The 226,226-nt window shown below is 72.2% G+C and carries 210 protein-coding genes and 10 pseudogenes (2 of these 220 running past the window's edge); 124 read left to right on the top strand and 96 right to left on the bottom strand.

From position 1 onward, the window contains the following. A protein-coding gene (locus EJG53_RS15805; RefSeq protein ID WP_244955158.1) for a PspC domain-containing protein crosses the window boundary here: on the bottom strand, positions 1-1,296 show its 5' portion. 183 nt of this gene lie to the left of the window's left edge; 1,296 of the gene's 1,479 nt are visible here — the first part of the coding sequence; the start codon lies at positions 1,294-1,296; its stop codon lies off the left edge, out of view. Positions 1,297-1,393: 97 nt separating this feature from the next. Further along, a complete protein-coding gene (locus EJG53_RS15800) occupies positions 1,394-2,410 on the bottom strand; it encodes a helix-turn-helix transcriptional regulator (RefSeq protein ID WP_125045382.1) in 1,017 nt (338 codons plus the stop codon). A gap of 170 nt (positions 2,411-2,580) precedes the next feature. On the opposite strand from EJG53_RS15800, the gene EJG53_RS15795 reads away from it, so the two are divergent. The 4 genes from EJG53_RS15795 to EJG53_RS15780 all read left to right on the top strand — a co-directional run bounded on the left by EJG53_RS15795 (position 2,581) and on the right by EJG53_RS15780 (position 8,195). Further along, positions 2,581-3,744 carry a winged helix DNA-binding domain-containing protein gene (locus EJG53_RS15795; protein WP_125045381.1) on the top strand — a complete coding sequence of 388 codons (1,164 nt, stop codon included), beginning with the start codon at positions 2,581-2,583 and terminating at the stop codon, positions 3,742-3,744. Between the two features lie 235 nt (positions 3,745-3,979). Further along, positions 3,980-5,908: a serine/threonine-protein kinase gene (locus EJG53_RS15790; RefSeq protein WP_125045380.1), complete on the top strand. Its 1,929-nt coding sequence runs from the start codon at positions 3,980-3,982 to the stop codon at positions 5,906-5,908. Between the two features lie 149 nt (positions 5,909-6,057). Then, positions 6,058-7,377 carry an ATP-binding protein gene (locus tag EJG53_RS15785; RefSeq protein ID WP_125045379.1) on the top strand — a complete coding sequence of 440 codons (1,320 nt, stop codon included), beginning with the start codon at positions 6,058-6,060 and terminating at the stop codon, positions 7,375-7,377. 113 nt (positions 7,378-7,490) lie between these two features. Beyond that, positions 7,491-8,195 carry a LuxR C-terminal-related transcriptional regulator gene (locus EJG53_RS15780; protein ID WP_125049393.1) on the top strand — a complete coding sequence of 235 codons (705 nt, stop codon included), beginning with the start codon at positions 7,491-7,493 and terminating at the stop codon, positions 8,193-8,195. A gap of 53 nt (positions 8,196-8,248) precedes the next feature. Here the strand turns inward: EJG53_RS15780 and EJG53_RS15775 are convergent, their stop codons facing one another. Next, a complete protein-coding gene (locus tag EJG53_RS15775; protein ID WP_125045378.1) occupies positions 8,249-8,686 on the bottom strand; it encodes an ATP-binding protein in 438 nt (145 codons plus the stop codon). 130 nt (positions 8,687-8,816) lie between these two features. Here EJG53_RS15775 and EJG53_RS15770 point away from each other — a divergent pair, with 130 nt between their 5' ends. From EJG53_RS15770 to EJG53_RS41115, 4 genes are all read left to right on the top strand, one after another. Then, positions 8,817-9,632, top strand: coding sequence for a helix-turn-helix domain-containing protein (locus tag EJG53_RS15770; RefSeq protein ID WP_307721683.1), 816 nt, complete (start codon positions 8,817-8,819; stop codon positions 9,630-9,632). Further along, the gene (locus EJG53_RS42465; RefSeq protein WP_307721682.1) at positions 9,629-9,814 is read left to right on the top strand and encodes a DUF397 domain-containing protein; all 186 of its coding nucleotides are present in this window, start codon (positions 9,629-9,631) and stop codon (positions 9,812-9,814) included. The genes EJG53_RS15770 and EJG53_RS42465 overlap by 4 nt, the downstream gene beginning before the upstream one ends. Positions 9,815-10,067: 253 nt before the next feature. Next, positions 10,068-11,141 (top strand): MarR family transcriptional regulator, encoded by a 1,074-nt coding sequence (locus EJG53_RS43345; RefSeq protein ID WP_125045377.1) that lies wholly within the window; start codon positions 10,068-10,070, stop codon positions 11,139-11,141. 201 nt (positions 11,142-11,342) lie between these two features. Then, positions 11,343-11,510, top strand: a complete 168-nt coding sequence (locus EJG53_RS41115) for a hypothetical protein (protein WP_167515114.1) — start codon at positions 11,343-11,345, stop codon at positions 11,508-11,510. 44 nt (positions 11,511-11,554) lie between these two features. Here the strand turns inward: EJG53_RS41115 and EJG53_RS15755 are convergent, their stop codons facing one another. Then, complete coding sequence (locus EJG53_RS15755) at positions 11,555-12,544, bottom strand: alpha/beta hydrolase (protein WP_125045376.1); 990 nt, start codon at positions 12,542-12,544, stop codon at positions 11,555-11,557. A gap of 283 nt (positions 12,545-12,827) precedes the next feature. Here EJG53_RS15755 and EJG53_RS15750 point away from each other — a divergent pair, with 283 nt between their 5' ends. Then, complete coding sequence (locus EJG53_RS15750; RefSeq protein WP_125049390.1) at positions 12,828-13,403, top strand: helix-turn-helix domain-containing protein; 576 nt, start codon at positions 12,828-12,830, stop codon at positions 13,401-13,403. A gap of 58 nt (positions 13,404-13,461) precedes the next feature. Here EJG53_RS15750 and EJG53_RS15745 read toward each other — a convergent pair whose 3' ends face one another. Continuing rightward, a complete protein-coding gene (locus EJG53_RS15745) occupies positions 13,462-14,406 on the bottom strand; it encodes an amidohydrolase family protein (RefSeq protein ID WP_125045375.1) in 945 nt (314 codons plus the stop codon). A gap of 59 nt (positions 14,407-14,465) precedes the next feature. Here EJG53_RS15745 and EJG53_RS15740 point away from each other — a divergent pair, with 59 nt between their 5' ends. Then, the gene (locus tag EJG53_RS15740; protein ID WP_125045374.1) at positions 14,466-15,002 is read left to right on the top strand and encodes a MarR family winged helix-turn-helix transcriptional regulator; all 537 of its coding nucleotides are present in this window, start codon (positions 14,466-14,468) and stop codon (positions 15,000-15,002) included. On the opposite strand, the gene EJG53_RS15735 is transcribed toward EJG53_RS15740, so the two are convergent. Continuing rightward, the gene (locus tag EJG53_RS15735) at positions 14,999-16,207 is read right to left on the bottom strand and encodes a serine hydrolase domain-containing protein (RefSeq protein ID WP_244955156.1); all 1,209 of its coding nucleotides are present in this window, start codon (positions 16,205-16,207) and stop codon (positions 14,999-15,001) included. The two genes, EJG53_RS15740 and EJG53_RS15735, sit on opposite strands and share 4 nt — an antisense overlap. Positions 16,208-16,690: 483 nt before the next feature. Between EJG53_RS15735 and EJG53_RS15730 the strand changes: the two genes are divergently transcribed. Next, the gene (locus EJG53_RS15730) at positions 16,691-17,815 is read left to right on the top strand and encodes an alpha/beta hydrolase (RefSeq protein ID WP_125045373.1); all 1,125 of its coding nucleotides are present in this window, start codon (positions 16,691-16,693) and stop codon (positions 17,813-17,815) included. Here EJG53_RS15730 and EJG53_RS15725 read toward each other — a convergent pair. After that, entirely contained in the window at positions 17,805-18,467 is a 663-nt protein-coding gene (locus EJG53_RS15725; RefSeq protein WP_125045372.1) for a GNAT family N-acetyltransferase, read from the bottom strand. The two genes, EJG53_RS15730 and EJG53_RS15725, sit on opposite strands and share 11 nt — an antisense overlap. A 580-nt stretch (positions 18,468-19,047) precedes the next feature. Here EJG53_RS15725 and EJG53_RS15720 point away from each other — a divergent pair. Next, positions 19,048-19,401, top strand: coding sequence for a hypothetical protein (locus tag EJG53_RS15720; RefSeq protein ID WP_125045371.1), 354 nt, complete (start codon positions 19,048-19,050; stop codon positions 19,399-19,401). A gap of 58 nt (positions 19,402-19,459) precedes the next feature. Here EJG53_RS15720 and EJG53_RS15715 read toward each other — a convergent pair whose 3' ends face one another. Further along, on the bottom strand, positions 19,460-20,656 hold the full coding sequence (locus tag EJG53_RS15715) for a C40 family peptidase (protein WP_125045370.1): 1,197 nt from the start codon (positions 20,654-20,656) through the stop codon (positions 19,460-19,462). A 507-nt stretch (positions 20,657-21,163) separates the two neighbouring features. On the opposite strand from EJG53_RS15715, the gene pcrA reads away from it, so the two are divergent. Next, positions 21,164-23,641 carry a DNA helicase PcrA gene (gene pcrA / locus EJG53_RS15710; protein ID WP_125045369.1) on the top strand — a complete coding sequence of 826 codons (2,478 nt, stop codon included), beginning with the start codon at positions 21,164-21,166 and terminating at the stop codon, positions 23,639-23,641. Positions 23,642-23,746: 105 nt separating this feature from the next. On the opposite strand, the gene EJG53_RS15705 is transcribed toward pcrA, so the two are convergent. Further along, positions 23,747-25,489: a M23 family metallopeptidase gene (locus EJG53_RS15705; RefSeq protein WP_125045368.1), complete on the bottom strand. Its 1,743-nt coding sequence runs from the start codon at positions 25,487-25,489 to the stop codon at positions 23,747-23,749. Between the two features lie 289 nt (positions 25,490-25,778). After that, on the bottom strand, positions 25,779-26,696 hold the full coding sequence (locus EJG53_RS15700; protein ID WP_125045367.1) for an esterase/lipase family protein: 918 nt from the start codon (positions 26,694-26,696) through the stop codon (positions 25,779-25,781). 427 nt (positions 26,697-27,123) lie between these two features. Between EJG53_RS15700 and EJG53_RS15695 the strand changes: the two genes are divergently transcribed. Beyond that, positions 27,124-27,534 carry a cobalamin B12-binding domain-containing protein gene (locus tag EJG53_RS15695; protein WP_125045366.1) on the top strand — a complete coding sequence of 137 codons (411 nt, stop codon included), beginning with the start codon at positions 27,124-27,126 and terminating at the stop codon, positions 27,532-27,534. A gap of 130 nt (positions 27,535-27,664) precedes the next feature. Here the strand turns inward: EJG53_RS15695 and EJG53_RS15690 are convergent, their stop codons facing one another. Together EJG53_RS15690 and EJG53_RS15685 are read right to left on the bottom strand one after the other, a co-directional pair. Continuing rightward, positions 27,665-29,479, bottom strand: a complete 1,815-nt coding sequence (locus tag EJG53_RS15690; protein WP_125045365.1) for a DUF5691 domain-containing protein — start codon at positions 29,477-29,479, stop codon at positions 27,665-27,667. Between the two features lie 97 nt (positions 29,480-29,576). Beyond that, positions 29,577-30,950 carry an SWIM zinc finger family protein gene (locus EJG53_RS15685; protein WP_125045364.1) on the bottom strand — a complete coding sequence of 458 codons (1,374 nt, stop codon included), beginning with the start codon at positions 30,948-30,950 and terminating at the stop codon, positions 29,577-29,579. A gap of 140 nt (positions 30,951-31,090) precedes the next feature. Here EJG53_RS15685 and EJG53_RS15680 point away from each other — a divergent pair, with 140 nt between their 5' ends. The 8 genes from EJG53_RS15680 (at position 31,091) to sucD (ending at position 41,252) form a co-directional block, all read left to right on the top strand. Further along, a complete protein-coding gene (locus tag EJG53_RS15680; protein ID WP_125045363.1) occupies positions 31,091-31,549 on the top strand; it encodes a hypothetical protein in 459 nt (152 codons plus the stop codon). 122 nt (positions 31,550-31,671) lie between these two features. Continuing rightward, on the top strand, positions 31,672-32,805 hold the full coding sequence (locus tag EJG53_RS15675; protein ID WP_125045362.1) for an ATP-binding protein: 1,134 nt from the start codon (positions 31,672-31,674) through the stop codon (positions 32,803-32,805). Next, positions 32,802-35,495, top strand: a complete 2,694-nt coding sequence (locus EJG53_RS15670) for a DUF5682 family protein (protein WP_244955155.1) — start codon at positions 32,802-32,804, stop codon at positions 35,493-35,495. The genes EJG53_RS15675 and EJG53_RS15670 overlap by 4 nt, the downstream gene beginning before the upstream one ends. Then, positions 35,492-36,664: a vWA domain-containing protein gene (locus EJG53_RS15665; protein ID WP_125045361.1), complete on the top strand. Its 1,173-nt coding sequence runs from the start codon at positions 35,492-35,494 to the stop codon at positions 36,662-36,664. The genes EJG53_RS15670 and EJG53_RS15665 overlap by 4 nt, the downstream gene beginning before the upstream one ends. A 170-nt stretch (positions 36,665-36,834) precedes the next feature. Further along, complete coding sequence (locus EJG53_RS15660) at positions 36,835-37,767, top strand: hypothetical protein (RefSeq protein ID WP_125045360.1); 933 nt, start codon at positions 36,835-36,837, stop codon at positions 37,765-37,767. 129 nt (positions 37,768-37,896) lie between these two features. After that, positions 37,897-38,739: a hypothetical protein gene (locus tag EJG53_RS15655; protein ID WP_174856415.1), complete on the top strand. Its 843-nt coding sequence runs from the start codon at positions 37,897-37,899 to the stop codon at positions 38,737-38,739. Positions 38,740-39,162: 423 nt separating this feature from the next. After that, entirely contained in the window at positions 39,163-40,344 is a 1,182-nt protein-coding gene (gene sucC / locus EJG53_RS15650; RefSeq protein ID WP_030373137.1) for an ADP-forming succinate--CoA ligase subunit beta, read from the top strand. 23 nt (positions 40,345-40,367) lie between these two features. Further along, on the top strand, positions 40,368-41,252 hold the full coding sequence (sucD, locus tag EJG53_RS15645) for a succinate--CoA ligase subunit alpha (RefSeq protein ID WP_003986215.1): 885 nt from the start codon (positions 40,368-40,370) through the stop codon (positions 41,250-41,252). Positions 41,253-41,362: 110 nt separating this feature from the next. Here the strand turns inward: sucD and EJG53_RS15640 are convergent, their stop codons facing one another. Beyond that, positions 41,363-42,169, bottom strand: coding sequence for a sigma factor-like helix-turn-helix DNA-binding protein (locus EJG53_RS15640; RefSeq protein WP_125045359.1), 807 nt, complete (start codon positions 42,167-42,169; stop codon positions 41,363-41,365). 375 nt (positions 42,170-42,544) lie between these two features. Here EJG53_RS15640 and EJG53_RS15635 point away from each other — a divergent pair, with 375 nt between their 5' ends. Continuing rightward, positions 42,545-44,470, top strand: coding sequence for a cell division protein PerM (locus EJG53_RS15635; RefSeq protein WP_125045358.1), 1,926 nt, complete (start codon positions 42,545-42,547; stop codon positions 44,468-44,470). A gap of 45 nt (positions 44,471-44,515) precedes the next feature. On the opposite strand, the gene EJG53_RS15630 is transcribed toward EJG53_RS15635, so the two are convergent. Further along, the gene (locus EJG53_RS15630; protein WP_244955154.1) at positions 44,516-45,574 is read right to left on the bottom strand and encodes a hypothetical protein; all 1,059 of its coding nucleotides are present in this window, start codon (positions 45,572-45,574) and stop codon (positions 44,516-44,518) included. A gap of 262 nt (positions 45,575-45,836) precedes the next feature. Between EJG53_RS15630 and purN the strand changes: the two genes are divergently transcribed. Both purN and purH read left to right on the top strand, forming a co-directional pair. Further along, complete coding sequence (gene purN / locus EJG53_RS15625) at positions 45,837-46,490, top strand: phosphoribosylglycinamide formyltransferase (RefSeq protein WP_125045357.1); 654 nt, start codon at positions 45,837-45,839, stop codon at positions 46,488-46,490. Continuing rightward, a complete protein-coding gene (purH, locus tag EJG53_RS15620; protein WP_125045356.1) occupies positions 46,487-48,046 on the top strand; it encodes a bifunctional phosphoribosylaminoimidazolecarboxamide formyltransferase/IMP cyclohydrolase in 1,560 nt (519 codons plus the stop codon). The genes purN and purH overlap by 4 nt, the downstream gene beginning before the upstream one ends. A gap of 98 nt (positions 48,047-48,144) precedes the next feature. Here the strand turns inward: purH and EJG53_RS15615 are convergent, their stop codons facing one another. Together EJG53_RS15615 and EJG53_RS15610 are read right to left on the bottom strand one after the other, a co-directional pair. Then, positions 48,145-48,738 (bottom strand): hypothetical protein, encoded by a 594-nt coding sequence (locus tag EJG53_RS15615; RefSeq protein ID WP_125045355.1) that lies wholly within the window; start codon positions 48,736-48,738, stop codon positions 48,145-48,147. 165 nt (positions 48,739-48,903) lie between these two features. Further along, positions 48,904-49,692, bottom strand: coding sequence for an RDD family protein (locus EJG53_RS15610; RefSeq protein WP_125045354.1), 789 nt, complete (start codon positions 49,690-49,692; stop codon positions 48,904-48,906). Positions 49,693-49,982: 290 nt separating this feature from the next. Between EJG53_RS15610 and EJG53_RS15605 the strand changes: the two genes are divergently transcribed. The 20 genes from EJG53_RS15605 to EJG53_RS15510 all read left to right on the top strand — a co-directional run bounded on the left by EJG53_RS15605 (position 49,983) and on the right by EJG53_RS15510 (position 73,146). Next, positions 49,983-50,837, top strand: coding sequence for a bifunctional methylenetetrahydrofolate dehydrogenase/methenyltetrahydrofolate cyclohydrolase (locus EJG53_RS15605; RefSeq protein ID WP_125045353.1), 855 nt, complete (start codon positions 49,983-49,985; stop codon positions 50,835-50,837). 65 nt (positions 50,838-50,902) lie between these two features. Beyond that, positions 50,903-51,331 (top strand): DUF3017 domain-containing protein, encoded by a 429-nt coding sequence (locus tag EJG53_RS15600; RefSeq protein WP_125045352.1) that lies wholly within the window; start codon positions 50,903-50,905, stop codon positions 51,329-51,331. Between the two features lie 102 nt (positions 51,332-51,433). Then, positions 51,434-52,654, top strand: coding sequence for an NADP-dependent isocitrate dehydrogenase (locus EJG53_RS15595; RefSeq protein ID WP_125045351.1), 1,221 nt, complete (start codon positions 51,434-51,436; stop codon positions 52,652-52,654). 252 nt (positions 52,655-52,906) lie between these two features. Then, a complete protein-coding gene (locus EJG53_RS15590; RefSeq protein ID WP_125045350.1) occupies positions 52,907-54,289 on the top strand; it encodes a helix-turn-helix domain-containing protein in 1,383 nt (460 codons plus the stop codon). Between the two features lie 391 nt (positions 54,290-54,680). Continuing rightward, positions 54,681-55,670 carry a malate dehydrogenase gene (locus tag EJG53_RS15585; RefSeq protein ID WP_125045349.1) on the top strand — a complete coding sequence of 330 codons (990 nt, stop codon included), beginning with the start codon at positions 54,681-54,683 and terminating at the stop codon, positions 55,668-55,670. A gap of 243 nt (positions 55,671-55,913) precedes the next feature. Further along, complete coding sequence (locus tag EJG53_RS15580; protein WP_244955153.1) at positions 55,914-57,740, top strand: hypothetical protein; 1,827 nt, start codon at positions 55,914-55,916, stop codon at positions 57,738-57,740. An 89-nt stretch (positions 57,741-57,829) separates the two neighbouring features. Next, entirely contained in the window at positions 57,830-58,207 is a 378-nt protein-coding gene (locus EJG53_RS15575) for a hypothetical protein (RefSeq protein ID WP_125045348.1), read from the top strand. 31 nt (positions 58,208-58,238) lie between these two features. After that, positions 58,239-59,156 (top strand): hypothetical protein, encoded by a 918-nt coding sequence (locus EJG53_RS15570; protein ID WP_125045347.1) that lies wholly within the window; start codon positions 58,239-58,241, stop codon positions 59,154-59,156. Positions 59,157-59,308: 152 nt separating this feature from the next. Next, entirely contained in the window at positions 59,309-60,211 is a 903-nt protein-coding gene (locus tag EJG53_RS15565) for a helix-turn-helix domain-containing protein (RefSeq protein WP_125045346.1), read from the top strand. Next, a complete protein-coding gene (locus tag EJG53_RS15560) occupies positions 60,180-61,016 on the top strand; it encodes a CPBP family intramembrane glutamic endopeptidase (RefSeq protein WP_125045345.1) in 837 nt (278 codons plus the stop codon). The genes EJG53_RS15565 and EJG53_RS15560 overlap by 32 nt, the downstream gene beginning before the upstream one ends. A 209-nt stretch (positions 61,017-61,225) precedes the next feature. Next, a complete protein-coding gene (locus EJG53_RS15555) occupies positions 61,226-62,734 on the top strand; it encodes an aldehyde dehydrogenase family protein (RefSeq protein ID WP_125045344.1) in 1,509 nt (502 codons plus the stop codon). Between the two features lie 58 nt (positions 62,735-62,792). Beyond that, the gene (locus tag EJG53_RS15550; protein WP_125045343.1) at positions 62,793-64,334 is read left to right on the top strand and encodes a GMC family oxidoreductase; all 1,542 of its coding nucleotides are present in this window, start codon (positions 62,793-62,795) and stop codon (positions 64,332-64,334) included. Further along, complete coding sequence (locus EJG53_RS15545; protein WP_125045342.1) at positions 64,334-65,458, top strand: quaternary amine ABC transporter ATP-binding protein; 1,125 nt, start codon at positions 64,334-64,336, stop codon at positions 65,456-65,458. The genes EJG53_RS15550 and EJG53_RS15545 overlap by 1 nt, the downstream gene beginning before the upstream one ends. Then, entirely contained in the window at positions 65,458-65,712 is a 255-nt protein-coding gene (locus EJG53_RS15540; RefSeq protein ID WP_125045341.1) for a hypothetical protein, read from the top strand. Before EJG53_RS15545 ends, EJG53_RS15540 begins: the two co-directional genes overlap by 1 nt. Then, positions 65,709-67,700, top strand: coding sequence for an ABC transporter permease (locus EJG53_RS15535; protein WP_125045340.1), 1,992 nt, complete (start codon positions 65,709-65,711; stop codon positions 67,698-67,700). Before EJG53_RS15540 ends, EJG53_RS15535 begins: the two co-directional genes overlap by 4 nt. 2 nt (positions 67,701-67,702) lie before the next feature. Further along, positions 67,703-68,689 carry an ABC transporter substrate-binding protein gene (locus EJG53_RS15530; RefSeq protein WP_125045339.1) on the top strand — a complete coding sequence of 329 codons (987 nt, stop codon included), beginning with the start codon at positions 67,703-67,705 and terminating at the stop codon, positions 68,687-68,689. A gap of 112 nt (positions 68,690-68,801) precedes the next feature. Beyond that, on the top strand, positions 68,802-70,481 hold the full coding sequence (locus tag EJG53_RS43340) for a sensor histidine kinase (RefSeq protein WP_125045338.1): 1,680 nt from the start codon (positions 68,802-68,804) through the stop codon (positions 70,479-70,481). An 87-nt stretch (positions 70,482-70,568) separates the two neighbouring features. After that, on the top strand, positions 70,569-71,051 hold the full coding sequence (locus tag EJG53_RS15520) for a hypothetical protein (RefSeq protein ID WP_125045337.1): 483 nt from the start codon (positions 70,569-70,571) through the stop codon (positions 71,049-71,051). A gap of 61 nt (positions 71,052-71,112) precedes the next feature. Further along, positions 71,113-71,811: a response regulator gene (locus EJG53_RS15515; RefSeq protein ID WP_125045336.1), complete on the top strand. Its 699-nt coding sequence runs from the start codon at positions 71,113-71,115 to the stop codon at positions 71,809-71,811. 168 nt (positions 71,812-71,979) lie between these two features. Continuing rightward, positions 71,980-73,146, top strand: coding sequence for a trypsin-like serine peptidase (locus EJG53_RS15510; protein WP_125045335.1), 1,167 nt, complete (start codon positions 71,980-71,982; stop codon positions 73,144-73,146). Positions 73,147-73,164: 18 nt separating this feature from the next. Here the strand turns inward: EJG53_RS15510 and EJG53_RS15505 are convergent, their stop codons facing one another. The 7 genes and pseudogenes from EJG53_RS15505 to EJG53_RS15480 form a co-directional block, all read right to left on the bottom strand. Beyond that, entirely contained in the window at positions 73,165-73,365 is a 201-nt protein-coding gene (locus tag EJG53_RS15505; RefSeq protein WP_125045334.1) for a DUF397 domain-containing protein, read from the bottom strand. An 11-nt stretch (positions 73,366-73,376) separates the two neighbouring features. Next, entirely contained in the window at positions 73,377-73,577 is a 201-nt protein-coding gene (locus EJG53_RS15500) for a DUF397 domain-containing protein (RefSeq protein ID WP_125045333.1), read from the bottom strand. A 13-nt stretch (positions 73,578-73,590) separates the two neighbouring features. After that, a pseudogene (locus tag EJG53_RS15495) lies at positions 73,591-73,790 on the bottom strand (DUF397 domain-containing protein). A gap of 13 nt (positions 73,791-73,803) precedes the next feature. Further along, the gene (locus tag EJG53_RS41505; protein WP_174856551.1) at positions 73,804-74,010 is read right to left on the bottom strand and encodes a DUF397 domain-containing protein; all 207 of its coding nucleotides are present in this window, start codon (positions 74,008-74,010) and stop codon (positions 73,804-73,806) included. After that, positions 74,008-74,181 (bottom strand): annotated as a pseudogene (locus EJG53_RS41500) (DUF397 domain-containing protein); the annotation flags it as partial. The pseudogene EJG53_RS41500 and the gene EJG53_RS41505, both read right to left, overlap by 3 nt. 137 nt (positions 74,182-74,318) lie before the next feature. After that, positions 74,319-74,519, bottom strand: coding sequence for a DUF397 domain-containing protein (locus EJG53_RS15485; RefSeq protein ID WP_174856414.1), 201 nt, complete (start codon positions 74,517-74,519; stop codon positions 74,319-74,321). Then, on the bottom strand, positions 74,516-75,352 hold the full coding sequence (locus EJG53_RS15480; RefSeq protein ID WP_125045330.1) for a helix-turn-helix domain-containing protein: 837 nt from the start codon (positions 75,350-75,352) through the stop codon (positions 74,516-74,518). Before EJG53_RS15480 ends, EJG53_RS15485 begins: the two co-directional genes overlap by 4 nt. Before the next feature lie 239 nt (positions 75,353-75,591). Between EJG53_RS15480 and EJG53_RS15475 the strand changes: the two genes are divergently transcribed. Further along, positions 75,592-75,852 (top strand): hypothetical protein, encoded by a 261-nt coding sequence (locus tag EJG53_RS15475; RefSeq protein ID WP_125049387.1) that lies wholly within the window; start codon positions 75,592-75,594, stop codon positions 75,850-75,852. A gap of 80 nt (positions 75,853-75,932) precedes the next feature. On the opposite strand, the gene EJG53_RS15470 is transcribed toward EJG53_RS15475, so the two are convergent. The 3 genes from EJG53_RS15470 to EJG53_RS15460 form a co-directional block, all read right to left on the bottom strand. Continuing rightward, positions 75,933-77,642 (bottom strand): mycolysin, encoded by a 1,710-nt coding sequence (locus EJG53_RS15470; protein ID WP_244955152.1) that lies wholly within the window; start codon positions 77,640-77,642, stop codon positions 75,933-75,935. A 371-nt stretch (positions 77,643-78,013) separates the two neighbouring features. Continuing rightward, complete coding sequence (locus tag EJG53_RS15465; protein ID WP_218041916.1) at positions 78,014-78,811, bottom strand: YqeB family protein; 798 nt, start codon at positions 78,809-78,811, stop codon at positions 78,014-78,016. Positions 78,812-78,846: 35 nt separating this feature from the next. After that, positions 78,847-79,449 (bottom strand): TetR/AcrR family transcriptional regulator, encoded by a 603-nt coding sequence (locus EJG53_RS15460; protein ID WP_125045328.1) that lies wholly within the window; start codon positions 79,447-79,449, stop codon positions 78,847-78,849. 95 nt (positions 79,450-79,544) lie between these two features. Between EJG53_RS15460 and EJG53_RS15455 the strand changes: the two genes are divergently transcribed. Further along, entirely contained in the window at positions 79,545-80,339 is a 795-nt protein-coding gene (locus EJG53_RS15455; RefSeq protein WP_125045327.1) for a Clp protease N-terminal domain-containing protein, read from the top strand. Positions 80,340-80,393: 54 nt separating this feature from the next. Here EJG53_RS15455 and EJG53_RS15450 read toward each other — a convergent pair whose 3' ends face one another. From EJG53_RS15450 to EJG53_RS15440, 3 genes are read right to left on the bottom strand one after another with little or no spacing between them, the layout of a single operon-like run. Next, positions 80,394-81,149: an isocitrate lyase/PEP mutase family protein gene (locus tag EJG53_RS15450; RefSeq protein ID WP_125045326.1), complete on the bottom strand. Its 756-nt coding sequence runs from the start codon at positions 81,147-81,149 to the stop codon at positions 80,394-80,396. After that, positions 81,146-81,637 (bottom strand): carboxymuconolactone decarboxylase family protein, encoded by a 492-nt coding sequence (locus EJG53_RS15445; RefSeq protein ID WP_359130539.1) that lies wholly within the window; start codon positions 81,635-81,637, stop codon positions 81,146-81,148. Before EJG53_RS15445 ends, EJG53_RS15450 begins: the two co-directional genes overlap by 4 nt. Then, positions 81,634-82,104 carry a carboxymuconolactone decarboxylase family protein gene (locus tag EJG53_RS15440; protein WP_125045324.1) on the bottom strand — a complete coding sequence of 157 codons (471 nt, stop codon included), beginning with the start codon at positions 82,102-82,104 and terminating at the stop codon, positions 81,634-81,636. The genes EJG53_RS15445 and EJG53_RS15440 overlap by 4 nt, the downstream gene beginning before the upstream one ends. A gap of 47 nt (positions 82,105-82,151) precedes the next feature. On the opposite strand from EJG53_RS15440, the gene pdxR reads away from it, so the two are divergent. Next, the gene (gene pdxR, locus EJG53_RS15435; protein WP_125045323.1) at positions 82,152-83,588 is read left to right on the top strand and encodes a MocR-like pyridoxine biosynthesis transcription factor PdxR; all 1,437 of its coding nucleotides are present in this window, start codon (positions 82,152-82,154) and stop codon (positions 83,586-83,588) included. Here pdxR and EJG53_RS15430 read toward each other — a convergent pair. Then, positions 83,562-84,467 (bottom strand): hypothetical protein, encoded by a 906-nt coding sequence (locus EJG53_RS15430; protein ID WP_125049385.1) that lies wholly within the window; start codon positions 84,465-84,467, stop codon positions 83,562-83,564. The genes pdxR and EJG53_RS15430 overlap by 27 nt on opposite strands. 126 nt (positions 84,468-84,593) lie before the next feature. On the opposite strand from EJG53_RS15430, the gene EJG53_RS15425 reads away from it, so the two are divergent. Both EJG53_RS15425 and EJG53_RS15420 read left to right on the top strand, forming a co-directional pair. Then, on the top strand, positions 84,594-84,986 hold the full coding sequence (locus EJG53_RS15425) for a hypothetical protein (RefSeq protein ID WP_125045322.1): 393 nt from the start codon (positions 84,594-84,596) through the stop codon (positions 84,984-84,986). Between the two features lie 39 nt (positions 84,987-85,025). Then, entirely contained in the window at positions 85,026-86,219 is a 1,194-nt protein-coding gene (locus EJG53_RS15420) for a glutathionylspermidine synthase family protein (protein WP_125045321.1), read from the top strand. 30 nt (positions 86,220-86,249) lie between these two features. Here the strand turns inward: EJG53_RS15420 and rocD are convergent, their stop codons facing one another. Further along, entirely contained in the window at positions 86,250-87,467 is a 1,218-nt protein-coding gene (gene rocD, locus EJG53_RS15415) for an ornithine--oxo-acid transaminase (RefSeq protein ID WP_125045320.1), read from the bottom strand. Positions 87,468-87,717: 250 nt separating this feature from the next. On the opposite strand from rocD, the gene EJG53_RS15410 reads away from it, so the two are divergent. Continuing rightward, positions 87,718-88,995 (top strand): serine hydroxymethyltransferase, encoded by a 1,278-nt coding sequence (locus EJG53_RS15410; protein WP_125045319.1) that lies wholly within the window; start codon positions 87,718-87,720, stop codon positions 88,993-88,995. Here EJG53_RS15410 and EJG53_RS15405 read toward each other — a convergent pair. After that, a complete protein-coding gene (locus tag EJG53_RS15405; protein ID WP_125045318.1) occupies positions 88,959-90,335 on the bottom strand; it encodes a cytochrome P450 family protein in 1,377 nt (458 codons plus the stop codon). The two genes, EJG53_RS15410 and EJG53_RS15405, sit on opposite strands and share 37 nt — an antisense overlap. A gap of 187 nt (positions 90,336-90,522) precedes the next feature. Between EJG53_RS15405 and trpS the strand changes: the two genes are divergently transcribed. Further along, positions 90,523-91,536 (top strand): tryptophan--tRNA ligase, encoded by a 1,014-nt coding sequence (gene trpS, locus EJG53_RS15400; protein WP_125045317.1) that lies wholly within the window; start codon positions 90,523-90,525, stop codon positions 91,534-91,536. Positions 91,537-91,686: 150 nt separating this feature from the next. Further along, on the top strand, positions 91,687-92,268 hold the full coding sequence (locus EJG53_RS15395) for a 2'-5' RNA ligase family protein (RefSeq protein ID WP_125045316.1): 582 nt from the start codon (positions 91,687-91,689) through the stop codon (positions 92,266-92,268). A 22-nt stretch (positions 92,269-92,290) separates the two neighbouring features. Here the strand turns inward: EJG53_RS15395 and EJG53_RS15390 are convergent, their stop codons facing one another. Together EJG53_RS15390 and EJG53_RS15385 are read right to left on the bottom strand one after the other, a co-directional pair. After that, a complete protein-coding gene (locus EJG53_RS15390; protein ID WP_125045315.1) occupies positions 92,291-93,046 on the bottom strand; it encodes a decaprenylphospho-beta-D-erythro-pentofuranosid-2-ulose 2-reductase in 756 nt (251 codons plus the stop codon). 51 nt (positions 93,047-93,097) lie between these two features. Then, positions 93,098-94,480, bottom strand: coding sequence for an FAD-binding oxidoreductase (locus tag EJG53_RS15385; RefSeq protein WP_125045314.1), 1,383 nt, complete (start codon positions 94,478-94,480; stop codon positions 93,098-93,100). A 241-nt stretch (positions 94,481-94,721) separates the two neighbouring features. On the opposite strand from EJG53_RS15385, the gene EJG53_RS15380 reads away from it, so the two are divergent. The 4 genes from EJG53_RS15380 to EJG53_RS15365 are packed head-to-tail and all read left to right on the top strand — an operon-like array spanning position 94,722 to position 97,603. After that, on the top strand, positions 94,722-95,141 hold the full coding sequence (locus EJG53_RS15380) for a phosphatase PAP2 family protein (RefSeq protein WP_244955630.1): 420 nt from the start codon (positions 94,722-94,724) through the stop codon (positions 95,139-95,141). Next, entirely contained in the window at positions 95,138-96,118 is a 981-nt protein-coding gene (locus tag EJG53_RS15375; protein WP_174856413.1) for a decaprenyl-phosphate phosphoribosyltransferase, read from the top strand. Before EJG53_RS15380 ends, EJG53_RS15375 begins: the two co-directional genes overlap by 4 nt. Positions 96,119-96,139: 21 nt before the next feature. Next, on the top strand, positions 96,140-96,682 hold the full coding sequence (locus EJG53_RS15370; RefSeq protein WP_125045313.1) for a GtrA family protein: 543 nt from the start codon (positions 96,140-96,142) through the stop codon (positions 96,680-96,682). Positions 96,683-96,691: 9 nt separating this feature from the next. Next, the gene (locus EJG53_RS15365) at positions 96,692-97,603 is read left to right on the top strand and encodes a YihY/virulence factor BrkB family protein (RefSeq protein WP_125045312.1); all 912 of its coding nucleotides are present in this window, start codon (positions 96,692-96,694) and stop codon (positions 97,601-97,603) included. Positions 97,604-97,668: 65 nt separating this feature from the next. Here EJG53_RS15365 and EJG53_RS15360 read toward each other — a convergent pair whose 3' ends face one another. Further along, the gene (locus tag EJG53_RS15360) at positions 97,669-99,072 is read right to left on the bottom strand and encodes a D-alanyl-D-alanine carboxypeptidase family protein (protein WP_244955151.1); all 1,404 of its coding nucleotides are present in this window, start codon (positions 99,070-99,072) and stop codon (positions 97,669-97,671) included. On the opposite strand from EJG53_RS15360, the gene EJG53_RS15355 reads away from it, so the two are divergent. Continuing rightward, complete coding sequence (locus EJG53_RS15355) at positions 99,071-99,349, top strand: SCO4848 family membrane protein (RefSeq protein WP_125045310.1); 279 nt, start codon at positions 99,071-99,073, stop codon at positions 99,347-99,349. The genes EJG53_RS15360 and EJG53_RS15355 overlap by 2 nt on opposite strands. A gap of 303 nt (positions 99,350-99,652) precedes the next feature. Here the strand turns inward: EJG53_RS15355 and EJG53_RS15350 are convergent, their stop codons facing one another. Beyond that, positions 99,653-100,324, bottom strand: coding sequence for a hypothetical protein (locus tag EJG53_RS15350; RefSeq protein WP_125045309.1), 672 nt, complete (start codon positions 100,322-100,324; stop codon positions 99,653-99,655). A 425-nt stretch (positions 100,325-100,749) separates the two neighbouring features. Here EJG53_RS15350 and EJG53_RS15345 point away from each other — a divergent pair, with 425 nt between their 5' ends. From EJG53_RS15345 to EJG53_RS15330, 4 genes are all read left to right on the top strand, one after another. Continuing rightward, positions 100,750-101,061, top strand: coding sequence for a hypothetical protein (locus EJG53_RS15345; RefSeq protein WP_125045308.1), 312 nt, complete (start codon positions 100,750-100,752; stop codon positions 101,059-101,061). 49 nt (positions 101,062-101,110) lie between these two features. Next, positions 101,111-102,580, top strand: a complete 1,470-nt coding sequence (locus EJG53_RS15340; protein ID WP_125045307.1) for a WXG100 family type VII secretion target — start codon at positions 101,111-101,113, stop codon at positions 102,578-102,580. A 167-nt stretch (positions 102,581-102,747) separates the two neighbouring features. Continuing rightward, positions 102,748-103,824 (top strand): S8 family serine peptidase, encoded by a 1,077-nt coding sequence (locus tag EJG53_RS15335; RefSeq protein WP_244955150.1) that lies wholly within the window; start codon positions 102,748-102,750, stop codon positions 103,822-103,824. A gap of 187 nt (positions 103,825-104,011) precedes the next feature. Next, positions 104,012-104,515: an FBP domain-containing protein gene (locus EJG53_RS15330; RefSeq protein WP_125045306.1), complete on the top strand. Its 504-nt coding sequence runs from the start codon at positions 104,012-104,014 to the stop codon at positions 104,513-104,515. A gap of 13 nt (positions 104,516-104,528) precedes the next feature. Here the strand turns inward: EJG53_RS15330 and EJG53_RS15325 are convergent, their stop codons facing one another. From EJG53_RS15325 to EJG53_RS15315, 3 genes are all read right to left on the bottom strand, one after another. Beyond that, on the bottom strand, positions 104,529-105,560 hold the full coding sequence (locus tag EJG53_RS15325; protein WP_307721681.1) for an alpha/beta hydrolase family protein: 1,032 nt from the start codon (positions 105,558-105,560) through the stop codon (positions 104,529-104,531). A gap of 245 nt (positions 105,561-105,805) precedes the next feature. Continuing rightward, on the bottom strand, positions 105,806-106,657 hold the full coding sequence (locus EJG53_RS15320; protein ID WP_244955149.1) for a TetR/AcrR family transcriptional regulator: 852 nt from the start codon (positions 106,655-106,657) through the stop codon (positions 105,806-105,808). 162 nt (positions 106,658-106,819) lie between these two features. Then, the gene (locus tag EJG53_RS15315) at positions 106,820-107,650 is read right to left on the bottom strand and encodes an alpha/beta fold hydrolase (RefSeq protein WP_031002743.1); all 831 of its coding nucleotides are present in this window, start codon (positions 107,648-107,650) and stop codon (positions 106,820-106,822) included. Between the two features lie 123 nt (positions 107,651-107,773). Here EJG53_RS15315 and EJG53_RS15310 point away from each other — a divergent pair, with 123 nt between their 5' ends. Beyond that, the gene (locus tag EJG53_RS15310; RefSeq protein WP_307721680.1) at positions 107,774-108,250 is read left to right on the top strand and encodes a MerR family transcriptional regulator; all 477 of its coding nucleotides are present in this window, start codon (positions 107,774-107,776) and stop codon (positions 108,248-108,250) included. Positions 108,251-108,505: 255 nt separating this feature from the next. Beyond that, entirely contained in the window at positions 108,506-109,369 is an 864-nt protein-coding gene (locus EJG53_RS15305) for a hypothetical protein (protein ID WP_125045305.1), read from the top strand. Positions 109,370-109,385: 16 nt separating this feature from the next. Here EJG53_RS15305 and EJG53_RS15300 read toward each other — a convergent pair whose 3' ends face one another. The 5 genes from EJG53_RS15300 to EJG53_RS15280 form a co-directional block, all read right to left on the bottom strand. Next, positions 109,386-110,159, bottom strand: a complete 774-nt coding sequence (locus EJG53_RS15300; RefSeq protein ID WP_030676860.1) for a succinate dehydrogenase iron-sulfur subunit — start codon at positions 110,157-110,159, stop codon at positions 109,386-109,388. Next, positions 110,159-111,913: a succinate dehydrogenase flavoprotein subunit gene (gene sdhA, locus EJG53_RS15295; RefSeq protein ID WP_125045304.1), complete on the bottom strand. Its 1,755-nt coding sequence runs from the start codon at positions 111,911-111,913 to the stop codon at positions 110,159-110,161. Before sdhA ends, EJG53_RS15300 begins: the two co-directional genes overlap by 1 nt. A gap of 25 nt (positions 111,914-111,938) precedes the next feature. Continuing rightward, entirely contained in the window at positions 111,939-112,409 is a 471-nt protein-coding gene (locus tag EJG53_RS15290) for a succinate dehydrogenase hydrophobic membrane anchor subunit (protein ID WP_125045303.1), read from the bottom strand. A 9-nt stretch (positions 112,410-112,418) separates the two neighbouring features. Further along, on the bottom strand, positions 112,419-112,799 hold the full coding sequence (gene sdhC, locus EJG53_RS15285; RefSeq protein ID WP_003985924.1) for a succinate dehydrogenase, cytochrome b556 subunit: 381 nt from the start codon (positions 112,797-112,799) through the stop codon (positions 112,419-112,421). 231 nt (positions 112,800-113,030) lie between these two features. Further along, positions 113,031-113,633, bottom strand: a complete 603-nt coding sequence (locus tag EJG53_RS15280; RefSeq protein ID WP_125045302.1) for a 2-oxo-4-hydroxy-4-carboxy-5-ureidoimidazoline decarboxylase — start codon at positions 113,631-113,633, stop codon at positions 113,031-113,033. A gap of 307 nt (positions 113,634-113,940) precedes the next feature. Here EJG53_RS15280 and EJG53_RS15275 point away from each other — a divergent pair, with 307 nt between their 5' ends. After that, positions 113,941-115,569 carry a beta-N-acetylhexosaminidase gene (locus EJG53_RS15275; protein ID WP_125045301.1) on the top strand — a complete coding sequence of 543 codons (1,629 nt, stop codon included), beginning with the start codon at positions 113,941-113,943 and terminating at the stop codon, positions 115,567-115,569. A gap of 202 nt (positions 115,570-115,771) precedes the next feature. On the opposite strand, the gene EJG53_RS15270 is transcribed toward EJG53_RS15275, so the two are convergent. Continuing rightward, positions 115,772-116,353, bottom strand: coding sequence for a Uma2 family endonuclease (locus EJG53_RS15270; RefSeq protein WP_125045300.1), 582 nt, complete (start codon positions 116,351-116,353; stop codon positions 115,772-115,774). A 119-nt stretch (positions 116,354-116,472) separates the two neighbouring features. Between EJG53_RS15270 and EJG53_RS43335 the strand changes: the two genes are divergently transcribed. From EJG53_RS43335 to EJG53_RS15260, 3 genes are all read left to right on the top strand, one after another. Next, positions 116,473-116,598, top strand: coding sequence for a hypothetical protein (locus tag EJG53_RS43335; RefSeq protein WP_280526769.1), 126 nt, complete (start codon positions 116,473-116,475; stop codon positions 116,596-116,598). 441 nt (positions 116,599-117,039) lie between these two features. After that, positions 117,040-117,753 (top strand): RNA polymerase sigma factor, encoded by a 714-nt coding sequence (locus tag EJG53_RS15265; protein WP_125045299.1) that lies wholly within the window; start codon positions 117,040-117,042, stop codon positions 117,751-117,753. Then, a complete protein-coding gene (locus tag EJG53_RS15260; RefSeq protein WP_125045298.1) occupies positions 117,753-118,820 on the top strand; it encodes a hypothetical protein in 1,068 nt (355 codons plus the stop codon). Before EJG53_RS15265 ends, EJG53_RS15260 begins: the two co-directional genes overlap by 1 nt. Positions 118,821-119,085: 265 nt before the next feature. Here EJG53_RS15260 and EJG53_RS15255 read toward each other — a convergent pair whose 3' ends face one another. Continuing rightward, positions 119,086-119,964: a L,D-transpeptidase family protein gene (locus tag EJG53_RS15255; protein ID WP_244955148.1), complete on the bottom strand. Its 879-nt coding sequence runs from the start codon at positions 119,962-119,964 to the stop codon at positions 119,086-119,088. Positions 119,965-120,202: 238 nt separating this feature from the next. Here EJG53_RS15255 and EJG53_RS42450 point away from each other — a divergent pair, with 238 nt between their 5' ends. Further along, complete coding sequence (locus tag EJG53_RS42450) at positions 120,203-120,412, top strand: hypothetical protein (protein WP_031002763.1); 210 nt, start codon at positions 120,203-120,205, stop codon at positions 120,410-120,412. Positions 120,413-120,643: 231 nt separating this feature from the next. Here EJG53_RS42450 and EJG53_RS43330 read toward each other — a convergent pair. After that, a pseudogene (locus EJG53_RS43330) lies at positions 120,644-120,805 on the bottom strand (MarR family transcriptional regulator); the annotation flags it as partial. Between the two features lie 201 nt (positions 120,806-121,006). On the opposite strand from EJG53_RS43330, the gene EJG53_RS15245 reads away from it, so the two are divergent. Next, positions 121,007-122,731 carry an alpha-keto acid decarboxylase family protein gene (locus EJG53_RS15245; protein WP_125045296.1) on the top strand — a complete coding sequence of 575 codons (1,725 nt, stop codon included), beginning with the start codon at positions 121,007-121,009 and terminating at the stop codon, positions 122,729-122,731. 46 nt (positions 122,732-122,777) lie between these two features. Here the strand turns inward: EJG53_RS15245 and EJG53_RS15240 are convergent, their stop codons facing one another. Beyond that, on the bottom strand, positions 122,778-123,485 hold the full coding sequence (locus EJG53_RS15240; RefSeq protein WP_125045295.1) for a FadR/GntR family transcriptional regulator: 708 nt from the start codon (positions 123,483-123,485) through the stop codon (positions 122,778-122,780). Between the two features lie 135 nt (positions 123,486-123,620). On the opposite strand from EJG53_RS15240, the gene EJG53_RS15235 reads away from it, so the two are divergent. Together EJG53_RS15235 and EJG53_RS15230 are read left to right on the top strand one after the other, a co-directional pair. Beyond that, positions 123,621-124,148, top strand: a complete 528-nt coding sequence (locus EJG53_RS15235) for a gluconokinase (RefSeq protein WP_125045294.1) — start codon at positions 123,621-123,623, stop codon at positions 124,146-124,148. A gap of 135 nt (positions 124,149-124,283) precedes the next feature. Next, positions 124,284-125,681 carry a GntT/GntP/DsdX family permease gene (locus EJG53_RS15230; RefSeq protein ID WP_125045293.1) on the top strand — a complete coding sequence of 466 codons (1,398 nt, stop codon included), beginning with the start codon at positions 124,284-124,286 and terminating at the stop codon, positions 125,679-125,681. Here EJG53_RS15230 and EJG53_RS15225 read toward each other — a convergent pair. Next, positions 125,617-126,444, bottom strand: a complete 828-nt coding sequence (locus EJG53_RS15225) for an AraC family transcriptional regulator (protein WP_125045292.1) — start codon at positions 126,442-126,444, stop codon at positions 125,617-125,619. The genes EJG53_RS15230 and EJG53_RS15225 overlap by 65 nt on opposite strands. Before the next feature lie 54 nt (positions 126,445-126,498). Between EJG53_RS15225 and EJG53_RS15220 the strand changes: the two are divergent. Then, positions 126,499-127,644: pseudogene (locus EJG53_RS15220) on the top strand (MFS transporter); the annotation flags it as partial. Positions 127,645-127,656: 12 nt separating this feature from the next. Here EJG53_RS15220 and EJG53_RS15215 read toward each other — a convergent pair. After that, positions 127,657-128,034 (bottom strand): nuclear transport factor 2 family protein, encoded by a 378-nt coding sequence (locus EJG53_RS15215; protein WP_125045291.1) that lies wholly within the window; start codon positions 128,032-128,034, stop codon positions 127,657-127,659. A 43-nt stretch (positions 128,035-128,077) separates the two neighbouring features. Beyond that, on the bottom strand, positions 128,078-129,601 hold the full coding sequence (locus EJG53_RS15210; RefSeq protein WP_125045290.1) for an FAD-dependent monooxygenase: 1,524 nt from the start codon (positions 129,599-129,601) through the stop codon (positions 128,078-128,080). 70 nt (positions 129,602-129,671) lie between these two features. On the opposite strand from EJG53_RS15210, the pseudogene EJG53_RS43615 reads away from it, so the two are divergent. Together EJG53_RS43615 and EJG53_RS43610 are read left to right on the top strand one after the other, a co-directional pair. Beyond that, positions 129,672-129,779 (top strand): annotated as a pseudogene (locus EJG53_RS43615) (TetR family transcriptional regulator); the annotation flags it as partial. Between the two features lie 173 nt (positions 129,780-129,952). After that, positions 129,953-130,369, top strand: coding sequence for a TetR/AcrR family transcriptional regulator C-terminal domain-containing protein (locus EJG53_RS43610; protein WP_307721679.1), 417 nt, complete (start codon positions 129,953-129,955; stop codon positions 130,367-130,369). A 42-nt stretch (positions 130,370-130,411) separates the two neighbouring features. Here EJG53_RS43610 and EJG53_RS15200 read toward each other — a convergent pair whose 3' ends face one another. The 3 genes from EJG53_RS15200 to EJG53_RS15190 are packed head-to-tail and all read right to left on the bottom strand — an operon-like array spanning position 130,412 to position 133,973. Continuing rightward, on the bottom strand, positions 130,412-131,617 hold the full coding sequence (locus EJG53_RS15200) for an acyltransferase family protein (protein WP_125045289.1): 1,206 nt from the start codon (positions 131,615-131,617) through the stop codon (positions 130,412-130,414). Beyond that, positions 131,614-132,996 (bottom strand): alpha-2,8-polysialyltransferase family protein, encoded by a 1,383-nt coding sequence (locus EJG53_RS15195; protein ID WP_125045288.1) that lies wholly within the window; start codon positions 132,994-132,996, stop codon positions 131,614-131,616. Before EJG53_RS15195 ends, EJG53_RS15200 begins: the two co-directional genes overlap by 4 nt. Then, positions 132,996-133,973 (bottom strand): glycosyltransferase family 2 protein, encoded by a 978-nt coding sequence (locus tag EJG53_RS15190; protein ID WP_125045287.1) that lies wholly within the window; start codon positions 133,971-133,973, stop codon positions 132,996-132,998. The genes EJG53_RS15195 and EJG53_RS15190 overlap by 1 nt, the downstream gene beginning before the upstream one ends. Positions 133,974-134,160: 187 nt before the next feature. Between EJG53_RS15190 and EJG53_RS15185 the strand changes: the two genes are divergently transcribed. From EJG53_RS15185 to EJG53_RS15115, 15 genes and pseudogenes are all read left to right on the top strand, one after another. Next, the gene (locus EJG53_RS15185) at positions 134,161-135,489 is read left to right on the top strand and encodes a DUF6716 putative glycosyltransferase (RefSeq protein ID WP_125045286.1); all 1,329 of its coding nucleotides are present in this window, start codon (positions 134,161-134,163) and stop codon (positions 135,487-135,489) included. Between the two features lie 52 nt (positions 135,490-135,541). Next, positions 135,542-136,795, top strand: coding sequence for an acylneuraminate cytidylyltransferase (locus tag EJG53_RS15180; protein ID WP_125045285.1), 1,254 nt, complete (start codon positions 135,542-135,544; stop codon positions 136,793-136,795). A gap of 21 nt (positions 136,796-136,816) precedes the next feature. After that, complete coding sequence (locus tag EJG53_RS15175) at positions 136,817-137,749, top strand: N-acetylneuraminate synthase family protein (RefSeq protein WP_125045284.1); 933 nt, start codon at positions 136,817-136,819, stop codon at positions 137,747-137,749. Positions 137,750-137,820: 71 nt separating this feature from the next. Next, positions 137,821-139,126, top strand: a pseudogene (locus EJG53_RS15170) (hypothetical protein). 127 nt (positions 139,127-139,253) lie between these two features. Further along, positions 139,254-140,476, top strand: a pseudogene (locus EJG53_RS15165) (amidohydrolase). A gap of 880 nt (positions 140,477-141,356) precedes the next feature. Further along, positions 141,357-142,388: a BMP family lipoprotein gene (locus EJG53_RS15160; protein WP_125045283.1), complete on the top strand. Its 1,032-nt coding sequence runs from the start codon at positions 141,357-141,359 to the stop codon at positions 142,386-142,388. A 230-nt stretch (positions 142,389-142,618) separates the two neighbouring features. Next, positions 142,619-144,220, top strand: a complete 1,602-nt coding sequence (locus tag EJG53_RS15155; RefSeq protein WP_125049381.1) for an ABC transporter ATP-binding protein — start codon at positions 142,619-142,621, stop codon at positions 144,218-144,220. Further along, positions 144,217-145,347, top strand: coding sequence for an ABC transporter permease (locus EJG53_RS15150; protein ID WP_125045282.1), 1,131 nt, complete (start codon positions 144,217-144,219; stop codon positions 145,345-145,347). Before EJG53_RS15155 ends, EJG53_RS15150 begins: the two co-directional genes overlap by 4 nt. Next, positions 145,344-146,630 (top strand): ABC transporter permease, encoded by a 1,287-nt coding sequence (locus tag EJG53_RS15145; protein ID WP_125045281.1) that lies wholly within the window; start codon positions 145,344-145,346, stop codon positions 146,628-146,630. The genes EJG53_RS15150 and EJG53_RS15145 overlap by 4 nt, the downstream gene beginning before the upstream one ends. 14 nt (positions 146,631-146,644) lie before the next feature. Beyond that, complete coding sequence (locus tag EJG53_RS15140) at positions 146,645-147,067, top strand: cytidine deaminase (RefSeq protein ID WP_031002805.1); 423 nt, start codon at positions 146,645-146,647, stop codon at positions 147,065-147,067. 147 nt (positions 147,068-147,214) lie between these two features. Then, complete coding sequence (locus tag EJG53_RS15135) at positions 147,215-148,492, top strand: thymidine phosphorylase (RefSeq protein WP_125045280.1); 1,278 nt, start codon at positions 147,215-147,217, stop codon at positions 148,490-148,492. Positions 148,493-148,601: 109 nt separating this feature from the next. Further along, positions 148,602-148,826, top strand: coding sequence for a hypervirulence associated TUDOR domain-containing protein (locus EJG53_RS15130; RefSeq protein ID WP_031002809.1), 225 nt, complete (start codon positions 148,602-148,604; stop codon positions 148,824-148,826). Between the two features lie 4 nt (positions 148,827-148,830). Then, positions 148,831-149,163 (top strand): DUF3140 domain-containing protein, encoded by a 333-nt coding sequence (locus tag EJG53_RS15125; RefSeq protein WP_125045279.1) that lies wholly within the window; start codon positions 148,831-148,833, stop codon positions 149,161-149,163. 103 nt (positions 149,164-149,266) lie between these two features. Next, entirely contained in the window at positions 149,267-149,815 is a 549-nt protein-coding gene (locus EJG53_RS15120) for a Uma2 family endonuclease (RefSeq protein ID WP_174856412.1), read from the top strand. A 142-nt stretch (positions 149,816-149,957) separates the two neighbouring features. Continuing rightward, positions 149,958-150,545, top strand: coding sequence for a Uma2 family endonuclease (locus EJG53_RS15115; RefSeq protein ID WP_125045278.1), 588 nt, complete (start codon positions 149,958-149,960; stop codon positions 150,543-150,545). A 76-nt stretch (positions 150,546-150,621) separates the two neighbouring features. Here the strand turns inward: EJG53_RS15115 and EJG53_RS15110 are convergent. Further along, positions 150,622-151,955: pseudogene (locus tag EJG53_RS15110) on the bottom strand (MFS transporter). Positions 151,956-152,017: 62 nt separating this feature from the next. On the opposite strand from EJG53_RS15110, the gene EJG53_RS15105 reads away from it, so the two are divergent. Beyond that, positions 152,018-153,025 (top strand): LysR family transcriptional regulator, encoded by a 1,008-nt coding sequence (locus EJG53_RS15105; RefSeq protein ID WP_371858685.1) that lies wholly within the window; start codon positions 152,018-152,020, stop codon positions 153,023-153,025. 21 nt (positions 153,026-153,046) lie between these two features. Here the strand turns inward: EJG53_RS15105 and EJG53_RS15100 are convergent, their stop codons facing one another. Together EJG53_RS15100 and EJG53_RS15095 are read right to left on the bottom strand one after the other, a co-directional pair. Beyond that, complete coding sequence (locus EJG53_RS15100; protein ID WP_125045276.1) at positions 153,047-153,457, bottom strand: VOC family protein; 411 nt, start codon at positions 153,455-153,457, stop codon at positions 153,047-153,049. Between the two features lie 94 nt (positions 153,458-153,551). Further along, on the bottom strand, positions 153,552-154,316 hold the full coding sequence (locus tag EJG53_RS15095; protein ID WP_125045275.1) for an alpha/beta hydrolase: 765 nt from the start codon (positions 154,314-154,316) through the stop codon (positions 153,552-153,554). A gap of 103 nt (positions 154,317-154,419) precedes the next feature. On the opposite strand from EJG53_RS15095, the gene EJG53_RS15090 reads away from it, so the two are divergent. Together EJG53_RS15090 and EJG53_RS15085 are read left to right on the top strand one after the other, a co-directional pair. Further along, the gene (locus EJG53_RS15090; RefSeq protein WP_125045274.1) at positions 154,420-155,580 is read left to right on the top strand and encodes an adenosine deaminase; all 1,161 of its coding nucleotides are present in this window, start codon (positions 154,420-154,422) and stop codon (positions 155,578-155,580) included. A gap of 138 nt (positions 155,581-155,718) precedes the next feature. Then, positions 155,719-155,988, top strand: a complete 270-nt coding sequence (locus tag EJG53_RS15085; protein ID WP_125045273.1) for a hypothetical protein — start codon at positions 155,719-155,721, stop codon at positions 155,986-155,988. An 87-nt stretch (positions 155,989-156,075) separates the two neighbouring features. Here the strand turns inward: EJG53_RS15085 and EJG53_RS15080 are convergent, their stop codons facing one another. The 5 genes from EJG53_RS15080 to afsQ1 form a co-directional block, all read right to left on the bottom strand. Continuing rightward, entirely contained in the window at positions 156,076-156,282 is a 207-nt protein-coding gene (locus EJG53_RS15080; protein WP_030017495.1) for a PspC domain-containing protein, read from the bottom strand. Between the two features lie 49 nt (positions 156,283-156,331). Next, positions 156,332-156,844, bottom strand: a complete 513-nt coding sequence (locus EJG53_RS15075; protein WP_174856411.1) for a VanZ family protein — start codon at positions 156,842-156,844, stop codon at positions 156,332-156,334. A gap of 141 nt (positions 156,845-156,985) precedes the next feature. Then, positions 156,986-157,672, bottom strand: coding sequence for a hypothetical protein (locus EJG53_RS15070; RefSeq protein ID WP_244955146.1), 687 nt, complete (start codon positions 157,670-157,672; stop codon positions 156,986-156,988). Then, positions 157,669-159,291 (bottom strand): sensor histidine kinase, encoded by a 1,623-nt coding sequence (locus tag EJG53_RS15065; RefSeq protein WP_125049378.1) that lies wholly within the window; start codon positions 159,289-159,291, stop codon positions 157,669-157,671. Before EJG53_RS15065 ends, EJG53_RS15070 begins: the two co-directional genes overlap by 4 nt. A 107-nt stretch (positions 159,292-159,398) precedes the next feature. Next, a complete protein-coding gene (gene afsQ1, locus EJG53_RS15060; protein WP_004571966.1) occupies positions 159,399-160,076 on the bottom strand; it encodes a two-component system response regulator AfsQ1 in 678 nt (225 codons plus the stop codon). A 219-nt stretch (positions 160,077-160,295) separates the two neighbouring features. Here afsQ1 and EJG53_RS15055 point away from each other — a divergent pair. Continuing rightward, positions 160,296-161,092: pseudogene (locus tag EJG53_RS15055) on the top strand (SigE family RNA polymerase sigma factor). A 184-nt stretch (positions 161,093-161,276) separates the two neighbouring features. Here the strand turns inward: EJG53_RS15055 and EJG53_RS15050 are convergent. After that, positions 161,277-161,966, bottom strand: coding sequence for a uridine kinase family protein (locus EJG53_RS15050; protein WP_125045272.1), 690 nt, complete (start codon positions 161,964-161,966; stop codon positions 161,277-161,279). A 136-nt stretch (positions 161,967-162,102) separates the two neighbouring features. Between EJG53_RS15050 and EJG53_RS15045 the strand changes: the two genes are divergently transcribed. Beyond that, positions 162,103-162,504, top strand: a complete 402-nt coding sequence (locus EJG53_RS15045) for a hypothetical protein (RefSeq protein WP_125045271.1) — start codon at positions 162,103-162,105, stop codon at positions 162,502-162,504. 109 nt (positions 162,505-162,613) lie between these two features. On the opposite strand, the gene EJG53_RS15040 is transcribed toward EJG53_RS15045, so the two are convergent. The 3 genes from EJG53_RS15040 to deoC are packed head-to-tail and all read right to left on the bottom strand — an operon-like array spanning position 162,614 to position 165,915. Next, the gene (locus EJG53_RS15040; RefSeq protein ID WP_125045270.1) at positions 162,614-163,492 is read right to left on the bottom strand and encodes an aldehyde dehydrogenase family protein; all 879 of its coding nucleotides are present in this window, start codon (positions 163,490-163,492) and stop codon (positions 162,614-162,616) included. Beyond that, positions 163,485-164,915 carry an aldehyde dehydrogenase family protein gene (locus EJG53_RS15035; RefSeq protein WP_125045269.1) on the bottom strand — a complete coding sequence of 477 codons (1,431 nt, stop codon included), beginning with the start codon at positions 164,913-164,915 and terminating at the stop codon, positions 163,485-163,487. Before EJG53_RS15035 ends, EJG53_RS15040 begins: the two co-directional genes overlap by 8 nt. A 4-nt stretch (positions 164,916-164,919) precedes the next feature. Continuing rightward, positions 164,920-165,915 carry a deoxyribose-phosphate aldolase gene (deoC, locus tag EJG53_RS15030; RefSeq protein ID WP_174856410.1) on the bottom strand — a complete coding sequence of 332 codons (996 nt, stop codon included), beginning with the start codon at positions 165,913-165,915 and terminating at the stop codon, positions 164,920-164,922. A gap of 544 nt (positions 165,916-166,459) precedes the next feature. Between deoC and EJG53_RS15025 the strand changes: the two genes are divergently transcribed. The 4 genes from EJG53_RS15025 (at position 166,460) to EJG53_RS15010 (ending at position 169,574) form a co-directional block, all read left to right on the top strand. Further along, positions 166,460-167,602: a hypothetical protein gene (locus EJG53_RS15025; protein WP_125045267.1), complete on the top strand. Its 1,143-nt coding sequence runs from the start codon at positions 166,460-166,462 to the stop codon at positions 167,600-167,602. Continuing rightward, a complete protein-coding gene (locus EJG53_RS15020; RefSeq protein WP_371858799.1) occupies positions 167,599-168,246 on the top strand; it encodes a class F sortase in 648 nt (215 codons plus the stop codon). The genes EJG53_RS15025 and EJG53_RS15020 overlap by 4 nt, the downstream gene beginning before the upstream one ends. An 85-nt stretch (positions 168,247-168,331) precedes the next feature. After that, positions 168,332-168,976, top strand: a complete 645-nt coding sequence (locus EJG53_RS15015; protein ID WP_125045266.1) for a PH domain-containing protein — start codon at positions 168,332-168,334, stop codon at positions 168,974-168,976. 37 nt (positions 168,977-169,013) lie between these two features. Beyond that, positions 169,014-169,574 (top strand): dihydrofolate reductase family protein, encoded by a 561-nt coding sequence (locus tag EJG53_RS15010; protein WP_125045265.1) that lies wholly within the window; start codon positions 169,014-169,016, stop codon positions 169,572-169,574. A gap of 31 nt (positions 169,575-169,605) precedes the next feature. Here EJG53_RS15010 and EJG53_RS42440 read toward each other — a convergent pair whose 3' ends face one another. The 4 genes from EJG53_RS42440 to EJG53_RS14985 form a co-directional block, all read right to left on the bottom strand. Next, positions 169,606-171,048, bottom strand: a complete 1,443-nt coding sequence (locus EJG53_RS42440) for a hypothetical protein (RefSeq protein WP_371858684.1) — start codon at positions 171,046-171,048, stop codon at positions 169,606-169,608. 197 nt (positions 171,049-171,245) lie between these two features. After that, positions 171,246-172,919 (bottom strand): phospho-sugar mutase, encoded by a 1,674-nt coding sequence (locus EJG53_RS14995; protein ID WP_125045264.1) that lies wholly within the window; start codon positions 172,917-172,919, stop codon positions 171,246-171,248. Positions 172,920-173,225: 306 nt separating this feature from the next. Continuing rightward, the gene (locus EJG53_RS14990) at positions 173,226-174,047 is read right to left on the bottom strand and encodes a purine-nucleoside phosphorylase (protein WP_031002864.1); all 822 of its coding nucleotides are present in this window, start codon (positions 174,045-174,047) and stop codon (positions 173,226-173,228) included. A 114-nt stretch (positions 174,048-174,161) separates the two neighbouring features. Further along, a complete protein-coding gene (locus tag EJG53_RS14985) occupies positions 174,162-174,599 on the bottom strand; it encodes a gamma-glutamylcyclotransferase (RefSeq protein ID WP_030017478.1) in 438 nt (145 codons plus the stop codon). Between the two features lie 96 nt (positions 174,600-174,695). Here EJG53_RS14985 and EJG53_RS14980 point away from each other — a divergent pair, with 96 nt between their 5' ends. Together EJG53_RS14980 and EJG53_RS14975 are read left to right on the top strand one after the other, a co-directional pair. After that, complete coding sequence (locus tag EJG53_RS14980) at positions 174,696-176,141, top strand: NAD(P)H-quinone dehydrogenase (protein ID WP_031002867.1); 1,446 nt, start codon at positions 174,696-174,698, stop codon at positions 176,139-176,141. A gap of 273 nt (positions 176,142-176,414) precedes the next feature. Next, on the top strand, positions 176,415-177,395 hold the full coding sequence (locus tag EJG53_RS14975; protein WP_125045263.1) for a DeoR/GlpR family DNA-binding transcription regulator: 981 nt from the start codon (positions 176,415-176,417) through the stop codon (positions 177,393-177,395). Between the two features lie 116 nt (positions 177,396-177,511). On the opposite strand, the gene EJG53_RS14970 is transcribed toward EJG53_RS14975, so the two are convergent. Then, positions 177,512-178,066 (bottom strand): TetR/AcrR family transcriptional regulator, encoded by a 555-nt coding sequence (locus EJG53_RS14970; protein WP_031002870.1) that lies wholly within the window; start codon positions 178,064-178,066, stop codon positions 177,512-177,514. A 336-nt stretch (positions 178,067-178,402) separates the two neighbouring features. On the opposite strand from EJG53_RS14970, the gene EJG53_RS14965 reads away from it, so the two are divergent. After that, positions 178,403-179,584 carry an alpha/beta hydrolase gene (locus tag EJG53_RS14965; RefSeq protein WP_125045262.1) on the top strand — a complete coding sequence of 394 codons (1,182 nt, stop codon included), beginning with the start codon at positions 178,403-178,405 and terminating at the stop codon, positions 179,582-179,584. Between the two features lie 43 nt (positions 179,585-179,627). Here the strand turns inward: EJG53_RS14965 and EJG53_RS14960 are convergent, their stop codons facing one another. The 3 genes from EJG53_RS14960 to EJG53_RS14950 form a co-directional block, all read right to left on the bottom strand. Further along, positions 179,628-180,485, bottom strand: coding sequence for an NmrA family NAD(P)-binding protein (locus EJG53_RS14960; RefSeq protein WP_125045261.1), 858 nt, complete (start codon positions 180,483-180,485; stop codon positions 179,628-179,630). Positions 180,486-180,561: 76 nt separating this feature from the next. Then, positions 180,562-180,900, bottom strand: coding sequence for a hypothetical protein (locus tag EJG53_RS14955; protein ID WP_125045260.1), 339 nt, complete (start codon positions 180,898-180,900; stop codon positions 180,562-180,564). Positions 180,901-180,973: 73 nt separating this feature from the next. Continuing rightward, positions 180,974-182,743 (bottom strand): acetyl/propionyl/methylcrotonyl-CoA carboxylase subunit alpha, encoded by a 1,770-nt coding sequence (locus tag EJG53_RS14950; RefSeq protein WP_125045259.1) that lies wholly within the window; start codon positions 182,741-182,743, stop codon positions 180,974-180,976. Between the two features lie 491 nt (positions 182,744-183,234). On the opposite strand from EJG53_RS14950, the gene EJG53_RS14945 reads away from it, so the two are divergent. Continuing rightward, complete coding sequence (locus tag EJG53_RS14945; protein ID WP_244955144.1) at positions 183,235-183,711, top strand: hypothetical protein; 477 nt, start codon at positions 183,235-183,237, stop codon at positions 183,709-183,711. A gap of 41 nt (positions 183,712-183,752) precedes the next feature. Here the strand turns inward: EJG53_RS14945 and EJG53_RS14940 are convergent, their stop codons facing one another. Continuing rightward, the gene (locus EJG53_RS14940) at positions 183,753-184,481 is read right to left on the bottom strand and encodes an IclR family transcriptional regulator (RefSeq protein ID WP_125045258.1); all 729 of its coding nucleotides are present in this window, start codon (positions 184,479-184,481) and stop codon (positions 183,753-183,755) included. A 307-nt stretch (positions 184,482-184,788) separates the two neighbouring features. Here EJG53_RS14940 and EJG53_RS14935 point away from each other — a divergent pair, with 307 nt between their 5' ends. Then, positions 184,789-185,643, top strand: a complete 855-nt coding sequence (locus EJG53_RS14935) for a helix-turn-helix domain-containing protein (RefSeq protein ID WP_030020612.1) — start codon at positions 184,789-184,791, stop codon at positions 185,641-185,643. Positions 185,644-185,878: 235 nt separating this feature from the next. After that, positions 185,879-186,088: a DUF2180 family protein gene (locus EJG53_RS14930; protein WP_031007835.1), complete on the top strand. Its 210-nt coding sequence runs from the start codon at positions 185,879-185,881 to the stop codon at positions 186,086-186,088. Between the two features lie 69 nt (positions 186,089-186,157). On the opposite strand, the gene EJG53_RS14925 is transcribed toward EJG53_RS14930, so the two are convergent. The 7 genes from EJG53_RS14925 to EJG53_RS14900 form a co-directional block, all read right to left on the bottom strand. Further along, entirely contained in the window at positions 186,158-186,445 is a 288-nt protein-coding gene (locus tag EJG53_RS14925; RefSeq protein ID WP_125045257.1) for an antibiotic biosynthesis monooxygenase, read from the bottom strand. Positions 186,446-186,456: 11 nt separating this feature from the next. Continuing rightward, positions 186,457-187,143, bottom strand: coding sequence for a TetR/AcrR family transcriptional regulator (locus EJG53_RS14920; protein WP_125045256.1), 687 nt, complete (start codon positions 187,141-187,143; stop codon positions 186,457-186,459). Positions 187,144-187,152: 9 nt separating this feature from the next. Further along, the gene (locus EJG53_RS14915; RefSeq protein WP_125045255.1) at positions 187,153-187,773 is read right to left on the bottom strand and encodes a nucleoside triphosphate pyrophosphatase; all 621 of its coding nucleotides are present in this window, start codon (positions 187,771-187,773) and stop codon (positions 187,153-187,155) included. Positions 187,774-187,839: 66 nt separating this feature from the next. Next, positions 187,840-189,309 carry a peptidoglycan D,D-transpeptidase FtsI family protein gene (locus EJG53_RS14910; RefSeq protein ID WP_125045254.1) on the bottom strand — a complete coding sequence of 490 codons (1,470 nt, stop codon included), beginning with the start codon at positions 189,307-189,309 and terminating at the stop codon, positions 187,840-187,842. 225 nt (positions 189,310-189,534) lie between these two features. Continuing rightward, entirely contained in the window at positions 189,535-189,666 is a 132-nt protein-coding gene (mmpB, locus tag EJG53_RS43325) for a morphogenic membrane protein MmpB (protein ID WP_003981923.1), read from the bottom strand. An 84-nt stretch (positions 189,667-189,750) separates the two neighbouring features. Then, positions 189,751-189,966: an acyl-CoA carboxylase subunit epsilon gene (locus EJG53_RS14905; protein ID WP_125045253.1), complete on the bottom strand. Its 216-nt coding sequence runs from the start codon at positions 189,964-189,966 to the stop codon at positions 189,751-189,753. A gap of 46 nt (positions 189,967-190,012) precedes the next feature. After that, a complete protein-coding gene (locus EJG53_RS14900) occupies positions 190,013-191,602 on the bottom strand; it encodes an acyl-CoA carboxylase subunit beta (protein WP_125045252.1) in 1,590 nt (529 codons plus the stop codon). A 141-nt stretch (positions 191,603-191,743) separates the two neighbouring features. Between EJG53_RS14900 and EJG53_RS14895 the strand changes: the two are divergent. The 5 genes and pseudogenes from EJG53_RS14895 to hutH all read left to right on the top strand — a co-directional run bounded on the left by EJG53_RS14895 (position 191,744) and on the right by hutH (position 198,191). After that, positions 191,744-192,675 (top strand): annotated as a pseudogene (locus EJG53_RS14895) (biotin--[acetyl-CoA-carboxylase] ligase). Between the two features lie 339 nt (positions 192,676-193,014). After that, on the top strand, positions 193,015-194,295 hold the full coding sequence (locus EJG53_RS14890; RefSeq protein WP_125045251.1) for an adenylate/guanylate cyclase domain-containing protein: 1,281 nt from the start codon (positions 193,015-193,017) through the stop codon (positions 194,293-194,295). Between the two features lie 147 nt (positions 194,296-194,442). Then, a complete protein-coding gene (locus tag EJG53_RS14885) occupies positions 194,443-195,237 on the top strand; it encodes an enoyl-CoA hydratase/isomerase family protein (protein ID WP_125045250.1) in 795 nt (264 codons plus the stop codon). Positions 195,238-195,344: 107 nt separating this feature from the next. Continuing rightward, positions 195,345-196,499, top strand: a complete 1,155-nt coding sequence (locus tag EJG53_RS14880; RefSeq protein WP_125045249.1) for a GGDEF domain-containing protein — start codon at positions 195,345-195,347, stop codon at positions 196,497-196,499. A 147-nt stretch (positions 196,500-196,646) separates the two neighbouring features. Beyond that, the gene (gene hutH, locus EJG53_RS14875; RefSeq protein ID WP_050510702.1) at positions 196,647-198,191 is read left to right on the top strand and encodes a histidine ammonia-lyase; all 1,545 of its coding nucleotides are present in this window, start codon (positions 196,647-196,649) and stop codon (positions 198,189-198,191) included. 217 nt (positions 198,192-198,408) lie between these two features. On the opposite strand, the gene EJG53_RS14870 is transcribed toward hutH, so the two are convergent. Continuing rightward, the gene (locus tag EJG53_RS14870; protein WP_167515112.1) at positions 198,409-198,744 is read right to left on the bottom strand and encodes a hypothetical protein; all 336 of its coding nucleotides are present in this window, start codon (positions 198,742-198,744) and stop codon (positions 198,409-198,411) included. Positions 198,745-198,859: 115 nt separating this feature from the next. Here EJG53_RS14870 and EJG53_RS14865 point away from each other — a divergent pair, with 115 nt between their 5' ends. From EJG53_RS14865 to EJG53_RS14855, 3 genes are all read left to right on the top strand, one after another. Beyond that, positions 198,860-199,243, top strand: coding sequence for a hypothetical protein (locus EJG53_RS14865; RefSeq protein ID WP_125045247.1), 384 nt, complete (start codon positions 198,860-198,862; stop codon positions 199,241-199,243). A 299-nt stretch (positions 199,244-199,542) separates the two neighbouring features. Beyond that, positions 199,543-200,787, top strand: coding sequence for a L,D-transpeptidase (locus EJG53_RS14860; RefSeq protein ID WP_125045246.1), 1,245 nt, complete (start codon positions 199,543-199,545; stop codon positions 200,785-200,787). A gap of 73 nt (positions 200,788-200,860) precedes the next feature. Beyond that, positions 200,861-202,129 (top strand): DUF2786 domain-containing protein, encoded by a 1,269-nt coding sequence (locus EJG53_RS14855; protein WP_125045245.1) that lies wholly within the window; start codon positions 200,861-200,863, stop codon positions 202,127-202,129. 88 nt (positions 202,130-202,217) lie between these two features. On the opposite strand, the gene EJG53_RS14850 is transcribed toward EJG53_RS14855, so the two are convergent. Next, positions 202,218-202,631, bottom strand: coding sequence for a MerR family transcriptional regulator (locus tag EJG53_RS14850; protein ID WP_125045244.1), 414 nt, complete (start codon positions 202,629-202,631; stop codon positions 202,218-202,220). A 59-nt stretch (positions 202,632-202,690) separates the two neighbouring features. Between EJG53_RS14850 and EJG53_RS14845 the strand changes: the two genes are divergently transcribed. Beyond that, positions 202,691-203,608 (top strand): NAD(P)-dependent oxidoreductase, encoded by a 918-nt coding sequence (locus EJG53_RS14845; protein ID WP_125045243.1) that lies wholly within the window; start codon positions 202,691-202,693, stop codon positions 203,606-203,608. A 144-nt stretch (positions 203,609-203,752) separates the two neighbouring features. Here the strand turns inward: EJG53_RS14845 and EJG53_RS14840 are convergent, their stop codons facing one another. The 3 genes from EJG53_RS14840 to EJG53_RS14830 all read right to left on the bottom strand — a co-directional run bounded on the left by EJG53_RS14840 (position 203,753) and on the right by EJG53_RS14830 (position 206,155). Then, a complete protein-coding gene (locus tag EJG53_RS14840; protein ID WP_125045242.1) occupies positions 203,753-204,169 on the bottom strand; it encodes a hypothetical protein in 417 nt (138 codons plus the stop codon). Positions 204,170-204,266: 97 nt separating this feature from the next. Then, positions 204,267-204,932 (bottom strand): peptide-methionine (S)-S-oxide reductase MsrA, encoded by a 666-nt coding sequence (msrA, locus tag EJG53_RS14835; RefSeq protein WP_125045241.1) that lies wholly within the window; start codon positions 204,930-204,932, stop codon positions 204,267-204,269. A 116-nt stretch (positions 204,933-205,048) separates the two neighbouring features. Continuing rightward, complete coding sequence (locus EJG53_RS14830) at positions 205,049-206,155, bottom strand: hypothetical protein (protein WP_125045240.1); 1,107 nt, start codon at positions 206,153-206,155, stop codon at positions 205,049-205,051. A 171-nt stretch (positions 206,156-206,326) separates the two neighbouring features. Here EJG53_RS14830 and EJG53_RS14825 point away from each other — a divergent pair, with 171 nt between their 5' ends. Next, complete coding sequence (locus EJG53_RS14825) at positions 206,327-207,487, top strand: cystathionine gamma-synthase (RefSeq protein ID WP_125045239.1); 1,161 nt, start codon at positions 206,327-206,329, stop codon at positions 207,485-207,487. Between the two features lie 118 nt (positions 207,488-207,605). On the opposite strand, the gene EJG53_RS14820 is transcribed toward EJG53_RS14825, so the two are convergent. The 3 genes from EJG53_RS14820 to EJG53_RS14810 form a co-directional block, all read right to left on the bottom strand. After that, positions 207,606-207,857, bottom strand: a complete 252-nt coding sequence (locus tag EJG53_RS14820; RefSeq protein WP_125045238.1) for a hypothetical protein — start codon at positions 207,855-207,857, stop codon at positions 207,606-207,608. 25 nt (positions 207,858-207,882) lie between these two features. Next, complete coding sequence (locus tag EJG53_RS14815) at positions 207,883-208,497, bottom strand: sigma factor-like helix-turn-helix DNA-binding protein (protein WP_244955143.1); 615 nt, start codon at positions 208,495-208,497, stop codon at positions 207,883-207,885. A 213-nt stretch (positions 208,498-208,710) separates the two neighbouring features. Beyond that, positions 208,711-209,211 carry a MarR family winged helix-turn-helix transcriptional regulator gene (locus tag EJG53_RS14810; protein ID WP_031007890.1) on the bottom strand — a complete coding sequence of 167 codons (501 nt, stop codon included), beginning with the start codon at positions 209,209-209,211 and terminating at the stop codon, positions 208,711-208,713. Positions 209,212-209,367: 156 nt separating this feature from the next. Here EJG53_RS14810 and ilvA point away from each other — a divergent pair, with 156 nt between their 5' ends. From ilvA to EJG53_RS14795, 3 genes are all read left to right on the top strand, one after another. Beyond that, positions 209,368-210,774 (top strand): threonine ammonia-lyase, encoded by a 1,407-nt coding sequence (gene ilvA, locus EJG53_RS14805; protein WP_244955142.1) that lies wholly within the window; start codon positions 209,368-209,370, stop codon positions 210,772-210,774. A gap of 296 nt (positions 210,775-211,070) precedes the next feature. Continuing rightward, positions 211,071-212,153, top strand: coding sequence for an ATP-binding cassette domain-containing protein (locus EJG53_RS14800; RefSeq protein ID WP_244955141.1), 1,083 nt, complete (start codon positions 211,071-211,073; stop codon positions 212,151-212,153). Further along, positions 212,150-212,950, top strand: coding sequence for an ABC transporter permease (locus EJG53_RS14795; RefSeq protein WP_125045237.1), 801 nt, complete (start codon positions 212,150-212,152; stop codon positions 212,948-212,950). Before EJG53_RS14800 ends, EJG53_RS14795 begins: the two co-directional genes overlap by 4 nt. Before the next feature lie 105 nt (positions 212,951-213,055). Here EJG53_RS14795 and greA read toward each other — a convergent pair whose 3' ends face one another. Continuing rightward, positions 213,056-213,553, bottom strand: coding sequence for a transcription elongation factor GreA (gene greA, locus EJG53_RS14790; protein WP_125045236.1), 498 nt, complete (start codon positions 213,551-213,553; stop codon positions 213,056-213,058). A 291-nt stretch (positions 213,554-213,844) separates the two neighbouring features. After that, a complete protein-coding gene (locus tag EJG53_RS14785) occupies positions 213,845-214,252 on the bottom strand; it encodes a DUF4307 domain-containing protein (RefSeq protein ID WP_031007895.1) in 408 nt (135 codons plus the stop codon). 95 nt (positions 214,253-214,347) lie between these two features. Here EJG53_RS14785 and mca point away from each other — a divergent pair, with 95 nt between their 5' ends. Then, entirely contained in the window at positions 214,348-215,220 is an 873-nt protein-coding gene (gene mca, locus EJG53_RS14780) for a mycothiol conjugate amidase Mca (protein WP_125045235.1), read from the top strand. Between the two features lie 4 nt (positions 215,221-215,224). After that, a complete protein-coding gene (locus EJG53_RS14775) occupies positions 215,225-215,539 on the top strand; it encodes a hypothetical protein (RefSeq protein WP_125045234.1) in 315 nt (104 codons plus the stop codon). Positions 215,540-215,739: 200 nt separating this feature from the next. On the opposite strand, the gene EJG53_RS14770 is transcribed toward EJG53_RS14775, so the two are convergent. Continuing rightward, positions 215,740-219,018: a tetratricopeptide repeat protein gene (locus EJG53_RS14770; RefSeq protein ID WP_125045233.1), complete on the bottom strand. Its 3,279-nt coding sequence runs from the start codon at positions 219,016-219,018 to the stop codon at positions 215,740-215,742. Positions 219,019-219,375: 357 nt separating this feature from the next. Between EJG53_RS14770 and EJG53_RS14765 the strand changes: the two genes are divergently transcribed. Then, entirely contained in the window at positions 219,376-219,693 is a 318-nt protein-coding gene (locus EJG53_RS14765) for a helix-turn-helix domain-containing protein (protein ID WP_125045232.1), read from the top strand. Positions 219,694-219,929: 236 nt separating this feature from the next. On the opposite strand, the gene EJG53_RS14760 is transcribed toward EJG53_RS14765, so the two are convergent. Then, positions 219,930-220,466: a Uma2 family endonuclease gene (locus EJG53_RS14760; protein WP_125045231.1), complete on the bottom strand. Its 537-nt coding sequence runs from the start codon at positions 220,464-220,466 to the stop codon at positions 219,930-219,932. Positions 220,467-220,688: 222 nt separating this feature from the next. Between EJG53_RS14760 and EJG53_RS14755 the strand changes: the two genes are divergently transcribed. The 3 genes from EJG53_RS14755 to EJG53_RS14745 all read left to right on the top strand — a co-directional run bounded on the left by EJG53_RS14755 (position 220,689) and on the right by EJG53_RS14745 (position 224,487). Then, a complete protein-coding gene (locus EJG53_RS14755; RefSeq protein WP_125045230.1) occupies positions 220,689-222,728 on the top strand; it encodes a thioredoxin domain-containing protein in 2,040 nt (679 codons plus the stop codon). Between the two features lie 102 nt (positions 222,729-222,830). Beyond that, on the top strand, positions 222,831-223,856 hold the full coding sequence (locus tag EJG53_RS14750) for an MDR family NADP-dependent oxidoreductase (RefSeq protein ID WP_125045229.1): 1,026 nt from the start codon (positions 222,831-222,833) through the stop codon (positions 223,854-223,856). Between the two features lie 139 nt (positions 223,857-223,995). Next, on the top strand, positions 223,996-224,487 hold the full coding sequence (locus tag EJG53_RS14745) for a MerR family transcriptional regulator (protein WP_125045228.1): 492 nt from the start codon (positions 223,996-223,998) through the stop codon (positions 224,485-224,487). A gap of 50 nt (positions 224,488-224,537) precedes the next feature. Here EJG53_RS14745 and EJG53_RS14740 read toward each other — a convergent pair whose 3' ends face one another. Both EJG53_RS14740 and trhA read right to left on the bottom strand, forming a co-directional pair. Next, entirely contained in the window at positions 224,538-225,170 is a 633-nt protein-coding gene (locus EJG53_RS14740; RefSeq protein ID WP_125045227.1) for an acyl-CoA-like ligand-binding transcription factor, read from the bottom strand. A gap of 395 nt (positions 225,171-225,565) precedes the next feature. Further along, on the bottom strand, positions 225,566-226,226 hold the 3' portion of the coding sequence (trhA, locus tag EJG53_RS14735; RefSeq protein ID WP_174856409.1) for a PAQR family membrane homeostasis protein TrhA. The gene runs 68 nt beyond the window's last position; only the last 661 of its 729 coding nucleotides appear in the window; the start codon falls outside the window, past its right edge — the gene reads right to left on this strand; its stop codon occupies positions 225,566-225,568.

Genomic DNA, 226,226 nt, shown 5'->3' with positions numbered 1-226,226 from the left:
CTGGTCGGCCTGGAGGTTGAAGTCCTCCGGTGTCTCGCCCGGCAGCCGGACGTCGCCGAGCCCCACGTCGATGTGCAGCCGCGCGGTGACGCCGTCGGGCACGGTCACGCTGAGCTGCCCGGCGCCGACGGTGGCCTTGGTCCGTACGGTCTGCCCGTTCTCGAACGGTACGTGGCTCAGGTCCAGCTCTCCGCGCCCGGCGCCGAGTTCGTAGCTCGGCTTCACGGAGGCGGCGTCCATCGGGAGCCAGACGCGGTTGCGCCAGTCGGCGGTGATGCTGTCCGGCAGGACCGAGGCGCCCGCCAGCAGCACGGATGTGAGGACGACCATGAAGACCGCGCCGCCGCCGGTCCGCCCGAACCAGGCGCTGAGCACCAGGCCGAGGCCGAAGACGACGAGTGCGGCGGACAGCCCGGCGACGAGGGCGGTGTTCAGCGGGTGGGCGTCCGCGGCTGCCCCGCCCGTCGCCAGCCCCGCGACGATCGCCAGCAGGAACGTCCAGCCGCCGATCGGCCGGCCCGCCCGGCGGCGCCGGACCGGTGCGCAGGCCGGTGGCGCCGCGCGCCCGGCCCACGCCGTCGCGTCGGAGGTCCGGCCGGCGGCCCCGGCCGTCCCGTGTGCGGTGTGCGCCTGCTCGTGTCCGTACGGAGTGTCGCTGGGTCCCCAGAGATAGCCCACGCCGGCCGTCCCTTCCTTGGAGAGCGGGTCCCGCCACCAGGACGGGGTGTTCCGGGTGGGCGGCGCCGTCGTCTCGGGCGGCGCGTCCACGACGGTCGGTGCGGTGGCCGGGTCGGTGGTGCCCGGGCCGTCCGTGCCCTCCGCGCGGCGCTGCCGCGACCAGTAGGCCGAACCGCCCACGGCCAGCGCGAGCATGACGGTGAAGGTCAGCACGCCGCGGTTGGCGAGGGAGGTGAGGAAGTAGCCGCAGCCGACCAGCGCGAACAGCAGCGCGGTCAGCGCCGTGCCCTCGACGCGGCCGGAGAGCAGCTTGCGGCCCTCGTTCTCGTCCTCGCCGTCCTGCGGGATGAGCAGCCAGGCGAAGCCGTACGCGATCAGGCCGATGCCGCCGGAGGCCGCCAGCACGGCCAGGACGATCCGGAAGATCACCGGGTCCAGGCCCCAGTGGCGGCCCAGTCCGCCGCACACACCGGCGATCACCTTGTGCCGTCGGCTGCGGCGCAGGGGGGCCTGCGGAGCCTGGCGGCCCGGTGCGTCGGCGGGCGGCGGGGTGCCTGTGGAGCCGGACGTGGCCCCGGCGGGGCCCGTCGTCTCCTCGGCGGGCGCGGCATCGTTCATGTGCCCATGGTGGCAAGCGGGCCGGGCGGCCGGCATCCGTGGGAACCCTGGTTGGTCCCTGAGATCGCCCTGGCGGAGGGGGAGGGGGCCTCCCGGATCAGGCGCGAGTACGCGGACGGCCACCGGTCGTACCGCCCGCGGCGGCGGCGTAACGGCGGGCCAGGCGCGCGCAGGCTTCCCTGAGCCGGTCCGGCCCGACGATCTCCATGTCGGCGTCGAACCTGCCGAGACTGGCGGCCAGGGCGGGCCACGACCAGGATCCCAGGACGAGCCGGCAGCGGTCGGGACCCAGCTCCTCGACGATGCCGTCCCGGGTGTACCGGGACACGTCGTCGGCGGGCAGGGCGAGGATCACTTCGCCTCGGCAGGGCCAGCCGCCCGAGCCGTCGGCGCCTTGGAACCGGTTCAGCACGAAGGCGCCGACGTCGCCTCCGGGCAGCTCGCGCGGGGTGAAGCGGGGGCCGGTCGGGGTGCGGGGCGCGATCCGGTCGGCGCGGAACGTGCGCCAGTCCGCGCGGTCGAGGTCCCAGGCGACGAGGTACCAGCGGCCCGCCCAGGTGACGAGGTGGTGCGGCTCCACCCGGCGCGGCGGGCCCCCGGAGCTCCGCCCGTTCTCCGGGGGCGACACCGGTACGTAGTCGAAGCGCAGCACCTCGCGGGCGTGCACCGCCGCCCCGAGCGCCATGAGGACGCCGCTGTCGACCTGCGGATTCGGGCGCGCGTTCGGCGGTTCTACGGCGGTGACCTGGAGGGAGTCGATCCGGCGGCGCAGCCGTGCGGGCATCACCTGCCGGACGGTGTGCAGGGCGCGCGCCGCGGCGTCCTCGACACCGGCGCCGTTGGTGGTGGCGATCCGGAGGGCGACGGCGAGGGCGACGGCCTGTTCGTCGTCGAAGAGGAGCGGGGGGAGGTCCGATCCGGCGTCGAGCCGGTAGCCGCCGTCGGGGCCCTTGGCGGACGCGATGGGGTAGCCGAGTTCGCGCAGGCGGTCGACGTCGCGGCGTACGGTGCGCGGGCTGACGCCGAGCCGTTCGGCGAGCAGCGCTCCCGGCCAGTCCCGGCGTGCCTGGAGGAGCGAGAGCAAGGACAGCAGGCGCGCCGATGTCTTCTGCATGGTGTCCATCCTGCCCCGGGTAGAGGACACAACCTGTCCTCTACCTACGTCAAAGTGGGGCCCGCAAGGCCAAGAATCCGTGCAGACACGGCAGCTCGAAGCCGCTCCCAGAAACCGGAGCCGCTCCGTAGGGCCGCTTTGAAGCCCGCACGCACCAGGCGAGGAAGCAGATGACCGTTCTCGACACCCGCGCGCTCAACCGGGCCACCCTCGCCCGGCAGTTGCTCCTCGACCGCGCGGACCTGCCCGTTCTCGACGCGGTGGCGCACCTGTGCGGCCTCCAGGCGCAGGAGCCGCAGGAACCGTTCATCGGCCTCTGGTCGCGGCTGTCCGCGTTCGCCCCGGCGCAGCTCGACGACCTGCTGACCGGACGTCACGTCGTGCGCACCCACCTCATGCGCCGCACCGTCCACCTCCTCACCGCCGATGACGTCCTGGCCTGGCGTGGCCGCCATGACGCGATGCTGCGGCAACGGGTCCTCGGGACGTACCGCCGCGAGCTGGAAGGAGTGGACCTCGAAGAACTCGCGGCGGCGGGCCGCGCGGTCATGGCCGACGGCGAGCCGCGCTCGATGCCCGAGCTGGCCCGGGCCGTCGCCGGCCGCTGGCCCGAGCCCGGACCGCGACCGCTGGGGGAGATGCTGGTCGCGGCGCTGATCCCGATGGTGCAGCTCCCGCCGCGCGGCCTGTGGCGTACGAAGGGAGGCGTACGGAACGTACCGCTCGCCTCGTGGCTGGGCCGCGAGCCCGCCCCGCCGGCACCGAACGGCGCGGGTACGGGAGGGCCCGTCCCCGGTGTGCCCGACGCCTCCGACCCCGGTGTGCCCGGCGCCTCCGACCCCGTGGGCGAAGCCCTCGTACGCCGCTACCTGGCCGCCTTCGGCCCCGCCGCCTCCGCCGACCTGCGGGCCTGGTGCGGTCTCGCCGGGCTGCCGCGCGCCGTCGCCGCCGTCCGCGAGGAGCTGGTCAGCTTCCGCGACGAGCGCGGCCGGGAGCTGCTGGACCTCCCCGACGCGCCGCGTCCCGACCCCGGAACGTCTGCTCCGGTGCGGTTCCTGCCCGCCTTCGACAATGCGATCCTCGGCTACCAGGACCGCGGCCGGATCATCGACGACGCGCATCGCGGCCTGTCCGTAGCCGGTGAGCGGGTCGTCCTGGTGGACGGCCGGGTCGCCGCGACCTGGAAGGCCGCGGACGGCACCGTGACGGTTTTCCCGCTGCGCCGCTTCTCCCGGGCCGAGCGCACGGCGGTGGGCGAAGAGGGGGAGGCGCTGGCGGCGTTCCTCTCCGACGGGGAGAGCCGACGCGCGGAGATCGGGCCGGAGCAGGACTGAGTCCCCGCCCTTTCTGCTCGGATGGGCTCGGTTCCCGCTCGATACCGGCCCGGTTTTCGCTCGACATCTGCTCGATACCGGCTCGGTTTCCGCTCGGTTCCGGTTCGGTTCCGGTTGGGGGACGGATGTCCCGGTACGCGTTCGATGATCGCGCCCCGCCCCTCTGCGGACGGCCGGCGGACGACTATCGTTGCGCCGGACACGTGTACGGGGGGAAGCGAAGGGGCGCGGCGCGGTGACGGAGGCGGCGGTGGACGACGGGCGACTGGTCGCCGGGCGGTACCGCCTGGTGGAGGAGATAGGCCGGGGCGGTATGGGCACCGTCTGGCGGGCCCACGACGAACTGCTCGGCCGGCAGGTGGCGGTCAAGCGGCTGCACGTCTCCCCGGAACTGGACGCCGACGAGCTGGCCCGCCGCAACGAGCGCACCCGTCGCGAGGCGCAGGCCGCCGCCCGGATCAACCACCCCAACGTGGTCAGCGTCCACGACGTCGTCGACGACGACGGCCTGCCCTGCATCGTCATGGAGTACGTGCCGTCGGTGACGCTCGGCGACGTCATCAAGGAGGCCATGCTCTCGAACAGCGCGGTGCCGCCGGGCGAGGCGGCCCGGATCGGCCGTGGCATGATCACCGCGCTGCGGGCCGCGCACTCCGCCGGTGTCCTGCACCGTGACGTGAAGCCCGGCAACGTCCTGCTCGGTGAGGACGGCCGGGTCGTCCTCACGGACTTCGGCATCGCGGTCGCCACCGGGACGTCCACCCTCACCAAGACCGGCGAACTGGTCGGTTCGATCGACTACCTTGCTCCCGAGCGGGTCCGGGGCCATACGCCCGGCCCGGCCGCCGACCTGTGGGCACTGGGCGCCACGCTCTACCAGGCGATCGAGGGGCGGCCCCCGTTCCGCAAGCTCACCGCGGTCGAGACGGCGTACTCGATCGCCGTGGACCCGCTGGACCCGCCGCGCAACGCCGGTCCGCTGACCGCGCTGATCGAGGCGCTGCTGGCGAAGGAGCCCGCGGACCGCCCGTCGGCCGAGGCCGTGGAACAGGCGCTGCGCACACCGGCCGCGTACACGGACACCGCGTGGACAGGCATGTCGGGCACCCCCGGCGCCTCTGGCATATCGGGTACGTCGGGCAGCAACCCGGGCGTGGCGCGCGCGGCGGGCGAATGGGACACCGCCGGGGGCAGCGGCACCGCGGCGACGGGCGGCATGTCGGCACCGGTCCAGGACCCCCGTACGGGGACGGGCCCCTCGGCCCCGAACCCGCCCCCGAGCCCGCAGCCGGCCCCGAACAATCCGTACGCGACCCCGGTCCAGGGCCCGCCCCCCGCCGCGTACCACCCGGCGCCTTCTGCCGCGGACGGTACGGCCCCCACCGGCAGCATGGCCACCACGGGCGGCGCGGCCGCCGCGTTCCCTGTAGAGGGGCCGACCTCCCCGGTCCACCGCACGACGACCGACCCGGCCGCCCCGGGGCCCGGCTCCGGCACGAAACGCAAGCGCGGCCGCACGCTGCTGCTGAGCGCCGTCGCCGTGGTCGCCGCGCTGACGGTCGCGGGCGGCACCCTGTACGCCCTCGGGTTCGGACCGGGCGGCGGTGGGGACGCGCAGGCGTCCGACGGCGGCAAGGCGCAGCCCGAGGCGCCGTCGCCCGCCCCTTCCAAGCCCAGCGCGAAGCCCACCCCGAGGCCCCTGCCCGACGGGTACCACTGGGTCAAGGACCCGGCGGCCGACGTCACCGTCCCGGTGCCCGACGGCTGGACCCGCCAGCGGCAGGCGAACGGCAACGGCTCCACCTACCTCAACCCGAACCAGTTGGTCGGGCTGCGCATCGAGGTCCTCGACTTCGCGAGCGTCAACCCGCTCCAGCACTGGAAGGACAACGAGCGCAACGCCCTCAACGAGGGCAAGTTCCCCGGATACCAGCAGTTGCGGATGCAGGACACGGTCTTCCGGGGGCGCCCCGCCGCGCTGTGGGAGTGGCGCTGGTCGGGCAGCAAGCGTGACTTCCGCGCCGTCGACCTGGGGTTCGGCCGGCCCGGCGAGAAGGAGTACGCGGTCTACCTCTCCGCGCCGGACGCCGAGTGGGGCCGGTACAAGAAGGTCTTCGACAACGTCCTGGCCGGGTTGCAGCTTCCCGAGGACGCCAAGCAGTAGACGGGGGCAGGCCGGGTACGGGGTGTCCGGTCACCGGCCCCTTTGTCGAAAGCTCCAGCCCACCCACCTCCAAAGTTGTGACCGGTTAGGGGTGCCGTCAGGGTCGACCCTGATGCTCCGCAGCCATCCCACGTGTGACGATCGGTGTCATGACCACCGCGCCGACCCGGCCCGAGGCGAGCTACGCCACGGTGCCCGACCCCGACGACCCGCCCCTGCGCAAGCTGTACCGCAGCGCCGACGGGCGGATGCTCGGGGGTGTCGCGCGCGGGCTGGCCGGGCATCTGGGGCTGCCGGTGTCCTGGGTCAGGGTCGTGTTCATCGCGCTGTTCATGGCCGAGGGCATGGGCGCGCTGCTGTATGCGGCCTTCTGGTTCATCGTGCCGCTGGGCGTCGGCGGCGTGGACGCGGCGCGTGCCAGTGCGTCCGCCGGCGCTCCCGGACGCCTGGCCTGGGGCCGTAAGGGCGGGGCGGGCGGCCGGAAGGCCGACAAGGGGCAGATATTCGCGCTGCTCACGCTGCTCGCCGGTGCGGCCGTCGTCGCGTCGCGCTTCCAGTTGGGCCGGGCCAATGCCTACGTGTGGCCGATACTGCTGATAGGCGCGGGTGTCGCGCTGGTCTGGCGGCAGGCGGACAACGCGCGGCGCGCGCAGTGGCTGGAGATGGGCCGCCGCAAGGGGGTGCTGCCGCTCGTGCGCGGCGCGGCCGGGGTGGTGCTGGTCGGCGTCGGGGTGACCGGCATCGTCGTCCTGCAAGGCTCGGTCGGCCATCTCGGTTCGGTGCTCCAGGCGGCCCTCGCCGTCCTGGTCGGTATCGCGCTGCTCGCGGGCCCGTATCTGGTGCGCATGACGCAGGACCTGTCCGAGGAACGCCTGATGCGGATCCGCGCCCAGGAACGGGCCGAGGTCGCCGCGCATGTCCACGACTCGGTCCTGCACACCCTCACCCTGATCCAGCGCAACGCGGAGGACCCGCGCGAGGTGGCCCGCCTCGCCCGAGCCCAGGAGCGCGAACTGCGCGCCTGGCTCTACAAGCCGGAGGGCCGCGGCAAGGACGAGGAGCAGGAGCCGGACACCCTCGCCGAGGCGGTGCGCAAGTCCGCGGCCGAGGTCGAGGACCACCACGGGGTGCCGATCGAGGTCGTGGTGGTCGGTGACTGCCCGCTGGACGAGCGGCTGGGCGCGCAGATGCAGGCCGCCCGCGAGGCGATGGTCAACGCGGCCAAGTACGGCGGCGAGGGCGGCGCCGTGCAGGTGTACGCCGAGGTGGAGGGCCGTACGGTCTTCGTCTCCGTACGGGACCGGGGCCCCGGCTTCGACCTGGACGCGGTCCCCGGCGACCGTATGGGCGTACGCGAGTCCATCATCGGCCGGATGCAGCGCAACGGCGGTACGGCCCGGCTGCGCTCCGCGCCGGACGGCGGCACCGTGGTCGAGCTGGAGGCGGAGCGCCTGCCGGAGGACGGATGACGGATGATGAGGTGGCGGCACGGCGCCACCGGGCCATGAAAGCCGACGCCGATGCCGACGCCACCACCGATGCCACCACCGCAGCCAACGCCGACAAGGGACGGACGGACGAGATGAACAGTGACGCCGCACAGGACGGCCAGACCGGCGGCCCCGCCCGCACGGTGCGAGTCGTCCTCGTCGACGACCACCGGATGTTCCGTACGGGCGTCCAGGCCGAGATCGGCCGTACCGACGAGACCGGTGTGGAGGTCGTCGGCGAGGCCGCCGACGTCGACCAGGCCGTCACGGTCATCACCGCCACCCGCCCCGAGGTCGTCCTGCTGGACGTGCACCTGCCGGGCGGCGGCGGCGTCGAGGTGCTGCGCCGCTCCGCCGCGATGATGGCCGACCCCGAGCGCCCGGTGCGTTTCCTCGCGCTGTCCGTGTCCGACGCCGCCGAGGACGTGATCGGCGTCATCCGAGGCGGCGCCCGTGGCTACGTCACCAAGACCATCACCGGTACGGACCTGGTCGACGCGGTCTTCCGGGTCTCCGACGGCGACGCGGTCTTCTCCCCGCGGCTGGCCGGTTTCGTGCTGGACGCGTTCGCCTCCACGGACGCCCCGCCGGTGGACGAGGACCTGGACCGTCTGACCCAGCGCGAGCGCGAGGTGCTGCGCCTGATCGCCCGCGGCTATGCGTACAAGGAGATCGCCAAGCAACTGTTCATCTCGGTCAAGACGGTCGAGTCGCACGTCTCGGCGGTGCTGCGCAAACTCCAGCTCTCCAACCGGCACGAGCTGACCCGGTGGGCCACGGCCCGGCGGTTGGTCTGACGCAGACGGCTTCGGGAGCCTGAACCGGCCCGCGATCTCAGGCCGCCCCGTGGTCATCCCCGCAGCAGTGATCCAGGGCCGGAGTCGGAACCGGAGCGGGGGCCGGACCTGGAGGAGCTGACGCAGTCGCTCACCTCGAACCACACCACCTTCCCGATCCCGTACGGGCGCGGGTACACCCCCCACTCGTCCGCCAGCGCCGCGACCAGCGCCAGCCCGCGTCCGTCCTCGTCGTAACAGTCCGCCACCCGGGGCTCGGGCATCGCGAGACCGGCGTCGGACACCTCGACGCGTAGCCGTCCCGTGTGGAGCAGGCACCGCACCCGTACGTAGCGGCCGCGTGGAGCGCGTGAGTGGACACAGGCGTTGGCCGTCAGTTCGCTGAGCATGAGCACGGCGATGTCGGTCGCCTCGGCCTGCAACTGCCACACCTCCGCGAGTTCACGCAGGTACTTACGCGCCCGTCGCGCGCTACGGGGATGGCGCGGCAGCCACCATTCATTCTGGAGGGGGAATTTCCGTCGTTCACGGCCCCGATCCTGTCGGCGCGGGCGTACCGTCAGCAGCCGCGACGAGGGTACGCACCGGGCTGTACCGGTCGTGCCGAGGAAAGGGGGCGCGTTGTCGAAAGAACCGGCCCGTGTGCCGATGACGTGGCGCTACTGCGGTGACCAGCTCAAGCTGTGGCGTGCGCGTGCGGGGGTTTCCCGCGAAGCGCTCGCCGAAGAAGCGAATTACGACGCTGAGTACGTCAAGTCCATGGAGCAAGGGCGCCGGAGGCCGACGCTGCGTATGCTTCAGATTGCCGATCAAGTTTGTCGGGCACATGGCTTGTTGGAGTCGGCGCACGAGTACTTGAAGCCGGAGAAGTGTCATAAGCGAAGCACCGAGTTCATGGGACTCGAAGCGGATGCGATCGCGTTGTACTGGTACGAGACTCTCCTGATCCCGGGTTTGTTGCAGACCGAAGAGTACGCGCGTGAGCTGATGAGCAAACCATTCCCGCCGGTGGATGACGAGACGGTGGAAGCGCGCGTCGAGTTCCGGCTCCAGCGTCAGGAAAGACTTAAGGACGAGCCAAGCGCGCTGTTCAGTTTCGTCATGTACGAGGCGGCGTTACGTACGCAGGTGGGAGGCGCCGAGTTGATGTGGCGGCAACTCGACAGACTTCTGGAGTTGCAGAGGTTGCGTAACGTGTCGATCCAGATCCTGCCGATCGGTCGTGCTCCCTACCAGGCGCTTAGCGGACCGGTCGTGCTGCTCGAAACCGCCGAGCACGAGACATACGCATACTCGGCGGCACAGGGCGCCAGCACGTTGCAATCAGAGCCGAGCGATGTAAGCGAACTGGTCCACCTGTACGGCATGATCCGTATGCAGGCGCTGGGGGTGGAGGACAGCGACGCATACATTCGAAAGGTGGCGAAGGACCTGTGAGCACTGCGGTCGTGTGGAGGAAGTCCAGCTACAGCGGCTCCGACGCCGACTCATGCGTGGAGATAACCGTCCGCCCTGATGCCGTTCTCGTTCGGGATTCCAAGGCCGTGGACGGCCCTCAGCTCGCCATACCCGCCGGAGCCTGGGAAGCGTTCATAGGCTTCGCCACCACCGGCGCTTGAGACCCGAGCTCCGGAGGGCGGGCGTCGAGCTCCTTCTGTAAGGAACGGGTGGGTTGGGACAACCCACCCGCCCTCCCAACCCCCGCGCATGCCAGCGCGAATGACTTCTCGTGACCGGCTTGCCACTGAGCGTCGCGAGGCTCTACCGTCGCGACAGCGAGCAGCGGTTGCGCGTTGCGAGCAATAAACAACCCCGGCAGGTGCGCCAACACCGAACCGGGGTCTGACCTCCAAGATCGAAATGAGCGATCTCGTGGCTGACGCCAAACTTACTACGGCACCCTGCGCGCCCGTACCCCCACATCCCGAAGCCGCCACCGGCTACGGCAAGCGAAGCGCCCCTGACCAGGCACGTTCCCGTCCGGGCGACTTCGCCCATCTCCCCGAACGCGAGGCGTACCTCGGCGCCTTCATCGACCGGCTCCCGGACGGCGCCGCGATGGACGTCAAAACGCTCGCCGCCGCGCAGCCCCGCTACGGCCAGCAAGCCGTCCGCTCCGCCCTCACCCGGCTCTCCACGGCAGGCCATCTGCGCCGCGTCCAGGAGACCGTCGGCAACGGCCGCTCCCAGTGGGTCTACCGCACGTACTTCACCCGCACCGCCCGCGACGACGCCTGGTGGCACCACTTCCTGACCGCCGGAGCCCCCTCGCCTACACCGGCACCGGCATCAGCTCAGCCGTCCCCTGAGCCGCCCCCGCCCTCACCCCCGGAGCCGTCGCCGCCCCCGTCTTCGCCTCCGCCCCCGCCCCCGCCCCTCCCGCAGGTTCAACCGGACGAGCGACCGCTGCCCTCCCGCCGCGCGGTGCCCGCCAGCCCCGTCCCGGCCCCACCGGCCCCCTCCCCGGCGTACGCGGCCCTCGCCGCCCTCGGCACCGCCGACCCCCGCATGATCCTCTCCGCCGCCGAATGCGCGGCACTCGAAGACCTCGCCGCCGAGTGGCTGGCCCGGGGCGTGTCCAGCGCCCACCTCGTCACCGTCCTCACCGCCGGCCTGCCGCCCGAGGTGTACTCCGCAGGCGCCATCGCCCGTCGCCGCCTCACCGACAAACTCCCCCCGGCGCCGCCCCTCCCGCCACCGGACGCAGCCACCCCCACCCCCACCCGCATCCTGGAATGCACCGAGTGCGGCGTGCCGGGCCGCCCGGAAGCCCTACCCGGCGGCCTCTGTCGCCCCTGCCGAGGCGACTCACCGCCCCCGGCCCCGGACGCCGACCACCTCCGCGCCGAACGCACCCGTCACTTCGCCCACCTCGCCCGTTCCTTCTCCCGCCCCCGCTCGACCCGCGACACGACGCAGCGCGTCGGCAGCGGCAGGAACCCGTAGACGAGAACCAGTTGGGTGGCGGGGAGGAAGGACCGCCGGGGCCCCGGCCGGACCGTTCCCGTGCTCGTCCCCGCACCCACCCGTGCCGGGGTGCTGACCGCACCACGGCCGGGGTGCTGGCCCCATCGTCCGCACGGCCCCCGTCCGGAAGAGTCGAAGCCGTACCACCCGACCGTCATCACCACCGCTACGGAGGACCCCATGAAAGCCCTGCTCTGGCTGTTGCTCGCCGTTGGTCTGATGGGCAACGTGTTCGTCAACATGATGGTCGGAGACGGTGTGAAACAGATCCTGCTGAGCGTGGCGTGCGGCGTCGTTGCGCTCGCCGCGGCCACCGGCCTGTGGCTGAGCCGCGAACGCCGTGCCTGACCGGCCTCCGCCCCCCTGCCTTCCGCCTCCTGCCTCCTGGCCGGTCAGCCCGTGAGAGTGGTGAGCCAGCCGGTCAGCAGACGGTTGACCTCCTCGGGACGTTCCTGCTGGACCCAGTGGCCGCAGCCGTCGAGGAGGTGGGAGGCGGTCAGGCCGGGGAGGGTGGTCGGGAAGGCGTCGATGGCGTCGGACATCCAGGTGGTGGAGGCGTCCAGGGTGCCGCCGATGAACAGGGACGGCTGCTCGATCGGGGCGCCGCGGTGCGGGGCGAGATCCTCCCAGTCGCGGTCCATGGCGCGGTAGCGGTTGAGTGCGCCGGTCATGCCGGTGCGCTCGAACTCCGCCGCGTAGACGTCGAGATCGTCCTCGGTCAGCCAGGCCGGGAGGGCGCCGACGGGGAAACGGTCGCGCAGCCGGCCGCCGCCACGGGCGACGAAGTGCGGATCGGGCTCCCCCTGGGCGGGCATCGTGTCGGCGGACAGGGCGGCGTAGAAGCCGGCGAGCCAGCCCCGGACATCGGGCTCGATCTCCGCCTCGGCGCGGCCCGGCTCCTGGAAGTAGGAGACGTAGAACTCCTCCTCGGGACCGCCGATCTGGCCGAAGACACTGGTGGGACGGGGGCCGCCGGGCGGCGCGTACGGGACGCTCAGCAGGCCGACGGCGCTGAAGACCTCGGGACGGAGCAGCGCGGACGTGGCCGCGATGGTGGAACCCCAGTCGTGTCCGACGATCACCGCGTTCTCCTCGCCGAGGGCGCGCACGACGGCGACGTTGTCCTCCACCAGGTCGAGCATCCGGTACGCGTCGGTCGCCGCGGGCTTGGAGGAACGGCCGTAGCCGCGTACGTCGATCGCCACCGCCCGGTAGCCGGCCGCGGCGAGGGCCGGGAGCTGACGGCGCCAGGAGTACCAGGACTCGGGGAAGCCGTGCACGAGCAGGACGAGCGGGCCGGTGCCCTGCTCGACCAGGTGCAGGCGGCCGGCCGGGGCCTCGACGGTGCGGTGGCGGAATGCGGCGGACGGCTCGGTCTGCATGGGTCTGCTCCTCGGTTCGCGGACGGACGTGGATACCCGTCGATCATGCGGCGCGGCACCCGCCCGGCGCGATCACCGTTGCCAGCCTGGCAAACTTGCAGGTCAGGGCGGCAGAGCCGGACAAGTTCGGAAGGCGAGGGCAAGGGTGGCGGGAACGGTGGCGGGGAGGGCGACGGGGGACGACGTGGCCGTGACGGCGGCGGGGAGGGCGACGGGCGGCGACGTGGCCGAGACGGCGGCGGGGAGGGCGACGGGCGGCGACGTGGCCGAGACACTGGCGGCGATGGGCCCACGGCTGCGCGCCGCACGCGAACATCGCGGCGCCACGCTCACCGGCGTCGGCTGTGCGACCGGCATCTCACCGAGCACGCTGTCGCGGATCGAGACCGGCCGCCGCAAGCCCACCCTGGAGGTGGTGCTGCTCCTGGCGAAGGAGTACGGCGTCTCCCTCGACGAGCTGGCCGGCACCGCCCCCGCCCCTGCGGCCAAGCCCCCCGTCTCCGCGCCCCAGCGGTTCGGTGACGACAAGGTGGTGCTGCCGCTGACCCAGTACGTCGGCGGCCTGCACGCCCACAAGCACGTCCTGCCCGCCGCCGAAGACCCGTCCGCTCGGCCGCGCCAGGTCTCCCACGGTGGCTACGAGTGGCTGTGCGTCCTGTACGGACGGCTGAGGCTCGCACTCGGCGGTCAAGATCTCGTCCTGACCGCCGGGGACGTGGCCGAGTTCGACACCCGCACCCCACACGGAGTCGCGAACGCCGGCTCCGACGGACCGGTCGAATACCTGATCATGTTCGGCCCCCAGGGAGAGCGCCTACGCCCACGCACCCCGCCCGCCCCCGTCCCCCCGACCCGCTAGCAAGCAGAACCACCGCTCCAGCCCCGGACGTTCCGCCTCCGGACGTCCCGCGTGCGGGTCAGCGGGCGAGGCGGGGGAAGAGGGCCTCGGCACTCTTACGGTTGACTGCTTCCTGCTGGCCTGGGGTGAAGTCCGGGTAGGTCTCCAGGAAGTGGTTGTAGTAGCTCCCGGCCTCCTGAGGGGCGAAAGGCCAGTCGCTGCCGTAGAGGATGTGCCCCGGTTTCGCGAAGGCGAGCAGCGCGGGCAGGGCGCTGGGGCTCGCGGACAGGGCGGTGTCGAAGTAAAAGCGCTTCAGGTCGCGCAGGACATCCTCGGACGTGCGGTCGGGATCGACGGCGATGGAGGTCAGGCCGCAGAAACGGTAGGCGGCGTAGGGGAGGAAGCCGCCGCCGTGGGAGAGGATCACCCGTACGTTGGGGTAGCGGCTCATGACGCCGTTCAGTACGAGGTTGAGCGCGCTGCGGGTGGTGTCGAAGACGTAGTCCGCGAGCGGGGCGGGCGTACCGGGGAGCAGGGGCATCGGCGGCTGCGCGGGGTGGACGAAGACGTTGGCGGCGCGGCGGTCGAGTTCGTCCCACAACGGCTCGAAGTAGGGGTCTCCGAGGTATCGCCCGCGGGCGTTGGACAGCAGCACGACGCCGTCGGCGTGCAGGACGTCCAGCGCGTACACGGCCTCGGCCACGGCGGCGTCGATGTCGGGCAGCGGGACGCCGGCGAAGTGACCGAAGCGGGCGGGGTTGTCCTTGACGACCTCGGCGCCGTACTCGTTCACGGCGCGGGCGAGGTCCCGGGCCTGGTCGTCGGCGCCTAGGTGCACGCCGGGAGCGGTGACGGACAGGACGCCGGTGGCGATGCCCTGCTGATCCATCATCGCGACGGCGCTCTCGGGGCTCCAGTCCGGGATGGCCCAGCCGCCGGAGTCGAGGCCCTGCGCGGCGAGGGTCCGGGCCCAGACGGGCGGGACGATGTGCTGGTGGACGTCGATGCGAGCAGGGAAGGGCATGGCGCTTCGCCTCCTAATGGTTAGCTTGCTAACGTCATTCCTTTAGTAAGCTAACAGATATGAGCAAAACGACCGGAGTCCAGCCCGGCAGCGCCGCCGAACCGCGCGTCGAGCCCGACATCGAGGAGCTGGCCCAGGCCGCCGACCGGCTCTTCTACGCGATGCGACGTTCACGGGCAGCCACGGTCGGCCGACCGGAGGCGGCCGGCCTGTCCATGGCGCAGATGTCCTTGCTCGCCGCGCTGGCCGACGACCCCCAGGGCGAAGGACTGCCGGTCAGCCGCCTGGCTGCCAACGCCGAGATCAGCGTTCCCACAGCAACCCGCATGCTGCAGCAGTTGGAGAGCAAGAGTGTGGTCGACCGTCGCCGCGCACCGCACGACGAGCGCCAGGTCCTCGTCCGCCTCACCGAGGAAGGCGCCGAACGCCTCGCCGCCATGCAGTCCGCACTACGCGCACGCCAGTACGCCGCACTGTCGCAGTTCACACCCGAGGAACGTCGCGAACTCACCACGCAGATGCACCGCTTGGCCGGCATGATCGGCGAGGTGATCTCCGGGACGGGCGGGGCGGATAGGGCGGCCGGGGCGGCTTAGACGGTCGGGTGGGACGACGGAGTCGCGCACAGGGCCTGGCCTATGTGTGCGGCCTTGGCGTCGTCGATCGGGCCCTGCTTCGGGGTGGTGCCGTCCGCCTCCAGGCCGTAGTAACGCACCAGGTTCGTACCGAGGGACACCTGACGCCGGCCGTCCGGGCTGGAGAAGGAATCGGTCGCGGCGCCCGCGACCAGGCCGTTGTGGCCCCAGAACCGGCCGCACACGGAATCCAGCGAGAAGAGACCCAGGCCGTACCGGAGCCGTGGAGCGTCCGTCGGTACCGTGGTCTGCATCTCGCGCAGCTCGGCCGGGCCGAGCAGCTTGCCGGTCAGCAGGGCCCGGTAGAAGCGGTTGAGGTCGTCCATCGTCGAGACCAGCGAACCGGCCGTACCGGCCCAGGACATGTCGTGGACGCTGAAGTCACGTGGCGGGACGAACTCGCCGTGCAGGCCCTCGTACATCTTGGAGTGCGGCCCGGTGATGCGGGGCGAGGTCGGGAAGTAGGTCTGCCGGAGGCCGGCCTTGCGTATGACGTGGTCGGTGATGAACCTCTCCGGCGCTTGGCCGGTGACCTTGCGGAGCAGCAACCCGGCTATCACGTAGTTGGTGTTGGCGTAGTGGTGGGCCTCACCGGGCTTGCCGGTCGGGTCCGCTGCCAGGCCCAGTCCGGCCAGCTCGCGCGGATCCCACCGGTGGAAGCGCTGTTTCTCCAGGTCCTCCGGCTTCTGCCAGATGGCGTAGGCGTAATCGGCGATTCCGCTGGTGTGGTTGAGCAGCATCCGTACCGTGATCGCCCGGCCGCGCTCACCGGGGACGACATCGGGCAGATAACGGCCGATCGGCGCGTCCAGGTCTATGCGTCCCTCGCCGGCCAACTGGAGCACGGCGGTGGCGGTGAAGGTCTTGGTGATGCTGCCTATGCGGTGCTGGAGCTGCGGTGTCGTGGGGCGGCCGGTCCGTACGTCGGCGACGCCGGAGGCGCCCCGCCAGGACGCGTCGCCGTTCCGGACGGCGGAGTAGGCGCCGAACATGCCTACGTCGTGCAGGGTTTGCAGCGTCCGGGCCAGGGCCTTGCGGTCCAGGCCGGTGGGGGTGGGGCTGGTGGGGTCCGGGCTGGTGGGGGCCGGGTCGGTGTGGGCCGAGCCGGTGTGGTGCGGCGGGGCCGGCGCTGTGGGAGGAGCGGGCGTGGTGGCGAGGGCGGGCAAGGGGGCCGCGGCGGGTGTGGGGCGTGGGGTGTCCGTCCCGGCGGCCGAGGCAGGGAGGGCCGGTGTCAGCAGGGCCAGTGCGGCGGCCGTGGTGGTCGCCGCCAGTCTTAATCGGCGGCGGCTCGGGCGACTGGGGCGGCTCGGAGGGTGCAGAGGCACGGTGATCCTCGTCAGGTCGTGACCGGGAGGGCTCCGGCGAGCCCCTGCCGGTCTGCGGACCGCCGGGTTTCCGGCTTGCCTGCGATTTTTCCGGCCGCGACGCCCCCGCACATCTGTCTTTAGTACCGCATCGCTCACACGTTCGTATGACGATTGTCAGGTTTATCCCGCGCGGTCACCCGTCGGCCGATGTGCGCAAAGAACGTGACCAGGGGGGCAACCGAGGGCTGTCGGATGACCATCTAATCTTGCGGAGAGGCTCGCTGCCGACGGCAGGGCCAGAACCATGCCCACGTCGCACATTCCCTGGAAGCGAGATCCCCGATGAGTCTGACGGGCACGCCCTTCTTCCTCACTGCGATCGCGCTGCTGATCGTCGCCGTCGTGCTGCCGTTCGCGCTGTGGAGCCGCGTCCGCGGCCCCCAGTTCGTACGGGGGCTGGCGCGTCTGGGCATGCTGCTGTTCGCCCAGGCCACCGCGATCACCCTGGTCTTCGTGGCCGTCAACAACGCCAACAGCCTCTACGACAACTGGTCCGACCTGCTCGGCACGTCCGACCACGTCGAAGCCGCCAAGGACCTCGGACCGGACGGCCTGGGCGGGCTGAAGCTGAAGGACGAGCCCAAGCAGTTGGTGAAGTTCGGGCCGCCGAAGGACTCGGTGGTCGGCCCGGACGTCCAGGAGGGCGAGTTCAAGGGGCGGATCTCGGGGGTGAGCGGCGAGGTGTACGTCTGGCTGCCGCCGCAGTACGACGACCCGGCGTACCAGGACAAGAAGTTCCCCGTCGTGCAGATGCTGCCCGGCTTCCCCGGCTCCGCCAAGTCCTGGATGGGCACGCTCAAGGCGCCCGAGCAACTGAAGCCGCTGATGGAGCGGGGCAAGATCAAGCCCTTCATCCTCGTCGCGCCGCGCACCACCCTCCTGGGCAGCGTGGACACCGGCTGCGTCAACATACCGGGCAAGGCGAACGCCGACAGTTGGCTGAGCGTCGACGTACGCCAGATGGTGATCGACAACTTCCGGGCCGAGGACAAGGCCGAATCCTGGGCGCTGGCGGGCTACTCGGCGGGTGCGCACTGCGCCACCAAGCTCGCGCTGGCCCACCCCGACCGCTACCGCGCCGCCGTCAGCCTCTCCGGCTTCAACGACCCGAAGCTGGAGCCCGCCTCGCTCGCCGGCAAGGACCCCAAGCTGCGTGTCGAGAGCAACCCGGTCACCATCCTCAAGTCCGCCAACAAGGCGGGCAAGCCGCCGCGTACCGCGCTCTTCGTCTCCGGCGCCGCCGGGGACGGCTACGAGGCCGGGCTCGCCCTCAAGCAGCTCGCCCAGCACCCGACCACGGTCAAGGTGAAGCTGATACCGCCGGGCGCGGGCGGCCACGGCACGGCCGTGTGGAAGAACCAGATTCCGGAGGTCTTCCGGTGGCTCAGCGGTGTGGTCAAGTCCTGAGGGTTCCGTCCGCGGGCGGCGGGATGCGCGCGGCCGTGACGGGGGCGTGCAGCCGCCAGCCCAGTGAACGGTAGAGGGCCCGGCCTTGCGGGCTGGCCACCAGGACGCCGTGGGCGGCGCCCAGTTCGGCGGCGTGCGCGGAGAGCGCGTTCATGACGAGGCCGCCCAGGCCGCGGCGGCGGTGCTCCGCGCTGGTGTGGATCATGTCGTAGATCACGGCCGGCGGCGTGCAGGCGTCGGTGACCGCGGCGCGGCCCCGGGCGGCGAGGTCGCCGGTCGCGGTGTGCAGGACGCGGCAGTCGATGATGCCGTCGCCGTCCTTGTCCACCGTCTCGACCGCGTAGCCGGCCGGCGCGTGGGGGCGGCGGACCGGGGGCCCGTCCGGGGCGGCCAGTGTGACGGACATCAGGAACTGCGGTTCGTCGAACTCCCAGCCCGACGGCAGTACGGGGGCGATCACCGCACGCGGGGCACAGACCTTGACCCACAGGTTGGGGGCGGTGATCGAGGCGGTGAGGCTCCGCAGGACGTCCGGGTCGGCGGCGGGGAAGACGTAGCGGCCCGGCTGGCCCGGACGGCCGGTCTCGACGTGGAAGCCGCCTCGTGTGGCGACGGGGGCGGCGGTGCCGCGGCAGCGCGTCCAGCCGTGCACCCAGATCCGGACGAGGTCCTGGAGGTGGGGCGGGAGGGGAGCGGGGGAGGCGAGGGACGAGGGGAGGGGTGAACCGGTCGTGTCTATAGGGGGGTTGTCTATAGGGAGGTTCATGCGGCCGATGTTAGGACGGGACGCGGCGCGGCGCCCGTGCGTATCCGCTGCGGCCGACCGGGCTCCGTACGTATCCGTCTCGTATCCGACCCGGCCGACCCGGCTCCGATACGCGCACGCCGCCCCCGGCCGGGCCGTACGCACACTTCGTCCCGGCTGGGTCAGGCGGCGGCCCGTAACAGGGGGAGCGGGCCGCCGCCCTTCCTCTCGGCGGGGACGGCCGACGACCGCCGGGGCGGAATCCGGCGGCGGTGGGGAGTCGGCCGCCTGATGAAGGACGCTAAACCTCCGGAGCCCGGAAAGGCGGCCGGTTGCCGGGTATTGCTCGTTTTCGGTCCGATGGTGGGCGCCGGTGTCCGAGGCTGTACGCGCCGGGGGCGGGCTGGGCACGAGCTGTGACCGGAGCGGGCGGGAGAGGCAAACCTAAGTGAGGAGCGGCGTCAGGCGAGGGCTACGATCCACCACTATGGACGTAGTAACCAAGGTCTTCGTAGGTCTGCACATCATCGGCATCGCCTCGCTGCTCGGCGGCTTCCTGACCCAGATGAAGCCCATGAGCGCGGGCACCGCCCGCTTCACGCCGGCCATGCTGCACGGCGCGCTGACGATGCTGGTGACCGGCATCGCCCTGGTCGGCCTCAACCAGGCCCAGGACCACTCGCTCAACAACGTCAAGCTCGGCGTCAAGCTCGGCGTCCTGGTGGTGATCCTGGCCCTGGTCTACGTGAAGCGCGACGAGGACAAGGTGGAGAAGCCCCTGTTCCTGGCCGTCGGGCTGCTGACGATGGTCAACATCTTCATCGCCCTGCTGTGGACGTGAGCGGCGACTGACGAGGGCCTGCCGGGGGCCGTGGGGCGCGTGCCCCACGGCCCTCTTCTCATGCCGGCCGGACGCTCCCGTAGATCGGCATGTAGTAGATCGACTCGACCCGCACGCTGGCACCGGGCTTCGGCGCGTGGATCATCTTGCCGTCGCCGATGTACATCCCGACGTGGCTGATGTCGTTGTAGAAGAACACCAGGTCACCCGGCTTCAGGTCCTTGGTCGCCACCCGGTCGCCGGCCTTCACCTGGTCCCAGGTGGTACGCGGCAGGGACACCCCCGCCGCCTTCCAGGCCGCCTGCGTCAGACCGGAGCAGTCGTACGAGTTCGGGCCGGTCGCGCCCCAGACGTACGGCTTGCCGACCTGCGCGCGGGCGAACGCGAGCGCCTTGGCGGCCTTGGTCGCGTACGAACCGTCGTCCACCGAGCCGCCGCCGGTCCCGCCGCCGGAGCCCTCACCGGTGTCACTGCCCGGCGACCCGGAACCGGTGCCCTGACCCGGGCCGTCGTGCCGCTCGCGGTCCGCCCGCTCCTTGCGCTCCTTCTCGGCCTGCTTGCGCGCCAGCTCCTCGGCCTTGCGCTTGGCCTCGGCCTCCTTCTTGCGCTCCAGCTCCGCCAGCCGCGCCTTCTCCTGGGCGGTCAGCCGCGACAGCAGCTCCCGGGCCTCGGCCAGCTTGTCCTGGACGTCCTTCTTGGCCTCCTTCAGGGACGCCTGCGTCTCGGTCAGCCGCTCCAGGCTCCGCGACGCGTCGGCGCGCTGCCGTACGGCCTTGGCCTGCTGCTCCTGGTAGTCGGTGACGGCCTGCTGCTGCCGGCCGGTCAGCCGGTCCATGAGGTGGCTGCGGTCGGCGAACTGCTGCGGGTTCTGCGCGAGCAGCAGTTGCGCGGTCGGGCTCAGGCCGCCGGTGCGGTACTGGGCCGAGGCGTAGACGCCCAGCTCACGCCGGGCGTCGTTCATCTTCTGGGTGCGCCGGGCGGACTCGTCCAGCAGCCGGTCGACGGTGCCGCGCTGCCGGTCGGCCTGCTCCTTGGCGCCGTTGTACTTCTGGGTCGCCACCTCGGCCTGGCGGTAGAGGTCGTCGACCTTCTGCTTGACCTCTTCGACGGACTGCCGGGGCTGACGGGGCGCGGCCTCGGCGGTCTGCGAGAGCAGGGTGACGGAGGCGAGGGCGGCGGTGGTGAGCCCGGCGGCCGTACGGCGGCTGCCGGGGGAGGTGAGTATGCGGGTGCGCGGCTTGCGGTGCGACGCCAAGGCCGGCGACTCCTTCCGTGGACCGCCTACCGGGTTAGCTGTCAGGTTCGGGCGTACGGAAGGCTGCCCTACGGCCCGTACGGCTGCGGGAGTGGGAGGCCCCGGGGCGGTGCTCCGGGCGGTGCTCCTGGGCGCCTCTCGCCGTGTGCCGTACCGGCCGATTCACCTCGGTGGAACGTGTGGGTCCCCGGCTCCGGGTGCCTGGCGGCAGGGCCGGACTCGGCGGGGGCGGCCCGTGCGGACGCTGTCGACCGCGGGGACGCGGGCTGCCCGAGCGAGCACGGTAGCCAACCCGTGTGGCTCCTGTGAAGGCTGATGTTCGATATGCCCGAAACCTTTTCGTTATCTGGTCGAGTCCGTGACGTGTCCTGGGTCACTTGTGACCGTACGGGGACGGTGGCTGTCGTACCCGTACGGTCCGGGGCGGTGCAGGGCGGGCTAGCTCACACGGCCGGTTTTCCCGGTACGGGCCGGGCTGTCAGTGCGGCGGCCTAGACTCGGTGGGCGATGAGCAGCCTCTTTGACGACAGCTTCCTGGCGGACCTCGAACCCACGGGTGAAGGGCCCCCGCCGCCTCCCGAGGACGAGGACGGTCCGGCACAGGAGGAGATCCCGGCCGACCTGTTCGGCGGGCGCTTCGACGTGCCCGGCGGCATCCCGCACGCCGTCGGCCCGGGCCGCGACCCGTATTACCGCGACGGCGCCCCCCGCCCCGCGGTGGATCCGGCCGCCCTCCTGGAGGGGCTCAACGACCAGCAGAAGGCCGCCGTGGTCCACACCGGCGGCCCGCTGCTCATCGTCGCCGGCGCCGGCTCCGGCAAGACCCGCGTCCTGACGCACCGCATCGCGCATCTGCTCGGCGCGCGCGGTGTGCACCCGGGCGAGATCCTCGCGATCACCTTCACCAACAAGGCCGCGGGCGAGATGAAGGAGCGCGTCGAGGAGCTGGTCGGCCCGCGGGCGAACGCCATGTGGGTCTCCACCTTCCACAGCGCGTGCGTGCGCATCCTGCGCCGCGAGTCCAAGAAGCTGGGCTTCACCTCGTCCTTCTCGATCTACGACGCGGCCGACTCCAAGCGCCTGATGGCCCTGGTCTGCCGGGATCTGGACCTCGACCCCAAGCGGTTCCCGCCCAAGTCCTTCAGCGCCAAGGTCTCCAACCTCAAGAACGAGCTCATCGACGAGGAGACCTTCGCCGATCAGGCGGCCGACGGGTTCGAGAAGTCCGTCGCCGAGGCGTACCGGATGTACCAGGCGCGGCTGCGCGAGGCCAACGCCCTGGACTTCGACGACATCATCATGACCACGGTCAACCTCCTCCAGGCGTTCCCGGATGTCGCCGACCACTACCGCCGCCGCTTCCGGCACGTCCTCGTGGACGAGTACCAGGACACCAACCACGCCCAGTACACCCTGGTGCGGGAGCTGGTGGGACCGGCCGGGACCGCCGGTGAGCTGTGCGTGGTCGGTGACGCCGACCAGTCGATCTACGCGTTCCGCGGCGCCACGATCCGTAACATCCTCCAGTTCGAGGAGGACTATCCGGACGCCACGACGATCATGCTGGAGCAGAACTACCGCTCCTCCCAGACGATCCTCAGCGCCGCCAACGCCGTCATCGAGCGCAACGAGAACCGCCGCCCCAAGAACCTGTGGACGGACGCCGGCGAGGGCCCCCGCATCACCGGGTACGTCGCCGACACCGAGCACGACGAGGCCCAGTTCGTCGCCGACGAGATCGACCGGCTGACGGACGCGGGCGACGCCAAGGCGGGCGACGTCGCGGTGTTCTACCGCACCAACGCCCAGTCCCGCGTCTTCGAAGAGATCTTCATCCGGGTCGGCCTGCCCTACAAGGTCGTCGGCGGCGTGCGCTTCTACGAGCGCAAGGAGGTCCGCGACGTCCTCGCGTACCTGCGCGTCCTCAGCAACCCCGAGGACACCGTCCCGCTGCGCCGCATCCTGAACGTGCCCAAGCGCGGCATCGGCGACCGCGCCGAAGCCATGATCGACGCGCTGTCCGCCCGCGAGAAGATCACCTTCCCGCAGGCGCTGCGCCGGGTCGACGAGGCGTACGGCATGGCCGCGCGCTCCGCCAACGCCGTCAAGCGCTTCAACACGCTGATGGAGGAGCTGCGCACCGTCGTGGAGTCCGGCGCGGGCCCCGCCACCGTCCTGGAAGCGGTCCTGGAGCGTACGGGCTACCTCGCCGAGCTGCAGGCGTCGACCGACCCGCAGGACGAGACCCGTATCGAAAACCTCCAGGAACTGGCCGCCGTCGCGCTGGAATTCGAGCAGGACCGCGGCGAGGAGAACCCGGGCACCCTCTCCGACTTCCTGGAGCAGGTCGCGCTGGTCGCCGACTCCGACCAGATCCCCGACGAGGACGAGGAAGGCTCCGGCGTCATCACCCTGATGACGCTGCACACCGCCAAGGGCCTGGAGTTCCCCACCGTCTTCCTGACCGGCATGGAGGACGGCGTCTTCCCGCACCTGCGCGCGCTGGGCCAGACCAAGGAGCTGGAGGAGGAGCGGCGCCTGGCGTACGTCGGCATCACGCGCGCCCGCGAACGGCTCTACGTCACCCGCTCCACGATGCGCAGCGCCTGGGGCCAGCCGTCGTACAACCCGCCGTCCCGCTTCCTGGAGGAGATCCCGGAAACGTACGTCGACTGGCGGCGCACCGGCCCCGCGACGCCCTCCGCCTCGATGGGCGCGCTCTCGGGGTCGGGCGGCGGTGGCTTCGGCTCCGGGCTGTCCTCGTCGCGTACGAAGGCCGGGCCGAGCGGCTTCGCGACCCGCCGTGCCAAGGACCGCGAGGTGGTCTCGCTGGCGGTCGGCGACCGCGTCACGCACGACAGCTTCGGGCTGGGTTCGGTCGTCGCGGTCAAGGGCAGCGGGGACAACGCGGAGGCGACGATCGACTTCGGCGGCGAGAAGCCGAAGCGGCTGCTGCTGCGGTACGCGCCGGTGGAGAAGCTCTGACCGGCGGGCGCCGAGCGCGCTGAACCGGAACCGTCCGGCGCCCTGAGGGGCGCCGGACGGGACGACGGGTCGGGCCGAGCGGTCGGCCGGTGTGCCGAGGGCCGGTCAGGTCGGGTTGAGGCCGTGGCTGCGGAGCCACGGCAGCGGGTCGACGGCCGAGCCGCCGCCGGGGCGCACCTCGAAGTGCAGGTGCGGTCCGGTGGAGTTGCCGGAGTCGCCCGAGTAGGCGATCTGGTCGCCGGCCTTGACCTTGCCCGAGCGGATCTTCGTGGTGCTCAGGTGGCAGTACCAGGTCTCGGTGCCGTCCGGGGCGGTCACGATCGCCATGTTGCCGTAAGCGACGTTGAACTGGGTGCGTACGGTGCCGTCCGTGGCGGCCATGACGGGCGTGCCGTAGTCGACCGGGAAGTCGATACCGGTGTGTACGGACATCCAGTTCAAGCCCGCCTGCCCGTACAGCGCGCTCAGCCCGTGCTGCGCGACCGGCAGCATGAACTTGGGGCGCATGGCCTCCTTGCGCGCCGCCTCCCGGATCTTGCGCTGCTTCTCGGCGGCTTGCCGGGCCTTGAGGTCGATGCGCTCCTGCGTACGGCTGGCACGGTTCGCGAAGTCGTCGGCGCCCGCGCTCAGGCTGGCGAGCTGGGTGTCGAGCTTGTTGTTGGCCACGGCCGGCTGCACGGCCGCGGGGTCCCCTGCGGCCTGCGTCGTCGTACCGTCCTTGGCGCCGTTCTCCGCACCGCTGGTGACGGAGGCGGCGGCCACGGCGCACACGCCCATCGCGGCGACCGAGGGCACCGCGACGGTGAGCAGCGCGGAACGCTTCGCGGTACGGCGGCGTCCGCGGCCGGACGAACCGCCGCCCGGTGCGGCCCGGCGTGAGCGGGAGGCGCGGGCGCCGGGGACGGGGGCGGCGGCCACGTCGGAGGCGGCGGGGCTGCCGTCGGGCGTGATGTCGGCTGCGTCCGCGTACGGGCCGTCGGCGCCGTGGAGGTCGTCCAGGTCGTGTATGCCGTCCGGGCCGTGGAGGTCGTCCAGGCCGTCGGCGGGGGCGCGGCCGTCGAAGTCCGGGCCGATGGCCGGGGTGGTCTGGGTGAGGGCGTCGGCGAATCGGTTGTCCGCCGCGTCGGCGGCGGAAAACGCCTCGTACCCACCGTAGGCGGACGCGAACTGATCGTTCGTGTTCGCGTACGGACCGGAACCGTAGGGCTGTCCGGGCTCGTGCGGGTCGTTCCCGTACTGCCCCAGGCCCGGAATCGGACCGGCCCACGTCATGGTCTCCCACTGGGAGCTGGCGTCGGCACCGAACGGAACGCCCGGCTCCGGAGGGCCCGCCTGCGCGGGGATGCCGGGGATCAGGCCCTCGCCGACGACGCCCCAGACCGCGGTGGCCTCGTAGCCGTCGGGCCCGGCCGGGGCCGCGGCCGGGTAGCCGCCGGTGTCGTACCCGGCGTCGTACACCGTGTCGTAGACGGTGTCGTGCGCGGTGTGGGAGTACGGGTCGTAGGCCGCGTCCGGCTGCGGGCCGGTGGCCTGCGCGCCGGAGTTGAACGCTCCGGTGTCATAGGGGCCGGAGTGGGTACCCGGGTCGTAGCCGCCGTCCTGGGCATCGGTGGCGTACGCGGCGTACGCGTCGGTCCCGTACGCGGTGGTGCCGTACGGCACGGCGTCGTGCGCACCGGTGGCCTGATGGCCGGGGAGCGCGCCGAAGTACGGGTCGCCGCCGTATGCGGCATGGCCGGCCTGGGTGTCCTGATGTCCGTAGGACCCGTAGGCCGGGTAGTGCGCATACGAGGCGTCGGGAGAGGGGACAGTCGGAGCGGGGGACTCCGGCGAGTGACGGTCGTTCACCACCACTTCTCTTTCGCCTCGGCAGCAGGAGAATTAGCGGCGACTGTACCCGGCAGTACGTGACGGCGACAATCTTCGGCAGGTTTCGGGCTTCTCGGCAACGGGCATTTGGCCGCCTTTCGGCGGACACTATGCGCGTTCTTGGCCCCGCGTTCGAAGCGCGTTCGAGACGGTGCGGGGTGCGGAAGTGCGCGCCGGAAGATCGAATGGCCGGACGCGACCTTGGAAAGTGCCCGCGGCGAAGATCCGCCGCGGTCGGCGGCGGGCAGCGGGCCGGGCTCCGTGGAGGTCAGGCCACCGACGTGGCGCCCGCGCTCTCCGCCGAGACCTCCTCGGCGCCCAGCGCCTCCCGTATTCCGGCCGCCACCGCACCGTTGACCGGGAGCGCGAGATGCCCGACACCGGATACCCGCACGCTGCGGCTGATCAAATCCCGGTGATCGATACGCGCGGTCCCGGCCGGGACCATGAGCTGGTCCAAGTCGCTCCAGAAGCAGACGAAATGCGTCCGGCAATTCGGGGCGGGCCGCGCCAACTCCTCGATCACGTCGGAATGCGGGCGCATCTGCCGTACGAGGGGGTGGGCCGACATCAGCGGCGCGACCCGGGTGCCGCCGTGCGGGGTACCGAGAGTGACCAGGGTGCGCACGCGGAGGTCCCCGCCGAGGCGCTGCGCGTAGTAGCGCGCGATCAGGCCGCCGAGGCTGTGCCCCACGAGGTCGACCCTGCTGTGGCCGGTGCGCTCGCAGAACTGCTCGATGTGACGGCCCAGCAGCTCCGCCGCCTTGCGCAGGTCGCAGGTGAGCGGCGAGTAGTTGAGCGCTTCCACGTGGCGCCAGCCGTGCCGCAGCAGCGAGCGGCGGAGCAGCACGAAGACGGAGCGGTTGTCGATGAAGCCGTGCAGGAGGAGCACCGGCGGGTGGGCGCGGCCCTCCGTGGGCAGCAGGGTGGCCCGGGAGGAAGGAGAGAGGGAGGGCGAGAGGGCGGAATCGGGGTCGGGATCGGGGGCAGGCGCGAGCTCCGGGCCGGGGTCCGTTGTTGCGAGGTCGGGGCCGGCGGGCGTGCCGGGGAGGGCTCTGTGCTGTTCCTGCTGGATGCCGGTCGGGTACAGCAGCAGGTGCCCGACGAGGATCGCCAGCTCCATCACCGTCGCGCGCAGCAGCGCGGTGGGGCGGGCCAGACAGCAGAGAAAGGGCAGGGCCTTCATGGCCGACCTCCCGAATGGCACGCGGGAGACGACTCTGTCCCCCGTGGCCCGTCATGGGCAGCCGTTTCCGGCAACGTACGAGTACGTGAACGAGCTGCTGCCCGGACGTACGGATACGGAGACGGATGCGTTCAACGGCCGGACCCCCGTACCGCGCGGCTGACGGCGCGGAGGTGCGGCGACCTCACTGCGGCTCCCCGTGCGTGGCGTCCCGCCGGTGAAGCACCGCGGAACGCAACGCGTAGCGAACGTGTCCCAACGTGTGATTTCCCCCTCCCTCCGTGTCACGAAACGGCCGGGTACGGGATGCTGACGATAACGTTCGTTCACGCTTGGGGCGGCCGGCGCGGCCGCCCATCGGATGTCGGTCCGGCGGCCTTGCCCCGTGCAGGAGCCGTGTCGTGCCGTGCAGGGCTGGGAGGCAGTGATGGGTGTGCAGGGTCCGATCCGCGTGGTGGTGGCCAAGCCGGGACTCGACGGTCACGACCGGGGAGCCAAGGTCATCGCGCGGGCGCTGCGCGACGCCGGCATGGAGGTCATCTACACGGGGCTGCACCAGACCCCGGAGCAGGTCGTGGACACCGCGATCCAGGAGGACGCCGACGCGATCGGCCTGTCCATCCTGTCCGGTGCGCACAACACCCTGTTCGCCAAGGTCATAGAGCTCCTCAAGGAGCGGGACGCGGCGGACATCAAGGTGTTCGGCGGCGGGATCATCCCGGGGGCGGACATCGCGCCCCTCAAGGAGCTGGGCGTCGCGGAGATCTTCACGCCCGGGGCGACGACCACGTCGATCGTGGAGTGGGTCCGCGCCAACGTCCGCCAGCTCGCGGCCTGACACGGCAGCGCCCGGGCGGGGCGGTTCCGGCCCGGACCCGGCCCGGCCGCCGGGGCCGGCGCCGCCCGCAAGCCGTGTCATGGGGCCGGACCGGCCCGCCGCCCGCGTCACGGGGCCGGCTCCGTGCTCGTCATGGGGCCAGCTCCGCCCGCATCGTGGCGCGCAGCCGTAGCGTGCCCACCAGGCGCTGGAACGCCTCGGACCAGTAGCCGACCGCGCCGGGGGAGCCGTCCGCCGGTTCGTCCGGCACCGTCGTGAGCATGGCGAGCCGGTCCGCGGCGTCCGGGTCCAGACACCGCTCGGCCAGGCCCATCACGCCGCTGAAGCTCCACGGATAACTGCCCGCGTCCCGGGCGATGTCCAGCGCGTCGACCACCGCCCGCCCCAGCGGCTCGGTCCACGGCACCGCGCACACCCCGAGCATCCGGAACGCGTCGGACAAGCCGTGGGCCGCTATGTACTCCGCGACCCATTGGGCCCGTTCGTCCTCGGGCAGCACGGTCAGCAGCCGTGCCAGGTCCCGTGACGAACCGGCCGGGCTGTCGGGGGACGCGCCGCCGGACGCGGCAGTGGTGGTCGCGGTGGTGGGGGCGGCCGTGGAGGCGGTGGCGGCGGGGCCGACGACGTACGAGCCGGAGCCTTGCGCGGCGGCGGCCGGGGCGCCGAGCAGGGCCCGCGTCCAGGCCACGTCCCGCTGGCGTACGGCGGCCCGGCACCAGGCGTCGTGCAACTCCGTACGCCAGCCGTCGGCCACCGGCAGGGCGACGATCTCCGCCGGTCCCCGGCCGCCCAGCCACTCGCTCCAGCACTCCAGCGGCGCGGCCTCCAAAAGCTGGCTCAGCCACCAGGCCCGTTCGCCCCGGCCGGTCGGCGGTCTGGGCACCACGCCGTCGCGCTGCATCGCGGCGTCGCACGCACGCGGGGCCTGCACGACGAGTGCCCAGGTGCCGTCGGTGCCTATGGCGTTCGTACTGGACGGGTCCGTCAAGGGATCTGTCAGGTGTGCGGTGGTGCCGGACGGGTCCGCCGCGGCCTCCGTACGGACGAGGGAGACGCAGGCGCGGGCCCGGTCCGCCATGCGTGCGGCGAGCGCGGTGCCGGGCAGGGCCGAGAGCAACTCGGCGGCCGTCCCGCGGACATTGCGGCTGCGGTCGGACAGCGCCTGCTCCAGGAACGGCTCGTCGTCCATCGACAGGCCCTCCCGCAGCGAGTCGAGGAACATCAGCCGGTCCTCGGCGCGCTCGCTCGACCAGGTGGCGGCCAGGAGCGTCAGCCCGGCCGCCGGGTCACGGCGGCGCAGCGCCGCCAGCAGGGAGACCCGTTCCGCGAACAGCCCCTCCTCCCACAGCGTGCGTACGGCCTCCGGCTCGTCGGCGCCGGGCAGCGCGGCCGTGCTCCCGACGCCGCGCAGCGCGAACTTCCACTCGTCGTTGAGCCGCGCCAGCCACAGCGCCCGCGGCCCCGCGAACGCGAGCGCTGCCGCGCGCAGGTCCGTCCGCGCGCGGGCCGCGTCGAGCAGCGCGGGCAGCAGCGCCTCGGGGGCGCGGTAGCCGTGCTGGGCGGCAGCCGCCAGCCACTGCGGCAGCAGTTCGGTCAGGTCGGGCGCCGTGCCGCGGCGGTGACCGCCGCCGATGCCGTTCCGGTCGGCGAGCAGCAGCGCGAGCCGGCGCCGCGCGGCCGGTGGCAGCGGTGGCCGCGGGTCGGCCGGAGCCGGTACGGGGCGCTCGCGGGCGGGCGCGGGGCGCAGCGCCGCCCGGCGCCGGACCGTGCTCACCGCGGCCGCGTCCAGCAGCGCGGCCGCGGTGCTGCGGCCCTCGCGGGCGGCGACCGGCGGCGTACGGCGCTCCGTACCGAGCAGCGCCGCGCTCACCAGATCCTCCCAGGAGGGCTCGGGCGGGGCGGCGGGCCCGAGGCGGGTGCTGTGGGTGCTGGGTGCTTCGATCATGGTCTTCCCCCGGACGGTGATCGGACGACGGACATCGGGTGGCCGGACGGGCGCCCGTCCGGACGAGTGGGTGGTGACGGACCGCGGGGCTACCGCTTCACAGCGCGACCGGGTCCGGGTCCCAGGTGGTCAGGGGGACGAAGCCGCGGTGCCCGCACTCGCCGAAGACCGTGACCGGTTCGCCGCCGGATATGGCGGCCAGGCGCCACAGCCCCGACCGCTCCGCGCAGCGCGGGTCCACCGGGAGCGCCGATTCCCCGTCCGCGTCGGCCAGTTGCCACGGCTCGCCTCCCTGGCCCGGTATGGGGACGACATCGGCCAGGACCACCGGCCAGGTGTCCAGCCAGGGGTCGTCGCGCAGCGCGTCGCCGTACGCGGCCAGGGCGGCGTCGGTGCCGCCGCCCGGGGGCGGTCCGGTGACCGGGACCGGGTCGGCGTGCCGGGTTCCCATGACGACGCGCAGCGGGCGCGCGCCGGGGTAGTAGGCGAGGTCGGCGTCCAGGACGAGTCCGCCGGGCAGCGAGAGGTCCAGGGCCCGGTCCGGCCCGCCGAAGGAGAGATGCAGGGCCATACGGCCGGTCCGCTCGCCGCGCAGCCAGATCCGCCGGCTGGTCAGCACGCCTTCCTCGGTGTCCTGTTGGGCGAGCACCAGCCAGCGGTCGCGCACGGTGGCGGTGTCCGGTCCGGCGAGTACGTCCGCCGCGTCGGTGGTCAGCCCGACCCGGGTGCGGACCGTCGCGGCCAGGGCGGGCGGCAGCCGGTCGATGCCCAGGAACGCCTGGTCCAGGAGATGGATCAAGGCGCATTCCGCGAGGAGCCGGGACGGCCAGTCCGCCCCGGACGCCGCGGTCGAGCCCAACTCCCGTACGCGCGACGCCAGGCCGGGCGCCTGCGCGTCGACCATACGGGCCGCGGTCTCGTCCCAGGTGCCGTATCCCGCACGGTCCGCGGTGGCCAGTCCGGAGCGCAGCAGGTCCTCCAGCCGCTGCTCCAGCTCGGTGGCGCCGGCGGCGATCCGCTGGGCGCGCAGCGCGGCCCGTCGCCGCGCGGCCTCGGGCGCCGCGGAAGGCGCCGAACCAGCCGCTGGCGTCTGCCCGTTGGTGGCCCCCGATGCCTTCTTCTGCTCGCGCTCCCGACGGGCGGTGATCCACTCCTCCGCCCATGCGGGAGGCTCGCCGCCGGTCACGGCCCCTTCCTCGCCCGCCCACATGAGCAGCAGGCCCAGCGCGTGCTTGCACGGGAACTTGCGGCTCGGACAACTGCACTTGAAGGCCGGTCCGGCCGTGTCGACGACGGTGCGGTACGGCGTGCTGCCGCTGCCCTGGCACAGGCCCCACACCGCCCCGTCCCGTGTGCCGGACTCCGGCCACGAGCCCGGTGTCGCGAGCCGGCCGCCCGCCTTGCGTGACGGCGCGTCGGGCGCGAGCGCGAGCACCTGGTCCGTCGTCCAGCGTTCCCCCTGCGGATTCATGCCCCAAACGCTACGAGCACCCACTGACAATCGCCCTGACCAGCAAGAACCCCCATGTCATGACCTTGACTTCACCTGGTCATCGCGGTTGATTGACGCGAAATTCCGGGTTTTTCCGCACGCTTCAGCAGGAGTCCGTCGTGCTCGCTTCCCGTCTTCGCGTCGCCGCCGTGGCCACGGCCTGCGCGGCCGTCCTGACCTCCGTCGCCGCCTGCGGTGCCGTGGACAAGGCCGTGGACAAGGCCGTCGACGAGCAGATCGGCCAGGACGTCGAGAAGGAGATGAAGAAGTACGAGGAGACCGCGTACCAGGTCACGTACGAAGTCACCGGCGGCGCGGTGGACTCGATCGCCTATGACGACGCGTCACACAAGGGCAGCGTCGAAGTCCCCGCGGCAGACGGCAAGGCGCCGAAGCTTCCGTGGCGCAAGACCGTCACGCTCAAGGGCAGTGCCGCGCCGACCGTCGTGGCCGTCGTCGCCGAGGGCGGCGGCGAGGTGACCTGCTCCGTCACGTACCAGGGCCGGAAGCTGACGAAGCGGACCGCGAAAGGCGGCTTCGAGACCGCGCAGTGCGTGGCCATGTCGCCGCTGAAGTAGCGGAAGTAGCAGGTCAGGGCCGGGTTTCCGGTGATTGTCAGTGGTGTGGTGCAGGGTTGTTCACGCAAGCGGCCGGCGGAAGGCGGGGTACCGGCCGCAGACCGTGCGACGAGGGGGAGACCATGCCCGAGAACACCACCGAAGAGGCCGCCGGAGGCACCGGCGCCGACGGACCCGCGCAGGTGCTGCGGCCGCACGCGGAAGACGCGTTCGCGGACGAACTCAAGGCGCTGGCGGCGGCCGACGACCGGCCGCGCCCCGAGCGCTGGCGGCTGTCGCCGTGGGCGGTGGCGACGTATCTGCTCGGCGGCACCCTGCCGGACGGCACGGTCGTCACACCGAAGTACGTGGGCCCGCGCCGGATCGTCGAGGTCGCGGTGACGACCCTCGCGACCGACCGCGCACTGCTGCTGCTCGGTGTCCCCGGCACCGCCAAGACCTGGGTTTCCGAGCACCTGGCGGCAGCCGTCAGCGGCGACTCGTCCCTGCTCGTGCAGGGCACGGCCGGCACCCCGGAAGAAGCCATCCGCTACGGCTGGAACTACGCACAGCTCCTCGCCCACGGCCCGAGCCGGGACGCGCTGGTGCCCAGCCCGGTCATGCGGGCGATGGCCCGGGGCATGACCGCCCGCGTGGAAGAACTGACCCGTATCCCGGCCGACGTACAGGACACGCTCATCACCGTCCTGTCGGAGAAGACACTGCCGATCCCGGAGCTGGGCCAAGAGGTCCAGGCGGTGCGCGGCTTCAACCTCATCGCCACGGCCAACGACCGCGACCGCGGGGTGAACGAGCTGTCCAGCGCCCTGCGCCGCCGCTTCAACACGGTCGTGCTGCCGCTGCCCGCCACGCCCGAGGAGGAGGTCGACATCGTCTCCCGGCGCGTCGACCAGATCGGGCGCTCGCTGGACCTGCCGCCCGCCCCCGAAGGGACGGACGAGATCCGCCGCGTCGTCACGGTCTTCCGGGAGCTGCGCGACGGCGTCACCACCGACGGGCGCACCAAGCTCAAGTCCCCGTCGGGCACGCTGTCCACGGCCGAGGCCATCTCCGTGGTGACCAGTGGCCTGGCCCTGGCCGCACACTTCGGGGACGGCGTGCTGCGGTCCGGCGACGTGGCCGCGGGCATCCTCGGCGCGGTGATCCGCGACCCGGCGGCCGACCGCGTCGTATGGCAGGAATACCTCGAAACCGTGGTGCGCGAGCGCGACGGCTGGAAGGACTTCTACCGCGCCTGCCGCGAGGCCGGCGCATGAACGCCCGGGCGGACCGGCCGCTGCTGCTGGGGGTGCGGCACCACGGACCGGGCTCGGCGCGGGCGGTCCGGGCGGTCCTGGAGCACCACGAGCCCCACGCCCTGCTGATCGAAGGACCGCCGGAGGCGGACGCGTTGGTGGCCCTGGCCGCCGACGAGGCGATGCGCCCACCGGTCGCGCTGCTGGCCCATGTGCCCGCCGACCCGGGGCGCGCGGCGTTCTGGCCGCTGGCGGAGTTCTCCCCGGAGTGGGTGGCGATCCGGTGGGCCCTGGCCCATGACGTACCGGTGCGCTTCATCGACCTGCCCGCGGCACACTCCCTGGCGTTCGGGCCGGACGGGGGGAGCGGAGAGAACGGCGGGGACGGCGGGGACAGTACGGACGGGGAGGACGGCGCGATCGGCGCGGACGGGGGAAGCCGCCCCGACGGGGGGACGAGGGCCGACCGGGCGGCGGAGGCGCGCGTCGATCCGGTGGCGGTGCTCGCCGAGACCGCCGGCTACGACGATCCGGAGCGCTGGTGGGAGGACGTGATCGAACACCGGGCTCACCGAAGGGGGCACGGGAGCGGTGGCGCGACGGACGACGACCCGCTCGCGCCGTTCGAGGCGCTGGCCGAGGCGATGGGGGCGCTGCGCGAGGCGTACGGCACCGGCGGGCACGACCGCGACCTGGTGCGCGAAGCCCATATGCGGCTCCGGCTGCGGGAGGCGCGCCGGGAGTTCGGGGACGGCGTGGCCGTGGTGTGCGGAGCGTGGCACGTCCCGGCGCTGGCCCGGCGTACGACCGTGACCGCCGACCGGCAACTGCTCAAGGGCCTGGCGAAGGTGAAGCCCGAGGTGACGTGGGTGCCGTGGACCCACCGCAGGCTCTCCCGCCGCAGCGGATACGGCGCGGGCATCTCCTCGCCCGGCTGGTACGGCCACCTCTTCAGCGCACCCGACCGCCCCGTCGAACGCTGGATGACCAAGGTCGCCGGACTGCTGCGCGAGGAGGACTACGCCGTCTCCTCCGCCCACGTCATCGAGGCCGTGCGGCTCGCCGAGGCGCTGGCCGCGATGCGCGGCCGCCCGCTGGCGGGCCTGGCCGAGGCCGGTGACGCGGTGCGCGCGGTGCTCGGCGAGGGCTCCGACGCGCCGTCCGCCCTCATCCACGACCGCCTGGTGGTGGGGGACGTACTGGGACAGGTGCCGGACAGCGCCCCGGCCGTGCCGCTCCAGCGGGACATCGCCCGCAGCCAGCGCTCGCTGCGCCTCAAACCGGAGGCGGCCGACCGGGAACTGGACCTCGACCTGCGCAAGGAGACGGACGCCGGGCGCAGCCGGCTGCTGCACCGGCTGCGGCTGCTCGGCGTGCCGTGGGGCGAGCCCGTACGGACGCGGGCGAGCACCGGCACGTTCCGGGAGAGCTGGCGGCTCCGGTGGGAGCCGGAACTCTCCGTCCGGGCCGCCGAGGCCGGGATCTGGGGCACGACGGTGGAAGCGGCCGCGACCGCCAAGGCGGAGTCCGACGCCCTGGGCACCACCGCCCTCGCCGACGTCACGGCGCTGGCCGAGCGTTGCCTGCTGGCCGCCCTCCCGGACGCGCTGCCCGTGGTCATGCGGGTGCTCTCGGACCGGGCCGCGCTGGACGCGGACGTGGGGCACCTGGCCCAGGCGCTGCCCGCGCTGGTCCGTTCGGTCCGCTACGGCGACGTACGCGGCACGGACGCCGCCGCACTCGGCGAAGTGGCCACCGGGCTGGCCGAACGGGTCTTCGTCGGCCTGCCGCCCGCCTGCACGGGCCTGGACGCGGACGGCGCCGCCGACATGCGGCAGCACCTGGACGCGACGCACCACGCGGTCGGCCTCATGGACGAAGGGCCGGTGAGGGGGGCGGCGGCCGGGACCGGCGCCATGGGCCCGGGCGGGGCCGCGGTCCCGGACGAGGCGGGTGACCAGGGCGAGGCAGGGGTCCGGGGCGAGGCAGGGGTCCGGGGCGGGACCGGGGGCCGGGGTGGCGGTCTGCGGGAGCGCTGGGCGGCGGTGCTGCGGAAGCTGGCCGAGCGGGACTCGGTGCCGGGGCTGCTGCGGGGGCGCACGGGCCGGCTGCTGCTCGACGACGGGCGGCTGACCTCCGAGGACGCGGGACGGCTGATGGGGCTGGCCCTGTCGCCCGGCACCCCGCCCGCCGAGGCGGCGGGGTGGATCGAGGGGTTCGCGGGCGGCGACGCCGGGGGGCTGCTGCTGGTGCACGACGAACGGCTGCTCGCGCTGGTGGACCGTTGGCTGGCCGGCGTACCGGCGGACTCCTTCACGGACGTCCTGCCGCTGCTGCGCCGGACGTTCGCCGAGTACGAAGCCGGAGTGCGGCGCACGCTGGGCGAGTTGATACGCCGCGGCCCGGCCGGGCCCGACGGCTCCGGCACCGGGCAGGGTGCGGGACGAGCCGATCAGGAACCGCCGATACCGGGCTTCGGCCCCGGCCTGGACCGGGACCGGGCGGCAGCGGTGCTCCCGACCCTGCGCGTCCTGCTGGGCCTCACGGAAAGCTCCGGGGAAGGCGCCAGGGAGGGCTTCGGGGAGGGCCTCAGGGAAGGCTTCAGGGTGGGCTTCAGTGAAAGCCCCGGGGAGCGCCTTGCGGAGGGGCGGACGACGACGGGGACAACGGCGGGGACGACGGTGGGGACGACGACGGGGGTACGGGGATGAGCGGGACGGGCGACGCGCAGGAGCGGCTGCGGCGGTGGCGGCTGGTGCTGGGTGGGGACGGCGCCGACGGCACCGGCTGCGAGCTGCGGGGGCAGGACGCCGCCATGGACGCGGCGCTCAGCGCCCTCTACGGGAGCCGCCGCCCGGACAGCCAGGGTGGCGGGGGCACGCGTACGGCCGGCCTGGGCGCCTCGGCTCCGAACGTGGCCCGCTGGCTGGGGGACATCCGTACGTACTTCCCCACCTCCGTCGTCCAGGTCATGCAGCGCGACGCGATCGAACGGCTCGGCCTGTCCGCGCTGTTGCTGGAACCGGAGATGCTGGAGGCCGTCGAGGCCGACGTGCACCTGGTGGGGACGTTGCTCTCGCTGAACAAGGTCATGCCGGAGACGACGAAGGAGACCGCGCGGGCCGTGGTGCGCAAGGTCGTCCAGCAACTGGAGGCACAGCTCTCGACCCGTACCCGCGCCACGCTCAGTGGAGCCCTGGACCGGTCGGCGCGCGTCAGCCGCCCCCGGCACCGGGACATCGACTGGGACCGCACGATCCGCGCGAACCTCAAGAACTACCTGCCCGAACACCGCACGGTCGTCCCGGAACGGCTGGTCGGCCACGGCCGGGCCGCGCAGTCCGTGAAGAAGGACGTGCTGCTGTGCATCGACCAGTCCGGGTCGATGGCGGCCTCCGTCGTCTACGCCTCGGTGTTCGGCGCGGTACTGGCGTCCATGCGGGCCGTCGCGACCCGGCTGGTCGTCTTCGACACCGCGGTGGTGGACCTGACGGACGAGCTGGACGACCCGGTGGACGTGCTCTTCGGCACCCAGCTCGGCGGCGGCACGGACATCAACCGCGCCCTGGCCTACTGCCAGTCGCAGATCACCCGGCCCGCCGACACCGTCGTCGTACTGATCAGCGACCTCTACGAAGGCGGCATACGCGACGAGATGCTCAAACGGGTCGCGGCGATGAAGGCGTCCGGGGTGCAGTTCGTGACGCTGCTCGCGCTGTCGGACGAGGGGGCGCCCTCGTACGACCGGGACCACGCGGCGGCCCTGGCGGCCCTGGGAACCCCCGCGTTCGCCTGTACGCCCGACCTCTTCCCGGAGGTGATGGCGGCCGCGATCGAGAAGCGGCCGCTGCCGATACCGGACATGACGGAGCAACGGTAACGAGAGCCCCAGGGGGCTTGCGGGGCCCCAGGTCTGTCGTGCAAGGATCGGGCCCTGCCAGCGTGTTGGCCGTACCGCCCGCACCGGCCGCGTAGCCGCAACCGGTCGTGCTCCGGCTTCCGTGCGCCCTGGCATCCACCGTTCTCCGGCCCGCCGAAAAGGATCTTCGCGTGTCTGCTGTGTCCGCCCTTCCCGCCGCCGCGCGCCTGCCGCGCAGCGCGGCGGTGCGGCGTGCGCTGCTGGCGGGGCTGTTCCTGGCGGGGTTCGTGGCGCTGGGGATCGCGTTCGGTGGCGGTGCGCAGGCCGCGGACGGATCGGTGAGCACGAATCCGCAGGTCGGGGCGCTGGCCCAGGCCGATCGGCAGCAGGCATCGGTCAAGGACTCGGCGGCCGAGGCCGGGCGGGAAATGCGGCGCGGCGGCAAGACGGCCGTGAGCGCGGCGGCGGAGACGCCGGTCGGCAAGGCCGTGCGGCCCGTTGCCGAGCGCACCGCACCGGCTGCCGGACAGGCCGCGAAGCCGGTCACCGGGCCGGTCGCCGAGCGGGTCACCGCACCGGTACGGGACGTGGTGCGCGAGGTGCGCCAGGTGGCCGACGCGGACGCGCTCCCCGTAGAGCTGCCAGGCCGGCTTCCCGGTGTCGGCGGCGACGGTGACGGTGACACCGGGCGTGGTGACGGGCACGGCGAGCAGCCGGGCCAGGGCTCCGGGCCGCAGCAGGCCGGAGCCGGTGTCCAGCGAGGCGACGAGGCAGTCAACGCGGTCAACTCAGCCCAACCGCATGGCCGTTGGGTGCGGACTGGCGAGCTTCGTGGCGCGTCGTCGCATTCCGTGCAGCGCGTCGGCTCGGCGTCGGAGCGGTGGCTGGGGCAGGGGCGCGGAAGCCTTCCCGGCCTCCCGGGCCTTCCCGGTCAGCTTCCGCAGGCGCCCGCCTCGTCGGCCTCGCACACCGCCGGTGACGGCCACGGGCCCCGTGGCGGAGACCAGTTCGCCGCCGTACCGGCACATCCCGCGCACTTCGGGCTGGTGCCCGGAGGCGTTCTCGCGGCCGCCGAGCCGCCCACGCGGCAGCGCGCCGCCGACATCCTCGAATTCCCGGGCTAGGGCAGACCTCCGGACCTACGGCGTCCGGAATCCCCGTCCGCAGACGACGCGTCTGCACAGGACCTGCCGCGCGGGGGCGGGACAGGTCTGCCCGTCGAACCCCCTGAATTCGAAGGACGTTTCACCATCATGCGTAAGAACATCCGTCGTTCCATCGTCGTAGCCGCCGCCGCTTCCGGTCTGTGGGCCCTCGGTTCGGTCGCCGCCAACGCGGCCGGCCTGCCCGGCACCGCCGACCTGCCCGCCACCGGCGCGGTCACGGGTGCGGTCACCGACACGGTCGGTGGCGCGGTGCGGGACAAGCTGCCGGCCGGTGACGTGGCCGGCGGCGCCGGGAAGACCGTCAAGAAGGCCGTCAAGAAGAACGTCGAGAAGACCGTGGACGGCGTGGCCGGCCAGGTCACCGGAATCACCGGTGGGGACGTCCACACCCAGGACCTGCCCGCCACCCCGAAGGTGCCCGGCACCCCGAAGCTGCCCGCCACCCCGGAACTGCCCGCGACCGGTGACCTCGGCAAGGCCGCCGACCTGAACAAGGTCACGGACCTGGGCAAGGCCGCCGACCTCGACAACACCACCGCCGACGTCCTGCCGCCCGTCGCCCAGCGCGTCGTCGGCAAGGTCGTGCCGGTCGCCCAGGGTGCCGTCGGCGGCGCCGGTCAGTTGGCCGGTGACGTGCAGGGTCAGGCGACGCCGTTCGTGCAGGGTGTGGCCGCGGACGCCACTCCGTTCGCGCAGGGCCTGGTCGGCACCGTCACGAACGACGCCTCGGGCATCGCCGGCGGCGCCACCGCCGGACTGCAGACCGCACTCCCCAGCCAGACCGTGCCCGCAGTGCCCGCCGTACCCACCGACCTGACCAACCCCGCCAACGTCCCGGCACTCCCGACCCTCCCGGGCGCCACCACCCTCCCGAACACCCTGCCCACCCTCCCGGCCACCCTCCCGACCCTCCCCACCCAGGGCGCCTGACCGCCCTCCCCACCAGGCGGCCGGGCACACGCACAGGGTGGTGTGCCGTGCGCCCGTACCGCCGTCCGTGAGGGCAGTGAGTGAGCAGCCGGGCGGTTCCCCGTGGGAAGGGAGCCGCCCGGCTTCGCGCTGGGCGCGGGACCGGACGGGCGGAGCGGGTCGTCCACCTGGCGGCCACCCGCCCGTACCCCTGTGTGATCTGTGACCACCGTCTCTGTGACTGTTATCACCGCCGCAGTGTGATCTGTGATTTAGGGCGGCCGGTCCTGCGGGGATAACCTGCGAGACGGACATGCCGCGTACCGGCCACCGTGTACGCCTCCCTCAGTGACAGCGCAGTCACGTTGCCCATCGCGGCACGCCCATGCAGACAACGAACCGCGATCACTACGGCGATTCTGAGTAGACAAGGGACGGACGCGCGTGGACCTGTTCGAGTACCAGGCGAGGGACCTCTTCGCCAAGCACGGTGTACCGGTGCTGGCCGGTGAAGTCATCGACACGCCTGAGGCGGCACGCGCGGCGACCGAGCGCCTCGGCGGCAAGTCCGTCGTCAAGGCGCAGGTGAAGGTCGGCGGCCGGGGCAAGGCCGGCGGCGTGAAGGTGGCGACGACGCCGGACGAGGCCGTCGCCCGCGCCACGGACATCCTCGGCATGGACATCAAGGGCCACACGGTCCACAAGGTGATGATCGCCGAGCTGTCCCCGGAGATCGAGGCGGAGTACTACGTCTCGTACCTCCTGGACCGCACCAACCGCACCTTCCTGGCCATGGCCTCGGTGCAGGGCGGCATGGACATCGAGGAGGTCGCGGAGAAGACCCCCGAGGCCCTCGCGAAGGTCCCGGTCGACTCCAACGAGGGTGTGACCATCGAGAAGGCCCGCGAGATCGTCGCGCAGGCGAAGTTCCCGGCCGAGGTCGCCGAGAAGGTCGCCGAGGTCATGGTGACCCTGTGGGACACCTTCGTCGCCGAGGACGCGCTCCTCGTCGAGGTCAACCCGCTGGTGAAGACCAAGGACGGCCGCATCCTGGCCCTGGACGGCAAGGTCTCGCTCGACGAGAACGCCGACTTCCGCCAGCCGGAGCACGAGGCCCTGGAGGACAAGGCCGCGGCCAACCCGCTGGAGGCCGCCGCCAAGGCCAAGGGCCTGAACTACGTCAAGCTCGACGGTCAGGTCGGCATCATCGGCAACGGCGCGGGTCTCGTCATGAGCACCCTGGACGTCGTCGCGTACGCCGGTGAGAAGCACGACAACGTCAAGCCGGCCAACTTCCTCGACATCGGCGGCGGCGCCTCCGCCGAGGTCATGGCGAACGGCCTGGAGATCATCCTCGGCGACCCGGACGTGAAGTCCGTGTTCGTCAACGTCTTCGGTGGCATCACCGCCTGTGACGAGGTCGCCAACGGCATCGTCCAGGCCCTGGAGCTGCTCAAGTCCAAGGGTGAGGACGTCACCAAGCCGCTGGTCGTCCGCCTGGACGGCAACAACGCGGAGCTCGGTCGCAAGATCCTGAGCGACGCCAACCACCCGCTGGTCCAGCGCGTGGACACCATGGACGGCGCGGCCGACAAGGCCGCCGAGCTCGCCGCGGCTGCGAAGTAAGGGATAGAGGGACTCAGACCACCATGGCTATCTTCCTCACCAAGGACAGCAAGGTCATCGTCCAGGGCATGACCGGTGCCACGGGCATGAAGCACACCAAGCTCATGCTGGGCGACGGCACCAACATCGTCGGCGGCGTGAACCCGCGCAAGGCGGGCACCGAGGTCGACTTCGACGGGACCTCCGTACCCGTCTTCGGCTCGGTCGCCGAGGCGATGGAGAAGACCGGCGCCGACGTGTCCGTCATCTTCGTGCCGCCGAAGTTCGCCAAGGCCGCCGTCGTCGAGGCGATCGACGCCGAGATCGGCCTGGCCGTCGTGATCACCGAGGGCATCGCGGTGCACGACTCCGCCGCCTTCTGGGCGTACGCGTCGAGCAAGGGCAACAAGACCCGGATCATCGGCCCGAACTGCCCCGGCCTGATCACTCCCGGCCAGTCCAACGCCGGCATCATCCCGGGCGACATCACCAAGCCCGGCAAGATCGGTCTGGTGTCGAAGTCCGGCACGCTGACCTACCAGATGATGTACGAGCTGCGGGACATCGGCTTCACCTCGGCCGTCGGCATCGGTGGCGACCCGGTCATCGGCACCACCCACATCGATGCCCTGGAGGCGTTCGAGGCCGACCCGGAGACCGAGCTGATCGTCATGATCGGTGAGATCGGCGGCGACGCCGAGGAGCGTGCGGCCGACTTCATCAAGGCCAACGTCACCAAGCCGGTCGTCGGCTACGTCGCGGGCTTCACCGCGCCCGAGGGCAAGACCATGGGCCACGCCGGCGCCATCGTCTCCGGCTCCTCCGGCACCGCCCAGGCAAAGAAGGAGGCCCTGGAGGCCGCCGGCGTCAAGGTCGGCAAGACCCCGTCGGAGACCGCGCGCCTGGCGCGCGAGATCCTCGTCGGCTGATCGCGCGACGCGTCGGACGCGGGCCCGTACCCCTCATGGGGGTGCGGGCCCGCGCCTTTTCCCGTTCCCTGGCCCTGCCCCCGCTCCTTCCCCGCCTCCCCGCCCCCCGGCTACCGCGCCTCCGGAGCGAGAAGCCCCGACCGGACCACGTTCCGCCGTACCGGGCCACCGGCCGCCGTCTGCCGCCCCGTACGGGCGTGCTTCGCCTGCTCCGTACGGGGGCCCCGGGCCTTCGCGCCGGGCGTGGGGGACGCGGACACGGCCGGGGGACCGGCCTCGGGGCGGCCGGGCAGCGGGCCCGCCGCCTCGTTGACGAGGGTGAAGGCCGTGGCCGCCGCGATGACGGCCGTGAGCCCGAACGCGCCCTGCGTCATCCGGCTGACCGTCCGCTCGCCGCCCGTGCGCACGGCTTCGGCGGCAGGCGGCGCCACCGGATACAGGGCGGCCAGCCCGGCCAGCCGTTCGCGCAGGATCTCCCGCTGACGTACCGGCGTCTCGGCTGCCAGGCCGAAGGCCGGCACCCGCTCGGCCAGCGCTCGGCGCGCGTGCAGCAGCCGCCCGGCCGTCGCGGCCGTACTGGCCTCCACCTCGGCCGCCGTCTCACTAAGGCCCAGACCGAGCCCGTCGTGAAGGAGCAGTGCCCGCCGGTACACCGCAGGCAGGCTGAGTACGGCGTCCCGCAGCGCGCGCTGCGGGGGAGTGGCGGGCGGCGCGGCGGGCACCCTGGGCGACGGCCGCTGCCCGGCGCGCAGGTTCGGGCGCATACGGTGCCAGGGCGACAGCGCGTACTCGTGCACCATGGCGCGCACCCGGCCCGCCGGGTCGGGGTCGACCGCGATCTCGGGCCAGCGCTGCCAGGCCGCCTGGAACGACCGTTCGACGGCTTCCTGGGAGAGGTGGGGCAGGCCGGTGAGCACGATCGCCTGGCGGGTCAGGTCGTGCGCGTGCCGGGCGTACAGGGCGTCGAAGGCGGCTGCGGGGGTGAGGTGCGCATGTTCTACCGGCGCTGATGGGTCGTCAGTAAGGTCTACAGAGGGCGCTTCTGATGGGGCGTCGGGCGCCTCCGTCGCGGTTCCGGCGGCCTTCCCCGAACGGCCGAGGCGTCCCGTGCGCCCGAGACGCCCGATACGGCCAAGGCTGCCCGTACGTCCAGGACGGCCCGTACGCCCGGTGCGGCCCGTACGTCCAACACGTCGCGGCGACATGAAAAGGTACATAAGCATATATTGGGCGACACGTCCGGTAATTGCCTGCTCCATGGCGGAAACGTGTGTTGTTGGCAGCATGGCCGGGTGAGCCAATTGACCGACCGCGGCCCGACGTTGTCGTCGCGCGGCCGGGCCTCCACCCAGCGGTCCTCCGCGCTCGGCACCGCCTTCCTCGGCGGAGTGCTCGCGGCGGGGCTCGGGCTCGGGGCCTTCGCCGTCGCGGTACTGCTGCTCTGGGTGGCCTCCCCCTACCCGGACACCGACCCGTCGCGCGCCCTGCACCTCGCCGCCGACCTGTGGTTCCTCGCCCACGGCGGCGACCTCGTACGGACCGTGGCCGCCTCCGGCGGCGCGTCGCCCGTCGCCGTGACGCCGTTGCTCCTGATGGCCCTGCCCCTGTGGCTGCTGTACCGGTCCGCCCGGCACGTCCTCGAAGTGCCGCCGCAGCTTGCCCACCCCCCGAAATCCGCCGGCCCCGGCCTCCTCCTCCACCCCGAGGACATCGACCCGGAACCCACGCCCCGCCAACTGCTCGGCTGGCTGCTGACGGGATATCTGCTGGTCGCTGCCGCCGCCCTGCTGTACGCCTCGACGGGCCCGCTGCGCGTCGAGCCGCTCGGTGCCCTGCTGTACGTACCGCTGGTCGCCGTGGCGACCCTGGCCGTGGCGGCCTGGCACTCTCTCGGGCCCGCCGCCTTCGAGCCGCTGCCCGGCCCGGTCCAGCGCGCTTACGACATGCTGCCGACCGGGCTGCGGGCCGCACTGCGCGGCCGTCGGCTGGCCACTGCTGCGCGCGCGGGCGCCGCGGCCCTCCTGGCGCTGCTGCTGTGCGGCGCGCTGCTGGTGCTCCTCGCGCTCGGCTGGCACGCGCCTACGGTCCGGTCCGAATTCCTCGGGCTCACCCACGACTGGGCGGGCCGGTGCACCGTGCTGCTGCTCAGCCTCGTACTGCTGCCGAACACCGTCGTGTGGGGAGTGGCGTACGGGCTCGGCCCCGGCTTCACGCTCGGCGCCGGCAGCACGGTCGGCCCGCTCGCAGCCGCCGGGTATCCGGCCCTGCCGCACTTCCCGCTGCTCGGCATGGTCCCGGACGCGGGCGGCACCGGTCCGCTGCACTGGCTGACCGCCGCGGTGCCGCTCGCCGTCGGCGTGGCGCTGGCCCGGTACGCCGCGCTGCCCGCGAAGGCGTACGCGGCCGCCTCACGGGCCGGCACCTCGCCCGGAACGGACCCAACGGCCGACGTCACCCCCGCCCCGCCCACGACGGCGGACCCGGAGTGGACCGGCTGGCGCGGTACGGCCGCGGCCGCCGGGCTCGCCGCACTCGGCTGTGCGGCGGCGTCGGCGCTGCTCGCCGGACTGGCGGGCGGCGCGCTGGGCACCGCGGCGCTGGCCCGCTTCGGGCCCAGTTGGTGGCAGACGGGGCTGGCGGCGCTGAGCTGGACGGTGCTCGTCGGCGTTCCGGGCGCTCTCGTCGCGCGGGCTTGGTGGCTGCGCGGTGTGCCGCGCCCGCCGAAGCCCGTACGGACGCCGCGCGAGAAGCTCCGCAAGCGGCTGTGGCGCGGGGGCAAGCGGCTCGGCCTGGCGGTCCTCCGTGCCGCCGGACGGTGGACGGGGGCCGCCTGCCGCTTCTGCTGGGCCGCGCTGCGGCGCACGGTCCGCCGGGCCAGGAAGCGGGCCGTACAGCAGGTCGCCCGGCCGCCCCGTCACCGGGCCCGGCACCGCCGTACGCGTACGGCCGGCAGCTTCGCTCCGTACGGCTGCGGGCACCCGGGTCCGCGAACTCCGCCGCCCATGGACCCCGTGCCTCCGACGCCCTCACCCGTGTCACCCCCGCCCGCCCCCTGGCACGACGCCAGCACCCGCCGGGCCCGCTGGTCGGCGCTCCGGGCCTCCTCCGGCGGCCTGATGACCGCCTTCGAACCCGCCGCACCGTCCCATGAGGAGGTCATGGGGCACCCTTCGCTCCCCGGAAACACCTCAGCCGCCGACCCCAGGGGCGGCGGCTGAGAGGGAAGCGGGGTACGGATACGCGGCATCCGGCCCCCGGCCCGGCTACTCCTGCTCCGCCCCGAGCAGCGGGCGGAGCTGCTCGGGGAGCAGCTTCTCGCAGGAGTGCTGGGCGGACCGGGTCAGGGCGTCGTTCACGCAGGTGAAGTAGTCGCGGTAGACGAGCTGGACGGTGTAGGTGGCCGCCACCATGGCCAGCGCCAGCGAGGCGGTGACCAGGCCGGCGACCGCGGCCGTCGTCTGCGGACGGGTGGAGACGGGCGGGGTGCCGCCCGCGGTGGACGCGCCGGAGTCCGTACGGGACGGGGCCTGGCCCGAGACATCGGCGGCCGTGGCGCGCGCGCTGCCGGGCCGCGCGCCATTGCCCGTACGCGCCGCCTTGGCGCGCAGGGAGCTGACGCCCCAGTACAGGGCGAGCGTCGCCAGCAGCAGCGCGATCTCCGGCAGGTTGAACAGCACGAAGAAGAAGCCCCACATACCGGCGAGCAGTGCGTAGCGCGCGCGGCGCTGCGCGGGGTCGGTCGGGTCCCAGCGCAGCCCGCCGGAGCTTCCGGGGCCGCCCTGGCCGCCGGGCTGCTGCTGGCTGTTGCGGCCGCTCTGGCGCGTACCGAAGCCGCCGCCCTGGCGGCCCGGCTGCCGGCTGCTCCACTGATTGCCCCAGGAGGGCTGCTGCCGGTCGCCCGGCCCGTCCTGGTCGCCGTCCTGGTCCTGGCCGTGGCCGCGGGGCTGCCACGGCTGCTCGGGAGCGTCGGCGGGCGGCGGCGCGAACGGATTGTCACGGTCCCGGCCGTCCTGACCGCTTCCGCCCCGGTCGCTTCCGCCCTGTCCGTTCCCGTCCTGCCCTCCCGTTTCCTGACCGGAGGAGCCGGAGGAGCCGGAGGGGTGGGAATGAGCCCGCTCCCTGGCCGGCCCCCCGGACGAGCCCGACGGACCGGACGAGCCGGACGAGCCCGACGAATCCGGAGCGCCCGCCCCCGCCGGATCGGAGGACGGCTTGCGCTCGCGCAGCAGCACCGGCCCGGGCGCGACGGAGGGCTGGGGGCACCCCCCGGCGGTGGCCGGGAGAGGGAGGAGGAGGGCCGCGCGGCGGCGTCGGTCCGGCATCTGGAGTGTGTCTTCCCCTTGTCTCGTCCGTACGTCCGACGGGTGGCCGGGCGGGCGGATACCACGAACAGCGTGCGTTCTCACGCCCGACGCTACCTCTCGCGTGCGCCCCCGTCCCGTGGGGGCCGCGCGGTGTGCCGGTATCGTTGCTGACGGTCGGCGCCTTCGTAGGGTTCCCCGGTTTTCGGCTACCCCCGGTTTTGTACGACCGCACAACACGCATACCGCCGTACAGCAGCACCGCGCGAGAAAGAGTCCCGCCGTGGCCTCCGCTTCCCCGTCCTACGCCGTTCCCGCCGCCTCCCCGGCCCGTGTCGTCGTGCTCGTCTCCGGTTCCGGGACGAACCTTCAGGCGCTGCTCGACGCCATCGCCGCCGAGGGCGTTGCCGCGTACGGGGCGGAGGTGGTGGCCGTCGGCGCCGACCGGGACGGCATCGCCGGCCTGGAGCGCGCCGAGCGGGCCGGCCTGCCCACCTTCGTCTGCCGGGTCAAGGACCACACAGACCGGGCCGCCTGGGACCGCGCGCTCACCGAGGCGACCGCCGCCCACGAGCCCGACCTCGTCGTCTCGGCGGGCTTCATGAAGATCCTGGGCGCCGAATTCCTCGCCCGCTACGGCGACCGGATCGTCAATACGCATCCGGCCCTGCTGCCGAGTTTTCCCGGGGCCCACGGCGTGCGCGACGCGCTCGCGTACGGCGCCAAGGTCACCGGGTGCACCGTCCACTTCGTCGACGACGGCGTCGACACCGGCCCGGTCATCGCCCAGGGTGTGGTCGAGATCCGGGGCGAGGACGACGAATCCGCGCTGCACGAGCGCATCAAGGAAGTCGAGCGCAAGCTGCTCGTCGAGGTCGTGGGGCTGCTGGCCCGGCACGGCTACCGCATTGAGGGACGAAAGGTACTGATCCCGTGACCGCCGAAGCAACGAAGCGGCCCGTACGCCGGGCGCTGGTCAGCGTCTACGACAAGACGGGCCTCGAAGAACTGGCCCAGGGGCTGCACGCGGCGGGCGTCCGGCTCGTCTCGACGGGCTCGACGGCCGCGAAGATCGCGGCGGCCGGGGTCCCGGTGACCAAGGTCGAGGAGCTGACCGGCTTCCCCGAGTGCCTGGACGGCCGGGTCAAGACGCTGCACCCGAAGGTGCACGCGGGCATCCTCGCCGACCTGCGGCTGGAGGACCACCGGCGGCAGCTCGACGAGCTGGGCGTGGAGCCGTTCGACCTGGTGGTCGTCAACCTCTACCCCTTCGGCGACACCGTGGCCTCCGGCGCCGAGCCGGACGCCTGCGTGGAGCAGATCGACATCGGCGGCCCCTCGATGGTGCGCGCCGCCGCCAAGAACCACCCGTCGGTCGCCGTCGTCGTCAACCCGGACCGCTACCCGGACGTGCTCAAGAGCGTCGCGGACGGCGGCTTCGACCTTCAGGAGCGCAGGCGGCTGGCCGCCGAAGCGTTCCGGCACACCGCCGAGTACGACGTGGCCGTGGCCTCCTGGTTCGCGGGTGACTACGCGGGTGACGGCGGCGAGTTCCCCGGCTTCCTCGGCGTGACGTACGAGCGCAAGAACGTGCTGCGCTACGGCGAGAACCCGCACCAGGCGGCAGCGCTCTACACCGGCGGCTGCGGCGGCCTTGCCGAGGCCGAGCAACTGCACGGCAAGGAGATGTCGTACAACAACTACACGGACACCGACGCCGCGCGCCGGGCCGCGTACGACCACGCCGAGCCCTGCGTGGCCATCATCAAGCACGCCAACCCGTGCGGCATCGCGATCGGCACGGATGTCGCCGAGGCGCACCGCAAGGCGCACGCCTGCGACTCGCTGTCCGCCTTCGGCGGCGTCATCGCCGTCAACCGCCCGGTGTCCGTGGCGATGGCCGAGCAGGTCGCGGAGATCTTCACCGAGGTCATCGTGGCCCCGGACTACGAGGACGGCGCCGTCGAGGTGCTGGCCCGCAAGAAGAACATCCGGGTGCTGCGCTGCCCCGAGGGCCCGCAGCCACCGGCCGAGTTCAAGCCGATCGACGGCGGCGGCCTGGCCCAGGTCAAGGACGTCCTCCAGGCCGAGGGCGACGACCCGGCCAACTGGACGCTGGCGGCCGGCGAGGCGCTGTCCGACGCCGAGCTGGCCGAACTGGCCTTCGCCTGGCGGGCGTCGCGCGCCGTGAAGTCCAACGCGATCCTGCTGGCCAAGGACGGTGCCACGGTCGGCGTCGGCATGGGCCAGGTCAACCGGGTGGACTCGGCGAAGCTGGCCGTGCAGCGGGCGGGCGAGGAGCGGGCGCGCGGTTCCTACGCCGCCTCCGACGCGTTCTTCCCGTTCCCGGACGGTCTGGAGGTGCTGCTGGAGGCGGGCGTCAAGGCTGTCGCGCAGCCCGGCGGTTCGGTCCGTGACGAGCAGGTGATCGAGGCGGCGAAGGCCGCGGGCGTGACGATGTACCTGACCGGTACCCGGCACTTCTTCCACTGATCACCGGGTCCTGAACGGCCGAAAGGCCCGTCTCCCGCAGCACGCGGGGGCGGGCCTTTCGGCGTGCGCCGGGCGGGTGCCCGGCCGGACCGGGAAGGTCAGTACCGGGGGCGGGTGAACCACGCCTGGCTTTCCTGCTTCGCCGCGAAGACGATGACGAGGATGGACAGCACGAAGCTCGGGATGCCGTAGATCGCGATGGCGAACGGAATGCTGCACAGGACCGACACGGACCCGAAGATGATGGTGCCGATACGGATGCCGTTGGCCCCCTTGGAGAACTGGAGCGCGAGCACCAGCGCGACCGCCGCGTAGGCCGCCTGAAGGATCATGACGAAGACCATCGCGCCCTTGCCGATGGCGAACATGCTGTCGGCGTCCCCGCTGAAACCGTTGTACTGGGCGGAAGCGCTGCTGAACTGGTTCAGCGCGACGGTCACCCCGATGATGCCGAGCACGGTGATCCCGGCGAGGACGAACAGCATGACCCGGGCCGCCTTGGTGCTGCCGGGCATCTGGTGCGGCACGGGTATGCCGGGCATGCCGCCGGGGCCCATGGGACCGGCCGGGAAGGGCGCGTACGGCTGCTGAGGCTGCATCGGCTGCTGCTGCGGGTAGCCGTACTGGGGCTGGGGCGGCCCCTGGGGCGGCCCCTGCGGCGGACCGTAGGGGTTCTGGTTCGGATAGCTCACGGGCGTGTCCTTCGAGCGGTGTGACCTGGTGTCAGCCGGTCATGCACGGTTCCGGCGGTCCCGGGTGAAGTAAGAGATCGGTAAGAGCCTAAGGGGCGGCGAAGGCCCCCTCGCGCCATTTTCGCGCCAGGGGGCCCAGTGCTGGATGAGCTGCCGTACGGAGTCCTACTGAGTACGGACGACCACGGTGCTGACGATCTTGTCCGCGAACGTCTGGGACTTCTCGTCCCACAGCGGCCACCAGTAGCCGAGACCGCACAGCGGGCCGTCCACCACGTGGCAGAGCTTGCGCCCCAGGGCCAGGCCGAAGCCGAGCGGCTGTCCGGTCGCCTCGCGCACGACGCGGATGTTCAGGGCCTTCTTGCCCGGGGTCTGACCGGTGGAGCCTTCCTTGGCGATCATGAAGAGGCCGCCGGCGAGCGTGATCAGTCCGGCGATCGAGATGAGGATGAGCGCCAGGGCGGGCGTGCTGCCGACGGAGCTGTTGGCGCTGCTGTAGGCGTCCGAGATGCACTGGTAGTCGGTGCCGCAGTAGGACGTGTCCGGCCGCGTCACCTGGGTCACCGTGTTGGCGGTCACGACGGCCGCGATGATGTACAGGATCGTCGGGACGACCCCGATGATCAGACCGTCCAGCAGCGCCGCACCGACCCGCGCACCCCAGCTCGCGTAGGGCTGCGGCCCGCCCATGCCCGGCATTCCGGACTGCTGGCCGTACGGGGAACCCTGCTGCGGGTAGCCGTACGCCTGCTGCTGGGGCACCTGCGGCGGCTGGCCGTACGGGGCCTGCGGCTGCGGCGGGGCCTGCTGCGGGTAGCCGTAGCCCGGCTGGGGCTGTGCCTGCTGCGGGTAGCCGTACCCCGGCTGGGCCTGCGGCGCCTGGGGCGGCTGGCCGTACGGGTTGGGCTGCCCCTGCGGCTGGCCGTAGGGATTGTTCGGATCGCCAAAGCTCATTGGCTGGTTTCCTCCGTTGGTGTTCAGTGGGGGACGGCAGGGCGTGCTCGGAGGAAACCTTGGGATCAGTGGCCCGCCCCCCGATGATGCCTGCGGCACTGAGCGGCAATCTTTCTAGTTGCGCAATATTCTTGTCCAGTCAAGGGGGACAGGTGTTGTGCAAGTGCAATGATCGATTGCGCAATTTCATTTCGGTCATCTCCGGTCATCACTCTTGTCAGCGGCCATAGCGCGCCCCGATAGCCCGCCCTGATTGGAACGGGGCAGGCTCCATCCGGGAAGATGGGGGTATGAGCGCCCAGATTCTCGATGGCAAGGCCACCGCCGCCGCGATCAAGTCCGAACTCGCCGTCCGCGTGGAGGCACTGAAGGCCCGGGGCGTGACTCCCGGACTCGGCACCCTGCTGGTCGGCGACGACCCGGGCAGCCGCTGGTACGTCAACGGCAAGCACCGCGACTGCGCCCAGGTCGGCATCGCCTCCATCCAGAAGGAACTGCCGGACACCGCCACGCAGGAGGAGATCGAGGCCGTCGTACGGGAGCTGAACGAGGACCCGGCCTGCACCGGCTACATCGTCCAACTCCCGCTCCCCAAGGGCATCGACACCAACCGCGTCCTGGAGCTGATGGACCCGGCCAAGGACGCCGACGGCCTGCACCCGGTGAGCCTGGGCCGCCTGGTCCTGGGCATCGAGGGGCCGCTGCCCTGCACCCCGTACGGCATCATCCAGCTCCTCCGCCACCACGGCGTGACGATCAACGGGGCGCACGTGGTCGTGGTCGGCCGCGGCATCACCGTCGGGCGCTCGATCCCGCTGCTGCTGACCCGCAAGTCCGAGAACGCCACCGTCACCCAGTGCCACACCGGCACCCGTGACCTGGCCGCGCAGCTCAAGCAGGCCGACATCGTGGTGGCGGCCGCCGGTGTGCCGCACATCATCAAGCCCGAGGACGTCAAGCCGGGCGCGGCCGTGCTGGACGTCGGTGTCAGCCGCGACGAGCACGGCAAGATCGTCGGCGATGTGCACCCCGGCGTCGCCGAGGTCGCGGCCTGGATCTCCCCGAACCCGGGCGGCGTCGGCCCGATGACGCGTGCCCAGCTTCTGGTCAACGTCGTCGAGGCGGCCGAGCGCGCCGCGGGCTGAGCCCGCGGCCACCCGCGGCATCCGGATCGGACAGGGACAACGGACAGGGAAAGGGACGGCCACCCATGAGTGCCGAAGCGCACGCGGAAGGCGCCTCCGAACCGCAGCGGCCCTCGCGCCGCTTCCCGCGGATCACCACCGACACCGCACGGCCGGAGGGCGGCGCCCGTACGGCGCCCGGCAGTGCCGCCCCGCCCGCCCGGCAGTGGCCGCTGCTGGCCGTCATGGGCGGGGTGGCCCTCGGGCTGTTCATCGTCGCCCTCGACGGCTTCCGCATCGGGGCGATCCTGATCGGTCTGTCCCTGCTGGGCGGGGCGGTGCTGCGGCGGGTGCTGCCGAAGGTGGGCATGCTGGCCGTACGGTCCCGCTTCACGGACATGGCGACGTACGGCGGGCTGGGCGTGGCCATCGTCCTGCTGGCGCTGATGGCGCAGCCCAAGCCGTGGCTGAAGATCCCGTTCCTGGACGACCTGGTGCACTTCACGGTGTGGTGACCGGGCCGGTGCCCGGCTCCCGCACGCCATTCGCGTGACGTCCGCCCGCGCGCCGTCCCGGGGGCGGCCCGGGCGCCCCGCCGCCGACTACCTTGGCGCTCCATGGCCAAGATCAAGGTTGCCCAGCCGGTCGTCGAGCTGGACGGCGACGAGATGACCCGCATCATCTGGTCGTCCATCAGGGACACGCTGGTCCTGCCGCACCTCGACGTCGACCTGAAGTACTTCGATCTCGGCATCGAGCACCGCGACGCCACCGGCGACCAGGTCACCGTCGACGCCGCGCACGCGATCCAGCGGTACGGCGTCGGCGTCAAGTGCGCCACCGTCACCCCGGACGAGGCGCGGGTCGAGGAGTTCGGCCTGAAGGCGATGTACCGCTCGCCCGACGCGACCCTCCGGAACATCCTCGGCGGTGTCGTCTTCCGCGAGCCGGTCGTCGTGGCGAACCTGCCGCGGCCCGTACCGGGCTGGACCGAGCCCGTCGTCGTCGGCCGGCACGCCTTCGGCGACCAGTACGCCGCCACCGAACTCAGGATCCCGGGCCCCGGCACCCTCACCCTGGCCTACACGCCCCGGGACGGCGGCGACCCGGTCGAGCTGGAGGTCCACGACTTCACCGGCCCCGGCGTCGCGCTCGCCATGTACAACCACGACGCGTCGGTCCGCGACTTCGCGCGCGCCGTCTTCCGCTACGGCCTGGCCCGCTCGTACCCGGTGTACCTGTCCACCAAGAACACCGTCCTCAAGAAGTACGACGGCCGCTTCAAGGAACTCTTCCAGGAAGTGTTCGACGCCGAGTTCAAGGCCGGCTTCGACGCCCGCGGCCTGACCTACGAACACCGGCTGACCGACGACATGGCCGCCGCGGCGCTCAAGCGGCCCGGCGGCTACGTCTGGGCCTGCAAGAACTACGACGGCGACGTCCAGTCCGCCGTGCTGGCCCAGGGCTTCGGCTCGCCCGGCCTGATGACCTCCGTCCTGATGTCCGCCGACGGCCGGACCGTGCAGACCGAGGCCGCCCACGGCACGGTGACCCGGCACTACCGCCGCCACCAGCAGGGCAAGTCCACCTCGACCAACCCGATCGCCTCGGTCTTCGCGTGGACCCGCGGCCTGGCCCACCGCGGCGAACTGGACGGCACCCCCGACGTCATCCGGTTCGCCCGGACGCTGGAGCGGGTCTGCGTGGAGACGGTCGAGGGCGGCCGGATGACCAAGGACCTGGCGCTGCTCGTCTCCGCGAACCAGCCGTACCTGACCACGCAGGAGTTCCTCGACGCGCTCGACATCGGGCTGCAGAAGGCGATGGCCGACGCCTGAGGTGCTGCTCTGCCCGGCCCTCCGGCGTGCGGGAGCGGAAGTGTACGGGCGTGCACGTCCGCATGTCCGGTGCCCGAACGCTCCCGTGCGCCCGGGAGAGGGGAACTGGCATCCTGGCTCTGAGCATCCCTGTGAGTGACGACTTGAGCGACGACCGGGGCGGGCCGCGGGGGCCGCGCCTCGGCGAAGGAGCGGAACACCAGAGCACTCGACAGGCGCAACCAGGCGCATACGGGGGGTTAGGGGGAGGCAATGCCTCGCTGGAGGGCGCTACCGGAAGAACTCGATCCGCAGGTCAAGGAGTTCGCCGGCCAGTTGCGCAGACTCGTGGAGCGCAGCGGCCTGAGCGTCGCCGCCGTCGCGGACCGTACCGGGTACAGCAAGACCTCGTGGGAGCGCTACCTCAACGGACGGCTGTTGCCGCCCCAGCGCGCCGTGATCGCGCTGGCCGAGGCGACCGGCACGCACACCGGGCACCTCACCACCCTGTGGGAACTGGCCGAACGCGCCTGGAGCCGCTCGGAGATGCGGCACGACGTCACCATGGAGGCGATCCGGGTGGCCCAGGCGCGGGCCGCGCTGGGGGAGTTCGGGCCGGCGCCGGGCAAGCCGGCCAAGTCCCGTACCAAAGAGAAGCTCAAGGAGAAGGCCAAGGGGAAGGCTGAGGGGAAGGGCGCGGAGAAGGCCGAGGGGGAGGCCGGGGAGCGGGGAGGACGCAGCGCGGAGCAAAGCGCCGCCGCTCCGGCACCCGCGGCACCGCGGCGCGGTGACGAACTGCCGTCCCCCGCGGACTTCCCCGACTTCGCCACGCCCTCCGCTGCCGCTGCACCACCATCCACCGCACCACCACCCGCCGCTCCGGACGTGGCGACGCCGCCGAAGCCCGCCGCCGGTACGCCGGACGGAGACGCCCCCGACCGGCCGGACAAGGTGGTCTGGCCCCGCCTGGCCGGTTACCCGGACGCCCCTCCGGCGGCCCCGCCGCCCCGGCACGAGGCGCCCACGTACGGCAAGGTCCCGTACGACGTGCCGCGGCAGGACGCGGGCGGCCGTCCGGCGGGCGCCGACGCGGCGCGCCACCCGGGCGGCCCGGTGCCGCCCGCGCGCCCTGGCCCGGACGACACCGACCGGCAGCTCCGCCGGCGCCGCGTCACGATGTTCCTGGCGGGCGTCGTCGGCGCGCTGCTGGTGATCGCCGCCGCGGTGCTGCTGCTCGACATCGGCGGCGGCAAGGACGGCAAGCAGGCCGGGCCCGCGCCGTCGGCGTCCCCGAGCAAGAAGCCGGTGCTGCCGGCGGGGGTGAAGTGCGCCGGGGCGGACTGCGCGGGCAAGGACCCCGAGGCGATGGGGTGCGGCGGCCGGAACGCCGTCAGCCCGTCGCGCGGGTTCGCCGGAAGCTCCCTGATAGAGGTGCGCTACAGCAAGGTGTGCGGCGCGGCCTGGGCCCGTATCACCGGGGCCGCGCCGGGCGACGAGGCGTCGATCAGCTCGGCGGGCCGGACCGAGAAGGTCGCCGCCGGGCAGGACGGCGACGCGTACACCGCGATGGTCCCGGTGTCCGGGGACCCGGCCAAGGTCACCGCGTGCGGGACGACCACGGCGGGCGGGAAGGGCTGCGCGAAGCCGGTGGCGTAGCCGGTCGGGGCGTCAACAGTCTTGACGTATCGGGACGTACGCCGCATACCGACCGTTGCGGGAAGACCTCCGGCCGGGGGGATTGCCCGCGCGAATCGGGGGCAGGGGCATGGATGACCCCCCACGGGTGCGGCATCACCGGGCGGCCGTCCGCGCTCCCCCCTCCTTGAGCGGGCGGCCGCCCGCCGCGCACCCGCGGGGGCCCGCCGGACCTCCGAAGGCGGCCCGGTGAGGCGTTCCACACCGGCCCGGGGGCGGCGCGGCGCGGCGGTCCGATAGCCTGACGGCCGGGTCTCTCGACACCAAGAGATCTCGGTACATGGGCAGAAGTTCCCACCGCCACCTACGCGGCACGGGGCTCGCCCCAGAAAACAGCGCGCAGGAGATCGCCATGACCCGCACTCCCGTCAATGTCACCGTCACCGGCGCGGCCGGCCAGATCGGTTACGCCCTCCTCTTCCGCATCGCCTCCGGTCACCTGCTCGGCGCGGACGTGCCGGTCAAGCTGCGCCTCCTGGAGATTCCCCAGGGCCTGAAGGCCGCCGAGGGCACCGCCATGGAGCTCGACGACTGCGCCTTCCCGCTGCTGCGCGGCATCGACATCTCCGACGACCCGAACGTGGCCTTCGACGGCGCGAACGTGGCCCTCCTCGTCGGCGCCCGCCCCCGTACCAAGGGCATGGAGCGCGGCGACCTGCTGGAGGCCAACGGCGGCATCTTCAAGCCGCAGGGCAAGGCCATCAACGACCACGCCGCGGACGACATCAAGGTCCTGGTCGTCGGCAACCCCGCCAACACCAACGCCCTGATCGCCCAGGCCGCCGCCCCGGACGTGCCGGCCGAGCGCTTCACCGCGATGACCCGCCTGGACCACAACCGCGCCATCTCGCAGCTCGCGCAGAAGACCGGCGCGCAGGTCTCGGACATCAAGAAGCTGACGATCTGGGGCAACCACTCCGCGACCCAGTACCCGGACATCTTCCACGCCGAGATCGCCGGCAAGAACGCCGCCGAGGCCGTGAACGACCAGGCGTGGCTGGCCGACACCTTCATCCCGACCGTCGCCAAGCGCGGCGCCGCGATCATCGAGGCCCGGGGCGCCTCCTCGGCCGCCTCCGCCGCCAACGCCGCCATCGACCACGTGCACACCTGGGTCAACGGCACCGCGGACGGCGACTGGACCTCCATGGGCATCCCCTCGGACGGCTCCTACGGCGTCCCGGAGGGCCTGATCTCCTCCTTCCCGGTCACCACCAAGGACGGCAAGTACGAGATCGTCCAGGGTCTGGAGATCAACGAGTTCTCTCGTGCGCGCATCGACGCGTCCGTCCAGGAGCTCGCGGAGGAGCGCGAGGCCGTCCGCGGTCTCGGCCTCCTCTGATCCGCTGAGGGCGGCGCCCTCCGACGCGCCCGTACGGCCGGAGCCCGTACGGTTCCCCTCGGGGTTCCGTACGGGCTCCGTCGCGCTGTCAGCCCGCGGCGCCGTTCTGTCGCACCATGGGGTGAACTTTCTGGCAGGTGCCGGACAAGGCGTGCGGCCCTCCTCTATGCTGCGGCGTCCACACATCGCACACCACCTGTCACAGCGGCCGGCCGGTGCCGGCGCGCGCTTTGGGGGAACCAGGTGACTCCTACGTACGTGCCGCCGCAGTCCGGTTTGGCGGGCCGCCCGCCCGCCGTGGCGCCCCGGCACCCCAGCGCCAGCGACGCCACCCGGCTGCTGTGCGCCGGCACGTACCTCGACCCCGTCTACCGCGACGCGGTGATCGACGAGCTGTACGTCCACGAGGAGCGCCTGGCGGCGCCCTCGCTGGGGATGGACGCGGCCCGCGTGCTGGCCCACGCGCTGCGCGCCCGGCGCATGGAACTGGCCTGGGCCGGGGTCGTCCTGCTCCTGTGGATCGTCTCCCTCCCGCTCTCGTCCGGCCTGACCCTGCTGTACCTGCTGCCCGTCCTGCTGCTCTCGCTGGCCTCCTTCGTACGGGGCCGTGCCGCGCACCCGCCCTGGTACCGGCGGTTCGCGGGCTGGGTGCTGCGCTGGTACGGGCGGCTCAGCCTGGTGCTGGCGGCCGTGCTCCTGCTGACCATGGCCTTCGGGGGCTCCGAGGCGTCGGAGGGGCCGGGGTACGCCTCCTCCGGCGTCGGCAACCTGCCCGTCGACCCGGTGCTGCTGTTCCTGCCGACCGACCTCTTCGGGCTGCACCTGTTCGCGGCGCAGCACCTCCATGTCTGGGTCGCCCTCGCGCTCCCCTTCGTCCTGGCCTGGGCCGTCGGCGCGCAGCAGAACCTCGTCGCCAAGGTGCTGACCACCGAGCTGTCCAGGGACCGGTTCCCGGACGCCGCCGCCGACCCGGCCGAGCGGGCCGAGGGCACGCGCTTCCAGCGGCTGCGCCACCGCATCCGTACCGAACAGCACGGCCCGCTGGTCATGTACCGCGCCGCCGACCCGTTCTGCGGCGCGGGCACGCCGTACGAGACCTGGTCGCTGTCGGTGGAACTGCGGCCCCGCAAGGACGCGGCGCCGGGCCCGGCAGGGGACGCCGGCGGACCGGTCCCGCTGGACAACGACACCGTCCTCCAGCGGATCATTCCGCTGGTCGCGGCGCTCCGCGAGCCCTCAGCGCACGGTTCGCCGGAGGCCGCCGCCGCGGTACGGGACCGGCTGCGCGAGCTGGAGATCGACGAGTGCGTCTTCCTGCCGGTGGCCGGGCTGCCGTCCCGCGACGCCGCCCCGTACGGCCCCGACGGCTTCGCCGCGCACCGGGCCCGCGCGGTCGAGGAGGGCGGCGAGACCCGGCGGCACTTCCTGCGCGTACGGGTCGGCGGCTGGGGCGAGGGCATCGTCACCACGGTCTTCGTACGGGTCCACACGCAAGGCGGCATGCTCATGCTGGAGGTCGCGCCGCACGTGCTCTGGCCGGTGCGCGCCCTGTACCGCGAAGCCGACCGGATCGCCCACCGCCACCGCCGCAACAACCCGTTCGGCAAGGCGGTGTGGGCCCTCGCGCAGACCCCGCGCTCCGCCGGGCGCGCGGTGACGAGCCTGTGGCGCGGCTTCGTGTCCGCCTGGAGCCTGCTCACCGGCGGGCACGGCGGCGCGCTGCCCGACGGCCCGGCGGCCTCGGTCCGCGAACTGGGCTCCGACGGGGACGCCTCGCTCTTCCAGGAGATGGACGTCACCCGCTACCTGAAAAGCATTCAGGACCGGGTGGCGAGCGGTGTGCGGGGCGCGCTGTACGAAGCGGGCTGGCAGACCGACGAGTTCGAGCAGCGGGTCGTCAACGTCACCAACGGCGGGGTGTTCATCGAGTCGGCGCAGGGCGCCATCGGCATCGGCGACCACAACACGATCAGCAGCAACGGCGGGCTCGGCGGGGCGGCGGGCGCCGGGGGCGGCGGTGCCCCCAGAGCCGCCGGCGGGTCCGCCGGGCCCGGGGACACGGGCCGGTGAACCGCCCGTACGGACTCACCCCGGGCGAGGCACAATCGTGACCATGGCCGGCGCACACGGCACCACAGCGGACCAACGGGGAGGCAGACATGGCAACGGCTGACGGACGCGACCGCGGCATCCACATCGGCGAGGTGCACGGCGCCTTCGCCATCGGCGACCACAACACGGTCACCCACAACGAGAACACCCCGGGCCGCCCCGGAACCGACCCCGCGCACGAAGAACTTCTCGCCGCCGTACGCCAGTTGCGCGAAGACCTGGCCAGGGTCATCGAGACGCCGCAGGTCACCCTGCTGACCGCCGAACTGGCCGACGCGCAGGAGGAGATCGAGACCAGCGGCCGCACCGTGCCCGGCCGCCTGGACCGGCTGCGCACCGCACTGGCCGACGCGGGCGCGGTCACCGGCATGCTGGCGTCGGGCGCCGCCGTGGGGCAGGCCGTGGCCGCGCTGCTGGGAGGCTGAGCATGGGCGAGCAGGGGGCGGCGCGGGCGGGGTGCGCTGGAACGACGAGGAACAGCGCTGGGACACCGGCGGCCCGGCGCCCGCGCCGTACACCGGCCCGCCGCCGTCCAAGCCCGGCTTCGTACCCGGCCCCGCGTCCCCGCCGGAAGCGGGCTTCTTCACCGACTCCACGGCCGACGGGCCGCACCTCCCGCCCTACCCGCCGCCCGGCCCTACGGGCCACGACCCGACGGCGGCGCCCGGCACCGGCCTGTCCGCCACTCGCCCGCGCACCTGGCCGACGCCGCTCGTCGTCGGCGCGGCGGTCGCCGTGGTCGCCGTGGGGTTCGGCGGCGGCTATCTGCTGTGGGGCGGCGACGACACCGCCGTACGCACCGAACCCGGGACCGCGGTCTCCTCGCAGGGCCCGAACCGCTCAACCGCCGAACCCGGCGTACCCACCAGCACCACCACGGACGACCAGGGGCCCGGCAGCCCGTCCGGCTCGTCCTCGAACCCGGTCCCGCCCGGCTACCGTCTGGCCCGGGACCCCGCCGGCTTCTCTCTGGCCGTACCGGCGAACTGGCAGCGCAGCCAGCGCTCGGACGGCGTCTTCTACACCGCCCCCGACGAGCGCTACCTCCTCCAGATCTTCGAGGTCACCGAGCCCGACATCACCCCCCTCGAAGCCCTCAAGGCCACCTCCCAGAGCCTCGCTGACAAGCCGGGTTACGTCGAGATGAGCCTGGGCCCCGCCAAGGACGTCGGCGTCAGCTCCGGCACCGTCGAACTCGTCTACGCCTACGACAGCGAAAAGCTGGGCGTCCGCGCCCGCGTCACCGACCGCGCCTTCACCGTCCCCGACGGCCGCCAGTTCGCCGTCCTCGTCCTCGGCCCCGACGCGGAGTGGCCCGCCCAGAGCCGCATCCAGCAGACCGCGCTGAAATTCTTCGACCCTCGGCGGTCCTGATCGGTTCTGACCTGCGGCTATGGCGCTTCAGGCGCCTTTGCCCGTGAGGCGGCCGTGCAGGATCAGGCCGCGGGCCAGGCGGTACGGGGCATCAGCCCCCCGCGACCATCGGTAGCGCGGCGGCCAGACGATCTGAGGAGACGGGCACGTCGGTGGACGACATCGTCTGTTTACGGCCGGGGCGGCCCCTGGCCGGAATCGTGCGGGACTGTTCCGGTTATCGGGAGCGGCTGGCGGGCGTGGTACGGCGGCGCGAACTGCCGTCCAGTCGGGTGACGTTGGTGATCGCGTACGGTGATCCGGTCCTGGCGCCGCCGTCCCGTGCCGACCGCCTCGGCGGCCCGCGTACTTCCCTGGTCATCGGGTTGCACGACCGGCTGTCGGAGGCCGGTGTCGTGGGGGAGCAGCGCGGTGTCCTGCTGCGGGTGACCCCGCTGACGGCGTACTCGCTGCTCGGGCTGCCCATGCACCTGATCAGCAACGAGACGGCGGATCTGGGTGCGCTGCTCGGCCGGGGCGCGGCGCGGCTCGCCGAGCGGCTGGCCGAAGCGGGTGACTGGCCGCGGCGGTTCGCCATCCTGGAGAGCGCGCTCGCGGCCCGTATGGCGGGCGGGCCCCGACCGGACCCGGCCGTCGCCTGGGCCTGGCGGCGTCTCGCCGCCACGGCGGGCGGGGAGCGCGTCGACGCGCTGGCGGAGCAACTCGGGTGGAGCCGTCGGCACCTGGTACGCCGTTTCCGCGAGCAGATCGGGCCGCCGCCCAAGACCGTCGCGCGGCTGTTCCGTTTCGAGCGCGCGACGGTTCTGCTGCGGGACCGCACCACCGCCGCGCTGCCGCTGGCCACGGTCGCCGCGGAGGCCGGGTACGCCGATCAGGCCCACCTCGCGCGCGAGGTGCGCGCCTTCGCCCGGTGTACACCGCGTGAGCTGGCGACGGCGCTGCGGCAAGGGGCGTCGGGCGGGGGCGCGTCCAGGTCCCATTCGTTCAAGCTGGTGGACGTCGGCGATACCTACGGTGCGGCGCATGACCGATTCCGCCGTCACGGTTCCCACTGATACGCGTAAAGACCCGCTGACCTGGCCCTTCTTCGGCCTGGTGTTCCTGCTGCTCGTGCCCTGCTGGGTCGGCGGCGCCCTGATCGACTTACCCGGCCTGCCCAAGAACGCCCCCGTGACGGACTACGTCGCGGGCTTCACCCCGGCCCTGGCGGCCGTACTCCTCACCGCACGCGCCCATGGACGCGCGGGCGTGCGGGAACTGTGGCGGCGGGGGTGGGACCGGCGGGGGACCGGGTGGGGCTGGTGGGTGCCGGTGTTGCTGCTGAGCCCCTTCGTCTACGCGGTGACGTACGTCCTGATGCAGGTCACCGGCGCGCGGGTGCTCACGCAGCCCGCCCAGGGCTGGCTGACGGTGCTCCTGTTCGTCCCCGTCTATGCGCTGCTCGCCGTAGGGGAGGAGCTGGGCTGGTCCGGTTACGCCACCGAACCGCTCCAGCGGCGCTGGGGCGCGCTGCGGGGGAGCCTCGCCCTGGGGGCCTTCTGGTGGCTGATGCACGTTCCGTCGATCGTGCGGAGCGGGCAGGACGGCACGCTCGTCGCGCTGGGCGCGTTCGGCGCGGTCTTTCTGCGGGTGCTGTGGGTGTGGATCTTCAACAACACCGGCGGCAGCGTGTTCGCGATCATCATCGCGCACACCGTCGCCAACCTCAGCAGCTCCTTCGTTCCCTCCGTGCCCACCGCGGCCGCAGGGCCGCTCGTCGCGCTGCTGGGCCTGGCCGTCATGGCGCTGTGGGATCCGGCGACGCTCACCCGCTTCCGTGGCGCACGGAGCCGCCGTACGGGGGACACCAGGCCCCGCTGAACGGATGCTCGCCCACCCCGGCCGTGGGCCGAAAGGACCGGACCAGTGACCCGTATCGCCCCCGGCAAACCTGCATTCCGGGGGCCGGAAGAGTGAGTCGGGTCACTTTCCTCGAACGTTTCGGCATAGGTAAAGGGGTTCCGGGGAGGGGTCCTCGTTGCTGGTGTGAACCAGTGGCAACAAACCGGAAGTCGAAAGGCAGAACAGACGTGTCGGCAAGCGAGACGATTCACGTAGACGGGGTGTGGCGCTCCGCCGTATCCGGCGCCACGCGGGAGATCCTGGACCCCGCCGATGCGAAGACGCTCGAAGTCGTCGCCGAGGGCGGCGTCGAGGACGCCGACGCGGCGGTCGAGGCGGCGCGTCGCGCGTTCGACGGCGGGGCGGGTGCGTGGCCCCGCACCCTCGTCGCGGAGCGGGCCGCACTGCTGCGGCGGGTCGCGGACCTGCTCCAGCGGGACCGCGAGAAGATCGCCCTCATCGAGAGCCGGGACACCGGCAAGACCCTCGAAGAGGGCCGGGTCGACGTGGACGACGTCACCAACGCCTTCCGGTACTTCGCGGACCTGGTGATCAACGAGAGCGGCGGCCGGGTCGTGGACGCGGGCAGTCCCGACGTGCACAGCGTTGTCGTGCACGAGCCGGTCGGCGTCTGCGCGATGATCACGCCGTGGAACTACCCGCTGCTCCAGGCGAGTTGGAAGATCGCCCCGGCGCTCGCCGCGGGCAACACCTTCGTCATCAAGCCGAGTGAGGTCACGCCGCTCTCGACGGTGTATCTCGTCAAGCTGCTGGTCGAGGCCGGGCTGCCGGCCGGCGTCGCCAACATCGTCACCGGCGCGGGCCTGCCGGTCGGCCAGCGGCTGGCCGAGCACCCGGACGTGGACCTGTTCTCCTTCACGGGCGGGCTGGTCAGCGGCACGAAGGCCGGTGCGGCCGCCGTCGCGGGCGCCAAGAAGATCGCGCTGGAGCTGGGCGGCAAGAACCCGAACGTCGTCTTCGCCGACTCCTGCGCCACCGACGAGGGCTTCGACACCGCCGTCGACCAGGCGCTGAACGCCGCCTTCGCGCACAGCGGCCAGGTCTGCTCGGCCGGCGCCCGCCTGATCATCGAGGAGTCGGTGCGGGACCGTTTCGTCGCCGAACTGGCCCGCCGCGCCGAGAAGATCAAGCTGGGCCGCGGCACCGAGGAGGGCGTCGAGTGCGGCCCGCTCGTCTCGCAGCAGCAGTTGGAGAAGGTGGAGGCGTACGTGGCCTCCGCCCTTCAGGAGGGCGCGCAGTTGCGGTGCGGCGGACGCCGTCCCGAGCCCAGCGATGTCCGCCCGGCCACCGGCTACTTCTACAGCCCGACCGTCCTGGACGGCTGCCACCGCGACATGAAGGTGATCCGCGAGGAGACCTTCGGCCCGATCCTGACCGTGGAGACGTTCACGACCGAGGACGAGGCCGTCGCGCTGGCCAACGACACCGAGTACGGGCTGGCCGGCGCCGTCTGGTCGGCCGACACCGCCTGCGCCCGCCGGGTCGCCGCCCGTCTGCGGCACGGCACCATCTGGATCAACGACTTCCACCCGTACCTCCCGCAGGCCGAGTGGGGCGGCTTCGGCAAGTCCGGCATCGGCCGGGAACTGGGCCCCGCGGGTCTGGACGAGTACCGCGAGAGCAAGCACGTTTACGAGAACCTCCGGCCGGAACCGGTCCGCTGGTTCGCGGGCTGAGGCCCCGTCTGTTCACCGCACCACGCTCGCACGAACTTTGCAGAAGGAGCACCACCTCATGCCCGTGTACGACTACGTGATCGTCGGCGGTGGCACCGCCGGATCGGTGATCGCCTCCCGGCTCACCGAGGACCCGAACGTGACGGTCGCCGTCATCGAAGGCGGCCCCTCCGACATCGACCGCGAGGACGTGCTGACGCTGCGCAAGTGGCTCGGCCTGCTCGGCGGCGAGCTGGACTACGAGTACACCACCACCGAACAGCCCCGCGGCAACTCGCACATCCTGCACAGCCGCGCCAAGGTGCTGGGCGGCTGCTCGTCGCACAACACCCTGATCTCCTTCAAGCCGCTGCCGTCCGACTGGGACGAGTGGGAGGCGGCGGGCGCCACCGGCTGGGGCGCCAAGGCCATGGACCCCTACTTCGGCAAGCTGCGCAACAACATCGTGCGGGTGGCGAAGAAGGACCAGAACCAGATCGCCACCGACTGGATCGAGGCCACCAAGACCGCCCTCGGCGTACCCGAGATCGTCGGCTTCAACGACCAGCCGTTCGAGGAGGGCGTCGGGTTCTTCGACCTGTCGTACCACCCGGAGAACAACAAGCGTTCCTCCGCCTCGGTCGCGTACCTCCACCCCCACATGGAGGCCGGTGACCGGCCCAACCTCACGCTGATGCTGGAGACCTGGGCGACCAAGCTGGAGCTGGACGGCGCCACCGCCAAGGGCGTCCACGTCCGTACCAAGGACGGCGAGGAGGTCTACGTCGAGGCCGCGCGCGAGGTGCTGGTGTGCGCGGGCGCGGTGGACACGCCGCGGCTGCTGATGCACTCGGGCATCGGCCCGAAGCAGGACCTGGAAGCGCTGGGCATCGAGTGCAAGCTCGACCTGCCGGGCGTCGGCGAGAACCTGATCGACCACCCCGAGTCGGTCATCGTCTGGGAGACCAACGGACCGCTGCCGGACAACTCCGCGATGGACTCCGACGCGGGCCTGTTCGTGAAGCGGGACCCGGACCACAAGGGCCCGGACCTGATGTTCCACTTCTACCAGATCCCGTTCACCGACAACCCGGAGCGACTGGGCTACGAACGCCCCGAGCACGGCGTGTCGATGACGCCGAACATCCCCAAGTCCCGGTCGCGCGGCCGCCTCTACCTCACCTCCGCCGACCCCGAGGTCAAGCCCGCGCTCGACTTCAAGTACTTCGAGGACGAGGACGACTACGACGGCAAGACCCTCGTGGACGGCATCAAGCTGGCCCGTAAGGTCGCCCAGGCCGAGCCGTTCAAGAAGTGGCTCAAGCGTGAGGTCTTCCCCGGCCCCGAGGTGACCGACGACGAAGAGATCAGCGAGCTGGTCCGCAAGGCCGCGCACACCGTCTACCACCCGGCCGGCACCTGCAAGATGGGCGCCAAGGACGACAGGATGGCGGTCGTCGACCCCGAGCTGAAGATCCGCGGGCTGTCCAACATCCGGATCGCCGACGCGTCGGTCTTCCCGACGATGCCCGCCGTCAACCCGATGCTGGGCGTGCTGATGGTGGGGGAGAAGGCGGCTGAGCTGCTGGTTGATTCCCCGACCCAGGGAGGTGGTGCGTGATGGCCGCCACCGCCCCCGAAGCCGGTATACCCCAGCCCCGCGAGGCCGCCGACAATCTGGCGGCCGGCAACCCCCGGGACCCCCGGGACGTCGTGTTCTCCGTCCGCAACCTGTGGAAGGTCTTCGGCCCCAAGGCCGAGCGCGTCCCGGAGGACGACGAGCTGACCGGTCTGTCCGCGCAGGAACTGCGTGAGCGGACCGGCTGCACGGCCGCCGTCCGCGACGTCAGCTTCGACGTCCACAAGGGCGAGGTCTTCGTCGTCATGGGCCTGTCGGGCTCCGGCAAGTCCACCCTCGTGCGCTGTCTGACCCGGCTCATCGAGCCGACCAGCGGCGGCCTGGACATGGACGGCGAGGACGTCCGCGCCATGGACAAGACCAAGCTGCGCGAACTGCGCCGCCGCCGCGCCGCGATGGTCTTCCAGCACTTCGGCCTGCTGCCGCACCGCTCGGTCATCGACAACGTCGCGTACGGCCTGGAGATCCAGGGCGTGCCGCGCGCCGAACGCCGGGAACGTGCCGCCGAGATGGTGGAGAAGGTCGGCCTCGCGGGGCTGGAGAACCGCCGCCCCGGACAGTTGTCCGGCGGCCAGCAGCAGCGCGTCGGACTCGCCCGCGCGCTCGCCGTGGACCCCGAAGTCCTGCTGTTCGACGAGCCGTTCAGCGCGCTCGACCCGCTGATCCGGCGGGACATGCAGGAAGAGGTCGTCCGGCTGCACGAGGACGAGGGCCGCACCATGGTCTTCATCACGCACGACCTCGCCGAGGCGCTGCGCATCGGTGACCGGATCGCCCTGATGCGCGACGGGAAAATCGTTCAACTCGGCACGCCCGAGGAGATCGTGGGCTCCCCGGCCGACGAGTACGTCCGCGACTTCGTCCAGGACGTCCCGCGCGAACGGGTGCTGACCGTACGGCGCGCCATGCGCCCGGCCGAGGACGGCGAGTCGGAGACCGGAGCGGCGCTCGCGCCGGACACCCTGGTCGCCGACGCCATCGAGGCCGTCGCCCGCTCCGGCGGCTCGGCCCGCGTGATGGACGGCAAGCGCTGCCTGGGCGTCGTGGACAGCACCTGCCTGCTGAACGTCGTCGCCCGCATTGACGCCGGCGAGGTGGCTGCCTGATGTCCGCGCATTCCAGTACCGCCAACGCCGCCGCGATAGCGGCCGGTTGGCCGCCGACCCGGCGGCCCGTGCGGGTCGCTCCCGCCCAGGTGCGGACGCTCCAGCCGCCGACCCGGGACCGTATCCGCCAAGTCCCTGCAGTCCACTCCCTGGCGGACCGGCTCCGTGCCGTCGTACGGCGCCGCTGGCACGAGGCCCAGCGCGCCGCGGCGATGCAGGTGCCGGCCGGCACGGTGAAGCGGGGGCGCGCATGACGGCCGCCACCCCCACCGCAAGCCCCGCCACCGCGCCCGACCAGCCGGGCGCCCTCCAGGCCGCCCTCCGGAGCCGCGGCCTCCGCAAGATCCTCGTGCTCGCCGTCGCCGCGGCGGTCCTCGTACCGCTCGCCCACGCCAAGTGGTCCAGCGGCACCTGGCCGAGCGACCTGACCGTCGACCTGACCGGCCCGCTCGGCCGGACCAGCGACTGGATCATCGACAACCGCGACAGCCACCCGCTGTTCGTGTACTTCCTCGGCCACCTCAGCAACGCCGTCGTGATCTCCGTACGCGCCGTCTACCAGCTCCTGCTGCTGCTCGGCTGGACCGGCGTCACCGCGGGCGTCACCCTCGTCGCCTGGCGCGTCGCGGGCGTCCGCATCGCCGCGACCGCGCTCCTCTCCTTCGCCGTCAGCGGCGTCCTGGACATGTGGCTGCCGACCATGCAGACCCTCGCCCTGATGATCGTGGCGGTCGTCGCCTCGGTCGTCGTGGGCGCGCTGCTGGGACTCGCGGGCGGCCTCTCCGAGCGGCTGTTCAAGATCCTGCGGCCGGTGCTGGACACCATGCAGGTACTGCCGGCCTTCGCGTACCTCCTGCCCGTCGTGCTGGTCTTCGGCATCGGCGTGCCCGCCGCGCTGCTGGCCACCGTCGTCTACGCGGCCCCGCCGATGGCCCGGCTCACCGCGCTCGGCCTGCGCGGCGCCGACCCCGGCGTCCTGGAGGCCGTCTCCTCCCTCGGCGCGACCGGCCGGCAGCGGCTGCTGACCGCCCGCCTGCCGCTGGCCCGCAAGGAACTGCTGCTCGGCCTCAACCAGACGATCATGATGGCGCTGTCCATGGCCGTCATCGCCTCCATGATCGGCGCGGCCGGCCTCGGTGATCGCGTCTACCAGGCCCTCGCCTCGGTGGACGTCGGCGCCGCGCTCGCCGCCGCCGTACCGATCGTGCTGCTCGCCATCGTCATGGACCGGACGACCGCCGCCGCCGGTGAACGGATGGGCGCCGACCCGGTCGCCCGCGGCCCGAAGCTGCTGCGTGGCTGGCGCGCCTGGGCCGGTATCGCCGTCCTCACCGCGCTGGTGACCGCCGCAGGGCGGCTGGCCGGCTCGACCGTCTGGCCGTCCGGCTGGACGGTGGCCATCGCCCGCCCGGTCAACGACTTCAAGGAGTGGATGGTCGACCACCTCTACTCCGGGGTCCCGGTCGTCGGCGGTACCGCCGACTGGGCCGCGCACTTCACCTCCTGGGTCCTGGACCCGCTGCGCGACGGCCTGACCGCGCTGCCCTGGTGGGGCGCGCTGCTGATCGTCGCCGCGCTGTCCTGGCTGATCGGCACCTGGCGCACCGCGCTGACCGCGACGCTCGCGATGGCCGCCATCGGCGTCCTGGGCGTCTGGAAGCCGTCCATGAACACCCTCTCCCAGGTCCTCGCCGCCCTCGCGGTGACCCTGGTGCTGGGCTTCGCCGTCGGCATCCTCGCCGCGGGCAGCAAGCGCCTGGAGGCGATCCTGCGCCCGGTGCTGGACGTCATGCAGACCATGCCGCAGTTCGTGTACCTGATCCCGGTGGTCGCGCTGTTCGCCGTGGGCCGCGCCCCGGCCGCTGCCGCCGCCGTCGTGTACGCGCTGCCCGCGGTCATCCGCATCACCACCCAGGGCCTGCGGCAGGTCGACCCGGCCGCGATGGAGTCCGCCCGCTCGCTCGGCGCCACCCGCTGGCAGACCCTGCGGCAGGTGCAGCTCCCGCTGGCCCGGCCCGCGCTGCTGCTGGCCGTCAACCAGGGCGTCGTCCTCGTCCTCGCCGTCGTCATCATCGGCGGCCTGGTGGGCGGTGGCGCGCTCGGCTACGACGTCGTCACCGGCCTGGCGACCGGCGACCTGGCCCTCGGCCTGGTCGCGGGTGTGGCCATCGTCTGCCTGGGCCTGATGCTCGACCGGGTCACCCAGCCGACGCAGCGCCGTACGACGGGGAAGGGAGCCTGACCATGTCCCGTACCCGTATACGCGTACTGGGGGCCGCCGGACTGGCGGGGGCGACGCTGCTCGCCCTCTCCGGCTGCGGCAAGGCCGACATGACCAAGCAGGGCTCGCCCTTCCAGGCGCAGGGCGGCGCCAAGTCCGTGACGCTGTCCACGCAGACCTGGGTCGGCGCGCAGGCCAACGTCGCGGTGGCCAAGTACCTGCTCGAACACGAGCTGGACTACCACGTCGACACGGTCCAGGTGGACGAGATCCCCGCCTGGGACGCGCTCAGCCAGGGCCGGGTGGACGCCATCCTGGAGGACTGGGGCCACCCCGACCAGGAGCAGCGGTACGTCAAGGACAAGAAGACGATCACGGCGGGCGGCGGCAACGGCGTCACCGGCCACATCGGATGGTGGGTCCCCAAGTACTGGGCCGACAAGCACCCCGACGTCACCGACTGGAAGAACCTCAACAAGTACGCCGACCAGCTCCGCACCTCCGAGAGCGGCAGCAAGGGCCAGCTCATGGACGGCTCCCCGTCCTACGTCACCAACGACAAGGCGCTGGTGAAGAACCTCAAGCTGGACTTCGAGGTCGTCTTCGCGGGTTCCGAGGCGGCGCAGATCACCCAGATCCAGCAGTTCGCCAAGCAGAAGAAGCCGTTCCTGACGTACTGGTACGAGCCGCAGTGGCTGTTCAACCAGGTGCCGATGGTCGAGGTGAAACTCCCCGAGTACACCGACGCCTGCGCGGAGAAGGGCGCGAAGGACCCGTCGAGCATCGACTGCGCCTATCCGACGACACCGCTCCAGAAGTTCTTCAACACCGAATTCGCCAAGGGCGGCTCCGAGGCCGCGGCGTTCCTGAAGAACTTCAAGTGGACCAAGGAAAACCAGAACGAGGTCTCCGAGATGATCGCCTCCGACGGCCTGTCCGCCGACGAGGCGGGCAAGCGGTGGGTGGAGAAGCACCCGGACATCTGGAAGAAGTGGCTGCCCGAGAAGTAGCGGCGGCGAGCCTGCCGGGGCCGGGCGGGTCTGTCTTCGGACAGACCCGCCCGGCCCTTCCTCCTCCCCAGGTTCCAGCGATTCCGCCGCGGCCGTACGGATAATCGGGACCATGCCCTTCACGCCGCCGACGCCCCGGCCGTACGAGGCCGCACCGCCGCGACGGCACAAGCGGCGCCGCCTGGCCGTCCTCTTCGAGGTCGGCACGGCCTTCGTCTACCTGGCCGGCCCGGTTGCCCTGGGGGTCTTGGGGTCCGAAGAGCTGGGCTATTCCGATCTCCTGCCGTTCGAAGGGAAACTGGCCCTGTCCGCCGGGGCGGCGGTGCTGCTGCCCTTCCGCAGGCGTATCCCCGTCACCTGCCTGCTGATCCTCGCCGCGGTGGCGGGCGCCCTGCCGATCGGCGGGATGCTCACCGCCCTCGTCGCCTTCGACGCGATCCGCCGCGTCGAAGGCCCCCGCCGCCGTACCGTCGTCCTGTTCACCGCCACCGTGATCCCCGTGCTCACCGCCGTCGTCGGCACGGTCTGCACCGGGTACGGGAGCTGGCGCTACGGCTTCGCCCTGGGCCTGGTCGTCGGCGGTGTCGGCGTCCTCATCCCCGGCCTGGTCGGCAGCTCGCGCGGGCAGCAGGACCGCCTGGTCGTCGCCCTGCGGGAACGTGCCGCCGCCGCGGAAGAGGCCCGGCGGCTGACCGACAGCGCGTCCCGCGTCGAGGAGCGCTCCCGGATAGCGGCCGAGATGCACGACCTGGTGGGCCACCGCCTCAGCCTGATCTCCCTGCACAGCGGCGGCCTGGAGATGGCCCTCGCCACCAAGGCACCCGAGCTGAAGGACGAGGCCGCACAGGTCCGCGCCGCCACCCGGGACGCCATGAACGAACTGCGCGCGGTCCTCGGCGTCCTCGGCCCGCTCGGCCGCGACACCGGCACCGGCGCCCTCACCGACGCCACCGGTACCCGCGCGGACATCGACGCGCTGGCCGAGGAGTCCCGCGCCGCGGGCATCGCCGTCACCGTCCGCTGGCAGGGCCCCGACCTCGACGCCCTGGAACCCCGGGTACGGCGCGCGGTGCACCGCGTCGTCCGCGAGTCGCTGACCAACGTCCACCGCTACGCGGCCGGCGCGTCCGTCGAACTGACCGTGGAGCACACCGACGACCGCGTACGCGTCACCGTCCGCAACGGCGCGCCCCCGGCACCCCCCGAGGCCACCACCGGCCTCGGCACCGGCCGCGGCCTGACCGGCCTGCGCGAACGGGTCGGCCTGCTCGGCGGCGCACTGCGCACCGGCCCGACCGGCGTCGGCGGCTTCCTCGTCGAGGCAACCGTCCCCGCACACCCCGCCGCACCCGCGGCATCCGCCGCACACCCGGAAACCTCCCCCGCCTCCCTCGCCGCCGAGGAACACCACCAGTCCGGCGCCCTGCCCGGCATCCTGCGCCACCTGCCCGGCCTGGCGACCGGCTTCCTCGGTCTCGTCGGAGTGGGGACGATGCTGGCGTTCGGGCTGGTCCTGGTGCAGAGCTCCCGCCCGGTCCAGGAACAGCTCTCCCCGGACAGCATCCACGTCGGCATGAGCCGCCAGGACGTCCAGTCCGCGTACCTGTACGACAACGACCTCGCCCGCGCCGCCGCAGCAGGCCACGAGCCGCGCCGGCCCAGCGGCACGGAGTGCATCTTCCCGTACACCGGCGAGGAGGCCCTGGGCGGGCGGCTGGAACTCACCCGGTACTGCTTCCGTGCCGACGTACTGACCGACATCGACAGGTTCTGGGTGCCCGCGGTCCGCTGATGCCCCGAACCGACCGCCGTGACCGGGCCGCTGCGGCTACCGTCGCCGATTGCCGCCTATCGCCTGTCGGCTGTCGAGGGGAGCACCATGGCCGTGGAAATCTGGCACGCGTACGTGATCCGGTACCTGGAGCCGGTGCTGGCGGCGTGCCGGGAAGTGCACCGGCGCGAACGGCGCGCCGGGACCTGGATGGACCCCGTGCCGGGGGCGCTGGAGTGGACCCTGCCCTGGGGCATGGACGACGGCAACGGACTGGTGCGGCTGACCGTCTTCAGCGAGCACGTCCCCGACCGCGGCAAGACCTGGGCCCGGGTGATCGTCGCCGCGGACACCGCGGCCTTCATGGGACCGGGTACCGGCAATGTCTCCCTGCCCCGCCACACGTCCTGGGGCGGCGGGCGGCCCACTCAGGAAGCCCCGCCGACCCCAGGTCCCGCACCCCGGCCGGACGCGCGGCTGACGCGGGGCATGGCCGAGGCCCTGCTGGCCGGAGTGGGCGGAGTTCCCGATTCACTGCGCGAGGAGCCGGGCGGGGAGTTCAGCTTCGGTGTGCCCATGGACCCGGAGTGAGTGAGGGCACCGACCGTTTGACGGCCCCGGCCCCGCTCATGCGCCCCGCTAGCCTGGGCGCATGAGCGATCTCCCCGGCGCGCGAGCCGCACAGCCCGTCCGAGTCCTTCTCGCCGACGACGAGGAAATGATCCGGCACGGTGTCCGTCTCATCCTCAAGCACGCCGAGGACATCGACGTCGTCGCGGAGGCCGCCAACGGCGCCGAGGCAGTCGAACTGGCCGCCCGCATGCCGGTCGACGTCGCGCTCGTCGACATCCGGATGCCCGTCCTCGACGGCCTCGCCGCCATCGAGCAATTGGTACGGCTCGACCCCAAGCCGCAGGTCGTCATGCTCACCACCTTCGGCGACGAGGAGAACGTCACCCGTGCCCTCCAGGCCGGTGCCAGCGGCTTCCTGCTCAAGGACGAGGGCCCGCAGGAGCTGATCAGCGCCGTACGGGCCGCGGCGGCCGGCGACGCGGTGCTCTCGCCCGGCGTGACCGGCCATGTCGTCAGGCGGATGCTCCAGGGCGGCGGCCGGATCGGCGCCCCCGACGGCGCGGCCGCCCCCGACCAGCGGCTCGCCGCGCTGACCGACCGGGAGCGGGAGGTCCTGGCGATGCTCGGCCAGGGCCTGTCGAACCTGGACATCGGCAGCCGCCTGGAGATCGGCCTGGGCACCGTCAAGACCCACGTCGGGCGCATCCTCGACAAGACCGGCACCCAGAGCCGCGTACAGGCGGCACTGCTGGCGCATCAGGCGGGGCTGACGGGCTGAGGCGCCGCATCCGAACCGCGGGTCACGGTCCGTAAAAAAGTTGGGGTACAACGCAACCCCTCGTCACCGTCCCCGCGTGAAGCCCAGGCATAGTAGAAGCGCCCCCGGCCGGGGGCATGTCGACGACATGACACCTCTCCGGACGCACAACCAAGGGGAACACGCTCCATGCCTGTCATACGCCGTACCGCAGCGGCCGCCGCCGCGGCGGTCGCACTGTTCGCCACCGCGACCGCCTGCGGCCCGCAGGACGACAAGGTCGCCGCGCCCGGCAGTTCGGCGGCCGCGGACCACCGGGGCGGCGGCGAGGCGGGGGCGGACGCGGGCGGTTCCGGCCTGCCGAGCGGGCTGCCCACCAGCCTCGACGACGTCAAGAAGTGGCAGAAGGGCGGGTGGAAGGACTGGGACCAGTGGGCCCGCGAGGCGTCCGAGTTCGTCAACCCCGTCATCAAGGACCTGTGGAACCCGTCCCGGATGGCCGAGGCCAGGGACACACCGGACGTCACCACCCAGAACGCGGGCGACGCCGGCGGCAGCGACCCGGAACCGCGCCCGGTCCAGGCCCGGCAGGTGGCCCGGCCGTACCACCAGCACATGGCCCCCATAGGCAAGATCATGTTTGACAGCCCGCAGGGCCCGATGGTCTGCTCCGGCACCGTCGTGGAGGACCCGGCGCACCCCGGCGAGTCGAACCTGGTGTGGACCGCGGGCCACTGCGTGCACACCGGCCGGAGCGGCGGCTGGATGCGCAACATCGTCTTCGTGCCGTCCTACAACGACGAGGGCCTGCCCATGAGCCAGGTCGGCCGGGCCCCGGCGCAGGAGGTCGCGCCGTACGGGGTGTGGTGGGCGAACTGGGCCACCACGTCCGGTGAGTGGATCGACATGGGCAGCACCAAGTCCGGCAATGCCGGTTCCGCGTACGACTTCGCCGTCCTGCACGTCCAGCCGGAAGGGGGTGGCGGCAAGTCGCTCCAGGAAACCGTCGGCGCCGCGCTGCCGGTCTGGTTCGGCGCACCCTCGCCGGACCGCGTCAGCGGCCTCCAGGCATTCGGCTACCCGGCGGCGCCCCCGTACGACGGCGCCCGCATGATGAACTGCCCCGCCCGCCCCGGCCGCCTCACGATGGCCCAGGGCACCCCCACGATGTACCGCATCGGCTGCACGATGACCGGCGGCACGTCCGGCGGCGGCTGGTTCACGAACTACGGCGGCCGCACGTACCTGGTCTCCAACAGCTCCATCGGCTCCCTGAACCACACGTGGCTGGCCGGCCCGCATCTGGGCGTGGAGGCGAAGCGGGTGTTCATGGGGATCAGCCAGAAGTTCGCGTAGGCGGCTTCGCCGCCGGGGTCAGGTGGGGGTGAGGCGGGCGTACTGGAGCAGCTCGGTCCAGGCGTCCGGGGTGAGTGTGAGGACCGGTCCGTCCGGGGTCTTGGAGTCGCGGACGGGCACTACGCCGTGCGAGGCGATGAGGTTGGTGGCGGCTTCCAGGCAGGCGCCACCGTTGTCACTGTAGGAGGACTTGAACCAGCGGGGTGGTTCGGTGGTCACGGGGGCCTCTCTCAGATGCCGGCTTGCCGGGCGAACTCGATCAGTCCGGCCCATGCGTCCGGCGTGAGGGTCAGGACGGGGCCGTCCGGAACCTTGGAGTCGCGGACGGGGACCGTGCCGTGTGTGGTGAGGAGGTTGGTGGCGGCCTCTACGCAGGCGCCACCGTTGTTGCTGTAGGAGGACTTGAACCAGCGGGGCGATTCGGTTGTCACGGAAGGCCCTTTCTCAGAGAGAGGCGTGCCGTGCGTACCGGACCAGTTCGGACCAGGCGTCGGGGGTCAGGGTCAGGACCGGTCCGTCCGGATCCTTGGAGTCGCGGACGGGATCACTCCGAGTGTGGTGATGAGGTTGGTTGCGACTTCGATGCAGACGCCGCCGTTCTCGCTGTAGGAGGACTTGAACCAGCGTGGGGTTTCGGTGGTCACGAGGTGGCCTCCCTCAGATGCCTGCCTGCCGGGCGAACGAGATCAGCCCGGCCCATGCGTCCGGGGCGAGGGACAGGACCGGCCCGTCGGGGTCCTTGGAGTCCCGGACCGACACCACGCCGCGCGAAGCAATGAGGTTGATGGCGGCTTCTACGCACTGGCCGCCGTTGTCGCTGTACGAGGACTTGAGCCAGCGGGGGGCCTGCTGGGCGAACTGGATGAGTCCGGTCCAGGCGCCGGGGGTCAGGGTCAGGACCGGGCCGTTGGGGTTCTTGGAGTCGCGGACGGGGACCACGCCTCGTGAGGTGACGAGGTTGGTGGCGGCCTCTACGCAGGCGCCGCCGTTCTCGCTGTACGAGGACGTGAACCAGTGGGGGGTCTCGGCGGTCATGGGGTGCCCTCTCGTAGCCGCTTGGGGGCTAGCACGTCAACGGGTCTATCCCGCAACCTGATTGGCGAAACATGTGACCATGCGAAAGCCCCGCTGCTCCGTGGGGGAGTAGCGGGGCCGTGGCCGCTCTGCTGAGGTCAGACGGCCGTGTGCCGGGCGAACTCGACCAGGCCGGACCATGCGTCCGTGCTGAGCGTCAGGTGTGGGCCGTTGGGGTTCTTGGAGTCGCGGACGGGGACCACGCCGTGCGAGACGGCGAGGTTGGTGGCGACCTCTATGCACTGACCGCCGTTGTTGCTGTAGGAGGACTTGAACCAGTGGAGGGGTTCGGTGGTCACGGTGTGCCCTTTCTTAGCTGTTCGATCATGGCCACGGAAGCCGACTGAGAGAGGGCTGCGGCCTGTAACTGATGGTAGGCCGTCAGTAGGGGCACTACCGAGGTGCATTCTCGTTCGAGGTGCCCTCGCTGGGCTGACTCCGCGTACGACATCAGAGAACGGTCCATCAGCGTGATCACCGTGATCGGCAAGTCGAACGGCCTATCCGCACCCATGGTGAACGGGGCCACGTGAAGGATGGTGTTGGGGAGCTTGGCGAAGTCGATCAGGTGCGCAAACTGGGCTTCCATCACCGCAGGCTCGCCAACGGTGCGGCGCAGGCAGCTCTCATCCAGCACTGCCAGAACCAACGGCGGAGACGTCCGACGCAACACGGCTTGACGCTCGGCGACGAGTGAGACTCGCTCGCTTGCCTGCTCTGCCGTGATCGCGCCCCGTCTAACAGCGCTGTCGGCTAGGGCGGATGCGTAATCCGACGTTTGAAGAAGTCCCGGCATGACACCGACTTCGTACAGCCGGATCTCCGCTGCCCGGCCTTCGTGCCCCACGAACTCCGGGAACCCCTCCAGCAGTGCGCCGTGCTTGATCTCGCGCCATTGCCGCTCGAACGTGTCGGCTATCCCTTCGGTGCCGAAGGCGCGGTCAGCGCTGCGCGAAAAGCGCAAGGTTGGAATCTTCCGACCGGTTTCAACGGCTGAGATGTGCGTACTGGAGTACCCCATGTGCTCGGCCAGATCTTCCTGCTTCCACCCATGGCTCTCGCGCGAGCTGCGCAGACGTGCCCCGAAGGCCGCCTGCGGACTGCTGTCCGGGTTCAACTCCTTGCGGTTCAAGGGCTACCGCCAACTTTCCTGCCACAAATGACACGTTGATGGAGTCTCGACTGTAGGACACGCTGAACCTCTTCGGAAAGGAGCGAACCTTGTCCCGAAAGAGTGAACCTGACCAGCTCTCCAGCCGGGAGCACCTCACCCGACTCATGCGCTCACGCGGAAGTGACGGCGTGCTCTTCCTGCGCACCAGTGGCGACAGTGATCCTGTCCCCAGCCTTTCCCGATCGAAAGGGACGGCCATGACGACGCCCCCTGTAACCACCCGCCTCGAAATCCAGCTCACCGGAATTCGCGCCCACTTCGCCGAGTGCGTCACCGAAGTCGACGAAGAAGCGTGTGGTGAGCGTTCCGCCTGTTGGGACAATCCCATGCAGTCGAACACGTGGATTCGCGCGCACGGGGCGGAGACCGGGCACAAGCGCTTCACCCGGCACACGGAGGAATCCGTCAGCATCTTCACCGCGCCCACCGGGAGGCAACGGCAGCGGCTGCGGAATTGAGGGGGCGTCGGCGCATACGTAGGGGCCGGGCCGACTGGTGGCCGGCCCGGCCCATGGGTGTCAGGTCACGTCAGTACTCGTCAGTACCAGATGGTGTGCTTCCAGATGATGTTGCGCGCGGTCTGTCCGGTGTCCAGGCCGTAGGCCGGCCGGTCCGTGGTGAAGTACTCGCGGAAGCTGGACTGCGGGTTCTGGGCCATCATCGTGTTGCTCTTCGTCCAGTCGCCGTCGACCTGCGACCACAGGTCGACCAGCGCGGTGGCCACCCGGGCCTCACACGCGTCGCCCGGGTCGATGCCGCTGGTGGAGCGGTCGTTGGCGAGGTCCTGGGAGGCGCCGTTGCCCCAGTAGAACGTGGTGTCGTTGAACGTGTGGAACGCCACCGCGTCCGCGAAGCCCTCGGTCCAGCCGCAACTGGCGGAGGAGGTGCGGCTCACGTAGTGCGGCGAGCAGTTGGTGACCTGGGGCCACCAGCCCCGGTAGAGCTTGCCCATCAGGGCGTGGCCGGCCTCGTGCACGGTGGTGTGCTCGGAGTCCGGGTCGTCGTCCGCGAGGTGGATCTTGTCCTCGCCGGACATCCAGTACGTACCGTCGGTGGAGCCGGGGTACCACTGCACGGTGATCGGGGTGCAGCGGCCGCTCTGCTGGCTGGACGCCCAGCAGTTGGTGGTGGAACCGCGGTTCCACCAGAGCTTGTTGAGCGTGTCAAGGACGTGCCAGGCGCGGCTCTGTCCCTGGTTGGCGTACACGTTGCCCAGGCTGGTGCTGCGCGAGACGTTGTTCAGCGCGTACGAGGTGGTCGCGTAGCGGCTGCCGTTGCGGTCGACCACCGACCACATGCCGCCGGCCTGCGTCTGGAACTCCACCCAGGCCGCGGAGGTGACGGCGGTGCTGGGCGTGTAGCAGAGGTTGAACTGGCCGTTGCCGTTGCCGGTCATGCCCGTGGCGAGCCGCTGCGTGGCGCCGTTGGCGGTCGCCTTGCCCCACAGCGTGACGTTGGCGTTGCTGACCGGTTCGTCGCGGTTGGCCTTGGCGTTCCAGTTGCCGCCCTCGGCGGACTGGAAGCGGTTGCGGAAGGTGCCGCCGACGCAGACCTGGGCGCGCGCGGCCGGTGCGGCGGCCGACGAGGCGTGGGCCGGGGCGGGCGTCTTGGGTGTGACCTTACGGGGCTTGCGCTGACCGGGGCCGGGGCCGTTGACCTTGGTCGCGCGGCCCTTGACGACCGACAGGCCCTCGTCCGTGGAGCCCTTGGCGGTGCCGACGGTGAGTTCCACCGAGTCGTGCCCGGCGCGGCGCGGGTCGGGACGGTCGATGTCGCTGATGTCCGCCTGGATCTGCGCGGGCCCGGCCGCGACGGCCTTGACCTTGATCTCGACGGAGCGGGTGCCCGGCGTGAGGGCCAGCTTCTGGCTGGTGCGCTGGCCGAAGGCGTCCGTCGTGGGCGTGGTGAGGCCGGAGTCCTGGTCGGCTATTCGCAGCGAGGGCGGGAGCTGTACGGCCAGGCCGGCGTTCTTGACGTCCGCCTGTGCCTTCACGTCCACGGTGAGCGTGGCCTGTTCGCCGACGGCGGGCAGGTGGTCGAGGGAGGCGGTGACGCCGAGGCAGCTAGGGGGAGCTTCGGAGTGCTGGCCCGTGGTGCGGATCGTGCAGGTGCCGCTCTTCGCGGTCGGGGCGGCCGATCCGGACGGCGTGGTCGTACCAAAGGCGGACGGTACGACCACGACGGCCAGGCAAGCGCCGGCGCCCGCCAGCGCGACGAGGGGGACCGGCCGCAGGACGCGTCTCTTCAAGGCCCGTTTCCGGGACATGGGCAAACCTTTCCGCGGCGTCCACGGCCAGGATCTGGCCGACCAGATCCGGTCCACGCGGACACCGCTGTGCGGGAGTTGCGCGCTGCCCACCGGGGTGCCGAGGCGCGCAACGGCACAGCCACATCGCTGGCCAGAACAACACCCTGGGTGACAGAGATCGAAACCCTACACGATGCTCTGCACATGTCATGACGTGCCGAAAAGAGTCGGCCAGGCGCGAACTATGCGCCTGACCAGCGGCGTTGCGGTATAACAGAAAAGTTCGGTGTCAGGGATCACTTGCTTCGGGAGCCGACGGAAGTCATGTGATGTGACTACTCACGGTGATGGGCGTGAGTGACGCGTCGCCCTTATTCGGTGGGGGCGTCGGTGTCCTGAGCAGGCTGGACGAGCCTCCAGTGCTGCGCCTTGTCCTTGTCGTCCCGTACGACGACGCCCAGCCGCGCCAGTTCCTCCCGGAGTTGCTCGGCGTCCTTCTTCTCGCCCTTCTTCAGGGCGTGCGCGCGGGCCTTGAACAGGGCGTGGGCGGCGCTGGTCAGGTCGGGCTGCGCGGCGACCCAGCGGCGGAAGTCGGCGGCGTACGGATCGCCGTCCGGGTGCCACGGGTAGCCGTGCCGCTCGAAGGCGGCGGCGAAGCGGTCCGCGTCGAAGTCGCCGCAGAGGCGGACGAGTTCGGCGGTGTCATGCCCGAGGAGGACCAGGTTCTTGCCGTCCCGGAAGACCGCGGCGGTCGCCGCGCGCGGCACCGTCCGGGTGACCCCGTCGACGGTCAGTGCGGCCCGGTCCGGCCCGATGTCGGCGGTCACGTACTCCCGCTCGGCGAAGAACGCGACGGCCAGGCCGAGGAGGGCACCGACGGCCACGGAAGCGATCGACAGCAGCGGTTCGGGCGCGGAGGCGATCAGCTTGAACGGCCCCTGCATCGGGGCCCACGGGAGCGACGCCACCCAGCCCGCCGCCCTGCTGACCAGCCACAACGCCACCGCGCCCAGGACGGGGAAGCCCGCCCACAGCACGGCGCGTTCGCCGGTGGTGGGGCCGACGGTCGTCCGGTCGTGTGCGGTCAACTCGTGTGCTGGCGACGGCTCCTTGGACAGCGGAACCTTCGGTGCGGGTGGCACGGTCTTCGGAGTCTCGTCGTACGTCATCGGCTGGTTCCCCCTGTGGTGAGATGTGAGTGCGTTCAGGCGTCGGGCGCGTCGGCGCCGGTCAGCCAGGTGACGATGCGTTGCAGTTCCGCCGTGTGCGTCGCGGCGTCGAAGTCCGGTTCCCCGGCGGAGAGATACGCGGCGTCCAGCAGTCCCTGAATCCAGGCGGCGACCCGTTCGGGCGGGAAGGGGAGCGGTCGCCCCTCCTCGGCGAGCCGGGCCGTCAACGTCTCCAGCGCGGCCCGTACTTGCGCGGTGTCGGACATGATCAGCCGGGCGAACTCCTCGTCCCGGTTGACCTGGAAGACGACCGCGGCGGCGAGCCCCGGTACGAGCGGGTCGGCGAGGTCGGTGAGCAGGTGGTCCACGAGGAGGCGGATGCCGTCCTCCGGCCGCTGCTCGGCGGTCGCGCGGGCGCATGCTTCGGCGTTGCGCGGCAGGTCGTCGGCGAACAGGGCGTGGAAGATGTCGCGCTTGGTGGCGAAGTAGTGGAAGAGCGTGCCGGAGCCGATCCCGGCGGCGCGGCAGATGCGCGCGGTGGAGGTGCCGTCGACGCCGTACGCGGCGAATTCGCCGGCCGCGGCGGCGAGGATGTGGGCCCGCTTGCGGGCGTGCTCTTCTGCATTGACGGTACGCATCAGCGCAATAGTAGAGCAGATGCTCTAGGAAAGGGGAGTGCGGGAATCGTCAACCAAGGGTTGACGACCGCAGGGCGTCAACTTACGGTTGACGCATGACGGAACCCAGTCGTAGCACCCATCCGATCCGCCTCGACGACCTGATCGAGGCCATCAAGAAGGTCCACCCCGACGCGCTGGACCAGTTGACCGACGCGGTACTCGCCGCCGAGCACCTCGGTGAGGTCGCCGACCACCTGATCGGCCACTTCGTGGACCAGGCCCGCCGCTCGGGGGCGTCCTGGACGGACATCGGCAAGAGCATGGGCGTCACCAAGCAGGCCGCCCAGAAGCGGTTCGTGCCCAAGACGCCCGGCGAGGCGTCCGACCTGGATCCCAGCCAGGGGTTCAGCCGGTACACGGCACGCGCCCGGAACGTGGTGGTGACCTCGCAGAACGAGGCGCACGCCGCGGGCAATCCCGAGATCAGCCCGCTGCACCTGGTGCTCGGCCTGCTGGCCGAGCCGGAGGGCCTCGCGGCGCGGGCGATCGTGGCGCAGGGCGTGACGCTGGAAGCCGTCCGGCAGCGCGTGAGCGAGTTGCTGCCGGCCGCGGCCGGGGAGATGCCCGCGCTGATCCCCTTCGACGCGCAGGCGAAGAAGGCGCTGGAACTCACCTTCCGCGAGGCCCTGCGCCTGGGCCACAACTACGTCGGCACCGAGCACATCCTGCTCGCCCTGCTGGAACTGGAGGACGGCGAGGGCGTACTGCACGGCCTCGGCGTCACCAAGGAGGCGTCCGAGGCCGACGTCGTGGCGGCCCTGGCCGAGATCATCGCCGCCACGAAGAACGTCACGCAGGGCGCCACGGAGAACGCCGCGGAGAACGCCACACAGAAGAAGGAGAAGTGATCGCGCGGGGGTGGTGGGCGAAGCCGTCACCACCCCCGCAGATCAGCTCGGTCCTCAGCCGGTACGGAGCGCCTCCGCCACCGCCCGTACCCCCTCCATCGCCCGCCGGTGCAACCCGCCGCCGAAGGTGACCCGGGCAGCCCCCAGCGTGCCGAGTTCGCGCGGCGACGGGCCGCCCGGTACGGCGATGGCGTTGACCGGCAGCCCGATCCGCTCCGCCAGTTCCCGCAGCACCTGCGGCGGCGCGAGGATCGGATACACGCAGTCGGCGCCCGCGGCGGCGTACCGCAATCCGCGCCGCACCGCTTCCTCGACCTGGGCGGCCGGACCGGCCTGATCGCCGCCTGGCCCGCCCGTGGCCCGCAGGAACACGTCCGTACGGGCATTGATCACCAGCTCGCCACCCGCCGCCGCCCGGATCTCCGCCAGCCGGTCCGCCTGCCGGTCCACGTCGGCGATCACTCCGGTGCGGTGGTCGCTGTCCTCGATGTTGCAGCCGACCGCGCCGGTCGCGGCGATACGTTCCACCAGCTCCCGCGCGGGCAGCCCGTACCCGGCCTCCAGGTCCGCCGTCACCGGTACGTCCACGGCCCGGACGATCCGGGCCACCGCCGCGAACATCTCGTCCGGCGGCGTGCTCCCGTCCTCGTAGCCCAGCGACGCCGCGATGCCCGCGCTCGGCGTCGCCAGGGCCGGGAAACCGGCCGCCGCGAAGATCCGCGCGCTCTCCGCGTCCCACGGGCCGGGCAGGACGAGCGGGTCGTCCGCCGCCCGGCCGTGGTGCAGGGCGCGTAAGGCGGCTGCGGTCACGCTCCGCCGCCGATGGGCTGGCGGACCGCGACGTTGATGCGGTTCCACATGTTGATGGTGGTGATCAGGGAGATCAGGTGGGCGAGTTCGCGCTCGTCGAAGTGGGCGGCGGCCCGCTCGTAGACCGCGTCCGGCACGAAGCCGTCGGTCAGGACGGTGACGGCCTCGGTCAGGGCGAGGGCGGCCTGCTCCTTGGCGGAGTAGTGGCCGGTGGCCTCCTCCCAGGCGTTGAGGAGGTGGATGCGCTCCTCGGAGACCCCGGCCTTCTGCGCGTCCTTGACGTGCATGTCGAGGCAGAAGGCGCAGTGGTTGATCTGCGAGGCGCGGATCAGGACCAGCTCGGCCAGGACGTCGTCGCCCAGGCCCTTCTTCGCGGCGATGTGCGCGTTCAGCAGGGGCTGGTAGACGCCCGGGGCGCGCTTGTAGAAGTCGAGCCGTGCGGAGTCGGTGCTCGTGTCGGTGGTGGTGCCGGTGGTGGTCGTCATCATGCCTGCCCGGGAGTCATGCGGGTGGTCACGCCGAAGCGGTTCCACGCGTTGATGGTGGTGATCAGGGCGATCAACTGGGCCAGTTCGGCCTCGTCGAAGTGGGCGGCGGCCCGCTCGTACACGGCGTCCGGCACGAAGCCGTCGGTGAGGACGGTGATGGCCTCGGTCAGGGCGAAGGCGGCCTGCTCCTTCGGGGTGTAGTGGGCGCCGGCCTCCTCCCAGGCGTTGAGGAGGTACACGCGCTCCTCGGTCTCGCCCTCCTTGCGGGCCTCCTTGATGTGCATGTCGAGGCAGAAGGCGCAGTGGTTGATCTGCGAGGCGCGGATCTTCACCAGGTGGACCAGCGCCGGGTCCAGGCCCTTCTTGGCGGCCGCGTCGAGGGCGACCATCGCCTTGTACACCTCGGGCGCGTTGCGCGCGATGGCGATGCGCGGCTGATGGTGCCCGTGCTGGGGGTTCGTCGTCATGCCAGTGACGCTACGCCGCCATTGGCGCACGGGTATGGTCCATTCGTATGGACGATTCCTGGGCCACTTTCGGCCGCGACCTGCACCTGGACCTCTCCGGTCCCGGCGGGCTGCGCGCCTGCCTGATGCGGTCCCTGCGCGAAGCCGTCCGTACGGGCCGCCTGGCGCCCGGCACCCGGCTGCCGTCCTCCCGTACGCTCGCCGCCGACCTCGGCATCGCCCGCAACACCGTCGCCGACGCGTACGCCGAGCTGGTCGCCGAGGGCTGGCTGAGCGCCCGGCAGGGCTCCGGCACCCGCGTCGCCCGGCGCGCCGAACCGTCCCGCTCCGCACCGCCCGCCCGGCGCTCCGCCCGGCCCCCGGTACCCGACCGCCCGCGCTACGACCTGCGGCCCGGCACCCCGGACGTCTCCGGCTTCCCCCGCGCCGCCTGGCTCGCCGCCGCCCGCCGCGCGCTCACCGCCGCCCCCAACGACGCGTTCGGCTACGGCCCGCCGCTGGGCCGCCCGGAACTGCGTACCGTGCTCGCCGACTACCTGGCGCGCGCCCGCGGCGTACGGACCGACCCCGAGCACGTCGTCGTCTGCACCGGCTTCATGCAGGGCCTCGGCCTGCTCGCCCGCGTCCTGCGGGACTCGGGCGTGCGCGGAATCGGCACCGAGGCGTACGGCCTGTCCTTCCACCGGGACGTGCTGTCCCGCGCCGGTCTGCGCCCCACCCCGCTGCCCGTCGACGCGCACGGCGCGGACACCGGTCGGCTGGCGGAGCTGCCCGGCGTACGGGCGGCGCTGCTCACGCCGGCGCACCAGTTCCCCACCGGCGTACCGCTGCACCCGGACCGCCGCGCCGCCGTCATCGACTGGGCGCGCGCGGGCGGCGGGCTGGTGCTGGAGGACGATTACGACGGGGAGTTCCGGTACGACCGGCAGCCGGTGGGCGCGTTGCAAGGGCTCGACCCGGACCGCGTCGCCTACCTCGGCACCGCGAGCAAGAGCCTCGCGCCCGCGCTGCGGCTGGCGTGGATGGTGCTGCCCGACCACCTCGTCGACCCGGTGCTGGCCCTCAAGAGCCAGGGGGAGTGGCAGACCAGCGCGCTGGAACAGTTGACGCTCGCCGAGTTCATGGCCTCCGGCGCGTACGACCGGCACGTACGCGGCATGCGGCTGCGCTACCGGCGCCGCCGCGACCAGCTCGTCACCGCGCTGGCCGAACAGGCCCCGCACATCCGGGTCAGCGGCATTGCGGCGGGCCTGCACGTCGTCCTGGAACTGCCGCCGGGCACCGAGCAGTCGGTTGTCCAGGCGGCCCGGTGGCAGGGGCTGGCGCTGGAGGGGCTGAGTACGTTCGCGCACTCCGGGGGCCAGGGAGGGGTGGGTGTTGCCGGGGCGCGGGACGGGCTGGTCGTGACGTACGGCAGGCCGCCCGATCACGCCTTCGCGGGGGTCCTGGAGGCGCTGCTACGGGTCCTGCCGCCCGCGCCGTAGGCCGGTCGCGGCCGGTTCCCCGACCGCCGCCCCGGGGCCCTCCGCCGCTCCCGCCTCCTCCGGCGCCTCCCCGAAGCGGGCCAGCGCGAGCGCGCCCAGCACCGCCAGCGCGAACCCCGCGATGCCCAGGGGCGCCAGCCCGGCACGGGTCCGGTCGCCGAGCCAGACCACGCCGACCAGCGCGGGCCCGAGCGTCTCGCCGATGACCATACCGGCCGTGGCCGCCGTCACCGAGCCGCGCTGGAGGGCCGAGGTCAGCAGCAGGAAGGCCGCGCCGCCGCCGACGAGCAGGGCGTACGTGGCGGGGTTGGACAGGAGGGACGCGGGGGACAGGTCGGGGATCAGGCGTACGGCGACCTCCACGACGCCGAAGCCGAACCCGGCGCCCAGCCCCAGCGCCGCCGCCCGCGCCCGTCCGGGCAGCCGCCCGGCCAGCGCGCCCCAGGCCAGGATGGCCAGCGCGACGGCCAGCGTCCCGAAGCGCAGCGCGGTGGAGCCCGTGCCCTTCCCCTCCGCGCCCGAGGCCAGCCCCAGCAGCGCCAGCCCGCCGCAAACCACCAGCACGGCGGCCCACTCCGCCCGGCTGAGCCGGACCCGCAACAGCGGTACGGCGACGACGGCCGTCACCGCGAGACTGGCGGCGAGCGCCGCGCCCACCGCGTAGATCGGCAGCGACCGCAGCGCCACCAGTTCGAGGAGGAAGCCGCAGCCGTCCAGGGCGAGGCCGAGCAGATAGCGCCACTGGCCGAGGACGCGCAGCAGAAGTCTGGGGTCCACACCCGACCGCGAACCGGTCCCGGGTGCGGTGGCGCGGGCCGCCACCGCCTGGAGGACCGACGCCGTACCGAAGCAGACCGCCGAACCGAGCGCACAGATCATCCCAAGCAGCACACATCGACTGTAGGTCCGGCCGTCCCCGCAGGCCCGTTGCGGTGGCACGGGACATGGCCTTTAGTCTGGCGTGGCCGAAAACAGTTGCCACAGATGTACGGGGGCAGGCAAGGGATGGCAGAGCACACGAAAGCCCGGCGGAGGCTGCGGTCGAGCACGGTGATCCTGGGCGGCATGGGAGCGCTGGCGGCAGCGCTCACCTCCTGCGGCTCGGAACCGGACAAGCGCTGCGTCGACCGGAACAGCTACGACGCGGTCAAGGGCTACCGCGTCATCGACTCAAAGTCCTGCAAGAGCGGCAGCGGGTCGAGCGGCACCGGCAGTACGGGCGGCACGGGCTCGTCGTCCGGGAAGAACAAGGGCAGCGCCGTGGGCGGCAAGAAGACCGACGGCCAGTGGTACTACGGCTCCGACGTCAACGGCCGGTACGCCGACTCGGGCACGTTCAGCCACAGCACGGCCGTCAACCGAGGCGGCTTCGGCTGCTCCGGCTCCAGCGGCGGGTGACGGCGGTGCGACCCACCAGAGCTGGCGGGGGAGCCCCGCATGAAGCGGCACACCGTCGACCCGCGCCCCGGCTGGCAGCAGACCGTCGAGGCGCAGGGCCTGATCTATCCGCTGACCCGCTACCCGGACGACTCGCTGCGCCCGTACTGGGACGAGAGCGCGTACTACTCCTTCTCGCTGCCCGAGGTCGAGGCGCTGGAGGAGGTCGTCGAGGAACTGCACGCCATGTGCCTGGCCGCCGCCGCGCACATCGTCGAACACCGGCGCTTCGCCGACCTCGGTATCGAGGACCGGCGGCTGGCGGACCTGGTGGCCGAGTCCTGGTACCGGCGCGCCGAACTGCCTACCCTCTACGGGCGGTTCGACCTGCGGTACGACGGCACCGGGCCCGCCAAGATGCTGGAATACAACGCGGACACGCCGACCTCGCTGGTCGAGGCGGCGGGGCCGCAGTGGTTCTGGATGGAGGAACGTTTTCCCGGCGCCGACCAGTGGAACTCGCTCCACGAACGGCTGGTCGACGCCTGGCGCAAACAGGCCAGGCTGCTGCCGCCGGGCGCGCCGGTGCACTTCGCGCACTCCGCCGGCGACGAGCTGGGCGAGGACCTGATGACCGTCGCCTACCTGGAGGAGACGGCACGGCAGGCCGGACTGGAGACGGTGGCGATCCCGATCGAGGAGATCGGCTGGGACCGCCTCTCCGGCCGCTTCGTCGACCAGCGGCTGCGCTTCATCCGGTCCTGCTTCAAGCTCTACCCGTGGGAGTGGCTGGCCACCGACGCGTTCGGGCCGCACGTCCTCGACACGCTCGACAACGGCGGCGGCACCGGCACCACCCTGTGGATCGAGCCCGCCTGGAAGATGCTGCTGTCCAACAAGGCGCTGCTCGCCGTCCTCTGGGAGCTGTACCCGGGCCACCCGAACCTGCTGCCCGCCTACCTCGACGGGCCGCGCGAACTGGCGGACGGGCCCGACGCGCCCGGGTACGTGGCCAAGCCGCTGCTCGGCCGTGAGGGCGCCGGCGTCACCGTCCACGAGCCGGGCGCGGCACCCGTCGTACGCGACGATGCATGCTGCTACCAGGAGTTGGCCCCGCTGCCCGACTTCGACGGCAACCGGGTGGTGCTCGGCGCGTGGGTCGTCGAGAACGAGTCGGCGGGGCTCGGCATCCGGGAGTCGGCGGGGCTGGTCACGGACGAGTACGCCCGGTTCCTGCCGCATGTGATTCTGTGAGGGGCGCCCCGTAGGGGCAGCACCCCCCGGTCACCCCGCCAGCACCGCCCGTAGCTGGTCCAGCCCCCAGTCCAGGTCCTCCTTGGTGATGACCAGCGGGGGCGCCAGCCGGATGGTGCTGCCGTGGGTGTCCTTGACCAGCACACCCCGCTCCATCAGCCGCTCCGAGATCTCCCGGCCCGTCCCCAGGGCCGGGCTGATGTCGACGCCGGCCCACAGCCCGCGCCCGCGCACCGCGTCCACCGCGCCGCCGCCCACCAGCAGCCCCAGCTCGTGGTGCAGGTGCTCGCCCAGTTCCGTGGCGCGCTGCTGGTACTCGCCGGTCCGCAGCATCGCCAGCACCTCCAGCGCCACCGCGCACGCGAGCGGGTTGCCGCCGAACGTCGACCCGTGCTCGCCCGGCCGGAACAGCCCCAGCACCTCACGCGAGGAGACCACCGCCGACACCGGCACGATGCCGCCGCCCAGCGCCTTGCCGAGCACGTACACGTCCGGCACCACGTCCTCGTGCCGGCAGGCGAAGTCCGCGCCGGTCCGGCCCAGCCCGGACTGGATCTCGTCCGCGATGAACAGAACGTTGCGCTCACGCGTCAACTCCCGTACGCCCGGCAGGTATCCGGGCGGCGGCATCAGCACGCCCGCCTCGCCCTGGACCGGCTCGATCAGCACCGCCACGGTGTCCTCGTCCACCGCGTCCGCCAGCGCCTGGAGATCGCCGTACGGGACGATCTCGAAGCCCGGCGTGTACGGGCCGTAGTCGGCACGCGCCTCCGGGTCGGTGGAGAAGGAGACGATGGTGGTCGTCCGTCCGTGGAAGTTGTTGTCCGCCACGACGATCTTCGCCCGGCCGTCCGGGACGCCCTTGACCCGGTACCCCCACTTGCGGGCGGTCTTGACCGCCGTCTCGACGGCCTCCGCGCCGGTGTTCATCGGCAGCACCATCTCCATGCCGCAGAACTCCGCGAGCCGCGTACAGAACTCGGCGAACCGGTCGTGGTGGAAGGCGCGCGACGTCAGCGTCACCCGGTCGAGCTGCGCCTTCGCCGCCTCGATCAGCCGGCGGTTGCCGTGGCCGAAGTTGAGCGCCGAGTACCCGGCGAGCATGTCCAGGTAGCGCTTGCCCTCGACATCGGTCATCCAGGCCCCTTCGGCGGAGGCCACGACGACGGGAAGCGGGTGGTAGTTGTGGGCGCTGTGGGCTTCGGCGGCGGCGATGTCGCGTTCCGTGGACGTCGTGGGGGTCACCATGGACTCCGTTCGGTATGCGGTCGGTCCCGGGCGAAAAAATCCCGTTGGGCGGACGGTATGCGAAGAAAGGTTGCGCCGGACACCCCCCGATAGACTGGCTCCGCGCACCGCGACTGGCGCACGGGGAATCGACCTCGGGGGAGCGGTGCGCGGCCGTCCGCGGACGGCCCGCCACGAGGTGCCGCCTTGCCTGGGCACCCGGGGAGCACGACCGGAAAGCCGTACGAGACCGATCGCCCCGGAGGACCCCATGAGCCGTGCCCTGTCCCACCCCGCCCTCGCCGCCGCCGACCCCGAACTGGCCGCCCTGGTCGGTGCCGAGGAGCGCCTCCAGGCCGAGACGCTGCGCCTGATCCCCTCCGAGAACTACGTCTCCACCGCGGTCCTCGAAGCCACCGGCACCGTCCTCCAGAACAAGTACAGCGAGGGATACGCCGGCCGTCGCTACTACGAAGGCCAGCAGAACATCGATCTTGTCGAACGGCTGGCCGCCGACCGCGCCAAGGCCGTCTTCGGCGTCGAGCACGCCAACGTCCAGCCGTACTCCGGCTCCCCCGCCAACCTCGCCGTCTACCTCGCCTTCGCCGAGCCCGGCGACACCGTGATGGGCATGGCGCTGCCGATGGGCGGCCACCTCACGCACGGCTGGGGCGTCTCGGCCACCGGCAAGTGGTTCCGCGGCGTCCAGTACGGCGTACGGGCCGACACCGCCCGTATCGACTTCGACGAGGTACGCGACCTGGCCCTCAAGGAGCGCCCGAAGCTGATCTTCTGCGGCGGTACGGCCGTGCCGCGCACCATCGACTTCGCCGCCTTCGCCGAGATCGCCCGCGAGGTCGACGCCGTCCTGGTCGCCGACATCGCGCACATCGCCGGACTGGTCGCGGGCGGCGCCCACCCCTCACCGGTGCCGCACGCCGACGTCATCTCCACCACCACCCACAAGACGCTGCGCGGCCCGCGCGGCGCCATGCTGATGTCCCGCGAGCAGTACGCGAAGCCGCTGGACAAGGCGGTCTTCCCGGGTCTCCAGGGCGGCCCGCACAACCACACCACCGCAGCCGTCGCGGTCGCCCTCCACGAGGCCGCGCAGCCGTCCTTCCGTGACTACGCGCACGCCGTCGTCGCCAACGCCAAGGCCCTCGCCGAACAGCTCCTGGCCCGCGGCTTCGACCTGGTCTCCGGCGGTACGGACAACCACCTGATCCTGATGGACCTCACCCCCAAGGAGGTCCCCGGCAAGATCGCCGCCAAGGCGCTGGACCGGGCCGGGATCGTCGTCAACTACAACACCGTCCCGTTCGACACCCGCAAGCCGTTCGACCCGTCCGGCATCCGCATCGGCACCCCGTCGCTGACCTCGCGCGGCCTGGGCACCGCGCACATGCGGCAGATCGCCGACTGGATCACCCGAGGCGTCGAGGCCGCGGGCGCGGGCGACGAGGACGCGCTCACCACGATCCGCGCCGAGGTGGCCGAGCTGATGGCGGCCTACCCGGCGCCCGGGCTGGTGGCCGACCCCTCCTGACCGTCCCCGGGCTTCCCGCCCGGCCCCGCGTCCCGGCCCAGCCGTACCGGAAACTCCGTGACGCTGTTGCCCACGAAGGTGGGCAGCGGCGCCAGGTCCGCCTCCGGCACGGCCAGGGCCAGGTCGGGGAACCGGTCGAACAGCGCCCGCAGCGCGATGCCGGCCTCCAGGCGGGCCAGCGGCGCGCCCGGACAGACGTGCGCCCCGTGCCCGAACGCCAGGTGCCGGGCGGCGGGCCGCCGCGTCACGTCGAAGCGGTCCGCGTCCGGCCCGTACACCTCCGGGTCGAGCCCGGCCGCCCCGTACGCGGCGAGCACCGGCGACCCCTGCGGGACGACCGTGCCGCCGATGTCCAGGTCCCGGGTCGGATAGCGGAACGGGAAATTGGCCACCGGACTGTCGTGGCGCAGCGTCTCCTCGACCACGTCCGCCCAGTCCGCCCGCCCGGAGCGGACCAGCTCCAGTTGCCCGCGGTCGGCGCACAGGGCCCGTACGGCGTTGACGATCAGGTCGAGGGTGGTCTGGTGCCCGGCGGCGATGGTCAGCAGCAGGGTGCCGATCAGCTCCCGTTCGCTCAGCCGGGCCTCCGCCGCGTCGCACGCCGCGATCAGCGCGCTGGTCAGGTCGTCGCCCGGCGCCGCGCGGCGGGCCGCCACCACCTGGGCGAGGACCGCGACCAGCTCCCGGTTGGCCGCCAGCACCGTCTCCGGGTCGATGGCGGTGTTCACGACCAGGCCCGACAGCTCGTGCAGCCGGTCCCGGAACTCCTCGTCCACACCGATGAGTTCCGAGATCACCCGCATGGGCAGCGGATAGGCGAAGCCCTGCCGGAGGTCGACCGTCCCGCCGCCCTGTGCCGCCAGGGCGGGCAGGCCGTCGAGCAGCTCGGCGGTCAGCCGCTCCACCCGGGGCCGCAGCGCCGCCACCCGCCGGGGCGACAGCGCCTTGACGACCGGCTCCCGCAGCCGCCGGTGGTCCGCGCCGTCGGCCGTGGTCATCCCGTCCACGGTCGCGAAGGTGGTGAGCTGCCAGCCGGGCGGGATACGGCCCTCGCGCAGCGCGGCGAAGTGGCAGGCGTTCTTGGCCACTTCCGGGTGGACGAGGAAGTCGCGCAGGGCGTGGTGGCGGGTCACGGCATGGCCGAGGACGCCGCCGGGGAGCACCACCGGCACGGCGGGGCCGCGGGCCTGGAGCTCCCGGGCGGTCTCGCGCAGACCGGCACCGGTGGGGTCGAGGGGGTAGGGAGCGGAGGGGGAGGGCGGCGGAGTGTTCGGGGCTGATCCGGGCGCCGTACCGGACGAAGATGCCGTACCGGACGAAGGGGCATCGGCTTCGGTCATGGCTCCACGGTCGCAGTTCCGGTGGGCGGGGAACAGGGCGCGGACGGGCCCGACGGCTGTACGGGCCCCGGTCGGGCCCCCGCGCGCACGCCCAGGTACCCCCGTACGCCCTCCCGGTCGCCCCCGATGCCCCCGCCGCTGCCCGGCCGCGCGCCGGACCCGTCCGCGGACCTGAGAGAATGAGCCCATGGCTCTCGATCGTCCGCGTGTACTCTCCGGGATTCAGCCCACGGCGGGCTCCTTCCACCTCGGCAACTACCTCGGCGCCGTCCGCCAGTGGGTGGCCCTGCAGGAGTCCCACGACGCCTTCTACATGGTGGTGGACCTGCACGCGATCACCGTGCCGCAGGACCCGACGGCGCTCCGCGCGAACACCCGGCTCGCCGCCGCGCAACTGCTGGCCGCCGGTCTCGACCCGGAGCGCTGCACCCTCTTCATCCAGAGCCACGTCCCCGAGCACGCCCAGCTCGCCTGGGTCATGAACTGCCTGACCGGCTTCGGCGAGGCCAGCCGGATGACGCAGTTCAAGGACAAGTCGGCCAAGCAGGGTGCCGACCGCACCAGCGTCGGCCTGTTCACGTACCCGATCCTGCAGATCGCCGACATCCTGCTCTACCAGGCCCACCAGGTCCCGGTGGGCGAGGACCAGCGCCAGCACATCGAGCTGACCCGTGACCTCGCCGAGCGGTTCAACGGCCGCTACGGCGACACCTTCACCGTCCCGGCGCCGTACATCCTGAAGGAGACCGGCAAGGTCTACGACCTCCAGGACCCGACGGTCAAGATGAGCAAGTCGGCGTCGTCGGCCAAGGGCATCATCAACCTGCTGGACGAGCCCAAGACCTCCGCCAAGAAGATCAAGAGCGCGGTCACCGACACCGACACGGTGATCCGCTACGACGCCGAGGCGAAGCCGGGCGTCTCCAACCTGCTGACGATCTACTCCACCCTCACCGGCGAGTCGATCACGGACCTGGAGAAGAAGTACGAGGGCAAGATGTACGGCGCCCTCAAGACCGACCTCGCGGAGATCATGGTCGACTTCGTCACACCGTTCCGGGACCGTACGCAGGAATATCTCGACGACCCCGAGACGCTGGACTCGGTCCTGGCCAAGGGTGCCGAGAAGGCGCGCGCGGTGGCCGCCGAGACGCTGGCCTCGACGTACGAGCGGATCGGGTTCCTGCCCGCCAAGCACTGACCGGCCGGGCCGGGGCCCGACGCGCCCCGGCCCGCCGCCGTACCGGGTCTTCGGGCCCGGGTGCGGCGGACCAAGGACGGTCGCCGCGGGGACGGCCCACCCGGCACACTGGCATCCGGGGCCGACGACAGCTTCAGGAGGGAGAACGCAGTGGGGACCGTTACGCTCGGCGTTTCGATCGCGGTCCCGGAGCCGTACGGCAGCTTCCTCCAGGAGCAGCGCGCAAGCTTCGGGGACCCGCACGCACACGGCATCCCCACCCACATCACCCTCCTGCCGCCCACCGAGGCCCGCAGGGAGGACCTGCCCGCCGTCGAGGAGCACCTCGCCGAGGTCGCCGCGGGCTTCGGCCCCTTCCGGCTCCGGCTGGAGGGCACGGACAGCTTCCGGCCGCTGTCGCCGGTGGTGTTCGTCAAGCTGGCCGAGGGCGAGGCGGAGTGCACCGCGCTCCAGGAACGGGTACGCGCCGCGTCCGGCCCTTGCGCCCGCGAACTGCAGTTCCCCTATCACCCGCACGTGACCGTCGCGCACGGCATCTCCGAAGAGGCCATGGACCGGGCGTTCGTGGCGCTGAAGGACTTCGAAGCGGCCTGGACGATCGGCGGATTCGCCCTGTACGAGCAGGGGGAGGACGGTGTGTGGCGGCTGGAGCGGGAGTACCCGTTCGGCGCGCCCGCCTCCGGGGTACCGCGGCAGGCGGATCTTTCGCGGCCGCCCACGCCTACTCGGTAGTCCGCGTGGCCGGTGTCCCGCCTCACACCGGCAACCGCCGGAACAGTGCCCGTGGCATATGCCGCAGTACGCCCATCACCGGCCGCAGCGCCTCCGGCACCCACACCACCTCGCTCCGCCGCCGCAGCCCCGCCTCGATCGCCCCGGCGACCGCCTGAGGCGTCGTGGCCAGGGGAGCGGGCTCCAGGCCGGCCGTCATCCGCGTCCGGACGAAACCGGGCCGTACCACCATCACGTGCACCCCCGTCCCGTACAGCGCGTCCCCCAGGCCCTGCGCGAACGCGTCCAGCCCGGCCTTGCTGGAGCCGTAGACGAAGTTCGAGCGCCGCGCCCGCTGGCCCGCCGCCGAGGACAGCACGACCAGCGAACCGTGCCCCTGGACGCGCAGCGACCGGGCACACACCAGGCCCGCCGAGACGGCGCCGGTGTAGTTCGTCTGCGCGACCCGGACCGCCGTGGCCGGCTCGGCCTCCGCACGCTCCTGATCGCCCAGCACCCCGAAGGCCAGCAGCACCACGTCGATGTCACCCTCGGCGAAGACCTTGCCCAGCACCTCCTCATGGGCGCCGGTGTCCAGCGCGTCGAACGCGACCGTACGGACCTCGGCGCCCAGCGAGCGCAGCCGCCCGGCCGCCTCCTCCAGCGCGGGGGAGGGGCGGCCCGCCAGCCAGACCGTACGGGCGCGGCGGGCGACCAGGCGGCGGGCCGTGGCGAGGGCGATCTCGGAGGTGCCGCCGAGGACCAGGAGGGACTGGGGGGAGCCGAAGGCGTCCTTCATGTGCGGTGAGTCCTTGGGGAGTGGGGGATTGCTTTACGGGAGCCGGGCCTCTCACAGCGCGAGGCGGCGCGAGAGGTCCGAGGTGAAGACGCCGCGCGGGTCGGTGTGCGCGCGGAGCGCGCGGAACGCGTCGGCCCGGGGGTACATGACGTCGACCAGCTCGGGCCGCAGCCGGGCGTCCTTGGCCAGGTAGACCCGGCCGCCCGCCTCCGCCACCGCCTCGTCCAGCCCGTCGAGGAACGGGCCGAGGCCGGGCAGTCCGGCCGGGATGTCCAGGGCCAGCGTCCAGCCCTCGGACGGGAAGGACAGCCACCCGGGACCGCCCGCGCCGAAGCGTTTGAGCACCGCCAGGAACGACGGACACCTCCGCGCCGCGATCCGCTCCACGATGCGGCGCAGCGTCCGTTCCTCCCCGAGTCCGACCACGAACTGGTACTGCACGAAGCCGCCGCGCCCGTACACCCGGTTCCAGTGCGGCACTCCGTCCAGCGGATGGAAGAACGTGGAGAGTTTCTGCAGCTCACCGGTCCGGCGCCGGGGCGCCCTGCGGTACCAGAAGGCGTTGAACAGCCCGACGGACCGCCGACCGAGCAGCCCGTCCGGCAGGCCGCGCGGCGCGGGCGGCAACCGCCCGGGACGGAAGGCGAGCGGCGCGCGGCGGGCCCGCGCCGGCAGGGCGTCCAGCGGGGCGTGGTCGCCGCGGGTCAGCACCGCGCGGCCGGTCGCCGCGCCGCGCGCGAGGAGGTCGATCCAGGCGACGGAGTAGCGGTAGCGGTGATCGGTGGCGGACAGCCGCGCCAGCAGGTCGTCCAGGTCCGCCGCGCGTTCGGTGTCCACCGTCATCAGCGACGTCCGTACGGGCACCAGGGCGATCGTCGCGGCGAGGATCACCCCGGTCAGGCCCAGGCCGCCGGCGGTCGCGTCGAAGAGGGCGGTGCCCGGCCGGACGGTGCGTACCGCGCCGTCCGCGGTGAGGAGGTCGAAGGACCGTACGTGCTGGGTGAAGGAGCCCGCGACGTGGTGGTTCTTGCCGTGGATGTCCGCGCCGACGGCGCCGCCGACCGTCACGTACCGGGTGCCGGGCGACACCGGCACGAACCAGCCCCGCGGCAGCAGCACCTCCATCAGCCGGTGCAGGCTCACCCCCGCGTCGCACACCACCGTGCCCGCCTCGGTGTCGACGGCCCGGACGCGGTCCAGTCCGGTCATGTCCCAGACGGCGCCGCCCGCGTTCTGCGCCGCGTCCCCGTACGCGCGCCCGAGCCCCCGGGCGATGCCGCCGCGCGCCCCGCACGCCCGTACCGCCGCCGCGGCCTCGTCGTACGAAACCGGGCGGACCAGCCGTGCGGTGGTGGGGGCGGTACGGCCCCAGCCGGTGACGGACCTGGTGACGGGGGTGGTGCGGGGGCCGGCCGGGCCGGCGGGCGACGACATGCCAGCGACCGTAATGCGGCACTCGCCCCGATTCGGTCACCCGCCCCCGACCGCACGAAAAGAGTGATTAACGCGGTGGATGGGCTAATCGCGACGGCACGGCGCGCGGCGCACCGCAAGAGTCGGACGCGGAGCCCCCAAGGGCTTGAGGGACAGGCGCCGGGCGGACCGCACGAAGCGGGCGGTCCGCCCGGGAGCCGGCACGAACCGGATCGAGGTGACCCCGCTGTCCCCCGAAGAGATGGATCACCGCCTGCTCGTGGCGCCGCGCACCCGGGGAACCGACCCCCGGGTGGCCGCCGTGGCCCGCGCCCTCTCGCACGGCGGCGAGCACGGAGCGCTCTGGCTCGCCGCCGGGCCGGCGGGCGCCGCGGCCGACCGGTCCCGGCGCTCCGCCTGGCTCCGCGGCACGGCCCTGAGCTGCGGCGCCCACCTGCTGAGCGTCGCCCTCAAGCGCGTCGTACGCCGCCCGCGCCCCCCGCTGCCCGGCCACACCCCCCTCGTACGGACCGCGAGCCCCCACTCCTTCCCCAGCGCGCACGCCGCCTCCGCCGTGGCTCTGGGCGCGCCGCGGCCGGTGGGCGTACAGAGCATGAGCTGGACGCACGCGCAAAGCATGAGCTGGACGCCGCCGGGAAGCATGCGCTGGGGGCGATCGTGACCGAACGTTCCGCCGCCTTCCTGGAAGAACCACCGCCCGACCCCGGACCGCCCACCTCCGCGCAACCCGGCCCCCACCCCCGCGCCCTGACCCTCCCCCTGGGCCTGCTCCGCACCGCCCGCCCACGCCAATGGGTCAAGAACGTCCTGGTGGCCGCCGCCCCGGCCGCCGCCGGAGACCTCTTCCTCCACCGGACCCTCCTGCAACTCCCGCTCCTCTTCCTCCTCTTCACCGCCGCCGCGTCCGCCGTCTACCTCGTCAACGACGCACGCGACGCCACGGCCGACCGCGCCCACCCCGACAAGTGCCGCCGCCCGGTCGCCGCGGGCGAGGTGCCCGTACCCGTCGCCTACGCGGCCGGCGCCCTGCTCGCCGTCCTCACCCCCGTAGCCGCCGCCGTCCTGTGCAACCCCGCCACCGCCGCCCTGCTCGCGGCCTACCTCCTCATGCAGCTCGCCTACTGCGTCAGCCTGAAGCACGTCCTGGTCATCGACCTCGCCGTGGTCACCACCGGCTTCCTGCTGCGCGCCATGACCGGCGGCCCCGCGCTCGGCATCCCGCTGTCCCGCTGGTTCCTGATCACCGCGGGCTTCGGCGCGCTGTTCATGGTCGCCGCCAAGCGCTACTCCGAAGCGGTCCGGGCGGCGCGGGACGAGCGGGCGGACCGGGGCGCGACCCGGCCCCTGCTGCGCGAGTACAGCGACGGCTACCTGCGCTTCGTGTGGCAGCTCGCGGCGGGCGGCGCCGTCCTCGCGTACTGCCTGTGGGCGCTGGAGAGCGGCGGCGCGCCCGCGGGCGTCCTGCCGTGGCGCCAGCTCTCCATGGTCCCGTTCATCCTCGCCGTGCTGCGTTACGCGGTCTTCGCCGACCGGGGCACCGCGGGCACCCCGGAGGACGTCGTCCTGCGGGACCGCCCGCTGGCCGTCATCGGGCTGGCCTGGACCGGCCTGTACGCGATGGCCGTCGCGGACGTGTGACCGGACGAACGGCACACCACCATGCCCCGGAGCCCCACCCGCCACAGCACCCCGGGCCGCCCGCCACCGGCCCGCCGCCTCCGCGTCCTCGCCCCCGAACTGCTCGGCTTCGCGGTGGCCGGCAGCCTCGCGTACGCCGCCGACCTGGCCCTGTTCGTCTGGCTGCGCGGCCCGGCCGGCCTGGACCCGTTCACCGCCAAGTCCCTGTCGTTCCTGGCGGGCTGCACCATCGCCTACACCGGAAACGCCGTAGGCACGTACCGCGCCCGCACCCGCCCCGCACCACCCCCGTACGGTGGTCCCGGCCCCCGCACCCCCACCCCCCTCCGCCGCTACACCCTCTTCCTCGCCGTGAGCCTCGCCGGAGCCCTCGTACAGCTCGCCTGCCTCGGGCTCTCGCACCACGTCCTCGGCCTGACCTCGGCGACCGCCGACACCGTCTCGGGCGCGGGAGTCGGCATGGCACTGGCGACGTGCCTGCGTTTCTGGGGTACGCGGACGCTAGTCTTCCGCCACGCGAGCGACATACCTGTACAGATGGTGTCGAAGGCTGATGAAGGGTAGGCGGGGCCCATGGAATGGTTGAGCAAGCTGCCGGTCGTCGGCCCGGCCGTGTCCTGGCTGATGACCACACACCTGTGGCGGGCGTACGAACGTATGCAACGGGTCCACTGGACCCGGCTGGCCGCCGCGATCACCTTCACCAGCTTCGTGGCGCTCTTCCCGCTGCTGACCGTGGCCGCCGCGCTCGGCGCCGCCCTGCTCGACGAGCGGCAGCTCCACGACCTGCAGTCGAAGATCGCGGAGCAGATCCCCGGCATCTCCGGCCAGCTCGACCTCGGCGCACTCGTCGACAACGCCGCCACCGTCGGCATCATAGCCGGTGTCGCCCTGCTCTTCACCGGTGCCGGCTGGGTCGAGTCGCTGCGCGACTGCCTGCGGGCCGTCTGGGAGAAGGACGACGAGGACACCAACTTCTTCGTCGCCAAGCTCAAGGACATCGCCCTGCTCCTCGGCCTCGGCGGCACCGCCCTGGCCTCCCTGGCCTGCTCCGGCTTCGCCAGCGCCGCGGTCGGCAAGGCGGCGAAGGCCCTCGGCCTCGCGGAAGGCGGCATCGGCAGCGTCCTGCTGTCCGCCGTCGGCTTCTGCATCGCCGTACTCGCCGACTTCCTGCTGCTGGCCTACGTCCTGACCAGGCTCCCCGGCGTCCACCCGCCCCGCCGCGCCGTCGTCGTCGCCGGCTTCATCGGCGCCGTCGGCTTCGAACTCCTCAAACTGCTCCTCAGCGGCTACCTCCAGGGCGTCGCCGCCAAGAGCATGTACGGCGCCTTCGGCACACCGATCGCCCTGCTCCTGTGGATCAACTTCACGGCCAAACTGGTGGTCTTCTGCGCCTCCTGGACCGCGACCGAACGCTGCGACCCGGAGTCGTCGCGCAAGTCGCTGGACTGCGAGGAGAGGCCCGCGGAGCCGGAACGGGCGTAGGGCGGGGCCGGGTCCGAGTACGTCCCCGTACTCAGACCCGGCCCCGTCCTAGCACCCGTCTGGTCCTAGTGCTTGCCCCCGCGCCGCCGCATCAGCTCCGGAAGGGGCCAGCGGCGGTGCACCAGGAGTGCCAGACCGCCCAGCACCACCAGTGCCCCGCCGGTGATCGCCAGCGCGGTCCACGCGCCGCCGGAACCGCCGGAGCCGTCCTCCAGCCCGGCCCGCGTCCGGTCGCCGTCCAGCTTGGCGCCGCCCGTCCGCGCGTCGCCCTCCTCGCTCCGGGGCCCGACCAGCCGGCCGACCGGCTCGACCTTGTCCGCCGCCGCGAACCCCCAGTCGAAGAGCTTGGCCGTCTCCTTGTACGCCTCGTTGTGTTCCTTCTTCTCCGGGTTCATGACGGTGACCAGCAGCTTGCGCTCGCCGCGCTGGGCGACCCCGGTGAAGGTCGAGCCGGCGTTGGTGGTGTAGCCGTTCTTCACCCCCGCGATGCCCGGGTACGGCTTGACGTCGTAATCACCGCTGAGCAGCCGGTTGGTGTTCTGGATACCGAACGTCCCGCGCTTGCCGTCCTTGACCTCGCCCGGGAACTGCGTGCTCACCGTGGAGCAGTACTCCCGGAAGTCCGCGTTCTGCAGCCCCGCGCGGGCGAACAGACTCAGGTCGTACGCGCTCGACACCTGGCCCGGGGCGTCATAACCGTCCGGCGTCACCACATGCGTGTCCGTCGCGTTCAGCGCCTCGGCCTGCTTCTGCATCTCCTGCACGGTCTTGGCCGTACCGCCGTTCATCGCGGAGAGCGTGTGAACGGCGTCATTCCCGGAGCGCAGAAAAACCCCCAGCCAGAGGTCATGAACCGTATAGCTCAAATTCTCCTTTATCCCCACCAGGCTGCTGCCGTCACCCATGCCCGCCAGGTCGGTCGGCTTGACCGTGTATTTCTGGTCCTTGGGGAACTTCGGCAGCACCGTGTCGGCGAACAGCATCTTCAGCGTGCTGGCCGGCGGCAACTGCCAGTGCGCGTTGTGCGAGGCCAGCACCTTGCCGCTCTCGGCGTCCGAGACGATCCAGGAACGCGCCGTGAGGTCGTCCGGCAGCTTCGGGGCCCCCGGCTTGAGCTGCACCTGCGTACCGGCCTGTCCCAGCCGGCCACCGCCGACCTTCGACATCCCGGCGGGCGGCGCCGGCGCCTTCGGCGCGTGCTGCCCGCCCTTGCCGTCCTTCGGCTTCTCGTCGGCGTGCGCGGGCGCGGCGAGCAGCAGCGGCGGCAGCAGGACGGCGGTGCCGGCCAGGGCGGCGCCCGTACGGGTGAGTATCCGGCGCCGTACGGGGGCGGCGGTGATCGGATGAACGGCAGAGGAGGTCGGCACGTCGGTGAACGTACCCGTCGGCGCGGGCGCCCCGGACACCACCCCACGGAAGAGTGCCCCCGCCGACCGCCGGATGGAGCCGCTGCCCATACTGGATTCCATGAAGCTCTCGCGCCCCGTCTCCTGGTTCCTGCTCGCGTTCGGGGTATGGAGCTGGTTCATCTGGATCACTTTCGCCAAAAACCTCTGGAAGGACGGGAGCGGCCTCGCCTTCGACGACGCGGGTGACCCGACCGCCTACTTCTGGGTCCACCTCGCGCTCGCGGTGACGTCCTTTCTCTTGGGGACGGCAATCGGAGTGATCGGGTTCCGCGGCGTCCGCGCCCTGCACAGGCCCACCACCGGGACTCCCGCCGACACCTCCACCCCAGCCCCCTGACTCCGGCCCCCGCACACCCCGGCGCCCCGTCGTCAGTGCGCCATCTCACACATGCTCGGACGAGGCCGCCGGTATGCGCGGACCACCCCGGGATCAGCCGAACGTCGACCCCCGCCTCAGCCGAACGTCGAACCCTCGGGCGCGGACGCACTACGGGCACAGGGTGAGGCGAGCCGTACGGCGGACCCGAGGAGCTGTGTATTCCCTTCGGGCGGGTGCCTCTCTCGGCACGCTCGGAACTTCGGTGTTCACCTCTGCTCGCCAACGGAAAGACGGCAGGGGGTTTTGGCGATTTTTGATGCGTCAGCTGTCCTTCGACAGCGAAGCGAAATACAGCACCGCTTGTGCGTGGGTCAGTGACGCGTCCAGCCGCTCCGTGTACCAGGTGAACAAGCTGTAGCTCCAGGTGAACCTCATCAGGACGCCGCCCCGCCATCTCGGCCTGGGCCGCCAAGTGATGCGCGCGGGCTTGCCCCACATCCAGGTGGAAGGGCCGCCGCCGTCGTGAAGCAGGCCCATTACGGCAAACAGGGGCCACAGGGGCACCATCACCCAGTACGCGAACCACCCGCGCAAGCTGCCCTTGTAGCCGGCGGCAGCCTGAGTGCCCGCTGGGGTGTGTATGCGCCACGCCTGACGGATCCCGCGCGGCGAGCGCCCGTGGACGATGCGCCCGGCGTAGTCACCGGCGGGTCCGTGGACGGTGTACTCCCTTTCCTTCCGCTGCGCGGCGCCACCGGCCGGCGCGCTGACCGTGCAGAGCGTCCGGGAAGGCCCGGAGGGATGGGTGATGAGAAACAGTGGCGCTGTGGGCACTTCTGCCTCACAGCGGTGAACGTGCGCCAGTACCTCTCCGTCGGCGAGCTCCCCGGAGAACTTTCCAGAGGTCAGGGAACCCCAAGCCTGGTAGCCGGGCGGCGCGGCGAACTGCCGGGAATCCTGCGCCCGCGAGATATTGAAGACGGCCTTGGACACGGTGCTACCTCGTCATGATCGCTCAGTCGAAAGGGCTGGGGGACGGCATTGTGCCCGGTCTCGGGACAGGGTGTTGGGGGAGGGCGGTCCGCCCTGAATGCGAGCCAATGTGGCGGTTGGCCGGTCCAGGGAAACGTGAAGGCGTCGGCACTTGTGGGTGTCGGGAGGGTTGCGAACGGGCATGAAGCACAGGCGGGTTGGGGTGCGCTGCGGTGTGGGTGGGGCGTTGCGGCGACGCACTTGCAAAGTGCGGTGATGTTTAGTGCGAAATCGGGCAAATCATGACTTCTGATCTTGCGGTTCACCCTCTTGAGCCCCTATTTTTTACACTCTTTGCGTTGCCTGCGCGCGCGGGCCGGACCGCCTCACGGCGCCGGCCGTGTCGTCCGCGCGGCGGCGGTGCGGAGTAACGGGGAAGGACTTCGATGGGCGAGCAGTACAGGGTCGATCTGCACGAGCTGGACAGCGTCGTGCGCAAGCTGAAGAGCTTGCAGGGCGATATGGACGAGCCGAGCCAGAAGGTCAAATACAGCACGAGCATTCCGAAGTCGGCCTTCGGGTCCAACTTCAACGAGGCCGCGAAGATCGCTACGGCGCACGACGAGATGCAGAACTACATGTCGCAGGTTGTCGACGCCCTCCAGAGCCTCATCAAGGAATTCGGGGAGAAGGCGGAGCGCAGCCGCGGCGCGTACGAGGACCGCGAGCAGGAGACTCGCTCGACGATGTCCGGCTGAGGTCCCGGCGGCAGGCGAAACAGCAGATAGACGACCAAGGGGGACGGTCATGGCCGGTGGGCCGATGGACGCCGAGGGCAACAAGGCGTACGCCAAGCAGATCGACGAGAAGCATCGGAAAGAAAGCCTCAAGCAGTTCGACAACTACAAGCCCATTCCGGTCTCGGACTCGGACTTCCATCACCACGGGATCGACGCGCTGCGCGCGATGATCGAGAACGCTGACCCGGACGCGCTGGAGACCTCTGGCGACCACTGGCGGGCGTCCGCCGACCGGCTGGGCGGCCAGGACGGCCACGGCGGCATCCGCAAGGCATTCATGGACGCCGTCGACCACGCCTCGGCCCACTGGCAGGGCAAGGCCGCTGACGCGTTCCGGCGTGAGGCGGCAGAGGTCCTCAAGAAGATCGACCGGACTTACGGGCACGCCCGCAACGTCGAGTCGATGTTGATCGGCACGCGGTCCTCCGGTCCGGAAGCCGGTGTCGCGCACAACCTGCGCCAGGCCAAGAAGACCATGGCCGGGATCAAGGACCCGGGCAAGGTCGAGAGCGCCTTCAACTCCTCGGGCGACGACTCCCAGTTCCACAAGGACATGGCGAACCCGAAGATGGACGCCAAGATGGCGCTGGAGGCCAACCGCGACAAGCTCTCCCTGAGCAAGGAGCGCCAGGTTGAGGCGGTCATTGTCATGGAACAACTGGCCAACCACTACCGGTTGCAGGAAGTGAAGGTCAGCGGACCGCCCAAGGGCGATCCGCCGGGCGGCCGGGGCGACTGGCCGTCCGAACCGGGCGTCTACCCGCAAGCCCCGCCCGTCGACATGCCCGTCGTCGGTGGCACCCGCCCCAAGCCCACCTCCGTGACCCCGCACGGACCCAAGGGCGGAAGCGGCTACAACGGCCTCGGCGGCGGTGTGAACATCCAGCCGTCCAACGGTCCGGTGCGGACCGGCCTGGACAGCCTTCAGGGCGGCACCGTCGCCCCGGTGGGCCCCGGGCTCACCGGAGGCGGAGTCAACCCGCCTGCCGGCGGAACGGGCGGTGGCTCGGGCGGAGGCGGCTCGACGGGTGGCTTCATCGCTCCGCTGCCGTACGGCAAGACGGGCGGCGCCGGTGGCGGGGGCTCGCGTGCGGTCCCCGGCGGCCGTGGTGGTGTCCTGGGCGGCAGCCGGTCCGGCGGCGCGGGCGCCGGACGGACCGGGATTCCCGGCGGCATCGGCGGCGGCGCCGGTGCCGTGGGCAGCGGCGCGGGACGCGGTGTGGTGGGCCGTGGTGGTGCTCAGGCCCGTAAGCCCGGCGGAGTCGTCGGCGCTCCGGGATCCCTGGGAGCCGGAGCCAAGCAGGGCGGCGCCGGACTGCACCGCAGCGCCGGCGGGAGCCAGGCGATGGGCGGCGCGGCGGCGCACGGTCGTCCCAAGGACAAGGAAAAGACCAAGAAGGAGCGTCCCGACTACCTTGTCGAGGACGAGGAGACGTGGACGCCGCAGCGCAACGTGTCCCCTCGCGTGATCGAGTAGGGATGTACGTGCCGTCGGCTTCGGCTGTATGAAGTGGTACGAAGAAGTGCCCCGCGCGCGCAGTGCGGGGCACTTCTGCAAACCGGGACGCCTGCCTGAACGGGTGCCCCGCCCAGTGGCCACCGCCCGGCCCTGTCCGCCCGAACGGAAGCAGTGAGGATCAGAGCATGAAGGTCACCCGAACTCTGCGCGCGGCCGCCGGTGCCGCGCTGACCGGAGCGCTGCTCCTCACTGCGACAGGTACGGCTTCGGCGGACCAGACGCGGAGTGCGATGTGGCCGTTCCCGGCGTTCGACGTGCAGAGCGTCTGGAAGGAGGCGACCGGCAAGGGCATCACCGTCGCTGTCATCGACTCCGGCTTCCGCACGACTCACCAGGACCTGGGCGGAGCCTTCCTGCCTGGCAAGGACTTCCCCAATCCGTCGGTTGACAAGCCGGAAGCCCCGCCGTCAGGCATGGACATCCGCGACCACGGGACCGGTATGGCGGGGCTCATCGCAGGACGTGGCCATGGTCCGGGTGGCAGCCAGGGTGTCAAGGGACTGGCGCCCGATGCGAAGATCCTGCCGCTGACGGCCGACAAGAACACTCCGGAGGCGACCCGGTACGCGGTGGATCACGGTGCCGATGTGATCAACATGTCGTTTGTCGCGGACCCCAGCACTCCAGACATGTGTGAGTCTGTCCACTACGCGGTGGAGAAGGGCGTCGTGGTCCTCGCCGGCGTCGGCAACGACGCTCTGCCGAAAGAACGCATTCCGGCCGCTTGCCCCGGTGCCATCGGTGTCGGAGCCGTGGACGAGTTCGGCAAGTTCTGGGACGGCAGTAACTACAACAAGTCGGTCGACGTCCTGGCGCCTGGTGTAGATATTCCGTACCCGAACGGTCAGAGTGACACGGGCTATTCCACCGCTGACGGCACCTCGATGGCCACCGCCTACGCCTCCGCCACAGCCGCCCTGCTCCTGGAGAAGTACCCCGACCTCACCCCCGGCCAGATCGCCAACCGCATGGTGAAGACGGCAGGACTCGCCAAGTCGGTGAAGGCTAAGCATCTCAAGCTGCCCGACGAGCACTACGGTTACGGCTTCATCCAGCCGCTGCCGGCACTCACCCGCGACATCCCCGCCGGCCCCCCGAGGGCCCGCTGCCCATGCCGCAGGGCAAGGCGTCCAAGGACCCCGTGGTCGCCGGCGCCGCCAAGGGCAAGGACCCCAACCCGCCGATCGGCGGGAAGAAGATGATGATGTACGGCGGCATGGCCGTGGGTGGGCTGCTGGTGATCGGGCTCGTGGTGATGGTCATTGTTCTCGTGCGGCGCCGCAACAAGCCCGGTCCGCAGGCATGGCACTGACGACACCCCCGAAGCCCGGAGCCCCCTCCGAAAAATGAAGCGACGCCCCGGACGTCCGGCTGTTAGTTTCACCAGTCATGGATCCGTTGGGTGAAAAAGAGATACGTGCCTCCTTCGTGAATTGCTCGAAGGGGGAGGCGAGCCGCATCAATCTGCCGGTGGGGTTTTCCGACCTGCCGTGGGGGGACCTGGATTTCCTCGGGTGGCGGGACCCCGGGGCGCCGAACCGGAGTTACCTGGTGGCGCCTCGGCAGGGCGGCGTCGTCGGGGTGACGTTGCGGGTGCCGCAAGGAGTGCGGCGGAGCTTTACCAAGACGACCGTGTGTTCGTTGTGTATCACCGGACATCCCGGCTCCGGGGTGAGTCTGCTCGCCGCGCGGAAGGCCGGGCCGCTGGGGCGGCAGGGGAATACCGTCGGGGCTTATGTCTGTGCGGATCTGGCGTGTTCGCTGTACGTCCGTGGAAAGAAGAAGTCCGAGCTGGCCGGGCGGCATGAGGAGACCTTGCCGCTGGCGGACCGTATTGCACGGCTGGTGATGAATCTCGATGCGTTTGTGGAGAAGGTTTTCGAGGGGGAGTAGGCCCGAGGGGTGATCAGGGAGTCTGGAAGGTGACTTCCGGGTTTCCGGGGACCGGGCCGTTCAGCAGTGGCTGCGGGATGCCGCGGAGCCGCTGGTCGAAGAAGGCGCCCACGTAGCTGCGGGTGAGGTCGCTGCCGCGCAGGCCGGGGACCGTGCCCGGGGGCGTGGGGAGGCCCGCCTGCTGGGCGAGGGCCGGGAGGTCGGTGAAGGTGAGGTGGGTGGCGCCGGTCACGGTCAGCCAGCGCTTCCAGCCGTCGAGGCGGGACCAGGTGGTGTCCCAGGTCTCGTCCGTGCCGGGGCGGCCCGTCGCCTGATTGCCGAACAGCAGGAAGGGGCGCCCGTTCAGGCCCTGCTCCGGGACGGGGGCCGCCACGGTGCCGTCCAGGTTCGCGCCGGCGCGTATCCGGGAGTCGCCCGCCATGGCGGTAGCGGTGGCGGCGCCCCCGATCGAGTGGCCCGCCATGCCGACGCGCTTCGGGTCGATGAGGCCGCTGCGCTTCCAGGCCGGGTGGTGGTGGCCGGGCAGGATGCGGTCGAGGAGGAAGCTGATGTCCTTGGCGCGGTTGCGGGCTACGTCCGCCATGAAGGCCGCTCCCGCGCCCGGGGACGTGGTCGCGTCCAGTTTCGCGCAGGCGGTGCAGGGCAGGGTGCGTCCGCCGGGGAAGGCCGCGTCGGCCTCGTAGGCGTGGTCGACGAGTGCCACGACGTTGCCTCGGCTGGTCAGTTCCTCGGCGAGCACGGTGAGCGTGGCGCGGTTCAGGCCGAAGCCGGGGGACAGTACGACCAAGGGGTGCCGGCCGGCCGCCGGGAGCGCAGCGGTGCGCGCGTGCGTGCGGGTGCTGCTGAGCACCTCGGGCGGGAACTGGCCGGCCTGCGGCGGAAGCTGCCCGGCCTGCCGCAGGCGCTCCAGGAACGTCGTGGCCTCCGCCTTGGTCATGTACGGGGCCGGGCGGCCGGTGCCGGTACGGGCCGGGTAGTACAGGGACACCATCAGCTCGCGCCCGTGGGCGGACGGCTCCCAGGGGTCCTTGCGGCCGTGGTCCACGAGGTGGAGGCGGTCCCGTCCGATCGCGTACGGGCCGGTGGGGCGGGGGAGGGAGAGGGCCCGGGCGGGGTGGAAGCGGCACCTGGGCCCGTCGCCGACGCGGTGGCCGCCGCGGCGAGCGGCAGGGGCAGGGTGAGCGCGAGCAGCGCGGCTATGGCGCCGCGTCGGATGTGGATCATGATCGCAGCGTACGGGGGAGGCGTAAGCGGTACGGGAGTGTCGGGCGGGCCGGGCCGGTGGCGCGGTCAGCCGCGTTCCGGCGGCGGGTGCTTCGCGTCCTTGCGGGAGGCGGGGCGGGCCGCGGCACCCGCTGCCGCCGGGAGGACGAACTCGCTCAGTACGTCTGTGACTTCGCGCACCAGCGGCCGCAGCACCCGGAAGCGGGACGCGGCGACCGCACGGGCGACCAGGGGGGAGGTGCGCTCGACCAGGCGGCGGCTGCGCTCGCAGTTCTCCGAGCGGTCGTGCACCCAGTACAGGACCAGCCCCATCTGCTGGAGCCACAGCAACAGGGGGAGCGCCGCCGCCAGTTCCGGGTCGGCCTTGGTGTCCGCGCCGGCCAGCACCTGCCGCTGGAGCGCGATGGCGGCCTCGCGCGGCCCTTCGGAGGCGTCCGAGAAGGGGCTGAGCGGGCTGTCCGGATCGGCGGCGTTCTTGAAGAACTGGGCGGCGAAGCGGTGGTACGGCGCGGCGATGTCGAGCCAGGTGAGCAGCACGCCGCGCAGCCGTCCCGCCAGGTCCCGCTCGGTCGCCAGGACATCGGCCACGGCGGCCGCGTGCTCGGTGGCGATGCGGTCGTAGAAGCCCTGGATCAGGTGCTCCTTGGAGGCGAAGTAGTAGTACGCGTTGCCGACCGAGACACCGGCCTCCTGGGCGATGGCCCGCATGGTGGTCTTGTCGTAGCCGCGCTCCTGGAAGAGGCGGAGGGCGGTTTCGAGGATGAGGGTGCGGGTCCGGGAGCCGTGGGGGGTGCGTTCGCGGGCGGTGGGTTCCGCGGGGCGGGCGGATTCCGGGTCCGGGGCCGGGCTGCCGTCGTCCGTCACGTTCCGTGCCCCGTTCCCGTCCGTACCGGCGTCCGCCCTGGTCGCTTCGTCCACGGCATCGACCTTAATGCGCCCTCGGTCCGACCACTGATCCCGCCCTGGTCCGACCACGGATCCCGACCCTGGCTCGACCTGGGTTTCCGTCCCCGGTCCCGGCTGGACGACCGAGCCGGCCGGCCCCTCACGCCCCCGTGTCCACCGGAGGCCCGCACGCGCCTACAGCCCCCGCTCTCCCAGGAACTTCACGATCATCCCCTCCCACTCCGCCGGCCGCTCCACCATCGGCACATGCCCGGTGGCGATCTCCGCGTACTCGGCGCCGGGTATGTGCTCGGCCAGGTAGCGGGAGTGGGAGGGGTGGATGAGCTGGTCCTCGGTGGTGGCGACGACCAGCGTCGGTACGGTGATGCCGGCCAGGTCGCCGGTGGTGTCGACCTCCTTGACCAGCGCGGTCTGCTCGGCCGAACCGGCGGGCGGGGCGTCGGGGCTGTCGTCGAGGACGGCGGCGAGTTCGGCGGGCGGCAGGCTGTTCAGGGCTTCGGGGGAGAGGCCGCTGAGCGCGCGGGCCTGGGCGAAGCCCGCGTAGTCGCCGCGGTCCAGCAGGCGCAGCCACAGGTCGAGCCAGATGTTCGTCCGGTGGTCGGGCTTGGCGAGGCCGGCGGTCAGGACGAGGCCGCGTACGCGCTCCGGGTGGCGTGCGGCGGCCCGTACGGACACCGCCGTACCGAGGGAGAAGCCGATCAGGGTGAACGTTTCGACGCCCGCCGCGACGGCCTCGGCCACCAGCGCGTCGGCGAGGGCGTCGAGTTCCAGGGGCCCTTCGGCGCGCGGGGTGCGGCCGGAGCCGGGGTAGTCGGGCGCGACGACCGTGTGGCCGGTGGCGGCGAGCGCGGGGACGAGTCCGGCGTAGTTGCCCTCGATGCTGCCGGTCGCGCCGTGCGCGAGCAGGATGCCGTGGGCGGCGGGGACGGTGCCCTCGTCGGCGGGGGTGACGGTGGTGGACAGGGCGGGGAGGCGCGACGCGGTGGCCGCGGGAATCTTCGTCATGCGGATCAGGTTGACCCCTGACACCGGTGTCAAGGTCAAGTCGCCGGGTCGGGAGATCGAGACAGCGGCGCGTGAGGCCGGGTCGCCGGTTCGAGGGGCCGGTCGTACAGGGGGAGGCAGTTGATGGCACGGTCGGGTGAGCGAGTGGTGCGCGCGGCAGGGGACGGACTGGGGACCGAGGGCGGTCTGCGGACCGGGGGCGGCCTGCGCATAGGCGAGCTGGCCGAGCGCACGGGGGCCAGCGCCCGTTCACTGCGCTATTACGAGCAGCAGGGCCTGCTGCGCGCGGACCGGGACGCCAACGGCTACCGCCGCTACGGCCCCGACGCGCCGGAGACCGTGGGGCAGATCCGCGAGCTGCTCGCCACCGGCCTGAGTACGGACGCCATACGGGAGCTGCTGCCGTGCGCCCAGGGCGGCCCCGGGCTGGTCTTCTGCGACCGCTCCTGCGGGGCGGTGGAGCGGCAGATGGCACAACTGGACGCGGAGATCGCCGAACTGGCCCGTAAGAGAGAGGCGTTGGCGACGTACGCGCATGTGATGCGTCAACGCCGGGACCAGGACCGGGCGTTGGCGTCCATGGCGCTGCGCTCGGCGTGACGCCCGCGGCGTCCAGTCGTACCGAGGCGGTCCGGGCCGCCCTGGCATCCAGTCGTACCGATGCGGTCCGTGCCGCCTCCGGACCACATCTGGCGCACCGCCCTGACCAGCACAGATGTTCTCTCATTCGTTTTTCATTGAACGAATTCAGCCTCAACGGCGTGTACGGGTTGCGGAATGCGGCCCACGGGTCGGATCCTCGGGTGCACCGCTGTTCGGGGAACAGCGGTGTGCTCACGGTATCGGGGGATCGTTGTGTTACGAGTCCACTTCACGCCGCAGGATCTGCGCCGGACGCGGATCGCCGAGGGGGCCGACCCCCTGTGGGAGACCGTCCTGAGCCTGCACCGCCTGCGCGAGAGCCGCACCGAACCGGCCCTGGCCGCCTGGCGGCAGCACGCCGCGCGGCACGGCCCCGGGCCGCTGCGGATGCTGCTGCCGCTGGTCCCGCCGCGCGGCTACTTTCCCGACTTCCTCACCCCGGCGGCCGGTTCGGCCGGTGTGGAGCCGGGGCTGGAGGCCGTCATGACGACGCCCCGGCGCCGGCTGCGCGGCGAGATCGGACTGCTGGCGGGTCAGACGTACCGGTCGGGGCACGGCCAGCACGCCGCCCCGCCGTCCTGGATGCGCTCCCTGGCCGACGGTGAACCGGCCGCGCTGCGCACCCTCGCGCGCAGTCTGCGTACGTACCACCACACCGCCCTCGGCCCGGGCTGGCCGCTGATCGGGCGGCGCGTCGAAGCCGACCGTACGCTGCGGCTGCACGCGCTGCGCCAGGACGGCGCCGAGGCGATGCTGCGGACGTTCGGGCCGGAGATGCGCTGGCGGCGGCCGGTCCTGGAGGTCACCTATCCGCGCGACGGGGACCTGCGCCTGGAGGGGCGGGGCCTGCTGCTCGTGCCGTCGTACTTCTGCACCCGTCCGGTGACCTTCGTCGACACCGAGCTGCCGCCGACCCTCGTCTACCCCGCCGCGCCGCCGGTACGGGCGGCGGAGTCCGGGCGCAGTGCGCGGGCGGAGGCCGGACATGCCGAAGGGCTCCGCCTCCGTACGTACGGGAGCGGAGCCCTTCGCGGCTTCCAGACCCGGTTCGGGTCGCTGACCGGAACCAGGTTCTAGGGCTTACGCCTCGGGATCAGAAGCGACGCGTGATCAGCGCGCGCTTGACCTCCTGGATCGCCTTGGTGACCTCGATACCGCGCGGGCAGGCGTCCGTGCAGTTGAAGGTCGTACGGCAGCGCCAGACGCCGTCCTTGTCGTTGAGGATCTCGAGCCGCTGCTCGCCGCCCTCGTCCCGGCTGTCGAAGATGAAGCGGTGCGCGTTGACGATCGCCGCCGGACCGAAGTACTGGCCGTCGTTCCAGAACACCGGGCACGAGGAGGTGCACGCGGCGCACAGGATGCACTTGGTGGTGTCGTCGAAGCGCTCGCGGTCCTCGGCGGACTGCAGGCGCTCCCGCGTCGGCTGGTTGCCGGTGGTGATCAGGAACGGCATCACGTCCCGGTACGCCTGGAAGAACGGCTCCATGTCCACCACGAGGTCCTTGAGGACCGTCAGGCCCTTGATGGCCTCGACCGTGATGGGCTTCTCCGGGTTGATGTCCTTCAGCAGCGTCTTGCACGCCAGGCGGTTCTTGCCGTTGATCCGCATGGCGTCCGAGCCGCAGATGCCGTGCGCGCAGGAACGGCGGAAGGTCAGCGTGCCGTCCTGCTCCCACTTGACCTTGTGGAGGGCGTCCAGGACGCGCTCCTTCGGGTCCATCTCGAGCTGGAAGTCCTGCCAGGTGGCGTCCTCGGAGACCTCCGGGTTGAACCGGCGGATCCGCAGCGTGATGGTGATGGTGTGCGAGGCGCCGTCCTCGGCCGCGTCCAGGGCCTTGGAGTGCTTTTCGAGGGTGGAGGTGCTCATCAGTACTTACGCTCCATCGGCTGGTAGCGGGTCTGGACGACCGGCTTGTAGTCGAGGCGGATCGACTCCGAGCCGTCTGCCGCCACCTCGCGGTACGCCATGGTGTGCCGCATGAAGTTGACGTCGTCGCGGTTGGGGTAGTCCTCGCGGTAGTGACCGCCGCGGGACTCCTTGCGGGCCAGCGCGGACACGGCCATCACCTCGGCCAGGTCGAGCAGGTTGCCCAGCTCGACGGCCTCCAGCAGGTCGGTGTTGAACCGCTTGCCCTTGTCCTGGATGGACACGTTCAGGTAGCGCTCGCGCAGCTCGCCGATCTTCTCGACCGCGGTCTTGATCGTCTGCTCGGTACGGAACACCATCACGTTGGCGTCCATGGTCTCCTGGAGCTCCTTGCGGATCTCGGTGACCCGCTCGTTGCCCGAGGCGGAACGCAGCCGCTCGACCTGCTCCCGCACCATCTTCGCCGGGTCCTCCGGCAGCTCGACGAAGTCCGCGGTGGCCGCGTACTCCGCCGCCGCGATGCCCGCCCGGCGGCCGAAGACGTTGATGTCCAGCAGCGAGTTGGTGCCCAGGCGGTTGGCGCCGTGCACGGACACGCAGGCGACCTCGCCGGCGGCGTACAGGCCCGGCACGACGGTGGTGTTGTCGGCCAGCACCTCGCCCTCGACGTTGGTCGGGATGCCGCCCATGGCGTAGTGCGCGGTCGGCTGGATCGGGATCGGGTCCGTGTAGGGCTCGATGCCGAGGTACGTCCGCGCGAACTCGGTGATGTCCGGCAGCTTGGCGTCCAACTGCTCCGGCGGCAGGTGGGTGAGGTCCAGGTAGACGTGGTCGCCCTCGGGACCGCAGCCGCGGCCCTCGCGGATCTCCGTGTAGATGGAGCGCGAGACGACGTCACGCGAGGCGAGGTCCTTCATGACGGGCGCGTACTTCTCCATGAAGCGCTCGCCGTCCTTGTTGCGGAGGATGCCGCCCTCACCGCGGGCGCCCTCCGTCAGCAGGATGCCCATCCGCCAGATGCCGGTCGGGTGGAACTGGAAGAACTCCATGTCCTCCAGCGGCAGCCCGCGCCGGTACGCGGCGGCCTGGCCGTCACCGGTCAGGGTGTGCGCGTTGGAGGTCACCTTGAAGAACTTGCCGGTACCGCCGGACGCGAAGATCACGGCCTTCGCCTGGAAGACGTGGATCTCGCCGGTGGCCAGCTCGTACGCGACCACACCGGCCGACTTCTTCACGCCGTCGACGTCCTGGAGCAGCAGGTCCAGCACGTAGAACTCGTTGAAGAACTCCACGCCCTCCTTGACGCAGTTCTGGTACAGCGTCTGGAGGATCATGTGGCCCGTACGGTCCGAGGCGTAGCAGGACCGGCGGACCGGGGCCTCACCGTGGTTACGGGAGTGGCCGCCGAAGCGGCGCTGGTCGATGGTGCCGTCCGGGGTGCGGTTGAACGGCAGGCCCATCCGCTCCAGGTCCAGGACCGAGTCGATGGCCTCCTTCGCCAGGATCTCGGCGGCGTCCTGGTCGACCAGGTAGTCGCCGCCCTTGATCGTGTCGAAGGTGTGCCACTCCCAGTTGTCCTCCTCGACGTTGGCCAGGGCGGCGGCCATGCCGCCCTGCGCCGCGCCGGTGTGGGAGCGGGTGGGGTACAGCTTCGTCAGGACCGCGGTGCGGCTGCGCTTGGTCGACTCGATGGCCGCGCGCATGCCCGCGCCACCGGCGCCGACGATGACCGTGTCGTACTTGTGGATCTTCATGAGTCGGTTACCTCAGCCCCGGGGCCTAGCGGATGTTCGGGTCGAAGGTGAAGATCACCAGCGTGCCCAGAAGGACGGTGAACACCGTGGCGGTGTACAGGAGCATCTTCAGCCAGAAGCGGGTGGTGTCCCGCTGCGCGTAGTCGTTGATGACCGTGCGCAGGCCGTTGGCGCCGTGCAGCATCGCCAGCCACAGCATCACCAGGTCCCAGACCTGCCAGAACGGCGAGGCCCAGCGGCCCGCCACGAAGGCGAAGCCGATCTTGGAGACGCCGCCGTCCAGCACGAGCTGGAGCAGCAGGTGGCCGAGGACCAGGACGACCAGCACGATGCCGGACAGGCGCATGAAGAGCCAGCCGTACATCTCGAAATTCGTACGGGTCGACTTGGGCGTCTTCTTCGTACGCTTGCGGGGCGGCTCGATCACGGGAGCCGGGTTGTCCACGTCGTACAGGGAGACGGAGTCGTTCACAGCAGGAGTCGTTTCAGCAGACATCGCGCGTCATCAGCTCCCGAACAGGGTGCGCAGCGTGTGCTGCAGCACCGGGTAGAAGGCGCCGGCCATCAGGACGGCCCATACGCCGACAACGGTCCACAGGAGCTGCTTCTGGTACTTCGGTCCCTTGGACCAGAAGTCGACGGCGATCACGCGAAGGCCGTTGAGCGCGTGGAAGAGGATGGCGGCGACGAGGCCGTACTCCATCACGTTGACGAGGGGCGTCTTGTAGGTGGCAACGACGTCGTCATAGGCCTCGGGGGAGACGCGGACGAGTGCGGTGTCGAGGACGTGCACGAACAGGAAGAAGAAAATGAGGACGCCGGTGACTCGGTGAGCCACCCAGGACCACATGCCTTCCCGGCCGCGGTACAGCGTTCCAGCCGGCACGGAAAAACCCTCCGGGAGCGGGGATCGGGGCCTGCCGGCTTCTCTGTCGGTCTGGCCCGGCCGGGTACGGTCCACCGGCCCCGGCCATCGTAGCGACGGACTGTCGGTTCCTCCCGCCGGGGTCCTCAGGTGTGATCAAACAGGCACGTACGGGCTACCCGCCGAGGGCGCTCCGGCCCTGTACGGCGGGCGGGGGAACGGGTAGGGGGCGGGCCGGACGGCCGGGGCCGGTCAGTCCCGGGAGGCGGCGAGCCGGGCGAGCCGCCCGCCCGCGATCCGGCGCAGCTCGTCGGCGGCGACGGCGCGCTCCTCCTCGGGCTCGTTGCCGAGCCGGCCGTGGATGGCGGTCAGCACCACGTTGAGCAGCTCGGTGTCGCGGAAGCCGTCCAGGCAGATGACGAAGACGTGCCGGAACTGGCGTTCGTACTCGGCGTGCGCGGCGCGCAGCGCGGTGTGGGCCGCGAGGGTGCCCGGGCCGCGCGCGCCGACGAGCGGCTGCGGCGAGACGGTCTCCCCGGCCAGCGCCTCGTCCAGGTCGGCCGCGGTCAGGTCGTAGCTCGCCTCGTCGGCGGCGGCCAGCAGGGCCTCCGGGTCCGGGTACGGTCGGTGCGCGACCAGGCGGCGGGCCCAGCGGCGGCTGCCGCAGCAGAGCAGCAGGGCCGCTTCGGCGGCGTCCGCCGGAGCGCCGTTCAGGCGGTCCAGGCCGGTCGGCCGGGCCGGGGCGGCGCTGCCGGGAGGCGGTGACGGCAGCGGCGGCAGCTTCTGGGAGGGTGTGGCGGGCCGTGCAGTGCGCAGCGGTGTCGGCGGGGCGGCCGGGATGTCGCTGGGCTGCATGGCTCCTCGGGGCGGCGGACGCGGGATCGGGCGGTACGCGCCGGATCAGGGCGGAGAACGTCGGATCGGGGATCGGGGGAGTACGTCGGATCGGGCGGCCGGGGCGTGCGCGGCCGCGGCGGGTGCGCGGGGGCCGTGGGCTCCGGGAAGGGTGAGCAGGTTGAGACGCCACCGTAACGACGTCTGTCGGTCACTGTCCGACGGATGCACGAATTTCACCCGTATGAGAGAGCTTTCGCGCGCGTAGTAGACACAAACGTCTGTCACCTGGCAATACCTTCGCCCCGGAAAGGGAGGTTTTGCGTATATGAGGACCGGAAAACTGGCCGCGAGCATCACCGCAGGAGTGACGGCCGCCCTCACGGCGCTGTCCGTCGCGGGCTGCTCGAACAGCGGCGGCACCCCGCCCAAGGGGGACGGCGGCAGCGCCTCCGCCGCGCCCACCCCCACCTGGGACCCGGTGCAGGGCCCGCCCCGCACCGTGCCCGCCGTACAGAAGTTCAGCGCGGCCGACGGGCGCGGCTGGCGGCCCGCCAAGACGGCCCGCGTCGTGGTGCCCGCGGGTGAGAAGAGCCCGGTCGCCGACGAGGCCCGGCGATTCGCCCAGGAACTGGGCGGTCTGCGGACGGTCTGGGGCAAACAGACCGTACGGCCCGGAGACGTCGAGCTGCGGCTGTCCGGCGGCGAGGACGCCGCCCGGCGCGAGGACAACGCGCCCGTGTACGACACCGCCGAGGAGGCGTACACCCTCACCGCGCGCGGCACCCGCCTCACCCTCACCGCCCCCACCGACGCCGGGATCTTCAACGCCACCCGCACCGTCCTGCAGTCCGTACGGACCTCCGGCGGCGTCCCGGAAGGCACCGTCGAGGACCGGCCCGACCGGGCCCAGCGCGGCTTCATGCTGGACATCGCGCGCAAGCACTTCGACGTGGGGTGGATCGAGGACCGCATCCGCGACCTGGCCGGCCTCAAGCTCAACCAGCTCCAGCTCCACTTCTCCGACGACCAGGCGTTCCGCATCGAGAGCGAGAAACACCCCGAGATCGTCTCCGAGGACCACCTCACCAAGGACCAGGTGCGCCACCTCGTCGACCTCGCCCGCGGCCTGCACATCACCGTCATCCCGGAGATCGACTCGCCCGGCCACCTGGGCGCCGTACTGAAAGCCCACCCCGACCTCCAACTGCGCTCCGCCGACGGCCGGACCCAGCGCGGCGCGATGGACATCTCCCAGCCCGGCGCCGCCGAGATCGTGGACGACCTGCTGCGCGAGTACGCCCCGCTCTTCCCCGGCAAGCACTGGCACCTGGGCGGCGACGAGTACCGCGCGCTGGCCGACCGGTCCCCGGCCGAGAACTACCCGCAGTTGGCCCGCGCCGCCCGCGACAAGTACGGGGCGGACGCCACGATCGAGGACCTGGCCACCGGCTGGCTCAACGACCGGGACAAGACCGTCCGCGCCGCCGGCGCGAAGCAGGTCGAAGCGTGGAACGACGGCTATTTCCGCAACACGGACGTCGCCCCCGACTCCGGCCGCACCGTCGCCTACTGGACGGGCAAGGAGATCGGCGCCCGCGAACCGGACGAGTACCTGCGCGAGAACCGCAAGGTCGTCAACCTCAACGACGAGTACCTGTACTACGTGCTCGGCGAACCCAACAACATGCCGTACCCCACCGGCGAACGCATCTACACCCAGTGGACCCCCGGAGTGCTGCGCGGCACCAAGCCCGTACCGCAGTCCCAGTCCGGCCCCGACCGGGTGCTCGGCGCGCGCCTGGCGGTGTGGTGCGACCTGGCGGGCGAGCAGACGCAGCAGCAGGTGGCGGACGGCATCCGGCTGCCGCTGCGCGCGCTGGCGCAGAAGGTCTGGGACCGCCGCGATCCGGCCCTTTCCTGGGCGGACTTCAAAAAACTGGCCGACCAGGTCTGAGCGGCCAGGGGCGGCGCCGCCTTCTGCTGGGTGCACCCGACTGTTCCTGGCCACTGTTGGTCGCGCGTTGGTCACGCGTCCATCCGCATGGCGGCCCATGGAGGCGTCATGCGGACGGACGCACGGGAGGTTCCGGGACCGGGCCGCGGTCCGGTCGAGGTCGGCCTGCGCCCTGTCCCGGCGCTGACCTGACCATGACTCCTCAGACGTTCCGGAGAGGTGTGAGCTTGTCGAGGTCGAGACTGATCTCGAAGGGCACCGGGCGCCGAAGCGAGCCTCGGAAGATTCCGGCGGGCGCGTAGACACCCGTAGGCTCGTCGAGCTCGTACACATGGACGATGGGGGAATTGTCCTCTTCCTCGATGCACCAGTAGTGCGGGATCCCGGCCTCTGCGTATTTGCGGAGCTTGACCGTGCGGTCGCGGTGGGCCGACTCGGGGGAGACGACTTCCACGACGAGCTGCACGGCTTCGGGGGCGTACCAGGTGCGGTCGGGGTCGTAGGGCAGATCCGTCAGCAAGAGGTCCGGCTCGGGGCGGTTCCGGGCATCGAGGCGGATCGTCATTTCCCGTTCGACCTCGACGCCGGCCGGCGCCTGAGCCATGAGGGTGGTGGTCAGGGCGGTGATGAGCCGGCCGTGCCAGGACCGCTGGGGCGACATCATGAATACGAGGGCTCCGTCGATCAACTCGGTGTGACGCGGTGCCTCGGGGAGGTGATCCAGGTCCTCCGCGAACCAGCCTTCCGCGCGTGGCGGGCGCATCCAGTCGGGCAGTGCGGTCATGGGCTTTACGGTAGCGCTTGCGGCCACAGCGAGATGGGAGCTCCCCGCCCCCCGGAACCGGTCTTGGCCATGGCCGTACGTACCTACGGCGCGGGGATGACGCTTCCGTCCAGCGCGGCGTGACGGATACGCCGGGTCAGGGGCGACGGCTGCTGCCGCTGCGCGCGCCGGCGCAGAAGGTCTGGGACCGCCGCGATCCGGCCCTTTCCTGGGCGGACTTCAAAAAACTGGCCGACCAGGTCTGAGCGGCCAGGGCCGGACGCGGCGAGAAGGGGACGACCGGGGCCGCCACCCCCCACAGGAGAGGCCCCGGCCGTCGTACCAGGGAGGCCCGGTGACGAGCCCCTGACCCTTACAGCGCCGTCCGCCGCGAAAGCGTCACACGGGGTGTGGACCGGGGTGCGGCACGTACCGCGCGCCGGGTGCCGTCCCGGTGCGCGGGGGCTCTGGACGCGGGGAGTGCGGTGGCCGTAGCGTGCGGGTCCGCGCCGACCCGGCGCGGACGCCGTGCGTACCGTCCGCCGAGGCGGAGGGGCAGGTCAGCAGCGGCCCGGGTGCCCGGTGTGCGGGCGGCCGGGTTACCGTCAGCGGGGACATACGGGTTACCAGGGGTACCCGCGGTGCCCGAGAACAGCGAATCAGCGAGGACCGGGCGGCGGACTTTCCGGGTGCGACAGGATGGACCCGTGCGAGGGGATGACATTCAGCCGGACGACGGCCGGCTGACGGTCGCCGTACAGGCGGCGCAGGGCGGCGACGAAGCGGCGTTCCGTACCGTCTACCGTGCCGTGCATCCCCGGCTTATCGGATATGTACGGACGTTGGTGGGCGAGGCGGACGCCGAGGACGTGGCCTCCGAGGCATGGCTCCAGATCACCCGCGACCTCGACCGCTTCAGCGGCGACGCCGACCGGTTCCGGGGCTGGGCCGCACGGATAGCCCGCAACCGGGCCCTGGACCACATACGGATGCGCGGACGCCGCCCCGCGGCCGGCGGCGACGAGACCGAACTGGCCGACAAACCGGGCGCCTCGGACACCGCCGACGAGGCCATGGAAGCCCTCGGCACCCACCACACCTTCCGCCTCATCTCCCGCCTCCCGCAGGACCAGGCCGAAGCCGTCGTGCTGCGCGTGGTGGTCGGCCTGGACGCCAAGAGCGCGGCCGGAGTCCTGGGTAAACGGCCCGGCGCCGTACGGACCGCCGCCCATCGCGGCCTGCGGCGGCTCGCCGACCTGCTCGGAGCCGGACCCGAGAACGGCGGCGGCGCCGGGCCCGGCACGGACGGCGGACCCGCGGAAGGAGTGCCCGCACAGGGCGGCGGACGGGGTGCGAGCGCGGCGGAATCGTACGTACCGGGTGTGACGGAAACGGCCGCACGAACGCAGAAGGACATGTGATGGCCGACGACCGGTACAACTGGCTCGACGAGGAGGCCGCGGAGCGACTGCTGCGCGGCGAACCCGCCGGTTCCCCGGCCGGCACCGGTGCCGCGGAACTCACCGCCCTGCTGAACGCCGCCTCGGCGGCGGGGCGCGACCTGGGGCAGGACGCACCGCTTCCCGGGGAGGAGGCCGCTGTCGCCGCCTTTCGCGAGGCGCGGGAGGCCCGGGGGCAGGCTCCGGCCGGCATCACGGTCGGCGGGGCCGAAGCCGTGCGCACCCGCCGCCGCTTCGGACGGCCCCTGCGCCGCGGGTTCATGGTGGCCCTGGCCGGCTGCGCGCTCGGCGGCGTCGCCGTCGCCGCGGGCGCGGGCGTCCTGCCGACGCCCTTCCACAGCGGCACCGGCCCGGCCCCCGCCACCAGCGTCTCGGCCGCCGAGTCCGCCGGCCCGCCCGCCACCGACGACACCGGCACGGCCACCGACGGCACCACCCGGATGCCGGACCCGACCAGCCCCGGCACGGACCGGCCCGAACCCCTGATCAGTGACGACGGCAAGGACAGCCGCACCGGCGGCAGCCGGTCCCCAGCTCCCGGGCAGAGCACCCCCGGGCAGGACCCGACCGGCGGCACCGGCGACGACGACAGCCGGCCCGACCCTCCGGGCAGACCGGACGGCAAGGAGAAGAACCGGCTCGGCGTCACGTTCTGCCGTACGTACGAATCCGGCCGGCGCTCCGTCCTCGGCCAGGACACCCTCCGCCGCCTCGAACGCGCGGCCGGCGGCCCGGACAAGGTGCACGCGTTCTGCCGCCAGTACCTCGACCGCACCCAGGGCGGCCCCCGCTACGACGGCGACGGGGACGGCGACGGCCGCGGCAGTCACGGCCAAGGCGGCCAAAAGGGGCACGGCAAGGGCCACGGCGGCAAGGGCGACGACGAGGACGACGACCACCGCTACGCCCCCTCCGCCGCCGTTCCCGGGGCCCTCGCCGCACCCGACCCCGCCGGCACCGTCACCACCACCCCCGCCGCACCCGACGAGCTGCGCATCCCCGGAGCACCACCCGTCGCCCGGGTGTGACACTTTCCGGCGCCCCGGCGCAGTACGTGGTGAAGCCGACTGGTCATCGGCTTGCGCGCGAGCCGGGGTTCCCCCCGTACCAACGGCTCGCCGCATCCGGCGCGGGCGGGGCTCGTTCCCCCGGCCCTGCCCGCGCTGATTTTGCGCCTAAGCCGGCGCCGCTTTCGCGGACCTGGTTGGTGTTTGTGGGGGTTGCTCAATTGATGGTTGGGGTTACTGCGGGGGGGGTGGGGGTTCGGGGTTGGGTGCGGGTGTGGGGTGTGGGTTATTTGTAGATGACTACCTTGTCGCCTGGGGTCACCTGCTGGAACAGGGCGGCGATTCTTGATTTGTGGCGGACGTTCACGCAGCCGTGGGAGGCGCCCTGGTAGCCGTGGGCGGCGAAGTCGGGGGAGTAGTGGACGGCCTGGCCGCCACTGAAGAACATCGCGTACGGCATGGGGGTGTGGTAGATCGACGACACGTGGCTGCGGCTCTTGAAGGCGATGCGGAACGTGCCCTCCCGGGTCGGCGTGTACTGGGCGCCGAAGCGGACGTCCATCGTCGAGCGGACCTTGCCGTCCACCATCCAGGTGAGCGTGTTGCTCCGCTTGCTGATGCACAGCACACGGCCCGTCATGCAGCGGGCGTCGGGGCGGGGGACTCGTTTCTTGGCGGGCTTGCGGGTGGGTTTCTTCGCGGTCTTCTTGGTGTGCGGGTGCGTCTCGGCGCGGGTCGGCGGGCGGGTGCTGGAGTGGAGGGCGTGCCAGGTGGCGCGGTCCAGGGTCCCCGTGCACGGCAGACCCCGCTTGCGCTGGAACGCCGCGACGGAGGCCGCGGTCTGCCGGCCGTAGAAGCCGGTGGGCTTACGGCGGAAGAGTGACAACTGGGCCAGACGGGCTTGAAGTTCGCGCACGCGGGGGCCACGGGAGCCCTGGGCCAGCACCGGCTTCGCGGTGCGGCGAGGGGCTTTGGTGGCCTGTGCGCGTCTGGGGAGCTCCTTGTGCGCCGTCTGTGCGGGCAGCACGTCCGCCCGTCCCGGCATGGACGGCGCGGGAGCCGTCGACGGGGGGAGTCCGCCGTTCGGGGTGATCGTGATGGTCTTGCAGCCGGTCGTCACGGCCAGCACCAGCAGCCCCGCGGCCACCGCACGTCCCTTGTGCACGCCGTGTCCCTTCCGCGTCCGTGTCACGGTGTCACCCCCGTGGTGACACCGGCCCCTCCTAGATTCCCAACCCCGTGGAGAACCGAACCTGGACGCGCGTAGGGGTGAAGGAGTGCGGGGGCGCGGAGGTGTGGAGTTGTGCTTCCGTGTGCGCCCCCTGCCGTACGGAGTGCGGCCCGGGGGCGCTGCGGTGGGGGCGCGCGCGGGGGAGTCCGGGGCTCCGGGGGACAATGAGGAAATGTCACCGCGTCGCCCGTGCCCCGTATGCGCCCGAGAGATCGCCGTCGTCGGCGGCCGCTTCGCCCGGCACGACCCGCCGGGCCGCCGTACCGTGCTGGAGCTCGTGTCGTGCCCCGGCTCCCGCCGCATCGCGCCGATGATGGCTCCGGCGGAGCGTCTGTTCGATCCGGAGGAGCCGCCGTTTCCCGGACAGCAGCCGTTGTTCTGAGGGGTCAGGGGTGGTGGGGCCGGTGCCTTCCGTTCGGCGGGCTTCCACTGATGCGGTGAAGACCTCCCAGTCGCGGCCCGCCAGCGGCGCCAGCATGCGGCGCCAGCCTTCCGCCGCCTCCGGGCCGGCTTCCTCCAGGGCGGCGGTGAACAGGGCGCGCTGGCGCGCGTGGAGCGTGCGTTCGAGGTCCGCGCCGCGTTCGGTGAGGTGGAGTTCCTTGCGGCGGCGGTCCCGTTCGCCCGGCGTCACCCGTACGAGTTGCTCGTCGCCGAGCTTGCGCAGCGGCCCGTTGATGGCCTGCTTGGTCAGTTGGAGCGCCTGGCACAGTTCGCCGACGCTCATGCCGGGGGAGTACGCGAGGAACGTCAGGATGCGGTGGTGGGCGCGGCCCATGCCCTGCTCGGCCAGGGCCGCGTCGGCCGCTCCGGTGAAGGCGCGGTAGGCGAAGTAGAACAGGGTGAAATCGCGGTCGTAGGCGTCCGGGCGACAAGGGTCAAGCATGTTGACATTTTATGCCGGGGTTCCGTACGCTCGCGACTTGGGTCAACAACCTTGACCTAAACCGTTCAAGCGTGAAGAAAGCCGGTTACCGCCATGTCGGACACCCCCTCGGACATCGGCCCGCAGGCCACCACCCCCCAGGCCGCGACCGCTCGGATCACCGTCGCCGACTATCTGCTCCGCAGGCTGCGCGAGCTGGACATCGAACATCTCTTCGGCGTCCCCGGTGACTACAACCTCGGCTTCCTCGACCAGGTGACCGCCTTCCCCGGCCTCGCCTGGGTCGGCACCTGCAACGAACTGGACGCCGCCTACGCCGCCGACGGCTACGCCCGGCTGCGCGGCGCCGCCGCCCTCGTCACCACCTTCGGTGTCGGCGAACTGTCGGCCGTCAACGGTGTGGCCGGCGCCTACGCCGAACGGGTGCCGGTCGTCGCCGTCACCGGGATGCCCGCCACCGAGGTCGCCGCGGCCGGCCGCCCCGTGCATCACACCCTGATGGACGGCGAGTACGGGCACTTCGGCCGGATGTTCGCCGAGGTGACGGTGGCCCGTGCCGATCTGACCGCGGAGAACGCCCCGGCCGAGATCGACCGCGTACTGCGGGTCATGTGGCGGGAGCGCCGGCCGGTGCATCTGAATCTGCCCACGGACGTCGTACTGGCCCGGGTGCCGGCGCCGGACGGGCCGCTGATCGTGCCGGACGGGCCCGCCGACCCGGGGCTGCTGCGGGAGTTTCTCGACGGCTGCGCCCGGATGCTGGACGGGGCGCGCAGCGTCACCGTGCTGGCCGGGCACGAGGCCGAACGGTTCGGGCTGCGCGGGCCGCTCGCCGGTCTGCTCGCCGCCGCGCCGGTCCGGTCCGCCGTGTTCTCCAGCGGGAAGGGCGTACTGGACGAGACCGCTCCCGGGTTCGTCGGCTCCTACGCCGGGGAGATCAGCGACAAGCGGGCCCGGGCGGCCGTCGAGGACGCGGACTGTCTGATCCTGGTCGGCGCACCGGTCTCGGACAGCGTGACCGGCGGCTTCAGCCACCACTTCGCGCCGGAGCGGACCATCGAGCTGCGTCCTGGGCGCGCCTCGGCGGGACGCGGGGTGTTCGAGGGGATAGCCATGGCGGATGCCGTCGGCGGGCTGGCCGGGCTGCTGCGGGATGCGGAGCTGCCGGAGCCCGAGGGGTACGGGGAGTCCTTCTCGTATCCGGAGGCTGGGGAGGGGCGGGGTGAGCTGACGCAGCGTCAACTGTGGGCACAGGTCGGGGGGTTCCTGCCCGCCGGGAGTGTGCTGGTCGCGGAGCAGGGGACCGCGTTCTACGGTGCGCAGGAGGTGCCGCTGCCCGCGGACGGGCGGTTCGTCGGGCAGCCGCTGTGGGGGTCGATCGGCTACACCCTGCCGGCCACCCTCGGTACCGAACTGGCCGCGCCGGACCGGCGTTCGGTGCTGGTGATCGGGGACGGTTCCCTCCAGCTCACCGCGCAGGAGCTGGGCACCATGGCCCGCTACGGCGCGGCCCCGGTGGTGGTCGTCGTCAACAACGACGGCTACACGGTCGAGCGCGCCATCCACGGCGCCACCGCCCCGTACAACGACATCGCCGCCTGGGACTACACCGCCCTGCCCGCCGCCTTCGGCGCGGGCCCCGGCACGGTCGCGGTGCGCGTCGGGACCCCCGCCGAGCTGGCGGACGCGCTGGCGCTGGCCGCCCGTACGCCGGACGAACTGGTGCTGATCGAGGCGGTCCTGCCGCGCGAGGACGCGCCGGAGCTGCTCACCGCGCTGGCGCAGCGGTTCGCGGAGCAGAACGCCTACGGGGACTGAGGGACGGTGTCCTTGCCCGGCCACGTCCGGCGGTGGCCGGGCGCCGTCACGGCGCCAGGACGTCCAGTTCGGCCATGGCGCCCACGGTGATCTCGCGGGTCAGCGCCTCGGCGCGGTCCGCGTCGCCGACCCGTACCGCCTCGGCGACCTGGACGTGCAGGGTCACCGCGGCCGGGTCGGGGTCGGTGAACATGACGTGGTGGTGGGTGCGGCCGGTGAGGACGGCGGCCACCACGTCGCCGAGCCGGGCGAACATCTCGTTGCCGGAGGCGGTCAGCACGATGCGGTGGAAGGCCGTGTCGTGCACCAGGTACGCGTCGAGCTGCTGGCCGCGCGAGGTGGCGACCATGCCCATGGCGTGCTCGGCCAGCTCGGCGCACTGGGCGGGGGTGGCGTGCCGGGCGGCCAGGCCCGCGGCGACCGGTTCGACGGCGGAGCGCAGCACGGTCAGCGAGCGGAGCTGCCGGGGGCGGTCCGGGCCGGCCAGCCGCCAGCCGATGACGCGCGGGTCGTAGACGTTCCACTCCTCGGCGGGGCGCACGGTCACGCCGACCCGGCGGCGCGAGGCGACCAGGTGCATGGACTCCAGGACCCGTATCGCCTCGCGGATGACCGTGCGGGACACCTCGAAGCGCTCTTCCAGCTCGTCGGTGCGCAAGATCGTGCCCGGCGGGTACTCGCCCGCGGTGATGGCGGGTCCCAGGGACTCCAGTACCCGCGCGTGCAGCCCCTGCCCCGCCCCCTGGTTCTCCATGGGATCAGCCTACGTTCCCGGGGAAGGTCCACTTTTAAGTATGACTTTTACGTCACAGAGGCTTGAATACGTCGTATCCCATGGGTTTCAGTGGGACGGCAGACCGAGGTCGAAGAGGACAGCGAGGTACACGGGATGAGCATCCCCCACGTCATCGTCGTGATGGGCGTGGCCGGCACCGGCAAGACGACGATCGGGCCGCTGGTGGCCGCCGACCTTGATGTCCCCTACGCCGAGGGCGACGACTTCCATCCCCCGGCCAACATCGCCAAGATGTCCGCCGGTACCCCGCTCGACGACGCCGACCGCTGGCCGTGGCTGGACGCCATCGGCGCCTGGGCGCACGACCGCGCGGGTCAGGGCGGTGTGGTCAGCAGCTCGGCGCTCAAGCGCGCCTACCGCGACCGCCTGCGGGCCGCCGCGCCCGGCGTCGTCTTCCTGCACCTGACCGGCGACCGCTCGCTGATCGAGTCCCGGATGGCCGAGCGCAAGGGCCACTTCATGCCCACCGCGCTGCTGGACTCCCAGTTCGCCACCCTGGAGCCGCTCGGCGCGGACGAGGCGGGCGTCGCCGTCGACGTGTCCGGCACTCCGCAGGAGATCGCCGGGCGGGCCGTCGAGGCGCTGCGCCAGTACGACACCGGCCGGCCCGCCCCCGCCTGACCCCGGGCCACGGCCCGGTCCGTCCCCGTGCCACCGCGCGGGGAACAGCTCGGTACGCGACCTCTCCGTACGCCCCCTGCGTCACCGTCCGGGGCCACCACCACAACCAGTAACAGCACCCCCTAGGGAACAGCCGTGACACATCTCAGCGTCGAGATGCTGGCAGCGGATGCGACCGAGCCGATCACCTCGGCCGGTCACGCGCAGCTCGGCATCGCCGTCCTCGCGGGCATCGCCGTCATCGTCCTGCTCATCACCAAGTTCAAGCTGCACGCCTTCCTGTCCCTGATCATCGGCTCGCTGGTGCTGGGCGCGGTGGCGGGCGCGCCGCTGGACAAGGCCATCGCCAGCTTCTCGTCCGGCCTGGGCAGTACGGTCGCGGGCACCGGCATCCTGATCGCGCTGGGCGCGATCCTCGGCAAACTGCTCGCCGACTCCGGGGGCGCCGACCAGATCGTGGACACGATCCTGGCGAAGGCGAGCGGGCGGGTGATGCCCTGGGCGATGGTGCTGATCGCCGGCATCGTCGGCCTGCCGATCTTCTTCGAGGTCGGCATCGTGCTGCTGATCCCGGTGGTGCTGCTGGTCGTCAAGCGCGGCAACTTCTCCCTGATGCGCATCGGCATCCCGGCGCTGGCCGGCCTGTCCGTCATGCACGGCCTGATCCCGCCGCACCCCGGCCCGCTGGCCGCCATCGCCGCGCTCGACGCCAACCTGGGTGTCACCCTGGCGCTCGGTGTGGTCGTCGCGATTCCGACGGCGATCGTCGCCGGTCCGCTGTTCTCCCGCTACGCCGCCCGCTGGGTCGACATCCAGCCGCCGGAGAAGATGGTCCCCGAGCGGGCCAGCGGCGAGCTGGACAAGCGCCCCGGCTTCGGGATCACCGTCGCCACCGTGCTGCTGCCCGTCGTGATGATGCTGGCCAAGGCCCTGGTGGACGTCGTCGTGGACGACAAGGGCACCACGGTTCAGCGCGTCTTCGACGTGGTCGGCTCGCCGCTGATCGCGCTGCTCACCGCCGTCATCGTCGGCATGTTCACGCTGGGCCGGTCGGCCGGGTTCACCAAGGGCCGGATCGCCACCACCGTCGAGAAGTCCCTGGCCCCGATCGCCGGTGTGCTGCTGATCGTGGGCGCGGGCGGCGGCTTCAAGCAGACCCTGGTGGACGCGGGCGTCGGCCAGATGATCCTGGAGCTGTCCAAGGACTGGAACATCTCCACGCTGCTGCTGGCCTGGCTGATCGCGGTCGCGATCCGGCTGGCGACCGGCTCGGCGACGGTGGCCACCATCTCCGCCGCGGGCCTGGTGGCGCCGCTCACCGCGGACATGTCCACCACCCACACCGCCCTGCTCGTCCTCGCCGTCGGCGCCGGTTCGCTGTTCTTCAGCCACGTCAACGACGCGGGCTTCTGGATGGTGAAGGAGTACTTCGGCATGAACGTCGGCCAGACGCTCAAGACCTGGTCGCTCATGGAGACGCTGATCTCCGTGGTCGGGATCGTGTGCGTGCTGCTGCTGTCGCTGGTGTTGTAGCCGGGCCGGCGAGAGCCCGGTGGGCGCCCGGCGTGTGTCCGAACGACCGGCGGAAGGCATCGATGAAGGCGCTGGCCGAGGCCCAGCCGCAGCGATGCGCGATCGCGGTCACGGACAGCGCCGGGCCGTCCTGCGTCAGCAGCACCAGCGCGTGGTGCAGGCGCAACTGCGTACGCCACTGGGGAAAGGTCATGCCCAGTTCGGCGCGGAAGAGGCGGGCGAGGGTCCGCTCGCTCGCCCCGGCCGCCGCGCCCAGGGCGGCGAGCGGGCGCGGATCGGCCGGGTCCGCGCGCAGCGCCGCGCAGACCGCCGCCAGCCTCGGGTCGCGGGCCCGGGGCAGGTGCAGGGCCTGGAGCGGCGTGTGACGGAGCTGGTCGAGGAGTACGGTCAGCAGGCGCCGCGCCTCCTCCGTACGGCGGCTGCCCGTACCGCTGTACGCGATGATCAGCTCGCGCAGCAGCGGGCCGACCGCCAGGACGGCGGGCCGGTCCAGGCCCAGCGGGTCGGCGTCCAGCGGTACGCCGACGGTGTGCAGGTCGGTGTCCCCGTGCGCCCGGTGCTCGTGCACCGTCCCGGCCGGAATCCAGATGGCGCGGGTGGCCGGGGTGACCCAGCTCCCGGCGTCCGTGGTCACGGTGAGCACGCCGCGCCCCGCGTAGACGATCTGGTGGACGTCGTGGTGGTGGGGCGTCACCTCCGCACCCTGCGGCAGGAAACGGGTGACGGTCGTGACGTGCGGCGGATGATGGCGGAAAACCGGCATGGTCTGGCAGCTTATGGGAAGTCCGCCACCCGGCGCCCTCGCCATGATCGGTACATGACGACGAAGCAAGTGGCCGCGCCTCGGCGGCCGGTCGCGGTGATGTCCGTCGGACACGCGGCGGTGGACTTCTACCAGGGCGCGGTCCCGGCCCTGGTGCCCTTCCTGGTGGCCGAGCGCCACTACGGTTACGCCGCCGCCTCGGGCATCGTGCTGGCCGCCACCCTCCTCTCCTCCCTCGTGCAGCCCCTGTTCGGCTCGCTCACCGACCGCTGGACGATGCCCTGGCTGATCCCGGTGAGCACCCTGTGCGCCGGACTCGGCATCGCCCTGTCCGGGCTCGGCGACTCCTACGTCCTCACGTGCCTCGCGGTCGCCCTCTCGGGCATCGGCGTGGCCGCCTACCACCCGGAGGCCGCGCGGCTGGCCCGTGTGGCGAGCGGCGCCAGCCATGTCGCCATGGGCTGGTTCTCCCTCGGCGGCAACATCGGCTTCGCCCTCGCCCCGGCCGCCGTCGGCCCGCTGCTCTCCGCGGGCTCGCTGAGCGCGTCGCCGTGGCTGGCGGTGCCCGCGGTGGCCGGTGTCCTGCTGACCGCGCACGTGGTCCGTACGCTGGCGCCGCGGGCGGCCGTCGCCAAGGCCGCTGCGCGCAAGGCGGGTCCCGACAACTGGCCGGAGTTCCTGCGGCTGACCGCCGTCATCGTCTGCCGGTCCGTCGTCTTCGTCGGCCTGAGCGCCTTCATCGCCGTCTACGCGCAGCAGCGGGTGGGCGGGGGCGCCACCGCGGGCTCGGCGGCCCTCTTCGTGCTGTTCGCGGGCGGTGCGGTGGGCACCGTGCTCGGCGGTCGGCTGGCGTCCCGGTGGGGCCGGGTCCGTACGCTACGGATCGCCTACGCGGCCTGCGTCCCGGCCGTCGCCGGGCTGGTCCTCGTCCCCGGCCCCGCGCTGTACGTCTTCGCCGCCCTGACGGCCACGGCCCTGTACGTGCCGTTCTCCCTGCACATCACCCTCGGCCAGGACCTCCTGCCGAACCGCATGGGTACGGCGAGCGGTGTCACCCTCGGCCTGGCGGTCAGCGTCGGCGGCGTCGCCAGCCCGGCCATCGGCGCCCTCGCCGACGCCACGAGCCTGCGGACCGCGCTGCTGCCGCTGATCGGCCTGTGCGGCGTGGCCTGGCTCGTCGCGCGGACGCTGACCGAGCCGGGGGAGGGCGGCTCAGGCGGCGGGCGGCCCGGTCTCCCCCGCGAAGACGATGACCTGGTCGATGAGGCTGCGCCGCAGGTGGACGACGTCGGTCCCGGCCAGCCGGGGGCCGCCACCCGGCGTGGTGAAGACCCACCGGTACCGGGCCCACTCGCCCGGCATGTCCACCGCTGAGCAGCGCACCATCGTGCCGGCCCCCGCCGGGTGACGCCGGAGGTCCAGCACGAACCGCTCGACCGCCTCGATCCCCTCGCTGCGGCCCAGCGGTCCGTGGAAGACCACGTCCGAGGTCAGGGCCTGGGCGAGCAGCGCGGTCACCCGGCTGTCGTCCGAGGCGTTGAAGGCGGAGAGGAACGTGTCGATCGCCGATTGCGCGGTCTCTTCCTGCATGCACCAGTAATACCAGCCGCCGCCCGGGACGGCCTCGTCCCGGTCACCGGGCGGACGGCGCGGTCAAGGCCATGCCGTACCGGGCGAGTTCGTCGGGCAGCCCGGTCGTGTCGTCGGCGGCGTACGCCACGTAGCCGTCCGGGCGGACGAGGAACAGGCCCTCGCCGTACGCGTCGCGGGCGTGGCCCTCGGAGTCGAGCAGGTCGGGGGCGGGGCCGCCGACGCGGCAGGTACGGATCATCTCGCCGCCCAGCGGCGGGAGTTCGGCGTCCCCGACGGCCAGCAGGGTGAAGTGCGGGCCCTGGAAGACGTCGAAGAGGCGGCGCGGGGTGCCGTCCGGGGTGGTGCAGGGCGCGTCGGGCGCCCGGTTGCCGGCGCGCAGCGCGCCGTCGGCGAGGCCGGTGCGCCGCTCGGTGGCGAGCGGCCCGTCCGGGTACCCGACGCCCATCTGGTGCAGGTCGCTGCCGCGCCGCATGTCGCCCGACCGGTGCAGCCGGGTGCTGGTGGCCAGGATGCTCTCGGCGACCGGCCGCCGCTCGGCCTCGTAGCTGTCGAGCAGGGAGTCCGGCGCGCCGTGCCGGATGACCTGGCCCAGCTTCCAGCCGAGGTTGTAGGCGTCCTGCACGCTGGTGTTCAGGCCCTGGCCGCCCGCGGGGGAGTGCACATGCGCCGCGTCGCCCGCGAGGAAGACCCGGCCCGCCCGGAACCGGTCGGCCAGGGCGGCGTTCGGGCGGAAGGTGGAGGCCCACCGCACCTCGCCGAGCTGGTCGAGGGTGAGGTGGGTGCGCTCCGCGATCAGCTTGCGCACCGCGTCGGGCGAGGTGTCCGGCACGGTGCCGGCGTTCATGAAGCCCGCCATGAGCAGGAAGTAGTCGTACTTCTCCGGCGGGAGCAGCGAGACGAAGTCGGTGGCCCGGAACTCGCCCCACATGTGCCAGTGCTCCCGGTCCAGCCCGTCGAGCCGGATGTCGGCGACGAGCATCGGGTACGGCGCGACGGACTGGCCGGTCATGGTGACGCCGAGCGCCTTGCGGACCGGGCTGCGTCCGCCGTCGGCCGCGACCAGGTAGGAGGCGTGCACCGTACGGGTGATGCCGTCGGGGCCGGTGACGCGGGCCGCGACGCCGTCCGTGTCCTGGGTGAAGGAATCCAGGCCGGTGCCGAACGCGACCGTGCCGCCCAGCTCGGTCAGCCGGGCGTACTGGATCTCCAGATTCCGCCACTGCGGGAGCAGCAGCATGGTGCTGTACGGGGCGGCCGGCGTCGGGACGCCGGGCTCCACCATCACCTGCGCGTCGATCATGCGGCCGTCCGACCAGATGCCCCGCGGCGGGTACGTCCCGCCGGACTCCAGGACGGCGTCGAGCACGCCGAAGTCCTCGTACACCTCCTGGGTGCGGGGCTGGATGCCGTTGCCCCGGGTGCCGGGCGCCAGCCGGTCCAGGCGCTCCAGGACGAGGGCGCGCACGCCGCGCCGGGCGAGGTCGAGGCCGAGGGCCAGGCCGGTGGGGCCGGCGCCGGAGATCAGTACGTCCACGTGCGCGGGCAGGGTGTCGGTGCCGGCCATGAGGCATCTCCTTAACGTCATTAAGTCGGATCGCTTCCGAGGATGTGCTTAACGGTGTTAAGTTGTCAACGTGGCTACGAGACTTGACCGGAAACTGGTGGCGGAGGCCGCCCTGGGCCTGCTGAACGACGTCGGCCTCGAAGGGCTCACGCTGCGCCGTATCGCCAAGGAGCTGGACGTCCAAGCGCCCGCGCTCTACTGGCACTTCAAGAACAAGCAGGAGTTGCTGGACGAGATGGCCACCGTGCTGCTCGGACGGATGACCGCGCCGCTCGACGCGGCGGGCGACGGCTCCGCGGGCGGCTCAAAAGACAGCTTCGGGGCGGCTCCGGGAGAGGCGACTGGCGGGTCATGCTCACCGAGACATGCCGGCAGACCCGGAGCACGCTCCTCGGCTACCGCGACGGCGGCAAGGTCTTCGGCGGCACCCGGCTGCGCGACCTGGCGCTGCTGCGGCCGATGGAGAGCCTGCTGGCCGCCATGCGGGGCGCCGGGTTCACGGCGGAGCGGGCCGCGCGGGCCTGGTTCACCACGTACGCGTACACCATCGGTTACGTGATCGAGGAGCAGTCCGTCTTCCCGGTGCCCGGCGACCCGCGGCCCGACCCCGCGTACGACCAGCGGGAGCGGGAGCGGAGCGTGGGCGCCGACCACCCGCTCACGGCCGCGGCCGGCATCGAGATCTTCGGCGACACCGCACGCGGCTTCGAGGACGGCCTGCGGGCGGTCGTCGCGGGGGTCGAGGCCACGCTGCTGCGCGGCGAGTGACCGGAAGGCCCGGGGGAGCCGCCCCCGGGCGTCCCGTTGTCTCTAGCGGCGTGGCCGCGGGTCGATCGCCTGCCGCAGTACGGGCGTGAGCGGGCGCTCGACCCACCGGTGCAGCACCCACGCCAGCGTCAGCATCAGCGCCACCGTCAGGGCGAGCGTCGCGTACGAAGGCAGCCGCAGGCCGCCGTGCAGGCCCTGGACAGCCACCCAGCCCAGGTGCTCGTGGACGAGGTAGAACGGGTACGTCAGCGCCCCGGCGACGGTCAGCCAGCGCCAGTCCGCCCACTGCATCCGGCCCAGCGCGACCGCCACCACCAGCGCGAAGCCCACCGTGACGATCGCGATGACGACCACCGCCGAGCGGTAGGAGAAGGCGTGGGCGGACGGCGGGTGCCAGAGTCCGGCCACCGCGTGATGCTGGCCGGTCAGCCAGCTCACGCCGACCACCGCCCACGCCACCGGGTCGCGCCCGCCGTAGCGGTGCAGCAGGTAACAGCCGATGCCGCCGATGAAGAACGGCGCGTACTGCGGCATCAGGACGACGTCCAGCGCGGGGACTTTCGCGGCCTGCGCCAGCGCCGCCGCCAGCGTCCAGCCCGCGCAGAACAGCACGACCCGGCGGCGGGTCGCGCCCGGCAGCACGACGCACAGCGCGAACAGCGCGTAGAACCGCATCTCCGCCCAGAGCGTCCAGCACACCCCCAGCACCCGCTTCGCGCCCAGCGGCTGCTGGAGCATCGTCAGGTTGGTCAGCACATCGCTCGGCCCGAGCGCCTTGAACGCCACCCACGGCAGCGCGAACACAGCCGTCACCAGCAGGATCGCCACCCAGTACGCCGGATACAGCCGCGCGACGCGGGAGGCGATGAAGGAGCGCAGCGAACGTCCCCAGCCGCTCATGCAGATGACGAAGCCGCTGATCACGAAGAAGATCTGGACGCCGAGACAGCCGTACGCGAACGCGCTGTGCAGGGACGGGAACTGGCGCGCCGGCGAACTGCCCCACGCCACGGCTATCTCGCCGTTCCGGCCGCCGAGGTGGTAGGCGGCGACCATCAGGGCGGCGAGCAGTCGCAGCCCGTCGAGGGCGCGCAGGCGGGGCACGCCGCGGGATTTCTTGGCGGGCGGGGGTGCCGCGCCGTTCGGGCGGGTGACCACCGTGGGCCCGGTCGGCGCGGATATGGACGAGGCCGACGGGCCGGGGACCGCCGCAGGCATCGGCGCCCCGGCCGGGAGCTGCGCCGTCATCCGAACGCGGCCCGTTTCTTCAGGCGCCGCTGCATCGCCCGCGCGCGCCGCGCGACCCTCCGGACGGCCGCGTTGCGCGGGATGAAGGAGAGCTGGGACGGCAGCGCGCCGGGCAGCGCGAGCGCGGTCAGGCGGCGGCGCTTGAAGTAGCGCCGGGTGCGCTCGTTCAGGTGGGCGGCGAGGTAGCGCTCGGCGACCGGGCGCAGGTCCGGGTAGATCTGGTTCTGCATCGCGTAACCGACCGCGCTGAGCAGCCCGTTGATGTGGGCCGGCACCGGCTTCGTGCCGGGCTCGTCCGCCAGGTCGGGCACCAGCGCGTCCACGAGGGTCACCGGCACGCGGTTGCTGTTCTGGTACGGGGTCAGGCGCTCCAGTAGCAGCTCCGTGCCGACGCGCGCGGTCGGCAGGTCGTAGAAGGCGGACGCCGTCAGCAGCGCGGTGGAGAAGCAGCCGACCACGAGCGCGGGCCGTTTGCGCTGGTAGAGCACCTCGGCGAGAACCGGTGTGTCCAGTACGGTCAGCTCGGCACCGAGCTGTTCCGCCTCCCGCTCCAGCGCCCGGGACCAGCGGGCCGGCGCCGACGGGTGTGGCTTGAACACCACCTCGCGGTGCCCGCGCCGGACCACCCCGCGCAGCATCCGGGCGTGCAGCTCCTCCTCTTCCTCGGGCGTGAGGATGCCGAGCGCCGACAGGTACTGCCCGAGGAGCAGCGCGGCGCCTTCCGGTACGGCGTGCAGCGCCGGGGCGTCGAAGTCCGCGGCCAGGTCGGCGAGCACCTCCCGGAACGCCTCCGTCGGCACGGTCTCCGCGCCCACCCCGAACTCGGTGAGCAGCAGCGGCTTCAGTCCCGGTACGAGGTCCAGGTGCAGCAGGCGGCGGACCCGGGTGCCGACCAGCGGGTCCAGCTTGTTGCGCGTCGGCCCGTAGCTCATCAGCCCGTCCGCGTACACGTCGACCGGCGCGTCCGGGAAGAGCTGCGCCAGCGCCAGCGCCGGGTGGACCTGGAGGGACTCCACGATCAGCTCGATCTCGTCCTCGCCCAGCTCCCACAGCAGCCGCAGGTGCCGCTCCCACAGCGGGACGTCGTCCGGGCGCGGGGACCAGCCGCCGGGGTGGAACGGACTGATCGTCTCGTTCCACGACAGCACCCGGTCGAAGCGGCCGCGCAGCCGCTCGAAACCGGGCATCCGGTCCACCGGCGTGGCCGTCTCCGGGGTCGCCGCGTTGTTGCTGACCAGCAGCAGCCGGCGGCCGGCCGGGGCGAAGCGGTCCGCGTCCAGCGCGGCGGCCAGCGTCGCGGCGCCATACAGGGTGGACGCCAGGAAGATCTGCGTACGCGGCCGGTCCGGCCGGCGCTGGGCGTCGGTACGGGGGGCCATCAGGCGGCCACCTCCACCGGTACCGGGCGCCGGCGCAGCCGTCGCAGACGGGAGGCGCGCTGCGTGTCCATCGAATTCAGTGCTTCCTTCAGTACGTCCTGCGGCATTCTTTTCAGCGCCGCCGCGCTCAGCGCGCGCAATTGACGGGCGACCTGCGGTTCGAATCGTTCGATCGAACCGAGGTGGTGGGCAATGATGGCGCAATAGGTGCGGACGGCTTTCGGCAGCAGCCGGTCCGCCTCCCGGTCCTGTGCGGTTTCTTCGATAACCTGATCAAATGCGCGGATGAAATCGAGTTGCCGCACATCACCGATCTGGGTGAGGGAGGACGCCACCCCGCGCCGGTAGAAGACGCCGAGCAGCCCGGACACCGCCATCGACCGGGCCTCCCGGTGCAGCCGCCAGATCCACGGCCGGTCCTCCGCGGTGCGCAGCCCGTGCCGGAAGTGCAGCAGCCCGTCGTCCAGCAGCCGCCGGTGGTAGATGCCGGCCCAGGCGAAGGCGTAGTCCACGGAGGTGGAGCGGTCGGTGGGCAGGATCAGCGCGCGCGGGTCCAGCACGGTGTTCCGGCGGCCGTGCGGCACGCGGTGCACGGAACGGGCGCGCGCGGTGCACTGCACATGGTCCGTCCGGACGAAGTCGCACCCCAACCCCTCGATGGTGGCCAGGAGTTGTGCGTAATACCCGGGTGCCAGCCAGTCGTCACCGTCCAGGAAGGTCACGTACTCGCCGTTGGCCGCGTCCAGGCCGGTGTTGCGGGCGGTGGCCAGGCCGCCGTTCTGCTCGTGCCGCAGCACCCGGGCGCCGGGCAGCTCGCCCTCGGCGCGCGCCAGGATCTGCGGTGTCTCGTCCCGCGAGCAGTCGTCCACCAGCAGGAATTCGAAGTCCTCGCGGGCGTTGGCCGCCAGGCTTCGCAGGGTGTCGGGCGCATATGTCTGCACGTTGTAGAACGGCACGACGACGGAGAGCTTAACCACCCGGGTGACGTTAGGCGCGGTCCCGGCATTCGTCTTGACGGGACGCGGGCTCCCGGGTGAACGAAGAATGGCGGGATGGTTAACCGGGTAATTCCTCCGGCCGGTTCGCTGTCCCGCGTCCCGCTGTTAACCCGTTGTTGCGGCACAGTTGGCCCGCCGAACGGAACGCCTTCCTAGCGTTTTCGTCGTGCCCACTCGTACCACTTCCCCGCCGCGTGTCGCGGTGCTCGCGGATTCGGACACCCGATGGAAATGGGGCGCTTCGACAGCGCACCGTATTCAATCGGACATTCGTCTGGACGGATATCTGCTCCGCGGCCGCGCCACCCCCACGGTCCGCCAGCTCGACGAGGTCGGCGCCCGTGCGGAGACGCTGCGCGAGATCCGCGGCGCGGACTTCCTGGAGCTGATGAAGGACACCACGCGGTACGACGTGGTCGTCCTCGCCTGCGTCGGCGGCGCCGTCCAGGCGATGCTGCACGGGCTCGCCCGCGCCTGGCGCGGCGCGGCCCGGCGGCCCGTCGTCGTCACCGGCTACGTCGGCGTCGTCTACGAGAAGCTGGCCGACGGCCTGCTGCTGCGGCACGGCGCGGACGTCGTCCTCGCCAACTCCCGCCACGACGCGGAACGTTTCCGCGCGGTCTACGAAGGCGTCGGCGCGGACAGCGGCAGCGTCGTCGAGTGCGCCCTGCCCTTCCTGGGCGGCGCCCCGTACGAACCCGCCGCCGACGGCCGCCCCTACACGGTCGTCTTCGCCGCCCAGCCCTCCGTACCCGACCGCCGCGAGGACCGTACGTACCTCCTGCGGCGCGCCGCCGCCCACGCCCGGCGCAACCCCGGCCGCGAGGTGCTGATCAAGCTGCGCAGCAAGCCCGGCGAACACACCACGCACATCGAGGAACTCCCGTACCAGAAACTGGCCGCCCGCCTCCCCGGCGGCCTGCCCCCCAACTGCCGCCTCGCGTACGGGAACATGGGCGACGTCCTGGACCGCACCGACCTCCTGGTGACCGTCAGCTCGACCGCCGCCCTGGAATCCCTGCACCGCGGTATCCCCACCGCCGTCCTCACCGACCTCGGCATCCGCGAAGTCCTCGGCAACCACCACTTCCTCGGCTCCGGCTGCCTCGCCTCCTGGGACGAACTCGACGCCGGCCACCGCCCCGACCCCGACCCGGACTGGCTGGACCGCCAGGGCGTCGCCCCCGGCTCCCGCTACGCCACCGCCTTCGACGCCGCCCGCACCCGTGTCACCACCCTGCGCACCGCCGACCGCCTGCCGCCCCTCACCCCGTACTACACACCCCGCACCGCCCCCGGCTACCTCCCCGGCATCCTCGCCCGCCACGGCCTCGGACCCGAGGGCGAACCCCTGCCGGGCCGGACCGCCGAACCCGCCGAGGCCGGCGGCCTGCGCCGGCTCGCCCGCGACACCGTGCGCGACGCCGCCCGCGGCGCCTACCGCCACGGCGTCCAGCGCGTCGCGCCCGCCATCCGCCGCTGGGGAGAGCTGTGAGTGCCCATCCGCCCGCTCCCGGAGCCCGTACGGCCCCCGGAAGGAGCCCGCAATGCCGACCCCACCGAGCCGCACGGCCGCACCCACCGTCGTGGCCGTCATCCCCGCCCGAGGCGGCTCCAAGGGCGTACCCGCCAAGAACCTCGCCGCCGTCGGCGGCGTCCCGCTGATCGCCCGCGCGGTCCGCGAATGCCGCGCGGCCCGCCTGGTCACCGACGTCGTGGTCTCCACCGACGACGCCGCGATCGCCGGCGCGGCACGCGGCGCGGGCGCCGTCGTCGTACGCCGCCCCGGCACCATCGCGGGCGACACGGCCACCAGCGAGGCCGCCGTCCTGCACGCCATGGACGCCTACGAGGCCGAACACGGCAGGCCCGTCGACGCGGTCCTGCTCGTCCAGTGCACCAGCCCCTTCCTGATCAGCGAGGACATCGACGCGGTCGCCGCCGCGGTCGTCGAGACCGGCGCGGACAGCGCGCTGACCGTGGCACCGTTCCACGGTTTCGTATGGCGCGAGGGCGCCGACGCGGCGGTCGAGGCGGAGGCCGCCCCCACCGCCCCCACCGCCCCCGGCGGCACCGGCGGCACCGGCGTCAACCACGACAAGTCCTTCCGCCCCCGCCGCCAGGACCGCCCCCAGGACTTCCTGGAGACCGGCGCCGCCTACGCCATGGACGCCGCCGGCTTCCGCGCCGCCGGCCACCGCTTCTTCGGCCGTACGGAACTGGTCCGCACCGACCCGGCCCGCGTGCTGGAGGTCGACGACCCGCACGACCTGGCCCGCGCCCGCGCCCTCGCGCCCCTGCTGGACACCGCGCGCCCCGGCGCGCTCCCGACCCGCGACGACATCGACGCGGTCGTCCTCGACTTCGACGGCACCCAGACCGACGACCGGGTGCTCGTCGACTCCGACGGACGGGAGATGGTCGCCGTGCACCGCGGCGACGGCCTCGGCATCGCCGCCCTGCGCAAGGCGGAGCTGAAGCTGCTCATCCTGTCCACGGAAGTGAACCCGGTCGTCGCCGCACGGGCGAAGAAGCTGCGCCTGCCCGTGCTCCACGGCATCGACCGCAAGGACCTCGCCCTCAAGCAGTGGTGCGAGGAACAGGGCATCGCGCCCGAGCGCGTGCTCTACGTCGGCAACGACGTCAACGACCTCCCGTGCTTCGGCCTCGTCGGCTGGCCCGTGGCGGTCGCCGGCGCCCACGACGTCGTACGCGGCGCCGCCCGCGCCGTCACCTCCACCCCCGGAGGCAGCGGCGCGATCCGCGAGATCGCCTCGTGGATCCTCGGCCCGACCCTCTGACCAGGTAAGGAACTCACCCAGATGACCAGCAACTCCCGCCTCCGCACCCTCGGCGACCGCCTCGTCGGCCCCGGCCGCCCCGTCTACGTCACCGGTGAGATCGGCATCAACCACAACGGCGACCTGGAGAACGCCTTCGCGCTCATCGACGCCGCCGCGGACGCCGGCTGCGACGCCGTGAAGTTCCAGAAGCGCACCCCCGAGATCTGCACCCCGCGTGACCAGTGGGACATCGAGCGGGACACCCCCTGGGGCCGGATGACCTACATCGACTACCGCCACCGCGTCGAGTTCGACGAGGACGGCTACCGCGCCATCGACGAGTACGCCAAGAAGCGCGGCATCGCCTGGTTCGCCTCCCCCTGGGACGTCGAGTCCGTCGCCTTCCTGGAAAAGTTCGACGTCCCCGCCTACAAGGTCGCCTCCGCCTCCCTCACCGACGACGAACTGCTGCGCGCGATGCGCGCCACCGGCCGTACGGTGATCCTCTCCACCGGCATGTCCACCCCCAAGCAGATCCGGCACGCCGTGGAGGTCCTCGGCAGCGACAACATCGTCCTGTGCCACGCCACTTCGACCTACCCCGCCAAGGCCGAAGAGCTGAACCTCCGCATGATCCACACCCTCCAGGCCGAATACCCCAACGTCCCGATCGGCTACAGCGGCCACGAGACCGGCTTGCAGACCACCCTCGCCGCCGTCGCCCTCGGCGCCGCCTTCGTCGAACGCCACATCACCCTCGACCGCGCCATGTGGGGCTCCGACCAGGCCGCCTCCGTCGAGCCCCAGGGCCTGACCCGCCTGGTCCGCGACATCCGCACCATCGAGGACTCCCTCGGCGACGGCGTCAAGAAGGTCTACGAGAGCGAACTCGGCCCGATGAAGAAGCTGCGCCGCGTCCCCGGCGTCGTCGCCGAGGCCGAGGCCGCCGACCGCGAGCCGGTCTCCGCCTGACCCGCACCCGTACGGCCGCACCCGCCCGCGCACGCACGCTCCAGACGCCTGACGAACGGGACGTACACACCGTGAGCTCACCAGACGGGGCCTGTGGCCCGCCCCGGGAGGCGGCGGGAACTCCCGCCCGCCGCCTCCTGGGGGTACCCCGGCAGCGCCGCAGATCCGCCGCGTACCGCGTCGAGGCCGGGGAAACGGCGCAGCACACCCGTGCCACCGGGCGGGCGGCCCGACGGGACGCCCGGCGCGCGGCCGCGGGCACCCTCGCCTTCGTCGAGAGCCCCGTACAACTGCTGAACGTCCTGGAATGGGCACACCGCGAACAGGCCGCGGACCTCACGGTCGTCGTCCTCGCCCCGCACGACCCGATGACCCGCGGCCAGCTCCGCCGGATGGCCGAACTAGCCCGCGAAGAAGGCTTCTCCGTACGGTGGGAAGAGGCGCGCGGCGGAGCGGGCGCCCCCTGCGGACCATCGGCGGCCTCACCCCCCGGCTGCGCCGCGCCGGCCGCGTCGTCATCGGCGACCCCTTCTCCCGCTACGTCCAGCTCCTGCTCACCCTCACCAGCGCCCGCGACCTCGTCGTGGTCGACGACGGCACCGCCACGATGGAGTTCATCACCCAACTGGCCAACGGCGAACGCCTCGTACGCTGGCACCGGCACGGCGGACGCGGCCCGCGCGACCTGCTCTTCGCACCGTTCGCCGCCGCCGCCCGCCGCCGTCTCGCCTCCGGCGGGCGCCGCCGCACCGTCGCCCTCTTCACCTCCATGCCCGTCGAACCGCCACCGGGCATCACCGTCCTGTCGAACGAATTCACCTGGACCAGACGGCGGTTCGGGCCACCCCGGCTGACCCGCGGCGCGGACATCGTCGGCACCTCCCTCGTCGAGACCGGCGTCGTCGACCCCGACCGCTACCTGGCGGCCGTCACCGCACTCGCCCGGGACCACGGCGCCACCCGCTACTTCGCCCACCGACGGGAATCAGCCACCAAACTCCACCGCATCGCCACCGAGACCGGCCTCGAAGTGGTCCGCCCCGACCTGCCGCTGGAACTCATCGCCCGGCGCGGCCCCGTAGGCCGCCTCGTCCTCAGCTTCCCGTCCACCGTGGTCCACACCCTGCCGCTCGCCCTCGCCGGCACCGAGGTCGGCGTCGCCGTCTGCGACATCGACCCGGCCTGGCTGACCAGCAAGGCGTCCCCCGCGCCGAAGGATTCCTGTCCGGCGTGACGGGCACCGCCCGCTCCGTACAACGCCTCCCGACAGCACCGGCGGCGCCCTGGGCGCCGGGGACTCCGGGGGTGGAACCACCGCATGTGACGCCCGAGGCGACCGGCACCCCTGATTCCGGAAACGAGCGGAACCGATACTGATACCCCCGTGATGACTGCTCCATGCGCCGGGCGGCCTAGATTTCCTTCCCCTAACGGGCTGAACTTTTGTTGATCGAGGGACAGTTGCCCCAGCCGCCCCCGTAACCTTCAACGGGTGAACCACTTGATGTCCCGCGAGGCCGCCACCGATAACGCCCCAGCCGGGGAACCGCTGCCCGGCGCGCTGCCGGAAGAGCTGTGCGCCGAACTGATCGCGTTCCGCCGCGACTTGCACATGCACCCCGAGCTCGGCAACCAGGAGTTCCGCACCACCGCCGCGCTCAAGGCGCGCCTGGAGCGGGCCGGCCTCACCCCACGCGTCCTGTCCATCGGCACCGGCCTGATCTGCGACATCACGCCCGGTCTCACCCCTTGGGACGGCGGGCAGCCGCTGCTCGCCCTGCGCGCCGACATCGACGCGCTGCCGATTCCCGACGTGAAGACGGTGCCCTACCGCTCGACCGTCCCCAACCGCGCCCACGCCTGCGGCCACGACGTGCACACCACCGTCGTCCTCGGCGCCGGCCTCCTCCTCGCCGAGCTGGCCCGCGAAGGCCGGCTGTCGCGCCCCGTACGGCTGCTGTTCCAGCCCGCCGAGGAAGCGCTGCCCGGCGGCGCCACCGACGTGATCGGCGCCGGGGCCCTGGACGGCGTCGGACGCATCCTCGCCGTCCACTGCGACCCCCGCGTCGACGCCGGCCGCATCGGACTGCGCACCGGAGCGATCACCTCCGCCTGCGACCGCCTGGAACTCACCCTCGACGGCCCCGGCGGCCACACCGCCCGCCCCCACCTGACCACCGACCTCGTCACGGCCGCCGCCCGCATCGTCGTAGACGTCCCCGCGCTGCTCTCCCGGCGCGTCGACACCCGGGCCGGGCTCGCGGTGACCTGGGGCCGCCTGGACGTTGGCCACGCCTGCAACGTCATCCCCCAGCACGCGGAGCTGGCCGGCACGGTGCGCTGCCTGGACCTGGACGCGTGGCGCGGCGCACCCGACATGGTGCACGCGGCGATCGACGAGGTCGCCGCGCTGTACGGAGCGAAGTGCCAGGTCACGTACGTACGGGGCGTCCCCCCGGTCGTGAACGAACCCGTCTCCACCCAACTCCTGCACGACGCGATGGCCGCTCGCCGCGGCTCCCACGCCGTCGAAGGCACCGAGCAGTCCCTCGGCGGCGAGGACTTCTCCTGGTACCTGGAGCACGTCCCCGGCGCCATGGCTCGCCTGGGCGTCCGCCCCCGGGCAGCACAGCCCGCTTCGACCTCCACCGAGGCGACTTCGACGTGGACGAGGGCTCGATCCGCGCCGGGGTGGAACTGTTCACGGCGGCGGCGTTGCTGGGGTAGGGGCCCTAGTGGGGGGCGCGGCGCGCGTTGCGCGCGGTTGGTCCGGTAGGTAAGGGCTCGGGCGGCTTGCGGTGCGATCGGAGTGGGGCTTTCACAAGCCGAAGCGGAAGCCGGCCCGGTGGGGGCTCGCGTTGTGCGCGGAGGGTTCGGTGGTGGGGGGCTCGGGGTCCCTCCGGGGTCACTCCTCGGCACCGTGTACCTCAACGTGCTTTCATTCGGCGACGCAGAGGCCCGGCTGCCTGCGGGGAGACCCCTGCGTGACCCCGAGCCCCGGCCGTCGGGCGGCTATCGGTGCGATCGGGCTGGGGTCTTTCACAAGCCGGGCGCGCCAGCGGCGCGGGAACCCCGGCGCCCCGCCCCCTCCGGCGCGTCAGCGCCCGGTGGCGCGGCGGAGCCGCGTCGGGGTGGGCCGGCCCGGCGTGCGCGTCTCATCGCCGGGGAGGGGCCTGCCGTACCGCCACCACCTCGTGGGCCTCACCCCCACGTAAGGCGCCCTCCTGCGTCATCGAAAACTTCCCCCCACCGACCTCGGCTCGCCAATCCGGCCTGAGGGGGCGTGTAGGGGGCCATCCCCGCAGGCAGCCGGGTGTCTGCGTCACCGAAATAAATTCACGTCGCGGTGCACGGTGCCGAGGAGTTGGCCCCCTGCGCGCCCCCGCCCCCACAACGCACCCCATGCGAGCCCCACGTCAACCCAAACCCACCCGCGCGAAGCGCAACCCCACACGCCCACCCGCCGCGATAGCGGCCCGGCTGACGCGACGGGGAGGAACAATCAGATAACGGCCACGCAGTGAAGGGTTTTGCGCCAGGTCTACGCGCGTTAATCTCCCGTCAAGCCAGCGCCACCGTGGGCGCTATCAGCGAAGGGAAAGGCCCCTTGCGTCGGGTCACCAGGTTTGCCGCCGCGGCCAGCGCCTCCGCGTTTCTCGCGGTCACCGCCACCGCTTGCGGTCAGAGCTTCGCCGAGGCGAACCGGGCCAGTCACGCCGGTGTCGGGCTCGCGTTCGACATCGGGGGGCGGGACGACCACTCCTTCAACGAGGCGGCCGCCCGCGGCACCGAGAACGCCAGGAAGAAGCTGGGCGTCAACGTCAAGATGCTGACCGCCAAGAACGGCGAGACGGAGGCGGACCGCGAGCAGCGGCTCTCGTCGTTCGCCGAGGCCGGGTACAACCCGGTCATAGGCGTCGGTTTCGCCTACAGCCGGTCCATCGAGAACGTCGCCAAGGACTTCCCGGAGACGGCGTTCGGCGTCGTGGACGCGGTGCCGCAGGGCAAGAACGTGGACGCGATGGTCTTCGCGGAGCACGAGGGCTCGTACCTGGCGGGCGTCGCCGCCGCGCTGAAGAGCAAGAACCACAAGGTCGGCTTCATCGGCGGCGTGAACAACGCGCTGATCCAGAAGTTCCAGGCCGGATTCGAGCAAGGTGTACGGGACACCGACCCGAACACCAAGGTCACGTCGCAGTACCTGTACCCCAACAACGACAAGGGGTTCAACGACCCGGCCGCCGCGAAGGCCAAGGCCGGCGGCATGCTGGACAGCGGCATCGACGTGATCTACTCCGCGGCCGGCCAGTCGGGCGCGGGCGCCATCGAGGCGATCAGCAAGCGCAAGGGCGCCTGGGCGATCGGCGTGGACTCCGACCAGTACCTCCAGCCGGGCCTGGCGAAATACAAGGACTGCATCCTGACGTCGGTGGTCAAGAACGTGGACGTAGCGGTGTTCGACCTGATCAAGAGCGTCGAGGACGGCAAGCCGTTGACGGGCGTGCACGCGTACGACATGAAGAAGAAGGGCGTCACGCTCGCCACGTCGGGCGGCTTCATCAAGGACATCCAGCCGCAGATCGACGCCGCCCGGCAGAAGATCGTCGAGGGCAAGGTGAAGGTCAAGGAGACGCCGTAGCCAGGGCGCCGGACGGACCCCGCCGCACCGCGGCCCGGTACCGTCCGCCCCACCGCGGCCGAACCACCCCACGGCCGAACCACCCGCGGCCGGGCCACCCCACGCCCGCCCCCGGGCCCCGACGGCCGGTACCCGCTGCCGCCGTCCGCCCAAGGACACGCCGTCCGCCCAAGGACAGGCCCAAGGACACGCCGTCCGCCCAGGACAACCACCCCCGAGGGGAGTGCGCCATCAACGCAGCACCCACGATCAGCCGCCCGGCGAAGCCGGGCCCCGCAGCCGTCGAACTCCGCGGTATCACCAAGCGTTTCCCCGGTGTCGTCGCCAACCACGACATCGACCTGACCGTCCGCCGCGGCACCGTGCACGCCCTGTGCGGCGAGAACGGCGCGGGCAAGTCGACGCTGATGAAGATCCTTTACGGCATGCAGAAGCCGGACGAGGGCACCATCACGCTCGACGGCGAGCAGGCCGCGCTCGGCACCCCGGCGGACGCCATCGCCCGCGGCATCGGCATGGTGCACCAGCACTTCATGCTGGCCGACAACCTCACCGTGCTGGAGAACGTCGTCCTCGGCGCGGAGAAGCTGCACGGCATCGGCGACAAGGCCCGTACGAAGATCATGGAGATCTCGGACGCGTACGGGCTGAGCATCCGGCCCGACGTCCTCGTGGAGGACCTCGGCGTCGCGGACCGGCAGCGGGTGGAGATCCTCAAGGTCCTCTACCGAGGCGCCCGTACGCTCATCCTCGACGAGCCGACCGCGGTCCTCGTGCCGCAGGAGGTCGACGCGCTCTTCGACAACCTGCGGGAACTGAAGTCCGAGGGCCTGACCGTCATCTTCATCTCGCACAAGCTGGGCGAGGTGCTGTCCGTCGCGGACGACATCACCGTCATCCGCCGGGGCACCACCGTCGCCTCGGTGGAGCCGTCGAAGACCACGCCCAAGCAGCTCGCCGAGCTGATGGTGGGCAGCGAACTGCCGTCGCCGGAGACGCGTGAGTCGACGGTGACGGACACCCCGATGCTGGGGGTCGCGGACCTCCGGCTGAGCGCCACCGACTCCGACGGCGTCGTCCGGACCGTGCTGGACGGCATCACCTTCACCATCCACAAGGGCGAGGTGCTCGGCGTCGCCGGCGTGGAGGGCAACGGCCAGGCCGAACTCGTCGAGGCGATCATCGGCACGCGCGCCCTGGACGCCGGCACCGTGACGCTGGACGGCCAGGACCTGTCCGGCGCCAGCACGCGCAAGCGCCGCGAGGACGGCATCGGCTACGTACCCGAGGACCGCCACCGGCACGGCCTGCTCCTGGAGGCACCCCTGTGGGAGAACCGCATCCTGGGGCACGTCACCGAGCGCCCGAACAGCAAGGGCCGGCTGCTCGACCTGGCCGGGGCCCGTAAGGACACCGAGCGGATCGTCGCCGAGTACGACGTACGGACGCCCGGTATCGAGGTGACGGCGGCCTCGCTGTCCGGCGGCAACCAGCAGAAGCTGATCGTCGGCCGGGAGATGAGCCATCACCCCAAGCTGCTGATCGCCGCCCACCCCACGCGGGGCGTGGACGTCGGCGCGCAGGCGCAGATCTGGGAGCAGATCCGTGCCGCGCGCCGGGAGGGCCTGGCGGTCCTGCTGATCTCTGCCGACCTGGACGAGCTGATCGGGCTCTCCGACACCCTGCGGGTGATGTACCGGGGCCGGCTGGTCGCGGACGCCGACCCCGCGACCATCACCCCGGAGGAGTTGGGCTCGGCCATGACCGGTGCCGCCAGCGGTCACCTCACCGCTGAAGACGCTGAGACGCGCGAGGGGGGTGACCGGGAGTGAAGACGCTGACCAGGTCGCTCACCAAGGACAAGGTGCTGCTGGCGCTCGCCGCGCCGCTGCTGGCCGTCGCCGCCGCGTTCGTCATCAGTTCGCTGGTCTTCCTGGCGTCGGGCGAGAACCCGCTGCGCGCCTACGGGATCATGGCCGATTACGGCCACTACAGCGACAGCCAGGTCTGGATCGTCAACAAGGCGGTGCCGTACTACCTGTCGGCGCTGGCGGTCGCCATCGGCTTCCGGATGAACCTGTTCAACATCGGTGTGGACGGGCAGTACCGGCTGGCGGCCTTCGCGGCCGCCGCGGTCGGCGGCGCGATCGCGCTGCCCGGCGCGCTCCAGATCATCCTGCTCATCGTGATCGCCATGCTGGTGGGCGCGGTGTGGGCGGGCATCGCGGGCGTGCTGAAGACCTCGCGCGGCGTCAGCGAGGTGATCACCACGATCATGCTGAACGCCATCGCCGCCTCCGTGATCGGCTACTTCCTCCAGGACGGCCGCCTCGCGATCAAGGACGGCAACCTGCTGCACACGAAGTTCCTGCCGGAATCCAGCCACTTCTTCAGCTTCCCGACCGACCCCAAGCCGGTGTACGGCTTCGTGGTGATCGCGGCGCTGGCCGGCTTCGTCTACTGGTTCGTGCTCAACCGCACCCGCTTCGGCTTCGACCTGCGCGCGGTGGGCACCTCCGAGCCGGCCGCCGAGGCGAGCGGCGTCAGCGTCAAGCGCATGGTGGTCATCTCCATGCTGCTCTCGGGCGCCGCGGCGGGCCTGGTGGGCATGCCGACGCTGCTCAACGAGTCCTTCAACTACGGCACCGACTTCCCGGCCGGCATCGGCTTCACCGGCATCGCCATCGCGCTGCTGGGCCGCAACCACCCGGTGGGCATGGCGTTCGGCGCCCTGCTGTGGGCGTTCCTCGACCGCACCGGCTCCCGCCTGGAGTTCGAGGGGTACGCACAGGAGATCGTCGGCGTGATCCAGGGCGTGATCGTGCTGTGCGTGGTCATCGCGTACGAGATCGTGCGCCGGTACGGGCTGCGCGCCCAGCAGCGCAGGGTCGGCGAGGAGCTGGCCGCCCAGGCCCGTACGAACCCAGGTGAGAACGACAAGGCGGAGGCGACCGCGTGAGTACCGAACTCAAGCCCGCGGCCCGGCCCGGCGCCGGCGCGCCGCGGGGCGGCGGCCGCCGCAAGCTGACCTACCCGGTCCTCCTGCTGATCGTCGCCGGGGCGATCGTCGCGGTGTCCCTGCTGCGGGTGGTGACCGGTACCGATGACCTGACCTCGGCCGGACAGTTCAGCGCGGCCCTCGCCGCCGCCACCTCGATCGGCCTGGCCGGTCTCGGCGGCCTCTGGGCCGAGCGGGCCGGCGTGGTCAACATCGGCCTCGAAGGCATGATGATGCTCGGCTCGTTCGCGGCCGGCTGGATCGGCTGGCAGCACGGCCCGTGGGCCGCCGCGGCCATCGGCATCCTGGGCGGCGCGCTCGGCGGCCTGGTGCACGCGATCGCCACCGTCAGCTTCGGCGTCGACCACATCGTCTCCGGTGTCGCGGTCAACATCCTGGCGCTGGGCGCGACGCAGTACCTGGCCACGCTGTGGTTCGGCGCGGAGGGCAGCGCGGCGATGCAGGCGGGCGGCAACGACAAGCAGTCGCCTCCGATGGCCGACATGCCGACGTTCACGATTCCGGGCCTGTCGGACGCGTTGCAGTCCCTCGAAAGCCACCACTGGTTCCTGGTCTCCGACGTGGCCGGCATCCTCGGCGGCCTGGTCACCAACGTCTCCTGGCTCACCGTGCTGGCCGTGCTGCTCTTCGTCGGCACCTTCTACCTGCTGTGGCGCTCCTCCTTCGGCCTGCGGCTGCGGTCCTGCGGCGAGGCGCCGGTCTCGGCGGAGTCGCTGGGCGTCAACGTCTACACGTACAAGTACGCGGCGGTGCTGGTCTCCGGCGCGCTGGCCGGGCTCGGCGGCGCGTTCCTGTCCATCAGCACGCACTTCTTCCAGGACGGGCAGACCGGCGGCCGCGGCTACATCGGCCTGGCCACGATGATCTTCGGCAACTGGCGGCCCGGCGGCGTCGCGATGGGCGCGGGCCTGTTCGGCTTCATGGACGCCATGCAACTGCGCAGCGGCGGCCCGACCGTGCACGCGCTGCTGCTCGGCCTGGCGGCACTGCTCGCCGTCCTCGCGCTGCTGCGGCTGCGCGCCGCCAAGCGCACCCAGGCGGCGGTCGCGGGTGCCGCGGCGGTCCTCCTCGTCCTGTGGTACTTCCTCACGGACGTGGTGCCGCTGGAGCTCGTCGAGGCCAGCCCGTACATCGCCACGCTGCTGGTGCTGGCGCTGTTCGCGCAGCGGCTGCGGCCCCCGAAGGCCAACGGCAAGCCGTACCGGCGGGGGCAGGGCACATGACGCACGATGGCCGGATGAACGATGGCCTGAGCGGCGACGGTCCGGCGCCGGCGGACTGGGAGCGGCTCCGCGCGGCGGCCCGGGACGCGATGTCCCGGGCGTACGCCCCGTACTCCGGCTACCCGGTCGGCGCCGCGGCCCTGGTGGACGACGGCCGTACGGTCGTCGGCTGCAACGTGGAGAACGCCTCGTACGGACTGGGCCTGTGCGCCGAATGCGGTCTGGTCTCCGCGCTGGCCGCCACCGGCGGCGGCCGGCTGACCGCGTTCACCTGCGTGGACGGCCGGGGCGAACTGCTCGTGCCGTGCGGCCGCTGCCGTCAGTTGCTGTACGAGCACGGTGGCCCCGAGCTGCTGATCGACGCCGGTGAGGCGGGCGTCCGGCGTCTGGACGACCTCCTCCCGGACGCGTTCGGTCCCCAGCACCTGGCCCGCTAGCGGCCCGTCGGCCCGCACTTGCACCTCAGCAGTGCGGGCCCCTCGATCTCCCGGCTCTATGCGTGTAGAACTGTTCACGCCCGCTCGCCGCGTCGTTCCCGGGTACAGGGACGGGCTGAGCCGGCCGTTCCACGAAAGGAAGCCCAGATGGACGTCATCTCGGTCATCCGCGCCAAGCGCGACCAGCAGGAGCTGACCCCCGAGCAGATCGACTGGGTCATCGACGCCTACACGCGCGGCGAGGTCGCCCACGAGCAGATGTCGGCCCTGGCGATGGCCGTCTTCCTCAACGGCATGAACCGTACGGAGATCGCCCGCTGGACCGCCGCCATGATCGCCTCCGGCGAGCGGATGAACTTCTCCACGCTGGCCCGCCCGACCGCCGACAAGCACTCCACCGGCGGCGTCGGCGACAAGATCACGCTGCCGCTCGCGCCCCTCGTAGCCGCCTGCGGCGCCGCCGTGCCGCAGCTCTCCGGCCGCGGCCTCGGCCACACCGGCGGCACCCTCGACAAGCTGGAGTCCATCCCCGGCTGGCGCGCGCTGCTGTCCAACGCCGAGATGATGGACGTACTGGACCGCGTCGGCTCCGTCATCTGCGCCGCGGGCGACGGCCTGGCCCCCGCCGACAAGAAGCTGTACGCGCTGCGCGACGTCACCGGCACCGTCGAGGCCATCCCGCTGATCGCCTCCTCGATCATGTCCAAGAAGATCGCCGAGGGCACCGGCTCGCTCGTCCTGGACGTCAAGGTCGGCTCCGGCGCCTTCATGAAGACCATCGAGGACGCCCGCGAACTGGCCACCACCATGGTCGAACTCGGCACCGACCACGGCGTACGGACCTCCGCGCTGCTCACCGACATGTCCACCCCGCTCGGCCTGACCGCCGGCAACGCCCTCGAAGTCCGCGAGTCGGTGGAGGTCCTGGCGGGCGGCGGCCCGGCCGACGTCGTCGAACTCACCCTCGCGCTGGCCCGCGAGATGCTCGACGCGGCCGGCCTGAAGGACGCCGACCCGGCCAAGGCCCTCGCCGACGGCTCCGCCATGGACCACTGGCGCCGCATGATCCAGGCCCAGGGCGGCGACCCCGACGCGCCGCTCCCGGTCGCCCGCGAACAGCACACCGTCAACGCCTCCTCTTCCGGCGTCCTGACCACCCTCGACGCGTACGCGGTGGGCGTCTCCGCCTGGCGTCTGGGCGCCGGCCGTGCCCGTAAGGAGGACCCGGTCCAGGCCGGCGCGGGCATCGAACTCCACGCCAAGCCCGGCGACGAGGTCAAGGAGGGCCAGCCCCTCCTCACCCTCCACACCGACACTCCGGAGAAGTTCCCCTACGCCCTCGAAGCCCTCGACGGCGGCGTCCTCATCGCCCCGCCCGGCACGGACTTCACCCCGAACCCGGTCGTCCTGGACCGCATCGGCTGACCCGCCTCCGCCGTACGCCGCCGGGCGCGTCCTCTCCGGGGCGCGCCTGACGCGCGCCGCGCTCCGACCGGTGTTGTCCTGGAAGGACCTGACCGCGAGGAGACCGGCGATGGCGAAGAAGAAGGACGACTTCAGCAAGGGCGACAAGGTCACCTGGAAGAGCCACGGCAGCGAGGCCGTCGGCAAGGTGGAGAAGAAGATCACGGGACGTACGGAGGAGGCCGGGCGCACGGTGGACGCCTCGCCCGACGACCCGCAGTACAAGGTCCGCAGCGAGAAGTCCGGCGGCTCGGCCGTGCACAAGCCCGGCGCCCTGAAGAAGAAGCGGTCCTGAGGCCATGGCGAAGACGAAGGACGACCAGGACACCGTCTGGCAGGACTTCAAGGATGCGGTGAACATGTCCCCGTCCGAGCTGGAGACGTGGCTCAAGAAGGACGAGTCCAAGGAGTCGGGCCAGCACAAGGACGGCGGCGAGTCGGTGGGCCACGAGTCCGGCCGCCGAATCGTTTCGCTCCTGCGCACCAAGCGCGCGGATCTTTCGGACGACGATTACGCCCACATGCGCAAGGTGACGGGGTACGTCCGCCGCCATCTCGCGCAGAAGCCGTCGGGGGACGTGAAGGAAACGACGTGGCGGTATTCGTTGATGAACTGGGGCATGATCCGTTGAAGAAGTGAGGGGCGGCCTCTCGTTCGGGTGAACGAGGGCGGTGGGGTGTCGCCGGTCTCATCAGGCGTGCTGAGGTCGAAGCCGGTCGGCTTGAGGGGGCCTCATGGACGTACTGCCGGACCCGGTGTGGGACGGTCTTGCCCGGTTCCGACGGGAAGCGGAGTGGCCTGAAGGCTGCAAGGTGCAGATCGTTGGCGGGCTCGTCGTCGTGGAGCCCCCGCCGGACAGCGCCCACAACGACACGGTGGATGAACTCCAGCGTCTGCTGTACACCGTGATTCCTCGCGACTGGGGAGCCTACCAGGCCCTGGAGCTGACGGTTCCCGGCGGACAGGGGCTGTTCGTCCCGGATCTCGCGGTCGCTCCCAAGGCGCGGCAGGCGAAGGATGCGCCTCGGCTCGTCGTCGAGGTCACCTCGCGGTGCGGTGCGCGTCACGACCGCGTCGACAAGCTGCGCGGCTACGCCGCCCTCGGCGTCCCCCTCTACCTCCTCCTGGACCCCTGGCACTCCGGCAAGCCGACCGCGACCCTGTACGGCGAGCCGGAAGGCGGCTCGTACCGGGTGCTGGAGATGGTGAAGTACGGCGACGAGCTGCGCCTGCCCGCGCCGTTCGACGTCACCGTCGACACCTCACTGTTCCCCGTCGGATGACGAAAGGCCCGCCCCCCAGGACAGGTGGCGAAGTGGGCCTTTGAAGGGATGGTCTCCTCGTTCGGGTGAACGGTGTCGGTGGGCCGAGCCACTGTGCGTTCGGCGTGCTGGAGTCGGTGACGCACCGATAGAGGAGACCGCCATGAGCGCACTCACCGTCGACCATGAGCCGGAAAACGGCTGGGAGACACTCCTCCGGCTCTGGGAGGAGACGGCGGGCCCCGAGGGCAGCAAGGTGGAGATCATCGCGGGGATCGTCACCGTGTCACCTGCTCCCGCGAACCGGCACAACAAGATCGCGTGGAAGTTGCAGCGCGCCTTGACCGGTGTTCTGCCCGAGGACTGGGGGATGTACCGAACGGTCGGGGTGTCGGTTCCCTCGCGCAGCGGCTTGTACATCCCCGACCTGGTAGTAGCTCCTGAAGCTGCGCTGGATGAACCGGGCAACTTCATTCCCGGAGCTGCCGCCGAGCTGATCGTCGAGATCACGTCGCCGACCAACGCCTGTCAAGACCGGATCAGCAAGGCCGCTGGGTACGCGCGAGCGGGTGTGCCGCTGTACCTGTTGGTGGATGTCTGGGCTCCGGAAGCACCTACGGTCACCTTGTTCGGAGAGCCCCGGAGCGACGTGTACCAGGTGGTGCAAGCGGTGAAGTTCGGCGAGGAGATCCGTCTGCCGAAGCCGTTCGACCTGGTTGTCGAGACGGCCGAATTCCCGGGCAAAGAGTAGGTGGCTCGCGCGAAAGACCCGCCCCACCAGGACAGGTGGCGGAGCGGGCCTTCCGAGTTCCCGGCGGCGAAGCCGCCTACGCGGCTCGCTGCACGTGCAGCACCCGCCGTTCCGCCGCCGCCTTCCGTGTCGCGTACAGCGTGATCGACGCGGCGCCGGCCATCGCGGCCAGGGCCAGGGCGACGGTGGCCTCCCAGCCGCCCGCGTGGAACGCCGCCGCGCCGAGCGCGCCGCCGATGCTGCTTCCGATGTAGTACGCGCACTGGTACAGGGCCGACGCCTGCGCGCGGGCGGTCTTCGCGGTGCGGCTGACGGAGGACGACGCCACCGCGTGGCCCGCGAAGAAGCCCGCGGTGATCAGGACCAGGCCCAGCAGGACCGCGGCGATCGACGCGGTGAGGGTGAGCAGCAGGCCCGCCGCCGTGGTGCCGACCGCGAGGTAGAGGGCCCCGCGGCGGCCGACGCGGCCCACCAGGCGGCCCGCCGCGGCCGAGGAGACCGTACCGACGAGGTAGATCAGGAAGATCGACCCGACGATGCCCTGGGGCAGGTTGAAGGGCTCGTCGACCAGGCGGTAGCCGATGACGGTGTAGACGGCGCCGAAGACCGTCATGAAGAGCGCGCCGATGCCGTACAGGCGCCGCAGCAGCGGGTCGGACAGGTGGCCGCCGAGGGTGCGGGCCAGGGCGCGCGGGCCGACCGCGCGGGGGAGAAGTGCCGGGCCTTCGGGACCAGGAGGCGGAACGCCACCGCGCAGACCACGGCCATCAGCCCGACCGCGCCGAGCGCCGCGCGCCAGCCCCACGCCTGGGCCACCCAGCCGGTGACGATCCGGCCCGACATGCCGCCGATGCTGTTGCCCGCCACGAACAGGCCGATCGCGGCGACCAGCGCCTTGGCCCGTACCTCCTCGGCGAGGAACGCCATCGCGGAGGCCGGCAGCCCGGCCAGCGCCACGCCCTGGACGGCGCGCAGCGCGACCAGCCAGCCCAGGTCGGGGGCGAACGGCACCAGCAGCGCGATCAGCGCGGCGACCGACAGGGAGGCGGTCATCATCGTGCGGCGGCCGAAGCGTTCGGACAGCGCGCTCAGCGGGACGACGGCCAGGGCCAGGCCGAAGGTCGCGGCCGACACGGTCCAGCTTGCCTGGTCGGCCGCGACGCCGAGGTCGGTGGAGATCGCGGGGAGCAGCGCCTGGGTCGAGTACAGGAGCGCGAAGGTGGCGACGCCCGCGGCGAAGAGCGCGAAGCTCATCCGGCGGTAACCGGGGCCGCCCGGGTGCAGCTTGGCGGCCTCGGGGTCGGGCGCCGGGGGCGCGTCGGCGGCGGGCGCGGAGGAGGTGACGGGGGACGACTGCGCGGAGGCGTCGGCGCGCGCGGCGACCGACGCCCCGGTATCGGCGGGAGGCATGATCCGAACGTAAGCCCGCCGGTTTCATGCGTCCAATGCATAGAAACGCCATAATCGATGCTGTGGCGCATCACAGCAGCTCAGCGCGGCCTCTGTCGCATACTGGCAACGCGAAAGACATCCGGGCGCGGGCGGGTGAACCGGCGGAGACCGCGGACCTCGGGGTGGACTCGTGGGCACTGGCCCTGACGCCCCGGCTCGCGCAGTTCGCCGCCGTCGCGCGCCACGAGCACGTCACGCGCGCCGCGCACGAGCTGGGCATGCCGCAGTCCACCCTCAGCCGGGCCATCGTCCGGCTGGAGGCCGACCTCGGCGTCGCGCTCTTCGCCCGGCGCGGCCGGACGCTCACCCTCACCCCGGCCGGCCGCGCGTTCCTGGCCTCCACCGAGCGCGCGCTGCTGGACGTCGAGCGTGCCACCGAGTCCGTACGGGCCGACACCGACCCCACGGCGGGCAAGGTCGCCTTCGGCTTCCTGCACACCATGGGCTCGGAGACCGTACCGGGCCTGATCCGCACCTTCCGCGCCGACCACCCCCGGGTGCGGTTCCAGCTCGTGCAGAACTACGGCGAGGCGATGATCGAGCGGCTGCGCGCCGGCGATCTGGATCTCTGTCTGACCTCGCCGGTGCCGGACTACCCGGACCTGGTCGCACGCCGCCTGGACGAGCAGAAGCTGCGGCTGGTGGTGCCGGACGACCATCCGCTGGCGGCCCGTAAGCGGGTGCGGCTGGCGGAGGCCGCGGGGGAGCTGTTCGTCACCCTGGAGCCGGGGTACGGGCTGCGCCGCATCACCGACGCGCTGTGTGCCGAGGCGGGGTTCACGCCGAAGATCGCGTTCGAGGGGGAGGAGGCCGAGACGCTGCGCGGGCTGGTCGCGGCCGGGCTCGGGGTGGCGCTGCTGCCGCCGCCGGCCGTGCCGCGCCCGGGCGTCGCCGAGCTGACGGTCACGGCCCCGCGTGCGGTCCGCGAGATCGGGCTGGCCTGGATGGACGGCCATCCCGACACGCCTCCGGTGGCGGCGTTCAAGAAGTTCCTGCTGGGGCGGAGGGGGAAGCTGATTCCCCGGTGAGGCGCGGCGGTCCCGCCGTCCTCACTCGGTGCCCATGTCCTCCAGGGCTCCGTACGTCACGGTCATGAACTCGATGGCGACCGTGCCGCCCGGGTCGAGGACGTAGAGCCCGCGGCCGCCCCAGTGGTGGTTGATCTGCCCTTCCTTCGTGCGGTACGGGTCGGCCCAGTAACGCACCGACCGCTGCTGGATCCGGCCGAAGATCGCGTCGAACTCCTCGTCGGTGACCAGGAAGGCGACATGGCTGCCGTTGATCTCGTCCGGCGCCACCTGGCTGTCGAGGAAGTCGATGCCGACGCCGTTGGCGGTCTGCACCTGGGTGAACGGTCCCCAGTCGGCGGGCGCGGGGCCGTCCATGAGATCGCTCAAGAAGGCGGCGGTGGCCTTCTGGTCGTGGCAGTGGACGATCACGTGGTCGAGCGTGTTCGGCACGGGAGCCTCCCTGACGGTCAACGGGCCGGCGGTGGACTGATGCCGGTGGACGGCAGCCGGTGTACAGAAGTGTGCCGCCGCCGCGCGCCCCTTCCTAGTGCTTCAGCGACTCCCCGAAGCCCGACGCCAGCGGCATCCGCAGGCCCAGCGGCGGCGGTGCCGCCAGCGCGTCCGCGACCGGGCGGGCGTAGCTGTGGGCGAAGAGCGAGCCCAGGACGAAGTCGGCGGCCAGCGCCAGGACTTCGGAGCGGTGCTGGTACAGGGAGTGGCCGTCCGAGTGGACCTCGAAGCGGCAGACGTCGCGGTTGATCTTCTTGGCGCGTTCGGCGTAGCGGTAGGAGAGGTCCGGGTCGGTCCGCTCGTCGTTGGTGCCGTGGACGAGCAGCACCTGCCGGCCGGCGAGCTGTTTCACCGGTACGGAGTCGGCTTCCGGGCCCAGGTCGGGTATCCACGGTGCCAGCGCCAGTACGGAGGTGACCGCCGGGTGGCCCGCGGCGTGCAGTGCGGCGCGGGCGCCCATGCCCGTACCGGCCAGGCAGACCGGCACGTCCCCGTACCGCCGCACCACCTCGTCCAGCGCCCAGGCGGCGTCCGCCGCGGGATGGGCCGCCGTGCCGTTCCAGCCGCGGCAGCGGTAGTGCACGACGTGGGCCACCAGGCCCTCCGTACGCCCCGCCCGGGCGAGCCGGGCGGCCAGCGGACGGGCCGCCAGGGTGGACAAGGGGGAGGGGCGCCGGGTGCCCGAGGGGCCGCCCTCCGGCAGTAACAGCGCGACGCCGCACACCGCCCGTCCCGCTCCGGCCGCTCCCCGCGGTTTCCCCAGCCGGGCACCGCGCACCGGCAACGCTTGCTGAGCCATGACCGAAACGATGGCAGAAGGCGGGCCTCCGGCCACCCCGTGTACGGGTCACCGTTGGGTATCGTTCGTGAAGTTCTACGCGCGTAGGGGCTACAGTGCCGAGATGACGAGCGAGACCACCACCCTGCCGACCGTCGACCAGATCCGCCGCGCGCCCAAGGTGCTGCTGCACGATCACCTCGACGGCGGCCTGCGCCCCGCCACCATCGTCGAGCTGGCCCGCGAGACCGGGTACGACGGCCTGCCCGAGACCGACCCCGAGAAGCTCGGCGTCTGGTTCCGCGAGGCCGCCGACTCCGGTTCGCTGGAGCGCTATCTGGAGACCTTCGCGCACACCTGTGCCGTCATGCAGACCCGCGAGGCGCTGACGCGGGTGGCGGCCGAGTGCGCCGAGGACCTGGCCGCGGACGGCGTCGTGTACGCCGAGGTCCGGTACGCGCCCGAGCAGCACCTGGAGAAGGGCCTCACCCTCGAAGAGGTCGTCGAGGCGGTCAACGAGGGGTTCCGCGAGGGCGAGCGGCGGGCCCGCGCGGCCGGCCACCGGATCCGCGTCGGCGCCCTGCTGACCGCCATGCGGCACGCGGCCCGGGCCCTGGAGATCGCCGAGCTGGCCAACCGCTACCGCGACCTGGGCGTCGCCGGGTTCGACATCGCGGGCGCCGAGGCCGGCTTCCCGCCCACCCGCCACCTCGACGCGTTCGAGTACCTCAAGCGGGAGAACAACCACTTCACGATCCACGCGGGCGAGGCGTTCGGCCTGCCGTCGATCTGGCAGGCGCTCCAGTGGTGCGGCGCCGACCGGCTCGGCCACGGTGTGCGGATCACCGACGACATGGAGGTCGCCGACGACGGCTCGGTGAAGCTGGGCCGGCTCGCCTCGTACGTACGGGACAAGCGCATCCCGCTGGAGATGTGCCCCACCTCCAACCTCCAGACCGGCGCGGCGACTTCGTACGCGGAACACCCGATCGGCCTGCTGCGCCGGCTCCAGTTCCGGCTGACGGTCAACACCGACAACCGGCTGATGAGCGGCACGAGCATGTCCCGGGAATTCGAGCACCTGGTCTCGACATTCCGCTACACGCTCGACGACATGCAGTGGTTCACCGTCAATGCGATGAAGAGCGCGTTCATTCCTTTCGATGAACGCCTGGCGATGATCAACGATGTCATCAAGCCCGGTTACGCCGAGCTGCGGTCCGAATGGCTCTTCCGCCAGGTGGACGCCGAACCCGCGGTGATCAGCGAGTATCGCTCCCAGTAACCGGAACGATTACGGGAGAAGGGGACGGCCGGTGTGTCAAGCGCCGGTCGTTTTCCGTTCCCGGCGGGTGTTTGCGGCGTGTCGGCGGTGTCACTAGATTCCGGTCCGGTCGAACTCCCATCACAAGGATGTATTTCCATGAAGCAGGGAACCATCAGGACTCTCGGTGCCGCCGCGCTCGGCGTCGCCTTCGCCGCCTCGGTGGCCGGTACGGCTTCCGCCGCCGAGGTGACCGGCGCCAACGTGCCGGGTGACGTCGCGGACACGCTGCAGAACAGCCTGCCCGTCCAGGAGACCGCCAAGAACGTCACCGGCGACCCCGGCCCCGAGCACGCCCTGAAGACCAACAACAAGGGCAACCTGCTCGGCGGCCTGCCCGCCGGGGGCCTCACCAAGGCGCTCGGCTGAGTCACCGGTTCCGCCACGTGTCCCCGAGGGGACACGGCTGTGCCCCGGCCCGTACTCCGTGTACGGGCCGGGGCACAGCCGTGTGGACTACCAGGCGCTGCGGTGGGCCTTGTCCTCGGAGGGCAGGAACAGCCACAGGGCCAGGTAGATCAGGAACTGCGGGCCCGGGAGCAGGCACGAGAGCAGGAAGAGCACGCGCATCGTGCCGGGCGTGGTGCCGAAGCGCCGCGCCAGGCCCGCGCACACTCCGGCGATCATCCTGTTGTTGCGGGGGCGGACCAGTGCGGCGGCCATGGTTCTCGACTCCTTTTCGACCGGGTACGGGACTGTCTGCCCCGATGTCTCAAAGGTAGGTCCGGGAACCCGACAGGGCGTCGGCCTGCGGTGCGATGTGAACCCTGGCCCTCGTGGGGGTCGGCCGCACGGGCGGGTCCTCCTTGCGGCGTAGCCGGTACCGGACCCCTGGTACGACCAGCAGGTGCGCCAGTACGACCCCGGCCGTGTTGAGCAGCACCATGTCCACGTCGGGCACCCGGCCGGGTATGCCGGCCTGCAGCAGCTCGATCGCCAGCGAGACCATCGCGCCGGTGAAGACCGTACGCGCCAGGGAGCCCAGCGGAGAAACGTTCAGGCGGCCCGCCGCCATCGGCAGCAGGATGCCCAGCGGCGCCAGCAGCAGCACCGCGCCCCCGAGACTCTGCACGGCCTCCCACGGCCCGTGCGCCAGCTCCGCGCGGATCGTCGCCAGCGGCCGGAGGTTCGCGGCGGGCACCCAGGGAACCGTACGGGGGCGCAGCGACAGCCAGCCGACGATCAGCAGATGCGCCACGAGGAGGACGGCTCCCGCGGCGCGCATACGGAGGGCGGCGGTACCGCCGCGGCCATGACCCTGCACACAGGCCAGGACGCGCCTACCGGCGGCCGTGGTTCCGTAAGGACCGAGGCCCGGGCTCCGGGGCCTGGGCGGCGGGGGCCGTGGTCCGCCCCTCCGCCGCCGTCAGCCCGACGCCCCCGGAACGTCCGAACCCGCGCCCAGCACACTGTCCGGGTGCGTGCGCACCTCGTCCGAGCAGGGGTAGCGCTGCGGATGTCCGTCGCCGGGACCGCCCAGTACCGCGCCGTGCGTACGGCCCAGGGCCGCGCTCTCGCCGAACGTGCACACGATCTGGGCGAGCGCGAAGGACGGCAGGTCCTCCGGCCGCGCGCTCAGCCGCAGCGTCCCCTCGGGGTCGCCCGCGCGCGGGCCGGACACCTCCAGGTTCTCCGGCACCGCCGTGACGAACCCGGCCTCCTCCTCGACGGGCCCCGGCTGCTCCTGGAGCTCGTCCAGCAGCGCGCGGGCCGACCGGAGACGGTCGGCGGGCTGCTGCTTGGGGTGGGTCACGGTCCGCTCCACCGGTGCCAGCGCCGAGCTGCACTCCAGGTAGACGGTGACCCGCGAGCTGTCCGGCGGGACGGGGGCGGCCGAGTCCGCAGGAACCTTGCAGCTCACCCGGGAGGGCGCGCCCCCGGCGTCGACCGGCACGGACGTACCGCGGATGCCGCAGCTCGCCAGCGCCGGTACGAGGGCGCCCAGGGCCACGGCCGCCGTCAGTACGGTGGTCCGGCGCCGGGGCGAGGGCCGGGTACGGGTACGGGCGTGGGGACCGGGCCCCGCCGACGGGGTACGGGTGCGCCACGTCATCGGCCGTCACCGCCTTCCGTGCCACGGGTTTCGTCGCCGCGGTGCTCCGTGCCTCCGGAACCGGCGTCCGTGCCGCTCCCCGCGTCCTTACGGGTGCCCGCATCCCCGCCCGTACCGCTGCTCCCCGCGTCCGTGCCGGCGCCCGCGTCCGTCTCTTCGGCCGGTCCGGCGGCCGGGAGGCCCACCGGCAGCCGCAGGGTGAAGACCGCGCCGCCTTCCGGCGAGTTCGCGGCCGTGATCTCACCGCCATGGATGTGGGCGTTCTCCAGCGCGATCGACAGGCCCAGGCCACTGCCCTCCGACCGCGGCCGGGACGCGCTCGCCTTGTAGAAGCGGTCGAAGACGTGCGGCAGGACCTCCTGCGGGATGCCGGGCCCGTGGTCCCGTACCCGGATCAGCAGGTCCTCGCCGTCCTCCGTGGCCTCGGTGCGGACCGACACCCGGACCGGCGAGCCGCCGTGCTTGAGCGCGTTGCCGATGAGGTTGGCCAGGATGACGTCGAGGCGGCGCGGGTCCAGCCGGGCCACGATGCCGCGCTCGGCGTCCAGCTCGACCGCGTCCAGCCAGGCCCGCGCGTCGATGCACGCGGTCACCTGGTCGGCGACGTCCACCTCGTCCTGCACCAGCCGGGCCGTCCCCGCGTCGAAGCGGGTGACCTCCATCAGGTTCTCCACCAGGTCGTTCAGCCGCCGGGTCTCGCTGACCACCAGCTTCACCGCGGGCGCGATCATCGGGTCGAGGGAGTCCTCCTCTTCCTCCAGCACCTCGGTGACCGCCGTGATCGCCGTCAGCGGCGTCCGCAGCTCGTGCGACATGTCGGCGACGAAGCGGCGGGAGGACGCCTCGCGGCCGCTCAGCTCCTCGACCCGCTGCTCCAGGCGTTCGGCCGTGCGGTTGAAGGTGCGCGAGAGGTCGGCGAGTTCGTCGGTGCCGGTCACCCGCAGCCGGGTGTCCAGCCGCCCCTCGCCCAGTTGCCGGGCCGCGTGGCCCAGGCGCTGCACGGGCCGCAGCACGGTGGTCGCGGCGGCCTGCGCCAGCAGCGCCGAGCCGACCAGGGCCAGCGCGGTGGCGATCCCCAGCGACCAGGCCAGCGAGTTGAGATCCTGCCGCTCGGTGGCCAGCGACTTGAGCATGTAGCCGGTCGGGCCGCCGCCGTTCATCCGGGCCCCGGCGACGAGGTACGGGGTGTCCCGCAGCTCCTTGCGCTGCCAGTACATGTGGTACGGGACGCGGTTGCCGTCGTCCAGCGCGCGCTTCTCGTTGACCGCCGTCTGCAGCGGTTTGGGCACGGTCTTGAGCGTGAACAGGTCCTTGTCGGTGGACGCCACGCACTGCTTGCCGTCGCTGCCCTGCGCGACCAGCAGAACCGCGTAGTTCTGCGGCCCGCCCGCCATCTGCCGTGCCGCGTCGGCCAGCTCCGTGCACCGCGGCCGCAGCGACAGCGAACGGGTGCTGTCCTCCAGCGACTTGCGGAAGTCGTTGAGCGCGGAGTTCTGGGTACGGTCCAGCACGGTGTTGCGGTTGAGCCAGTACGCGATGCCGGAGGCGGAGACCGCCGCGGTCAGCGCGACGAGCGCGAAGACGAACACCAGCCGCAGCCGCAGGCTGGTCCAGCGCAGCAGGCCCAGCGCACGTACGCACCGCCGGAGGAAGCCGGGCCGCTCCGGCGTGTCCGCGCCGTCACCGGCCGTTTCGGCCTGCGTAAGGATCTCGGTCGAGCGCTCCGTCACTGCGGGGTGTCCAGCCGGTAGCCGACACCGCGCACCGTACGGATCAGGGTCGGCGAGGACGGTACGTCCTCCACCTTCGCGCGAAGGCGCTGGACGCACGCGTCCACCAGCCGCGAGTCACCGAGGTAGTCGTGCTCCCACACCAGCCGCAGCAGTTGCTGCCGGGACAGCGCCTGCCCGGGGCGGCGGCTCAGCTCCAGCAGCAGACGCAGCTCGGTCGGGGTGAGCTGGAGATCCTCGCCGTTCTTGGTGACCGTCATGGCCGAGCGGTCGATGACCAGGGAACCGAACGTCGCCGCGTCGTTGGACTCCCGCTCCCCGCGCCGCAGCACGGCCCGGATCCGGGCGTCCAGCACCCGCCCCTGCACCGGCTTGACCACATAGTCGTCCGCGCCGGACTCCAGCCCGACCACCACGTCGATGTCGTCGTTGCGCGCGGTCAGCAGGATGATGGGCAACTGGTCCGTCCGCCTGATCCGCCGGCACACCTCGAAACCGTCGATGCCCGGCAGCATCACGTCCAGCACGATCAGGTCCGGGCGCTGCTCGCGCAGCAGCTTGAGGCCGTCCTCGCCCGTCGCCGCGGTCACCACACGGTGACCCTGGCGTGACAGGGAGAGTTCGAGGGCCGTGCGGATGGCGTCGTCGTCCTCGATCAGCAACAGGAAAGGCACACCGGCCATTCTGGCCCATGGGGGACCAGGACTTCGACCTGCGCGGTGTCCGGCGGGGCCCGTGCCCCGGCCCGCCCCGGGTCCGTACGGCGTTCCGGCCGCGACCCTCCCGCTGTGACAGGGCTGTGACAGACGGCAGACAGCGTCATGAAACTGCTTCGGCAGAGTTTTCCCCATCACGAACCGAAGCAAGCAGGGTCTACCGACGGGGGGCGCGCGATGAACACACTGCACAGCACCACGACCAGCGCAGTCATCGCGCGTCTGCACGATGTCGGCCGGGCCGCCGAGAAGTCCGGTGCCGTGGGCGGGCGGGGGTGCGCTCGCGGCACCGGGCGTCATCGCATTCCTTACATGGTCGCGATCGACGCGCTGACGCACGACGGGGGACACGGGGGACCGACGGGGGAGACGGTGGTCCCGCCGCGGCGCCGGCGTACAGGGAAGGCACGGGGGAACGGCGCCCCGCGTCGCAGGCGGAGGAAACGGGGGACGCCGCCGCGGCGTTCACCGCCTACGTCCAGGAGCGCCGCGCTTCCCTGTACGCCACCGCGTACCACCTGACCGGCGACCGCTTCGAGGCCGAGGACCTGCTGCAGAGCGCGCTGTTCTCGACCTACCGGGCGTGGGACCGGATCAGTGACAAGGCGGCGCTGGGCGGCTATCTGCGCCGCACGATGACCAACCTGCACATCAGCGCGTGGCGCCGCCGCAAGCTGAACGAGTACCCGACCGAGGAGCTGCCGGAGACGGCCGGGGACACGGACGCGATGCGCGGTACGGAGCTGCGCGCGGTGCTGTGGCAGGCGCTGGCCCGGCTGCCCGAGACGCAGCGCACGATGCTGGTGCTGCGCTACTACGAGGGCCGTACGGACCCGGAGATCGCGGACATTCTCAACATCAGTGTCGGCACGGTGAAGTCCAGCATCTGGCGCTCCCTGCGCCGGCTGCGCGAGGACGACGTCCTCAGCTTCGGCCGTGACGAGCAGGAGTCCTTCGGCGAGCTGGTGGCCTGAGGGCGGGGAAGACGGGGGGACCACGGGGGAGCGAGGAAGAGGGGGAACGGGGGATCCCGAGGGGGGATCACGGGGGATACGGGGGGATGAGGAGCGGGTTCGGCCGGCCGGGGGGTACGGCGCGAATCCGCTCCTTCGCCGTTCGGGCCCGCCTGCGTCGCGGGCCCGGACGGTCTTCGGCTGTTCAGGCGCGGGCGGTCGCAGCCGCGGGGGTTGCGGGGGCCGTGGCGGCGTGGCCGGTCCCGTCGAGCGCGCCGGCCGCGTCACGGGCCGCCGCTATCCGGGCCAGCGCCTCCGGCTTCGCGCACGGGTGGGCGCCCAGCGCCGCGTGCCGGGCGACGATCGCGCGCTCGGCGCGCAGCAGGCGCAGCCCGCGGCGCAGCAGGACCGGCACCGGCTTGCGGGCTTCGCGCAGGTCACGGGCGAGCCGCCGCCGGAAGGTCGTGGTGGGGCGGCCGCGCAGGCACAGCGCGTCGGCGAGCAGCCCGGCCTTACGGCAGCGCTCGACGATGTCCGCAGCGAAGATGCCCTCGGCGAGGAACAGCGGCGCGTCGCCCCGCTCCAGCACCGTTTCGCCGACCCGTGCGCTGGCGGCGATGTCATACACCGGTACGGCCGTACGTCCCGTAAGGCAGAGTTCCTCGATCGCGGCCACGGCGGCTCCCGCGTCCCACGACAGCGGCGAGTCCCAGTCGGTGCCGCCGCCGTCGGCCAGCGTCGGCAGTGTCGGGTCCGTGGCCTCCTTGTAGAAGTCGTCGAGGTTCAGCACGGGCAGGCCACTGCGGGCGGCGAGGGACGACTTGCCGGAGCCGGAGGGGCCGGTCAGCAGGACGACCCGGGCGGCGGGCGGCCGGGCGGCGGTGTGGGAGCTCACGGGGAGCCATTGTCGCGCATTGGGCCGTGCGGGCTACCCGGAGCGCGCTCGCTGGAACGGTCCGGCACCACTCAACTACGCTTCGCAATCGTTCGATTACTCAATCATTTCCTTGGCGAGCACAGGCAGGTGGCACATGGCCTCACACGCACGACCCCGGCACCGGCGCCGCGTACCGCGCGGCCTGACGCGCGCGGGGCTGGCGCTCACGGTGGCCGGTGCGGCGCTCGCGGCGGCCGGTGCGGCACCGGCGGGCGCGGCGGCCGGCCGCGAGACCGACCTCGACGTCCAGGCGGCCGGCAAGGCGCTGGGAGGCGCGTTGCAGCACTCCCTCGCGGGCGGCGTCGGGCCGGTCAAGAGCCTCAAGCTGGACCCGCTGGCGGGCACCACCGCCGACCCGCTGACCAACAAGATCGGCACCCAGGTCGCCGACTTCAAGCCGCTGACCACCGGCATCGTGACGGATCCGATCGCCGGCGGCGGCGCGTTGGAGGATCTGCCGCTGACCGGCGCGGCGATGAGGCTGCTGCCCGGCTGAGGCCGCCGGGTACGCGGCGGAACGCGGACCGCCCGCCCTCATGGACGGATGAGGGCGGGCGGCGGCGTACTCCCACGGGCGCGGATGCGTCCGCGGCAAGGGCTGGAGGTCAGACCCCCATCGGGTGCCAGACGGTCTTCGTCTCCAGGAAGGCCAGCATCCGTTCCGTACCCGGGTCGGCGGTCCAGTCGGCGACGCCGTCCACAGCCTGTGGACGCAGCACGCGCTTGAGGTTGTCGGCCGCGGCCGTCTCCAGCGCCTTGACCAGCTCCGCGTCGGCCGCGGCGCCCGCCAGGTCGATCGCGTTGACGTCCTGGTGCGCGGCCAGTGGCCCGCCCAGCTCGTTGACGCGGCCCGACAGGATGTTGACGACACCGCCCGGCAGGTCGGAGGTGGCCAGCACCTCGCCCAGCGACAGCGCGGGCAGCGGCGACTTCTCGCTGGTGACGACCACGACCGTGTTGCCCGTGACGATCGCCGGGGCGATCACCGACACCAGGCCGAGGAACGACGACTCCTGCGGCGCCAGCACGGCGACCACACCGGTCGGCTCCGGCGAGGACAGGTTGAAGTACGGCCCGGCGACCGGGTTCGCGGAGCCCGCGATCTGGGCGACCTTGTCGGACCAGCCCGCGTACCAGACCCAGCGGTCGATCGCCGCGTCGACCTGCGCCGCGGCCTTGGCCTTCGACAGGCCCTCGGCGTCGGCGACCTCCGCGGCGAACTGCTCGCGGCGGCCCTCCAGCATCTCCGCGACGCGGTAGAGGATCTGGCCGCGGTTGTACGCGGTCGCGCCGGACCAGCCGCCGAACGCCTTACGGGCCGCGACCACCGCGTCCCGGGCGTCCTTACGGGAGGACAGGGGCGCGTTGGCGAGCCAGTTGCCCTTGGAGTCCGACACCTCGTACACCCGCCCGCTCTCGGACCGGGGGAACTTGCCCCCGACGTACAGCTTGTAGGTCTTGAGAACGCTCAAGCGATCAGACATCGAGGTACGCCTCCAGACCGTGCCGGCCGCCCTCGCGGCCGAAGCCCGACTCCTTGTAGCCGCCGAACGGCGAGGCCGGGTCGAACTTGTTGAACGTGTTGGACCAGACGATGCCCGCCCGGAGCTTGTTCGCCATCCACAGGATGCGCGAGCCCTTCTCCGTCCAGACGCCCGCCGACAGCCCGTAGGGGGTGTTGTTGGCCTTGGCGACCGCCTCTTCCGGCGTACGGAAGGTGAGCACCGACAGCACCGGCCCGAAGATCTCCTCCTGGGCGATGCGGTGGGCCTGGGTGACGCCGGTGAACAGCGTCGGCGCGAACCAGTAACCCGCGTCGGGCAGTTCGCAGGACGGGGCCCAGCGCTCGGCGCCCTCGGCCTCGCCCGCGTCGGCCAGCTCCGTGATACGGGCCAGTTGCTCGGCGGAGTTGATCGCGCCGATGTCGGTGTTCTTGTCCAGCGGGTCGCCGACGCGCAGCGTGCTCATCCGGCGCTTGAGCGCCGCCAGCAGCTCGTCCTGCACGGACTCCTGCACCAGCAGGCGCGAGCCCGCGCAGCAGACGTGGCCCTGGTTGAAGAAGATGCCGTTGACGATGCCCTCGACGGCCTGGTCGATCGGCGCGTCGTCGAAGACGATGTTCGCGGCCTTGCCGCCCAGCTCCAGGGTGAGCTTCTTGTCCGTACCGGCGACGGTACGGGCGATGGCCTTGCCGACCTCGGTGGAACCGGTGAAGGCGACCTTGTTCACGTCCGGGTGCGCGACCAGCTCGGCGCCGGTCGAGCCGTCACCGGTCAGGATGTTGACGACACCCTTGGGCAGACCCGCCTGGCGGCAGATGTCCGCGAAGAACAGCGCGGACAGCGGCGTGGTCTCGGCGGGCTTGAGGACGACGGTGTTGCCGCAGGCCAGTGCCGGGGCGATCTTCCACGCCAGCATCAGCAGCGGGAAGTTCCACGGGATGACCTGGCCCGCCACGCCCAGCGGCTTCGGGTCGGCGCCGTAGCCCGCGTGGCCCAGCTTGTCGGCCCAGCCCGCGTAGTAGAAGAAGTGCGCGGCGACCAGCGGCAGGTCCGAATCGCGGGACTCGCGGATCGGCTTGCCGTTGTCCAGCGACTCCAGGACGGCCAGCTCGCGCGAGCGCTCCTGGATGAGGCGGGCGATGCGGAAGAGGTACTTGGCGCGTTCGGCGCCGGGCAGCGCCGACCACTTCTCGAACGCCTTGCGGGCGGCCCTGACGGCGCGCTCCACGTCCTCGGAGCCGGCCTGCGCGACCTCGGAGAGGACCTCCTCGTTCGCGGGCGAGACGGTCTTGAAGACCTTGCCGCCGGCCGCCTCGGTGAACTCGCCGTCGATGAACAGGCCGTAGGACGGCGCGATGTCGACGACGGCGCGCGACTCGGGCGCCGGTGCGTATTCAAAGCTCATCGGTTCAGTCCACCGTGACGTAGTCGGGGCCGGAGTAGCGGCCGGTGCCGAGCTTCTGGCGCTGCATCAGCAGGTCGTTGAGCAGGCTGGAGGCGCCGAAGCGGAACCAGTCCGCGGTCAGCCACTGATCACCCAGCGTCTCGTTGACCATGACCAGGTACTTCATGGCGTCCTTGGTCGTACGGATGCCGCCGGCCGGCTTCACGCCGACCTGCACGCCGGTCGTGGCGTGGAAGTCGCGGACGGCCTCCAGCATCAGCAGGGTCACCGGCGGGGTGGCGTTGACCGCGACCTTGCCGGTCGAGGTCTTGATGAAGTCGGCGCCCGCGAGCATCGCGAGCCAGGAGACCCGGCGCACGTTGTCGTACGTCTGGAGCTCGCCGGTCTCGAAGATGACCTTCAGATGGGCGTACGAGCCGTCCTCGCGGCGGCACGCCTCCTTGACCTGCTTGATCTCCTCGAAGACGGTCATGTAGCGACCGGACAGGAAGGCGCCCCGGTCGATCACCATGTCGATCTCGTCGGCGCCGGCCGCGACCGCGTCACGGGTGTCGGCCAGCTTGACGGGCAGCGCGGCCCGTCCCGCCGGGAAGGCGGTGGCCACGGAGGCGACGTGGATGCCGGAGCCGGTCAGGGCCTCCTTGGCGGTCGCCACCATGTCGGGGTAGACGCAGATCGCGGCGACCTTGGGGGTGCCTCGGTCGGTGGGATCGGGGTGGATCCCCTTGGCGCACAGGGCCCGGACCTTGCCCGGGGTGTCCGCTCCTTCGAGCGTCGTCAGGTCGATCATCGAGATGGCGAGATCGATGGCGTACGCCTTCGCCGTGGTCTTGATCGAGCGGGTGCCGAGGGTCGCGGCGCGGGCCTGGAGGCCGACCGCGTCGACGCCCGGGAGGCCGTGCAGGAAGCGGCGCAGCGCACCGTCGGAAGCGGTCACGTCCGCCATCGACGCCAGACGCCCCGCGGCTTCCTTGCCGTATGCGGGAACAGTGGTGGGCATGGTCACGAGGGGAGCATATCTACGCGCGTAGCTGCATGTCACCCCCTCCGGACGGACAAGGGCGCGGCGGGCGTCCGGGCTAGGGCGTGTCTTTTGGATCAGCCTGGTGCAGCCCGCGGCGCCTGGTGCGGTGCATCGCAAGGCGGAGCATTGCCCTCGGACTGGGTGTCCGTGGGTGATGCGACAACGCCGCGAGGTGCCGTGCCAGGCGTCGCGGGCCCAGGATGATCCGAAAGACGCGCCCTAGGCGGTCGGGTCGTTCGGAAGGGGATGCACCGGGGCGCGTGCGGCCGTGGTGAGCGGGTGTTCTGTAACAACGTGCGCAGGGGCCCCATTGCGGCTGTACGCAGGCGTTCTGTAACAGGCGCGCGGGGGAGTGATGGGCTTCTGTGCGGCGACCGTTACACAACAGCGGACGGGTCGTCACGGCAGTCCCCTACCTTCAGTAGTGCCGCACCGCACCGCAGCACTTTCCGGCCTTCCGCACGAAGGGCGGTGGATGTGGTCACGTCGCCGCACGACCGACCATCCCCCGGGGGTCCTCATGACCGCACAGTCCGCCCGCCGCACACTGCGCGCCGCCGTCGCGTCCGCCGCCCTGGGGGCCGCCGTCCTCGGCTCCGCCTCCGGTGCCTTCGCCGCCACCTCCGCCACGCCCGTCACGGCGACCACTGTCGCTCAGTCCGCCGCCGACAGCACCGCCCGCTACGAGGGCAAGCCGGTCGCCATCGGCAACGGCATGGTGGCCGTGCTGCGCAACGCCCCCGCCGCGGGCGGCCCGGAGGCGTGGATCCGTTACGTCGGTCCGCAGTGGAAGCCGGGCGACTGGTACCTGGTCCGGGTGCTCGGCCTGCTCGACCGCGCCCACCCCAGCGCGCGGCTCAAGGGCCTGTCCCTGCGGCTGACCGGCCTCTCGGGCGCGTCGCCGAAGCTGCACGTCAGCGGCGGCCCCGGCGGCGCGAAGAGCTACGCGCTGCCGACGTCCGCGGCGCCCCACCCGGGCGGTAAGACGACGGGCGGCCGGACGACCGACGGCAAGACGGCCGGCGGGACCGGCAGACACCAGGCGGGCCAGGCCACCGCGCACCGGACCGGCAGCGGTACGGCCCCCGGCAGCCGCAAGAGCTGCACCGTCACCCGCCGTGTGGCCATCGGCGGCGGCACCCTCGCCGTACTGCACCGCGGCCCGCAGGGGCCCTCGGCGACGTTCGAGGACGGTCCGGGCAACCCCGTACCCGGCGCCCGTCTCGACCGTGCGCACCCGACCCTGGCCCGCTTCGGCGCGAAGATCATCGACCCGTACGGTGCCCGCCCCAAGCTCCGCTTCAAGATGCAGGGCGGTAACTACCCGCCCGGCACCGCCAACTTCCCCGCCCTGCCCCAGGGCTGCGCCCCGGCCGCGAAGCCCGTCCCGGCCACGAAGCCCGTCGTGCCCGCCAAGAGCAGCGCGCCCGGCGCCAAGCCCGCGGGCAGCAAGAGCCCGGGCGCGGTCGGCGCCCAGGCCACGCCGACCGGCAGCCAGACCAAGGTGCTGCCCAAGGGCGCCGTGGCCGCCGGTTACGAGGACCTGGAGCAGCCGGACACCACCCCGCTGTTCGCCGCGGGCGGCCTGTTCGCCGCGGCCGGTGCGGCGGGCGTCGTCTTCGCGGTGCGCCGCCGCCGTCAGTCCGAGGGAACGGGGTGCTGAGCCGGGGCCCCCACCGGTGTCTGCCGGGCCGTCTGCTGACGGCGGCGAGCCTGCTCCTCCTCGTGGCGGGCGGCGTACTGATCGCCCGGGGCGCCCTGAACGGCGGCGCCCCCGGGGCGGCACCGCCCGTGCACGTCGCCAACGTCGGTGCCCCCGCCGCGGCCCCGCGCGCGTCGGCACCGGCCGCCCTGCCCGCCTCCCGGCCCGTACGCGTCCGTATACCGGCCGCCGATGTGAACACCGGCCCGGTCCTCGGCCTGGGACTCGCAGCCGACGGCACGGTGCAGGTGCCCTCCGTGGCGCAGGCCGACCGGATCGGCTGGTACGACCAGGGCGTCACTCCCGGGGAGACCGGGCCCGCCGTCCTGATAGGCCACTACGACACCGTCGACGGCCCCGCCGTCCTGCGGAACGTCGGCCGTATCGCGCCCGGCGACAGGATCTACGTCGACCGGGCGGACGGGCGCACCGCGGTCTTCGCCGTCCGGGCGCTCCAGCAGGTCGACAAGAAGGCGTTCCCCACCCAGCGGGTCTACGGCGACACCGACCGGCCCGAGCTGCGCCTGGTGACCTGCGGCGGCGGCCTGGTGGACGGCCACCGGCCGGACAACGTCGTGGTGTACGCCGATCTGGTGGCCGACTGAGCCGGCGTGCGCGCGGGCGCCCCGGCGTACGAATGATGCCGTACCGCAATGTCCGGGTTCCGGACGCTCAGGCAGAATCGCAGGCATGACGAGCCCGGATCAGTCCTCCACTCCGCAGGAGCAGTACGCGGACCGCAGCTACCGCTCGCCCGCGGCCCTCGTCGGCGGGGTGCTGCTGCTCGCGCTGGCCGCCTGGCTGGGCGGCGACGCGCTGGTGCGCGGCACGGCGCACGCCAAACTCACGGCGGTGGCCGGGCTGCTGTTCGTGGTCCCGCTGGTGGTCGCCTTCACGCTGCGCCCGCTGGTGCGCGCCGGCGCGGACCGGCTGCTGGTGCGCAACCCGTTCCGTACGATCACGCTGCCCTGGGCGGCCGTCGCCGATCTGCGGGCGTCCTTCTCCAGCGAGGTCTTCACCGCGGACGGTACGAAGTACCAGCTCTGGTCGATCCCGGTGTCGCTGCGGCAGCGCAAGAAGGCGAACCGGCAGGCGCAGCGCGCCGCCGCGGGGCGCCCGGTGCGCGGCGGCCGTGACGCGCACCTCGGCCCCGGCACGGAGGCCGCCGCGCCGCGCGCCACCGCCGACCGGTCGCTCGACGAACTGCGCGAACTCCAGGAGCGGGGCGCCGCGCGGGAGGGCGCGCAGGGCGCTCCGGTGGTGAGGTGGGCGTACGAGATCCTGGCGCCGTGTGTGGTGGGCGCGGTGGCGTTGGCGGTGCTGGTGGCGCTGTAGGGGCGGCGTCCGGACCGTCGGCGGGAAGGAGACCGCGGTGGGCAAGCTGATCTACTCGGCCGTCACGTCGCTCGACGGGTACGTGGCGGACGTACACGGTTCGTTCGCCTGGGCGGCCCCTGACGAGGAGGTGCACGGCTTCGTCAACGGGCTGATGCGCTCGTGCGGCACCTACCTCTTCGGCCGCCGGATGTACGAGACGATGGCCGTCTGGGACGCCGTGGACGCCAGCGAGGAGCCGTCACCCGCCGTACGGGACTTCGCGGCGCTGTGGCGCGGCGCGGACAAGATCGTCTACTCCACGACGCTGGATTCGGTGACGACCGGCAGGACCCGCCTGGAACGCGGCTTCGACCCGGAGGCGGTCCGGCGGCTCAAGGCGTCCGCCGGACGGGACCTGGCCGTGGGCGGCCCCGGACTGGCCGCGCGGGCGATCCGGGCGGGCCTGGTCGACGAGTACCACCTCTTCCTCACGCCGGTCGTGGTGGGCGGCGGCACCCCGTACTTCCCCGACGGCGTCCGGCTGGACCTGGAACTGCTCGAAGAGCGCCGCTTCGGGAACGGCATGGTCCACCTTCGCCACCGCCCCGCCGCCTGAGCGGTCCGTATCGTTCCGGCGTGCGGGCGTGTCACGGTGGGCCGCCGTACACCAGCGACATGTACGCCCCGAAGTACGCGGACCCCAGCGCGGCCCCCGCCAAGGCCAGCACGGCGACGCGGCGGTGCGCCCGGGCGATCGCCAGGGCCAGGGGGAGCAGCAGCGGGAAGCCGGGCAGCAGGAAGCGGGCCCGGGGGAAGAAGACGCCGCCGCTGCCCAGGACGATCAGCAGCAGGACGGCGCTGAACACCAGCAGCGGCAGCGGCTGCCGGTCGCCCGCACACAGGATGAACAGCGCCACCGACACGATCAGCACCAGCGCCACCACGACCAGGAAAAGCTGCGGGTGCGACGGGTACATCAGGAGGTCGCGCAGCGTACGCAGCGTCTCCTTGCCGCCGTCCCACTGGTTGTCCCACTGCTGCTGGACCGCGAAATAGCCGTCGGCGCGCCCCAGCCGCAGGCCCACCCATCCGACGTACGCGAGCCAGCCGAGCGGGGCCAGCAGCGCGCCGAGGACGATGCGGCGCACCCGGTCGCGGTCCGCGGTGGCGGGGAGGGGCGTGGGTACCTGGGCGGGCTCCCGCGCGGGATCCGGCGTGGAGTCCGGCGTGGGCGCCAGAGCGAGCGCCGGGGTGGGCGCCGGAGCGGGCGCCGGGGCAGGCGGTCCGCCGGACGCGGGCTCCTGCGTAGGTTCCGCAACGGCGGCCCGGCGCAAGCGCCACAGGGCGACGACGGCGCTGACACAGACCGCCGCCACCAGCGCGAGACCGGTGGGACGGGTGAGACCGGCGAGCAGACAGAGCCCACCGGCCGTGACCCAGCGGTCCGTCAGCACCGCGTACAGGGACCACGCCACCAGTGCCGTGAACAGCGACTCCGTATAGCCCATCCACTGCACGACGGCGACCGGCGTGGCACCCCACAGCACGGCCAGCACGGTGCCGACCCGCGCCCCGTACAGCCGGTCGCCCACCGCGAAGATCCCCCAGGCGGCCAGCAGCGCGCAGCCGACCGCGACGGCCACCCCGACCGAGGCCCGCGAGCCGGGCGTCACCCCCGCGACGGCCTTCACCACCACCGGGTACAGCGGGAAGAACGCGAGGTTGCTCTCGTTGAAGCCGTTCTCGTCGAACGCGTACGAGTAACCGTGGTCCGCGATGCCCAGGTACCAGCCGGAATCCCACCGGTCGGCCAGCAGCGGCCACAGACCGCGGTGCTGGAGATGCGCCCACTTCATCAGCACGAGGGTGCCCAGCAGTCGTACGGCGGCGTAGCCGAGCAGCGCGGGCCCGGCGCGGCGCAACAGGTCCCCGGCCGCCCGCGCGGCGGGCCGGCGGGGAGCAGGGCCGAGGGGAGCGGGCCCCGCCACCGGTGCGGAGCCGGCGGCCGGACCGGAGGCGGCCGGATCGGACGTGACCGGACCGGCCGCGGTGGGAGCGGACGCGGCCGGTCCGGGCGCGGTCGGGGACACTGCGGCAACTCCTGGGTGGGCCGGGCAGGTTGTCGGACCAGACCAGGGTGTCCCGGCGCGCCGGCCGCCGGACGGGCGCGCTGCGGCAGGTGCAGTACGGCTGTCACCCGTACGGGGGAAACGGAGCGGGCCCCGGAACACTGTGGTCCCGGGGCCCGTCCTACGTGACAGACGTACGCGCGATCAGCGCGATCCGCTCAGATACCGGCCGCCGCCGACAGATCCGCCTTGATCGCGCCGAGCACCGCGTCGGCCTTGGCGCGCGCCGCCCCCAGCCCCTGGGCGTCGGCGACCGGCACCACGACCTCCAGGTAGCACTTCAGCTTGGGCTCGGTACCGCTGGGCCGGACCACCACGCGGCCGGCCTCCACACCGTCCTGCTCCGAGCCCGCGAGGTAGTAGCGCAGGCCGTCGGTGGGCGGCAGCGTGTCCGTCCCCTGGGAGAGGTCGTCGGAGGACGACACGGCCAGACCCGCCAGCGCGGCCGGCGGCTGCTCGCGCAGCCGCCGCATGGCGTCGGCGATCAGCGACAGGTCCTCGACGCGGACGGAGAGCTGGTCGGTGGCGTGCAGCCCGAACTCCAGCGCCAGGTCGTCCAGCAGGTCCGTCAGCGTGCGGCCGGACTGCTTCAGCTCGGCCGCCAGCTCGGTGATCAGCAGGGCGGCGGTGATGCCGTCCTTGTCGCGGACGCCCTCGGGGTCGACGCAGTAGCCCAGCGCCTCCTCGTACGCGTACCGCAGACCGTCCACCCGGGCCAGCCACTTGAAGCCGGTCAGCGTCTCCTTGTACGGCAGCGAGGCCCCGGCGGCGATCCGCGACATCAGCGAGGACGACACGATCGTGGTCGCGAAGGTGCCGGACGCCTGCTTGCTCACCAGGTGCGCGGCCAGCAGCGCGCCGACCTCGTCCCCGCGCAGCATCCGCCAGCCGGCCTCGGTACCGGGGGCCGGCACGGCGACGGCGCAGCGGTCCGCGTCCGGGTCGTTGGCGATGACGATGTCCGGGCCCACGGAGCGCGCGGTCGCGAAGGACAGGTCCATCGCCCCCGGCTCCTCCGGGTTGGGGAAGGCCACGGTCGGGAAGTCCGGGTCCGGCTCGGCCTGCTCGGCGACCACGGTCGGCGCCGGGAAACCGGCCCGCGCGAAGGCGGCGACCAGCACGTCCCGGCCGACGCCGTGCATCGGCGTGTAGACCACGTGGGTGTCGCGCGGCGAGCCCGGCGTGAGCACCGCGTCCGTACGCTCCAGGTACGCCTGGAGCACGTCCTCGCCCAGCACCTCCCAGCCTTCCTCCGGCCGCGGCACGTCGTTCAGCGACGCCACCGCCGCGATCCGCTCCGCGATCAGCCCGTCCGCGGGCGGCACGATCTGCGAACCGTCACCCAGGTACACCTTGTAGCCGTTGTCGCGCGGCGGGTTGTGGCTCGCGGTGACCTCGACGCCCGCGACGGCACCCAGATGCCGTATGGCGAAGGCCAACACGGGGGTGGGCAGCGGGCGCGGCAGCACCGCGGCGCGCAGTCCGGCACCCACCATCACGGCCGCGGTGTCCCGCGCGAAGTCGGCGCTCTTGTAGCGCGCGTCGTACCCGATGACGACCAGGCCCCCGGCCTGGCCCTGGTCCTTCAGGTAAGCGGCCAGCCCGGCCGCCGCGCGGATGACCACGGCGCGGTTCATCCGCATCGGGCCCGCGCCCAGCTCGCCGCGGAGCCCGGCGGTGCCGAACTGCAAGGTGCCCGCGAACCGGGCCGCCAGCTCGTCCAGGTCCTCGGCGTCGATCAGCTTGCCCAGCTCTTCGCGGGTTTCGAGGTCGGGGTCCTCGGCCAGCCATGCCTTCGCCCGGCTGATCAGCTCCGCGGGATCGGTTGCCACGTGATGCTCCTGCCTCTGGTTGCGGTGGTGGGGGAAGCGCTCGGCGCGTTAACGCTTACCCACTCCGCGCGATTGTTCGACCGACGGGCGCGCGGACCGGCCGCGCGCGTCGCCGCCGGGACACCCCGGCTTCTTACCTACGGAGCACCCGAGGGCGCCCCGAACGCCGTACGGAGCACGGACGGGGCCCCGAACGCCGTACGGAGCACCGACGGGACCCCGAACGCCGTACGGAGCCCCCGCAGGCGCCCCGAACGCGCTACGGGGCGTCCGAGAACGCCCCGTACCGCTGCTCTGCCGCGCGGCTCAGAGCTTGCCGAGCACCTGCGCGAGCAGGCTGCCCATGCGGGTCGCGGAGTCGCGCCCGGCCTGGAGCACCTCTTCGTGGTTGAGCGGCTCGCCGGTCATGCCCGCGGCGAGGTTCGTCACCAGCGACAGCCCGAGCACCTCGGCGCCGGCCTCGCGGGCGGCGATGGCCTCCAGGACGGTGGACATGCCGACCAGGTCCGCGCCCAGGGTGCGGAGCATCTTGATCTCGGCCGGGGTCTCGTAGTGCGGGCCGGGGAGCTGGGCGTACACACCCTCCTCCAGCGTCGCGTCGACCTCCTTGCACAGCGCGCGCAGCCGCTGCGAGTACAGGTCCGTCAGGTCGACGAAGCGGGCGCCGACGATCGGGGAGGTGGCGGTCATGTTCAGGTGGTCGCTGATGAGGACCGGCTGGCCGGGGCGCATGCCGTCGCGCAGACCGCCGCACCCGTTGGTGAGCACCACGGTCTTGCAGCCGGCGGCGACGGCGGTCCGCACACCGTGCACGACGGGGGCCACACCGCGGCCCTCGTAGTAGTGCGTACGGCCCAGGAAGACCAGGGCCCGCTTCTCGCCGATCTTGTACGAGCGGAACTTGCCGCCGTGGCCCGCGACGGCCGGCGCCGGGAAGCCGGGCAGCTCGGTGACCGGGAATTCGTGCTCGGGCGCGCCCAGGGCCTCGGCGGCCGGAGCCCAGCCGGAGCCCATCACCAGGGCGACGTCGTGGGTCTCGGCGCCGGTGAGCTCGCGCAGGCGGGCGGCGGCGTCGGCGGCGGCGCCCTGCGGGTCGCGCGCGATGTCCGGGGTAACAGATGCGTTCACGCGGACGAGGGTAGCCGGTAAATGCCTACGCGCGTAGATGTCCCGGCCGACGGCATCCGGGCGATCTGTTCGTAGTTCTCTACGAAGGGCAGCGCACGGCGGACGGGCGCCCCTTCAGCAGGGACGCTTCCGCAGCTCCATCACATAGTCGTGCGGCGCCCCCGCCGACTCCGCCGCGTCCGCGATCTCGCCCAGGTAGCGGGCGGCGGGCAGCCCGCCCTCGTACCCGTTGAGGACGTACAGCCACGCGGCCTCGTCACCGTCGAGGGTGTGCACCCGCACCCGCATCCGGCGGTAGATGTCCATGCCCACGCCCTCCCAGCGGTCCATGGACTCCTCGTCCATCGGGGCGATGTCGTAGAGGGCGACGAAGACCTGCGAGCGGGGGGCCTCGACGATCGTCGGGAGCGCTCCCTCCCAGCCCATCTGCTCCCCGCCGAACGTGAGCCGCCAGCCGTTGAGCCAGCCGGTGCCGCGCAGCGGCGAGTGCGGAGCGCGGCGGGTCATCAGCCGCGCGTCGAGGTTGCCGGCGTACGCGGCGTAGAGCGACATGGTTCCGAGGGTACGGGAGGTCAGGGGGTGCGCTCGTGGTACGTGAGGTTCGAACGGCGGCCCCCGGGGGGTAACCCGGCGCGGGCGTACGGGAGAATGGAGGACGTGACTCGGATCGTGATCATCGGTGGCGGACCCGGCGGATACGAGGCGGCCCTGGTGGGCGCCTCTCTCGGCGCGGAGGTGACCGTCGTCGACTGCGACGGCCTGGGCGGGGCGTCGGTGCTGACCGACTGCGTCCCGTCCAAGACCCTCATCGCCACGGCCGAGGTGATGACCACCTTCGACTCGTCCTACGACGAGCTGGGCATCATCGTCGCGGACGACACGCCGCCGATCGACCGCCCCGCGCGCGTCGTCGGGGTGGACCTCGGCAAGGTCAACCGCCGGGTGAAGCGCCTCGCGCTGGCCCAGTCGCACGACATCACCGCCTCCGTCACCCGCGCCGGCGGCCGGGTGATGCGCGGCCGCGGCCGCCTGGAGCCGGGGCAGTCGCCGGACGGTTCCCGCACGGTCACGGTCACCGCCGCGGACGGTACGGAGGAGACGCTGACCGCCGACGCGGTCCTGGTCGCGACCGGCGCGCACCCGCGCGAGATCCCGGACGCGCAGCCCGACGGCGAGCGCATCCTGAACTGGACGCAGGTCTACGACCTGGACGAGCTGCCGGAAGAGCTGATCGTGGTCGGCTCCGGCGTCACCGGCGCCGAGTTCGCGGGCGCCTACCAGGCACTCGGCTCCCGGGTCACCCTCGTCTCGTCCCGCGACCGGGTGCTCCCGGGTGAGGACCCGGACGCCGCCGCCGTCCTGGAGGACGTCTTCCGCCGCCGCGGCATGAACGTGATGGCGCGCTCGCGGGCCGCCTCCGCCAAGCGGGTGGGCGACCGCGTGGAGGTCACCCTGTCGGACGGTCGTACGATCACCGGTTCGCACTGCCTGATGGCGGTGGGCTCCATCCCGAACACCGCGGGCATCGGGCTCGAAGAGGCCGGCGTACGGCTGAAGGACTCCGGCCACATCTGGACGGACAAGGTCTCGCGCACCTCGGCCCCCGGCGTCTACGCGGCGGGCGACTGCACCGGCGTGTTCGCGCTGGCCTCGGTCGCCGCGATGCAGGGCCGGATCGCGATGTACCACTTCCTGGGTGACGCGGTGACGCCGCTCAACCTCAAGACCGTCTCCGCGAACGTCTTCACCGATCCGGAGATCGCCACCGTCGGCTACAGCCAGGCGGACGTGGACGCGGGCCGGATAGACGCCCGGGTCGTCAAGCTGCCGCTGCTGCGCAACCCGCGCGCGAAGATGCAGGGCATCCGGGACGGTTTCGTGAAGCTGTTCTGCCGCCCCGGCACGGGCATCGTGGTGGGCGGCGTGGTCGTCTCGCCGCGCGCCAGCGAGCTGATCCACCCGATCTCGATCGCGGTGGACAACAACCTCACGGTGGAGCAGATCGCCAGCGCGTTCACGGTCTACCCGTCGCTGTCCGGCTCGATCGCCGAGGTGGCGCGGCAACTGCACACGCGCAAGATGTCCAGCGAATAGACCGCGGCCAGCCGGATGAACGGACCGCCCGGCGTGCGGGGCGGCACCCCGTGGGCCGGGGTGCGCCCGTCCGCGCGCGGGACCGTTCCCCGTACCGCTTCCGGTGCCGTTCTGCCGCGGAAGGCAGGCGGCGGGGGCCGGTTCATGGCAGTCTGGTGTCGCTGAGTGACCGGCCAGCGGCATATACCACGTGCGAGGGTCGGGAACGAACAACTTCCGTTAATTGGTGCAACCTGCTGAAAGCAGACGGTCGTTGGCGTTACTGTCAGTTTCGTGTTCGCTGCAGAACGTCGCCAATTGATCCTCGAAATGGTGCGCGCGAACGGAGCGGTGTCGCTCCGTGAGCTCGCCCGCGTCGTCCAGACCTCCGAAGTAACCGTACGGCGGGACGTGCGGGCGCTGGAGGCAGAAGGACTGCTCGACCGCCGGCACGGCGGTGCGGTCTTGCCGGGCGGTTTCGCCCGGGAGTCCGGCTTCCCACAGAAATCCCATCTAGCGACCGCGGAGAAGACGGCCATCGCCGATCTCGCCGCCGGCTTCGTCGAAGAAGGCGAGGCCATCGTGGTCGGCGCCGGGACCACCACGCAGGAGCTGGCCCGCCGGCTCGCGCGGGTGCCCGGTCTGACCGTGGTCACCAACTCCCTCCTCGTCGCCCAGGCGTTGGCCCACGCCAACCGTGTCGAGGTCGTGATGACCGGCGGCACCCTGCGCGGGTCGAACTACGCACTGGTCGGCAGCGGGGCCGAACAGTCGCTCCAGGGGCTGCGGGTCTCCCGCGCCTTCCTCTCCGGCAGCGGCCTGACCGCCGAGCGCGGCCTGTCCACGTCCAACATGCTCTCCGCGAGCGTGGACCGGGCGCTGGTGCAGGCGGCGGCGGAGGTCGTGGTCCTCGCCGACCACACCAAGCTCGGTACGGACACCATGTTCCAGACGGTGCCCACCGACGTGATCACCCGGCTGGTGACCGACGAGCCGCCGGGCCACGACGACCGGGCCGCGACCGAGCTGCAGGCCCTGGCCGACCAGGGGGTGCAGATCGCGGTGGCCGGCGGCCCCGGGGCCGGCGCCGCCCAGCAGACACCGGAGGTGGTGGCGGCCGACCGCCGCGGCCCACGCCGGGACGTGCCGCTGCCCGGCCAGCGGCGCAACCTGGCACCGGGCGGCGGTGGTTCCGGGCCCCAACTGCGTACGGCGGCTCCGCTGGCGGAGCCGCCGGGCGGCCGGGTCGCCGATCTGGCGCCGCGCCGTCGCTGAGCGGGTGCCGGCGTGCGTACGGCCGCGCCGGCACCGCACGGGTGAACGGCCGGGTGGGAAGCGCCACGCGGCACCGCACGGTGAACGGCCGGGCGGACGGCGGCACCCGGCCCCGGTCACCCCTGCTCGGCGCGCAGCCCGGTCAGCGTCAGGGTCAGCAGCCGGTCGGCCAGCCGGGGGTCGTCCGGTGACTCCTCAGCGGCCAGGGCGATGCCGTTGGTCAGTTGCATCAGATCGCCGATGCTCACATCGGACCGTACGGCACCGGCCTGCTGCGCGCGGCTGAGCAGTTCGCCGCCCGCCTCGCGCATCGGGACGCTGCACCGGGACAGCCCCGAACTGGCGTCGCCGGGCGCGGCCATCAGCGCCCGTGACAGCCCGCGGTAGGTGCTGGCATGCGTGATGATCGCCCGCAGCCACTCCACGAGCGCCGCACACGGCTGCGGCGAGTCGCTCAGCTCCCGCGCGTGCGCCAGCAGCGCGTCCACCTCGCCCTGGAACACGGCGCCCATCAGGGCCGTCCGGTTGGGGAAGTGCCGGTAGAGCGTGCCGATCCCCACGCCCGCACGCCGTGCGATGTCCTCCAGCGAGGTGTCGGTCCCGTGGTCCGTGAAGGCCGTGCGGGCCACCGCCAGCAGCCGCTCGTAGTTGCGGCGCGCGTCGGCACGCATGGGTCGTACGGATTCCTGCCCTGCCGTCTCGGTCACCATCGCCGTCCTCGCCGTCCTCCCTGAGCGCGGCCCTCCAGCGGACCGGTGCCCCCAGGATGCCACTGCCCCCGGCCCACCAGCCTTCGGACCGGGACGGCGCCCGGCTCCGTCCGGGCGCCGCCCGGCGCGCGGGGTGGACGGCAGGCGGCGTGCGGATGACCGGGAGGGAAGCCGGCGCGGACGCCTCGGCGAACAAGTGGCCAAGGCGGCAACGGAGCACGTCCGGGGGGCATCAAACCTGGCGCAATGGGCTCTGCAGAGGCCGTCCGAACGCGTGCGGGAACACCTGGGGAAGCAATGGAACTGACCAGCCGATCGCTGCTGTACACCATGATCGCGGTCGCCGTGGTGTGCGTGGGACTCACGCTCTGGCAGTGGCCGCGCTTCGCCAGGCGCGGCCCGCTGGCCTGGCTGGGCCGGATAGGTTCCATCCTCGCCACCCAGTTGTCCATCGTCGCCGCGCTCGGCCTCGTGGTGAACGCCAACTTCCAGTTCTACGGTTCCTGGCACGAACTGCTCGGCCTGTACGACGACGCCCCCGGCGCGGTCGCCAAGTGGGGCGACGGGGGAGCGGGCCCGGTCGGCGACCCGTCGAAGGGGCTGGTGCAGCCCGCGGGGACGGAGGACCTGGACAAGGTGCACGGCCTGCCCAAGGGGCCGCCCGACAAGGTCGGCCGGGTGGAGTCCGTACGGATCGTCGGCAAGCGCACCAAGGCCGTCGACCCCGCGTTCGTCTACCTGCCGCCGCAGTACTTCCAGAAGCAGTACGAGCGCCAGCGCTTCCCCGTCATCGTCGCCATCAGCGGCTACCCCGGCGGCCACTTCCTGCTGGGCCAGCACCTGCGGGTGCCGCAGACCGCCGGCGGCCTGATCGGCAAGGGGAAGATGCAGCCCACCGTCATCGTCATGCTGCGGCCCACCATCGCGCCGCCCCGCGACACCCAGTGCGTGGACGTGCCGGACGGCCCGCAGGCGGAGACGTTCTTCGCGAGCGACCTGCCCACCGCCCTGAAGGAGCACTACCGGGTCGGCCACGCCGCCAGCGGCTGGGGGCTGCTCGGCTACTCGTCCGGCGGAAGCTGCGCCCTCCAGCTCACCATGCGGCACCCCCGTACGTACACGTCGGCGGCGGCCCTCTCGCCCGACTACAAGGTCACCAGCGACCCCACCACCGGCAACCTCTTCGGAGACGGCAGGGAGCGCGCCGCGCGCAAGCGGGAGCACGACCTGATGTGGCGGCTGGCCCACCTGCCCGCACCGCAGGTCTCGGTGCTGATCGGCACCAGCCGGGAGGGCGAGAAGAACTACCCGGCGGCGAAGGAGTTCCTGAACGCGGTCAAGCCGCCGATGAAGGCCGAGTCGGTCATCCTCGACCAGGGCAGCCACAACTTCGCCACCTGGCGGCGCGAACTGCCCGCCGCGCTCCAGTGGATGAGCCGGCAGTTGACGTTCCCGGAGGACGTGGTCAACAGCTCGTGACCGCGGACGCGGGCGGCGCCCTGCCGCCCGCGTCCGTCCCGCGTCACTCCGCGGCTGAGGCAGCCGGCGCGGTGAAGGCGTCCGCGTGCTCCGCGGCCCACTGGCTGAACGTGCGGGCCGGGCGCCCGGTGACCTGCTCGACGGTGCCGACGACCGTACGGCCCGCCTCCGGGGTGTTCCCGTACACCTCGATCAGGAAGGCGATGACGTCCTCCGGCTGACCGGCGGCCCGCCACTGCGCGACGGCCTCCTCCTCGGTCAGCTCGACCAGGGCCGTCTCCCGGCCGCGGGCGGCGGAGATCGCCGCCACCTTGTCCCCGACGGTCAGCAGTTCGGGGCCGGTGAGCACGTACTCCCGGCCGCCGTGGCCCTCCTCGGTGAGCGCGACCGCGGCGACGGCGCCGATGTCCCCCTCGTGGACCATGGCACTCAGCCGGGAGACGAACGGCTCGCGGACCTCGTCCGAGGCGACGATCCCGGGCGCCCACTCCAGGGCGTTCGACATGAATTCGACCGGCTTCAGGACCGTCCAGTCCACGCCGTCGTCCGCCCGCACCGCGTCCTCCAGCGGGGAGGGCCCGCCACCGTGCAGCACGGTGACCCGGCGTACGCCGGCCGCGCGGGCCAGCTCCAGGAGGCGCGGGCCGGTCTCCAGGGGGGCGAAGAAGGCCCCGCCGAAGGTGATCAGGTGGAGGCCGGTGACGCCCTCCAGGGCCGGGACGAGGGTGCCGGGGTCGGCCAGGTCGCCCTGGACGGCCTCGACACCGGCCGGGAAGGCGGCTCTGGACACGTCACGGGTGAGGGCACGGACCGCGTGGCCGCGGGCGAGCAGTTCGGCCACGACCTGGCGGCCGACCGTTCCGGTGGCGCCGGTGACAAGGATCTTCTGCGTCTGCGTCATGAGAGGACCGTAGAAACCCTTGCGGACAACCACTGTCCGCAAGGGCACCGGAGATCCGCATCCGTCATCCCCTGTCTCAGCGCGGTGTGCCGTCCGCCGCGCTCCAGCGGGCCAGCAGGTCCCGCAACGGGCCTGCCAGGGCGGGGGACGCGCGCAGCAGGCGGCGCAACCGGGCCCGCCAGCCGGCCTCCACGTCGGCGGCTGCGGCGGGATCGTCCTCCAGCCGGGCGGTCAGGAACTCCTCGCGGGAGTCCTCCAGTTCGTCGGTGAGCGCCTCGCGGTCGACACCGCCGGGGCTGAACCGGGCGAGCAGGCCGGTCAGTTCGTCCCGGGAGCGGTGCCAGCGGTCCGTCCGCGACCGGGCGAACAACTGCTGGGCGGCGGTCGCCGCGAGGGCCGCGAGGTGCGCATCCATGCGTCAATGAAAAGCGCGGGGGCCCGCGGCACTCAAGTGCCACGGGCCCCCGCGCGGGCGGACCTGACGCCCGTCAGTCCTTGATCTCGCAGATCACCGCGCCGGACGAGAGCGAGGCGCCGACCTCGGCGGTCAGGCCCTTGACGGTGCCGGAGCGGTGCGCGTTCAGCGGCTGCTCCATCTTCATCGCTTCCAGGACGACGACCAGGTCACCTTCGGCGACCTGCTGGCCTTCTTCGACGGCGACCTTGACGATGGTGCCCTGCATGGGGGAGGCGAGGGTGTCGCCGGAGGCGGCGGAGCCGGACTTCTTGGCGGCCTTGCGCTTGGGCTTGGCGCCGCCGGCGACCGCGGCGCGGGCCAGCGGCATGCCCAGCGAGGACGGCAGCGAGACCTCCAGGCGCTTGCCGCCGACCTCGACGACGACCGTCTCGCGGGTGTCCGGCTCGGCCTCGTCGGTGCCGGGCGCGGCGAACGGCTTGAGGTCGTTGACGAACTCCGTCTCGATCCACCGGGTGTGCACCGTGAACGGCTCGGCGGAGCCGGTCAGCTCCGGCGCGAACGCCGGGTCGGTGACGACGGTGCGGTGGAAGGGGATGGCGGTGGCCATGCCCTCGACGGTGAACTCGCCCAGCGCCCGGGCGGCGCGCTGGAGCGCCTGCTGGCGGGTGGCGCCGGTGACGATGAGCTTGGCGAGCAGCGAGTCCCAGGCCGGGCCGATGACCGAGCCGGCCTCCACGCCCGCGTCCAGGCGCACGCCCGGGCCGGCCGGCGCCTCGAAGGCGGTGACGGTGCCGGGGGCGGGCAGGAAGTTGCGGCCGGGGTCCTCGCCGTTGATGCGGAACTCGAAGGAGTGGCCGCGTACCGGCGGGTCGTCGTAGCCCAGTTCCTCGCCGTCGGCGATGCGGAACATCTCGCGGACCAGGTCCAGGCCGGTGACCTCCTCGGTGACCGGGTGCTCGACCTGCAGGCGGGTGTTGACCTCCAAAAAGGAGATGGTGCCGTCCTGGCCGACGAGGAACTCGCAGGTGCCCGCGCCCTGGTAGCCGGCCTCCTTGAGGATGGCCTTGGACGCGCGGTACAGCTCGGCGTTCTGCGCCTCGCTCAGGAACGGCGCGGGCGCCTCCTCGACGAGCTTTTGGTGGCGGCGCTGCAGCGAGCAGTCCCGGGTGGAGACCACGACCACGTTGCCGTGCTGGTCGGCCAGGCACTGGGTCTCCACGTGCCGGGGGCGGTCCAGGTAGCGCTCGACGAAGCACTCGCCGCGCCCGAAGGCGGCGACGGCCTCACGGACGGCGGAGTCGTAGAGTTCGGGGACCTCTTCGAGGGTGCGGGCGACCTTCAGGCCGCGGCCGCCGCCGCCGAAGGCGGCCTTGATGGCGATGGGCAGGCCGTGTTCCTCGGCGAAGGCCACGACCTCCTCGGCGCCGGAGACCGGGTCGGGGGTGCCGGCGACCAGCGGGGCGCCCGCGCGCTGCGCGATGTGACGGGCCGCCACCTTGTCGCCCAGGTCGCGGATGGCCTGCGGGGGCGGGCCGATCCAGGTCAGCCCGGCGTCCAGGACGGCCTGGGCGAACTCGGCGTTCTCCGACAGGAAGCCGTAGCCGGGGTGGACGGCGTCGGCCCCCGAGTCGGCGGCGGCGGCCAGGACCTTGGTGATGTCGAGGTAGCTGGTGGCCGGGGTGTCACCGCCCAGTGCGTAGGCCTCGTCCGCCGCGCGCACGTGCAGGGCGTCCCGGTCGGGGTCGGCGTAGACGGCCACACTCCCGATTCCGGCGTCCCGGCACGCCCGGGCAACGCGGACAGCGATTTCGCCTCGGTTGGCGATGAGCACCTTGCGCACGATCGGTTCCTCCTTGGCGCTTCGCCGCAACAAAATAGGACGTCGCGAGTTTAGGGACTGGCGACACCGCGTGCCGACCCGTTCCCGGTAGTGAGCTTGCCCACACGGAGCGTGTGCCCGGTGCGGATACGGGACCGGAGTCCCCCGGTATCCCAGGGTAGGCCCGTATTCCGGGGTCCGTGGGGTGATCAAGATGTGGGCAAGGTCTCGCTTCCCGTCCGTTCACCGGAACCCCGTTTCTTTGTGGAGTCCCTACGAATGGGCGAAGGAATCTTTGCCCGCCCCTGTGTCCGGCTCCGGCCCGTGGCACCCCCTGAGCGCGTCCGCTCGCGCCCCCGCGGCCGCCACCGCTCTTCCGGCCCGTTCCGCTTCCGTGCTCATACCCGCCTCCGGGCTCTTGTAGCGCGGGGGGTACTCAGGAGTAGCGTGCCCGGTGTTCTTTCGTACTCGCGGTAACAGCGCAACGTGTGACGGGGAAGTGGGTGGACGGGATGGCGGCACGCAGACCGGTGGCGTGGGTGGCGGCGGTGGCGCTGGTGCTGGAGGCGCTCGGCATCCTCTTCCTGAACTGGGTCCTGAGCATCGTCGTGGACAAGCAGCGGATGTCCGTGGCGGGCGTCGACCCCGGCGTGATGTCCACCGGCGCCTGGGTGCTCGGCGCCCTCTTCGCGCTCTACCTGGTGTGCTGCGCCGCCCTCCTGACCCGCATCGCCCTGCGCGACCGCCCGCCCGGCACGCTCGGCCGCATCGCCCTCATCGGTTGCGCCGTGGTGCACGCCGTGCTGGGCGCCTTCGCGGTCGGCCTGGTCGGCTGGGCGGCGTTCGCGGTGCTGATGGCCGTCCTGGCGCTGCTGGTGCTGACATTGACGTCGTACGGCACGACGTACGGCGTCCCGAACGGCGAGGACGCCGACCGCGGCGGCGGGCCCGGCACGGCGGCCACCGCTCCGGCTCGCCCCACGGGCTGACGGTCACCGAGTCCCCCCGAATCAGGGGCCGGTGCCGCCGTTCACGCCAGCGCCGCCACCTCCCGCCGCAGCGCCTCGGTCAGTGGGGCACGGAGGCGTGCGAAGTCTTCCACCGGGAGCGCGGCCGATACGGCGGTCAGTGTGGTGGGGGTGCCGGGGCCGCCGGGGCGTAGCGGTACGGGGACGGCGACGCATGCCATCCCGGATGCGGCCTCCTCCCGCTCCACGGCGATGCCGTCCCGGCGGACCCGGCGCAGTTCCCGCTCCAGCCGGTCCGGGGTGGTGATGGTGCGCGCGGTGCGGGCCCGCATGCCGCCGGCGGCCAGGTACTGGCGCCGGGTGGCGGCCGGGAGGGCGGCCAGCAGGGCGCGGCCGTGCGCCGTGGCGTGTGCGGCGGTGTCCTGGCCGACCGAGAAGGCGGACTCCGGGCCGGCGGCGCCGTCCAGCACGGCGATCTCGCCGTCCCGGTAGGTGCTGAAGAAGACGTCGGCGCCGGAGGAGCGGCGCAGCCGCAGCAGCACCTCGTGCACGCGCTCGTCGACCCGCAACTGCCGCTGGAACGCCTGGTGCAGGGCCGGGACGCGGTATCCGAGGGTGTACCCGGCGGCCGTGCGGGCCAGATGGCCGCGTTCGGTCAGCGAGCCGAGCAGGTCGTAGACCGTGGACAGCCCGCAGTCCAACTGCCGGGCCAGCGCCTTCGCCGTCACCGGTTCCGCCGCCGCGGCGACCGCGTCGAGCAGGTCCAGGGCACGGTCGACGGACTGCGGCATGGCGGTCTCCCTCCGGGACGGGGTGCGGTACGGGCGCGGGGCGCGGCGGCACGCGGGCGGGCGGCGCGCGCGTACGGCCTTCCAGCCTCGCACAGCTTTGCCGGGTGCACGGAAGTACGCTGGGCGGTTCCGCTCCCGCCGCGGCCGGAAAGCGTTCGCGCGAGAATGCGGAACGGGGAATGCGGAACGGGGAATGCGGAAAGCGGAACGGCGGAACGAGCGGGAAAGCGGCGAAGAAGCAGGGATGCGGGAAAGTACGGGTTCCGCGGCGAAGCGCGCGCGGCCCGCGGTATCGAAGGTGAGAACGATGGACCGGCGGGCCGAACTACGGGAATTCCTCCGATCGCGGCGCGCCCGGGTACGCCCCGAGGACGCGGGCCTGCGGCCGGGCACCGGCTTCAGCGGCCGCCGCCGGGTGCCGGGCCTGCGCCGCGAGGAGCTCGCCCAGCTCTCCGGGGTCAGCGTCGACTACTACGTACGCCTGGAGCAGGGCCGCGGCGGCCACGCCTCGGCCGAGGTGCTGGACGCCATCGCACACGTCCTGCGGCTCGACGCGCACGAGCGGGCACACCTGTACGCGCTGGTACGGGGCGAGGAGGGCCGCCACGACGACGCCCGGCAGCCGGCCGCCGGACAGGGCCAGGAGGTGCGGCCCGGCGTGCTGCGGCTGCTGCGGACGTTCGAGCACTCGCCCGCCTACGTGGTCGGCCGCCGCCAGGAGGTGCTGGCCTGGAACGAGCTGGCCCGCATCCTGATCGCCGACTTCCCGGCCCTGCCGCCCGGGGAGCGCAACCTCGCCCGCCTCACCTTCCTCGACCGGTCCGCGCGCCGGCGGTACGTCCACTGGCAGCAGAAGGCCGACGACACGGTGGCGTTCCTGCGGCTGGACACCGGGCGGCACCCGGACGACCCGAAGCTGGCCGCGCTGATCGCCGAACTCACCGAGCACAGCGAGGACTTCCGCCGCCTGTGGTCCGACCACAACGTCCGCGACAAGACGTACGGCAGCAAGCCGCTGCACCACCCGCGCGCGGGCGCCCTGGACCTGTCCTTCGAGACGCTGCGGCTGCCGGACGAGCCGGACCAGGCCGTGGTGGTGTACCTGGCCGAGCCGGATTCGGCGGCCGACCGGGAGCTGCGGCGGCTGGTGGCGGAAGGCTGAACCAGCGGGCTGGGAGGGGTGAGCGGTTCGGGCGGGCCGGATTCCCGGGTGGCACCGGCATTACCAGGAATGCGGTTCCCGGGAGAAAAGGGGCCTGGGCAGCCGCCGAATTCCGCGGCACCGTGACGGTGGTCACCGCGCGGGAATTCCCGGAATGCGCGAGGGCCGGATGCCGTTCAGTCAGAACGGTCGCCCTTCCGGCGATCACGGAACCAAGCTCACCAGGAGTTGTTGAATGCAGTGCTTCGACTGTGCGGAACTCGGCCGCGAGACCGCCGCGCTGGCCGTCTGCGCGGACTGTGGCGCGGCGGCGTGCGCCGCGCACGCCGCCGCCGTTCCGCGTACGGTCCACCGTACGGCGGGCCTGGGCCGCAGCACGGCCCACTCGGCGGGCCGCCGCCTGCTGTGCACGCACTGCCGGCACGCCGCGACAGCGGCGGCCTGACGCCGGGCGGCCGGGGGCGGGGAGACCGCGGTCGGGAGACCGTGATCCGGTGACCCGCCCAGCCGGCGCTCAGGGGGCCGCGAGCCGTACGATCTCGCGCGGCCGGGCCTCCCGCTCGTCGTAGGCGAGGTCGAGCCCGGCCGCCGCCTGCACGGCGGCGAGGGACGCGGCCGACGCCGCCTCGGACTCCCACTGCACGATCGAGACCACCGCCTCACCGTCCGCGGCCAGCCAGCAGTCCGCCGACAGGCACCCGGGCGTGTGCCGGAACTCCTCGGCGACCCGGCGCACCCGCCGGACGAATTCCGCGCGGTGCGCCGCGTGCGGGTAGTGGTGTGCCACCATGCCGACCTTCATGACGCTCTCCTTCACGTTGCCTGTGAGTGCGGGGCGCGGGCCGGGCCCGCGTGGTCGCCGGTGCCGTACGGGAGCCCGAGCGCGCCGGCCGCGGCACCGGCCACCAGCGACTCGTCGTGCGGGGCCTGGCCGGACAGGGCGATCGACGTGCCCTCGACCGCGCCGACGAAGGCGAGCGCGAGGGTGCGGGGCGGCGGACCGTCCGGCAGCGCGCCCGTCTCGCGGGCGGCGGTGACCAGGTCGGTGCAGCGCTCGACGAGTCTCCGGTAGCCCTCCTCGATCGCGTGTCCCACCGGGTGGTCGTCCTGCCCGGCGAACTCCAGCCGCAGCGCCATCGCCACACGGGCGATGTCCCGGCGGCAGTACACGGCGTGCCCGCGCGCCAGCGTGAGCAGCGCCGCGAGCGGGTCCCGCTCCTGTTCGACGCGCCGGCCGACCTCCTGCCACCAGGTGTCCTGGACCCACTCGGTCACCGCCAGCGCCAGGTCCTGCTTGCCCGTGAACTGGTGGTAGAGCGCGCCGCGGGTGTACCCGGCGTCCTGGGCGACCTGTTCGAGCCGCAGGTTGCCGTAGCCGTAGCGGGACAGCCCCCGGGCGGCCGACTCCAGGAGCGCGGCGCGGGTGCGCGCCCGGCGGTCGGCCTGGGTGGTGCGGGGCGGCTTGCTGTCCGCCCTCGCTCCATCCTTACGTACATCCATGTATGTATGTTACGCCCAGAGGTCGGTGATGGCGACGTCCAGATCGGCCAGCAGACGCCGCAGCAGCGGCAGGGACAGCCCGATGACGTTGCCGGGGTCGCCGTCGATCCCGTCGATGAACGGCGCCGACCGGCCGTCGAGCGTGAAGGCGCCCGCCACGTACAGGGGTTCGCCGGAGGCCACGTACGCGGCGATCTCCGCGTCGCTCGGCTCGCCGAAGCGGACGGTGGTGGACGCGGTGGCCGACACCTGGCGGCCCCCGGCCGCCGTGTCGATCACGCAGTGACCGGTCTGGAGGACCCCGGAACGGCCGCGCATCGACTTCCAGCGCGCGGTCGCGTCCTCCGCGTCGGCGGGCTTGCCGAGCGCCCGGCCGTCCAGCTCCAGCACCGAGTCGCAGCCGACGACGAGGGCGCCGGCGCTCTCGGGCCGCGCGGCCACCGCGGCGGCCTTCGCCTCGGCGAGCACCCGGGCCAGCTCGGCGGGGGAGTCCGCGGTGATCGCGTCCTCGTCCACGCCGCTGACGACGACCTCGGGCGCGAGCCCGGCCTGGCGCAACAGGCCGAGACGGGCGGGGGACTGGGAGGCGAGGACGAGGCGGCGGGCGGCAGGGCCGGGCTGAACGGTCATGCCCGCCATCGTACGGAGCGGGGCGGGCACCGTCCGGCGCCCGCCCCGCTCCCTGCCTGCCGCCGCTCACTTGTCGAGCACGGCCTCCATGACCTTCTTGGCGATCGGGCCGCCCAGCTTGCCGCCGGCGATCTCCGAGCGCGGGATGTCCATGTCGGACGGGTCGACGAAGACCGCGACCGCGACCGGCGAACCGTTGCCCTGCTTGGCGTACGAGACGAACCAGGCGTACGGGCGCTCGTCGCGGACGTCCGCGCCGTGCTGCGCGGTACCGGTCTTGGCGCCGACCTTGACGCCGTCGATCAGCGCCTTCTTCGCCGTGCCGTTCTCCGCGGTGTTCTCCATCATCTCCTGCACCTTCTTCGCGGTGCTCTCGGAGACGGCCTGGCTCAGCTCCTTGGGCTTGAACGTCTCGATCGTCGACAGGTCCGGGCCGCGGGTCTCCTCGACCAGGTACGGCTGCATGACCTTGCCGTTGTTGGCGAGCCCGGCGACGACCATGGCCATCTGCAGCGGGGTGCTGGTCAGGCTGCCCTGGCCCATGCCGGTCAGCGCGGTCTGCGGCTTGTCCAGCTTCTCGGGGTAGCCGCTGGTGGCCGTACGGACCGGGGTGAAGATCTTCTGGTTGAAGCCGAACTTCTCCGCCGTCTCCCGCATCTTGTCCTTGCCGAGCCGGTTCGCCGCCTCCAGGTAGGTGTTGTTGCAGGACCACTGCATGCCGACCTTGAGGGACGCGTTGGCGCACGGCGCGGAGGCGATGTCGTTGCCGACCTTGGTGGAGGTCTGGGGCAGCGTGTACGGCACCGGGGCCTGCAGCGGGGTGTCGATGTCCGGGACCACGCCGTGCTCCAGGGCCGCGGCCGCGGTGAGGATCTTGAACGTGGAGCCGGGCGGGTAGATCTCCAGCGACGCCCGGTTGTTCATCGGCTTGGTCTTGTCCTTGATGAGGGCGGTGTACCTGTCGCCCTCCTTGAAGGAACTGCCCGCGAAGACGGACGGGTCGTAGGACGGCGTGCTCGCCATGGCGAGGATCTTGCCGGTGGCCGGTTCGAGGGCGACCACCGCGCCCTTGGCCTTGAGGTCGGTCAGGCTCTTGTACGCGGTCCGCTGCGCCTTCTCGCTGATGGTCGTCAGCACGTCGCCGCCGCGCGGCTTCTCCCCGGTCAGGATGTCCTTGGCGCGCTTGAGGAAGAGCTTGTCGTCCTTGCCGCTGAGGATGTCCTTGTAGACGCCCTCCAGGAACGTGCTGCCCTGCGACTGCGAGGCGTAGCCGGTGATGGGCGCGTACATCGGGCCGTCCTTGTAGACCCGCTTGTACTTGAAGTCGCCGGTCGTCTCGACGGAGTCGGTGATCGGCTTGCCGCCGACGATGATGTTGCCGCGCGGGTAGGAGAACGCCTCGATCTTCACCCGGCGGTTGTTGTCGTCGTTGGCCAGCGAGTCCGCCTGGACGAACTGGACCCAGGTGACGCGTACCAGCAGCGCCAGTACCAGCACTCCGCAGAAGACGGCTATGTGTCTCAGCGGCCTGTTCATCGCTCTCCACTCCCCATGCCCGTACGGCGCGGTGCCGCGCGGGACCGGCCGTACGGGCGCCCGGATTGCGGCCTTCAGGGGTAAAGGATGTCCCAACTGGGGGTGGCGGTTGCAGGCGGGGTCTGTGAGCTGGTCCTCTTCGTCCGAATGCGTAAGGCGCGTGCCCGGACCTGTCGCCGCGGAGACCGCCACTGACCGCGTTCCGTGTCCGGACGGAAGGCCCGGTCAGGCCCCGCCGACCAGCATCACCATCAGCACCACCGCGGCCACGGCCAGCACGATGCCCATCCGGCGGAGCATCGCCTGCACCTGGCGCAGCTCCTCGGGAGGCTCGTCGGGCGGATCGGACCACAGCATCCTTCGATCCTGCGCCGGGAACTCCGACGGCGCCTGAGTACGCGTACTCAAGCGCCGTCAGGCGGAGGGACTAGGTCACGGACGTCACCGCGGCCAGTAGCTCGTACGCCAGGCCCGTGGGCCCGGGTGCGGCAGCCGGCGGCGGGGGACCGTGGACGCCGGGTCGGCCCACTCGTCCGTACGTTCCGTGCCGGGCGCGGCGGACGCGGCAGCGGCGGCCGCCGCCGCGCGGGTGCGAACCACCGCCAGTGCGGCGGCCAGCTCCTCGGGTGTGGGGTTGCCCCGGACGACCTTGATCATGGTCAACCGACCTCCTGGAGGGGGATTGCGGCGGGCACGGACGGTCCTACAGCGGGATGTTGCCGTGCTTCTTCGGGGGCAGCGACTCGCGCTTGTTGCGCAGCGTGCGCAGCCCGCGGACGATGTGCCGGCGGGTCTCCGACGGCATGATCACCGCGTCCACGTAGCCGCGCTCGGCCGCCACGTACGGGTTGAGCAGCGCGTCCTCGTACTCCTGGATCAGCTCCTGGCGGCGGGCGTCCTGCGCGTCCTGGTCCTCGATCGCGGCGAGCGTGCGGCGGTGCAGGATGTTGACCGCGCCCTGTGCGCCCATGACCGCGATCTGTGCGGTCGGCCAGGCCAGGTTCAGGTCCGCGCCCAGGTGTTTGGAGCCCATGACGTCGTACGCGCCGCCGAACGCCTTGCGGGTGATCACGGTGATCAGCGGAACCGTCGCCTCCGCGTAGGCGTAGATCAGCTTGGCGCCGCGCCGGATGATGCCGTCCCATTCCTGGTCCGTACCCGGCAGGAAGCCCGGTACGTCCACGAACGTCAGCACCGGCACGTTGAACGCGTCGCAGGTGCGCACGAACCGCGCGGCCTTCTCGCTCGCGTTGATGTCCAGCGTGCCCGCGAACTGCATCGGCTGGTTGGCGACGATGCCGACCGCGTGGCCCTCCACCCGGCCGAAGCCGGTGACCATGTTCGGCGCGAAGAGCGCCTGCGTCTCCAGGAACTCGCCGTCGTCGAGGACGTGCTCGATGGCGGTGTGCATGTCGTACGGCTGGTTCGCCGAGTCCGGGATCAGCGTGTCCAGCTCGCGGTCGTAGTCCGAGGTCTCCAGGTCCGCCTCCTCGGGGAAGGCGGGCGGCTCGGAGAGGTTGTTGGACGGCAGGTAGGACAGCAGCGCCTTGACGTACTCGATGGCGTCCTTCTCGTCGCCCGCCATGTGGTGCGCGACGCCCGAGGTGCTGTTGTGCGTCCGCGCGCCGCCCAGCTCCTCGAAGCCCACGTCCTCACCGGTGACGGTCTTGATGACGTCGGGTCCGGTGATGAACATGTGCGAGGTCTGGTCGACCATGACCGTGAAGTCGGTGATGGCGGGGGAGTAGACGGCGCCGCCCGCGCACGGGCCGACGATCAGCGAGATCTGCGGGATCACGCCGGAGGCGTGCACATTGCGGCGGAAGATCTCCGCGAACAGGCCGAGGGCCGCGACCCCCTCCTGGATACGGGCGCCGCCGCCGTCGTTGATGCCGACGACCGGGCAGCCGTTCTTCAGGGCGAAGTCCATCACCTTGACGATCTTCTCGCCGTAGACCTCGCCCAGCGAACCGCCGAAGATGGTGAAGTCCTGCGAGTACACGCAGACCGTGCGGCCGTCGACGGTGCCGTAACCGGTCACCACGCCGTCGCCGTACGGCCGGTTCTTCTCCAGCCCGAAGTTGGTCGAACGGTGCCGCGCGAACTCGTCCAGCTCGACGAACGAGCCCTCGTCGAGGAGCAGCTCCACGCGCTCACGCGCCGTCAGCTTGCCCTTCGCGTGCTGCTTTTCCACGGCCCGCGCGGACCCGGCGTGGGTGGCCTCCTCGATCCTGCGCTGAAGATCGGCCAGCTTGCCCGCGGTCGTGGTGATGTGTGCTTCCGGCTCGGACATCGGGATGCGGCTCCTGCTCGTCCTGGACTGGTTCTCGTACGAGGGTGGTACGGAGGTTGAACGGGGTTGGCTACCGCTTCGTAGCGTATCGGCGGGACTGCTCAGCGGCACTGCGTCGTTGACCACACCTAGGCTGGGGCCATGACGTCTCAACCACCGGAAAACCAGGACAAAGACCGCCCGGGCGACGGCGAAGGTGACGCGGCACGCACCGGGCCGGGCCCGGAGGCGGGTGCCGGCGGGCGCTGGTCCGACCTGGACCGGCCGCCGCTGAACGGGACGGCACTGCGGCGCGCCCTGCTGCGCCCCGGCTCGCTCTGGACCGGCCTCGACGTCGTGCCGGCGACCGGCTCGACCAACACCGACCTCGCCGCGCGCGCAGCGGAAGGACTGGCCGAGGGTACCGTCCTCGTCGCCGAGGAGCAGTCGGCCGCGCGCGGCCGACTGGACCGCAGGTGGTCGGCGCCGCCGCGCTCCGGCCTCTTCTTCTCCTTCTACCTCACCCCGAGGGTCCCCCGGAGCGCTGGGGCTGGCTGCCGCTGCTCGCCGGCGTCGCGACCGCCAGCGCGGTGGCCCGCGTCGCGGCCGTGGACACCGCCCTGAAGTGGCCCAACGACCTGCTGGTGACCGTCGGTGACGAGGAGCGCAAGGCCGGCGGCATCCTCGCGGAGCGCGCCGGCGACGGCGTGGTCATCGGCATCGGCCTCAATGTCACCCTGCGCGCCGACGAGCTGCCCGTACCCGGTGCCGGTTCGCTCGTCCTGGCCGGCGCCAAGGTGACCGACCGGGATCCGGTGCTGCGGGCCGTACTGCGGTCGGTCGAGGACTGGTACGGACAGTGGACCGCGGCGGACGGCGACGCGGCGGCCTGCCGCCTTCAGGACGCGTACGCGGCCGGGTGCGCCACGCTCGGCCGTCAGGTGCGCGCCGAACTGCCCGGCGACCGGGCCCTGCTCGGCGAGGCGGTGGCCATCGACGGTGACGGGCGGCTGGTGCTCGCCACGGAGGAGGGCATGCAGCAGCCGGTCGCCGCGGGGGACATCGTGCACGTACGGCCGGCGGCGCGGGAGTAGCGGCGGGCGTGCCGGGCGGGGCCCGCGCGGTCTCCGTCCAACTGCCGTCCAACCGGCGGGGCGGGATGCCGGGTGCTTTCGTACGGTGACTGTGGTGCGCCGGGCCCCTGCGTGCCACTGATCCGCCTCCCGTCCACATCGCGATCAGAAATGATCAGATCCTGGTCAAGAAACCTCGGGAGCAATCGCACTTATGTGTCGATCGGGGCGATAGCGACGAGGCGTGAGAGTGAGCCAGAGCACACCTGCCGTATCGTTGAGGCCGTCCGCCGTGGAGCGGGCGAACGAGCGAGAAGTGATCGGAAGGGCAGTGCGCAGGGAACGGACAGGGAGCGAGCGGTGACCGCCGACGACTCGGGCGCCGGCCCGCGCGAAGCGGACATCGTCCCTCGTGAGGCGGGGGCCGCTCCACGTGAGGGGGACTCGGCGCCTGCGGACGGCACGGCGCGCGCCGACGGCACGCCCGAGCCCGCCGGTGCCCACGGGGCGGACGGGACCGGCGGTGCCGACCGGACCGGCCCCGCGTCCGGCACGGCGGACGGGGCGGGCGCCGACAGCGCGGGCGACGGCCCCGACGACGACACCATCGCCATCCGCCTGGAACAGCTCATCCTCGGCTCCGACCGCCGCTACACCCCGTTCCAGGCGGCCCGCAGTGCCGGCGTCTCCATGGAGCTGGCCTCCCGCTTCTGGCGCGCCATGGGCTTCGCGGACATCGGCCAGGTAAAGGCGCTCACCGAGGCCGACGTGCTGGCGCTGCGCCGGCTGGCGGGCCTGGTGGAGGCCGGACTGCTCAGCGAGGCGATGGCGGTGCAGGTGGCCCGCTCCACCGGGCAGACCACGGCCCGCCTCGCCGACTGGCAGATCGACTCCTTCCTGGAGGGCCTGACCGAGCCGCAGGACTCCGGCCTGACCCGTACGGAGATCACCTACCCCCTCGTCGAACTGCTCCTGCCCGAGCTGGAGGAGTTCCTCGTCTACGTCTGGCGCCGCCAGCTCGCCGCCGCGACCGGCCGCGTCGTGCAGGCCCAGGACGACGCGGAGATGGTCGACCGGCGCCTCGCGGTGGGCTTCGCCGACCTGGTCGGCTTCACCCGGCTGACCCGCCGCCTGGAGGAGGAGGAACTGGGCGAACTGGTCGAGGCGTTCGAGACCACCGCCGCCGACCTGGTCGCCGCGCACGGCGGCCGGCTCATCAAGACGCTCGGCGACGAGGTCCTGTTCGCCGCCGACGACGCGGGCACCGCGGCCGAGATCGGCCTGCGCCTCATCGAGACCATGGCCAACGACGAGACCATGCCGGAGCTGCGCGTCGGCATCGCGTTCGGCACGGTCACGACGCGGATGGGCGACGTCTTCGGTACGACCGTGAACCTGGCCAGCCGCCTCACGTCGATAGCCCCGAAGGACACGGTGCTGGTGGACGAGGCGTTCGCGGAGGAGCTGGGACGTACGGGCGAGGCACCCGTCTCCGAGGCCGACGCGAAGGCCGCCGCCGCGGCGGCCGCGGACGGGGCCGGGCCGCTGCCCGAGTACCGCTTCGCGCTGCAGCCGATGTGGCAGCGGCCGGTGCGGGGGCTGGGCGTCGTCGAGCCCTGGCTCCTCAGCCGCCGCGGCTGATCCTCGTACGCCGCTGCCTGCTGCCTGTCGCGGCTGATCTCCGTACGCCGCTGCCTGCCGTGGACGGAAGCCATCGCCCGCCGCCCCCGTGCCTGTTGCGCCCCTGACTAGAGTGACGGAACGATCGTTAACCAGGGAGGGTGCTGCATGGACACGCAACGCTTCGGGGACTTCGTCGGCGTACACCGGCACGGGCACGTGGCCGAGCTGCGGCTGGACCGGCCCAAGGCGATGAACGCCGTGTCCACGGCCATGGCGGACGGCATCAGTGCCGCCTGCGCCGCGCTCGCCGCCGACCGGGACGTCCGCGTCACCGTCCTCACCTCCACCCACGAGCGGGCCTTCTGCGTGGGCGCCGACCTGAAGGAACGCAACTCCTTCAGCGACGCCGACCTGATGCGGCAGCGCCCGCGTACCCGGGCCGCCTACACCGGCGTCCTGGAGCTGCCGATGCCCACCGTCGCGGCCGTGCACGGCTTCGCGCTCGGCGGCGGCTTCGAGCTGGCGCTGTCCTGCGACCTGATCGTGGCGGACCGTACGGCGGTGGTCGGGCTGCCCGAGGTGTCGGTCGGCGTCATTCCCGGAGGCGGCGGTACGCAGCTCCTGCCGCGGCGGGTCGGCGCGGCCCGCGCGGCCGAGCTGATCTTCACGGGGCGGCGGGTGGAAGCGGCGGAGGCGCGGGAGCTGGGGCTGGTCGACGTGCTGGTGGACGAGGCCCGGGACACGCCGGAGGCCCTGGAGCTGGCCGGGCGTATCGCCCGTAACTCCCCGGTCGGCCTCCGCGCCGCCAAGCGCGCTCTGCGCCTGGGCCACGGCCTCGACCTGCGCACCGGCCTCGACCTGGAGGACGGCGCCTGGCGCAGCGTCGCCTTCTCGGCGGACCGGGCGGAGGGCGTGGCCGCCTTCGTGGAGAAGCGCAGCCCGGAGTGGCCGGGAGAGTAGGGGGTACCCGGCCCCGCCCGGTCGGAACAGGTCGGTACCGGTCGGAAAGGGCGGACGCTGTGGAACATTCCTACGCTGTAGTGACACGTAGTGCTCACGGTGACGGAATGCGAGGTCCGGTGACGGGTGACGGCGATGACAGGCTCCGGGCCGTGGTGGCACTCGCGCAGGCGATGGCGGCGGCGCACACCCCGCGCGCGTCGGTGCGGGCCGCCGCGGACGGGGTGCGGGCCGCCCTGGGGGGCTCGTTCGCGGCGGTCTCGGCCTGGGAGCGTGAGCTGGGCCGGCTGAAGGTGCTGGTCAACGTCGGTGAGCTGGCCGACGGGGAGGTGCCGTACCCCGAGGACGAGTCCTACCCGGTGCACGAGTTCCCGGAGATCGTCGGATTCCTGCACGAGCAGTGGGCCGGGGGCGGCCAGCCCAACGCCTGGGTGGAGACCGTCGGGGACGGCCCGCAGGACGGCCGCTACAACCACCAGCGGGTCGCCGCGCTGCGCCGCAGGGGCCGTGGCTGCTGCGTGGTCGCGCCGATCGTGCTGCACGGGCGGGCGTGGGGCGAACTGTACGTGGCCCGCTCGGCCGGGGAGCCGGTCTTCACGCGCGAGGACGCGGATTTCGCCACCGTGCTGGCCGCGGTGACGGCGGCCGGGATCGCGCAGACCGAGCGGCTGGCGGAGGCGCGCCGGCTGGCGTTCACCGACGCGTTGACCGGCCTGGCCAACCGGCGCGCGGTGGACATGCGGCTCGACGAGGCCCTGGAGCGGCACCGGCGGGACGGCGCGGTGGTGAGCCTGGTGGTGTGCGATCTGAACGGGCTGAAGCGGGTGAACGACTCCTGCGGGCACGCCGTCGGCGACCGGCTGCTGGAACGTTTCGGCTCGGTGCTGTCGCTGTGCGGCGCCATACTGCCCGGTGCCCTCGCCGCCCGGCTCGGCGGCGATGAGTTCTGCCTGCTCACGGTGGGCCCGTCGGCCGACGAGGTGGCCAAGGTGGCCGCCGAGCTGTGCGACCGGGCGGCGGAGCTGGAGCTCGGCGAGGGGGTGGCGGTCGGCGTCGCGTCGACCGGCGACCCGATCGGTCCGGTGCGCTCGGCCCGCCGGCTGTTCCGGCTGGCGGACGCCGCCCAGTACCGGGCGAAGGGCTCCGGTTCGCGCGGCCCGGTGGTGGCGGGCCGGGACGGCGGTACGGACGACCCGGTGATCCGCCTGGCCGACGCCCCGGAACGCGCCTCGTCGACGGAACGCCGCCGCTTCCGCCGGTGACCGGGCCGCCGCCCGGCCGCGTACGTGCCCGGCCCGCCCGCGGACGTGCCCGGCCCGCCCGACCGCGTACGGTGCTCACCCCGCCCGCCACCGAGCCGGACATCCCAGTGGTGACATCCAGGGATTCAGTCTCTAGGGTGCCTGAATATGGATATGCACACTGTGGTGCTGGGGACGTCCGGCACGACCGCACAGGACGTCATCGCCGTCGCCCGCGGCGCCGCCCGTATCGAGCTGTCCGAGGAGGCCACGGCGGCCGTCGCCGCCGCCCGCGCGGTCATCGACGACCTCGCCGCCAAGCCGGACCCGGTGTACGGCGTCTCCACGGGCTTCGGCGCCCTGGCCGTACGCCACATCAGCCCGGAGCTGCGCGCCCAGCTCCAGCGCAACATCGTGCGCTCGCACGCCGCCGGCATGGGCCCGCGGGTGGAGCGCGAGGTCGTCCGCGCCCTGATGTTCCTGCGCCTCAAGACGCTCGCCTCCGGGCACACGGGCGTCCGGCCGCTGGTCGTCGCCACCATGGCGGAGATCCTCAACGCGGGCATCACCCCGGTCGTCCACGAGTACGGCTCGCTCGGCTGCTCCGGCGACCTCGCGCCGCTGTCGCACTGCGCGCTGACGCTCATGGGCGAGGGCGAGGCGGAGGGCCCGGACGGCGTCGTCCGCCCGGCCGGCGAGCTGCTCGCCGAGCACGGCATCGCGCCGGTCGAACTGCGCGAGAAGGAGGGCCTGGCCCTCCTGAACGGCACCGACGGCATGCTCGGCATGCTCGTCATGGCCTGCGCCGACCTGGCCCGCCTCTTCACCACCGCGGACATCACCGCGGCGCTCTCCCTGGAGGCGCTGCTCGGCACCGACAAGGTGCTCGCGCCCGAGCTGCACGCCATCCGCCCGCACCCCGGGCAGGCCGCCTCGGCCGCCAACATGCTCAAGGTCCTGGCCGGTTCGGGACTCACCGGCCACCACCAGGACGACGCGCCGCGCGTCCAGGACGCCTACTCCATCCGCTGCGCCCCGCAGGTCGCGGGCGCGGGCCGGGACACGCTGGACCACGCCCGCCTGGTCGCGAGCCGCGAGCTGGCCGCCGCCGTCGACAACCCGGTGGTGCTGGAGGACGGCCGGGTCGAGTCGAACGGCAACTTCCACGGCGCGCCGGTCGCGTACGTCCTGGACTTCCTCGCCGTCGCCGCGGCCGACCTCGGCTCCATCGCGGAGCGCCGTACGGACCGCCTGCTGGACAAGAACCGCTCGCACGGCCTGCCCGCCTTCCTGGCCGGCGACCCGGGCGTCGACTCGGGTCTGATGATCGCCCAGTACACGCAGGCGGCGCTGGTCAGCGAGCTGAAGCGGCTGGCGGCGCCCGCCTCGGTGGACTCCATCCCGTCCTCCGCGATGCAGGAGGACCACGTCTCGATGGGCTGGTCGGCGGCGCGCAAGCTGCGGACCGCCGTGGACAACCTGACCCGGGTGCTCGCCGTCGAGCTGTACGCGGCGACCCGCGCGGTGGAGATGCGCACGGGCCTCACCCCGGCGCCGGCCACCCGCGCGGTGCTGGACGCCGTACGGGCCGCGGGTGTGCAGGGCCCGGGGGAGGACCGTTTCCTCGCGCCGGATCTGGAGGCGGCGTACGAGTTCGTGCGCGACGGCCGGCTGGTCGCGGCGGTCGAAGAGGTCACCGGCGAGCTGGCCTGACGGGGCGGGCGGCCGGGGCGGGCAGCCGGTCTGCGGGCCGCTGATCCGGTGGGGCGGGCCCGGCCCGCTCCGCCCGGCCGCCGGCTGCGGATCCGCGGCGCACTCACCGCCGTTCCGCGCACATCACCGCTGTTCCGCGTGCGTCTCCGCAGATCCGCGCGGTTCTCCGCGCTTCTTTGCCAGGTCGGGACGGTCAGGCTTGCGCCAGGCCGGACGGTCAGGCCGCGTCGCCGCGGGTGCGGCGGACGGAGAAGCCGACCAGCCCGGCGCCGATACCGAGGAAGGCGGCGCCTCCGACGACGTACGGCGTGGTGTCGAACGCGCCGGTGTCGGCGAGCAGTGCCCCCTGCGCGGCCGCGGAACCCTGCTGGTCCGTACCGGTCCGCGTGGCGGCGTGCGACTGCGTCTCCTGGGCCCGCTGGGCCGACCGGGGGGTGTCGTGCGGCGTCCGTTCGCCGTGTTCGACGGTGGCGTTCGCGGACGGTACGAACCACAGGGCGAGCAGTACCGATCCCGCGGCTGCGGCGGTCAGCAGTGGTCGACGTGCGGTCACGGGCACGGAAACGATCCCCCTTGTGGGCTCGGCAAATTGACCGTTGACAACAGATGTTAGTGACAGCCGCGGGTCGTGGGGAAGTCAGGAGCCGGTGGTGCTTACGCTCCCTGACATGAGCAACGACGAGACATCACGGTTTGTCCGGCTCCATGTCGAACTCGTCATGGAGGTCGCCGACTCGGACCGGCTGACCGGCGCGGCACTCGACCACATCAACGGTGACCCTTCTCTACCCGAGGAGGAGCGCGGCCATGCGCGGGAAACGGTCCAGACCGATCCGGCGGAGGCGCTGGCGTACCTCGTGGACCCCTTCGACCTGGTCGAGGGCGTTCCAGGGGTGGAGCTGACACAGGCGTCCTGGAGCAGCGAGGAGATCGACTACGACGCCGACGCGGAGTGGGTCCTCGGGCACGACGCCGAGGACGACGACTTCCCGGAGGACGAGGAGGCCGGGGCGGACGGGACGTCGGCGGACGGGGTGCGCGTCCGCTTCTGAGGAGCCGCCCGCGGCCGACGCCACACGATCTCCGTACGACCGCGTACGACCGTCACGCGATCCCGTACGGCCGCCATGCGATCCCGTACGACCGCCACGCGATCCCGTACGACCGCCACGCGATCTCCGTTCGACGCCCGTCGCCGTACGGGGGTTGCGTGGCGTTTCCCACAGCCGCCGTAGGTATGGAACGGACGAAACGGAACAGGCGTTCCTGATGGTGTCGGCCGGCAGTCTGCGGTGCGGCGCCCGGCTCGGGGGTTTTCGGGTTCGGCAGCAAGGCAATGGAGAATCGTGTGATGACGGACAGCAAGCGTCGCAAGGGCCTGATAGCCACTGCCGCGCTGCTCGGGGGTGTGCTGACACTCGGGGCGTGCGGTGGCGGTGACGGTGGTGACGGGGGCGGCCAGGACAACACGAAGAAGGTCGACGAGGCGGCGGCGAAGGACGCCTCGGAAGCCAAGATCAAGATCGAACCGAAGAACGGCTCCGCCGACGCGGGCATCAACAGCGCCGCCAAGGTCACCGTCGACGGCGGCAAGCTCACCGACGTCACGATGACCGCCGGGGAGAGCAAGAAGCCGGTCGAGGGCACGCTCGCCGCCGACGGCAAGTCCTGGCAGCCGAAGAAGCAACTGGAGCGCTCGACCAAGTACACGATCACCGCGCACGCCGCCGACGGCGACGGCCGCAAGGCGGTGGAGCACTCGACCTTCACCACGGTCTCCCCGAAGAACAGCTTCATAGGCAACTACACGCCGGAGGACGGCTCGACCGTCGGCGTCGGGATGCCGGTGTCGGTCAACTTCGACAAGCCCGTGAAGAACAAGAAGGACGTCCAGTCCGCGATCAAGGTGGCGTCCAGCAGCAACCAGGAGATCGTCGGCCACTGGTTCGGCGACCAGCGTCTGGACTTCCGCCCCAAGGACTACTGGAAGCCGCATTCCAAGGTCAGCGTGGACCTGAAGCTGGACGGCGTCGAGGCCGCGCCCGGCGTCAAGGGCGTCCAGAACAAGAAGGTCGACTTCCAGATCGGCCGCTCCCAGGTCAGCACGGTCGACGCCAAGACGCACCAGATGACGGTGGTCCGCGACGGCAAGACGATCAAGACCATCCCGATCTCCGCGGGCAGCAAGGACCACCCGACGTACAACGGCAAGATGGTCATCTCGGAGAAGTACCAGCAGACTCGGATGGACGGCTCCACGGTCGGCTTCACCAACAACGACGGCAAGGGTGAGTACGACATCCCCGACGTCCCGCACGCCATGCGGCTGTCCAGCTCCGGCACGTTCCTGCACGGCAACTACTGGGGCAAGGGCATCTTCGGCAACGCCAACACCAGCCACGGCTGCATCGGCCTGGAGGACGTGAAGGGCGCCGGCGACCCCGGCACGGACGGCGCCTGGTTCTACCAGAACTCGCTGATCGGCGACGTCGTCCACATGATCAACTCCCCGGACAAGACCATCAAGCCGGACAACGGCCTCAATGGCTGGAACATGGACTGGAACGAGTGGGTGGCGGGCAGCGCCGTGAAGTAGCGCTCCCCTCTCCCTCCGAGGGCGGACCCCCGCCGGTGCGCAGGCGGGGGCCCGCCCTCCGTATCGTGACCACGTGAGCAAGCGCGACGACGGACAGCGGCAGCGGGGCGGCCGGGCGGCGGCCGGTGAACTGGTCGGCACCGTTCTCGGTACCGTCCGGTACGCCGAGGACGGGACGCCCGCCGAGGACGCCCTGGAAGCCGGCGCCTCGATGCTGGCGGCGGCGCCCGAAGGCCCGGAAGCCGTCAGCGCCGCGCTGCTGGCCGCGGCGGAGGACGGCGTACGGCGCTGCTGGCAGGGCGGCTGGCAGCCCGCCGACCTGGAGCGGATCGTACGGCGAGAGACGGGCGGCGGCCCGCGTACCGCCGTCGTCGTGGACGCGATGGCGGCCGAGGCGCAGCGCGCGGGCCGGGCGGCGGAACGCGCCCGAGGGCCCCGCTGGGCGGCCCAGCTACGCGACCTCGGAGCCGAGACCTGGTGGCAGTCGGACGCCCGCTACATGCAGGAGCTGGCGCACCGCCGCCGCAGCTCGCGCTTCGAGACGACGTACGACGTACTGGCAGCGCTGCGCGTCCTGGCGCGGCTGCCCCGCATCACGCCCCTCCCGGCCGCCGCTCCGGCGCGCGCGAGCACGCCCGCCGAGTCCCGGACCCTGGGCCGTATCCGCGGCCTGCTGGCCAAGGCCGAGGCGACGGACTACCCGGACGAGGCGGAGGCCCTGTCGGCCAAGGCGCAGGAGCTGATGGCGCGGCACAGCATCGACGAGGCACTGCTCGACCACACCGGTACCGGCGCGAGCGCTGGTCGGGGCATCGCCCCTTCCGCCATCCGCATCGGCATCGAAGGCCCGTACGAGCAGGCGAAGGCCCTGCTGCTCGACGCCGTCGCCGCCGCCAACCGCTGCCAGGCCGTCTGGTCCGGCGATGTCGGCTTCTCCACCCTCATCGGCTTCGAAGCCGACCTGGAGGCCGCCGAACTCCTCTACACGTCCCTGCTCCTCCAGGCCACCACCGCCATGCACCGCGCGGGCGACGCCCACCACAGCCGCGGCCGGTCCCGCCGTACCCGCGACTTCCGCCAGACCTTCCTCGTCGCGTACGCCGACCGCATCCGCGCCCGCCTGGCCACGGTCACCGAAGCGACCACCGCCGAGGCCGCCACCGACGCCCCCGGCCTCCTCCCGGTCCTGGCCGCCCGCGAGGTCGCCGTGGCGGAGACCACCGGCGAACTGTTCCCCGACACCGCCGCCGTCCGGATGCGGGGCGTACGCGACGCCGACGGCTGGGAGCAGGGCGCCGCGGCGGCCGACCGCGCACGCTTGGGCCACCACCGAGCCGACTGACCCCGGCGACGGTCCGCGAAGCCAGCCCTCTGCCGGCGTCAGCCGGACGCCGTACCGAGCGGCGACGCAGCGACATCAGCGGCCCGCTTCACCGCACGGCAGGCTTCTTCACCGCACGGCAGGCTTCCGGATCGTCGTCGTCACCCCCGGCCGTCACTGTGGCGGCGATGACGGCGTCCAGCTTCTCCCGCGCGGCCAGCAGACCGGCCACGGCCTCGTCGAGGCGTTCACGTTCCCGGTGCAGGTCGGGCAGCATGCCGGAACAGGCCGGCGCCAGGATCTGCCCGTCGTCGACCATGCAGGGCATCAGTTCGGCGATCGTGGCGGTGCCGAGACCGGCGCCGAGCAGCATGCGGATGCCCCGGACGGTGGCGATGTCCTCTTCCGCGAATTCGCGGTACCCGCTCGACCGCCGCGACGGCTTGAGCAGCCCCTGCTCCTCGTAGTAGCGCAGCAGGCGTGGGCTGACCCCGGTCCGCCGGGCGAACTCCCCCATACGCATGTGACGACCACCACGTCCAGTTGACTCTCACACCGATGTGAGACAGCAGTCTAGGCCGCATGACTGACACCCCATCAACAACTTCTCATTCCACCCCCGTTACCGTCATCGGCCTCGGCCCCATGGGCCTCGCCCTGGCCGAAGCGCTGCTGCAACACGGCCACCCCACCACCGTCTGGAACCGCACCCCGGAGAAGGCCGACACCCTCGTCACCAAGGGCGCCCACCGCGCAAGGACGGCCGCCGAAGCGACATCCGCGAGCCCCGTCACGGTCCTGTGCCTCAAGGACTACGCGACGATGTACGCGGTTCTCGACACCGCAGCCGACGCCCTGAAGGGCCGGGCCCTGCTGAACCTCAACTCCGGCACCCCGAACGAGGCGCGAACAGCGCTCAGTTGGGCGACCGAACGCCACATCGCCTACCTGGACGGCGCGATCATGGTGCCACCGCCACTCGTCGGGCACCCCGGCTCCGTCTTCCTCTACAGCGGCGCGCGGCATGTCTTCGACGAGCACCGGGCGACGCTGGCGAGCCTGGGCGACCCCCGGTACCTCGGTACCGACCCCAGCCTGGCGGTGCTGTACAACACGGCACTGCTCGACCTGATGTACGCGACCATGAACGGCTTTCTGCACGCCACGGCCCTGGTCGGCTCGGCGAACGTCCCGGCCACCACATTCGCCGAACTCGCCCTCGACTGGTTCATGCCCGCAGTGGTGACCGCGACCCTCACCGAGCAGGCGCCCGCCCTGGACCGGGGTGACTATCCCGGCGACGCGGGCACCCTGGAGATGAACCTCCACGCGCTCGACCACATCACCCGCACCTGCGTGGAACAGGGCCTTCACTCCGACCAGCCGCAGCTCATGAAGGCGATCACCGAGCAGGCGATCGCCCAGGGCCACAGCGGCAAGAACTACCTGGCCGTACACGAAGTCTTCAAAAACCCGCCCCAGCCCCGCCGCCCCGGCTAACCCTCCACCCCCATCCTTATCCCCAGCACCTCCGCATCCCCCGCCAACGCCCGGAAGTACTCCACCGGCTCGCCGACCAGCTTCCGCGCCTCCACCACCCGCGCCGAAGCCCTGAAGGCGGCCGAGACACACACGTACGCCGTCTCAGTGAACGATGACCCCCGGGACCAAGGCAACAAGCCCCGAGACGAAGCTCCCCAGCCCGGCCAGCGTGACGACGACGGCCTTCCCGTCCGAGAACAGCCCCGCGCAGAACACGCGCACCTGCCGCCGGACGATCAGCATCTTCAGCTTCTGCCACCGGTGCTGGCGGATGTGGCACCCCAACAGCAGCCCGTAGGCGTTGTTGCGACAGCCGTCCGGGCGTCCGCGTACCGGGGCGCCACACGGCATCGGCGCCTGGAAGAAGCTCCAGAAGAACACGGCGGCGGAAAGAACGATCACCACAGCCGGCCCCGCCGCGGCATGAACCCACGCCGCGATCAACAAGACACCGGCCAGCACACCCCACCACTGCCGCAGCCCGCCGAGTTGCCCGCCCCGTGCCCCCGAAGTCGCCATGAGAAAAGGGTGACGGCTCGGGGGCACGATGGCGCCCGGAAAGAGCCGCTCGTCTGAAATTGAGACGGGGGCTTCCGCAGCGGGCCGTCAGCCCCACTCACCCGTCGGCCTGCGCCACCCCCACCGGACAGCTCACGCCCGTCCCCCCGATCCCGCAGTACCCCGCCGGGTTCTTGTCCAAGTACTGCTGGTGATATCCCTCGGCCGGATAGAAAGGCCAGTCGGCGGCGGGGAGGATTTCGGTGGTGATGGTGCCGTAGCCGGAGGCGGTCAGGACGGACTGGTAGGCGGTGCGGGAGGCTTCGGCTGTCTGTTGGTCGGCGGGGGAGTGGGTGTAGATCGCGGAGCGGTACTGGGTGCCGGTGTCGTTGCCCTGGCGGAAGCCCTGGGTGGGGTCGTGGGACTCCCAGAAGAGCTTCAGGAGGGCGGCGTAGGAGGTCTTGGCGGGGTCGTAGACGACGCGGACGGCTTCAGTGTGGCCCGTCAGGCCGCTGCACACCTCTTCGTAGGTGGGGTTGGGGGTGTGGCCGCCCTGGTAGCCGGCCAGGGTCGTCCAGACGCCCTCGGCCTGCCAGAACTTGCGTTCGGCGCCCCAGAAGCAGCCCAGGCCGAAGTCGGCGGTGCGCAGGTGCTCGGGGTAGGGGCCGAGGAGCGGGGTGCCGAGGACCGTGTGCCGGTCGGGGACGGTGAAGTCGCGTTCGGGGCGGCCCTTCAGGGCCTCCTCCGGGGAGGGCAGGGCGTTCTTGAAGCGGTTGAAGAGCATGGCGTCTCGCTCCGGGGGTGAGGGAAGAGGACGGTGGCCGGTTGCCGGGACAACGCCGGGAGCGGGAGACGCATTCCGGGGGCGGGGGGGGAGGGGTAGGGGTGGGCCGCCGGTGGTCATGGGTGCGCGCGGAAGTTGGACGACGTGCCGCCACCGCGTTCCCAGCCGGCCACGGCCAGGGCGCGGAACGCGGCGTACTCGGCGGCGGGGCTGCTGCCGTACGACCACGGGACGGCGCCGACGTGGCCGTCGACCAGGCGCAGTTGCTCCACGGCCTCCGCGTAGCGCTCGGCGTGCACGAGGAACCAGATGAGCAGGTGCCGGACGTGCGGGGCCATGGGGTGGTCCGCCGGGGCCTCGCGCAGGGCGAAGTGGGCGCCTTCGATCGCGCGTTCGACTACGGCGCTCTGGAAGAGGCCGCGGACCATGTTGGCCTCGGGCAGGTGGTCGTAGACGGCGAAGAGCGGGAGCGCCGGGAGCAGGCTCTTGGCGGGGGCGGCCGAGGCGGCGCTCTCGGTGAACGCGGCGGCCTCCTCCTTGAAGCCGTGCCACTTCTGCGACCAGTACGGCAGGGCGGCGAGGTGCGCGCCCATGTGGTGCGGGGCGCGCTGGGCGACCTTCGACCACAGGGCGTCGTAGTCCGCGCGGCGGTCGCCGAGGCCGCGGGCGACGGCCAGCTCGGTGATGTACGGGACGGGGCTGCCGGGGGCCAGCAGGGCCGCCTCGTGGCAGACCGTCCGGGCCTCCTCCAGGATCATGCGGAAGTCCTGCGAGCCGGGGTCGCGCAGTGCCTGGATGACGAGGAACTGGGCGTGGGTCTGGGCGCCGCCCGGGTCCTTGGGCGCCTCGGAGCGCCACGTACGCAGCCAGATGCCGCCCTGTCCGGGCCGCTCCGCCAGCTCGAACGCCGCGGCCCCGGCGAGCGTCTGCACCCGCTGCCAGCGGCGCTCCCAGTCCTCGCCGGTGGCGCTCAGCAGGTTTGCGGCCGGGCGCCAGTCGTGGCTGCGCCGGATCTCGTCGAGGGCGTCCTCCAGCTCCTGGTCGGGGCCGGGCAGCCGTACGTCGAGCTCCTGGGCCGGGACGAATCCGTAGCCCGCCATGGGGTCGGCGGCCACCGCCAGGCCCTGCTGGGCCTGCTGCGCGGCCTGCCGGCGCCGCAGCCAGGGCAGCAGGACGAGACCGCCGAGCGCGGCAGCGGCGAAGAGAACCAGCAGAACGTCCATGGGGTCAGTCTCGGATTCCGGTCGTGGGATGCGGGCGGGCGGGGCGGCGGGCGCCGGGGCGGAGCGGGGCGGGACGGAGTGGAGCGTGATTGTGTCTTGTATGTATCCACTATCCAGCGAAGCAGAAAGTTCCGAAAAGTTCGCGGGTGTGGACGACTACCCTCGGCAGACATGAGCGATCAGCGCGAGCAGCGCCCCCAGAATTTCGAGACCCTTGCCATTCACGCAGGTCAGGAGCCCGACGAGGCGACCGGCGCGGTGGTACCGCCCATCTATCAGGTGTCCACCTACAAGCAGGACGGCGTGGGCGGGCTGCGCGGCGGCTACGAGTACAGCCGCAGCGCGAACCCGACCCGTACCGCCCTGGAGGAGAACCTGGCCGCCCTCGACGGCGGCCGCCGCGGCCTGGCCTTCGCCTCCGGCCTCGCGGCCGAGGACTGCCTGCTGCGCACCCTCCTGGTCCCCGGCGACCACGTGGTCATCCCCAATGACGCGTACGGCGGCACGTTCCGCCTCATTTCGAAGGTCGTCGAGCGGTGGGGTGTGGAGTGGTCGGTCGCCGACACCTCCGACCCGCAGGCCGTACGGGACGCGCTGCGCCCCCGTACCAAGGCGATCTGGGTGGAGACGCCCAGCAACCCGCTTCTCGGCATCACCGACATCGCCGCGCTGGCGGCCGTGGCGCGCGACGCCGGGGTCCGCCTGGTCGTGGACAACACCTTCGCCAGCCCCTACCTCCAGCAGCCGCTGGCCCTCGGCGCGGACGTGGTGGTCTACTCCACGACCAAGTACATGGGCGGCCACTCGGACGTGGTCGGCGGCGCGCTCGTCGTCGACGACGCCGAGCTGGGCGACGAGCTGGCCTACCACCAGAACGCGATGGGCGCGGTCGCCGGGCCGTTCGACTCGTGGCTGGTGATGCGCGGTCTGAAGACGCTGGCCGTACGGATGGACCGGCACAGCGCCAACGCCGGCCGGATCGCCGAGCTGCTCGCCGCGCACGACAAGGTGACGCAGGTCTACTACCCGGGCCTGGCGTCGCACCCCGGCCACGAGGTCGCCGCCAAGCAGATGCGTTCCTTCGGCGGCATGGTGTCGTTCCGTGTGGCGGGCGGCGAGGAGGCCGCGGTGGAGGTCTGCAACCGCGCCAAGCTGTTCACCCTCGGTGAGTCGCTGGGCGGCGTGGAGTCGCTGATCGAGCACCCGGGCCGGATGACGCACGCCTCGACGGCGGGTTCGCTGCTGGAGGTCCCGAACGACCTCGTACGGCTCTCGGTCGGCATCGAGTCGATCGACGACCTGGTCGCGGACCTCACCCAGGCGCTGGGCTAGGAAGCACTCGGGCGCGAAGGCAGGAGGCGCTCAGGCGCTGGGCCGGGGAACGGGCCAGGTGCTCGGCCAGGGGACTTCAGGCGCTGGGACAGCGGCGCCTGGAGCTCCCGGCCTCCGTTCACCACCCTTCCAGCGGAGGGGTGGTGTGCACCGGCGGCGGCAGCCACGGCTGGTCGACGGCCGCCCAGACCAGGAGCGCCGCCAGCGCCGCCACGGCCAGCAGCCACAGCAGCCGGCGCGCCAGCCGCCGGTGCACCAGCAGCCGTCGGCCGCTCGCGGCGGCGCGCAGCGCCAGGTCGGGCGGGACCGGCGGGTGCGGCCCGTCCAGCATCCGCCGCACCTCGGCCTCCTTGCGGTCCGGAAGGCTCATGGCGTCTCCCTGCGGTCCGGAAGGCTCATGGCGCGGCGGCTTCCGGGTGTGGGGCCGGTAGCAGCGGGTCCGGGGCGGGTGGTGCGTCAGGGGCCTGAGCTGCGTCCGGTACGCCGACGGGTTCCGGTGCCGCTGCGCCGACCTGTACCGGCGGCTCCGCGCGCCCGGCAGGAGGATTGCTGCGCATGTGCCCCACCGCCCGCAGACACAGCGCGTGGACGCGTTCGGCGGGCAGGCCCAGTTGCGCGGCCGTCTGCTCCTCGGCGACGCCCTCGTAGAGGCGCAGCACGAGCACCAGCCGCTCCTGCGGGGACAGCCGACCCAGAAGGCCACCGGGCGGCGGCCGCCTGCCGCGTCCCAGGGCGCGGGGGAGCCGTTCCCGCCAGGCGGAGTGCGCGAAGTGGGCGGCCATCTCCTGGCGCGTGCGGTCGTACGGGTCCTCGCCGCGCAGCCGGTCCCAGGCGGCGTACGTACGGGCCAGCGCGAGGGTGAGCAGGCGCTCGGCGGCGGGCGCGCGCCGGTCCTCCGGCTCGGCGGTCAGCAGCGTGGCGGCGCGCAGCAGACGGCCGGCCGCGCCCGCGACGAACGCCTCGAACTCCCGGGCACGACGGCGTTCCTGGGCTGCCCGCCGCTCTCGCACAGCTCCATGGCACGGCAGGCCCGGCACGCGGTCAAGAGGCGGCAGGGAAAAACCGGGGCGGGCAGGGCCGGACGCCGCTGCTCCTCCTGCTGCGCGGCGGACGGATCGCCGTCCGGCCGCTCAGGAACCGGTGAATCGAGGTCCGTCCACCGGTCAGGAACCGACGGACCGGATTCCGGTCGCTCAGGAACCGACGGACCGGATTCCGGCCCCTCAGGAGCTCGACGGCACCGGCGGCAGCGTCGCGGTGACCGTGGACAGGGAGGCGTTGAAGCGCGTCAGCAGGCTGCAGAAGGAGTCCCGCTCCTCCTCCGTCCACTCCTCCGTGACCAGCGCCATCAGGGCGCGGCGGGAGGCCCGTACCTCTTCCAGCCGGGAGCGGCCGCGCTCGGAGAGCTGGAGCACGACCGCACGGCCGTCCTCGGGGTGCGAGGCGCGGTTGACCAGGCCGGAGTCGACCAGCGGGGCGACCTGCCGGGTGACGGTGGAGGAGTCGATGCCCATGCCGGCGGCCAGCGCCTTGACACCCATCGGGCCCTCTTTGTCCAGGCGGTTGAGGAGCAGGTAGGCGGCACGGTCCATGGAATTGCGTGCCTGGCCGACGCCGCCGAGCCGGCTCTGTTCGGCGCGGCGGGCGAAAACGGCGACTTGGTGTTGCAGCGCGTCGAGAAGAGCGGGGTCGGTGTGGGTCGTCATGTCCGAAGAGGTGGGCATGGCCGGGAGCTCGCTTCATGGGATGCGTACGGATTGGGGGACAGAGTACGCGGCCCCGGCGCCGCCCGTACCGGCGCTGTCCAAAGACGTGCCGGTGCCGCACCGGTCCGGCGGCCCCGGGACCCGGCCGCGGACCGAACTGTAAGACTGGGCTTCATGGCCGATCACACGCCGCACGAGCACACTCCTGCCCCCGGTTCCTCTTGGGATTCCGCTTCCGCTTCTGCCGCCGGTCAGCGACCCGGTCCGGCATCGGTCCCGGCGCGTGCGGAGGCGTCCGGTACCGGCGATGAACCGGCGTCGCATTCCGGTTCCGCCTCCGTTTCCGGGCCGGGCGCGGGCCCGGCGGCCGCCGCCTCCGCCGCGCTCACCGTCGAGGACGTACGGGAGGCGCAGAAGATCCTGTCCGGCGTCTCACGGTCCACCGCCTTGGAGGGGAGCCGGCACCTGTCCGGTTTGGTGGGGGCGCCGGTGCATCTGAAGTGCGAGAACCTGCAACGCACCGGCTCCTTCAAGATACGTGGCGCGTACGTGCGGATCGCGGCGCTCTCCCCGGAGGAGCGGGCGGCCGGGGTGGTCGCGGCCAGCGCCGGCAACCACGCGCAGGGCGTGGCGCTGGCGGCCTCGCTGCTCGGGGTGCGTTCGACGGTGTTCATGCCGGTCGGCGCGCCGCTGCCGAAGGTCGCCGCGACCCGTGAGTACGGCGCCGAGGTGCGGCTGCACGGGCAGGTCGTGGACGAGACGCTGGCCGCCGCCCAGGAGTACGCCGACGCGACGGGCGCGGTCTTCATCCACCCCTTCGACCACCGGGACATCATCGCGGGCCAGGGCACGGTCGGCCTGGAGATCCTCGAACAGTGTCCGGAGGTGCGCACGATCGTCGTGGGCATCGGCGGCGGCGGGCTGGTCGCGGGCATCGCCCTGGCGGTCAAGGCGCTGCGGCCGGACGTGCGGATCGTCGGGGTGCAGGCGGCGGGCGCGGCCGCCTATCCGCCCTCGCTGGCGGCCGGGCGGCCGGTCTCGATCGAGGCGCCGGTGACGATGGCGGACGGCATCAAGGTCGGGCGTCCGGGCGACGTTCCGTTCAAAATCGTCGGCGATCTCGTCGACGAAGTCCGTACCGTGTCCGAGGACGAGCTCTCCAGCGCTCTGCTGCTCTGCCTGGAGCGGGCCAAGCTGGTCGTGGAGCCGGCGGGGGCGAGTCCGGTGGCGGCGCTGCTGTCGCGGCCCGAGTCCTTCGAGGGGCCGGTGGTCGCGGTGCTGTCCGGTGGCAATGTCGATCCGCTGCTGATGCAGCGCATCCTGCGGCACGGCATGGCCGCGGCCGGGCGTTACCTGTCGCTGCGCCTGCGGCTGACGGACCGGCCGGGGGCGCTGGCGACGCTGCTCGCGGTGCTGTCGGAGGTCGACGCGAACGTCCTGGACGTGAGCCATGTGCGGACCGATCCGCGGCTCGGGCTCACGGAGGCGGAGGTGGAACTGCATCTGGAGACCAAGGGTCCGGAGCACTGCACGGAGGTCGGTTCGGCCCTGCGGGCGGCGGGTTACACCGTCATGGGCTGATGTGGCGGCGAACTGGCGTGCGCCATGGGCTCGCGTGTGCCACGGCTGATGTGCGTCGTGAGCCGACGCGTGCCACGGCTGTCGTGTGCCGTGGCGCGCGGCTGACCGGCCGCGCGTCCGCACATGGCGTCCGACGTATGTCGCGATGTATCGCGTGTGCGGTAAGGTCCGGGTCCACGGGGAGCTGAGCCATGTTTCGGGGCCCCCTCGGTGCCGGGTATATGCCCGTAGAGCGGCTCATGTCCGGCAAAAGTAAAATTCTTCCTGGAGTCAACCCATACCTTGGGAGTATCCACATGCCAGGCGCCATTTACGCCGAGGGGCTGGTGAAGACCTTCGGCAAGGTGAGGGCTCTGGACGGCGTCGACCTCGACGTCCCCGAAGGAACCGTCCTCGGACTGCTCGGCCCGAACGGTGCGGGCAAGACCACCGCCGTACGGGTCCTGACCACCCTGCTCCAGCCGGACCGCGGCACCGCGGTCGTCGCCGGTATCGACGTCCTCAAGCACCCCGACGCGGTACGCCGCTCCATCGGCCTGTCCGGCCAGTTCGCCGCCGTCGACGAGTACCTGACGGGCCGTGAGAACCTGACCATGGTCGGCCGGCTCTACCAGATGGGCGGGCGCGCGGCGAAGGCCAGGGCCACCGAGCTCCTGGAGCGCTTTCACCTCACCGACGCCGGCGACCGTCCGGCCAAGACCTACTCCGGCGGCATGCGGCGCCGGCTCGACCTGGCGGCCGCGCTGGTCGTCAGCCCGCCCGTGATGTTCATGGACGAGCCCACCACCGGCCTGGACCCCCGCAACCGCCAGCAGTTGTGGGAGGTCATCCAGGAACTGGTCGCCGGCGGCACGACGTTGCTCCTCACCACCCAGTATCTGGAAGAGGCCGACCACCTCGCGCACGACATCTGCGTGGTCGACCACGGCCGGGTCATCGCCCGCGGCACCTCCGACGAGCTCAAGGCGCGTACGGGCGGCGAGCGGGTGGAGGTCGTCGTGCACGCCGCCGAGCACATCGGTACGGCCGACGAGGTGCTGCGCGGCTTCGGCAAGGGCGCGAGCAAGATCGAGCAGCACACGCGCAAGATCACGGTGCCGGTGACGGGCGGCGCCAAGCTGCTCGCCGAGGTGATCCGCGAACTCGACGTCCGCGGTGTCGAGATCGACGACATCGGACTGCGCCGGCCGACCCTGGACGACGTGTTCATCTCGCTGACCGGCCACGCCGCGGAGACGGCGGAGAGCAACGGCGAGGACGGGGCCGGGGAGGGCAAGGACGGGAACGGCAAGCAGGGGGACGGCGACGGCGGGGCCACCGCGGTCGGTGACGCGCCCTCGGGACGGCGGTCCGCCGCCGGAAAGGGACAGCACCGATGAGCACCATGACCGACTCCCTGGTCCTCGCCCGGCGGAACCTGATCCGCATGAAGCGGATCCCCGAGGTGGTCCTGTTCGGCCTCATCCAGCCGATCATGTTCGTGGTCCTCTTCACGTACGTGTTCGGCGGCTCGATCCAGGTCGGCGGCTCGCTCTCGCAGCAGACCTACCGCGAGTTCCTGATGGCGGGCATCTTCGCGCAGACCGTCACCTTCGCCACCGCCGGTGCGGGCGCGGGCATCGCCGACGACATGCACAAGGGGCTGATCGACCGGTTCCGCTCGCTGCCCATGGCGCGCGGCGCCGTCCTCACCGGCCGTACCCTCGCCGACCTCGTACAGACGACGCTCACCCTGATCGTGCTCGCTCTCGTCGCGCTCCTCATCGGCTGGCGCACGCACGAGAACATCGGCAAGGTCGTGGCCGGCTTCGCCCTGCTGCTCCTGCTCGGCTACGCGTTCTCCTGGATCGGCGCGCTGATCGGCCTGACCGTACGGACGCCGGAGGCCGCCACCTCGGGCGGGCTGATCTGGCTGTTCCCGCTGACGTTCATCTCCAACGCCTTCGTCGACTCCAACAAGCTGCCGACGGTCTTCCGGCACATCGCGGAGTGGAACCCGTTCAGCACCACCGTCCAGGCCGCCCGTGAGCTGTTCGGCAACCTGCCGCCCGGCTTCAAGACCCCGGACGCCTGGCCCATGCAGCACCCGATCATCGCCTCGGTGCTGTGGTCGGTGGCGATCCTCGTCTTCTTCCGGACACTCGCGGTCCGCAAGTACCGCAAGGCGGCCGGCTGACCGGAGAGCGGGGCACGGCGCACGGCACAGACGCGACCGGCCCGGAGCCGCTGGGGCTCCGGGCCGGTCGTCGTCAGGCTACGGGCGGGCGCTGCCGCCCGGCGCTCAGGCCGTGTACGGCTTGGCTTCGAGGATCTTCACCGAAGCCTTCTTGCCGTTGGGAAGCTCGTACTCGGCGGTCTCGCCGATCTTCTTGCCGTTCACTCCGGAGCCCAGCGGGGACTGCGGGGAGTAGGTCTCGATCTCCGAGCTCGCGTACTCCCGCGAGGCCAGCAGGAACGTCAGGGTGTCGTCCGGGTCTCCGTCGAACGCGATGGTGACGACCGTGCCGGGGGCCACGACACCAGTGGCGGCGGGCGCCTCGCCGACCTTCGCCGTCTCCAGCAGTTGCTTGAGCTGGCGCATCCGAAGGTCCTGCTTGCCCTGCTCTTCCTTGGCCGCGTGGTACCCGGCGTTCTCCTTCAGGTCACCTTCCTCGCGGGCCGCCGCGATCTTTTCGGTGATCTCGGCGCGTGCGGGACCAGACAGGTACTCCAGCTCGGCCTTGAGCTGGTCATACGCCTCCTGGGTCAGCCAGGTGACGTTGTCGCTGGTCTGGGTCACAGGTGCTCCTCGTCGGTGCTGGGGATAAATCAAACGCCCTACCAGGGAGGCTGCGCCTCCACGGGTGGGCGAAACCACGAGCCTAACAATTCCGGCACAAAACGGGGAAGGGGAATTTCGCCGGGAACGTCATCCGGCCGGATCGTGCCCGGTCAGCGCGCCGGCTCCGACCGGGCTGGGCGACACACCGGCGACACACCGGGCGGTGCGGGGCGCGCACCGGCTGCCGGGGTGCGCCGGGCTCACGGTCTCGGGGCGGCTGCCGGGGGGCACCGGGCCCACGGCTTCGGGTCAGCCGCCGGAGGACGTGCAGCCGACCAGGACGGCGTTGGTCGCCCGTGCCGTCGTACGGATCGTGACCTCGACGTCCACCTGCTCCTTCGGAGCGTCCACGGTGACGTCCTTGCGCCCCACCTCGGCGCCGCTGTCGGCCTGCGAGCGCAGCGTGCACGTACCGGTGTCGTCCTTGCCCTTGACGACTTCCAGGTGCACCTTGACGGCACTGTCCGAAACCCGGTCCCAGGTGATCACCCGGCCGCTGAGTTCCTGCCCGGAGATGTAGGAGAAACCGGACCAGCCGACCACGCCGAGCAGCGCCACGCCCAGCACGGCACCGATGATCTTCAGCTTGCGGTCGGCGCGCTGGTCGGCGGAGCGGCCGTAGCGTCCGTCGGGCAGCCCTTCACGCACCGCGCCCATGATCGCTCCTCCTGCCGGGGGCTCCGGAATTAATCGCCCCGCGCTTCGGTCACTATAGGAAACATCTTCTCCGGCCTTTCACTGAGGATCGAGTCTTGACTGAGCAGCTGCGACTGATGGCAGTCCACGCCCATCCCGACGACGAGTCGAGCAAGGGCGCGGCCACCATGGCCAAGTACGTGTCCGAGGGGGTGGACGTGCTGGTCGCCACCTGCACGGGCGGGGAGCGCGGCTCCATCCTCAACCCGAAGCTCCAGGGCGACCCGTACATCGAGGAGCACATCCACGAGGTGCGCAAGAAGGAGATGGACGAGGCCCGGGAGATCCTGGGCGTCAAGCAGGAGTGGCTGGGATTCGTCGATTCCGGGCTGCCCGAGGGCGACCCGCTGCCGCCGCTGCCCGACGGCTGCTTCGCCCTCCAGGACGTGGAGGCGGCGGCCGAGCCGCTGGTGAAGCTGATCCGTGAGTTCAAGCCGCAGGTCATCACGACCTACGACGAGAACGGCGGCTACCCGCACCCCGACCACATCATGACCCACAAGATCTCGATGGTGGCGTTCGAGGCGGCCGGCGACCCGGAGAAGTACCCGGAGGCCGGTGAGCCCTGGCAGCCGCAGAAGCTCTACTACAACCAGGGCTTCAACCGGCCGCGCACCGTCGCGCTGCACGAGGCGCTGCTGGAGCGTGGCATGGAGTCCCCGTACGGGGAGTGGCTGGAGCGCTGGAAGGAGTTCGAGCGCCGCGAGCGCACGCTGACCACGTACGTGCCCTGCGCCGACTTCTTCGAGATCCGCGACAAGGCGCTGATCGCGCACGCGACGCAGATCGACCCCGACGGCGGCTGGTTCCGGGTGCCGATGGACATCCAGAAGGAGGTCTGGCCCACGGAGGAGTACGAACTCGCCAAGTCGCTCGTCGACACGTCCCTCCCCGAGGACGACCTCTTCGCGGGCATCCGCAACAATTGACTCCATGATGAGCGCGACTAGCACCCTCGCCGTGACGCCCTTCGTCACCCTTGCCGACAGCTTCGACAAGGACAAGGTGACCCCGGGCGTCCTCGGCTTCATCGTGTTCGCGGTCATCGGCGGCGCCGTATGGCTGCTGATGAAGTCCATGAACAAGCGGATGAAGAAGGTCGACTTCGAGGAGGCCCCGGAGGCGCCCGCCGCCTCCGGCGCGGCGGCCCCGGCCGAGGCCACCGCGAAGGGGCAGGCGAACAGCCAGGCGAAGAAGAACCAGGCGAAGGGGCAGCCCTCGGGGAAGGCACGGCCCGAGGCGGGCTGAGCACGTCCCGGACGCCGGGCGGGGCGGGACGACGTCCCGCCGGCCCGTCCGGCGTCATGGCGCGTGGGGCGCACCCGGCTTCCCTGTACGTGGGGTCACCGGCGTCCCCGTACGTGGGGTCACCCGGCGTCCCTGTACGTGGGGTCACCGCGCCGGAGGAACGCCTCCGGTCCCCGGTCACTGCGACGGGCGAACGGTCGTCAGGTGACGGTCACCCCCATGACCTCGCGCGCGTGGCGGTTCGGAACCATGCCGAGCCGCCATGCCTCCCACCCCGTTTCCGGCTCGACGCCGCGCTCCAGCAGCAGCGCGAACGTCTCCGCGCAGTCCTCCAGCTTCGAGTCCCGGGTCGGATGCCCTTCCTGCGCCAGCCGGGCCAGCTCCTCCTGCGCGACCGCCGCGCCGACCACCGAGCCGCCCGGTGAGGCGAACGGCAGCAGCGTGCAGCGCAGGAAACGGGCCCAGTCCTCGCCGCGCCGGTCCCCGTAACCGGCGAACGTCCGCGCCGCCTCGTCGGCCAGCTCCAGCGCCTGCGCCGCCCGCCCGTTGCCCGCGTCGATGATCACCAGCTCCAGGCAGGACCACGCCTCCCCGTGCGGGACGCCGATCCGCTGGAAGTCCTTGCGGGCGTCCTGGAGGAGCTGCCGGGCGAAGCCGCTGTTGCGCAGCGAACCGGTCTGCGCGGCCCGCAGGTCCCGGGTGACGCGCCCCGAGTGGTGCCGGGCGCAGGCGAGGCCGTAGCCGTCCTGCATCCGGCTGAACATCGTCCTCGACCGCTCCAGGTGCCGCAGCGCCGCGTCCAGGTCGCCCTGCTCCTCCAGCGACTGGCCCAGGTAGTACAGCGTCCACGCCTCGCCACGGGCGTCCTCGTAGCGACGGTGCAGGGGCAGGGCCTGGCGCAGCCGGTCCACCGCCGGGTCCGGGTCGCCGTCCACCAGCCGGGCCCGCGCCAACTGGGTCATCGCCCACGCCTCGCCGCGGTCGTCGTGCGTACGGCCGTACAGGTCCATCGCCGCGTGGAACTCGCGCTCCGCCTCCGGGACCTCGCCCATCCGCAGGTACACCTGGCCGAGCTGGAAGTGCGCCCACGCCTGGCCGTGCAGGCTCTCGCTCTCCCGGTGCAGTTCCAGGGACTCGCGCAGCAGCGCCAGCGCCTCCGCCACCCGCGCGCGGTCCCGCTCCACGGCCGCCAGCGCGTGCAGCGTCCATGCCCGGTCACCGCGCACGTCCGGGCCGGACTGCATCTCCATGGCCTCGCGCAGCTTGGCCGCGGCCTCCGTCAGATTGCCCTGTTGCTGGAGCGTGATCCCCAGGTCACGCAGGGCACGCGCGGCACCGACCGGGTGCTGCGCCTCGAAGTACAGGTCGACCACCGAGGTCAGGGTCGTACGGGCCTTGTCCAGCTCACCGAGCTGCCGGGCCGCGATGCCGGTGCGCCACTGCACGGACCGTACGAGCAGCCCCCGGTCGGCGGCCTTGGTCAGCTCGCTCAGCTCGCCGAGGCGGTACAGGTCACCGCGCAGCAGGCAGTAGTCGGCCAGGGCGCCCAGCAGGTGCGAGACGGTCGCCTGGTCCACGTCCTGGTCGGCGTGGCGCAGCGCGGCGGTGATGAAGCTGGTCTCGTCGTCCAGCCACTGGAGCGCGGCGTCCAGCGAGGTGAAGCCGTGCGAGCCGAAGCGGTCGGCGCGGGTGGACGTACGGCCGTCCACCAGGCGGATCACCGAGTCCGCCAGCTCCGCGTAGCTGCGGATCAGCCGCTCCTGGGCCGTACTGCGCCCGGCCGGGTCCTCCTCGTCCAGCAGGCGGGCGTGCGCGAAGTGGTGCACGAGGGCGTGCAGGCGGTAGCGGTCGCTGCGGACGTGCTCGATCAGGCCCGCGGCGGCCAGTGCCGAAAGCTGCCGTTCGGCCTCCGGCGTGTCCACGCCCAGCAGCGCCGCCGCGGCGGCCGCCCCCAGGCTGGCCCGACCCACCAGCGCCAGCCGGCGCAGCAGTCGGCGGGCCGTCTCCGACTGGTCGCCGTAGCGCAGCCACAGCGCCGCCTCGGCGGGGGACGCCCCTGGCCCGGCGGCCGGATGCCGTGCGGCGCTCTCCGCCAGGTCCGCCGCCAGGGTGGCGGGCGACCTGGGCCCCAGCGACGAACCGGCCACCCGCAGCGCCAGCGGCAGCCCCGCGCACAGTTGCGCGATCCGCTCGACGGACTGGTGGTCGTACGGTCCGGTCTCACCCGCGGACTCGTCGGCCGCGGCCCGCAGCAGCTCCTCGGTGCCCGCCGAGTCCAGCGCGCCCACCGGGAGCTGGTGCACCCACGCCGGGAGATCGCCGGGCAGGTCCATCGGCTCGCGGGTCGTCACCAGCACCAGGCTGTCGGAGCGGTCCGGCACCAGCAGGCGCACCTGTTCCGGGTCCGAGGCGTCGTCCAGCAGGACCGTGACGGGCAGGCCCGTCAGATGCTTGTGGTACAGCTCCGTGAGCCGTTTGACGTGCTGCTCCTGGGAGGGCCGCTCACGGAAGAGCAACTGCTCGCGCGGCGCGCCGAGCCGGTTGAGCAGGTGCAGCAGCGCGTCGCGCGTCGGCAGCGGCGTCTCGCCCGGGGTGTCCCCGCGCAGGTCCACCACGCACGCGCCGCGGAACTGGTCCCGCAGTTGGTGCGCGGCCCGCACCGCCAGCGCCGTACGCCCCGAGCCGGGCTCGCCGTGCAGCACCACGACCGTCGGCCGGGTCTCCGTGCTCGCCCGGGCCGCGTGCACCCACTGCGCGATCTGCGCCAGATGGGCCCGCCGCCCCGCGAACAGTTGCTCCGGCTGCGGCAGATGGGAGAAGGACTGCTCCAGCACGGACCGCTGGCGGGCCGCCGCGCTGCGGTCCGCGCCGCGCAGTTGCGGCACCCGGCTGCCTCGGGAGGCGGCGGGCGTGCCGGAGGAACTGCTGCGCGTCGCCGCCGTCAGCATCCGCTGCTGGTCCAGGAACGGCCGGATGCCGCGCACCTCCAGCGCGGTCAGCCACTGCAGCCGCAACTGCTCGGGACCGCCCGGCTGGCCGCGCATCCCGGCCTGCCGGTGGGCCGCCGGCCAGTGTCCCGCCGTCAGCTTCACGACCGTCGCCGCGGCGCCCGCGGCCACCACCGAGACACCGACGCCGAGCGCCGCGCCGGGGCCCGTCCCGAACGCGAGGTCCGTGCCGAAGGCGGCGACCGCCGCGACCGCCGTGGCCACCGCGGGGGTGCTCAGCTCCTTGCGCGACAGCCGCTCGGACAACGGGCGCTGCCCGGCCGCGGACTCGTCCAGCGCGTGCACGTACGCGTCGTACTCCTCGGACGCCGCACCGGCCAGATCGTCCAGCACCGCGCGGGCCCGGGCCAGCAGGACACCCCGGTCGAGCGTCCCGCCCGAGCGCCGGACCTCCTCCTCGACGGCTCGCGCCAACAGCCCGTCCGCTTCCGCCCGATGACGATCGCGCAGCACAGCCAGTGAGCCCGCCATGCCTTCCCCCTCCTGCAGTTCCCAACGTCCCGGCAGGTCCCGGTGCTCCGGCCCCTCCGGCCTCCCCGCACTCCCCGGCGGCGGGCGCCGACGCCCCGTCCCGGCCCGCGGTGATCGGTTTCCGTACCCACAGTCTTCCGCTTCCGCGCGAAATCCGGCAGGCCTGTGGATAACTCCCCGCGTGGGCCGCGGGCTATCCACCGAGGGGCTTTCGGGCTGCGTGGGCAGGCCGGCGGGCGAGGGGTACAGCGATAGCTGCACTCGGCCCGCTGAACGCGCAGTGAGAGGGAAGCCCTTGGCCGAGCAGCGTTACGCGGCGTACGTGAGAGACCGGACTCAGGAAGAAGGCGGACGACCGTGAGTGGATACACGCGTTGGCAGGACATCCGCGCCGGGCACGTCGCGCGCGCCGGTGGCGAGGACGCCGTGCGGGCCGGCAAGGAAGAACTGCTGGCGAAGATGACGGGCCGCCGACTGGCGGAACTGCGGCGGGCCCGTGGGCTGACCCAGCAGGACGTGGCCGACCGCATGGGCGTCACCAAGGGGCGGGTGTCGCAGATCGAGCGAGGGCACATCTCCGGCCAGGACGTCCTCGCCCGCTTCGCCGCCGCGCTCGGCGGCCGGCTGCACCAGGCCATCTCCTTCGATGACGGGGACGTCGCGGCGATCGTCTGAGTCCGCGACGACGCGCCCGTCGGGGACCGCGCAACGCCGCGAAGCGGGCGTGCGGCTCCCTTACACGGCGTCCTGCCCGTGCCCCGCGCCCTCGTCACCGAACAGTCCTGGTGTGCCGCTTCGATCTCCTGCTCGGTGAGCGCGCCGTGTTCGGCCTCGTGGGAGGCGACGATCTCGGCGAGCCCGTCCATCGCGAGCCGGTGGCGGACGGCTTCAGTGTCGCTCTTCCAGCTCCGTCAGACGGTTCCCAGATCCACGGTGACGGAGAAGGGCGCGGCGGCGTTGATCGCGCCGGTGAACATCTCACCGTCCCGATAGGCCCGGGTGGCGGGGTCAAGGACGTAGGTGTAGATGACGGGGACGCCGGTGACGGCCTGTTCTACCCGCCAGTAGAAGGGGATCCCGGCCTTGGCGTACTGGTTCACCTTCACGACCCGGTCGGTGGTCTCCGAGCCGGGCGACACGACCTCGACGACCAGGAGTACGTGGTCGGGGCGGGTGGGCGTGAGGTCGATGGTCTCCGCCCGGTAGACGGTGACGTCCGGGCGGCGGTTGGTGAGGGGGACGTCCTGCAGCCGGACGTCGAAGTCCGTGTCGGCGTTCCAGTCCGGGCCTGCGGCGGCGTCCAGCGCATTGGCGAGTATCCGGGCCAGACGGTTGTGCCGCTTGGAGGCGCTCGGCCTGTCGACGGCCACCCCGTCCACGATCTCGACGCCGGCGCACCGCTCCTCGGGCCAGGAAGCGTACTGTTCCGCGCTGACCTGCGTAGACATCTACGCGGGTGCCACCGTCCCGGCGGTCATGGGTACCTCCTTCGGGGAGCCCCGACAGTTCCGGAGCTCCGGGGCTGAGGGTACTGTCCTCTGCCCCGGGCGAGTTGTGGCGAGTGGGAAGGTTGTCGCTCTACGCCGCCCCATGGGTGCGATTCAGCCAAGCGAGGCAGCGCCCGTGCGCGCTTCGCCGGCCGGGTCGGGCACTGTGAGAGGCTGGATCGTATGAACCGGTTGGCTGGCGTGACCTCGCCTTATCTGCTTCAGCACGCGGACAATCCGGTCGACTGGTGGCCCTGGACGCCGGAGGCTTTCGAGGAAGCGCGGCGGCGTGATGTGCCCGTTCTGCTGTCGGTCGGTTACTCCGCGTGTCACTGGTGCCATGTGATGGCGCACGAGAGCTTCGAGGACGAGGCGGTCGCCGCCGTGATCAACGAGCACTTCGTGGCGGTCAAGGTGGACCGCGAGGAGCGGCCCGACGTGGACGCCGTCTACATGGAGGCCGTGCAGGCCGCCACCGGGCAGGGCGGCTGGCCGATGACCGTCTTCCTGACGCCCGAGGGCGAGCCGTTCTACTTCGGGACGTACTTCCCGCCCGAGCCGCGCCACGGGATGCCGTCCTTCCCGCAGGTCCTCCAGGGCGTGCGGAGCGCCTGGACGGACCGCCGGGGCGAGGTGGGCGAGGTTGCCGGACGGATCGTCGCCGACCTGTCCGCGCGGTCGTTCTCCGCGTCGCTGGCCAACGGGGAACCGGTGCCGCCGGGCCCGGAGGACCTGGCGAACGCGCTGCTCACGCTGACCCGCGACTTCGACGCCGTGCACGGCGGATTCGGCGGCGCGCCCAAGTTCCCGCCGTCCATGGCGCTGGAATTCCTGCTGCGCCACCACGCCCGTACGCGGTCCGAGGCGGCCCTGCAGATGGTGCAGGCGACCTCGGAGGCGATGGCCCGCGGCGGGATCTACGACCAGCTCGGCGGCGGCTTCGCGCGTTACGCGGTCGACGAGACGTGGACGGTGCCGCACTTCGAGAAGATGCTGTACGACAACGCGCTGCTGTGCCGTACGTACGCGCACCTGTGGCGCGCCACCGGGTCGGACCTGGCCCGCCGTGTCGCCGTCGAGACCGCCGAGTTCATGGTGCGGGAACTCCGTACGGACCAGGGCGGTTTCGCCTCCGCGCTGGACGCCGACTCCGACGACGGCAGTGGCCGGCACGTCGAAGGCGCGTACTACGTATGGACGCCCGGGCAACTGCGTGACGTCTTGGGGGAGAAGGACGCCGAGGTCGCCGCGCACTACTTCGGCGTGACGCAGGAGGGCACCTTCGAGGAGGGTGCCTCCGTCCTGCAACTCCCCGACACCGACGACCTGGTGGACGCGGAACGGATCGCCAGCATCAAGGAGCGGCTGCGTGAGGCCCGGGACGCCCGGCCGCGCCCCGGCCGGGACGACAAGGTCGTCGCCGCCTGGAACGGCCTGGCCATCGCGGCCCTCGCCGAGACCGGCGCCTACTTCGACCGGCCGGACCTGGTGCAGGCCGCCACGGACGCCGCCGACCTGCTCGTCCGCGTCCACATGGACTGGCAGGCACGGCTGCACCGCACCTCGCGGGACGGCGTCGCGGGCGCCAACGCCGGCGTCCTGGAGGACTACGCGGACGTCGCCGAGGGCTTCGTCGCGCTCTCCTCGGTCACCGGGGAGGGCGTCTGGGTGGAGTTCGCGGGCCTCTTCCTGGACACCGTGCTCGTGCACTTCACCGCCGAGGACGGCACGCTCTACGACACCGCCGACGACGCCGAGCAGTTGATCCGCCGCCCCCAGGACCCCACGGACAACGCCACGCCCTCCGGGTGGACCGCGGCCGCCGGCGCGCTCCTGTCGTACGCGGCGCTGACCGGCAGCGCCCCGCACCGGGACGCCGCCGAGCGCGCCCTCGGCATCGTCAAGGCGCTGAGCGGCCGGGCGCCGCGCTTCATCGGGTGGGGGCTGGCCGTCGCCGAGGCCGTGCTGGACGGGCCGCGCGAGGTCGCGGTGGTCGGTCCGGACGGCGACCCGGCCACCCGGGCGCTGCACCGCGCCGCCCTGCTGGGCACCGCGCCCGGTGCGGTGGTCGCCCTCGGGGAGCCCGGAGCGGACGAGGTGCCGCTGCTGAAGGACCGGCCGCTGGTCGAGGGCCGGGCCGCCGCGTACGTCTGCCGCCACTTCACGTGCGAGCGGCCGACGACCGACCCCGAGGAGCTGGGGGAGAAGCTCAGCGGCGGCTGACAGGGGTGAGGGATGAGGGGACCGCGGGCCCCCTCCGCCCGAAGTCCTAGGGCGTAGAGCGGGCTTGAACTTCACGCGGGCGTCAACTTCTAGCGTGACGGCATGACGAACCGCACCGGTGGCGGCCTTCCCGCCACCCACCACGAAGTCCGCCTCACCGGCCGCCCGCGTGGCCCGCTCACCGACGACCTGTTCGAGATTGTCGAGGTGCCGGTGCCCGAGCCGAAGCCCGGGCAGGTGCTCGTACGCAACACCACCATGGCCGTCGCCGCCGTCATGCGGACGCTCATGGACGAGGCCACCACGGTCCCGATGCCGTCCTTCGTGCCGGGCGAGGCGCTGTACGGGTCGGCCGTCGGCGAGGTGGTGGACGCGCCGGGCACCGACTTCGCCCCCGGTGACCTGGTGGAACACCACTTCGGCTGGCGGGAGTACGCCCTGGTGGACGCGGCCGAGGTGCATCGCAGGGACCGGGATCAACTGCCTGACCCGGCCGCTTACCTGTCGCAGGGCCCGACCGCCTACATGGGCGTCGTGCGGGGCGCGGAGGTGCGCCCGGGGGACACGGTGTTCGTGTCCGGCGCGGCCGGCGGGGTCGGGTCGCTGGCCGGCCAGATCGCCCGGCTGCGCGGTGCCGGGCGGGTCATCGGCAGTACGGGATCGCAGCGCAAGGCCGAGTACCTGGTCGACGAGCTGGGGTACGACGCGGCGGTGATCCGCGGCGCCGGACCGTTCGAGGAGCAGTTGCGCAAGGCCGCTCCGGAGGGTGTCGACGCGGTCTTCGACAACGTGGGCGGCGAGCAGTTGCAGGCCGCCGTCGCGCTCGCCAACCGCGGGGCCCGTATCGCGCTCGTCGGCGCGCTCTCCAACCAGCTCTCCGACTCCCCCACGCACACCACCGAGATCGACACGCTGTCCCTGGTGGCGCGCGGCATCACCCTGCGCGGCATCGCGCTCTACGACCACCTCGACCTGATCGCCGAGTGGAACGAGCAGTTCGGGCGCGGCCTCCGGGACGGCACCCTCACCTTCCCGCACGCGCGGCTGCGGGGCATCCAGGAGGCGCCGCGTGCCCTGCGGGAGCTGGTCGAGGGGCGGCATCTGGGGGCTGTGCTCGTGGACTTGTGAGGGAAGTTACTGGGGGAGAGGTGAGTGGTTCTTCCCGTGGCGCGGGTCCGTCGGTGTGCCCCGGCCGACGGCGTACGGTCTGAGTGAGGCGACGTACGCAGCGGGGCACACCGACCGGGCCCCGGCGGGGGAGGACCGGATGCGCATCGGGGACGCCGCGGCCGCGGCGGGCATGACGGCCAGGGCTCTGCGGTACTACGAGGAGCACGGGCTGGTGATCACCCGGCGTACGCCGTCGGGGCATCGGGTGTACGAGCCGGAGGACGTACGCAAGCTGCGCACGGTGCGGGAACTGCTCGACGCCGGGCTGACGGTGGGCGACATCCGGTCCTTCGCGCCGCTCCTCGATGCCTTGCCGCCCGAGGGCATCCCGGAGCTGTTCTTCGCGCAGGGGGGTGCGCGGGACGGTGATGGGGAAGGCGCGGCGGGAGGTATGGCGGGCGGCCCGGCGGCTCTCGGGGCGGAGCAGCACTGTCGTACGGCGACGGAGGTGGCCCGCCGCAGGCTGGCCGACCTGGACGCCCGGATCGAGCGGCTGACGCGGTTGCGCGGGCGGCTGGCCCGGCGGCTGGGGGAGCCGGCCAGGGAGCCGGGGCGGGTGGCGCCGTACGGGAGAGCCTTACGGGAGTGAGGCGGAGCGGGCGGAGTCCGGGGCCCGCGCTTCCGTAGAAGGGCGCGCGTTCACAGCGTCAAGCCCCGGCCGAGCACGTTCATCGACCGGTCGATGAGGGTGCCGAGATCCTCCGGCCGGCCGTCCGCCGCCCAGTGCAGCAGCGCCTCCTGGAGCCCGGCCAGGATCGCCGCGGAGACCACCCGGACCTCCAGGTCGTCGGCGGAGCGGCCGGTGCGCTCCGCCAGTACGGTGCTGATCATGGCGCTGTCCCGCGCGGTGTTCTCCGCCGTACGGCCCCGGATCGCGGGCACCTCGCGGATGAGCCGGGCGCGCTGGGCCAGTTCGGCGCGCTCCTCGGCGGGGAGCCGCCGCAGCGCCTCGACGGCCACGTGCCGCATCGACTCGGCCATCGGCTCGTCGGCGGGCCTGGCCCGCAGTCCCGCCTCCAGCGGCGGGTCGTACTCGTCGGTGAGCACGATGTCCTCCCGGGTGGGGAAGTAGCGGAAGACCGTGCTGGGGGAGACGTCGGCGGCCGCGGCGATCCGGTCGACGGAGGTCGCCTCGTACCCGTGCTCCGCGAAGAGCCGGTAGGCGGCCCGGCGGATCGCCCGCCGGGTCTGGATCTTCTTGCGTTCCCGCAGCCCGGTCCTGGGCGGGCCGGGCCGGTCGGCGGTCTTCGGTGCGGAGGCCATGGGCGTCATTGTCCGGCGGGGCGGCCCGCTTCCGCACGCAGGAGGGTGTCGGACCGGCGATGTTTCTTGATATGCCCTTGTCTGTCAGTGGTGTGTGTAACGCTTCAGCGAGGGCAAGGTCACCGTAAGTGATGCTTGGAGGGGGTGTTGCGGGTATGCGTACCGGGATTCATGTGTTCGCCGTGTTCGCGGCAGGGCTGTGCGTCGGAGGGTTCCTCGTCGGCGGCACGGCCGTGGTGGTCGCGCTGGTGCTGGCCGGAGTGGCGGCCCTGACATGGCAGGTGGCCGCGGCGTCGAGGCCGCGGCCACGTACGGGCACGGGGAGCGCGCGCCGGCGGAGCGGAGAGGCCGGCGCGCGCGGTGGAACGGGGGTTCCCGGCGGGGCGGGTGCCGCGCCGGGCGCCTCAGGCGTGCGAATAGGCCACCAGTGAGATGCCGACGTAGTGCACCACGAACGCCGCCAGTGTCAGGGAGTGGAAGACCTCGTGGAAGCCGAACCACCGCGGTGAGGGATTGGGGCGCTTGATGCCGTAGATGATGCCGCCGGCGCTGTAGAGGACGCCGCCGACGACGACGAGGACGAGGACGGCGATGCCGCCCTTGTGCAGGAAGTCGGGCAGGAAGAAGACGGCCGCCCAGCCCATCGCGATGTAGCAGGGCGTGTAGAGCCAGCGTGGCGCGCCCACCCAGAAGACGCGGAAGGCGATGCCGGCGAGGGCGGCCGCCCAGACGGCCCACAGGAGCGCCTGGCCCCGGCCGCCGGGGATGAGCAGCATGGTCAGCGGGGTGTAGGTGCCCGCGATGATCAGGAAAATATTGGCGTGATCCAGTCGCCGGAGCAGGGCTCCGGTGCGCGGGCCCCAGTTCCCGCGGTGGTACAGGGCGCTGATTCCGAAGAGCAGGCACGCGGACAGGGTGTAGACGGCGCAGGCGATCCGGCCTCGGGTGCTGTCGGCCAGCGCCGTGAGCACCACACCGGAGACGAGGACGGCGGGAAACATTCCCGCGTGCAGCCAGCCCCTGAGCTTGGGCTTGAGCGGCGCGGCCACCGCGGCGACCGCGGAC

This window comes from Streptomyces chrestomyceticus JCM 4735 (assembly GCF_003865135.1).
GTDB lineage: Bacteria > Actinomycetota > Actinomycetes > Streptomycetales > Streptomycetaceae > Streptomyces > Streptomyces chrestomyceticus.
Note: the sequence above shows the minus strand (reverse complement) of the source record. Positions and strands in the feature narration are given on the sequence as shown.

Coding starts and splice junctions, on each gene's coding strand:
- EJG53_RS15800 (WP_125045382.1), bottom strand. CDS start 2,410: ATGCAGAAGACATCGGCGCGCCTGCTGTCCTTGCTCTCGCTCCTCCAG.
- EJG53_RS15795 (WP_125045381.1), top strand. CDS start 2,581: ATGACCGTTCTCGACACCCGCGCGCTCAACCGGGCCACCCTCGCCCGG.
- EJG53_RS15785 (WP_125045379.1), top strand. CDS start 6,058: ATGACCACCGCGCCGACCCGGCCCGAGGCGAGCTACGCCACGGTGCCC.
- EJG53_RS15780 (WP_125049393.1), top strand. CDS start 7,491: ATGAACAGTGACGCCGCACAGGACGGCCAGACCGGCGGCCCCGCCCGC.
- EJG53_RS41115 (WP_167515114.1), top strand. CDS start 11,343: ATGAAAGCCCTGCTCTGGCTGTTGCTCGCCGTTGGTCTGATGGGCAAC.
- EJG53_RS15755 (WP_125045376.1), bottom strand. CDS start 12,544: ATGCAGACCGAGCCGTCCGCCGCATTCCGCCACCGCACCGTCGAGGCC.
- EJG53_RS15750 (WP_125049390.1), top strand. CDS start 12,828: ATGGGCCCACGGCTGCGCGCCGCACGCGAACATCGCGGCGCCACGCTC.
- EJG53_RS15745 (WP_125045375.1), bottom strand. CDS start 14,406: ATGCCCTTCCCTGCTCGCATCGACGTCCACCAGCACATCGTCCCGCCC.
- EJG53_RS15740 (WP_125045374.1), top strand. CDS start 14,466: ATGAGCAAAACGACCGGAGTCCAGCCCGGCAGCGCCGCCGAACCGCGC.
- EJG53_RS15730 (WP_125045373.1), top strand. CDS start 16,691: ATGAGTCTGACGGGCACGCCCTTCTTCCTCACTGCGATCGCGCTGCTG.
- EJG53_RS15720 (WP_125045371.1), top strand. CDS start 19,048: ATGGACGTAGTAACCAAGGTCTTCGTAGGTCTGCACATCATCGGCATC.
- pcrA (WP_125045369.1), top strand. CDS start 21,164: ATGAGCAGCCTCTTTGACGACAGCTTCCTGGCGGACCTCGAACCCACG.
- EJG53_RS15700 (WP_125045367.1), bottom strand. CDS start 26,696: ATGAAGGCCCTGCCCTTTCTCTGCTGTCTGGCCCGCCCCACCGCGCTG.
- EJG53_RS15695 (WP_125045366.1), top strand. CDS start 27,124: ATGGGTGTGCAGGGTCCGATCCGCGTGGTGGTGGCCAAGCCGGGACTC.
- EJG53_RS15690 (WP_125045365.1), bottom strand. CDS start 29,479: ATGATCGAAGCACCCAGCACCCACAGCACCCGCCTCGGGCCCGCCGCC.
- EJG53_RS15685 (WP_125045364.1), bottom strand. CDS start 30,950: ATGAATCCGCAGGGGGAACGCTGGACGACGGACCAGGTGCTCGCGCTC.
- EJG53_RS15675 (WP_125045362.1), top strand. CDS start 31,672: ATGCCCGAGAACACCACCGAAGAGGCCGCCGGAGGCACCGGCGCCGAC.
- EJG53_RS15670 (WP_244955155.1), top strand. CDS start 32,802: ATGAACGCCCGGGCGGACCGGCCGCTGCTGCTGGGGGTGCGGCACCAC.
- EJG53_RS15665 (WP_125045361.1), top strand. CDS start 35,492: ATGAGCGGGACGGGCGACGCGCAGGAGCGGCTGCGGCGGTGGCGGCTG.
- EJG53_RS15655 (WP_174856415.1), top strand. CDS start 37,897: ATGCGTAAGAACATCCGTCGTTCCATCGTCGTAGCCGCCGCCGCTTCC.
- sucD (WP_003986215.1), top strand. CDS start 40,368: ATGGCTATCTTCCTCACCAAGGACAGCAAGGTCATCGTCCAGGGCATG.
- EJG53_RS15630 (WP_244955154.1), bottom strand. CDS start 45,574: ATGCCGGACCGACGCCGCCGCGCGGCCCTCCTCCTCCCTCTCCCGGCC.
- EJG53_RS15610 (WP_125045354.1), bottom strand. CDS start 49,692: ATGAGCTTTGGCGATCCGAACAATCCCTACGGCCAGCCGCAGGGGCAG.
- EJG53_RS15605 (WP_125045353.1), top strand. CDS start 49,983: ATGAGCGCCCAGATTCTCGATGGCAAGGCCACCGCCGCCGCGATCAAG.
- EJG53_RS15600 (WP_125045352.1), top strand. CDS start 50,903: ATGAGTGCCGAAGCGCACGCGGAAGGCGCCTCCGAACCGCAGCGGCCC.
- EJG53_RS15595 (WP_125045351.1), top strand. CDS start 51,434: ATGGCCAAGATCAAGGTTGCCCAGCCGGTCGTCGAGCTGGACGGCGAC.
- EJG53_RS15590 (WP_125045350.1), top strand. CDS start 52,907: ATGCCTCGCTGGAGGGCGCTACCGGAAGAACTCGATCCGCAGGTCAAG.
- EJG53_RS15585 (WP_125045349.1), top strand. CDS start 54,681: ATGACCCGCACTCCCGTCAATGTCACCGTCACCGGCGCGGCCGGCCAG.
- EJG53_RS15575 (WP_125045348.1), top strand. CDS start 57,830: ATGGCAACGGCTGACGGACGCGACCGCGGCATCCACATCGGCGAGGTG.
- EJG53_RS15560 (WP_125045345.1), top strand. CDS start 60,180: ATGACCGATTCCGCCGTCACGGTTCCCACTGATACGCGTAAAGACCCG.
- EJG53_RS15550 (WP_125045343.1), top strand. CDS start 62,793: ATGCCCGTGTACGACTACGTGATCGTCGGCGGTGGCACCGCCGGATCG.
- EJG53_RS15545 (WP_125045342.1), top strand. CDS start 64,334: ATGGCCGCCACCGCCCCCGAAGCCGGTATACCCCAGCCCCGCGAGGCC.
- EJG53_RS15540 (WP_125045341.1), top strand. CDS start 65,458: ATGTCCGCGCATTCCAGTACCGCCAACGCCGCCGCGATAGCGGCCGGT.
- EJG53_RS15535 (WP_125045340.1), top strand. CDS start 65,709: ATGACGGCCGCCACCCCCACCGCAAGCCCCGCCACCGCGCCCGACCAG.
- EJG53_RS15530 (WP_125045339.1), top strand. CDS start 67,703: ATGTCCCGTACCCGTATACGCGTACTGGGGGCCGCCGGACTGGCGGGG.
- EJG53_RS43340 (WP_125045338.1), top strand. CDS start 68,802: ATGCCCTTCACGCCGCCGACGCCCCGGCCGTACGAGGCCGCACCGCCG.
- EJG53_RS15520 (WP_125045337.1), top strand. CDS start 70,569: ATGGCCGTGGAAATCTGGCACGCGTACGTGATCCGGTACCTGGAGCCG.
- EJG53_RS15515 (WP_125045336.1), top strand. CDS start 71,113: ATGAGCGATCTCCCCGGCGCGCGAGCCGCACAGCCCGTCCGAGTCCTT.
- EJG53_RS15510 (WP_125045335.1), top strand. CDS start 71,980: ATGCCTGTCATACGCCGTACCGCAGCGGCCGCCGCCGCGGCGGTCGCA.
- EJG53_RS15475 (WP_125049387.1), top strand. CDS start 75,592: ATGACGACGCCCCCTGTAACCACCCGCCTCGAAATCCAGCTCACCGGA.
- EJG53_RS15465 (WP_218041916.1), bottom strand. CDS start 78,811: ATGACGTACGACGAGACTCCGAAGACCGTGCCACCCGCACCGAAGGTT.
- EJG53_RS15460 (WP_125045328.1), bottom strand. CDS start 79,449: ATGCGTACCGTCAATGCAGAAGAGCACGCCCGCAAGCGGGCCCACATC.
- EJG53_RS15455 (WP_125045327.1), top strand. CDS start 79,545: ATGACGGAACCCAGTCGTAGCACCCATCCGATCCGCCTCGACGACCTG.
- EJG53_RS15445 (WP_359130539.1), bottom strand. CDS start 81,637: ATGATGACGACCACCACCGGCACCACCACCGACACGAGCACCGACTCC.
- EJG53_RS15440 (WP_125045324.1), bottom strand. CDS start 82,104: ATGACGACGAACCCCCAGCACGGGCACCATCAGCCGCGCATCGCCATC.
- pdxR (WP_125045323.1), top strand. CDS start 82,152: ATGGACGATTCCTGGGCCACTTTCGGCCGCGACCTGCACCTGGACCTC.
- EJG53_RS15430 (WP_125049385.1), bottom strand. CDS start 84,467: ATGATCTGTGCGCTCGGTTCGGCGGTCTGCTTCGGTACGGCGTCGGTC.
- EJG53_RS15425 (WP_125045322.1), top strand. CDS start 84,594: ATGGCAGAGCACACGAAAGCCCGGCGGAGGCTGCGGTCGAGCACGGTG.
- EJG53_RS15420 (WP_125045321.1), top strand. CDS start 85,026: ATGAAGCGGCACACCGTCGACCCGCGCCCCGGCTGGCAGCAGACCGTC.
- rocD (WP_125045320.1), bottom strand. CDS start 87,467: ATGGTGACCCCCACGACGTCCACGGAACGCGACATCGCCGCCGCCGAA.
- EJG53_RS15410 (WP_125045319.1), top strand. CDS start 87,718: ATGAGCCGTGCCCTGTCCCACCCCGCCCTCGCCGCCGCCGACCCCGAA.
- EJG53_RS15405 (WP_125045318.1), bottom strand. CDS start 90,335: ATGACCGAAGCCGATGCCCCTTCGTCCGGTACGGCATCTTCGTCCGGT.
- trpS (WP_125045317.1), top strand. CDS start 90,523: ATGGCTCTCGATCGTCCGCGTGTACTCTCCGGGATTCAGCCCACGGCG.
- EJG53_RS15390 (WP_125045315.1), bottom strand. CDS start 93,046: ATGAAGGACGCCTTCGGCTCCCCCCAGTCCCTCCTGGTCCTCGGCGGC.
- EJG53_RS15385 (WP_125045314.1), bottom strand. CDS start 94,480: ATGTCGTCGCCCGCCGGCCCGGCCGGCCCCCGCACCACCCCCGTCACC.
- EJG53_RS15380 (WP_244955630.1), top strand. CDS start 94,722: ATGGATCACCGCCTGCTCGTGGCGCCGCGCACCCGGGGAACCGACCCC.
- EJG53_RS15370 (WP_125045313.1), top strand. CDS start 96,140: ATGCCCCGGAGCCCCACCCGCCACAGCACCCCGGGCCGCCCGCCACCG.
- EJG53_RS15365 (WP_125045312.1), top strand. CDS start 96,692: ATGGAATGGTTGAGCAAGCTGCCGGTCGTCGGCCCGGCCGTGTCCTGG.
- EJG53_RS15355 (WP_125045310.1), top strand. CDS start 99,071: ATGAAGCTCTCGCGCCCCGTCTCCTGGTTCCTGCTCGCGTTCGGGGTA.
- EJG53_RS15360 (WP_244955151.1), bottom strand. CDS start 99,072: ATGGAATCCAGTATGGGCAGCGGCTCCATCCGGCGGTCGGCGGGGGCA.
- EJG53_RS15345 (WP_125045308.1), top strand. CDS start 100,750: ATGGGCGAGCAGTACAGGGTCGATCTGCACGAGCTGGACAGCGTCGTG.
- EJG53_RS15340 (WP_125045307.1), top strand. CDS start 101,111: ATGGCCGGTGGGCCGATGGACGCCGAGGGCAACAAGGCGTACGCCAAG.
- EJG53_RS15335 (WP_244955150.1), top strand. CDS start 102,748: ATGAAGGTCACCCGAACTCTGCGCGCGGCCGCCGGTGCCGCGCTGACC.
- EJG53_RS15330 (WP_125045306.1), top strand. CDS start 104,012: ATGGATCCGTTGGGTGAAAAAGAGATACGTGCCTCCTTCGTGAATTGC.
- EJG53_RS15315 (WP_031002743.1), bottom strand. CDS start 107,650: ATGACGAAGATTCCCGCGGCCACCGCGTCGCGCCTCCCCGCCCTGTCC.
- EJG53_RS15310 (WP_307721680.1), top strand. CDS start 107,774: ATGGCACGGTCGGGTGAGCGAGTGGTGCGCGCGGCAGGGGACGGACTG.
- EJG53_RS15300 (WP_030676860.1), bottom strand. CDS start 110,159: ATGAGCACCTCCACCCTCGAAAAGCACTCCAAGGCCCTGGACGCGGCC.
- sdhA (WP_125045304.1), bottom strand. CDS start 111,913: ATGAAGATCCACAAGTACGACACGGTCATCGTCGGCGCCGGTGGCGCG.
- EJG53_RS15290 (WP_125045303.1), bottom strand. CDS start 112,409: ATGTCTGCTGAAACGACTCCTGCTGTGAACGACTCCGTCTCCCTGTAC.
- EJG53_RS15280 (WP_125045302.1), bottom strand. CDS start 113,633: ATGCAGCCCAGCGACATCCCGGCCGCCCCGCCGACACCGCTGCGCACT.
- EJG53_RS15275 (WP_125045301.1), top strand. CDS start 113,941: ATGAGGACCGGAAAACTGGCCGCGAGCATCACCGCAGGAGTGACGGCC.
- EJG53_RS15270 (WP_125045300.1), bottom strand. CDS start 116,353: ATGACCGCACTGCCCGACTGGATGCGCCCGCCACGCGCGGAAGGCTGG.
- EJG53_RS15260 (WP_125045298.1), top strand. CDS start 117,753: ATGGCCGACGACCGGTACAACTGGCTCGACGAGGAGGCCGCGGAGCGA.
- EJG53_RS42450 (WP_031002763.1), top strand. CDS start 120,203: ATGTCACCGCGTCGCCCGTGCCCCGTATGCGCCCGAGAGATCGCCGTC.
- EJG53_RS15245 (WP_125045296.1), top strand. CDS start 121,007: ATGTCGGACACCCCCTCGGACATCGGCCCGCAGGCCACCACCCCCCAG.
- EJG53_RS15240 (WP_125045295.1), bottom strand. CDS start 123,485: ATGGAGAACCAGGGGGCGGGGCAGGGGCTGCACGCGCGGGTACTGGAG.
- EJG53_RS15235 (WP_125045294.1), top strand. CDS start 123,621: ATGAGCATCCCCCACGTCATCGTCGTGATGGGCGTGGCCGGCACCGGC.
- EJG53_RS15225 (WP_125045292.1), bottom strand. CDS start 126,444: ATGCCGGTTTTCCGCCATCATCCGCCGCACGTCACGACCGTCACCCGT.
- EJG53_RS15215 (WP_125045291.1), bottom strand. CDS start 128,034: ATGCAGGAAGAGACCGCGCAATCGGCGATCGACACGTTCCTCTCCGCC.
- EJG53_RS15210 (WP_125045290.1), bottom strand. CDS start 129,601: ATGGCCGGCACCGACACCCTGCCCGCGCACGTGGACGTACTGATCTCC.
- EJG53_RS43610 (WP_307721679.1), top strand. CDS start 129,953: ATGCTCACCGAGACATGCCGGCAGACCCGGAGCACGCTCCTCGGCTAC.
- EJG53_RS15200 (WP_125045289.1), bottom strand. CDS start 131,617: ATGACGGCGCAGCTCCCGGCCGGGGCGCCGATGCCTGCGGCGGTCCCC.
- EJG53_RS15195 (WP_125045288.1), bottom strand. CDS start 132,996: ATGGCCCCCCGTACCGACGCCCAGCGCCGGCCGGACCGGCCGCGTACG.
- EJG53_RS15180 (WP_125045285.1), top strand. CDS start 135,542: ATGCCGACCCCACCGAGCCGCACGGCCGCACCCACCGTCGTGGCCGTC.
- EJG53_RS15175 (WP_125045284.1), top strand. CDS start 136,817: ATGACCAGCAACTCCCGCCTCCGCACCCTCGGCGACCGCCTCGTCGGC.
- EJG53_RS15140 (WP_031002805.1), top strand. CDS start 146,645: ATGAACGATGGCCTGAGCGGCGACGGTCCGGCGCCGGCGGACTGGGAG.
- EJG53_RS15135 (WP_125045280.1), top strand. CDS start 147,215: ATGGACGTCATCTCGGTCATCCGCGCCAAGCGCGACCAGCAGGAGCTG.
- EJG53_RS15130 (WP_031002809.1), top strand. CDS start 148,602: ATGGCGAAGAAGAAGGACGACTTCAGCAAGGGCGACAAGGTCACCTGG.
- EJG53_RS15125 (WP_125045279.1), top strand. CDS start 148,831: ATGGCGAAGACGAAGGACGACCAGGACACCGTCTGGCAGGACTTCAAG.
- EJG53_RS15120 (WP_174856412.1), top strand. CDS start 149,267: ATGGACGTACTGCCGGACCCGGTGTGGGACGGTCTTGCCCGGTTCCGA.
- EJG53_RS15115 (WP_125045278.1), top strand. CDS start 149,958: ATGAGCGCACTCACCGTCGACCATGAGCCGGAAAACGGCTGGGAGACA.
- EJG53_RS15095 (WP_125045275.1), bottom strand. CDS start 154,316: ATGGCTCAGCAAGCGTTGCCGGTGCGCGGTGCCCGGCTGGGGAAACCG.
- EJG53_RS15090 (WP_125045274.1), top strand. CDS start 154,420: ATGACGAGCGAGACCACCACCCTGCCGACCGTCGACCAGATCCGCCGC.
- EJG53_RS15085 (WP_125045273.1), top strand. CDS start 155,719: ATGAAGCAGGGAACCATCAGGACTCTCGGTGCCGCCGCGCTCGGCGTC.
- EJG53_RS15080 (WP_030017495.1), bottom strand. CDS start 156,282: ATGGCCGCCGCACTGGTCCGCCCCCGCAACAACAGGATGATCGCCGGA.
- EJG53_RS15075 (WP_174856411.1), bottom strand. CDS start 156,844: ATGCGCGCCGCGGGAGCCGTCCTCCTCGTGGCGCATCTGCTGATCGTC.
- EJG53_RS15070 (WP_244955146.1), bottom strand. CDS start 157,672: ATGACGTGGCGCACCCGTACCCCGTCGGCGGGGCCCGGTCCCCACGCC.
- EJG53_RS15045 (WP_125045271.1), top strand. CDS start 162,103: ATGGCCTCACACGCACGACCCCGGCACCGGCGCCGCGTACCGCGCGGC.
- EJG53_RS15040 (WP_125045270.1), bottom strand. CDS start 163,492: ATGTCTGATCGCTTGAGCGTTCTCAAGACCTACAAGCTGTACGTCGGG.
- EJG53_RS15035 (WP_125045269.1), bottom strand. CDS start 164,915: ATGAGCTTTGAATACGCACCGGCGCCCGAGTCGCGCGCCGTCGTCGAC.
- deoC (WP_174856410.1), bottom strand. CDS start 165,915: ATGCCCACCACTGTTCCCGCATACGGCAAGGAAGCCGCGGGGCGTCTG.
- EJG53_RS15025 (WP_125045267.1), top strand. CDS start 166,460: ATGACCGCACAGTCCGCCCGCCGCACACTGCGCGCCGCCGTCGCGTCC.
- EJG53_RS15015 (WP_125045266.1), top strand. CDS start 168,332: ATGACGAGCCCGGATCAGTCCTCCACTCCGCAGGAGCAGTACGCGGAC.
- EJG53_RS14985 (WP_030017478.1), bottom strand. CDS start 174,599: ATGTCGCTCTACGCCGCGTACGCCGGCAACCTCGACGCGCGGCTGATG.
- EJG53_RS14980 (WP_031002867.1), top strand. CDS start 174,696: ATGGAGGACGTGACTCGGATCGTGATCATCGGTGGCGGACCCGGCGGA.
- EJG53_RS14970 (WP_031002870.1), bottom strand. CDS start 178,066: ATGCGTGCCGACGCGCGCCGCAACTACGAGCGGCTGCTGGCGGTGGCC.
- EJG53_RS14965 (WP_125045262.1), top strand. CDS start 178,403: ATGGAACTGACCAGCCGATCGCTGCTGTACACCATGATCGCGGTCGCC.
- EJG53_RS14960 (WP_125045261.1), bottom strand. CDS start 180,485: ATGACGCAGACGCAGAAGATCCTTGTCACCGGCGCCACCGGAACGGTC.
- EJG53_RS14955 (WP_125045260.1), bottom strand. CDS start 180,900: ATGGATGCGCACCTCGCGGCCCTCGCGGCGACCGCCGCCCAGCAGTTG.
- EJG53_RS14945 (WP_244955144.1), top strand. CDS start 183,235: ATGGCGGCACGCAGACCGGTGGCGTGGGTGGCGGCGGTGGCGCTGGTG.
- EJG53_RS14940 (WP_125045258.1), bottom strand. CDS start 184,481: ATGCCGCAGTCCGTCGACCGTGCCCTGGACCTGCTCGACGCGGTCGCC.
- EJG53_RS14935 (WP_030020612.1), top strand. CDS start 184,789: ATGGACCGGCGGGCCGAACTACGGGAATTCCTCCGATCGCGGCGCGCC.
- EJG53_RS14930 (WP_031007835.1), top strand. CDS start 185,879: ATGCAGTGCTTCGACTGTGCGGAACTCGGCCGCGAGACCGCCGCGCTG.
- EJG53_RS14925 (WP_125045257.1), bottom strand. CDS start 186,445: ATGAAGGTCGGCATGGTGGCACACCACTACCCGCACGCGGCGCACCGC.
- EJG53_RS14920 (WP_125045256.1), bottom strand. CDS start 187,143: ATGGATGTACGTAAGGATGGAGCGAGGGCGGACAGCAAGCCGCCCCGC.
- EJG53_RS14915 (WP_125045255.1), bottom strand. CDS start 187,773: ATGACCGTTCAGCCCGGCCCTGCCGCCCGCCGCCTCGTCCTCGCCTCC.
- EJG53_RS14910 (WP_125045254.1), bottom strand. CDS start 189,309: ATGAACAGGCCGCTGAGACACATAGCCGTCTTCTGCGGAGTGCTGGTA.
- mmpB (WP_003981923.1), bottom strand. CDS start 189,666: ATGCTGTGGTCCGATCCGCCCGACGAGCCTCCCGAGGAGCTGCGCCAG.
- EJG53_RS14905 (WP_125045253.1), bottom strand. CDS start 189,966: ATGATCAAGGTCGTCCGGGGCAACCCCACACCCGAGGAGCTGGCCGCC.
- EJG53_RS14900 (WP_125045252.1), bottom strand. CDS start 191,602: ATGTCCGAGCCGGAAGCACACATCACCACGACCGCGGGCAAGCTGGCC.
- EJG53_RS14885 (WP_125045250.1), top strand. CDS start 194,443: ATGGACACGCAACGCTTCGGGGACTTCGTCGGCGTACACCGGCACGGG.
- EJG53_RS14880 (WP_125045249.1), top strand. CDS start 195,345: ATGCGAGGTCCGGTGACGGGTGACGGCGATGACAGGCTCCGGGCCGTG.
- hutH (WP_050510702.1), top strand. CDS start 196,647: ATGGATATGCACACTGTGGTGCTGGGGACGTCCGGCACGACCGCACAG.
- EJG53_RS14865 (WP_125045247.1), top strand. CDS start 198,860: ATGAGCAACGACGAGACATCACGGTTTGTCCGGCTCCATGTCGAACTC.
- EJG53_RS14860 (WP_125045246.1), top strand. CDS start 199,543: ATGACGGACAGCAAGCGTCGCAAGGGCCTGATAGCCACTGCCGCGCTG.
- EJG53_RS14850 (WP_125045244.1), bottom strand. CDS start 202,631: ATGCGTATGGGGGAGTTCGCCCGGCGGACCGGGGTCAGCCCACGCCTG.
- EJG53_RS14845 (WP_125045243.1), top strand. CDS start 202,691: ATGACTGACACCCCATCAACAACTTCTCATTCCACCCCCGTTACCGTC.
- EJG53_RS14840 (WP_125045242.1), bottom strand. CDS start 204,169: ATGGCGACTTCGGGGGCACGGGGCGGGCAACTCGGCGGGCTGCGGCAG.
- msrA (WP_125045241.1), bottom strand. CDS start 204,932: ATGCTCTTCAACCGCTTCAAGAACGCCCTGCCCTCCCCGGAGGAGGCC.
- EJG53_RS14830 (WP_125045240.1), bottom strand. CDS start 206,155: ATGGACGTTCTGCTGGTTCTCTTCGCCGCTGCCGCGCTCGGCGGTCTC.
- EJG53_RS14825 (WP_125045239.1), top strand. CDS start 206,327: ATGAGCGATCAGCGCGAGCAGCGCCCCCAGAATTTCGAGACCCTTGCC.
- EJG53_RS14820 (WP_125045238.1), bottom strand. CDS start 207,857: ATGAGCCTTCCGGACCGCAAGGAGGCCGAGGTGCGGCGGATGCTGGAC.
- EJG53_RS14810 (WP_031007890.1), bottom strand. CDS start 209,211: ATGCCCACCTCTTCGGACATGACGACCCACACCGACCCCGCTCTTCTC.
- ilvA (WP_244955142.1), top strand. CDS start 209,368: ATGGCCGATCACACGCCGCACGAGCACACTCCTGCCCCCGGTTCCTCT.
- EJG53_RS14800 (WP_244955141.1), top strand. CDS start 211,071: ATGCCAGGCGCCATTTACGCCGAGGGGCTGGTGAAGACCTTCGGCAAG.
- EJG53_RS14795 (WP_125045237.1), top strand. CDS start 212,150: ATGAGCACCATGACCGACTCCCTGGTCCTCGCCCGGCGGAACCTGATC.
- EJG53_RS14785 (WP_031007895.1), bottom strand. CDS start 214,252: ATGGGCGCGGTGCGTGAAGGGCTGCCCGACGGACGCTACGGCCGCTCC.
- EJG53_RS14775 (WP_125045234.1), top strand. CDS start 215,225: ATGATGAGCGCGACTAGCACCCTCGCCGTGACGCCCTTCGTCACCCTT.
- EJG53_RS14770 (WP_125045233.1), bottom strand. CDS start 219,018: ATGGCGGGCTCACTGGCTGTGCTGCGCGATCGTCATCGGGCGGAAGCG.
- EJG53_RS14760 (WP_125045231.1), bottom strand. CDS start 220,466: ATGTCTACGCAGGTCAGCGCGGAACAGTACGCTTCCTGGCCCGAGGAG.
- EJG53_RS14755 (WP_125045230.1), top strand. CDS start 220,689: ATGAACCGGTTGGCTGGCGTGACCTCGCCTTATCTGCTTCAGCACGCG.
- EJG53_RS14750 (WP_125045229.1), top strand. CDS start 222,831: ATGACGAACCGCACCGGTGGCGGCCTTCCCGCCACCCACCACGAAGTC.
- EJG53_RS14745 (WP_125045228.1), top strand. CDS start 223,996: ATGCGCATCGGGGACGCCGCGGCCGCGGCGGGCATGACGGCCAGGGCT.
- EJG53_RS14740 (WP_125045227.1), bottom strand. CDS start 225,170: ATGACGCCCATGGCCTCCGCACCGAAGACCGCCGACCGGCCCGGCCCG.